Raw genomic sequence first — 224,185 nt, 5'->3', positions numbered from 1 at the left:
GCCGCGGAAATCGACGAACCGATCACCCTCACCGCGAGCGGGGGCACCGACGTGAAGTGGGCGCCGACGTTCGACTTCTTTCGAGGCGTCAAGCTCCCGTTGCTCGCTCGCGTCGGCCTCGCGGCGGCGGTGCGTCTGGAACGACGCGGCTTCTACCCCACCGGAGGTGGACGGGCGACCCTCCACGTGGCCCCCTCGTCGCTCCGACCGCTCTCGTGTGACACCCGTGGGGACCTCGTCGCGAGCGCCCACGCCGTCGCCGCGCGCAACCTCGCCGACGCCGAGGTCTGCGAGCGCGCGCTCGACCGAGTTCGAGAACGGCTGTCCGTCCCCCTGGTCGAGACGCACGCGACGTACGCCGAGACCGACTGCCCCGGCTTCGCGCTCCTGCTCTCGGTCGCCGGCGAGACGCGGGCGGGGTTCGACGCGCTCGGCGAGAAGGGAGTGCCCGCGGAGCACGTCGCCGACGAAGCCGTCGACGCGTTCGAGTCGTGGCGCCAGGGGCCAGGAGCCGTCGACGGGTACCTCGCCGACCAACTCGTCCTCCCGCTGGCGCTCGCGGGTGGGGTCGTCACCGCGCCGCACTGGACGTCACACCTCCGGACGAACCTGTCGCTGGTCGACGCCTTCGGCCACGACCTGCGGACGCGGGCGGACGGCGCGGGCGTCACGGTCGAACGAGAGTGAGCGAAAACGACGGGACCGACGGACCGCCCGAGCGACACGGACGACCCGTGAGATGAGGGGGCAGGCTGGCTGTAGAGACCGGACTCGGACGGCTCGTCGACCCGTCGACGAACGAATCGGCCTCCACCATCCTGAGTTTTCTGGCAGGGCACACGAACGGGAGGCTCCTTCGAGCCACGCGTCCGTTCACGCGGCCGTACGTGCCGGCGAGGCGCGCTTCGGGAGCACGTGACGCTCGATAGCCGTACTCGACGTCGGCCTCCGTCGCGCCGCGGTCGGGAGCGAGCGCCGTGTCGAACGCGTCTCTCGTCGGTCGTATCGCGCGAGTGGAGAACAGGTGACGCCGTCGGCGCGACGCCGAGGGTTGGAGGGTCAGGGCGCGTAGTAGTACTCGCCCGCCTTCTTCTGTTTCCGGTCGAGCTGGGAGTCGGGCTTGTTGATGCGGGGACGGCCCGTCCGCTCGTCGCGGCGGAAGGTGATGTCGAGGTCCGAGAGGAAGTCGTTCATGCCCTCGCGCATCTCCTGGGGCGTCTCGGCGTGACCCTCGACGGCGGGTTCGCCGTCGAACACCATCAGCCGGTCCGCCAGCAGGTCGATCATGTAGATGTCGTGGTCGATGACCATCACGGTCGCGTCGTGGTTCTCCGCGTAGCGTCGAATCGCGGTGGTCGCTCTCACCCGTTGTTCGACGTCGAGGTGCGCCGAGGGCTCGTCCAGCACGTAGAGGTCCGCGTCCTCAGAGAGGGTGGCGGCGATGGCGACGCGCTGGCGCTCCCCGCCGGAGAGGTCCGAGAGGTTCTGCTCCATGATCCGCTCTAGCTGGAGCGGTCCGGCGATTTCGGTCTTCCACAGCGAGGAGCCGAAGTCGCTCGTGATGGAGGACAAGAAGGCGTCGACGCGCATCGGCTGGTCGATCTCGATGTACTGGGGCTTGTAGGCGATGTCGAGTCGGAAGTCGAGTTCGCCCGTGTCGGGTTCGAGTTCGCCGGCGAACAGCTTCGCCAGGGTGGACTTCCCGATGCCGTTCGGGCCGACGATGCCCAGCACCTCGGAGTGGTAGATGGTCCCGCCCTCGACGCCGAGCGAGAACTCTCCCTCGCCGTACGACTTTTCGAGCGAGGGGTACTCCACGAGGGGCGCGCTCTTCGTCGTCTCTCGCGGGGCGTGTTCCTCGAACGTGATGGCGTCGGGCCGAATGCGCATGTTCTCGTTGGTCAGGTAGCCCTTGAGGTACTCGTTGATGCCGTTCCGGACGCTCTTGGGGTCGGTGATGACACCGAACGCGCCCGGTCGGCCGTAGCCGATGTGGAGCGAATCCGCCAGGAGATCCAGGATGGCGAGGTCGTGTTCGACGACGAGGATGGCCCGGTCCTCGGTCTCGGCCAGTTCCTGGATGAGGCGGGCGGCGGTGACGCGCTGACCGATGTCGAGGTAGGGGGTAATCTCGTCGAGGAAGTAGAAGTCGCGGTCTCTCGCCAGAGTTGCCGCGAGCGCGACCCGCTGAAGTTCCCCTCCCGAGAGGGTGTCGATGGGCTGGTCGATGACGGGCCGAATGCCGAGGCGGTCGACGAGTTCGTCGAGGACGCCCCGCTCGTCCGTGGCGGCGAGGAGTTCGTTCGTCTTGCCGTCGAACTGCTTGGGAATCTGGTCGACGTACTGCGGCTTGCGGGCGACGGTCACCTCGTCGTCCAAGAGCGCCTCGATGTAGTTCTGCAATCCCGAGCCGCGGTAGCGGTCGAGGACCGGCTCCCACCCGGGTTCGTCGCCGTAGTTACCCAGATTGGGGACGAGTTCGTCCGCGAGGATGTGGACCGCCGTCGACTTCCCGATGCCGTTCGGTCCCAGGATGCCCGTGACGGTGCCCGCGTCGGGGACCGGTAACCCGTAGAGCGCGAAGGCGTTCTCGCCGTAGCGGTGGACGGGGTCTTCGTCCAGTTCGGTCGGGAGGTTGATGATCTCGATGGCGTCGAACGGACACTTCTCCACGCAGATGCCGCAGGTCTCCCCGAGACAGATCTCCTCGGAAATCCTGATCTGGTCGGGGTCGCCCTCGTACGGTTCGTCCTCTTCGTAGTGGTCGCCGCGGGTGACGATGCAGTCCTTCCCCGTGCGGTTGGGCGGGCAGTACTTCGCGCACTCGTAGTTACACCGGTCGGGCTGGCAGCGGTCGAGGTCGACCACCGCGATGCTGTCGTCGGCCATCAGAGGGTCACGCCCGCGGTGAGCATGATCGCGAAGGTGATGAACCACAGGCTGAACGTCATGAAGCCGACGTAGAGGTAGTCCTTCGCCCCGAAGTCGGAGACGTCCACCCCGACGACGCGCAGGACGGGAAGCTGCAGGGCGATGAAGCCGGCGAGGACGCCGAGCGTCAGCCGGTTCGTGGCCGACGCTGGGTCCGTCCCGACGACGACGCCCGACACGACCGCCGCCGCGACGCCTGCCAGACAGGCGAGCGTGGTGACGGTCACTCCCCGGAGATGTTTGGAGAGGCCGGTCTGCGTTTCCGTAGCCATATGTGCCCGTGCGAGAGCGCGCGTCAAAAGCCGTTCGTTCCGCTCGCTGCCGTCAGGGCGTTCTATCAACCTTTATGCCCGTGGCGCGTCTCGAACGATTCAATGGCTGGATCCGACGAGGAGAGTCTCGACGACCTCCCACCGAGCGCGAAACTCGTGTTCAAAGTTCTCGAATACAACGGCCCACTCACCCAGAAGGGAATCGTCGAGGAATCGATGCTGTCGGCCCGGACGGTTCGATACGCCCTCGAACGCCTGGAGGGCATCGGCATCGTCGACGAGGACGTCTACTTCGCCGACGCCCGGCAGAACCTCTACCAACTCAACGAGACCGCCGACGAGTTCAAAAGCGGCGAGGAAGCCGACGCCGAAGCCTGCGCCGCCGAGTAACGCGACCTGACCGCCTGATCCCCGTCTCCCTCCCGTTCGGTCCCCCGGAGACACTCGCCCACCGTCAGTCCGACCGTGCTCGATAGCCGTAGGCGACCGACATCTCCGACACCTCGATGAGTAAAATCGCCGTCGTACCCTCAAGGAGCTACATCTACCCGGTGGACGAGTGGTCGGTATGACCGAGGACACGTGGGACGCGCGTCAGGTCGTGGTCGTCATCGCGTGCGTCGCGCTCGCGCTCAGGGTCCCCGCGCTCGGCGCGCGCGTCGCCCACTTCGACGAGGGGCGCGTCGCGTACTGGGCGCTCCGCTACCACGAGACCGGCGCGATCTCCTACCGGTACATCGTCCACGGCCCGCTCGTCCAGCACCTCGACGCCGCCCTGTTCGGCCTCCTCGGCCCGACGGACGCCGTCGCCCGCCTCCCCGTCGCCGTCGTCGGCGGTCTGCTCCCGCTCGCCGCGCTCCTGTTCCGCGAGCGACTTCGAGACGGAGAGGTCGTCGCGCTCGCGGCGCTTCTCGCTCTGAACCCCGTCTTGCTCTACTACTCGCGCTTCCTCCGGAGCACGCTCCTCGTCGCCGCGTGCGCGTTCGTCGCGTTCGGAGCGCTCGTCCGGGCGGTCGACACCCGCCGGGTCCGGTACGTGTACGCGGCGGGCGTCCTCGTCGCGCTCGGCTTCGCCGCGAAGGAGAACGCGCTCGTCTACCTGCTCGTCTGGGTCGGCGCGACGGCACTGCTCGTCGACCACGAACTGTTCCGGCCCCAGGGCGAGGGAACCGGCGTCGACGTGCTCCGACGGCGCGGACGGCGAGTGGTCGCCGCGGTCCGGAACCCGAATCGGCGCCACCTGGCGCTCGCGGGGCACGCCGTCGGCGTCGTCGCCGTCGCGCTGCTCGTCACGTTCTTCCTCTTCGCCCCGCGCGTCCCCGACGGCGTCGGACTGTGGGACGCGTTCCGACGGCCGACGCTGTTTCCGACCGTCGTCGACGCGACGGTGACGGACGTCGGGAACGGACTGTCGTACTGGTTCGGCGGCACCACGGAGCCAGGGTGTCACAAGGACAGCGTCGTGACCGCCTACGGCTGTTTTCTGGGACGGTTTCTCCGGACGCTCGCGCTCGCGGCCGGTCCCCTGTCGGTGTTCGCCGTCGGCGGCTTCCTCCTCGAACGGTACGCGACACCCGACCCTCGCCCGCTCGTGCTGTTCGCCGCCTACTGGGGGTTCGTCAGCGTCGTCGGCTACCCCCTCGGGACCGACATCTACGGCGCGTGGATCACGGTGAACGCGCTCGTTCCGCTGGCCGTCCCCGCGGCCGTCGGCCTCGCGTTCGTCGCCCGCCGCGGTCACAGGGCGTTCGAGTCGGGCGACCGGGTTCGGGCGGGAGTCGTCGCCGTCGCGCTGTTGCTCGTGGTCGGACAGGTCGGTGTCACCGCCGCGACGGCGACCTATCTGGACTCCCAATCCGCCGAGAACCCGCTCGTCCAGTACGCCCAGCCGACCGGGGAGTTCCGTCCCGTGTTCGAGCGGGCGGCGAGCGGCCCGGATTCAGGGACGGACGTCGTCTTCTACGGCGAGACGTTCGTCGCCACCGGGGCCGACAGCCCCATCCCGCCGCCGTGTACCGACCTGCAGAAGGCGCTCCCGCTGCACTGGTACGTCGTCCGCGCGGACCTGAACGCGACGTGTGCGGCCGATTCGGAGGCGCTCGACGCCCGTCTTCGAGAAGGGAAGCCGGCGCTGGTCGTCTCGACGGTCGAGGACAGCGGGGAGATCAGGCCGCTGCTCGACGGTTACGAGACGCGGCGTGTCGACCTCCGCGCCCCCGGACGGGAGACGGTGTTCTTCGTTCGGACGCCGGAGAGCGGCGAGAGCCGACCGCGTGAGTGACCGAGCGCGTCAGGCCGAGACGACCGTGATGCGCTGCTTGCGGTCGATGGCCTGCTCCAACTCGTCGGCGATGGCGCTCCCGCGCGAGACCTGGATGTCGCCGCCCCGCCCGACCGTGGCGGTGAACAGGTAGTCGCCGTCGGCGCGCACCTCGACCGTCTCGCCGACGTGTTCGTCCATCCGAATGACGACGTGCCGCGAGGTGACCTCTGGCGTGACGACCGTTCCCTCGACCGGGCCGCCGGAGGACGGAGAGGAGTTCGACGAGGACCCGGCGGGCTTCTCGTCGTGGGTGCGGACGTCGATGTCGATGCCTAGCCGGTCCTCGACGTCGGAGATGCGTCCGCCGCCCTTCCCGATGACGTAGGAGATGTCGTCGTCGTCGACGTAGACGACGGCCCTGTTCCCCCCCTCCAACTGAACGTCGACGTGGCCGCGGGCGATAGAGCGTATCTCGCGTTCGATCTCCTGGCGGGCGAGGCGGTCGACGCCGGACTCGTCCGCGTTCCCATCCGAGAGCGGGACGGTGACGACCTGCCGGTTGAACGTGTAGATTTCGTACTCGGGACGGCCCGTCTCGAAGTCGGTCACCTGGATGACCGGGCGGGCGAGGTCCTCGGCGGTGAGTCCCTCCGGCACCTTCACCTCGGTGGTGACGTCGTACACCGTGTGGACCTTCCCGGCTTCGATGTAGACGACGGTGTCGACGACCTGCGGGATCATCCCGAGTTCGACGCGGCCCACTAGCCGTTGGAGGGCGTCGATACCGCGGGTGGCGTGGACGACGCCGACCATTCCCACGCCCGCGAGGCGCATGTCGGCGAACACCGAGAAGTCGTTCGTCTTCCGCACCTCGTCGTAGATGGTGTAGTCCGGGCGGACCAAGAGCAAGGAGTCGGCCGTCTTCTCCATCTCTCCATCCAAAGCGGTGTACTGGGTGATCTCGGGACCGACCTGAAGGTCCCGAGGTTTCTCCATCGTCTTCACCGCGTAGTCCGACTCGTTGAGGAACTCCGCGACGGCCTGGGCGAACGTCGATTTACCCGCCCCCGGCGACCCCGAGATGAGAACGCCGCGCTGGCGCTCCTTGAGTCGCGACCGGAGTTCGTCGGCGAACTCGTAGTCGTCGAGGTCGGTCTTGGCGATCGGTCTGACGGCGGTGATCTCGACGCCGTCCGCGAACGGAGGGTGCGCAACGGCGATCCGATAGTCGCGGAACTGGACGATCTTCATCCCCGGTTCGTCGAGTTCGATGAAGCCGTCCGGCGAGGAGCGCGCGGAGTTGACGATGTCGTCGGCCCACGCCTTCATCGTCGCTTCGTCCGACACCTCGTCGCGGATGGTCTCGTAGTGCATATCGCCGAGCGCGCCGCGCTTCGCTTTCGGGCGGGTGTCGGTCTTGAGGTGGACCGACATCGTCTCGTCGTCGAAGAACTCCTCGATGATCAGGTCGCCGGAGCCACGCACTCGCGCCTCGACGAACTCGACGTCGACCTGTTTCGCCCGGGCGACCTCCGCCTGGACGGCGTCGCTGGTGAGAAGCGTCGCGCCGTGTTCGGCCGCGAGGTCACGGATGAGGGCGTCGATGTCGCCCTCGTACGAGGCGCGCTGTTCCTGTGCGGTCGGCCGTCGGCCGACGTACTCGAGGGCGATGTCGCCGGCGTCCGCGAGGTCGGCGAGTCGCTGCAGTTCCGACAGTCCGTCCCATCCGGTGTCGTGGCCGTCGTTGGCCTGCGACTCGAGCTCGCCGACGACCGCCTCGGGGACGTAGACGGTGGCTCCGTCGTACGACCCGTCGTCGACGCGCTCGGACACGCGGCCGTCGATGACCGCGCTCGTGTCCGGCAGTATCTTCATATCCCGTCGTTCAGTCGGAAGCCAGATAAGGGTGTTTACCCGCACTCGCAGGCCGTTCGCCGGGTGTGAGTCGTCCCCCACGTGAGCCGCGTGCGACAGGTCCCGTCGTCACCCTCTCAGCGACCGACGGCGCGGAGAGCTGACGACGGACAGCAGGTGCAGGGAACAGTGGTTTGATAGTAACAGACCGGCTACTAGTCGTGTTCTACCACGACGACGAACTCCAGTTCGAGGTCGAAGTCGAAGAGCCGGACCCGTACTTCGCGAAGATGCTCCAGCAGGCCATCGGCGGGGCCGAGGGCGAGATGCGCGTCGCCCTGCAGTACATGTTCCAGGCGTTCGCCGTGCCGACGGACAAAAAGGAGTACCGGACGCTGCTGATGGAGACGGCGGTGGAGGAGCTCGGTCACATCGAGATGCTCGCGACGGCCGTCACGAAGAACCTCGAAGGCGCGCCCGAGCACCTCCGTGAGGAGGCGCGAAGCGACTCCGTCATCGCCGCGATGATGGACGGCGGGCAGCCGCGACAGGCGCTCTCGGCGGGGCTCCACGCGATGCCGGTCGACAGCAACGGCGTCCCCTTCACCGGCAACTACGTCGTCGCCAGCGGCAACCTCGCCGCGGACCTGTACGCGAACGTCATGGCCGAGTCGACCGGTCGCCTCCTCGCCACCCGTCTGTACGAGATGACCGACGACCGGGGGATGAAGGAGATGCTCGAGTACCTCATCGCCCGCGACACGATGCACCAGAACCAGTGGCACGCCGCGCTCGAAAGCCTCGACGACCACGTCCCCGTCCCGGCGAGTTTCCCGCAGGAAAAGGAGAACCAGGACGTCAACTACGAGTTCATGTCGACGTTCCGCGACCGACACGAGGACCCCGACCAGCCCTGGACCAGCGGGACGTCTCCCGACGGCAACGGCGAGTTCTCCTACGGGTACCAGCCCGGCGGCGGCGAACCCGACGTGAAGGAGATGCTCGAACGGATGTACAACGAGGTCAACTGAACGCGGCCGCGGAGCGAGTCACCGACACCGACACCGACACCGACATCACACGGCCGTGGCTGCCGCCGCTCCGACGCCGACCGGACTGATGTGTCGACGACGCCGACGACTACAGCCCTCTTGTCGACCCGGTACGCTCGCTCCGTTCCGCCCGCAGGGCGGCGGCACCGGCGAGCAGGAGGACGAGGCTCCCGGCGACCCACACCAGGTCGTAGGCGTCGAGCGCGGGGAACGTCGTGTGGTGGAGTCCGAGCACGTAGTGGTCGACGACGCCGTCGTAGAGGTTGAACGCGCCCGTCCCGAGCACCGTCGCCGCGACGAATCGACTGGCCGACCACGGGACGTCGGAGCGGGGGGCGGTACGCCAGAGGAGAACGAACCCGGCGCCCATGACGACGAGCATCGCCAGGCAGAACAGGCCGTCGGCGACGAGGTTGAGCCGAAGCCCGGCCCTCGTGGTCGGGTCGACCAGCCCGGAGATCAGGTGGTGTTCCTGGAGGACGAAGTGGAACAGGAGCACGTCGAGCAGTCCGCCCAGTCCGAACCCCATGACCCCGCCGGCGACGACGAGCGGCCGGTCGAACCGCGTGGAGAGCGCCATGGACTCACGCTCGCCCCGGCGAGCCAAGAAGACGAGGCCGGACAGTGCAAGCCCGCGAGCGACGGTCGCTCCCGTCCAGGCTGCGAGCGCACGGACGGGGCGTCCGAGGGCGCGTCTCGGACGAACCTTTTTCGGCCGTGCCCGCGCCTGTCAGTCAATGACCGACGACGTTCGAGTCTCCGGAATCGACCACGTCGAACTGACCGTCCCCGACCGACGCGAGGCGGCCGAGTGGTACGAGCGCGTGTTCGGGCTGAGCGTCCTCGACGAGTACGAGTCGTGGGGCGACGACCCGGGTGGGCCGCTGATGATTTCGAGCGACGAGGGGGCGACGAAGCTCGCGCTGTTCGCTGGCGAACCGACGACCGGACTCGACGAGTACCGCGTCGCCTTCAGCGTCGACGCGGCGGGGTTCCGCGCGTTTCTCGACCGACTCGACGAGGAACCGCTGTTCGACGCGACGGGCGAGCGGGTCACCGCGGGCGACGTCGTCGACCACGACCGCTCCGCGTCCATCTACGTCACCGACCCGTACGGGCACGCGCTGGAACTGACCACCTACGAGTACGACGCTCTCGGCGACCTGTTCGAGCGGGACGGCTGACCGAGGGGCCGGCGACGGAGCGCGGAGCCGAGCGGAGGACGGGACCGTATTCAAGAGCGACCAGACCGACGAACGGGTATGCACACGACAGCGGACGTCGGAGAACTGGCCCGGTCGCTGGTCTCGGTACCGAGCCACGAGGACGAGACCGAGGTGGGCGACGCCATCGAGGACTGGCTCCGCGCGAACACCGATGCGGACGTGACGCGCGACGAGTCGGGGAACGTCATCGCCCGCCGGGGGTCGGGCGAAACGTCACTCGCGCTCGTCGGTCACCACGACGTGGTCCCGCCCGCGGAGCGTCAAATCGACGGCGACGAGTACGTCGTCGAAGAATGCGACGGTCGGCTGTACGGCCGCGGGACGGCAGACATGAAGGGTGCCGTCGCGGCGTCGATGTGCGCGTTTCGGGACGCGACGCCGGGAGGGAGCGAACTCCTGTTCGTCTCGTTCGTCGGCGAGGAGCAGGGCGGCATCGGCGCGCGGGCCGCGCTCGATTCGGGGTTCGACGTCGACTACGCCGTCGTCGGCGAGGGGTCGACCGGCTACTCCGCGCCCGGGGTGACCGACGTCGCCGTCGCGCACAAGGGACGGCGGGGGAGCACGCTCGTCGCTCGCGGCGAGGCCGCCCACGCGAGCGAGGTCGAGTCGGGGACGAACGCCGTCTACCGCGCCTGCGACGCCGTGGACGTCGTTCGCGGGTTCGCGTTCCCCGAGACGGAGGTGCTCGGCCACTGGATGGAAGGGAGCGTCGCCGTCACCGAAATCGAAGGCGGGACGGCGTGGAACGTCATCCCCGACCGGTGTGAGGTGACGGTCGACGAGCGGACCGTCCCGGGGGTGCGAGCGCCGCTGGAGCGGGTCGAGGAGATAGCAGGCGTCGAGTGGCGCGTCGACCAGGACCTGCCGCCGATGGCCTGTGACGACGCGGCGTTCGCTGACCTGGTTCTCGACGCCGCCGCCGAGGCGCAGAACGGGGCTCCAGAGCACGTCGTGAAGCCGCACGCGACCGACGCGGGGTGGCTCGCCGACACCGGGACGACCTGTGTCGTCTGCGGGGCGGCCGAACCGGGAGAGGCGCACACGAAAGGCGAGTCGGTGAGCCTTGCCGTGGTAGAACGGTGCTACCGAATCTACCGCGGGGTCGCAGAGCGGTTCGGGTGAGCACCGGTTCGATGCCGGAGCCACGACGGGAAGCACGGAGTTGATAGCCGCGGCCTCCCATGGGGAGGTATGGCGACCGAACCCTCCACCGCAGAGACGCCCGAGGCGTACGACCAACTCCTCTCGAAGGTAAAGCGGATCAACAACGTCGAGGCGGCGTCGATGCTCCTCTCGTGGGACCAACAGGTGATGATGCCCGAGGGGGGAACGCCGGCGCGCTCACAGCAACTGTCGACGCTGTCGGCGCTCCAGCACGAACTGCTCACCGAGGAGGAGGTCGGTGACCTCCTCGACGAACTGGAAGGAGAGACGCTCTCGCCGGAGCGGGAGGCGGTCGTCCGCGAGGTGCGTCGAGACTACGAACGCGCCGTGCGCGTCCCGACCGACCTCGTCGAACGCATCTCACAGAAGACGTCGGAGGCGCTGCCCATCTGGGAGCAGGCGAAGGCGGAGAACGACTGGTCGCAGTTCGCCCCGCACGTCGAGGAACTCGTCGACCTCAAGCGGCAGTACGCCGAACACGTCGACCCCGACGCCGACCCCTACGAGGTGCTGTTCGCCGACTACGAGCCGTGTCTCTCGCTCGAACGCGCCGAGGAGATTCTGACCGAAATCCGCGAGACGCTCGTCCCGATGATCGACGAGATTCGAGACTCGGAGACGCCCATCACGACCGACGCGTTCTCGGGGCAGTTCGACACCGAGGTGCAAGAAGAGGTCGCCCGGGAGGCGCTGACGATGCTCGGCTACCCGTGGGAGCGCGGTCGACTCGACACCTCCTCGCACCCCTTCTCGACCGGGACGCAGTTCGACGCCCGGGTGACGACCCGGTTCAAGGCCGAAGACCCCATCGACGCGCTCACCGCGACCATCCACGAGTTCGGGCACGCGACGTACAACCTCGGTCTGCCCGACGACGCGTACGCGACGCCGCTGGGCGAACACCGGGGGCTGTCGGTCCACGAGTCGCAGTCGCGGCTGTGGGAGAACCACGTCGGGCGCTCGCAGGCGTTCTGGGAGCGGTTCCTCCCGACGATGGCCGAGTACTTCCCCACTATCGAGGAGATGACGCCGCGGGAGGCGTACGAGTCGGTGAACCAGGTGTACGAGGACAACCCCATCAGGGTGGAAGCGGACGAACTCACCTACCACCTCCACATCGTCCTCCGGTTCGAAATCGAGCGCGCGCTCATCGCGGGCGAACTGAGCGTCGAGGACGTCCCCGAGGTGTGGAACGACAAGATGGAGGAGTATCTTGGGTTCCGTCCCGAGACGGACGCGGAGGGGTGTCTGCAGGACATCCACTGGTCGCACGGGTCGTTCGGCTACTTCCCGACGTACTCGCTCGGGAGCGCGATGGCCGCACAACTGTTCCAGGCGGCCGAGGCCGACCTGGGCGACGTCGACGCGCTGACCCGCGAGGGCGAGTTCGACACCCTGCGCGAGTGGCTCCGCGAGAACGTCCACCGCCACGGCCAGCGCTACGAGACGAACGCACTGGTGAGAGAAGCCACCGGCGAGGACTTCTCGGCCGACGCCTTCACCGACTACGTCACCGAGAAGTACGGCGCGCTGTACGACCTCGAACGCGTCTGAATCCCCCCGGACCCGTCCCCATCACCCGTGCGTTCCGTCCCGGACGCACAACACCGCGCGAACGTGACGCGAACCGCACCGTAGTGCGAAAGGGTACCATGGCAACAGTAGACATAAGTAACGTCACGCCGTACCATGGCTCGTATGGCAGCCGAACCCAGCGACTTCGAAGACGAAGTGTTCGATCAGTTCCTCTCGGACCGCGGACACGAGACGACACCGGTACGCTGGGACCAGTCGTATAACAAGCTTCAGTGCCCGGAGTGCGGCGGACTCCACGACACCTCCGCGAACCGGTGTTCGGTCTGCGGATGGAACCCGAGCACCTGAGCCGTCGCGACACGTCGTACGGCCCCGCGTTCTTCTTTCGGCGTCGGTATCGAACCGGCACCGGGAGGTACGCGTCGTCTGTCCCGAACGGCGACGCGACGAGGCACGTCGTTTATGAACCAGCGGGGCGTGAACGGGTACAATGAGCGAAGCACCGACCGTCACCCGGTTGTTCGGTGGCCCGGGGAGCGGGAAAACGACGGCCCTCCTCGACCGCGTCGAGACCCTGCTCGAGGAGGACGATATCGACGTCTCCGACGTTCTCGTCGTCTCCTACACGCGCGCGGCCGCGGCCGAGATTCGCGAACGACTCGCGGAACGACTCGGCACGAACCCGCGGGTGTTGAAGGGGAACGTCTCGACGATGCACGCGAAGGCGTACGAACTGTTGAACCTCTCGCGCGGCGACGTCGTCGGCGAGAAGGACAAACAGGAGTTCTGTGAGGAGTACGGCATCGAGTACGAGGACGAGTACAAGAGCGGCGGCCGCCGGACCGCCCGTTCGACCACGCTCGGGAACAAGATTATCGCCACCTCGCAGTGGCTCCAGCGGACGAGACGGGACGTCGCCGACTGGTACGACGTCCCCTTCCAGTGGAACGTCGAGGAGGTTCGGCTCCCCCCGACATCGACCCGAACGCCCAGGAGGGCAACAAGTACACGCCGACGTGGCCCTCCTCGGACGACCGCGTCGACATTCCGGAGACCATCCGCGCGTGGCGGAAGTACAAGGGTGACAACGGCCTCGTCGGCTTCGCGGACATGCTCGAACGGGTGAAGCAGCGCTCGCTCGTCCCGCACGTCGACTACCTCGTCATCGACGAGTTCCAGGACATCACGACCCTCCAGTACGACGTCTACGAGGAGTGGAAGCCCCACATGAAGAAGGTCCTCATCGCCGGCGACGACGACCAGGTCGTCTACGCCTGGCAGGGCGCGGACCCGGACCTCCTCCTCGACACCCCCCGCGACGAGGACGTCATCCTCCCGAACTCCTACCGCTTACCCTCGAAGATTCTCAACGTCGTCAACCGCGAGATTCGCCACATCGAGAAGCGCCAGGAGAAGGACCTCAAACCCCGCAAGGAAGGCGGGAGAGTCGAGGGCGTCCACAACCCCTCGATGCTCGACCTCGCCCGGAACGTCCGCTACACCGTCGAACAGGACGAGGGGACCGTGATGATCCTGTTCCGGGCGCGCTACCAGATGTTCCAGTTCATCGACGAGTTCCTCCCGCTCGGGATGCCCTTCTCCACCCTCACCGACCAGCGGATGTGGACCGACCGGCTCACCGACTACGTCCACGCCGTCGAGAAACTGGTCGACGACGAACCCATCTCAGGGTTAGAGGCCCGCCGACTGGCCGACATGCTCCAGGAGTCGGCGTTCGGCTCGAACGAGCGCGACGACTTCTACGACCTCATCGACGAGTACGAAGAGAGCGCGGACACTGACGACCTCGCGGCCTTCACCATCCCCGGCGACGAGATACGGAACCTCGCCCCGTTCGTCCCCGACGGGGCGTCGGCGTCGGACATGGTCCGCAAGGTGACCAGCTTCCAGCGAAAGTCCGTCGCGGCGTACTTCAAGGGCCCCTACCAGGGGATGGACCCCGACCACGTCCGCCTGGGAACCATCCACTCCGCGAAGGGTCGCGAGGCCGACCACGTCTTCGTCTCGACGGACCTCACGGAGAAGGTCGTCGAGCAGATGGCCGCCTCCGTGAGCGACGAGGAACTCGAATCCCACGGTATCGAGGGGTTCACCTCGACGACGAGCCCCGTCCCCATCCTGACCGACAACGAACGCCGCGTCTTCTACGTCGGGATGTCCCGCGCCCGCGAACGACTCGTCATCCTCGAGAACCTCGTCGACGGCGCGCCCACCCTCCCGGTGAGCGTCCTCCTCCACAACGAACTCCGCGAGGAGGAACTGGAGGAGTTGCTCGACGCGGCCCAGGAGCCGACGGCGCCGGAACCGTAGCGCGCTGTGCCCGCCGGCCACGAAACCGAGTTCGACCCCCGGCGCGTCCGCGCGAGCCGTGTCGAGCGAGGGCTGAGCGTCGTCCGCGACCGACTCCGGACCGACGGGGCCAGGGTGGCGTTCGTCCACGCCGGGAGCGACGCCGACAGCGCGTACCTCGGGAGCGACGCCGTCGTCGTGACGGCCGATGGCGCCGTGAGACTGGTCGAACGCGGCGACGACTGTTACGACGCCGGGGTCACGAGGGCGGAGCGCGAACACGCCGAACTCCGCCCCGTCGACGACCCCGCGGGGTCGGTCGCGTCCGTCGTCGACGAACTGGTCGGCGACGGAGGACGAGTGCTCACGCCGCGTGCGGTTCGCCACGACGCTGCGCTCTTTCTCGAACGCGCGGGTACGACCTCGCGTCGACAGCAGCGCTCGAAGAGGCACGGGCGGTGAAGACGCCCGCCGAGCGCGACGCCGTCCGAGCGCTCGGGACGGCGACGGGGAGCGGATTCGACACGGCAGCCGAGCGCCTCGCCGGGGGCGACGTCAGGGAGGGGAGGCTCCACGACGCCGAAGGGCCGCTGACGGCCGACCGACTCGCCCGCTCGGTGGCCGCCGCGCTCGCAGGGAGTGGCGTCGAGACCCCCGACGTTCGGGTGAGAGGAGTCGGCACGGACGCGCTCTCGGCCGGCCGACCGGTCGTCGTGGACTGTCAGCCGGTGGGACCGAGCGGGACACGGATTCGAGCGGCGTGGACGTTCGTCGTCGACGGCGACGGCGGGTGGGAGCGACGGGCGCAACTGGCCCTCGACGCCGCCCACCGCGCCGGCCGCGACCGACTCTCCGCCGCGCTCGACGGCGACTCAGTGACGGCGGGGGAAGTCGCCGGCGAGGTCCGCGCCGAGGTGACGGCGTACGGGTTCGAAGAGCCGTCGGTGACGGTTGACGGCGTCGGACTTGCGTCGCGCGAACGACCGCGGGGCGGCGAGGAAGTCGAGTCCGGACAGGTGGTGGTCGTCGCGGCGAGCGTCAGTCGAGCGGGAGACGAGACCGTGAGCGAGGGGCGACGGACGGACGTCGTGCGCCACGTCGAGACGCTCTGTCTCGACGGCGACGACGGTGGCAGCGTCGAACGGGTCGTCCCGCTTCCGAAGTCGCTGTCGCCGTCGCGGGCGCTCGACTAAGTCAGTCCTGGTTCTCCTCGTCGTCGGGCATCTTGACCGCCTTGCCGACGGCCTTCTCGGCAGCCGCCGCGGGGATGTCGGTCGGTGTCGTGAGCATCCGGGGGAGGAGGACCATCAACACGGCGACGACGAGAGCGACGCCGCCGAGGAAGGTGTCCCCGCGGAGGAGCGTGTCGACGCCGAAGATGCCGAGCGGGATGGCGAAGACGAGGCTCGCCGCCAGCTGGATCGATTCGGAGATACCCAGCGCCATGGGGAGCGGTTGGCGAGCGGGCGGTAAAAACGCGCCCCTTCTCGTCGCCGAGGCGAACACCTAAGCCGAAACCGCTCGGTTGGACCGATATGATCCTCGGACTGCCGACCGAAACGGCGCTGGTGTTCGGGCTCATCCTCGTCACGGTCGCGCTGTTCGTCACCGAGGTCGTCTCACCCGACATCGTCGCCATCGGACTCGTCGTCGCCCTCGTCGTCCTCGGGCCGTGGACGGGAATCTCGGCCGAGGAAGGGCTCTCGGGGTTCTCGAACCCGGCGACGGTGACCATCCTGGCGATGTACGTCCTCTCGAAGGGTATCGAAGAGACGGGCGTCGTCCGGCGCCTCGGCGCGGAGGTGGCCCACGTCACCCGAGGGAACGAGAACCGGTTGCTGGCGGCGGTCGTCGCCCTGACGGGACCCATCGCCGGCGTCATCAACAACACCCCGGTCGTCGCGGTGTTCATCCCGATGGTGACCGACCTCGCCGAGGAGGCGGGCGTCTCGCCGTCGAAGCTCCTCTTGCCCCTCTCGTACGCGTCGATGCTCGGCGGGACGCTCACCCTCATCGGGACGGCGACGAACCTCGTCGCCAGCGACCTCTCGGCGTCGCTCATCGACCACCCGTTCAGCATGTTCGAGTTCACCTCTCTCGGCCTCGTCGTCCTCGTCGTCGGAAGCGTGTACCTCCTGACGGTCGGCAAGGCGCTCACGCCGGCGCGGGTGACGCCGGGCGACAGAACCACCCAGTACGAGATCGACGCGTACCTCGCACGGGTGCTCGTTCCCGCGCGGTCGCCGCTCGTCGGCGTCCCGGCCGCGGACGTCGCGAGCGACGCCGCCCGCGACCTCGACATCGACATCCTCGACGTCGTCCGCGGCCACGAACACTTCATCGCGACCGACTCCGACCGGGAACTGAACGCGCGCGACATCCTCACCGTTCGGGGCGCACCCGACGAGATCAAGCGCTTCTGCGACGTCGCCGACCTCCGGTACCTCCCGCGGGCGACGGTGGGCGACGACGAACTCGACAACCCCGCGGAGGGGACGCTCGTCGAACTGGTCGTCCCCTCCGAGTCGTCGGTCGTCGGGGATACCATCGCCGGGGCCAGAGTGCGAGAGCGGTACGACGCGACCGTCATCGGGGTCCGTCGGCGGAACGGCGACCTGGTTCGGGAGCGCTTCGGCCCGCACGTCATCGAGGCCGGCGACTCGCTGTTGTTGCAGACGACCGAGGAGACGGTCGAGTACCTCCTCGAAACCCACGAGTTCGTCGTCACCGGCGAGATTCCGGACCTCATCGACCGCATTCGGGGGCGGGAACTCCAGCCGACGACGCTCCCGGCGCTCGCAATCGTGGGGAGCGTCATCGGGTTGGCGGCGCTCGGCGTCGTCCCCATCGTCATCGCGGCGCTGGGCGGCGTCGTCGCGATGGTCGTCACGGGCATCCTCACGCCGTCGGACGCCTACGACGCCGTCAACTGGAACGTCATCTTCCTCCTCGCGGGCGTCATCCCGCTGGGGCTGGCGATGCAGGATACCGGCGGCGTCGACGTGCTGGCCTCGGGCGTCGTCGCCCTGTCAGCGCTCGTCCCCGCCGTGGGGATGCTCGCGGCCTTTTACCTCCTGACGGGGTTGCTCGCGAACGTCGTGACGCCCGTCGCGAGCGTCGTCCTCCTCCTCCCGATCGCGGTCGACACGGCGGGACGCATCGGCGCGGACCCGTTCGCGTTCGTCCTCGCCGTGACGTTCGCGGCCTCGACGGCGTTCATGACGCCCGTCGGATACCAGACGAACCTCATGGTGTACGGTCCCGGCGGGTATCGGTTCACCGACTACGTCCGCGTGGGCGCGCCGCTGCAGGCGCTTTTGACCGTCGTGACCACGCTCGGCATCGTCGTGCTGTGGGGAGTGTGAGTCGTCGAGACGTCGGCAAGGTCCAGGGTGAGAGTCAGGGTCAATCGGCGATGACGCCCGCCGGGAGGTCGTCCTCCATGTCCTCGGCGCTCAGCCCGGTCGTGACGATGATACGGAACCCGCTTCTGACCGACATGTCGAGCTCCCACAGTTCCTCCTCGGGGACCATCATGAGTTTGCCGACCGTCGGGTTGGGGCTGTGGGGAATGAAGACGGTCAGGAGGTCCTCACCGGTCGCCTGCTCGACCCGTCGGGGGCTCTCGCTCGTAACGAAGCCGAGCATCCAGTGGCGCTCGCGGGGGTACTCGACGAGGACGACCCGGTCGTAGCTCTCTGTGGACTCGGTGAGCGACTCCGACACCTGCCGGACACCGAAGTAGATGGTCCGGACGAGCGGGATGAGTCGGACGCCGCGCTCGAACCCGCCGAAGAGCCGCTGTCCGAGGCTCTTCGAGGCGAGATAGCCCGCGAACGTGATGGCGGTGGCGATGAGCAGCGCCGAGAGCACCTGCGAGACGAACACGAGGTCGCCCGAGTAGTCGAGCGTGGTCGCGAGGAACGGCTGGACCTGCCGGACGACCGGACGGATGGTCGACGTGACCCACTCGAACGCGAACTGGAGGACGAACAGCGTCACCGCGAGCGGCGCGACCAGGAAGAGACCGGTGATGAAACTGTTCCGCAGCCGCGTGGCCAGAGACATACAAAGCGTCGCATGTGGGACGATAAAAGCGTACGGCCCACTCGCAGTCGGAGGACGGGGGGTACGATGGGTGTGTGGGGCGGTGAACGCGCGAGTGGCTCTCGTCGCAGTGAGTGGAGACATCGGGAGGGTCACAGCGGTGACTGAGGACCCCAGGAAGACCGCACGGTACACGGGCGCGGTGTGGCCGCAACCGCCAGCCACCCCAACCACACCAAGACAGGGTGGTGCGGTGGCGCGTGAGAGCGAGCAACGCGAGCGAACGCGCGAGGGGTGAGGAGCGCAGCACCGGAGGTGCGAGCACCGCAATCGGCTGGGGAGGCCTGTGGCTTCACCGCGCCCGTGCACCGCGCGACCATGTGTTCGAGTTCGTGTGCACCCTTGTACCGCCGACCGCTGTTCGTTTCCAGCCACCGAGCCGTACACCCGCCGAGCCCGAACGAGCAGAGAGAACGGAGAGAAACCCGTATACGGAACCACCCCCAACCCCGGGTATGTTCACCGGAATCGTCGAGTCCACGGGCGAGATACGGTCGGTGACGGCGACCGACGACGGCCGCAGGCTGCGTATCGGCCACGACTTCGAGGCGCTCCACCACGGCCAGTCGATCAGCGTCAGCGGCGTCTGTCTCACCGTCGAGCGGTTCGCGGAGGGGTGGTTCGAGGTGTTCCTCGCCAGCGAGACGGTCGAGAAGACGTATCTCGGGGAGGTCGGCGAGGGAGACGTCGTCAACCTCGAACGTGCGCTCGCCGCCGACGGGCGGTTCGACGGTCACCTCGTGCAGGGTCACGTCGACACGACGGCGGTCGTCGAGAGGGTCGAACGCGTCGGCGAGGACTGGCGTTACACGTTCTCGTTGCCGTCTGACGTGCGGCAGTACGTCGTCTCGAAGGGCTCGGTCGCGCTCGACGGCATCTCGCTGACCGTCGCCTCCCGGGAGGAGGAGACGTTCGACGTCGCCATCATCCCGACGACGTACGAACTGACCTCCCTCTCCGAGAAGGACCCGGGCGACCCCGTCCACGTCGAGGTGGACGTCGTCGCCAAGTACGTCGAGTCGATGCTGGAGGGCTATCTCGCGGGCGTCGACGAACGGATCTGAGTCCGAGTTCGCGACGCTACTCGAACTCGGTCGGCTCCGAGCGGAACGCGCTCTCGTGGGCCGTGTCCTCGGCGTGGGCGTGACGGTAGGCGTCGCGGTACCGCTTGATCTTCCTGATGAGGTAGAGGCCGAACACCCCGTCGAAGAGGATGACGTAGGCGAAGAACGCCGCGAGCGGCGGGAGACCGGTCAGCGTCGAGATGATACCGGAGCCGATGCCGACCGTGGAGTTGTAGGTTGCGTGGATGAGCGCCGCGATGATGAGCCCCTTGATGACGATGGGGCCGGCGTTCTCGCGGTTGAACTTCGCCAGGCCGAGGTAGTAGCCCGCGATGGCCGAGTAGATGACGTGGCCCGGACCGGCGAGCGCCCGAACCGCCGTGATGCCGCCGCCCATGCCGATGAGGCCGAGGCCGAGGTCCATCTCGGTCCCCGTGCCGAGGTTCTGGGTGATGTACAGCGAGTTCTCGATGGTGGCGAAGCCGAGGCCGGCCATCGCGCCGTAGACGGCACCGTCGACGACGGCGTCGAACTCGCTTCGACGGTAGGCGTGGAGACGAACCGCCAGCAGTTTGACCGTCTCCTCGACCGGCCCGACGACGACGAAGAAGAACGCGACCGACCCGATGAAGCCGAGCGTCTGGAACGCCGGCCGGGCCAGCGAGTTGAGGACGGCCGCGAAGTTGGCCGTGAGCACGCCGAGGAGGAACGTGGCGACCAGTAACGAGAGCGGTTCGTTCGTCGTGACGTCGCTGTAGTAGACGTACGCCGCGAGCCCCAGGGCGGGAATCGCCGAGAGGAGGGTGAGGACGCCGACCTGAAGGTCCGTGAGCGCGGCCAACCCACCGATGGCGAGCAGGATGAGAAAGGCGAGGAGGATGACGGCGACCCGTGCGGTCCCGACGATGAGGCGGTAGATGGCGACCGCGAGTCCGTCGAGGGACGTCCGTTCCTCCCACGTCGATACGTCGTAGAGGTCGACACCGTCGTCCGACGCGGACTCGACGGGGTCAACGCTGTCAGTCATGGTCGTACCTGTCACCGTGTGGCTTAATGTCTTACCACCGCTGCTTGCAAGCAGGTCCCGTTCCAGGGCGACGAAACGGACGAAGGCTGAAGCGTTGAAGACCCCTGGGACACACGTTCCGGTATGCACTTCGACCAGCGGACACAGAGAGCGCTCCGCGACGCCGGGCTCTCGCGTTCGGACATCCGCGCCGTCTCGAAGGCCGTCACGGAGGCCGTCGAACGCGACGCGGAGACGCTCGAAGCGTTCTTCGAGGGCGCCGACACCGTCTACTCCGACATGGACATGGCACACAGCGCCGACGAGATCCAAGAACACGCCCTGGAGTACATCGACCTCCACACCCACGGCGGGGACATCCGTGGCTACCTCCGATTCGACTCGTGGGGCGTCCCCGTCGAGGGGGGACGGCCGCTCACCGACGAGAAAGTCGAACTCTCGCTCGGGGGACCGTCAACGACCGCGTCCGGTTCACCAGGGACCGCGGGCGGTTATGACGACCCGCGTTCGAGTGAGGGGAATCTACGCGACTGCGCTCACGCACGTCCTCCTCGCGGGAGGGCACGAGGTCGTTCAGGCGTCGCCACCCATCCGTCGCCGGTTCGACGCGAAGTTCGACGACACCGACCACGACGTCACGGTCGAGACGACCGACGACCGGCAGGGGGTGGGCGTCGTAGGTGCTCCGGACGAACTGGAGCGCGTCACCGGGGAACTGCGGGTCGCGACCGACACGCTGGCGTGGCTCTCACCCACTCCGACGGGTGCCGTCTTCGACGCTCGCGTCGTCGAGACGCTCGGCGGCGGCGCAGTCTGTGCCCTCGGCGCGGGCGAGGGTTACCTGCCCTACGGTGCCACCGACCAGCACGTCGAGGAGGGGGACGACCTCCGGGTGCAGGTCCGCGCGGACCAGCCGCCCTGGGGACGGAACCGAGCCGAACTCGGGACGACGCTGGAGGCCGAAGCCGGACTCGCGACGCTCGTCGCGGGGAGGAACGGCGTGACTGTCGACACGCGTGACGACGCCGCGGGGCGCGAACTCGCCGGGATGACGGACCTCCTCGGCGTCGACGTACCCGACGGCTGGGGGATCCGGTGGCGACACGCCGCCACGGACGCGGACATGGAGACGCTCCGAGCGTCGCTCGAAGCCGCCGTCGACCGGGCCGCGGCGCTGGAGTCAGTCAGGAACGAGCCGGTCGGGGAGCCGGGCAGTCGCGCCGAACCGGCGGCGACGTCGTGGGTGTGGTTCGGGCGGGAGTCGCGGTTCGCGCTCGACGACCACCGGCGCGAGGTGACGACGACGATGCCGGGCCACCACCGGACGAAGGCGGCTTCGGAGGCAGCGAGCGCCGGCGTCGACTTCGCGGAGGCGCTCTGTGTCCCCGAGGGAGAGTTCCCGTTCGGTGTCGTCACTCGACAGTTCGGCCCCGTCGAGGGCGACACCGTCAGCATCGGCCACGGCAAGCCGGACGGACGGCTCATCACGCTCGGCCGCGGCGAAGTGGTCGAACACGGGCCGGACGGAACGCTGGCCGTCCGCCGTGAGATGGGAGGTAGCGGCACCTACGACGCGCTCGGCGTCGAACAGGAGCGAGGAGACGTCGCGCTCACGAAGTTCCGCGAGGGGCGGTGGTGGTACCCGACGGTCTACCGGAGCGCCGAGGGCGACCTGAAGGGGACGTACGTGAACGTCTGCACGCCGGTCGAGTGTTTCCCCGACGTCGTGCGCTACGTCGACCTCCACGTCGACGTCGTCAAACACGCCGACGGGAGCGTCGAACGCGTCGACGACGACGAACTCGACGCCGCCGTGGAGGCCGGAGAGATGAGCGAGGAACTGGCGGCGAAGGCGCGGAGCGTCGCGTCGAGTCTGGAGAACGCGCTTTGACGTCGACGTTGGCGTCTGGAACGAACAGGCGGCACCGACTCGGAGAGCACGGGACGGCGTGCCGCACGACCGCAGGGCGTCCCGTGGTGGGCGTCAGGTCACGGGCGCGTTGGCCGCGGTTTCGTATTTGAACGCTCGGACGGAGCAAGCGTCTCGTCGCGGGCTGTGCACAGTGCAACAGTCGTCGGTGGGGAGGAGGGATTCAGTAACTGTGGCTGACCGATCCTGAACAGGACCTCGCTTCGCTCGGCCACTCAGTCATCAACAGAATCGACTGCGTCGCTTCAAGCCGTCACTCGTCTCGCTCGTGAAGACCTCGCGCGATGCCGGCGCGACAGCCAGCACGTGCCACCGCACCGCTATCGGTGTCCACGAGAACGGGCGTCTGATAGCTCAGCTCAGAAGTGATCCGAGCCTTCGGTCGAGAACTGCAGTTCGCCGCCGCGGCCGCCCTCGACCGTGTCGGAGGTCATCTCGCCCGTGTCGGGGACGCGGACGACGACGTCTCGGACCTCCTCGAAGTCGCGGATGAGGTCGGCCTTGATGTTCTGTGCGGTGATGTTGCTGATTCCGCAGTGCGAACACGTCCCGCCGAGTTCGACGACCACCTCGCCCGTCTCGGGATTCGCCTCGCGAACGACGCTCTCTCCCCCGTGCATCTGGATGATCGGCATCTGGCCGACCATCCACGTCTCGATGCGCTCTTTCAGCGGTTCGTCGCTCATTGCTCTCACTTGTGGGCCCAGCTATGGGTAGGTTACGGTTTCACGAATAAATCGTGAACGAATCGTGAACGACCGCGAGAGCAGAGGAAAGTCCTCGACGCGAGCCTCAGGGCCTCAGGCCGCGGACTGCACCGACTGGTGGAGGCCCACAGCGTCGCTGGCGACCCGCTCGCTCCCGTTGACGCCCCGTGTGGTATTGCTCGACGAAGACGAAGAAGCGGAGCCGACGACGACCCGACCGTCGCGGACGAAGAGCGTCGACGAGTTGCCGGCCTCGTTGTCGAACCGACCGACGGTGACCGTCACGTCCGTCGTCCCGGTGTCGACACCGCGAACCGAGACGGTCGCGAGGTGCGCCTCGGCCGCGCCCGGTTCGATCGCACGCTCGACGTCGGCCGCAGTCAGTTCGACTGCGGTACCGTTCTCGCTCACCCGCGGGGGCTCCGTCAGCCCGAGGTCGTCGCTGTAGTTCGCGCTCGTTATTTCGGCGACGGAGCCGTTGTCGACCGAGACGGTGACGTCACCGCCCGAGAAGCCCTCCGTCGTCGAGAGCGTCAGTCTCACGTCCCCGGTCTCGCCGCTGGCGACGGTCGTCGAACTCGCAGAGAGGACGCTCGCAGAGCCGACGCCCCGGAGGTCGGAGAGGTCCGTAGCGTCGATGTCGCCGTTCATCACCGCCGACGACCAGTAGACCCACTCGCCCTCGTACTGCGAGTCGGTGTACGAGCCGTACACGTCGAGGTCACCGCCGGGGCGCACCAGCGGCCGAACACCGACGATGTCGAACGTCACGTCGACCGTGCCGTCCGCCTCGTCGAACGTCGCGTCGACGGCCGGTGCGGTCGCGCCCGTCGCGTTCTGAACGTAGAAGCTGGAGGCGTTTATCGCGGTGGCGTTCTCCGGCGCATCGAAGGAAACCGTCACCAGACCGCCGTTCAGTTCGACGGCTTCTGCCCCGACGACGCTGTCGACGCGGCGCATCCGCCCTTCGACCGTCGGCGCGATGCGCTCTTTGGATTCGAGGTAGTCGACGAGCGCCTCGGCGTAGAGCACGTCCGTCTCCTCGACCACCGGCTCGTCCTCCAGTCCGTAGCCGCTGCCGCCGCCAGCCATGAAGCTGTTGACCGTCACCTCGTACGTCTCGTTCTCCTGGAGGGGCTCCCACCGCGGCGGCTCGTCGGGGCCGGCACGGTTGACCCAGACGTCTCGAATCTTCGGGTCCGCGTCGTCGTGGGCGACCCACTCGAAGCGGACGCCGCTGACCTGCTGGCTGATCTCGGCGCCGAACTCCTGCCCGGTGTCGCTTTCGAGCGTGACGACCTGGCTCGCGAGCGTCTCCCGTAGCTCGCTCCCGGTGAGTTCGACCGTCACCAGCGTGTTCGGGAAGGGGAGCGTGTTGAACACGTCACCGCCCGTGATGTTGCCGGGGCCGTACATCCGGTTCGAGCGGATGCCGCCGGCGTTGGTGATGGCGACGTCGGCACCCGTCTTCGCGCGGAACGAGTCCGTGACGAGGTTCCCGTAGTTGCTCTCGCGGTGGTAGTTCGTCGAGAAGCGCGCGTCCAGCGCCGTCTCGGAGTAGGTGACGTTCTCGTCGAGACTCACCTCCGCGCGGTACTCGTTGATGAGCCGCGAGGCCGTCTCGTTCTTCGGCACCTCCTCGGCGACGTTCACCAGCCGACCGTTCCAGGCGGTGACGTCGTTCGTCTCCGTGTCGACCGTGAGGTTGAGTTCGCCGAGGTACTCCGCGCGGGCGACGCTCTCTGTGATGATCGAACCCGAAGTCTCAGCCGGCGGATACCGTATCTCGTCGTCGCCGACCGCGATGACGTCGATGGCGTCCGCCGTGTCGTTCTCGGCGAGCGCTTTCGCGTCGGGGACGCCCGTGTGCGCCAGTGCGACGACCACGTCGACGTTCTCCTCCTCTTTGAGGTACTCGGCCGTCGCGGGGCCGTCCTCGGTGTACGCTTCGAGCGTGATGCCCTCGGCCGCGAAGTCGATGTTCGTCTTGCCGTACGTCGCGCCGTAGTCGACGAGGCCGATGATGCCCACGCGGACACCGTCGCGCTCGACGATTTCGTACTCCTCGGTGCCGTCGAACGGCTCACCCGTCGAGGAGTTGACGAGGTTCGTCGCCAGCCACGGGAAGCGCGAGTCGGCCGTCGTGCCCGAGACGCCGTCGAGACCGTAGTCGAACTCGTGATTGCCGACGACGTCCGCGTCGGGGTCGACGAGGGTCAGCACGTCCACCGGCGCGCGCCACTGGCTCACCGGCGACAGCGCGTGCGGGCCGATCTGATCGCCGGCACCGACGACGACGGTCGGGTTGTCGTGTGCCGCCCGCCGCCGCTCGATGAGCGTCACCAACCGCGGGAGGTTCCCGTCCTCGGCGGCCGCCGTCTGGATGTCGTTGTACGACAGCACCGTCACCGTGGTCGTGTTGTCTCCCGTCGCCCCGTCGGTCTGTGGTCGTGTCGGGGCGTCTGCCCCCGCCATCGCCGAGACGTCCGGCGACGCGGGGTCGGATGCCGTCTGTGGGGTCGTTGCGCCGACAGTCCCCACGACCGGGACCACGCCGGCCGTGACGAGACTGAGCGTCAGTAAGAGGGTGATGAGTCGCCTCATTCGTGTGGCTGTTCCGGGCACGGGAGTAAAGAACTGACTATGAGTTGAAATATTTACGAGGACGGGGTCGTATCGGACACGACGGCTCAATAGCACGCACGAGGGGAAGGAATCGCTCTGGAGTGAAGACGGGCGAGGACGGGGCGCTCAGTCGAGGACCGCGACGCGCCCGGCTCAGTCGTCCGTGTGTCGCCGCAGCCACCAAGCACCACCAGCCAGCGCCGCTAGTCCCGCTCCGACGCCGAACCCGGGAGCGGAGACGGTCGACTCCGGTCCGGTGTCCCCACCGCTCGCGTCCGTCGCATTCGTCGGGTCTGTCCGGTCGGCCCGCGTCGACGCGGTGTCCGTCGCCGTCGCCTCGGTCGTGCTGTCGTCCGACCCGAGCGCGGCCCCCGACGACCCCTCACCGGGTCGGTCGGGGAACGTGTAGAGCCGGCCGGGGACGTCCTCGACCCCGCGGCTCGACGCGACGAAGAATCCGGTCGTGACTGCCCGTGCCGTCCAGAAGCTCGTCTCGTCGGGCGCGAGCCACCACGACTCTTCGGTGGGAGTGAGCGGGTTGGAGACGTCGTGTCGCTTCACGCCGCCACGGTACCACGACGTGTAGAGCGTCTCGTTCTCGATGTCGAGGTTGTGCGCCGTCGTCCACGTTCCCCCGAGGGTGGAGTCGTCGCTGACGGGCGGGGGAACGGTCGACAGTCGCTCGGGGGCTTCGAGGTCCGAGACGTCCCAGAGGTCGACGCCGCTCGGTCCGCCGACGAGGGAATCCGAGCGCCCGTCGCCGTCCTCGTCGATGCGGACGCCGAACGACTCCTTTCCGACGGCGAGGAGGTCGCCCGAACGCGTCGCGTAGTGGTGATTCCCCGGGGGCGTGAGGGCCGGTCGGGGGCCCGCATCGAGTTGGTCGGGGGCGGGCGCATCGACGCTCCCCAGCGCGGTCATCGCCGTCGGGTCGGCGACGTCGACCAGCCAGGTGCCGGCGTCCCACAGCGCACAGACGGCGACGCCGTCGCGGACCGTCACGTCGTGGAGCGACCGACGGTTCGCGTTCACGCTCTCCCACCGGGCGTCGGCGTCGAGGAGGGACCACCGACCGAGTTCGACGGGGTCGGTGGGGTCGGAGACGTCGACGACGACGAGGGGGTTTCGTGAGCCGTCGTTCCCGGTGAGGTACGCCCGGCCGTCGGCGACGTCGCAGTTGTGGATGGGGTAGTCGGTCTCGAAGAAGCCGCGTTCGGTGGGGGAGGTGGGGTCGGAGACGTCGACGACGACGAAGCCCGAGAGGGCGTTCCGCCGCGGGTGGGCCGGCCCCGCGACGATGAGCGTCTCGCCGTCGACTTTCACGTCCTGAACGTTCACGAGCGGGCCGTTCTCCGCGTCGCTCCGAAGTCCCGTCCGCCGCGCCAGCACCCGCGGAGCGGTCGGATCGCTCACGTCGACAGTCGCGTAGCCGTCGCCGGTCGCGACGTACACCGTCTCCTCGTCGCCGACGACCGCTTCGTTTGCGCCGGGAACGTCGACGTATCCGAGGGGCGCGTACCGGTCGCTCGACCCGCCCGAGACGGTCCCGTCGCTCCCCTCGCCCTCGTGGGCGCGTGCGGAGGAGGCGAGCGCCGACGCCCCGACGAGCGCCGCGGTTCCCCGGAGGACGCTACGCCTGCGCATGGGCCGGCGTTGGGGCTGGAAGCGGATAAGCCGTCCTGCGGGAGGCGACGTCCGTTACAGCCCGGTGGGGTCACCGTACCGCCTGCGGGGCTTCAGTCGAAATCAGCGCGGCCTCACAGCCGCGCTCGGTCGCCTGTACCTCCTTCGGTGCGCCCGGCGAGGTGGCTCGTCCTACAGACGAGCCCGGTCGCCGGTCCCACCTGCGAAGCCACGCGCGACGCTGCCAGACCTACAGTCTGGCACGGTCACCCGTTCCTCCGGTCATCGCGCTCGCGACGGCCCCCTTCACCACGACTTCGTCGCCCAGCGCCGTGAGTTGGATGTCGGGGACGTTGACCATCACCATGTCGTCGACGCGCTCGCGGATGGGGTCGACGACGTGGTCGGGGTTTCGGAGCGCGACGGCGCCGCCGATGTAGATGACGATGGGGGCGTACGCGTGGATGACGTTGGCGACGCCCATCGCGTTCCAGTGGCAGAGCTGGTCGATGACGTAGTCGGCGAACTCGTCCTCGCCGGCGTGTTCGAAGACGTCGGCGGCGGAGAAATCGGGGTCGTCGACGGGGAGGTCGGTCTCGACGCTGGCGTCCTCCTGGAACAGTTCGTAGGCGTAGCGCGGGATGTTCTTGCCCGAGCAGTAGCCCTCCCAGTGACCGTCGTGCCCACAGCCACACGTCATGAAGCCGTGCGGGTCGACCGTCATGTGGCCGACCTCGCCGGCGTTGCCGTCCCACCCCGAGACGACGTGGCCGTCGATGCAGACGCCGGCGCCGATGCCGGTCGAGATGGTGATGTAGACGACGTCGTCGGGGTTGCGCTCGGAGTGGAAGCGCTCGCCGATGACGCCCGCGGCCGTGTCGTTGTGCAAGAAGACGCGGTCGGTGTCGAGCAGGACGGAGAGCGGACCGGTGAGCGGGATGCGGTCGATGGTGTCGGGGAGGTTCGCCGGGTTCTCGACGGCACCCTCGGCGAGATCGAGCGGGCCGATAGAGCCGATGCCCGCCGCGACGGCCGCCTCCGGGTCGATACCGGCCTCGTCGCAGGCGGCGCGCGTGACCTCGAGCACGGCTTCGGTGATGGCGATTCCCGTCGGGCCGCGCGGCGTGCCACGTTTGCTGCTGCCGATGATGGTCCCCTCGGCGTCCGCGACGACAGCCCTGACGTTCGTCGCCCCCAGGTCGACACCGACGTAGTACGTCATTGTCCACAGTGGAACGCGCCGACCACTTAATCAGGGTGGTTCCGCGTATCGACGCCGCGAATCGAGGGTCGCCAACCCAGCCGTCGTCGTCCGAACCTCGGCACGGCGCCCGCCTCGACAGCGCGACGTCACCGGATCACGCGCTCACTTCGTATCGGCGCGGACGAACGTCACCGGACAGGGCGCTTCGAGCATCACTTCCTGGGCCGTGCTTCCGAAGACGGCCTTGCCGGCGGGCGAACGCTTCCGGCCACCGACGATGACGAGGTCGGCGTCGACCTCCTTCGCGATGGCGACGATCTCCTTCCCGTGCTCGCCGACGCCGCCGCGCACCTCGTACTCCATGCCGGCCTCCTCGAGCAGTTTTCCGAGTTCGCGCGTCGTCGTGTGCCGGCGGGCGACCCCACCGGGCGTCGCCTCCTCCGCGGTCGCATCGATCTCCAGCCTGTCGAGTGCAGACGCGTACTCCTCGTCGGTGAACACGTGTGCGAGGACGACGTGGGAATCCGCCCCCACGCCGAGGTCGATGGTCTCCTCCGCGAGTCGTTCGTACCGATCCGCGTCGTTCGGTCCCACTGCCAGCACGATGGTGTCGAGACTCATACTCGAGACGACGTTCGCGGGCGACTTAAAGTTCGGTCGTTTACTCGGAATCGAATTAATGAGTCGGGGGCGCCGTGGCCTCCCCCACGGGGCCGCCGGACGCAGGTGCGGCGTCAGTAGTCGGGGGCGTCGTCCTCGACGGCGCGCTTCATCGAGTCGCGGCGGGACTTCGCGTCGCGGCCCGTCACTTCGAGGAGGAACTCGTTCTTCGCGGAGACGGCGTCCTGTGCGTGGTCTTCGAGTCCCTTCTCGAGGATGGCTGCGGCCTCGTGTTCCTCGAAGTGGACGGCGAGTTGGTCCTTCTTGCCGCTGTACTTCGCCGCGCCGGCGACGATGCGCTTGAACACCGGGTTGTCCGGTTCGTCGACGACGTACAGTTCGTTCCCGTTCCACTCGTCGGTGCCCGTGACGGGACCGAAGTACTCCTCGATAGTCGCTTTGAGGTCCGGGGCGTTCTCCTCGAGCGTCTCGCCCCGTCGCATCTTGTACTCTTTCATGCTCCGTCGTTTGACAGGGGACGGTTTACCTGTTTCGTCACCCGCGGCGGGAAAAGGGTGGTCATCGCTCCCGCTCGGCGATGTACCCCTGCTGGCACTCGGGGCAGATGTCGCCCGTCCGAATCGACGAGTCGAGCGGTCGGGTGTGTCCGCAGTTCGGACAGTAGTACTCCGTCTCGACGCCGGGACGCGGGGACTGGCTGTCGTCCTCGCGCGCGCTGACGATGGTGCCGTCGCCCTCGCGCTGCTCGACGGTGTTGTCGAGGTAGGACGTCTCGTACGCGTCGTCCTCGGCGTGGCTCCGACTCTGCCCGTTCGTCGCCGTGGGCGTGAGTTCGTTGCCGTAAGCCAGCCCCGGCCCGCCGGCCGTCGCCGCGTCGGCCGAGAAGCCCTCGTCCTCGTTCTCGTCCTCGTGGGAGGGCCACGCGCCCCCCGACGCCGACGACGAAGCCGCCGACATCGAGTCCGACGCGTCGGCCTGCTCGCTCGCGGCGGGTGCGCTGGCGTCGCTCCCGCCCATCAGTTCGGCGTCCTCTTCGGCCGCCCGCTCGGCGAGCGAACGGGAGTCGTCGGCCGCGTCGTCGTCGGTTTCGGCGTCCTCTCCCGCGCCGTCGGCGCTGGTGGGGTCCGTGCCACCGTCGCCGACTGCCCCGCTCGGTTCGGGCGCGTCGCCGCTGTCGGGCCACGCTCCGTGCTCGCGTTCGGGCGTGGCGTCGTCGAGGATGACCGCGTCCTCCTCCTCGGGGTCGTCGGCGTCGTCGAACCCGGCCTCCGCGCGCTCGATGAGCGACGTGTTCGAGTCGGCGTCGTCCGCTTCTTCGAGTTCCGGACCGACGTCGGGTACCGTCTCTGCCGCCACGCTGCTCTCATCGGGTTCGGTGACCGACTCGGCGGTGTTTCGGAGCCCCGTCGCGTCCGGCGTCGACGCCGACTCCATCCCCTCGCTGGCCGGTGACGCAGCGGCGTCGGCGTTCAGCGGCGACTCGTCGCCGACGTCCGCACCCTGCGTACTGCTCGCGGGGGCGACGGCGTCGGCGTCCCGCCGCTCCGAGCGGACTTCTCCCTCCGTCCGGATGGCTCTGACCTCCGTACTCTCGGAGAGGACCTGTTCCTCGCCGCACCGGCGGCAGCGCCGAATCTCGCGCTCGGTCACCACCATCTCGCTCCCATCCTCTTCGTGCTCGCGAACGACGCCCGAGGGGCCGAAGTCGTGTCCGAGCAGGCACCTGAGACCCATTATGTCACACTGTTCCCGAGTCGACAGCAAAAAACTACCCCCGACGTCAGACGGCCGTCTGACTCCGTTGTGCGGACGAACGCGGGGAGAGAGGGAGGGGAGCCAACAGTATAAACCATCGGCGCTCGATGCAACGGATATGAGAGCGCGGCGGGAGTTCCGGAAGCGAAAGGACATCGACGTCGCCATCCTCGATGCCCTCGTCGACCGGGCCTCGGAGGGCATGACCGTCTACGAACTGCGGGCCGTCGTCGACGCCGACATCGACGCCATCGGCGAGGCGCTCGACCGTCTCAAGTCCGACTCGCTCATCACTGTCGAGGGCGAGGACGACCGCGTGCGCATCATGCCCGCAGAGCGCGTCGTCCCCGACCCCGGCGAGGCCCCCGACGACGAGGGGAGCCTGCTCGATAGGATCCGCGACCGACTCGGCTTCTGACTGCGACGGGTCTCCGACCGCGGACGGGAACGCACGCGACGATAGACGCGAGCGCGAAGTCCGTACCGTTTTCCCGACTGCGACCCTCCCGACAGACATGACGCTCGTAGGCGACCTCCACGAGGCACACGGTGCCGTCTTCACCGAGCGCGGCGGGGTCAGCGTCGTCGACCACTACGGCCGCCCCGAACGCACCCACCGAGCGGTGCGCAACGGCGTCGGCGTCATCGAGATGGGCTACGGCGTGCTCGTCGTCGAGGGCGACGACCGCGTCGACTTCGTCGACAACGCCGTCTCGAACCGCGTTCCCGATTCGGAAGAGGAGGGCTGTTACGCGCTTCTCCTCGATCCGCAGGGCCGCATCGAGACGGAACTGTTCGTCTACAACGCGGGCGAGCGCCTCCTGCTCTTTACGCCGCCGTCGCGAATCCAACCCCTCCTGGAGGACTGGCGCGAGAAGGTGTTCATCCAGGACGTCCAGTTGCGCGACGCCTCGGGCGACTTCGGCGTCTTCGGCGTCCACGGGCCGCGCTCCACCGAGAAAATCGCGTCCGTCCTCAACCACGCGGGCGCGCCGGAGGAGCCGTTCTCGTTCGTCCGCGGATCGATGGCCGACGTCGGCGTTACCGTCGTCGCTACCGACGCTCCCACCGGAGAAGAGGGATACGAGGTCGTCTGCCCCGCCGACCAGGCCGAGAGGCTGTTCGACACGCTCCTCACGCGCGGTAACGCCGCCATCCCCGTCGGCTACCGGACGTGGGATACGCTCACGACCGAGGCGGGGACGCCGCTGTTCGATTCCGAGCTAGAGGGGAGAGTTCCGAACGTCGTCGGCGTCCGTTCCGCCCTCGACTTCGAGAAGGGCTGTTACGTCGGCCAGGAGGTCGTCTCGAAGGTCGAGAACCGGGGACAGCCGAGCAACCGACTCGTCGGCCTCCTCCCGGAAGCGCTGCCAGACAGGGAGGCAGCCGTGTTCGCGGGCGACGAGGCGGTCGGCGAGGTGACGCGCGCCGTCGAGAGCCCGCTCTTGGAACGCCCCATCGCGCTGGCGTTCGTCGACTACGACCTGCCCGAGCGGGTGGGTGCGGGCGATGGTCTCACCGTCCGCGTCGATGGCGACGAGGTCGACGCCGACCTCACGACCCTCCCGTTCGTCGAGGGGGGCGTTCCGTCGGGGCGACTGCCGGAGTATCCAGCGGACGAAGAGGTCGACTAACCGTCCCCGGTCGAAATGTGGTGTCAGTGGGGACGAATCCGGTCGACAGTTCGGAAATCCTTCTTCCGTCGACGAGGCGACGTGTGAGACAGAGGTGACCGAAACGATGGCAACCAGAACGGACGACAGCGGAGAGGACTGGGACTGCGAGGTCGACGGCGCGGACGGGGCGCGCTACGCCGACCTCAGACTCGAGGACGGAGATGTCATCATTTACGACCGGGCGGGCGAGGACGCGTGGATTCAGTCAGCATCGGCAATCGGGCTCGAACTCATGCGCTGAAACCGACCGCGGTCAGCCGCTCCTGAATCAACGTTCGCCGTCGCACGGCCGACCGCGACGCAGTGACAGCGGTCCGTATGCGTCTGCTGGGGTGCGCTCACCGACTCACGAGTTTCTTCAGCCCCTCTCTCGAGAAAAGCGAGGTGGGCCGGTCCATGTGGACGCCGATTTCCCCCGAGAGCGCCCGCAGGCCGAATTTCTGCACCGGTTCCGGGAGCGAGTAACACCGCCGGACCCAGTGGCCGAGGCGAATCTCGCGGGCGAGGTCCGACCGCCACGCGGCCTCGTACGCGTCCAGTGTCGCGGGTGCGTCGGGGTCGATGGCTCGAGCCGCGTGGTCGGCGGCGGTCATTCCGTAGAGGATGCCGCCGCCGGTGAACGGCTTGGTCTGGGCGGCGGCGTCTCCGATGAGGAAGGCGCGGTCGGTCGTCACCGTCTCGGGGGGGCCGATGGGAATCGCGCCGGAACAGAAGTGGTCGGTCTCGACGTCGTACTCGCGGGTCAGAACGTCGAACATCTCGTTGACCGACGCGCCCGGCGGGGCGGCGAGGCCGTACTCGACGCCCGCCTCGCCCCGGGGGATGCGCCACGCGAAGAAGCGCGGGACGGTGAGGTGGACGTCGACGTAGTCGCCGTGGTCCACCTCGTCCGAGAAGGCGAGGACGCCGTGGAGCGTCTCGCCCGGTTCGGGCAGGCCGAGCGAGCGGCGGACCCGCGAGACGGGACCGTCACAGCCGGCGACCATCTTCGCCTCGACGTCTTCGGTCGAGTCCCCGTGTTTGACCGTGAGCACCACGCGGTCCTCGCGCTCGTCGACGCCCGTCACGGTGTGGTGTTCGCGGACGTCGGCGCCGGCCTCGCGGGCGAGGTCCGCGAGCGTCCGGTCCAACTGAACGCGGTCGATGACGTTCGATATCTCCTCGCGCTTGTAGAAGCGGCGCGCGCCGCTCGCGGGACCGCCGACGTGGAAGTCCGCGCCGTAGATGCGGTTCTGGAACAGTTGCTCCTTGGCTTTCGGCGGGAGGTAGTCCCAGATGTCGGTCGAGACGTGCCCGGAGCACGCCAACGGCGTCCCCACCTCCCCCTTCTCCAGCGCGAGGACGTCGTAGCCGGCCTCGGCGGCCCGGCGTGCGAACCGGGCACCGGCGGGGCCGACACCCACCACGACGAAGTCGTACATCGACTCACCCTATCGGGAGCGCGAGTAAATATCTTCTCGAAACGACCGATTCGGACACAACGGTTTTCTCGTCGTCGACCGACCCACCCGTCATGGTCCCCGCTGGTGATCGCCCGCTCGCCGAGACGGTCCGTCGTCCCCCGGTCGCGGCGACGCTCCTCCCGGTCGCGTACGCGGCCTACCTCTATCCGTTCGGGATCACGGGTCTCGGCGACGACTCGCTTACCGCCGCGCTCGTCGCGCTCGGCCTCCTGTACCTGCTCCCGCTCGCGGCGCTCGGCGCAGGAGTCGCTGTCGGCGTCGACCGTCGTCTCCGTCTCGGCGTCCTCGTCGCGGTCGGCGGCCTCGTGCTCCTCCCGTTCGCGGTACCGCCGACGCTGGACTCGCTCCCTCGAATCGGAATCGCCGCCTCGATGCTCGCCGCCGGGTGCGGCGTCGTCGGTGCGGTCGAGTCCGCTCTCCGAAACCGACGAGCGACCGTGACGCGGTTCTCCCGCGCCGCCCTCCTTTGTTCGGGAGTCGTCGGTGTCGGACACGCGACCCTCGTGCTGTGGGTCGTTCGTGACCAGTACGAGGCCGTCGTCGATGCCCTCGGCCTCTGGCTCGCGTGGGGAGCCGTGGGGATGGTCGCACTCGGCGTCGTCCCGACGCTCCTCGTGCTTCGGTTCGGTCTCGTCACCCCCGTCCTCGGGGTCGCTCTCCTCACCGGAAACGCCGTCCGGACCGACGTCTTCGCCGCCCCGGTCGACAGCGTCACCCCCTTCTACCTCGTCGTCTGGTTCGTCGTCCTGCCCGCCATAGTCGCCCTCGGCGGCGCGGAGTACGCCGTCCGACGGCACTTCGACCACCTTCTCCCGCGGCCGCTCGTCGGCGGGGACGACTGAGACACGGGGAGGGGTGTCGACGCAGTCCCGCCGTCAGATAGCGACGAGACCCGCGACGGTGGCGTCGTCGTCGACGGCGAGCGGGAGTCGGTCCCACGGTTCGTCTCCACCGTCGGGAGAGCGAAACAGCCCCGCGTTCGACAGCGCGTAGAACCCCTCGTCTCCGACGGCGAGGACGTACCGCGTCACCCCGTCCCCCGTCGGCAGACCGTCGACGCGCTCCCACGGGTCCTCCCCCTGCTTCCGGTAGACGTACGTGTCGGCCGACCCCGCCCGGTGAGCGCGCATCGCGCCGCTGGCCGCGGAGAGCAGTCGGTGGTCGGGGTCCGCCGGGTCGACGACGACGCTCCAGCAGTAGCGGTGGTCGAGTCCCGCCTGTGGGTGGGTCCACGTCTCCCCGCCGTCTTCCGTCTCGGCGTAGCCGTCGCCCGCGGCGCAGTAGGCGCGACCCGGGGCGTCGGAGTGGACTGTCATCGAGTGCGTGTCGCGCCGCGACCCCTCGACGCGGTCTTCCCACGTCTCGCCGCCGTCGTGGGTCCGGACGAGCGCGCCGGCCTCCACGGCGACGTAGAGGTGATCCGAATCGTGAGCGTCGGCCTGAATCCACCGGACGTGGTGGGTGTGCGGGCGGGGCGGGAACGCCCACGACGACGAGGAGGGGAGGTCGGTGAGGCCGTCGCAGGCGGTCCACGCGAGCGCGTCGGCGGAGCGGTACACCCGGCTCGGTTCGGTGCCGGCCCACCAGGTGACGGCCGTGGAGCCGTGTTCGGACGGCACGCAGGCGACGCTCGTCACCCGAGCGTGGTCGATGCCCTCCACCGAGTGCCACGTTGCGCCCGCGTCCTCGGAGCGAAAGAGGCCGTCGTCGGCGGTGCCACAGCAGACGATGTCGGGGTCGAGAGGCGAGGCGGCGACGCACTGGAGCGAGGCGTCCGGAGTCGGTGTGGTCTCGCGGCGGACCTCGGCTCCGTCGGCGTCGGCGTCGACGGCGACCACGCGGTCGGGGAGAGCGGCGAACAGGCGGTCCATATCGAGCGTACGCGTTCGGCGGTGAAAAGCGACCGTGCGCTCTTCGGTCCGTCTCGGTCGAGACAGTGGATAGACTACTCGGGGCTTCGGCGAAGGTTCGTCGACGAAACAGGCCCGTTTAGAAGGAAAGCCGTGCGGTCCTCGTACTGCCAACCCCGTTCCTCACGACTCCCAATGCACCCCCGAGTACTACGTCCACACGCTACCCCACCGAGTCTCCCCAACGTATTTCACTTCCTCCCCTGTCTGCCACGACATGTCACCCAGCCCGTTCGACGCGAGCGGCCTCGAGCGCGTCCGCCAGTTGTTCGACGCCCACCTCGACGCGGGCCTCCACCACGGGGCCCAGTTGGCGGTGTACGACGGGACCACCCCCGTCCTCGACGTCGCCGGCGGCGTCATCGGTCCCGAGGGGAGGGAGACGACCACCGCGCAGAAGCACCTGCTCTTCTCGTGTACGAAGCCCTACGCGGGCGCCTGTCTCCACCACCTCCGCGACCGGGGGCTGGTCGACTACGACGACAGGGTCGTCGACCACTGGCCGGCGTTCGACCGCGGCGACGACGGGAAGGCGGCGGTGACCGTCCGCCACGTCCTCTCCCACCAGGCCGGCCTCCCGACGACGGGCTTCGAAGAGCGTCCCGAGGAGTGGGGCGACTGGGACCGCGCGGTCGAAGCGATGGAGGACGCCGACCTCGTCTTCGCGCCGGGCGAGACGGCGGCGTACCACTCTCTCTCGTACGGGTTTCTGGTGGGTGAACTCGTCCGTCGCGTGTCCGGAACCCCCGTCGACGAGTACGCCCGCGAGCACGTGTTCGAGCCGCTGGGCATGGACGACACGAGCATCGGCCTCCCCGACGACGTCTCGGGTGACGAAGTGGCGACGCTCGTCGGCTTCGAGCCGTACGACTCGTGTCGGGAGTCGGGGGCGGGACTCGACACGGGCACGAAAGACGCCGCGGCGCTGTTCGATCAGGAGTCGGTCCAGCGGGCAGTGGTCCCCGCGGCGACGGGCATCGGCACCGCCCGGGACATGGCGCGCTTTTACGCCTGTCTCGCGAACGGCGGGGAACTCGACGGGGTTCGGGTCCTGGAGGAGGAGACGGTCGCCGAGGCGACGACCTGCCAGGCGGAGGTCGAACACGACGGGACGATGGGCGTGCCCCGTCGGTACGCGTTGGGGTTCGAGTGCGGGGGCACGGCGTGGGACAAGTACGGGTCGCTCTCGCCGCGGACCGTGTTCGGCCACGGCGGCCTCGGCAGCATCGTCGGGTGGGGCCAGTCGGGAGAACTGGCGATGGCGTACGTCACCAACGGCATCCGCCACGAGTACGAACACGGCGCGCGCGTGAACGCGATGGCCGACGCCGTCCGGACGGTGTTCGGGTGAGTCGACGGGGGCGACGAACGCGACCTACACCAAGAACGCGTCGAGTGCTTCGAGGGTGCGTTCGGGCGCTTCCTCCATCACGAAGTGCCCACACGAGAGTCCCCGCCCCTCGACCGACTCGGCCCACCGCTCCCACACGTCGAGCGGGTCGAACGACACCGTGCCGGAGGCGTCCCCCCAGAGCGCCAGCACCGGACACTCGATCCGGTCGCCCGCCTCGCGGGAGGCGCGGTCGTGGTCGAGGTCGACGCTCAGCCCGGCGCGGTAGTCCTCACAGCTCGCGCGGACGACCCGCTCGTCCGCGAAGGCGCGGTGGTACGCCGCGACGGCCGCGGGGTCGAGCGCGTCCGGCGAAGCGGCCCAGCGCTCGATGAGGTGGTCGACGTAAAACGCCGGGTCGTGGTTGATGAGCGTCTCCGGCACCGGGTGTGGCTGTGCCAGGAACAGCCAGTGGTACATCTGCTTCGCGTACGCGTAGTCCATCATCTCCGCCGTTTCGAGCGTCGGGACGATGTCGAGGACCGCTAACTGCGCCACTCGCCCGGGGTGGTCCAGTGCGAGGCGGTAGCCGACGCGCGCCCCGCGGTCGTGGCCGACGAGTCCGAACGCGTCGAACCCGAGCGACTCCATCATGGCGACGAGGTCCGCGGCCATCACGCGATTGGAGTAGTCGGCCGTCTCGGGGTCGCTCGGACCGCGACTGTCGCCGTACCCCCGGAGGTCGGGGGCGACGACCGTGAACCGTTCAGCCAGTTCCGGGGCGATTTCGTGCCAGGCGGCGCGGGTCTGGGGTAGCCGTGCAGCAGGAGCAGCGGTGGCCCGTCGCCGCCCCGTTCGAGGGCGAGTTCGGCCTCGCCGCAGTCGACTCGTTCCCGTTCGAAGTCTCCGAGCATCGAACGGGAGGTTGTGGCCAGGCCCGCTTCAATGTAGTTCCGACGGGACTACCCGTCGGACTCGGCACCGGTCCCACTCTCCCCCCGGAGGCGCGACGCCCAGCCCAGATAGCCGAGCGCGTACGCGCCGGCGTAGACGACGGTCACGAACACGACGGTGAGGACGCGCGCGGGGAGGCTCCCCGTCGTCAGTGCGGCGTCGAAGGCGGCGAGGGTGACCATGAGGGGGAGGCCGAGCGCGAGCGTCAGCGCGACGGTCCAGAAGAACCACGCGCCGAGCGGGCCGACGGGACGGCCCGACCACCAGAACCACGTCGCGGTCGGGACGGCGAGCGCGGCTACCAGTGCGAGGTCGGAGACACCCGCGACCGACATCGAGAGCACGTCGACGACGACGCTCACCGGAAGGACGAGGAGCAGGAACCAGCCGACGAACGCGAGGAGGAGGTCGAGGAGCGAGCGGGAGGGCATAGACGGTGTCCCGACGGCCACGAACAAAAAGCCGGGGAACCACGGGACCCGCTGTGAGTCCTCCCCGGACATGGCAGATCACCACAGGTGACGACCGGTCCCGACGACGACAGCCGCCTCAGTCGTCGGCCGGTGCGACGCCGTGAGACGGACCGCCTCGACCGACGTCGGCCGTCGCCGCCTGCCAGACCATGATGAGCATGGCGACGATGAGACAGAGCCCCCACAGGAAGATGGCCGGCAGGAGGATGGTGACGCCGAAGCCGACGCCGACCCACACGCTCACGGGGAGGAGCCACTGGCCGAGCACGAACAGCCCCGTCACCGCGGAGCGAAGCGACCCGGTCATCGAGAACGCGTCGACGGCGAAGCCCATCACGATGGCGAGGATGGAGAGCACGCCGAGGTGGGCGTGCCCGCCGACCATCCAACTCGGTGCGCCGCCGCCACCCGCGACGAGCGAGTGCTGGTACATCCCGACGAGCATCATCGCCGTCAGGCCCAGGAAACCGGACGTCTTGAGAACACGTGTCATGTGGCAACACTCACCACGACACGACATATAACTATCCATACATACCACTCGAATATCTGCAGCGGGGCGCGCCCCCGGAGGCGAAAAGCGCTGGCGGTCGCCGGTTCAGTCGTCGTCGGTCGCCGCCTTCGCCGGCTTTCGGAGTCGGTCCGAGCGCGGTCCCTCCTCGTCGATTGCGGGCAGGAGGTCGCGGAGGTACCGGCCCGTGTGGGATTCGTCCGTTCGGGCCACCGCCTCGGGCGTGCCCTGCGCGACGATGTCACCGCCGTTCTCGCCGCCTTCGGGACCCAGGTCGATGATGCGGTCGGCGTTCTTCACGAGGTCGAGCTCGTGCTCGATGACGACGACGGTGTTGCCGTTGTCGACGAGGCGGTGGAGGACGTCGATGAGCTTCCGTTCGTCCTCCTTGTGGAGCCCCGTGGTCGGTTCGTCGAGGAGGTAGAGGGTGTTCCCCGAGTCTCTCTTCCCCAGTTCCTCGGCGAGTTTCACGCGCTGGGCCTCCCCGCCCGAGAGGGTGGTCGAGGGCTGTCCCAGCCGCATGTAGCCGAGGCCGACGTCCTTCAGGAGTTTCAGCCGGCGGCGGATCTGGGAGTTGGCCTCGAAGAACTCGTGTGCCTCGTCCACCTCCATCTGGAGGACGTCGGCGATGGTCTTCCCCTTGTACGTCACGTCGAGCGTCTCGTCGTTGTACCGGTCGCCATTGCACTCCTCGCAGGGGACGTACACGTCCGAGAGGAAGTTCATCTCGATTTTGACGGTCCCCTGCCCGCCGCAGGCCTCACACCGCCCGCCCTTGACGTTGAACGAGAAGCGGCCCTTCTTGTAGCCGCGCTGTTTCGCCAGTTTGGTCTCGGCGAACAGTTCGCGGACGTAGTCGAACACGCCCGTGTAGGTCGCGGGGTTGGATCGGGGAGTACGGCCGATGGGCGACTGGTCGATGAGCCGCACCGTCTCTATCTCGTCCATCCCGTCGATGCCGTCGTGCTCGCCCGGGTCGACGGAGGTGTTGTCGTTCATCCGGCGGGCGAGTCCCTTGTACAGGATGTCGTGTATCAGCGTCGACTTGCCCGACCCCGAGACGCCCGTAACCGCCGTAAAGGTCCCGAGCGGGAGGTCGACGTCGAGGTCCTTCAGGTTGTGCTGGCGGGCACCCAGGATAGAGAGGGTGCCGGAGGACTCGCGGCGCTCCTCGGGCACCGGGATGGACTTCCGTCCCGAGAGGTAGTCGGCGGTGACGGAGTCGTCGGTCGCACAGACCTCGTCGAAGTCGCCCTGGGCGACGACCTCGCCCCCGCGCTTGCCCGGCCCCGGGCCCATGTCGATGATGTTGTCGGCGCGGCGCATCGTCTCCTCGTCGTGTTCGACGACGATGAGGGTGTTGCCGAGGTCTCTGAGCCCCTCTAAGGTGTTGAGCAGGCGGTCGTTGTCGCGCTGGTGCAGTCCGATGGAGGGCTCGTCGAGCACGTACAGCACGCCCACGAGTCCGGAGCCGACTTGCGTCGCGAGGCGGATGCGCTGGCTCTCCCCGCCGGAGAGAGTAGAGGCCTCGCGGTCGAGCGTGAGGTACTCTAACCCGACTTCGCACATGAAGCCGAGGCGTGCGCGGATCTCCTTCAGAATCTCCTCGGCGATGGTCCGCTGGCGCTCGCCCATCTCCGCTTCCATCCCCTCGAAGTGGTCGAGGGCGTCGCCGATGCTCATCCGGTTGACCTCGGTGATCGACGTCCCCTGCACCAGCACGGAACGCGACTGCGGCTTCAGCCGCGTCCCGTCGCAGGCCGGACAGGTGGTGACGGCCATGTACTTCTCGATGTGGTCGCGGGTCGACTCCGAGTCCGTCTCGACGTGTCGGCGTTCGAGGTTGGGGATGACGCCCTCGAACCGCTTCGTCTTCCGTCGCGTGCCGTTCTTCGTCTGGCGCTCGAACACCACCTCCTCGTCGGTGCCGTAGAGGAACTGCCGCCGGACCTCGGGGGCGAGTTCCTCGAACGGCGTCGACACCGAGACGCCGAAGTGCCGGGCCACCGAGTCGAGTCGCGTGCGGTAGTACGACCGGTTGTAGCTCCACGGCTCGAAGACGTGTTTGATCGGCTGGGAGGGGTCGGTGACGACGAGGTCCTCGTCGACCTCCTTCGTGTTGCCGATGCCCTCACACGCGGGACAGGCTCCGTGCGGGGAGTTAAACGAGAACGACCGCGTCTCTATCTCGGAGAAGTCGATGCCGCAGTGGGTGCAGGCGAGGCTCTCGGAGAACTCCACCACGAGCCTGGAGTCGCCCTCGCCCGCGAGGTCGCCCGTCGAGCGGCTCTCGACGCCGAGGTGCACGCCTTCGGGCGGGTCGGGGAGGATGACCTTCAGGACGCCGTCGGCCTCTTCGAGCGACGTCTCGACCGAGTCGGTGATGCGCGACCGCGCCTCGTTCGAGACCTTCACGCGGTCGACCACCACGTCGACCGTGTGGTCGTAGTTCTCGTCCAACTCGGGCTTCTCGTACGCGAGGTCGTACTCCTCGCCGTCGACTTCGACCCGTGAGTAGCCCTCGGCGACGAGGTCATCGAAGAGGTCCTTGAAGGCACCCTTCTGGTCTCTGACCACGGGCGCACAGAGCTTCGCTCTGGTTCCCTCCGGAAGCGAGAGGACCCGCGAGACCATGTTCGACGCCGACTGCTCGCCCACCTCGCGGCCGCACTCGGGACAGTGGGGGGTTCCGACGCGGGCATAGAGGAGGCGGAGGTAGTCGTGTAACTCCGTGACGGTGCCGACGGTGGAGCGGGGGTTGTTCGCCGCGTTCTTCTGGTCGATGGAGATGGCGGGCGAGAGCCCTTCGACCGATTCGACCTGTGGCTTGTCCATCTGTCCGAGGAAGTTGCGGGCGTACGCCGACAGCGACTCGATGTATCTGCGTTGCCCTTCGGCGTAGATGGTCTCGAACGCGAGCGACGACTTCCCCGACCCCGACAGCCCCGTCACGACCGTGAACTGTTCGCGGGGGATCTGGACGTCGAGGTCCTTCAGGTTGTGTTCCTCTGCACCTCGAACCTCGATGAAGTCCTTGCTCATCTGAATCGGCGTAGGGAATCAGCGGGGGAATACCCATCGGTTGGTGCAGGTCCCGTCCGCTCGAACGGGTCACACTGTCTCACGTGAGCGGCGCACCTCGTTCGGGCTGCATCACGCCGAACGCGTTGCCCTCGGAGTCGAGACAGTACGCGTGCCACCCCACGTCGGGAATGTGCATCGTCTCCATTCTGATCGACCCGCCGTGTCGGTGACCCGTTCGAGGGTGTCGTCGATGGACTCGACGGTGACGGTGCAGACGAACGCGCTCGCCCCGTCGACCCGGGGCATCCCCTCGGGCCGTCGCATGAACCCCCCGTCGATACCCGGTTCGTCGTCGGGGCCGGTCATCACCAGCCAGTAGTCCACCTCGCTCGGTTCGTACCGCTCGAACTGCCAGTCGAACACCGATTCGTAGAACGCCATCGCGCGTTCGACGTCGTCGGCGTATATCTCGAAGAACGTCACTCTCGACATTGTAACACCTCACGTGGTAGACGCTACCGAACGCCATAGCCACTCGCCACGGACCGGAAGTGAACGCGACGGCTCGGGGTGTCACACTGGCGCACGGTCGCGGCGCGTTCGGGCCGCCGGCGACCCGGTGAAAAGGGAGTGAATCGGCCTCAGTTCGGAGTCAGCAGGGAGTCAGGCGAGTTTCCGGCGGGAGATGCCACAGCCCTGCGGGACGATGATGATCTGGTCGTCGCCCTTTTGGACGATGTCGCCGTCGACTTCGCGGGCGACCTGCTGGAGGTCGTCGATGATGTGCTCCATCGTGCTGTCGTTGATCCGCAGTCGGGTCACGTCGGCGATGACGATGTCGCCGTCGTAGACGGCGTCCTTGATGGCGATGACGTCCTGTTGTCCGCCGATTTCGGCGATGTGAATCTGCGTGCGGGCCTCGCCGCCGCGGGCGGTGTCGAAGTCGTCGAGGTCGAGCGTGACGTAGTCGTCCGTGCTGTGACTCTGCCCCCCACTCAGGAGCTTATTCATGATTCCCATGCACTGTACAGCGACACGAGGGGGCTTAGTTTTACGTCAGACACTCGCATGACGGCGCTGTCCCGAGGTGTCCGAGTCGGTGTGTTACACCGCGGAGTCGGATTCGCGCCGCAACAGGACCGGGACCGGTGCCGTGCGGATCACCTTCGTGGCGACGCCGCCCAGAACCGACCGGCTGAAGTCCGTCTCGCCGTGGACGCCGAGCGCGAGGAGGTCGACTTCGCCGTCGACGAGGGAGAGGATTTCACGGTGGGGATGGCCGTGTTCGACGTGGGTGACGGGGTCGACGCCGCTCTCTTCGGCCCGCTCGGCCGCGGCCTCGAGAACGGACTCCGCGCCGGCGTCGAGTTCCTCGCTCGCGAGGGCGGAGCGCACGTCGAACCCCAGGGTCGTCGTCTCGACGACGTAGACGACGTGTAGCGTCGCCCCGGTGTCGCGGGCGAGGGCGACCGCCGAATCGAGCGCCAGGTCCGCGGCCCCGCTGCCGTCGGTCGCCGCCAGTATCTCGCGCGGCGGGTACCGGAACGTGCGGTCCTCTGTGGGGTTGACGACGACGAGCGGCACGTCGATGGAACCGACGACCCGCTCCGTGACGCTCCCGAGCAACAGGCGGGAGAGCCCGCTCCGACCGTGAGTCGGCATCACCACGAGGTCGACGTCGTACTCGCGGGCGTAGTCGACGATGGTGAGCGCGGGGTCTCCCTGCAGGACGGCCGAGACGGCGTCGACCCCCCGTTCGGTGGCGCGGTCGACCGCCTCGTCGACGACCTCTTCGCCTTCGCTCTCGAGGACGTCGACCACGCGTCCCTCGACCGTGGTGAGGCTGTCCTGGTTCGTGTTCGCCACGTTGAGAACGTGCAGCGTGGCGTCGTGTTCGGCGGCGAGGTCGAGCGCGTACCCGAGCGCTTCGCGGGCAGGGTCGCTCCCGTCGGTCGGATAGAGGACGCGAGTGTACATACGCGTGACATCACCGTCCAGCGGGATATAGCGGAGGGTCGAGCGTCGGTGACTGAGAACGACGGACGGCGAGGGTGAGTCGACCGACCGGGCCGACCCAACCGTTATCAACCGCCTCGGAGAGTCGTTCGTCATGACGCGAAGAGCCATCGAACCGGCGGGCCTGGCCGACGCGGCGCAGCACCACTTCACCCCGGCAATCGTCGCCGACGGGACGCTCTACGTGTCGGGACAGGTCGGCACGGACGACGAGGGGGAGTACGTCGGCGACGACGTGCGGTCACAGACCCGACAGGCGTTCGAGAACGTCGAGACGCTCCTCCGCAGCGTCGACCGGGGCCTCGGAGACGTCGTCAAGGTCACGAGCTACGTCGTCGACATCGCGGACAACTACGAGGCGTTTCACTCGGTGTACCGGGAAGTCTTCCCGGAGCGGCCCTTCCCCTGCCACACCGCCCTCGGGGTCGACAGCCTCGCGAGCGAGACGCCGCTGGTAGAAATCGAGGTCGAAGCGCCCGTCGACGAGGACCTGTGAACGGGGCGTCGTGGGTCACAACAGCCGACCCTCGGCGACTGGCTGGACGCGGCCGCCGACCGAGACGGTGATTCCCTCCTCGCTCTCGTTCGCGCGGAGGTGCAGGAGCGACGGCCGGCCCATTTCGAGCCCCTGTTCGACGGTGACGCTGACCTCGTCGGTGTCGAAGTACCGGTGGGCGACGAGGTACGCCGCGAGACACCCGTTCGACGAACCCGTCGCGGGGTCCTCGGGGATACCGCCGGCGTCGGCGAACACGCGGACGTGGAGGTCGGTGTCGCCCTCGGTCTCCGGCGTGAAGACGAGCAGGTTCACGTTCCCGTGTGGCTCCACGAGGTATCGCGAGTAGGGGTCGGCCTGCGTCTCGGCTCGTTGGGCGGCGTCGAGCGAGCGGAGCGGGACGACCAGCGTGGGGAGGCCGGTCGAGACGAGTTCGACCGGGTAGCGGTCGTCGATATCGTCGAGAGAGAGCCCCAGCATCTCGGCGGCGTGAGCGTGGTCGAGCGTCGTCTCGAAGGAGGGCGGAATCTGGTGGACCCAGTATCGGTCGTCCTCGCCCTCCGACTCGACCGTCACGGAGATGTCGCCGACGCCGAGCGAGAGCGTGAGTTCGTCCGGCGCGTCGTCCCGGAGGAACTCACGGACGACGTACGCGGTTCCGATGGTGGGATGGCCGGCGAACTGGAGTTCCTCGGCGGGGTCGAAGATGCGGACCTCGTACCGGTCGTCTGGAGGCGTCGTCGATTCGATGAACGTCGACTCGGAGTAGTTCATCTCGCGGGTGAGCGCCTGCATCTCCGCGGTCGAGAGGTCCGCGGTGTCGTGGAAGACGGCGAGTTGGTTGCCGGCGTACGGTTCCTCGGCGAAGACGTCGACGAGGTGGAAGCGGTGTGAGAGCGACATCGGGCTGGACCGTCAGATGCTCAGTTCGTACAGGTCGTCGCCGACGTGGTGGACGCTCTCGACGACCTTCCCCGAGTCCCCGGTCATCTCCGCCCCCGGCACGAGGGCGCGACCGATGGCGAGCACCTTCCCGTGGGTCTCTTCCTTGATCGCCACGAGGTCGCCCTCGTCGATGTCCACGTCGGCGTCGACGATGCCGGGGCGCATCACGTCCGCGCCGCCGGAGACGAACGAGACGGCGCCGGCGTCGACGGTCACGACGTGTTCCGTCGGGGAGTAGTCGTTCGCGCCCGTGACCGTGAGGTAGGGGTCGCCGTCGACGAACATCACCGCGGGGGAGCCGTCGACGAGGACGACGTCGAACCTGGTCTCGGTGAGGTCGACCTTCTCGAACGCGTCGCCGTCCAGGTCGACGCCGGTCTGTGCCTCGATGGTCTCGCGCAGGTCGCGGATTTCGTCGCTCCGCAGGTGGTGTCGAGACTTGACTTCCATACCCGAAGGTGGGCCGTCCCACCCGATAAAACGACCGATGCGGGCCGTCACGTGACGGCCCGCTGTGGCGGTCCAGCGGCGCCGCACCGCGAACCGAAGACGGGTCGGGAACGCGGTGAGACGACCCGCCGTGTGCCTCGCGTCAGACGCGGCAGACAAACGCTAAGTAACCCCCGGCCATGTGGGTGAGTATGTGGCGTTCTCGGTCGAACCGAGACCGAAAAACCGTCGTCTGCATCGCCTGTGGCGAGTCGGTGCTCCGCGCCGATGCGCGCGAATACGACAAGGAGGGGAACCGCTGGGACCGACACGACAAGGAGTTCGAGTACCTGTGTAAAGCGTGCTACCGCACGCTCTGTCACCAGCCGCGGAACGAACTCGAATCGCTCATCCTGGGCATCGAACAGGACGGCCTCAGTCAGGAGGAGTTCCTCTCCCGATACGTCGGCGCCGTCGAGGAGCGGTACGGCTCGGCCGAGGAACGCGAACGCTGACCTCCTCGACCGCTCGTGGTCTTCGCCCCGCTCGTCGTCGTCGGTCTCCTCCCGCTCGTTCTCGCGCTGTTCGTTCTCGTCCACGTCGTCCGCGGCTTCGGCGACGCCGCGGCCGTCCTCCGAACCCGTCGCGTCTCCGTGCTCTCACTGGCCGAAGGCCTCGACGGGAGCGTGGCGCTCTCCGGTCGTGCACGCCCCACCGCGTCCGGTGAGACGCTGCCGGCACCGCTCAGCGGTGACGAGGCGCTCGTCGTCGAACACGAGGTGGCGGAACAGCGCTCCGACGGGGACGGCGGCCGGACGTGGACCCGCGTCGACGAGCGCCGCGCGGCGGTTCCGTTCGTCCTCGACGACGGCACCGCGGGGGTGAGAGTCGACCCCGCGGCGGCGACGCTCAGTCTCGCACCCGACGAGGTGTGTCGCGTCGACGCCGACGAGACGGTGCCGGCGGGGCTCGAACGACTCGCGGCCGACGCGGGCGTCGACGTCGACCCCCGCCTCCTCGAACTCGGCCCGCTCGACATCGCCGTCGGTCGCGCCCGGCGGTTCACCGAGCGCTGTCTCCACCCCGGCGACGACGTGACGGTCGTCGGCACGCCGACCCCCGACCGCGGCGAGGTGGGGAGCGTCAACGCCGTCGTCGCGTCGGGCGACCCGTTCGTCGTGGCCGACGCCGCCCCGCGAACGGTTGCGGGACGACTCGCCGTCGAGTGGGGGCTCCATCTCGCGGTGGCCGTCCTCCTCGGTGTCGTGGGGGGTGCGGTCGTCTACGGCGGCCTCGTCGTCGCGTAAGCGGCGAGAGGGGGCGTGAAAACCGACGAACGGATACCGGAGCGGACACCGGAGACCGGCGGGACGAGAGGAGACGGAACGGGACGGGACAGTCGCGTCACCGGAGCTCCGCGTACGCTCGGATGGGCATCGCGGCGGCGCCGACGGCGCGGATGGGAACGGCGTGAAACCGGAACGGTCGGTCGTGGAGTGCGTCCAGTCCACGGAGGTTCTCCACCACGGGAACGCCGGCGTCGAGGAGTTTCGTGTGTGTGGGACGGGCGGGGTTACGGTCGTCGTCGGCGTTGATCGTGTCCACACCGACCAGCGCGACGCCTGCGTCGACGAGTCGGTCGACGAGCGCCTCGGAGACGTACGGGTACTCGCGGTACGCCTCGGTCCCCCAGTGGGTGTCCCACCCGAAGTTGAACAGCACCGCCGCCCCCGCGAGGTCGGCGTCGTCCGGGAGGACGGACCCGTCGACCGCCTCGTACGGGTCGCGCCCCCGGACGTCGACGACGACCCCGTCGTTGACGAGTTCGTCCAGCGTGAGGTCGGCGACGTCGCGTGCGCCGGGGAACCGATGTGCCGGAGCGTCCAGATACGTGCCGACGGCGGTCTGAAACGTCATCTCGGTGATCTCGAACGACGCGCGGCCGTCGTACATCGGGCGGGTCTCCTCGTGCGTGAGGAACGGGCTGATTTCGGCCGTGTACTCGATTTCGGTTCCGTCCTCGTCGCGCATGCGGAAGCCCGGCATTCCGTCTCGGAACTCGTGCGTCAGGTCGACGTACTCGGCAAGGGACATACACGCCGAACGGACCCCCGACCACATGAAGACTCGTCCACGTCGCGTCCGGCGAGCGCGACCGACCGGTCGGACGATGCCCGACTCGAACCGTTCGGTCGGGCCTCCCCGACACGACTAACTACCTCTCGCTTTTACCCCAGAGCATGTCGAACGACGAGCAGGCGTACGCCGGGACCGCCGAAGGACAGGGCCCGGTGGAGATCGACGCCGAGGTCGCCCGCCACCTCAAGAACAAGCGGGAGGAGCTCTTCGAGGAGTTCGAGCTCCGGGACCAGTTCCCCCACGCCGTCCTCCGCGAGGCCGAGGAGCGAACCGAGGACGTCCAAGCGGAGATACAGAGCGAGGTCGACGAGCGAAAGGACCTCCGCGACCTGACGACGTGGACCACGGACCCCGCGGACGCACAGGACTTCGACGACGCCATCTCCATCGAGAAAGGCGACGAGGAGTACACGCTGTGGGTCCACATCGCCGACGTCTCCCACTACGTCCACCCGGGCTCGGAGATGTGGGCCGAGGCCGTGAAACGCGGGAACACGGTCTACCTTCCCGCCTACACGGTCCACATGCTGCCGCCCATCCTCGCGGAGACGGTCTGTTCTCTGGTCCCGAACGAGGATCGGTTAGCACATACGGTCGAGATGCACATCGACCGCGAGACGCTCTCGTTCGAGTCGGTCGACATCTACAAGTCGGTGATCAACTCGAACGAGCGACTCACCTACACGCAGTGTGAGAACCGCCTCGACGACGAGAATTCGCCGCTGCACGACGAGAACGTTCTGGCCTTCGAACTCGCGGACGAGATGCACGAACAGCGCAAGGAGGACGGTTCGCTCGTCCTGAACCCCAGTCGGGACCGCGCCCACACCATCATCGAGGAGTGCATGCTGAAGGCGAACAAGGCCGTCACGCACGAACTCATGTGGGGCCGCGGCGTCGAGGCGATGTACCGCGTCCACCCCCAGCCCACCCCGGACCAGTGGGACAAAGCCCTCACCGAAATCATGGAACTCGACGGCGTCTCCATCCCGGGGTCGTCGTTCGACGACCCGCGCAAGGCGGTCAACGCCGCGCTCGAAGAGGCACCGGGGCGGTCGCTCAACAAGATTCAGCGCGCCGTCCTCCGCGTGATGCCCCGGGCGAAGTACATGAACGACCCGTTCGGCGGCCACCACGCGCTGAACTTCGACATCTACGGCCACTTCACCTCACCCATCCGACGGCTCTCCGATCTGATCAACCACTGGATCGTCCACGAGAACGACGTGCCCGAGGACCTCGTCGAACTGTGCGACCGCGCCTCGGACAGACAGAAGGACGCCGAAACCGCAGAACGACTCTACAAGCAGTTCATGGACGAGATCGGACTCGACCCCTACGCGGTGAACAACCGCGGGGTCGTCACCGTCGACGAGGACGGAAACGTCATCGACGAGGACGGGATGCCGCCCGCGGAAGACGAGCGATAGGAGGGCCGAAAGACGGTCCCTGTCGAATCGTTCAGCGCTCGGTCGGAGTGGCGTGCTCCGGAGAGTGGCTGTCCGAATCGGTGGGGCGTTCCCCGTACAGTACCGTGAGCGTATCCGAGAGCACGAAAGCCACACGGTGCACGGGCGGAGCGAGGCCACGCGTCTCGGCCACCGACTCCCCGCTTGCACTCGATGCGGACACCCACCGTACTGAGCGATTCGACGCCGTCGCCGCTATCGATTCGCGTCTGCGATTCGGCACGGCCTCAGACACTGTTATCAGCGGGAAGAGTCACCGGCACAGAAGCCTAGAACGTCAGCGTCGACGACGACGCCATCGACAGCGCGACCGTCCCCGCGGCGAGGAGGACGAACACGAGGCGGTCCCGGAGCGTGAGCGTGTCCATACCGGACCCGTTCCCCGAGGTCTACTTGAATCTGTGTCTCCGAGTATCAAATTCGAAGTCTACCGTGGCGCCGACCGCACCTCCTCGACGAAGTCGAGCATCGCCTCCGTCCCCTGAAAGCCCTCGGCGAGGCGACCGACCTCCTCGCCGTCTTCGAGGAGAACGAGGGTCGGGACGCTCCGAACCCCGAACCGCTCGACGAGCGAGAGGTCCGACCGGGGAGTGCTCGGCGGCGAGTGCGTCCAGTTCCTCCCCGGTCTCGACGGGGAGAGGGCGGTCGAGCGTCTGCATACCCGTCGGTTGGGTGCTGAGAGACAAAAGCGGCGCGTCCCGGTCGAATCGGAACGGGTCGACGCGGGATTACGAGACGTCGTCGTAGAAGTCGTCGGCGTCGGTGTACCGCTCGTCGGCGACGTCGCGGAGGTCTTCGAGGAGCGACTCCAGGTCGTCGGCGTCGGCGTCGCCGGCCGCGTCGGCCGCGTCGTCGAAGAAGTCGTACGCCTCGTCGAACAGTTCGCGGGCCTCGTCGGCCTTGTCCTCGGCCTCGTCGTCGTCGTCGTCGTCCTCTTCCTCGCGGGCCTCCTGGAACTCGTCGAGCCCCTGGAGCATCCGGTCCAGCCCCGAGGAGGCGTCGTCGAGGACGGCGCGGGTGGTCTCGAACAGCGTGACCGTGTCGTCGTACGTGTCGTCGTCGAACGGTTCGGCGGCGGGGACCGCGTCGGCGTCGACGTCGTTCTTGATGGTCGAGACGCGGTCGCTCCCGCGGTCGAGGGTGCTGTCGAAGCGCTCCTCGGCATCGGAGACGGCGTCGATCTCGTCGTCGGCGTCCGCGTCCTCGTCGAAGGTGGCGTGGGTCGTGTCGAGCCGGTCGACGCTCTCGAAGAAGTACGAGTGGGCGAGCGCGGCCTGGGTGAGGAACGTCTCCGCGACCCGGAGGTCAGCGATGGTGTCGCGCTGGTCGTCGGTGACCGCGGCCGTCGAGGCGGCCGCGAGTTCGGACTGGACCCTGTCGAGTTCGAGGAGGACCGTCCGAACGTCGAACTCGCCGCTCGTGAACGAGACGTCCGCCAGCGCGCCGTCGTCGGAGCCGGTGTACGCCTCGACGGCGGCCTCGAACGCGGACTGGACCTGCTCGATGGCCTCGTCGCCCGCGTCGACGTTCTCGTCGGAGGGGGTCGGTTCGGGCGTCTCCGTCGGCTCCGGCGTCTCCGTCGGTTCGGGAGTCGGTGTCGATTCGGGCGTCGGCGTGCGATTCACTTGTGTGAAGCCACCCTCGGTTCGGACGCCGGACGCGGTTTCTGGCCGTTTCGCACCCAGGCACCCGGCGGGGAGGAGGGCACCGAGCGCAGCGAGTACCTGCCGTCGTTGCATACCTCGTTCTCAACCTATCAGCTGTTAAGTGTATCGGATAATATTATGGCTTTAGAAGCCTCGAAATGCCGTCTGACGCGCGTCTTACTAATATATTATTTCCGACTATTAGAGCGCTCTGCTCGGGCGACGGCTCCGGCTGCCGGTGGGCTGGCGCGCGGGACTCGACCCGAGTTGGTGGTACGCCTCGGCGGCGACACCGAGCCAGGCGGCGAGGAGCGCGGCGCCGACGACGACGCCGAGGCCGAACTCGACGCCCGGGGAGAGCACGTACGAGAAACTGGCGCCGACGGCGACGAGCGCGGCCGGGACGACGAGCGCGAGCGCCGCCGTGGCCAGTTCGAGGCGGTCGCCGGCGGCGCGCTGCCAACTCCGGCGGAGCGCCGCGAGGACGCCGACGTCCTCCGCAGCGAGGACGCTGGGGACGAGCAGGAGGTGTCCGGCGACGACGACGCCGGGGACGACGAGCAGGACGGTTCCGACCGCGACGGCGACGGCGGCGGCGACGGACACAACGAAGACGGCGAACGTCGCGGGGACGACGCGGTGGGTGAGACACTCGACGGGGTCGGCCCAGCGCGAGGCCGACCGGCCGAGGAGGCGACGACTACCGACGACGACGGCGAACGAGCCGACGAGGAGCGTCACCAGTGCGAAGAGCCCGGCGACCGCGGGGGAAACCGGGAGGACGACCCCGTACTCGGCGACGGTTGCACCGGCTGGAAGGGGAGTGCCGGCGGCGGCGGTGAGGAGCGTGTTCACTGCCGCGTTGAACGCTGCGAGTGCGAGGACGAACGTGACGAAGAGGGCGGCTCCAGCGGGGGAGGTGACCCGTCGAACGCCGCTGACGACGAGTGTTCGTGCGTGTACGGACATCGTCTGAGAACAGTCACGCCGGCCGTATAATTCTGCGTGCGACGGGCGTCAGACGCGCGTCGTCGCCGGGGCGAATCCGAACGCACAAGACGCCGGCGGACACGAACGAAGGTATGCAGGTCGATGCGGTCGTGCTCGACATCGACGGCGTGCTCGTCGACGTCGCCGACTCCTACCGGCGGGCCATCGTCGAGTCCATCGAGCGGGTGTACGACGAGACCCTTCCCGCAGGAGCGATTCAGGCGTTCAAGAACGCCGGCGGCTTCAACAACGACTGGGAACTCACCTACGCGGCCGCGCTGTTCGTCCTCGCCGGGCGAGAGGGATACGACGCCGACGTCGAGCGGTTCACGGCCGAAATCGCCGACGGGGACGGCGGGCTGGCCGCCGCGGAGGCGGTCGTCGCGGCCGCGCTCTCCGAGGAGGAGCACGACCGCGTCCGTGCGGCGTGGGACCCGCCACGGCTCAGGCGCGTCTTCCAGGCGCTGTACCTCGGGAGCGACCGCTACCGGGAGCTAGAGGGAGGGGAGCCACCGTTCGAGTCGGTGGGGTACATCCACGACGAACCGGTGCTCGTCACCGAGGGGGCGCTCGCCCGGCTACAGGGAGAGTACGACCTCGGGGTGCTGACCGGCCGTCCCGCCAGCGAGGCCGACATCGCCCTCGACCGCGTCGGCCTCGCGGTCCCGGACGAACACCGCTTCACCATGGACGACTGGGAGGAGGGCAAGCCCCATCCACACGCGCTCGTGACGCTCGCCGAGCGGTTCGACGCCGACCGGATCGCCTTCGTCGGTGACACGCTCGACGACGTCCGGACGGCCGTCAACGCACGGGAGGTCGACACGGGCCGCGAGTACTACGGCATCGGCGTGCTCACCGGCGGCCTCCGGGGCAGCGAGGGGCGGGAGAAGTTCGTCGCCGCGGGCGCCGACGCGGTGGTCGAGACGGTCAACGACCTCTCGGCGCTGTTCGGCGACCTCTGAGATATATCCCCGCGGCCGCCGAGAGAGCCAGTATGAGCCGCTTCCCGGCGTACGTCGTCACGATGCTCGCCCTCGACCTCCTCGGGATGTCGCTCGCCGCCGGCGTGCTTCCGCCGGCGCTGCGGACGTACGGGTTCGGAGCGACCCTCCTCCTCGCACCGCTCGCGGCGTACTGGCTGATCTACCGCGAGGGATTCGAGCGACTCAGCCTCGGACGACTCCTGGGTCGGGAGTCGGACGACGAGTGAGCCGAGAGAGCGAACGGCAACCGCGACCGGTCACGCAACGCTTACTTCGTGGCCGTCCCCGCATCCATGCATGCGCATCGCACTGCTCGGCGGAACGGGTGACATCGGTCAGGGGCTCGCGCTCCGATGGGCGTACGACACGGACCACGAGATCCTCGTCGGGTCGCGCGACCCCGACCGCGCCCGCGAGAAGGTCGAAGAGTATCTGACCGAACTGGACAGCCGCGGGGTCGAGGCGAGCGTGAAAGGCTTCGCCAACGAGATGGCCGCCGACCGCGCGAGAGTGGTCGTCCTCGCCGTCCCGCCGTACCACGTCGACGACACCGTCTCCTCGGTCGCTGACTCGCTGTCGGAGGGCGACATCCTCGTCTCGCCGGCGACGGGCATCAAGCGCGACGACGAGGGCTTTCACTACCACCGCCCCGGCGCCGGGTCGGTGACGCGACTCGTCGCCGACGCCGCCCCCGAGGGCGTCCACGTCGTCGGCGCGTTCCACAACCTCCCGGCCGGTCGGCTCGCGGACCTCGACGCTGATCTGGGCATAGACACGCTGGTCGTCGGCGACGACCCCGACGCGACGGACATGGTGTCGCGGCTGGCCGAGGAAATCGAGGGGCTCCGCGCACTGAACGCGGGAGGCATCGCCAACGCCCCGGAGATCGAGGCGCTGACGCCGCTTCTCATCAACGTCGCCTCGAACAACGACGGGATGCACGACCTGGGCGTGCGGTTTCGGTAACCGTCGGAAACGGGCTCGCGCTCCCGGCGTGATGTCGGAACTCCGACACCAGTTCGTGTGTGGACCGGGGCACGACGGAGCGACCGCGATGCACGGACACGGTGAGGCCACGCCCTGCCCAGCCGGTGCGGCCGGACTCCGTCCCGGCCGCGTTCCCCTCGCACGCAATGCGTCGCCTGGCGAGACCGCTGGGCTCGCTGGCTCCCGCTTCACCCCGGGAACGGCCACGGAGGCCGCGACAGCGCGCGCCGTGAGAACCGGTCGCTGGCGCGTGACGGCGCGCGCTGTGGAGCGCGTTCCCGCGAGCCGCGCGGGTCGCACGGGATCGTCCCCGTCGTCGCCTCCGCCGACCGTTCAAAAGCGCGCTTCGAGTTCGGTTCTGAGGTCATCGACCGAGAGGTCTTTCATCGCCAGCAGGACGAGCAGGTGGTAGACGAAGTCCGCGGACTCGTGCAGCAGTTCCTCGTGGTCGTCGTCCTTCGCAGCCAGGATGAGTTCGGTGGACTCCTCGCCCAGTTTCTCTAACACGGCGTTCTCACCCTTCTCGTGGGTGAACAGCGAGGCGGTGTACGACCCCTCGGGCAGGTCGCGCTGTCGCGCCTCGATTGTCGAGAAGAGGGAGTCGAGAACGTCTTCGTCCGTCGCGTCCGCGTCGTCGCTCATGCGCCGAGGGAGAGCCCGGAGGAGCGAAAAGCCTGCGCCTTTCGCCCGTCAGTCCGCCGCCTCGGTCAGGAGGTCCGAGAAGAACGCTAGCCGGTGGAGGCGGACGTCCGCGGTGAGTTCGGGGTGGAACGACGTGCCGACCACGGGGCCGTCGCGGACCGCGACGGGGCGGCCCTCCCACTCCGCGAGGACCTCGACGCTCTCGCCGATTTCGTCGATGAGCGGCGCGCGGATGAACACCGCGGGGAAGGGGTCGTCGAGGCCGGCAACGTCGATAGGAGCCTCGAAGCTGTCGACCTGCCGGCCGAACGCGTTGCGGTCGACCGTCACGTCGACGAGGCCGAGCGTCTCGACGCGGTCGTCCTTCGCGTCGCGCGCGGCGACGATGAGTCCGGCACAGGTGGCCAGAACGGGCTTGCCGGCGACGACGTGGTCTCTGAGTTCGGGAGCGATTCCCTCCTGCCGGAGGAGTCGGGAGATGGTCGTCGACTCGCCGCCCGGCAGCAGGAGGACGTCGCAGTCGGGGACGATACCGGCACGTCTGATCTCGTGGACCGTCGCCTCCTCGTCGTGGGCGGCGGCGGCCCGTTCGATGGCCCGTGCGTGTTCCGAGACGTCGCCCTGGACGGCGATGACGCCCGCGTGAATCATACGAGGGGGTGAGGAGGCGACCGACAAAAAGGGCGCGTCACGCGCGCGTCTGTGGGCGAGCGCCGAAAACGGAGCCGAGAGTCGAGTCGAATCGGGTCGAATCGGGTCGAACTACAGCGCGACGACGTTCAGCACCATCACGAGGACGCCGAAGAGGAGGCCGAACGCCACGACGGTCTTGGGGTCGATACGGATCGCGTTGCGGTCCTCGGCGTCGAAGTAGCGGACGAGCCCCGCGCTCGACATCAGGCCGCCACTGTTCTGTCCACTGCTCATACTCTCACATGAGAAGTCGAGCGCCTAAACGTTTCGTTCCCCGCGGGGGAAAGAGTGGGAAATCCTTATCTCTCCGAGTTGGCAATCAACGGGACGCAATGAGCGTCCGACTCAAAGACTTCTACGCCGACTGGTGTGGCCCGTGCAAGCAGCAAGACGCGATCCTCGAGGACATCGTCGCGGAGTGGGGCGACGACCTCGAACTCGAGAAGGTCGACGTCGACGAGAAGCAGGACGTCGCCAACGAGTACCAGGTTCGGTCGCTCCCGACGCTCGTCGTCGAGAACGAGGAGGGCGTCGTCGACCGCTTCGTCGGCGTCACCCAGCGCGAGGACATCGAGGCCGCATTGAGCGAAGCCTCCGCGTAACGTCGTTTTCCCCCGCACCGTGCGGACGTCCGTCTCGCAAGGGTTTTCACGCCGACTCCTGTATCGGGAGGCATGGCGAGTTTCGACGCTGCCGAAAAACGGACGCTGAGCAAACAGATCTGCATGCGCTGTAACGCGCGGAACCCCCAGCGGGCCACGAGTTGCCGCAAGTGCGGATACAAGAACCTCCGTCCGAAGTCGAAAGAGCGACGGGCGGCCTGATAAGGTCTGTTGTCACTGTGTACCGGACCTCACCGGCCTCGCGGTGACGACCGGGAACGACCGACAACAGGCCTTATGAGGAACCACGTCGGGCCTCGGCGCGACTCTCTTCTCGACTCGATTCGCTCCGCCAAGCGACGCGTCTCCGCCGCGGCGGACGGACGCGGAGGAACAGTTACTCTTCGGGGTACTTCGGCTGGCGCAGTTCGGCCCGCGAGAGCGCCCGCTCGACGACGTCACGAACGGAGTCGTCGTGGTCGGCCGCGTGGAACGCGTCGCCGTGGCCGGCGTACATCGAGGTGACCGAGTCGGGGAGACGCTCCAGGAGCGCTTTGAGGCTCGTGATGAGCCGTTCGCGCGACTGCCCGGCCATGTCGGTTCGCCCGAAACTCCCGTCGTCGTACGCGCCGTCGTTGTAGACGACTACGTCGCCGCTGAACAGTCGCGTCTCGGAGACGAGCGAGACGTGGTCGGTGGCGTGACCGGGCGTGTACACCACGTCGAACCGCTCGTCGCCCATCGCGACCCGGTCACCGTCCTCGATGGCCTCGGTTCTGTGGGGGTGGTCGGCGTAGGCGAACACGTCGGGGTCGAACGCGTCGACCACCTCGTCCAACCGCCCGACGTGGTCGGAGTGCTGGTGCGTGAGGACGACCCGGTCGAGCGTGTCGGTGTGGTCGGCGACGACGCGTGCGACGCCGGGCATGGTCCCCGCGTCGACGAGCGTCGGCGTCTCGCCGAGCAGGAGGTACGCGTTACAGGTGAACTGGTCGGCGTCCGCGGTGACGAGAACGACGGCTTCGCTCATGGCCGCTCGTTTCGTGCCCGCGAATAAAAACCAGGGAGGTCGGCATCGGGCGCGGACGGGACAAAAACCAACGACGAACGTTCGTGAAAACTGTCATGCAGTTTTTTGGCGACGAATCGGCTAGTGTAACACGAGATGGGGTTCGGAAGCTACGACGAGTCAGAGCAAGAGAACCAGGAGATAGACGCCGACTACGACGAAGAGGACGCGGAACAGACCGCCAGAAACACCCACGACGGGTCCGTCGAGTACGACATCGGGGCGTCGAACGACGAACTGCTCGACCGGTTACAGGACATCAAGCGGACCGAAGAGTGAGCGAGGCGGGTGTGACCGTCTTATCCGTGTCGCCGACCACGTCGGCGAACGCCGATCATGACTCACACCCGTCCCGCTGACGTGAAGGCCGGAACCCGCGCCGTCGGCATCGCGGCGTCCGACGGTGCGACCGAGGGCGACCCGAGCGTGCTCTGTGGCGCGGTGGTCCGCGCCGACCGGGTCGTCGACGGCTTCTCCTTCGCGACGTGTACCGTCGGAGGGACCGACGCGACGAGCGCGATGGCGTCCCTCCCGGTCCTCGGCCGCGATGACGTCCAGTTCGTCTTTCTCGCGGGCGTCGCGCCCGCCTGGTTCAACGTGGTCGACCTCCCCCGTCTGGGGACCGCCGTCGACCGTCCCGTCCTCGCCGTCTCGTTCGAGGCGAGCGCCGGCCTCGAACCCGCGCTCCGCGAGGCGTTCGCGGGCGAGGCGCTGGAGGACCGGCTCGCGGTCTACGAGCGACTGCCGCCCCGTCGGCGCGTCTCGGTGAACGGCGAGACGGTGTTCGTGCGGACGGTGGGCTGTGACAGCGAGGACGACGCCGCCGACGTCGTTCGGGCGTTCACACCCGAAGGCGGCCGCCCGGAGCCGCTGCGGGTGGCGCGGCTGGCGGCGCGTGGCGCGCGCGAGCGGTTTCTCGACGGGGCGTGAGCGTTCGACGACGGGACGACCGAAGGAGCAACGGCCGAGATTAAGTGCGCCCGGACCCGCCACCCGGTATGGACACCGAACCCGGGGTCGAGTTCGACGGACGGCGGGTGACGGCGTGCGAGCGCTGCCCCGAACTCGTCGAGTCGCGGAGTCGCATCGTCAACGGCGTCGGTCCCGACGACGCCGACGTCGTCTTCGTCGGCGAGGGACCCGGCGCGACCGAGGACGAGGAGGGCGAGCCGTTCGTCGGGCGGTCGGGGAGCGTGCTGGACGAGGCGCTGCGCGACGCCGGGCTGAGCCGGGGGGACGTCCGCATCACGAACTGCGTCCGGTGTCGACCGCCGGAGAACCGCGACCCCACGACGGAGGAACTTGGGAACTGCCGGGGGTTCCTCGAAGCCGAGTTACGGTCGGTGGAGCCGGACGTGGTCGTGACGCTCGGGAAGGTGCCCTCTCAGCACCTGCTCGAACGGTCGGTCGCCGTGACCAAGGAGGCCGGGAGCGTCCACGACCTTCGGCTCGACGGGACCACGACGCGCCTCCTCGTCTCCGTTCACCCGGCGGCGACGCTGTACGACCGCAGTCAGCGCGAGGGCTTCTTCGAAACCATCGCCGAGGCCGCTCGCCTCGCGGGCGTTCGCGAGGACGGGGACGGCCAGTCGAGCCTCGGCGACTTTTAATCGCGCGACTCAGCCGACCTCGATGGATTCGGCCCGGCGGTCGCGTTCACCCGTTTTTACCCGCTCGCGCCGACGTTCGGCCGCCCGGCGGTGTTCTTTCAGGTGCGCGTGGAGGTCGGTCGCGGTCTTCAGTCCCACGAGGAGGAGCAACGCGGCGACGGGCGCGCCGACTGCGGTGACCACGAACGCCCCGAGGACGATGGTGACGTGGAGGACGATGACGCGGCGGTACGGCTCTTTCATCTGGAGTCCCGGGGAGGTGGCGCGGTACTCCTCGTTGCCGACGAAGTTGACGAGAAACGACCCGGCGTGGCTCACGACCATGCCGCCGAGGCCCAAAAGCACCGTCGAGAGCCCGAACGCGTTCGAGAAGGGGGAGGGGGCGAACAGGGTGAAGACGAAGACGCCGTGGACGACCCAGAATATCCCGTAGTGCATGACGAAGAAGCCCGCGATGGGCGTGTTCTCGGGGTAGAGGTGGAGACCGTCTCTCGGCTCTGTGGGGCCGGAGAGGTCGACCTGCCGGCCGTTGATGGTCGCGTTGAAGTTCTCCGGGACTTCCGAGCCGGCCGCGAGCAGGACCTTCGGGACGTTCAGCGCGCCGATGACGCCGCTTTCGAGCCAGTAGATGACCATGACGACCGAGAGCTGCCACCCGAGGAGGGCGACGCCGACGAGGGGCACCGCGTTGGCCGCGACGAGTCCCACGACGGCTAGCCGTGACGACTCGCGCGGAGGCAGCAGACGCATACCGGGAGAACGTCAGTCGGCCTGATAAGTACACCTCACCCGTTCGTCGATCCGAGAGGGACAGCGCGCCCGAATCCGGCGTGAACAGCCGACAGCGCTATGTGTGTTACCATCCTACATAGTGGGTCATGTCGAAACGACTCGACTGTCCGATGGAGGGGTGTCACGCGAGCATCGAGGGCGAGACCGAGGAGGAGATCATGGCGCAGGCGGAAGCACACGCCGCGAGCGCGCATCCGGACCTGACGCTGGACGAGGAGACGGCCGCGTCCATCCGGTCGAAGATCGTGGACGCCTGAGGCACTCGCGCCCCACTGGGCGGCGGAGCGGGCGGTTGTACGAACGGAAACGCACTTGAGCGCGACCCATGTACTCCTCGTATGAGCATCTCGGAACCCGCCGAGGAGACGCTGGCGTCCGTGGTCATGGTCGACTACGGCCTGGGCAACCTCCGCTCGGCGATGCGCGGACTCGAACGCGCGGGCGCCGACGTCACCATCTCGGACGACCCCGCGGCGTTCGACGACGCCGACGGCATCGTCCTGCCCGGCGTCGGGGCGTTCAGCGAGGGAATGGAGAACGCGGGGCCGTTCCGCGAGGCGCTCGCGGAGGCCGCCGCCGAGGGAACGCCGGTGTTCGGCATCTGCCTCGGGATGCAGATGCTCCTCACCTCCAGCGAGGAGGCCGACCACGCCGGCGAGGGGGAGGTCGAGGGCCTCGACTTCATCCCGGGGCGGAACCTCCGGTTCGACGAGGGGCAGAAGGTCCCCCACATGGGGTGGAACGAACTCCGAGTTCGAAGAGAGCACCCGCTCGTCGACGGGGTGGATGGCGGCTACGCCTACTTCGTCCACTCGTACTACGCCGCGCCCGACGACGAGGAGGCGGTGGTGGCTACTACGGACTACGGCGTCGACTTCCCCTCGGTGGTCGCCAACGAGGAGGGGACCGTCTTCGGGACGCAGTTCCACCCCGAGAAGTCCGGGGAAACCGGATTACGAATCCTGCGGAACTTCGTCGAACTCTGCGCGGACGAGGCGTGAACCCGGCGGACCCGGTCGCGGTCGGTGTGTGCCGAGAAGACCGTCGGCTGTGAACCGGGTTCGGCGCGGGCGGAAGTGTCGAGAGCCACGCGGACAACGCGGCAGCGATCGAAGCGAGACACGGACGCGGTGTGGCCACGTCCTCCTCAGCCGGTTCCTTCGCTCTCTCGCTGCGTTCGGTCGCTCGGACATCCACTGAAGCGACTCCGTCGCTTCAAGCCTTCACTCACTCCGTTTGTGAAGACACCGGCGCAACGCTGTTGCTCCGAGCCGTTCCGACGCGGACGGCACTTCGTCCGCCTCCGGAGCCGAGACTTATCGACGTCGTCCGCGTACACCGACGCATGACGAGCGGCGAGAGCGACGAATCCGACGAACGCCACGTCGTGACGGTCTTTCTCCGCAACTCGGGGAGGTGCTCCTCGTCCGACGGAGCGACGAGGTCGGGACCTATCGGGGGAAGTGGGGCGCCGTCTCGGGCTACGCCGAGGGCGACCCGGAGGCGGCCGCGCGGTGGGAGATAGCAGAGGAGACGGGCCTCGCCGACGCCGTGACGGTGGTTCGACGCGGGGACCCGCTCGCCTTTACCGACGACGACCGCTCGGTTCGGTGGGTCGTCCACCCGTTCCTGTTCGACTGTTCGGAGCGCGGCGTGACGCCGAACGAGGAAGTCGCGGAGACGGCGTGGGTCGCGCCGCCCGAGATTCGCCGGCGCGAGACGGTCCCGAAGCTCTGGGAGGCGTACGACCGCGTCCGGCCCACCGTTCGGACCGTCGAGACCGACACCGACCACGGCTCCGCGTGGCTCTCGCTTCGCGCGCTCGAAGTGCTGCGTGACGAGGCGGGGCTGGCGAGTGAGGACGACGCGGGTGAGACGGGATGGGAGCGACTGGTCGACGTCGCCGCGGCCCTCCTCGACGCCCGGCCGAGCATGACCGCGCTCGGGAACCGGGTGAACCGAGCGATGACCGAGGCCAGCGAGGCCGACCGGAGGCCGGAGAGCGTCGAACGGGCGGCACACGACGGAATCGGACGGGCGCTCGACGCCGACCGGAGCGCCTCCCGAGCGGTTGCCGAACGCCTCGCCGGCGAACACGTGCTCACCCTCTCGCGGTCGGGGACGGTCGAGCGCGCGCTCTCCCGAGGGGGAGAGAGCGAGGGTCCCGCGCACGTCTACGTCGCCGAGTCGCGTCCGGCCCGCGAGGGCGTGGGCGTGGCCGAGCGACTCGCCGAGGCGGGCGTCGGCGTGACGCTTCTCACGGACGCGGCGGTCGCACACGTCCTGAGCGGCGGGCTCGGAAGCGAAGTCGAGAGGGTGGTCGTCGGTGCCGACACGGTCCTCCCTGACGGAAGCGTCGTGAACAAGACTGGCACGCGCGGTGTCGCCATCGCGGCGTCGAACGAGAGCGTCCCCGTCGACGTGGTGACGGCGACCGACAAAGTGGCGACGACGGCGACCGTCGCGGGCGAGGAGGGGCCGGCCGAGGCGGTGTACGACGGCGACGAGGACGTAGCCGCGGCGAACCCGACGTTCGACCGGACGCCCGCGGCGTTCGTGGCCCGGTTCGTCACCGAACGGGGTGCGCTCGAAGCAGAGGACGTCGCAGCGGTGGCCGACGAGTTGCGGGCGCTCGCGGCGTGGCAGGACTGACCCATACCTCGAAGAACCGAATCACGGACGAACGACCCGGCGGTCAGCGACCGGTTCGAATCACGCCGAACCGCTGGAGTTGCTCGCCCCGAGACAGCGCCCGGAGCGCGTCGAACAGGGCGAGCGGCGTCAGGAGGTCGACCGCCCCGTCGTCGACGTCGGCCCGCAGTTCGAAGGCCTCACCGCCGACGACGAGGTTCACCACGTAGAGTCCGTCCGGAAGCCCGGCGCTCGACGAGACGGGCGGTTTCGTGCCCGCGAGCGTCGTTATCTCGATGCTGTCGACGTCGCCGCCGCTGGCGAGAAGGAGGGAGGCGACGAGGAACTGGTCCACGGGACCGCCGACCGAGACCGATCCACCGGAGAACGTCACCGGGACGGTCAGTTCGGCGAGCAGGCCGGCGAAGTCGACGGTGACGAGATAGCTGCCGTTCGGAAGGCCGGGAATCCGAGGCGTGTGCGAGGAGGCGGTCGCGGGTGCCGAGACGGCGACGGTCGTACTCAGCACCACGAGAGCGGTCACGACGAGGACGGCGAACTGCCACGCGGTGTGGCGGGGCCGCTTCGGCCCACCGGGACGGGTGCGGACAGGTGTCATGACAGGACCGTCGTCACAGGCGTACTTTGTTAACCGCCCGGCAGAAACGGATTAAGCTCACGAAACGCGGATAGTCGCACGACGGAGGACGCAACAGCGACACGACGGAGGGGCGAGCGGTGCATCGGTTCGAGCCGCCGGTCCACGTGGAGTGACCCGACGACCTTTTGCCGGCGAGTGCAGAAGAGAGCCAGTATGAGAGCCGTCACCCTCGGCCCCGCCGGGACGTACTCACATCGCGCGGCGAACGCCGTCGCCGACGAGGTGGAGTTCCGCGAGTCGGTCACCTCCATCGTCGAGGCCGTCGCGGACGGGACGTACGCGCGCGGCGTCGTCCCCATCGAGAACAGCATCGAGGGCTCCGTCACCGAGAGCCTCGACGCCCTCGCGGAGTACGACGTGGCCGTCACCCAGGAGATCGTCACGCCCATCCGCCACGCGCTGTTGGCACAGGGGCCGGACTTTTCGACCGTCGCGAGCCACTCGCAGGCGCTGGCGCAGTGTCGGTCCTACCTCGAAACGGAGTACCCCGACGTCGCGCTCGAAGCGGTCGCCTCGACGGCCCGCGGGGTCGAGCGGGCGCGCGACGACCCCGCCATCGCCGGCATCGGTCACCCGGACAACGCGGGCGACCAGTTGCAGATCCTCGCCGAGGACATCCAGGACCGCTCCTCGAACGCGACGCGTTTCCTCGTCATCGCACCGGAGTCCGAGCGCTCGGACGCGGGGGGAAGAGTTCCATCGTCGTCTACCCGAACGCCAACTACCCCGGCCTGCTGCTCGAACTCCTGGAGGCGTTCGCCGAGCGCGACATCAACCTCTCGCGCATCGAGTCGCGGCCCTCCGGGAACCGACTGGGCGATTACCTGTTCCACGTCGACTTCGAGGCCGGCCTCTACGAGGCGCGGGCACAGGAGGCCATCGCCGACGTCGAGGAGATCGCGAAGAAGGGCTGGGTTCGGAAGCTCGGGTCGTACGACTCGCGGCACGTGGTCTGAGTGGAGTCGAAGCGGTGGTCGGAGTGGTCGGAATCGACGGAGGAGGTATCAACGACCGCGTGAGAGCCAACTGACGAGCGTGCAGACGTTCGCGCAGTCACGGGCGCGGTGAGGCCACAGTCCTTCTCAGCCGATTCGCTCGCTCCGTTCAGTCGCTCGGTCGCTCACTACCTCGTGCGTGCGGTTCGAACCACGAGTCCGCACGGTCTCTCCTCCGTTCGTTCCGACGTCCTCTCTCCGCGTTACCCCTCTCGCTCAACCGCCCTATCCAACTGCTAGCCACCGAATCGCGGGCAAGGCTCAAATCCGTCGCCGACGTACCGACAGGTGAGATGGCTGACAGACCGAACCCCTTCACGGATATCGAGCGGTTCTTCGAGCAGATGAATCGAACCTTCGGCGACGTGAACGTCCCCACCCGCCCGCACGAGGTGGCCGTCGACGTGGCAGAGACCGAGAGCGAAATCGTCGTCTCGGCCGACCTTCCCGGCTTCGAGCGCGACGATATCACCATCTCGGTGGCGGGACGGGACCTCTCCATCGCCGCCGACCACGAGGAAGAGACCGAAACCGAGGAGGAAAGCGACGACACCCGGTACGTCCGCCGCGAGCGAACTCACCGTGCCCTCTCCCGAACCGTCCGCCTGCCCGACGAAGTCGACGAGGAAGCCGCGAGCGCCACGTACACCAACGGCGTCCTCACCGTCACGCTCCCCCGGGAGACGGTCGACGACGACGACGAGTCACACACCATCGACATCGACTAGGCCGGTCCGGAAGGCGGGCCGATCCGGGAGAGCCCGACGACGACACATCTGAATTTATACCTTACTCACGTATTCGCTTAATACACCGGATCCTTCGGAAAGACGCCTGTTAGCGTGCTATTTACCATCACGCATCCTGCAACGTTTAATATTTGAGACAGCCTACAGAGGGGCCGATCAGTAATGATGCGACGTTCCAACTTCGGTAACTCCGGTGACAGCCCGTTCGACTTCGAGCGAATGTTCGAGCGCATGAACCGCCAGTTCGAGGAGATGAACCGCCAGTTCGCCCGCTTCGCCGAGACGCGCCCCGCGCTGGAGTCCGGTGACTCCGACTCCATGCCCACGGTGTGGAGCCAGGGCGGCATCCAGGTCGACGTCGCCGAGCGCGACGACAGCGTGGCCGTCACGGCCGACCTCCCCGGCTTCGAGAAGGACGAGATCAGCCTCTCGGTCGCCAACGACGCGCTCACCATCCGCGCCGAGCACGATGTCGACGACGCGTACGAGTCCGAGAACTACGTCCGCCGCGAGCGCCGCCACCACACCGTCCACCGCACCGTCCCCCTCCCCGTCGAGGTACGCGAGGAGGAGGCGAGCGCGTCGTACACCAACGGCGTTCTCACCGTCACCCTCCCCGTCGTCGAGACGGACGACGAGGACGACGACAGCCACCACATCGACATCGAATAAACGCGACTCGTCGCGCGAACGACGTACTCGACTCAACGACTCGACGCTTCGTTTCGGTCCCCGACCGGTTCGGTCCCGTCCCGTTTTCCATTTCGTCGTGAGAGCCCGGTCCGCTCGCGTCGCTCGTTCGTCGAGCGCGTCCCACGGGCGTGCTCGCCGACCTACCCGCCCCGCCAGTCGAACGTGGCACGGGGCGCGGCGGATCGAATTCGAGTCGACCCTCGAAGCCGGTCCGAGTCCGAACTGGGTTCGACCGCGGGAGCGGTCAGGAGACGGACGGTACAGCGGTAGTTATAGCAGTAGTTTTAGGCCGCGGAGACGGACGAACCGGTATGGATTACGACCCGCAGGAACTCGAGGAGCGCTGGCGGGAGCGCTGGGCCGAGACGGGGCGATACGAGCCCGACCCCGACGGGGAAGACGAGGACGTGACCTTCCTGACCGTGCCGTACCCGTATCCCAGCGGCGGGATGCACATCGGGCACGCCCGGACGTACACCGTGCCGGACGTCTACGCCCGGTACCGGCGGCAGCAAGGCGACACCGTCCTCTTCCCCATCGCCTGGCACGTCACGGGGACGCCCATCATCGGGGCCGTCGAGCGCCTGAAGAAGGGCGAGGAGAAGCAACTCTCGGTCCTCCGCGACACGTACAACGTGCCCGAGGACACCCTGCAGGAGCTAGAGACGCCGATGGGGTATGCGAGATACTTCATCGAGAACCACTACAAGCAGGGGATGCGCCAGTTGGGACTCTCCGTGGACTGGCGCCGGGAGTTCACCACCAACGACGACCACTACTCGCAGTTCATCACGTGGCAGTACGAGACACTCAAGGAGAGAGGCCTGCTGGAGAAGGGCCTCCACCCCGTCAAGTACTGCACGAACGAGCAGCAGCCGGTCACGACCCACGACCTCCTCGAAGGCGAGGAGGCGGAGTTCCAAGAGTACACGCTGGTCCGGTTCGGGTGGGAAGCGGACGGCGAGGAGGGCGAGAAAATCGTCGTCCCGATGGCGACACTCCGGCCCGAGACGGTGAAGGGCGTGACGAACGCCTACATCGACCCCGACGCCGACTACGTGCTCGCCGACGTGGACGGCGAGACGTGGCTCGTCTCCGCGAAGGCGGCCGAGAAGCTCCGTCTGCAGGACCACGAAGTCGTCGTCGAAGCGGAGTTCACCGGCGAACGGCTCGTCGGCGAAGAGGTCGAGAACCCCATCACGGGCGACGCCGTTCTGGTGCTTCCCGCCGGGTTCGTCGACGCCGACAACGCCACCGGCGTCGTGATGTCCGTCCCGGCGCACTCGCCCGACGACTACGTCGCCCTCCAAGAGGCGAAGGCGGACCACGAGCGACTGGAGCGGTACGGTATCGACCCCGCGCGGGTCGACGCCATCGAACCGGTACCCATCCTCGAAATCGAGGGCTACGGCGAGATTCCCGCGAAGGACGCCGTCGAGGAGCACGGCATCGAGTCGTCCGACGACCCCGCCCTCGAAGACGCGACGAAGGAACTGTACAACCGCGAGTTCCACGCGGGGACGCTGCTCCCGATGTACGACGAGTTCGCGGGCGAGGTGGTCGAGGACGTGCGGGGACGGTTCCGCGAGCACTACCGCGATGCGGGCGCGTTCGGGTCGATGCAGGAGTTCTCCGAGGAGGTCATCTGTCGCTGCGGCGGGGAGGTCGCCGTCGCCAAGCAGGACACGTGGTTCCTGCGGTACAACGACGAGGCGTGGAAGCGGAAGGCGAAGGAAGTCGTCGAGAACATGGAGTGCATCCCCGAGAACACCCGTGGGGAGTACACCCACACCATCGACTGGCTGAACGAGTGGCCCTGCATCCGAAACTACGGGCTGGGGACCCGCCTCCCGTGGGACCGCGACTTCGTCATCGAGCCGCTGTCGGACTCGACCATCTACATGGCGTACTACACGCTGGCGCACCGCATTCAGGAGATTCCCCCGGAAGAGCTCGACCGCGCGTTCTTCGACGCGCTCTTTTATGGCCCCGACGCCGTCGACGACCCCGACGAACGGGCGCTCGAACTGCGCGAGGAATGGGAGTACTGGTACCCCGTCGACTACCGCTTCTCGGCGAACGACCTCATCTCGAACCACCTCACCTTCTATCTGTTCCACCACGCGGAGCTGTTCGACCGGGAGAACTGGCCGCAGGGCATCGTCATCATGGGGATGGGCCTCTTGGAGGGCGAGAAGATGTCCTCCTCGAAGGGGCACGTCGTGCTCCCCGGCGCGGCCATCGACGAGTACGGCGCCGACACCGTCCGCTTTTTCCTCCTGAACTCGGCGGAGCCGTGGCAGGACTACGACTGGCGCGCCGAGCAGGTCGAGAGCGTCCGAAACCAACTAGACAGGTTCTGGAACCGCGCCACACAACTCATCGACGAGGGGGCCGAGGGGTCGACGTTCGGTGACGACGGGGGGAGCCCCGCGACGGTCCCCGACGACCTGGAGAGAGTGGACTACTGGCTCCTCTCGAAGCTCCAGGAGACGATTCGAGCGGTCACGGAGGCGATGGACAACGCCGAGACGCGCTCGGCGTCGCAGGCCGCCTTCTACAACTTCGAGGAACACCTCAGATGGTACCGTCGGCGCGCCGACCGAAGCAGGGAGAGCGCCCAGTGGACGCTCCGGCACGTCCTCGAAACCCGCCTGCGACTGCTGGCACCGTTCGTCCCGTTCCTCGCGAACGAACTCCACGAGCAGTTGACGGGGACGCCCGCCGAGGACGCCCCGTGGCCCGTCGTGTCGGCCGACCTCGAACGCGAGGCCGTCGAACTCGAAGAGCGACAGATCGAACGGCTCGCCGACGACGTGAACGACATCGTCGACGTGACCGGCACGGACCCCTCGGTCATCAGGGTGTACGTCGCCGCCCAGTGGAAGCACGACGTGTTCGAGACGGTGAGCGAGGTGGGCGACGACGTCGGTGCGGTGATGGGGCAGGTCATGCAGGACCCGGAACTCCGCGAGCGCGGGAACGAGGTGAACGACCTCGTCGGGGAACTCACCGAGCAGGTCCGCGGCCTCGACGACGAGACGCTGGGGGCGATGACCGACCTCGACGAGTACGCCGTCTACGAGGGGGCGGTCGACTTCCTCGAACGCGAGTTCGACGCCGAGGTCGAACTCTACCGCGAGAACGACGACGACATCATCGACCCCGCCGACCGCGCGAGCGGTGCGGTCCCGTTCCGCCCGGCCGTCCACATCGAGTGACGGCCCCGTCGGAATCGGAAGAACCGTTATTTCTTCCGCACACCTAGGGGTTGACATGAGTGCTGATTCGGACACCGACATCCAGCCGACCGACGACGCAGGCGTACTGAAGCGAGCCTACCGGAGCGTCTCGCCCCGGTACCAGTCACACCCGAACGCCGAGATGGACTCCATCGGGTGGGCCGTGTTCCTCGGCATGCTCGTGTTGTTCGTCCCGCTGTTGCCGTTCCTCGTCATCGTCTGGCTGCTGGCGCGGGGCATCGACGCGCTGGCGGGCCTACGCGGGCGCGAGTGACGACGACGCGCGGGCGTCGGCGACTCCGTCCGTCGTCGGATGCGTGCGGGGCGTGAGCCAGACCGACATCGGAGAGGGCCGGGGAGTGAGACGCGGTCCGGGGGCTAATTTCACGAGCGATAGTCCGACCCGAACATAGCAGCGTCACCGTTCAACGGGTGGGAGGACGTGGTCTGAGGTATGCGACGGCGCGACGTCCTCCGAGGAATCGGCGTACTCACCGGAGGTGTCGCCGTCGGCGGTGCGGTCTCCACCGTCGACGCACAGCGGGGAACGGTCGTACAGCAGGTGGTCGACGACGGTGTGCCACAGCCACAGTCGGTACTGGCCGTCGACCTCTCGGCCGACGTCGACGTCGTCGACGCCGAACGAGTCCGCGTCTGGACGTACATCGTCGACCCACGGTCGGCTCGAACGAGACCGAGACTGCTCGACGTCCTGGAGGCGACGGCCACGCCGACGGGGGTTCGGCTGGTCGTCGACGGACCGGTCAGTCGGGGGACGGTGGTCGTGTTCGACGAGGCGGGGCTCGTCGTCGACGGTCGCCCGCGCGGTGCGTTCGCGTACACGCCGGACGGCGACCTCCTCCCACCCGAGCGGGCCACGCAGTGGTTCAAGGCGTACGAACCGACGAACCCCGACTACTTCTCCCCCGCAGTGTATCCCGACGGCAGCCCGCACGCGGACGGCGACGACGACCCGGATCGGGTCCGCGAACGACTCGCGGCGCACCTCGGACAGTTCGTCGACCGGGGGCGACTCACGGCCGAGGAGCGCGACCGGGCGCTCGCACGGTTCGACGACCCGGACGTCCGGAGCCGGTTCGAAGACGGTGAGGGGGAGTTCGACGCGGAGGCGCTGGCGGGCGTGCTCGCGAACGCGGGGACGGTCGCACGCGGCGTCGACAGGGTCATCATCGACGGCGAGAACCAGTTCGGCCGGCCGTACGCCGTCCAGCGGCGACCGACCATCTCGGGCGGGTGTATGGAGGTCCTGGTCGAGGAGGGGAACCCGACGGTTCTCGTCGACCCCGTCCTCGACGGCGAACCGTTCGTCGTCCTCGCGCCGCTGTTCGCACACGAGGGGTTCCACCAGGACCTCGCGGTCGGTCTCGACGAGGAGATCATCGCAACGTACCTCGAAACGCTCGTCTGGGCCGAACACGTCCTCGCCGACCCGGCGGTCGCTCGGACCGGAACGGCGAAGGCGCGACGGGCCAACACGATGCTTCTCGTCGCGCTGAACTCCGGCGGGCGGTCGTTCCCCGACGTGGGCCTGTACGCCGCACCGCACCGACAACCGGGGACGAACGCAACTCCGGACGCGCCGCGGTCCGTCGCGGACTTCTTCTCGCTCGTCGAATCGAAGTACGCTCGGACGCCCTCGGAACCCTCACCGGGGAACGCGTACGCCCGTCAGGTCATCGCTCGCGTCACCGAGTCGTCGGCGTCGGCGCTCGGGTTCGACAGCGAGACGCTGACGCGCCTCGACGAACGGACGCGGGTGTTCTCCGCGGCCGACGTCGGCGACCTCCTCGCGGCGCTCGAACTCCGACCGGCACCGTCTGTCACGACGGACGCGGTGGTCACCCCCGACCCGGTGGCCGTCGCCGACGCACGGGAGGCGGGCGACCGGGTCGAAGCGAACGAGTCGAGCGCCGGGGAGTCGAGCGTCGAGCGAGAGCGGATCGACGCCTGTGGAACCTGTCTGCGCGCGGGAGTCGAAGGCTGAGGGCAGTCGGGTCCGACGCAGGCGAATCAGAGGTTGAAGAAGTCGAACGCCGTGCCGTTGTCGTTCTCGGTCGCGTGTTCGTAGACGACGTGTGCCGCGGCGACGTCCTGAATGGCGAGCCCCGTCGAGTCGAAGACGGTAGCGCCGTCCGCGTCGGTGCGTCCCTCCTTCGCCCCGACGACGATTTCGCCGATTTCGCCGTAGATGTCGTCGTCGGTGAGCACACCCCGGCCGTAGGGCACGTTGATCTCGCCCGAGTGGGTACACTGTTCGTGGTCGTCGATGACGAGTTTCGCGTCGAGGAGGACCTCGTCCGCGAGTTCGTGCTTGCCGGCGGCGTCGGCACCCATCGCGTTGACGTGGGTGTGGTCGCCGACGTCGCTCACGATGGGCGACTCGACGGGCGTCACCGTCGAGAGGACGTCGCAGGCGGCCGCCTCCTCGACGCTCCCCCGCGAACGTCGAACCGCCCGTCGAACGTCTCGACGAACCGTCGGACGCGCTCGTCGTCGAGGTCCGAGATGACCACCGTGTCGATGTCGCGGACGGTGGAGATGGCCTCCAGTTGGGTGTACGCCTGGACCCCCGCGCCGACGATGCCGAGCGAGGAGGCGTCGGGGAGAGAGAGGTGGTCGGTGGCGACGGCCGCCGCCGCGCCCGTCCGCTTCATCGTGAGTTCGCGGCCGTCCATGATGGCGAGGGGGTAGGCGTTGCGCGGGTCGGAGTAGATCATCGTCCCGAGAACGGTCGGTAAGTCGTACGCCGCGTTGTTGTCGGTGTGGACGTTCACCCACTTGATGCCCGCCGCGTCCCAGTCGCCGGCAGCGCGGGACTCGCCCGGTTCGCTCTGACTCGCGGAGAGTTCACCGCCGCGAACGTCGAGATACGCCGGCATCGACCGGAAATCGCCGTTGTACTGCGGGAGGTCGATGTAGGACTTCGCGGGCATCTGCGCGTGGCCGCGCTCGTAGGCCGCGAACGCCTCTTCGATAGCGACGATGAGTTCCGGATACTGGGTGTTGTGGTCGACGTCGTCGCTGTCGAGGAGAAGGGTGTGCATACGCCGGCGTTCACACGAGAACTACTTAACTCATGCTAAATCAGAATTATCCTGCAAGAACCACCCACGTATTCGAACTGTATTCAATCTATTTCGATTTCTCCAGGCTGGTTTCGATATCGGAGGCAAGCCGCCCGACCAGTCGCCGGTCAGTCGAGCGGCGTCCAGTCGGAGACGGCGTCGACGGTGCCTTCCCCGCGGAACGTGCGTCCGTCCTCGGTCTGCCGAAACCGGAAGGCTCCGTCGGTGAGCGACTGCAGGACGTCGACGTGTGTCGCCTCGTGGCGGGAGGGGTCGACGACGAACAGTCCCAGATGTCCCGCTCGTCGGACACGGCCCGTCAGGACGTGGAAGAACGCGAACGTGCGCTCGGCACCGAGTTTCTCCAGGATGGGCGAGAGCGAAACCGTTCCGAGGCGGATGCGGTCGGTCCCGATGGAGCGCAGGTGGTTCGTGACCCCGATGCCGATACCCGTGATGTCGGCCGGTGACGAGGCCGCCTCGACCCGGGTGGGCGAGAGCGGGCCCGTGTCCCGCGCGAGTCCGGACAGCGAGGCGTCGACCACGAACAGGTGTTCGAGCGAGTCCGGGTCCGCGAGTTTCGTCCGGTACCGTCTGGTGACCGTCCCGGCGTCGCCCTCGGTCGTCACGATGATGACCCGTTCGCTCACCCGTGGTGCCTGGGCGAGAATCCGATAGAGGAGGTCGGACGCGCCGCTCGCGCCGTCGCCGACGAGGAGGAGGTTCGTCCCGGCCGGGAGCGAGTCGAGCGCCGGGTCGGGGACGGCGTCGCCGACCGCGTACGTGTCGTCCGCCGGAGAGGTTGTCACCCGACACCAGCCTCCGACGAGCGACGTGGTGATGTGACTACCGTGCGAGTGCCCGCGAGCGATGCGACCGACCGCATACCAGATGCTCGACAGGTGCGCATATAAATTCCACTGACGGGGTTCCAGCCGTCGGGACGAGAGCGAGCAGCGGCCCACGCCGGAACTGCGCAAAGAACGAGTGAGTCGGTGGTCGGGGAACGGTTCGGGGGTGAGAGCGGGAGTCGGCTGCGTCAGACCGCGTCTGACGGCCTATGAAAGCAGTCTCAGACTGCCCTCGCGGGTCGTCGTTCGCGACGAGGCGGTTTGCCACCTCGCGTGGCTCGTGTTTTTTCGCCTCGCTTACATCGCTTGCGTCAGGCGGAGCCTGACGACCTATGAAAATCGGTCAGGGACCGATTTTACATAGCGCCGCCCATGCCACCCATTCCGCCCATGCCGCCCATGCCGCCGGCACCGCCTTCCTCGTCGTCACCCTTGTCGGTGGAGAGGTCGCCGGCAGCGATGATGTCGTCGATTTTGAGGACGAGGTTCGCGGCCTCGGTGGCCGAGGAGAGCGCCTGCTCCTTCGAGTGGGCCGGTTCGACGACGCCCGCGTCGAACGTGTCGACGACGTCGCCGCTGAAGACGTTCAGGCCGGCGCGGACCTGACCCTCCTCGTGGGCGGCGCGGAGGTCGACGAGCGTGTCGATGGCGTCGAGGCCGGCGTTCTCGGCCAGCACGCGCGGGACGAGTTCGAGCGCGTCCGCGAACGCCTCGACGGCGAGCTGCTCGCGGCCCTCGACGGAGTCGGCGTAGTCGCGGAGGCGCGAGGCGAGTTCGACCTCGATGGCACCGCCGCCAGCCACCACGCGACCGTCGGTGACGGTGGAGGTGACGACGTCGAGCGCGTCGTTGATGCCGCGTTCGAGTTCGTCGACCACGTGGTCGGTGGAGCCGCGCAGCAGCAGCGTGACGCCGTGGGCGTCGGGGCCCTCGACGTAGAACAGTTCGTCCTCGTCGTCGCGGCGGACGGAGCCGTGCCCGAGGTCGGCCTCGGTGGCCGAGTCGAGGTCCGAGACGATGGAGCCGCCGAGGACGTTCTTGAGGAACTTGATGTCCGACTTCTTCACGCGGCGAACGGCCAGGATGCCCTTCTTCGCGAGGTAGTGCTGGGCCATGTCGTCGATGCCCTTCTGACAGAAGACGACGTTCGCGCCCGTGGCCTCGATCTGGTCGACCTTCTCCTTCAGCTGAGACTCCTCGCGGTCGAGGAACTTCTGAAGCTGGTCGGGGGAGTCGATGTTGACCTGCGTGTCGACGTCGGCCTCCTCGATCTCGATGGCCTCGTTGATGAGCAGCACGTTGGCGTCGTCGAACTCGAGGGGCATGTCCTCGTGGACGGGGTCCTTGTCGATGACCGCGCCCGTGAGGAGTTCGCTCTCGCCGGCGGAGCGGCCGGTCTGCGTCTCGATGTTGACGTTCTCGAGGTCGACCACGTAGGAGCCGTCGTCGGCCTCGACCGTGACCTGCTGGACGGCGCCGACGATGAGTTCGGCGAGGAGCTCCTTGTTGAGTTCGGCACCCTTGCCGGTCATCGACGTCTCGGCGACCTTCTTCAGGAGTTCTTCGTCCTCGGGGTCGACGCGCTCGGCGATGTCGTCGATCTCCGCTCGGGCGTGCTCGCTCGCGAGGTGGAAGCCCTTGATGATCGCCGTCGGGTGGATGTCCTGTTCGAGGAGGTCCTCGGCGTTCTTCAGGAGTTCGCCCGCGATGGCCACGGCCGTCGTCGTCCCGTCGCCGGCCTCGTCCTCCTGGGTCTCGGCGACCTCGACGATCATCTCGGCCGTCGGGTTGTCGATGTCCATCTCCTTGAGGATGGTGACGCCGTCGTTCGTGATGGTGACGTCGCCCATCGAGTCGACGAGCATCTTGTCCATCCCTTTCGGGCCGAGTGTCGACCGTACGGCGTCGGCCACGGCGCGAGCCGCGCGGATGTTGTACGCCTGCGCGTCGCGGTCCTTGACGCGCTGGGAGTCGTCACCGAGAATGATCATCGGCTGTCCCTGCTGCATGCGCTGACTCATAGTACACCAGCGGATTGTTTGTGATTCTATATAAAAGCTTCGAGAGCGAACCGAGGCCGCTCCCGCGGCGACGACGACGAGCGTTGGAGACAACGCACCGGCTGCGTGCGTTTTTCCGCCTCGGTCGTGGCAACGAATCGCATACGAATCGGTGAACCGCTGAGAGTATCGAACGAGCTTTTATATACTGCCGTCGGGCTCCTTCCAGTGGACGGTGACGGTCCCGACGGCGAACGCGTCGCGCGAGTCGGGGTCCCGGCGGATGCGCAGGGTGTTCGTCCCCTCGCGGAGGGTTACATCCGTCAGCGTGTCCACCCAGTACTGCCAGCCGTCGTTCGGCGGGATGTCGAACCCCGACAGCGGCTCGCCGTTCACCTCGATCTCGTGACCGTACTCACCGACGTCGAACGCCTGCAGCCCCACGTACGCGTCCTGTGCGTCGTCGGTCGGGACCTCGAACTCGTAGACGTCGGTGGTGTCGCCGACGTTAGTCGCCCAGTCGAGGTCGAGCACCCGACGCTCCGGGGCGAGTTGGACGCCCAGGTACAGCGTCGCGTAGTTCGCGCGGTGTGACACACCAACGGCTACTCGTGGGTGGTGCATAAACACGGCGACATCGGTCGAAAACGCGAGTGTGACGGCAGCGGGAGCGGGAATCAGTCGTTGTCGGGGACCTCCTCCGCGATGAACTCGCCGTCGATGCCGTCCCACCGCGGCGGTTCGTCGTCGTGGTCGAGTGTCCGGAGTTCGCGTTCGTTCAGCCGCTCGTCCAGCTGGCTCAGCTTGTTCCGGCCCTTCTTCTCGCGGCCACTCTTCGTGTCAGGCATTGTCAGCCACACCAACGCGAGCAACTGGTATTAAGATTTCGTCAGTCGGGCGAAGCGAGTAACGAGCGTCACGCGTACGGCCGCAGAGTGCGACATCCGTGCCCCGAACGGCGATATCGTCGGGCGAACGTCCCGAACCGGAGAGCACATCGAAGCGGCGTTCGGAGCCGCGAGCTCACCAGCCGCGCGGGGCTTCGGCGCTCTCGCCGACGCGGTCGAACTCCTCGGCGAGTTGTCTGCGGACGGCGTCGGTGTCGCGGTCGGGGTCGGTCACGATATCGAGCGCGGCCAGAAGCGCCGCCCGCGTCTCCTCGAGTTCTTCGACCCGCTCGACCAGTTCCTCGTGGCTCCAGTCGTCGTAGTTCGTGGACATGTACCCGGAGGCAAGCGGGGCGGGCACATAAGCTATGACATCAGGTCGAAGACGGGCGCGCACGTTTTGTGCCCAGGGCCGTCCAACTCGGTATGGACCTCGTCACCGACCGTCGACAGTTCCTCCGGGCGGCCGCCGTCGGCAGCGTCGCCGCCCTCGCCGGCTGCTCGCAGTCGTCGGCGCCGCCGGCAGAAAACGATGAAACCGCGAGTACCGGGACGAACAGGGCCGAGGCCACCGAGACGGACACGACGTCGACGACCGGGGGAGCGTCGAGCGCCGCGAGCGTGCCCGATGCGGTCGCCCTCCGGACGCTCGCGACCGGTCTGGGGGCCCCGCTCGACGTGGCGTTCGCGCCCGACGGAACGCGGTTCGTCGCCGACCAGGCCGGCCGGATACTCGTCCACGACGACGACGGCCCCCGCGACCGACCCGCACTCGACATCCGCGACCGCATCGAGGCCGGCGGCGAGAAGGGACTGCTCGGCATCGCGCTCCACCCGGCGTTCGCCGAGAACCGGCGACTGTTCGTCCGATACAGCGCGCCGTCGCGCTCGGGGACGCCGTCGAACTTCAGCCACACGTTCGTCCTCAGCGAGTTCCGGATGGACGAGAACGGCCGGGTCGACGTCGGCTCCGAGCGAACCGTGTTGGAGATACCGCAGCCACAGAGCAACCACAACGCCGGCGACCTCGCGTTCGGTCCCGACGGCTCCCTCTACGTCGCGGTCGGGGACGGGGGGCCGGCGGCGACCAGGGCCGCGGCCACGTCGACGACTGGTACGGCGCGGTCGGCGGGGGCAACGGGCAGGACGTCACCGAGAACCTCCTCGGCTCCATCCTTCGCCTCGACGTGGACGGGGACGCTCCCTACGCGGTTCCGGACGACAACCCGCTCGTCGGTCGGGCGGGGCTGGACGAACAGTACGCGTGGGGCTTTCGCAACCCCTGGCGCATGTCGTTCGACGGCGAGGAGTTGTTCGTCGGCGACGTCGGACAGAACGCCTACGAGGAGGTGAGTCTGGTCGAGAGAGGGGGCAACTACGGCTGGAACGTCAGAGAGGGGACGCACTGCTATCGGGCCAGCGAGTGTCCCACTGCGACGGACGACGGCGAGCGCCTCGTCTCACCCATCGTCGAGTATCCACACGGCGGTGCACCGGTGAGCGGTATCTCCGTCATCGGTGGGGAGGTCTACCGCGGCTCGATGTTTCCGGATGCCGACGGCGTGTACGTCTTCGGCGACTTCCAGGTACAGGGGCGACTGTTCGCCGCGACCCGGTCCGACGGTGACGGCCTCTGGCCGACGACGACGGTCGACCTCGCGGGCGATGGCGCCGATAAACTGCAACAGCTACGGTCGTTCGGGCGGGACGCCGACGGCGAACTGTACGTCGTCGGCACCGGCTCCGAGGGCGGGGCGCTTCATCGTCTCGTCCCGGCGGAGTGAGACGGCAGCGCACCCGCGTGGCCGGGACGGCTCAGCGCTCGTTGACTTCGAGCACCTTGCCGGCGGCGATGGTCTGACCCATGTCGCGGACGGCGAAGCTGCCGAGTTCGGGGATCTCACCGGACGGCTCGATGCTGAGGGGCTTCTGCGGACGGAGCGTCACGACGGCGGCGTCGCCCGCCTTGATGAAGTCGGGGTTCTCCTCGGCGACCTCCCCGGTTTTCGGGTCGAGTTTCTGGTCGATGGACTCGAACGTGCACGCGACCTGCGCCGTGTGGGCGTGCAGGACCGGCGTGTAGCCGACGGTGATGACCGAGGGGTGCTGCATGACGACGATCTGAGCCTTGAACGTCTCCGCCACTTTCGGCGGGTTCGACGCCTCGCCGCAGACGTCGCCGCGGCGGATGTCGTCCTTGCCGACGCCGCGGACGTTGAACCCGACGTTGTCGCCGGGGCCGGCCTCGTCGACCTCCTCGTGGTGCATCTCGACCGTCTTCACCTCTCCTCCCACGTCGGAGGGCATGAACACCACGTTCATTCCGGGTTTCAGGACGCCGGTCTCGATCCGTCCGACGGGAACCGTCCCGATGCCCGAGATGGTGTAGACGTCCTGAATGGGGATGCGGAGCGGCGCGTCGGTGGGCGGCGACATCTCCGGGAGGTCGTTCAGCGCCTCCAGGATAGTGGGCCCGTCGTACCACGGCGTGTTCTCGGAGTGTTCGGCGACGTTGTCGCCCTCGAACGCCGAGATGGGGATGAAGCGCGCGTCGTCCGAGTCGAACCGGACCTGTTTGAGGAGTTTCTGGACCTCCGCTTTGACCTCCTTGTACGTCTCCTCGGAGTAGTCGACGGTGTCCATCTTGTTGACGGCGACGATGAGCGTCTCGATGCCCAAGGTCTTCGAGAGGAAGACGTGCTCTCTGGTCTGGGGCGCGACGCCGTCGTCGGCGGCGACGACGAGCACGGCGTGGTCGGCCTGACTCGCCCCCGTGATCATGTTCTTCACGAAGTCGCGGTGGCCGGGCGTGTCCACGATGGTGAAGTAGTACTTGTCCGTGTCGAACCGCTGGTGGGCGATGTCGATGGTGACACCTCGCTCCCGTTCCTCGGCGAGGTTGTCCATCACGTAGGCGAACTCGAAGCCGCCCTTGCCCTTCTCCTCGGCCTCCTCGCGGTACTGCTCGATGACGTGCTCGGGAACGGAACCGGTCTCGAACAGGAGGCGACCGACGAGCGTGCTCTTTCCGTGGTCGACGTGGCCGATGATCGCTAAGTTCTGGTGTGGTTTGTCTGCCATGATGACTCCCCCCGGCGGTGTGCCGTAGGAGCGTAGGGGTAGGTGGCCGACGGGCAAAACGGTTGTGTGATAGATGCGTTGACAGGTCGACGAAAGAGTGCTGGAGGCGGTGACGGACGGCACGCGCGGAAAGAGTCACGGCATCGACCGGTCGAGCGCGTCCTCCAGCGACTGTTTCACCACCGGCCACTCCTCGTCGATGACACTGAAGTACGCGCTGTCGGTCGGTTCTCCCTGCACGAGCATGTGCTTGCGGAGGACGCCCTCCAGCGTGGCACCGATCCGTACGAGCGCCGCCCGCGACCGATCGTTTCCGGCGGCCGTCTCGAACTCGACGCGAGCACACGACCACTCCTCGAACGCGTGCCGGAGCATGAGGTACTTCGCTTCGGTGTTCGCCGGCGTCCGCTGGTGGTCCGGTGTCAGCCACGTCCAGCCGATCTCGACGCTTCGATTGTCCGGGCGAATCGTACAGAACCGGGTCGAGCCGATCGCCTCGCCGGTCTCTCGGTGAACCGTCGCGAACGGAAGCGACTCCCCCTCCTCCTGTGCGTCCAGCGCCGCCTCGACGAACCCCTCCATCGCCTCGGGTGTCGAGTAGTCGTCGGCGAACCACTCGAAGATCGACGACGCTGCCGCCTCCTGTAGCTCTCGGAGGTGTTCCTCGCGCGACAGCGGTTCCAGCCGTACGTACTCCGCTTCGAGGGTCTGCGGCTCGACGTTCATGGCCTCGATTCTCCCGGATGCCTGTTAATCACGACGGACCACTCCCGTGCTCGGCGACGAGACGCCCTCGTTCAGGGACTGAGATTCACAGAAGCGCCGGGACAGGGATTTGAACCGCCTGAACTTCGCTCGCTACGCTCGCTCGTTCCGTGCTTCAAATCCCTTTGGCGGGTGAACAACCGCTCGCAGGTGACGAGCACACGCTCCGCGGTGCTCGTCACGTGGTCGCTGTAGAATCACGCCGGGACAGGGATTTGAACCGCGGTCGTTCCCGCTCGCTCACTTCGTTCGCTCGCCTCTCACTCTCTGATTCAAATCCCTTCTGTCTCGCTTCGATCCCGTCACCGTGGTCGCGCCGCGATGAAACGCGGCGCTCGACAGGTGACGGTTACAAAAGCGCCGGGACAGGGATTTGAACCCTGGATCCCAGAGGGAACACGCTTTCCAGGCGTGCGCCTTACCACTCGGCCATCCCGGCTCGTTCCAACCTATCCCGGTGCGACGTTTAAGTCCTTCCTTTCGCCCCGAATCGGGGGCTGAGGCGGTGTGTGAGGCCCGCAGCGGCCACACCGACGACGGCGGCGACGCCGAAGCGCGCGGCGAATCCGACGTCCAAGCCGACGATGAGGTCGTACCCCTGGGCGAGTACGAGAAAGGCGAGCGCGCCGACGAGCCCCCAGAGGAGGCTCGACTTCGTGCGGGGTGTCACTCCGCGTCCGGCGCCGACTCGGGGACGGCGGCGATAGCCTCGATTTCGACGGCGACTCCCTTCGGGAGGGCGCCGACCTGGACGGCGCTTCGCGCCGGCGGTTCGTCGTCGAAGAACGTCGCGTAGGTCTCGTTCATCTCGTCGAAGTCGTCGATGTCGGCGAGGAACACGGTGACCTTGAGCACGTCCGCGGGGCCAGCGCCTTCGACGGCGAGAACGCCCATCACGTTCTCCAGCGCCCGTGCCGTCTGGTCGGCGACCGACGCGTCGGCGAGGAGTTCGCCCTCCGGGGTGAGCGGGATCTGTCCGGCGGTGAAGACCAGGTCGCCGGTCGTCGTGCCCTGGCTGTACGCGCCGACCGCGGCGGGTGCCTCGTCGGTGGAGATGGTCCGTTTCATACGGTGACCTCGCTCGGCACCGACAAAAAGGTCTGTCCGACGGGCGAGGGCGGGCCGGAGACGTGTGCGGCGGGGTACACTCAAGTTTCCGGCGCGGGTCGGACCGAGTATGTCCGACGACATCACGCCCGCGGAGCTGAGTCGTGATCGAGTGATGGAACTCGACGACGACCACTTCACCACGGAGAACGTCGCCATCGTGACGGGTGCGGCGTCGGGAATCGGACGGGCGACGGCCGTCGCGCTGGCGTGCAACGGTCTCACCGTCGCGGCGACCGACGTGGACGAGGAGGGGCTCGAAGAGACGGTCGACAGAGCCGCCGACCTCGACGTCTCGGGCGAGGTCGAGACCGTCGTCGCCGACCTGACGAACGACGACGAGGTGGCCGCCATCGTCGAGGCCGCGGCCGACCTCGGACAGTTGCGGTACGTGGCGAACATCGCGGGGGTCCAGCACATCTCGCCCATCGAGTCGTTCCCGACCGAGAAGTTCGACTTCATGCTGGACGTGATGCTCCGCGCGCCGTTTCTCATCACGAAGCACGCCCTGCCGCACATCCGCGAGGCGTCCGACGGAATCGGTGCCATCGGTAACATGTGCTCACTCCACGGCCACATCGCCACGCAGGACAAGGTCGCGTACCACACGGTGAAGTTCGGCCTCCGCGGCCTCACGCAGGCGACGGCGGCCGAAGGCGAGGGGACGCTCCGCGCGTTCACCGTGTCGACCGGCTACGTCAAGACGCCGCTGGTGACGAACCAGATTCCCGATACGGCGGCGGAACGCGGTATCTCCGAGCGCGAGGTCGTCGAAGACGTCATGCTCGGGCAGGCGCGGGTCAAAGAGATGATGGAACCCGTCGACGTGGCGAACCTCTTCGTCCTCGGCATCTCGGGCTACGCCCGCCACCTCGACGGGGGCGACCTCACGTGGGACGGCGGTCACCTCTACACGTACGAGTGAGACGCCCACAGGTCTCCGAAGGGAGTCAGACGAGGACTTCGACCTCGTAGCCGTGGTCGCGGAGGTCCGCGAGGAGGTCATCGACGTGTGGCCCACCTCGCGTTTCGAGGTCGATCTCCACCTCGGCGGCGTTCATCGCGACGTCCTTCGAGGTGCGGTCGTGGTGGATGGCGTGGATGTTCGTCCGGTGGTCGACGAGGATTTCGGTGAGGTGCAACAGCGCGCCGGGACGGTCCTTCAGTACCGTTCTGATGCGCAGGTAGCGGCCCGTCTCGACGAGACCGCGCATCAGGACCGTCGTGAGGACGTTGAGGTCGATGTTGCCGCCACAGAGCGCGGGCACGATGACCTCCCCCTCGTCGTAGTCGAACGCCTCGGCGAGGAGGGCCGCGAGCGGGACGCCGCCCGCCCCCTCGACGAGCGTCTTCGAGCGTTCGAGCAGGTGGGTGACGGCCATCGCGATCTCCTCGTCGGAGACGGTCACGACCTCGTCGACCCGCTCGCGGATGACCTCGAACGTCTGCTCGCCGACGCGGCGGGTGGCGATGCCGTCGGCGATGGTGTCGACCGCGTCGAGTTCGACGATCTCACCCTTCTGCAGGGAGTCGGCGAGGCTCGACGCGCCCTCCGCCTGGACGCCGACGACCCGCGTGTCGGGCGACTTCGCTTTTATCGCCGTCGCGATGCCCGAGATGAGGCCGCCGCCGCCGATGCCGACGACGACCGTCTCGACCTCGGGACACTGGTCGAGGATTTCGAGGCCGATGGTCCCCTGCCCCGCCATCACCGCCGGGTCGTCGAACGCGTGGACGTAGGTCCGATTCTCCTCCCGTTCGATCTCGTGAGCCTTCTCCTGGGCCTCGCTGTAGTCGACGCCGTGGAGGACGACCCGACCGCCGTAGCGCCTGGTGGCGTTGACCTTCGAGATGGGCGCGAACTCCGGCATGACGATGGTCGAGTCGACGCCCGCGCGGGTCGCCGCCAGCGCCACGCCCTGTGCGTGGTTGCCCGCGCTCGCGGTGACCACGCCCGCCTCCCGCTCCACCTCGGAGAGCGTCGCGATGCGGTTCGTCGCGCCGCGAATCTTGAACGACCCCGTCCGCTGGAAGTTCTCCAGTTTCAGGTGGACCTCCGCGCCCGTCATCTGCGAGAAGGTGTGTGAGTCCTGCATCGGCGTGCGCCGTGCGACCGCCTCGACGCGGGGCTGGGCTTCGAGCACGTCGTCCAGCGAGAGCATGGGCGGAGTTACCGGGGGGAGGCGATAACCGTTGGGTGTAGCCGCCGACGCGACGGCGACAGCGTGCGCTCAGCGGCGTCGAGTGCGGGGACAAAGAACCGGTGCGTTCGCAGCCGCGTCGGTCGCGTCGTCCGCGTCTTTGGGGGAATGCATACGCGTGTGACGCGCAAGTGGACGTAACACGGGGACAGACATAAACGTCCGCCGAGCACGGTGAAAGTGAAACTGTGCGACGGCGACGACCTCGACCGGCGCGTCAGACGGATGTCGTCCGGGAGAGGCAGGGTGAAGGAGAGAAGGGGAGAAGCGCGGTCAGCGGTCGACGACCGGTTCGACGACCACCTCGCTGCGGTCGAGGAACGCCTGGACGCGGGCGGCGAAGGGACCGTCACCGGGCCAGTCGGCGTCGGCGTCGAGTCGGGCGGGGTCACCGACGTAGACGGCCGCGTCTCCCCCGTCGGTCCGCGGAACCGAGACGCGGACGTACAGGCCGTCGTCGACGCCCTCGTAGTCGTCGATGCGGTCGATCGTATCCGTGCGGAGGAGTCGCCCCGCCGCCTCTCCGCCCGGGGCGAGCGTCGGGTACCGCCCCTCGACGAGGTGGAGGCCGCGGAGGTGCGCCGGCCCGACGAACGCGTACGAGTCGACCACGCTCGCGACGCGTTCGGGGTTCGTCAGGGTGCCGTAGACGAAGACGTCCATGACGGGAGGACGCGACGAAACCGTAAAAATGCCACAGCGGGGTCAGTGCTCACCGGCGACGCTCCGGACGTCGGACGACCCACAATCGGGACAGGCGACCCGAGCCATGTGTGCCTCGTCGGTCACGAAGTGGTCGGTGCAGGTCAGACACTGGTACTCGTACTCCCTGGACTCCCCGCGGTCCAGCATCGCCGTGAGGCGCTGTAACAGTGACATCTGTCAACACACCTCGGCTGTACCGTTCGAACGCGTACACGATAAACCGTTCAGAGACCGGTCAGAATCCGGTATCTACCAGAAGGGGAACGAGCGTTACCGCTCGCCGAGCGGGACGAACGTCTGGTCGCGCGGGCCGACGTAGCGGGCGCGCGGGCGGATGAGCCGGTTGTCCTCGTACTGTTCGAGGACGTGGGCGATCCAGCCGCCGACGCGCGACATCGCGAAGATGGGGGTGTAGATGTCGATGGGGATTCCCATCTGGTAGTACGTCGACGCGGAGTAGAAGTCGACGTTGGGCGCGAGGCCCTTCTCCTCCAGCATGTACTCCTCGACGGCGACGGAGTAGTCGTACCACTTCATGTCGCCGGCGGCCTCCGCGAGCGCCTCCGACTGCTCGCCGAGGATGTTCGCCCGCGGGTCCTTGACGTTGTAGACGCGGTGGCCGAAGCCGGCGACGCGCTTGCCCTCGTCGAGCGCCTGTTTCACCCACTCGGTGGGGTCCATCCCGCTCTCGTCGACCTCCTGAAGCATCCGCATCACGTTCTGGTTGGCGCCGCCGTGGAGCGACCCGGCGAGCGTTCCAATCGCCGAGGTGACCGCCGAGTGGAGGTCCGCGAGAGTCGACGCCGTGACCATCGCCGAGAATGTCGAGGCGTTGAGGCCGTGGTCGGCGTGGAGGACGAGCGCCTGGTCGAACACGTCGGCGAGCACGTCGTCGGGTTCCTCGTCGTTGAGCATGTAGAGGAAGTTCGCCGCGTGCGAGAGGTCCTCCCGGGGAGCGACGGGGTCGTTTCCGTTCCGCAGGCGCGCGAACGCCGCCAGCGCCGTGGGAATCTTCGCGGTGATGCGCCGCCCCTTCCGGATGTTGGCCTCGCGGTCGGTCACCGACTCGGCGTCGAACGTCGCCTCGGCGTCGTTCGCGGAGAGTTGCGAGACGACCGTCCGGAGCGCGGCCATCGGGTTCTCGTCCGCGTCGGCGAGCGCCTCGATGGTCCGGTGGACGTTCGCGTCGAGTGCTCGTTCGGAGGCCATCGCCGACGAGAACTCCTCCAGTTCGTCGCGGTTCGGGAGGTGTCCGTACCAGAGGAGGTAGACGACCTCCTCGTAGGACGCGCCGTCCGCGAGGTCGGCGATGTCGTACCCACGATAGATGAGCTGTCCGGCGTCACCGTCGATAAAACTGAGCTCCGACTCCGCGACAAGGACGCCCTCCAGCCCCCGTTTCAGGTCGTCTGACATACGACGTGATTTCTGACCCGCTCAAAAAAGCGTTATCGTTCGGTGCGCCATCCGCCGGAACCGTGACCGCCGGAGTCGGATGGTGCTCGGAGGATTTCGGCGGACAGCACGGGCTGAACCGGGCAGACAACCCTTTTGGGTCCCCGGGGGGTATGCGAGGGCATGTATCCGGAGGACGTGGCGTACGAACCGGTCAGCGTGAAGGCGGTGCTCGCGGAGATGAAAGACACCGCCGAACTGCTCATCGACCTCTCGTACTCCGCGGTCCTCCTCGGCAGCGACGAGATCGCTCGCGAGGTGCTCGCCTTGGAGGAACGGATGGACATCCTCCAGTTGCAGGCGCGGATGAGCCTGCTGATGGCCGCCCGCAGCCCCGAGGACGCCGAGGAACTCGCGCCGGTGCTGGGTGTGGTCGGCGCGGCGGAGAAGATATCGAACGCGGCGGGCGACATCGCCAAGGTCGTCATCGAGGACATGGGGCTCCCCGATGCGATCCGCTCGGCGCTCCCGGAGGCGACCGAGATTCTCGTCCGGGTGCCCGTCGCCGTCGACTCGCCGTACCACGGTCACTCGCTGGGCGACCTCAACCTGGAGACCGAGACCGGCGTGCGAGTGATCGCCATCCGGCGCGAGCAGGCCACCGGGAAGCGGCGGTGGATCACGAACCCGGACCACGAGAGCGTGCTCCGGTCGGGCGACATCCTCCTCTTGCGCGGTCCGGAGACCGGACTCGCCGAGGTGTACGAACGCGCCAGCGGGAACCCGTACGAGCCCATCGAACCGCCGGAGGCACCGATCGACGACCTCGAACGGGCCGTCGACTCCATCGTGTTGATGAAGAACATGAGCGAACTCGCCGTCGACCTGGCGTACGGTGCCGTCCTCTTCGACAGCGAGGGCGTCGCCGAGGAAGTCGCCGAACTCGAAGCGGAGGTGGACGCGCTCAAGTCGCGGTTCGAGGCGTGGACGCTCCGGGCGGCCGCTCGTGTCGAAGACCCCATCGCGCTCCGCGGCCTGATGCATCTCGCCGTCTCCACGGAGGTCATCTCCGACGCCGCCCTCGAAATCAGCGAGGGGGTCCTGCACGGACTCGCCGCCCACCCGGTCGTCGCGGCCGCGGTCAAGGAGTCCGACGAGGTCATCGTCCGCCTGACGGTCACCCCCGGGAGCGACCTCGCGGGGACGACCATCGGCGACCAGATGGTCCAGACCGAGACCGGGATGCGCATCATCGCCGTCCGCCGCGGCGGAGAGGGAAGCGACTGGGTCGTCCAGCCGGGGCCGACCACCGAACTTCGGGCCGGAGACGTCATCGTCGCGAAGGGGACCCGGGCGGGGACGACCCGACTCGGAGAACTCGCCGGCGACCAGCCCGACGCGGGGGAGTGACCGGGTAGCGACAGCGAGCTGTCACCCTTCGGATTCCGCAGCACACACGCTTATCCGCGCGCTCTTCGTGTGAGACCGTATGAGCATTGTCGCGGAGTTCACTATCGAGGCCGACCAGTTCCTTCTGGGACGGGTGCTCCGCGCAGGTGGGGGGATGGACATCGAAATCGAGCGGGTCGTCCCGGCGTCGAAACAGGTCATGCCGTACGTCTGGGTGAGCGGGGGCGACCGCGCCGCGTTCGAGGAGGCCGTCAGGGCGACCGACGAGGTGCGCGAACTGGTCCACCTCGACACCATCGGCGACCGCTCGCTCTACCGTATCGGCTGGGACGAGACCGTCGAGAGCCTCATCTACGGGATGGTCGAGACGAACGCGACTATTCTCGAGGCGCACGGCCAGGACAACTGGCTCTTTCGCATCCGGTTCAACGACCACGAGTCGCTGTCGGCGTTCAGCGAATACTGTCAGATACACGATATTCGCCTCAACGTCCGCCGCGTCCACAACCTCACCGCCGACGAACTCGACGACGACCCCTTCGGCCTCACGTCCGAGCAACGCGAGGCGATCGAACTCGCCCTGGAGAAGGGGTACTTCGAGGTGCCGCGTCGGGCGACGCTCTCGGACCTCGCCGAGGACCTCCACGTCTCCCAGCAGGCCGTCTCCGAGCGTCTGCGCCGGGGCACACAGAAGGTGATGCAGTCGCTCTCAGACGGCACGTTCAGGTCAGTTGGCCGATAGGTATCCGTACCGGTACATAGACGGCCTGAAAGAACAAGCCGAATCACCTTGCGGACGAGGGGAGAGAGGGAGGTATGGCGCGAACCAGCGGGAGAGGAGCGGCCGACGACCGACTCGTCGGCGAACTGGTCACCTCCCCACAGCGGCGCGAGGTCGTGCGGCACCTCATCGACAGTGACGGGGCGGCGACGTTCGACGACGTCGTCAGCGTACTCACGGGAGAGGAGGAACGGACGATGACGGCCGTCCGACTCCACCACGTCCACCTCCCGAAACTCGAATCGGCGGGGGCCGTGGAGTGGGACGAGGAGACGGAAGTGATCGAGTTGACGTCACGGGCGCGGGTGGCTGTCGACAGCGTGACCGGGATGGAGCCGTTCGGCGACCTCGTGGAGAACTGAGAAGCCGCCGGGGGCGTCAGCGCGAGAGTTCTCGCGAGAGTCGGTACGCGGAGACGACGGTGAGAAGCGCCGTCACGAGCAGTGCCGTCGACGACGCGAGGACGAACGCGAGGAGGAGGAACCACCCTTCGGCACCGAGGATCGGGTACTGTCGCGTACCGGCGAACGGACCGAACAGTTCGAGGACGCGAAACAGGTAAACGGCGACGGCCAGCACGACACCGGAGAGCACGCCCAGCTTCGCGTTCCGCGGGACGTTCAGCGCCTGGACGAGGCCGCCCGAGGAGGGGCGACCAGGGACCTCGTCTGTCACGCTTAGGGAGGAGGACGCAGGCGGTAAATCGGCGTCGGTTCTACCGGTAGGCCTCGAACTCCTCGCCCGCGAGCAGGAAGTAGCCCGTCCCGACGAGTCCGACGACCGTGGCGACGCCGAAGGCGACGGCCGGCGACCCCGCGTAGAGCCACCCGCCGACGGCGGCGCTCGGTATCGTTATCGCGTTGCGGACGAGGTAGTACGAGCCGACGACCCGCCCTCCCGCGTTCGCCTCCGCCGGCCCGACGATGAGCGCCTTGTGCGCCGGCAGGCCCGCGAAGCGAAGCCCCGACAGCGCGAAGAGGACGCCGACGACGAGCGGGTCGGCCGGCGCGGAGACGAGCAGCACCGGGAACACCGCGTAGACGGCGAACCCGAGGGCGACGACCGGTTTCAGCCCAACCCGCTCGGCGAGTTTCGCCACCGGGACCATCGTCAGGAGGGCGACGGCCATCTCCACGGCGAGGAGCACGCCGAAGAACGCGTCGGGCGAGAGCCGCCCGACGAGCGGGAGGGTCACGGAGACTTCGAGAAACTCGGTGACGACGATGACGAAGAAGACGTACACCATCCCGTTGGCGAACCGAACGAGCGTGTCGCCGACGAGCAGCGGCCGCAAGGGAGAGGGGAGCGACCGGATGTCGTCGACGACCGTCTCGACGCCCGCGAACGACTTCCCGAACGAGTCCGCGGAGGCGTCGTAGAGGACGTGCTGGGCGAGCGTCCCGACGGCACCGAAGGCGGCAGCGACGAGCAGGACGTACCGGAAGCCGACGTCGAAGGCGAACCGCGCGAGGATGGCCGCCGCGAGCAGCGGTCCGAGGAGGAAGGCCAGTCGACGGACGGTCTCGGTCGACGCGAACCCGGTCGCCAGTTTGTCGGGAGCGACGCTCTGTTTGACGACGGCGAACGTCGCGCCGAGTCCGAACGACTTCCACGCCTGCGAGAGCACCAGTCCGAGGAAGACGACGACGACGCCGGCCGACGTGGGGCCGAGGGGAACGCCGGCGAGCGGGCCGGCGGCGTACCAGACGACGAACCCGAGCGTCGAGGCGAGTCCGAACGCCGTGAGCGCCGTCCGGGAGCCGATACGGTCGGAGACGGCGCCACCCGGATAGGGGTAGACGGCGCTGATGAGGTTCCCGAAGCTCCCGTAGAGGCCGATTGCGAGGCTCCCGGCACCGATGACGCTCAGGTAGCGCGGCATGTACCGGCCGGTCATCTGGAAGCCGAGACTGAACGCGAACATCGCCACGGAGAGGACGAGCACGTCGCCGTCGAGCGCGAGGAACTGTCGGACGGTGCCCCGAACACCGGTCTCCGTGTCGGCCATGAACGGGGGTTCCGACCGAGAGGAAAAATAGTACGCGATAGGATGACTAGATGAGAACAGTCCACAGGGGAGCGCTCGGAAACGACGTGAGTCGTACTGACGGCTGTCGGTCGCTCTCTTGTCGACCGTGCGACCGCGGCACTGTCGACCGGAAAACAGCGACAGCGAGCGATATCAGAGGTCGAGCCAGTCCGTCGACTGCCGGGAGGGAATCGACAGTCGCTGTCCCGCGTCGGGCGTGTCGCGAAGGTCGACGAAAGCGTCGAACAGGCGCTCGGTCGGCAGCGACGAGAGCCCCGCGCGGGAGTCGGCATAGCGGTAGTGACCCATTCCGCGGACGCCCGAGACGGCGTCCGTCACACACCGGAGGAACTGTTCGATGGCGAGGACGTCGTGGTCGGCCAGGATCGATTCGAGCGACGTGACCACGAGACGGAGTTCGCCGCCGACCAGCGGCGGCGAGAGCGAGTCGAGCGCGGTGACGGCTTCGGCGACGCGACGCGCGAGCGACGCGAGCGGGTCAGCGTCTTCGGGACAGGGGCGGTACTGCACGACGCGGACGTCTCTGTCGTCGGCGGAGACGCCTGGTGGTAACAGCCCGTCCACGGGTCCCGTCTTCTCGGTCCGAACGAGCACTCGCTTCCGCTCGATGTCAGCGGAGCCGAGCAGCAACTGCGAGGCGCGGTTCGCCGTCGTCTCCGAGACCGCTCCCGAGACGAGCAGGTTACAGCCTTCACGTTTGAGCCGTGGGAGGAGCTCGACCGCCGACAGCCCGTGCTCCCCCCTCACGGCTCGGCGGTCTCCCGACATATATTACGTAATGTACCGTATAGAGATAAACGTTGTTACGACGTTCATATAACTACATTCTCTTCGAATTGAACGTGTCGAGACACGCGACAGAGCGGTCGAGCGCCGCGCGACCGACCGAACGGAGGACCGAACGGGTAAAGGGGAGGCCGGACCAGTGTCGAACAATGACAACGTTCGGAACGGCGAACGCGGCTCCTGGGGAGGTGGCGACAGGGCGGCTGGAGGTCGGCGAGATGCGCGACGGAAGTTCTATCGGGCTCCCGGTCGCCGTCGTCAACGGCGCCTCGTCCGGTGACACGCTGTACGTGCAGGCGGTCAGCGACGGCGACGAACTCAACGGCGTCGGCGTCATCAGTCGTGTCGTCCCGAAACTCGACCCCGAGGAACTCTCCGGGACCGTCCTGTTCGTCGGCATCGTCAACTACCACGCCTTCCAGGTGGCCGAACACCGCAACCCCATCGACGACCGGAAGCTGAACCGGACCTACCCCGGGGACCGAAACGGGACGTCGTCGGAGCGGATCAGCCACGCGACGTTCCAGACGGCGCGGGAGGCGGACCTCATCCTCGACCTCCACCAGGGGTCGACCAGCCGAATGATCGACGAGACGCGGGTGCGGTGTGGCTCGCGCCACCGCCTCCACCGCGAGTGCCTCCGCCTCGCGAAGACGTTCGACTGCGGCTACATCCTCGACCAGAAGGGCCCCGACGGGCAACTCGCTCGGGCCGGCCCCGACGAGGGGATTCCCACCATCGACCCCGAACTCGGCGGGAGCGTCGGCTGGGACGAGACGAGCATCCAGCGGGGCGTCGACGGCGTCTTCAACGTGCTCAAAGGCTACGGCTTTCTGGAGGGGAGCGTCGACCCCGACCGGCAGGTCCGCGCGAAGGGGTTCGACCAGTACGGCTCGCCCAACGGCGGCCTCGTCCGCTTCGAGAAGGACCTCCGCGACGAGGTCGAGGTCGGCGATACCCTGTTCGAGGTGACGGACCCCTTCGGAACCGTGAAGGCGCGCGTCACCGCCGACTCTTCGGGTGTGTTCTGGCGGACGCGCCGCCTCCCGCAGGTCGCAAGCGGCGAGTACGTCTGCTCGGTCGGGACGGACATCGATTCCTACTAACCCACCTTTTTCGAGGCGCGACCGCGGCGAAGCCGCGTGTTGCGCCGGAAAAAGCTGGACCAAAAACTTCCGACCACAACTCGGCCGGTCGTCGAACGCACGTGTTCGGCCGGTCGCCGTCTTCCGAGGGACGGACGAGTCGACTACCTTCTTGTGTTCCCTCGTTCGACTCGAACCCATGCCCGCCACTCTCTCCTGTCCCGCCTGTGGCTCGACGTTCGCCGACCGCTGGCGGTGTTCCTGTGGCTCTCCGCTCCGGTTCGCCGACAGACCGCTCCCCGAGGGGCCAGCGCCCGGCCGACACGAACTGGACCGCAACCGCGGCCTGTGGGCGTTCGACGACTTCCTCCCCGTCGGCCGAGAGGTCACGCTCGGAGAGGGGTGGACGCCGCTGGTTCCCTCTGAGGAATGGGACGCCTCGTTCAAACTGGAGTACGTCTTCCCGACGGGGAGCTTCAAGGACCGCGGCGCGGCGACCACGCTGTCGAGAGCGGTCGAACTCGGCGTCGACACGGTCGTCGAGGACTCTTCGGGCAACGCGGGGGCGGCCATCGCCACCTACGCCGCCCGCGCCGACATCGACGCCGAGATATACGTGCCCGCGGGGGTCAAAGCGTCGAAGCTCCGGGGTATCGAGCGCGCCGGTGCGACGCCGATTCGCGTCGAGGGGAGCAGAGAGGACGTCACGGCGGCCTGTATTGAGGCCGTCGAGTCCGGGGAGGGGTGGTACGCGAGCCACGCGTGGAACCCCGCGTTCTTCGCCGGCACCGCCACGGTTGCGCTCGAAATCGCCGCCCAGCGCGGGTGGTCGGTCCCCGACGCGTTCGTCACGCCGCTGGGGCACGGGACGCTCTTCCTGGGCGCCTATCGGGGCTTTCGCGCCCTGTACGAGGCCGGATGGACCGACCGGATGCCGCGTCTCCTCGGCGCGCAGGCCGCCGGCTACGCCCCCTTTGCCGACGCGCGACACGGCGAGAGTGAGACAGAACCGAACGAGGTGGCCGACGGCATCCAGATCCGCGAACCGGTCCAGCGCGAGGCGATTCTGGACGCCATCGACGACACCGACGGCGACGTCGTCGCGCTGTCGGAGGCGGCGGTCGAACGGGAACTCGACGCCCTCCACGCGCGTGGCTTTTACACCGAGCCGACCTGCGCCGTCGCGCCCGCCGCGCTCCGAGAGTTCAGAGAACGGGGTGTCGTCGAAGAAGGTGAGGACGTCGTGGTCGCGCTCACCGGGAGCGGGTTGAAGGGATAATGGTCGCTCGCACGCCCTCGTACTGTCCCGACTGCGGGACAGCGTTGGAGACCGTCGACTCCGAAGGGAGGACCCGCCGGCGCTGTCCCGCGTGCGCGCAGGTCGTGTTCCGAAATCCCGTCCCGGGGGCGGCCGTCGTCGTCGTCGACGGCGACCGCGTTCTCTTGGTCCAGCGCCGCATCGACCCCGGCGCGGGGAAGTGGTGCGACCCCGGCGGTCACCTCGAAGTCGACGAACCCCCCGCGGTCGCGGCGGCCCGCGAACTCGAAGAGGAGACGGGGCTCGCCGTCGACCCCGACGCGCTCGCCCTCGTCGACGCCGTACAGATGGAGCCGTGGGGCGAGAAGTACATCGTCTCGGTGGGGTACGCAGTCGCTCGGGAGGAGACGACCGGCGACCTCTCGGCGGGGACCGACGCCCAGGCGGCGCGGTTCGTCCACCGCAACGACCTCTCGAACCTCGAATTCGCGTTCAGGTACGTTCCCGACCGCATCGAACGCGCGTTCGCGTTGTTCGAGTGAGACGCCGGATGAACTGATGGCTCAGAGCGGGCACAGAGGAGGGACGTATCGGGCGGATGTGACAGAGACACGTTCGCGAGCGGGGGAGTGAACGAAAAGACCGCACGAGCGCCAGGGCGGTGTTGCCTCGCCCGCCCCAACCGACTCGTTCGCTTCGCTCACTCGTCCCTCGCGCGAGTCGCTCACGTCCGTTCGCTCCCGCGCGCCGACCGCCACAGTGGGTGGTGGCGCGCGGCGGTCGCGACTCCGTCCGCGACCCCATGCGCGAGCGAATCGGCTGGAGAGGTCTTCGCGAGCGAGTGGAGCGAGCGAAGGCTCGAAGCGGCTGCGCCGCTTCGGTGGCGTGGCGTCATCGCGCCCGTGCACCGCGCGGTCTCCGTGCTGTCAGCGGTCCTCTCGCCGATCTCGACTCACTCCCAAGCCAAGACGTCCACCACTACCGCTCGGGATGGGTCGGCGCGTCGAACCCTCCTCGGACCAGCGGTTTTGCGACGTGTCGCCGCGCACACGGCGGCACCTCGTACCAGCCGGGTTCGAGGATGCGGTCGACCTCCTCGACGACGCTCTCGCTTCGCGTTTTGCAGTCACGACACCGATACCCCTGGTCCGCCCCGGCGCTCTTCATCGTCCGCCCGCAGTCGGGACAGGTCGGCGTCGCCCTTTCGACTCGGACGAGCGACCGCACGGCGAACTTCTCCAGTTTCAGCGTTCCCGCCGACACCTCGCCGCAGACGGTGAGACGGTCGCCTCGCCGAAGCGACCGCACCCGGTCGCGGAAACGCTTCGTCGGCTCGAACGCGACGCAGTCGACGCCTCCCTCGTCGTCGACGTCGGTCTCCGACGACGGCCCGAATCCGAAGAAGACGTGGCCGCCGCGGCGGGTTTCGGGCGCGGACGTGACGACCCCCGAGACGCGCGAGGCGCGGCCGTCGCGGAGCGAGCCGAAGTCATCGTCGTGGAGGTGCGCGTCGGTGCCCTGGTTCGTCACGAACGTCGCCCGTCGGTCGACCGGTTCGCTCTCGATGCGCTCTGCGACCTCCCGACAGCGAACGGGGTCGTCGCCTCTGACGCCGTAGAGGATGGGCCCGGGCGCGTTCGGGACGCAGACGGGTTCGCCCTCGACCCGGTCGACGGTGTCCCAGACGGTCGGATAGCCCCAGTCGGCGGCGGCGAAGACGGTTTCGGCGTCGACCTCCCGTGGCGTGCCGCAGCGCTCGAACGCGCGGTAGGAGATGTGTTCGTAGGTCCACTCGTCCATGCCGGCCCACGCGCCGACGGCCGCGAGCGCGCCGATGCGGCCCCGACCCCCGTCCCAGCCTCGGTGGTCGTAGCCGTGTTCCTCGGCGAGCGAGAGCGCCGCATCGAGGGAGTGTCGCTCGCGGACGGCGTCGCGAGCGAACCGGGCAATCGGCTCGGGAACGGCGGACGGGTCGCCCGGCGCGACGACGACGCCGGGGCTGGTCCGGTCGTCTTCGAACTCGCTCCAGCGCTCGACCGCCCGGCAGGCGTGGTCGAACGCCGCCGAGGGAGCGCAGGAGGTGTGGAGCGCGACCGCCGCGTTGCCGCGCGTCTTGTGCTCGATAGCGGGGTTGAGTCGAACGAGGAGCCGTCGCTCGACGTCCGAACCGGCGTCGACGAGCGTCTCCGCGAGCCTGGTCGCCAGGTAGGTGCTACACATGCCACGCTCGCGGGAGTCGGTGTCGTCGAGCGCGATGACGGTCATCGCTCGTGATTGCGCACCGAACGGCTAACCGGTTTCGTCCCGCGATTCAACACCGTCGGCAACGGGGGGCGACGAAGGGTCGGCGACCGAGTCGTTGAAGTATATAAATATTTTGGCTGAGACGATCCGAAACCGCCGGACGCCGCTCACGGACGGGTGGGAAACACATATATCCGAAGAGTCGCCTAGTAATCCCCATGTCGCGGTCTGCGTTGATCAGCAACATCACCGCGATGTTACGCGATGCCGGGTTCGTGGTGAGCGACCGCATCGCCATCAGACCCAAGAGCTTCGACCTCGCGGCCCGCCGCGGGGAGGACCTCCTCCTGTTGAAAATCCTCGGCAACATCGACGCGTTCGACGGCGGGACGGGCGCGGAGATGCGTCGGCTGGGGTCGTATCTGGACGCGACGCCGCTCGTCGTCGGGATGCGCACGCGCAACGAGGACCTCAAGCCGGGCGTCGTCTACTTCCGTCACGGCGTTCCCGTTCTCAACCCCGACACGGCGATGGACCTGTTCGTCGAGGAGGTCCCGCCGCTCATCTACGCCGCGCCCGGCGGACTGTACGTCAACATCGACGGCGACCTGCTCGCCGACGAACGACAGGACCGCGGGATGAGCCTCGGCCAGTTGGCGAGCGAACTCGGCGTCTCCCGGCGCACCGTCTCGAAGTACGAGGACGGCATGAACGCCTCCATCGAGGTGGCCGTCCAACTGGAGGAACTGTTCGACCAGCCGTTCTCCGCGCCCGTCGAGGTGATGGACGGCGCCGACGAGGTCCGCACGGCCGACCCGACGCCCGCGGACCCCGAGGCCGACCCGGACGACGAGCACGTCGTCACGGTGCTCACGCGGGCGGGTTACGACGTCCACCCGACGCTGCGCGCCCCGTTCAAGGCGGTCTCCGAGGACAGCGCCGACAGACGCCACGGACGCAACGTGCTCACCGGTCACTCCGCGTTCGACCGCAACGCCGAGAAGCGGGCGCGCATCATGTCCTCGCTGGGGGAGATCACCCGGACGCGCTCGGTGTACTTCACCGAGGAGCGCACGAAGCGCGAGTCCGTCGACCGGACCGCCATCGTCTCCTGTGAGGAACTCGCGGCCATCGACGACCCCGACGCGATCCGCGACCTCATCCGCGAGCGGACGACCGAACCCGCCGAGTCGTAGGGCGGACGGCGTCTACGCTTATTTGCTCTGACGACGTCGTAACGGTTCATGAACCCGAACACGGACGAGTCGCAGCAGGCCCTCCGTCGCGCCGTCGACGACCTGGTGATGGAGTGGCCGGGCGTCTCACGAAAGGTCATGTTCGGCTGCCCCTCCTACGTCGCCGACGGCGTCCTCTTCGCCGTCGTCTCCGAGCAGGGGCTGTCGCTCACCAGGCTCACCGAGACACAGCGGGCCAGACTCGAACGGTCACACGCGGTCGAACCGTTCGAGGCCGGCGGTCGACTCGTCCGGAAGTGGGCGACGGTGCGCGTCGAACCGACCGGACTCAGTCCCGTGGAACGGGCACTCCGGCAGAGTTACGAAGCGGCCGTCGTGTAGAGCTTAACTCGCGCTGCCGTACGTCTCTTCGAGGTAGGCGACGATATCGTCGGACTCGGACATCCCGTCGACGCCGTGCTCCTCGTCGACGAGGACCGGCACGCCGGTCTGACCGCTGACCTCCTCGACCTCGGTCCGCTCGCTGTGCGAGCTAGGGACCTCCCGCGACTCGTACTCGAGGCCGAGTTCGGAGAGCTTGTTCTTCACCTTCGCACAGTAGGGGCAGCCGGGCAGTTCGTAGAGGATGAGATCTGACATCGCCTCCGAGTAGGGACCTCGTTCATAAGAGGGCGACGGTGCTGTGTCGGCCCGAGTCACAACCGTCGTGCGTGAGACGTACGCGCACGGGGCAGTCGCGGGTGACGCCGCGGCGACCTACCGCGAGCGCGCGCCGGTCCCCCGGACGAACGCGACGAGTCGGCGCCGACCCGCGACGAGTTCGACGAGCCCCCATCCGACGGCGAGAAGGGCGGCAGCGAGTACGGAGACGACGCCGCGAAGGCTGCATGGCGAGAGGTATCGCGGCCGAGTGGTAGCTGTTCCGTCGCCCGGTCGTAGTGTTCGGTGTGACCGTGTACCGCTGGTTCACCGGGACGAGGCGGCGAACCAGCGGCACCGACTCGTACCAAACACGGTCAGACCTGCGCGGCGAGGACGCCGCTGGTCCGGACGACGAAGTAGACGACGAACGCGAGCGCGAGCACCCAGTGGCCGGCGCGGACGTCGTCGAGTTCACCCGCGGCGAGTTTCACGATGGGGTAGGAGATGATGCCCGCGGCGATGCCGTACGCGATAGAGAACGTGAAGGGCATGACGAGGATAGTCATGCCGGCCGGGACGGTGTAGGTAATGTCGTCCCACGCGATGTCGACGACGTTGCGGAGCATCACGACGCCGATGACGACGAGGGCGATGTGAGACGCGTAGAGCGGAATCGCCGCCGCGAGCGGGACGATGGCGAGCGAGGCGAGAAAGAGCACGCCGACGGTGGTCGCCGTGAGGCCGGTGCGGCCGCCCTCCTCGACGCCCGATGCGCTCTCGATGTACGTCGTCACGGTCGAGGTGCCGAGCATTCCTCCCACGGTGGTGCCGACGGCGTCGGCCATCAGCGGCTTGTCGATATCGGGGAGGTTCCCGTCCTCGTCGAGGAAGCCCGCGACCTGCGACACCCCCGTCAGGGTACCCGCGGTGTCGAAGAAGTCGACGAAGAAGAACGTGAAGACGATGAGCGCGAAGGAGAACGCCTCGACGTTCCCTAGTCCGGTGACGAACGCGCCCGCGAGCGGGGTGATGTCGTACTGGGCGGAGGCCGGACCGGCGACGAGGCCCGCGTCGGGGGCGACGAGGCCGGCCTGAGTGACGAGCCAACCGAGGACCGTCGTGAGGAGGATGCCGATGATGATCGACCCCCTGAGACCGCGGGCGTACAGCGCGAAGGTGAGAAAGAGGCCGACGACCGAGAGGATAGCGATGGGGTCGGCCGCGACCGAACCGAGCGTGACGTACGTCGCGGGGTCCGAGACGACGATGTTCATCTCTTCGAGGCCGATGAGCGCGAGGAACAGGCCGATACCGGTGCCGACGGCGAACTTCACCGGTTCGGGGAACACCTTGATGACGTACTCACGCGCGCCGACGACGGTGAGGACGATGAAGAGGAGTCCCTCGACGACGACGGCGGCGAGCGCCGTCTGCCACGGGATGCCGAGCGCGCCCACGACGGTGAAGGCGAAGAAGGCGTTCAGGCCGAGACCGGGCGCCTGCCCGAACGGGCGGTTCGCGTACAACCCCATGATGAGCGTGGCGACGGCCGCCGCGATGATGGTGACGACGGCGAGCATCGAACGGACGGTGGCGGGGTCGAACCCCTGGATGATGATGCCCGGCTTCGCGTCGGGGATGCCCGCGAGGATGGCGGGGTTGACGACGACGATGTAGCTCATCGTGAGGAACGTCGTCAGCCCGGCCAGAACCTCGGTCCGGACGGTAGTGTCGTACTGGTCGAGATCGAAGTAGTCGGCGAGGGTCTGTTCCAGCCCCATAATGCACGTCTGAGCATAGCCCGAAGCGCTCACTTAACCGTTCCCATATCACCCCCCGAATGTGTGCACAAGAGTGGATAGATGTGGACGAGAGAAGGTGAAAATCTCCTGATAACACCACGTCCACGGATACCGGACGGGCGACGAGGGGGAGGAGGTGTATCAGTCGAACGTCGCGAGGGCGGCGATGGGCGCGTCGGTCAGGTCGCGGGCGGCGGCCATCCCCTCGTCGCCGGCCGCGATGAGCGTGAAGACGCCGACGAGGTCGGCGTCCGCCTGCGCCGCGATGTCGAGGAGGAGTTCCTGCGTCTCGCCCGACCGGATGAGGTCGTCGACGACGAGCACCGACTGCCCCGACGAGAGCGCCGAGGCAGGGAGGTAGTAGGTGAGTTCGATGCCCGAGGCGAGTCGCTGGCGGGACTCGATGAACTCCTCGACGGCGGTCTCCTTGGACTTCTTCGCGTAGGCGAGGCGCGCGTCGAAGTACGACGCCATCGCCGCCCCGAGCGTGATGCCGTCGGTGGCGGCCGTCAGCACCACGTCGGGCCGCTCGAAGCCGAACGCGTTGGCGGCGACGGGCGCGACGAGGTCGAGAAACGGCTGGTCGAAGACGACGCCGGAGTTGTCGACGTACCCCTCGTCGTCGAACATCACCCGCGCTTCGAGTTCGGTCGCGAGCGCCTCGCGACCGACGCCCTCGACGACCTGCCGGGCGCGCTCGACGCCCGGGAGGACGTGCCCGTTGACGTACCGGTTGAGGTCGCCGGCCGGCAACTCGGTGAGGTCGGCGAGTTCGTCGTACGTCCGCGTCTCCTTCAGCATCCGCAGCACGGCGACCGCCTGCAGTTGGAGGGCCGCTTTCTCCGCTCTGTTCATACCTCGGACAACATCCCTGCACAAGTATGAATACTTCGATGTCCAACACTCGGAGAATTGTCCACGAGCGTGGGAGCCCGTTCCGCGTAATCGGGGAACGAGTCGAGCGAGTGAGTCGAGCACGCGTCGCCGAACGACCACGCGGGTCGGCGCGCAGGTGGCGAAGCGGCTGCGTCGGGGTTACGCCGCGTCGGAGTCGGCGTCGCGGTCGGCGAGCAGCTCAGACGCCGTGACGAGCGCCTCCAACTCGACGTCGTGGTCGGCGAGCAGTTCCCTCGCGCCCTCTTCGCGGTCGACGACGACGACGACGCGGTCGACGACGGCGCCCAGGTCGCGGAGCGCCTCCACGGCGTCGAGGGCGCTCGTGCCCGTCGTGGCGATGTCTTCGAGGACGACGACCTCCTCGCCCTCGTCGAACCGACCCTCGACCCGGTTCGCGGTCCCGTACTCCTTCGCCTTCTTGCGGACGATGACGTAGGGGTTGCCGGTCTCGACGCTCGTGACCGCGACGAGGGGGACGGCGCCGAGCGCGACGCCGGCGAGTTTCGTGTCGCCGACCCGCTCGGCGAACGCCCGGGCGACGAGTGCTAGGCACACGGGGTCGGTCTCGAAGAGGTACTTGTCGACGTAGTAGTCGGAGGTGCCGCCGTGAGAGAGTTCGAACTCGCCGAACTGGACGGCGTCGGCCGCTCTGAGCGCCGCGATGAGTTCCTGGTTCGCCATGCGAGAGTGTCGGTCCCGAGGGGAGTATAAACCGGGCGGTCCGCTCCGGCGGGGGAACGTGTTTATATCAGACGATGAGCAATAATCGGGAGCACCATGGCAGCCGAACCACACCCGGACATCCAGGAACTGCTCGACCAACTCGCCGCGATGGGCGTCCCCGACTTCGCCGACCTCTCGGTCGACGGAGCGCGGTCGCTCATCGTGGACCTCTTCACAGTCGACGAGGGGCTCCGAGACGAGGTCGGCGGCGTACAGGACCTCGAGATTGCCGGGCCGAACGGCGGAGTACCGATCCGCGTCTACCGGCCCGGCGGGGGTGGGCCGCACCCGGTCGTCGTCTACTCCCACGGCGGCGGCTGGGTCGTCGGGAACCTCGACACCCACGACCAGGGCTGTCGGGCGCTCTGTAACGCCGGCGACTGCGTCGTCGTGAGCGTCGACTACCGCCTCGCGCCCGAACATCCGTTTCCCGCGCCCGTCGAGGACTGCTACGCCGCGACGGAGTGGGTCGCAGACCACGGTGACCTCCTCGGTGCCGACACCGACCGCCTCGTCGTCGCGGGCGACAGCGCCGGCGGCAACCTCTCCGCCGCAGTCGCGCTCCTCGCGCGCGAGCGGGGCGGCCCCGACGTCGCTCACCAGTACCTCGTCTACCCGGTGACGAACCACGCGTTCGACACCGACTCGTATACCGAAAACGCCGAGGGGTACTTCCTCACCCGAGCCGGGATGGAGTGGTTCTGGGACCACTACCTGGAGACGGACGTCGACGGGCTGAACCCGCTCGCCTCGCCGTTGCGGGCGCGGGACCTGTCGGACCTGCCGCCCGCGACGGTCGTTACGTGCGGCTTCGACCCGCTCCGAGACGAGGGCCGCGCGTACGCGGGACGGCTCGAAGCGGCCGGCGTGGACGTCACACACCACCACCACGAGGAGATGATCCACGGCTTCTTCGGCATGCTCGCCGAACCCGACCTCCCGCAGGCCCGGGAGGCGGTCGCCACCGCGGGGGAGACGATCCGGGAACTCTGAGCACGGCGGCCACGCACCGCACGAAGCCGTCCGGGCCGTCGCGGTTCTGGGCCGACTCACCACGGCTCCGACTTCAGCCCGAGCAGGTAGGCGACGGCGTTCGTCACGACGTGCAGGACGGGCGTGGCGACGAGGACGACGACGAGCGCCATGGGGGAAAGGTCGCGGCGAACCACCCGGGCGCGACGAGCGCGGCGAGACCGAGCGCGCCGACGACGAAGTCGAGTTGGTCCAGTCCGGGGAAGGCCGCGCCGCGTTCGCGGCCGGTTCGTCGTTTGAGGAACGAGGCCCCGATGTCGCCGAGCATCGCGCCGAACGCGAGCGCGACACCGGCGCGGAGGGGGAAGGCTGGAAGCCCGAAGCCGACGGCGCTCTCGACGACGGGCGCGGCCGCGTTCAACAGCAGGGCGACGAGCGTGCCGGCGAGAGTGCCGACGGCAGTTCCGCGCCAGGTCTTGCCGTCGCCGAGGACGCGCCGCCCGCCCCAGGTGCGGCCGCCGTCGATGGGACGGCCGCCGCCGAAGAGGACGGCGGCGTTGTTGGGGATGTACGCGGGCAGCATCGCCCACAGCGCGCCCGCGACGAGTGAACCGACCATACCGGGTGTCCGAAAGCGACCCGATAAAACGCGGCGATTTATTTTCGACCGCGAGAGGTTGTGTCAAACAGTCAAGCTATTTGCGATAGTGTGTCTCGGTCGAAACGCATGTCACGTGTCTTCAAATCACCTGCACGGTACGTACAGGGACGCGGAGTGACGGCCGAACTCGGAGCGCACGCGGAGACGCTGGGCGACTCGGCGCTCTTGCTCGCCGACGGCGTCGTGCTCGGACTCGTCGAGGACGAGGTGACGACGAGCCTCGAAGCGCAGGGCGTCGAGGTCAGTACGGTGACGTTCGGCGGGGAGTGTTCGACCGCGGAGATCGACCGGGTCGCGGGGATTGCCGAGGAACGCGGTGTCGACATCGTCGTCGCTGCCGGCGGCGGGAAGGCGCTCGACGCGGCGAAGGCCGTGCGCGCGGAGCGGGGCGGGGCGATGGTCTCGATGCCGACCATCGCGTCGACGGACGCGCCGACGAGCGCGCTGTCGGTCGTCTACTCGGAACACGGCGAGTTCGAGGAGTACCTGTTCCACGACGACCACCCGGACCTCGTTCTGGTCGACACGGCGGTCGTCGCGGCGGCACCGACGCGACTGTTCCGCGGCGGCGTCGCCGACGCGCTCGCGACGTGGTTCGAGGCGGCGGCAACCTCGAACTCCGACGGCGACAACGTCGTCGGCGGGAAGCCGACGCGGGCGGGGACACACCTCGCGAAGCTCTGTTACGAGACGCTCCGCGAGCACGCCGTCTCGGCGGTCGAGGCGGTCGAGCGCGACGCCGTGACCGAAAGCGTCGAGGCCGTCACGGAGGCGAACACGCTCCTCTCTGGGCTCGGCTTCGAGAGCGGCGGGCTGGCGGCGGCGCACTCCATCCACAACGGGCTCACCCAGCTCGAAGCGACACACGGGGCGACCCACGGCGAGAAGGTGAACGTCGGAACGATCTCTCAGCTCGTCCTGGAGGGACGTGACGACGCGTTCGTCGAGGAGATCATCGAGTTCTCGCTCGACGTCGGGCTGCCGGTGACGCTCGCGGAGGTCGGTCTCGACGACCCGACGCGCGAGCAACTCGACGTCGTCGCCGAGGCCGCCTGTGCCGACGAGGAGACCATTCACAACGAACCGTTCGCGGTCGAGCCCGCGATGGTACGGGACGCGATTCTCACGGCGGACGGACTCGGAGAGCGGGTGCGCGCGGAGCGATAACGCCGAGCAGCGCGCGCTCGCGTCGAGCGGGTCGCGTGGCCGGCGGTGAGCGAGTGAAAGAGCGACGCCAAGAGGAAGACCTGATAAGGCCAGCCACTAACTCTCCACTGATGTCCTCGTGGAGACGTGATTTCGCGTCCGGTCTCGTAGTCCTCGTTCCGATACTCGTTATTCTGTTCGTCGTCAACTGGCTCTACACACAGATCGCGTCTCTCCCGATTATTCGCGATATCAACCAGCCGCTCGGGTTCGGCGTCCTCATCGCCATCGTCGTCTTCACGATGCTCGTCCTCTCGGTCGGCTATCTGATGCGGACCACCGCTGGCCGCATATTCGAGGCCGCCCTCGACAACATGATGAACCGCGTCCCCCTGGTCCGAGTCCTCTACAACGCCTCCAAACTCGCCGTCGAGACCGCGTTAACGGGAACCGAAGACCTCCAGAAACCCGTGCGCCTCGAAGTGTGGCCGGGCGTCCGAATGACGGCGTTCAAGACGGGCAAGCGGACGAAAGACGGCCGCGAAGTTCTCTTCATGCCCACCGCGCCGAACATCACGACCGGGTTCGTGATGGAGGTCGAATCCGAAGACATCACCGAGACCAACGAGCGCGTCGAGGAGGCGCTGACGCGCATTCTGTCGGCAGGGTTCGCCGAGGAGGACCACGGCGTCGAAATCGACGTCTTCGAAGAGCAGGACAAGGACGGCGAGTCGTCGGGGTCGGTCGACATCACGACCGAGTCGGGGACGGGTTCGGGCTCCTCGCAGTCGTAGCTGACCGCTCGCGAGGACGGGGCGTCGACAGAAGACACTTACTCCAGAGGAACGGCCGGTGAGACATGCGTCAGCCCTCCAGACGCGCGTTCCTCGGAACGACCGCCGGTCTGTGCCTCGGCGTGGCCGGCTGTCTCGACCGCGGCAGGAGCGGAGCGTCACCGACCGAGACTCCGACCCCGCGGGAGAGTAGCCGCGCGACGCCAGAACCGACACCGACGGCCGACGCGTCGACGCCGCGGACGCTCGGGACGGAACAGCCAGTCGGCGGCGTCCCGGTGACCGTCTCGAACCTCGCGGTCCAGGACTCGGTTCTCTACCGCGACACGGACGACTCGATGGCCGTGGCGAGCGACGAGGGGAAACGGTACGTCCTCGTCTCGGTTTCCGGGAACGAGTCGGGTCCTCCACCGGAGGCGTTCGCGCTCGTCGTCGACGGGAAGGAGTTCGAACCGACGGCGTTCCGCGGTGGTATCGACGAGTACGGCCCGCGGTACGACCCCGGATACGGCGTCGAGGAGGGGTACCTCCCGTTCGTCGTGCCAGCAAGTCTCGACGCGGACGAGGGACGAATCGCCGTGGAGAACGAGAGCCAGACGGCGGCGTGGCGACTCGCCGAGATTGACCTCGACGCGCTCCGCCGGCCGAAGGCCGCGTTCGAACTTCGGACGGTCGAGCTACCGGAGACACTCCGCCGCTACGACCCAGTGTCGGTTCGCGTCACTGCCGAGAACGTCGGCGACGTCCCGGGGACGTTCCGCGGCGTCCTCAACGTCACCAATCTGGTCGCCGCGTACGCACCGTACCCGTTCGCCCTCGACGCCGACCCGGGCGAGACGGTCGTCTGGGAGGAGACGTTCCGCGAGGGTCCGTCGAGGGGGGTCGAGTCCGTCGGCTTCTTCCTCTACACGGTGGGTGGAAATCGGGAGCGACGGGCGACGGTGAGAGGCCGGAACGAAACCGCACGCGGAACCGCGACGGCAACGCGAACGGAAACGAGCGCGACCACGACAGAAACCGCGAACGCGACGGAGACAGCAACGCCACGGGAAACGGCGACCGCGACCGACTCGTGACCCTCACTCCACGTAGGTGAACCACTCCTCGTGGTCGTCGGTGCGCCGCTCCACGAGGTCGAAGAAGGCCTGCTGGAGTTCCGCCGTGACGGGCCCGCGCGAGCCGTCGCCGATGACGACGTTGTCGACTTTTCGGATGGGGGTGACCTCCGCCGCGGTCCCGCTGAAGAACAGTTCGTCGGCGGTGTTGAGTTCGCCGCGGGAGATGGTGGCGTCGTCGTGGACGGTGTAGCCGAGTTCCCGCGCGAGGGTGATGGCGGTCTGGCGGGTGATGCCGTCCAGAATACTCTGAGAGAGCCCCGGCGTGTATATCTCGCCGTCGCGGACGAGGAAGATGTTCTCGCCCGGACCCTCGGCGACCTGTCCCTCCTTGTTGAGGACGATAGCCTCGACGTAGCCGTTGCGCCGCGCCTCCTCCCCGGCGAGGAGAGAGTTGACGTACAGGCCGGTGGTCTTGGCGTTGGTCGGAATCTGACTGGACGAGTGCTTGCGCCACGAGGAGACCATCACGTCGACGCCCTTCTCCAGCGCCTCCTCGCCGAGATACGCGCCCCACGGCCAGGCGGCGATGGCGACGTCGACCGGACAGTCCCGGGGGCTCACCCCGAGCGAGTCGTACCCGTAAAAGGCGATGGGACGGATGTAACACGACTCCAGGTCCTGCCGGCGGATGAGTTCCAGGGTCGCCTCCGTCAGTTCTTCACGGGAGAACGGAATCTCCATGTTGTACGGCTTGCCCGACTGGTAGAACCGTTCGAGGTGTTCGTCCCAGCGGAAGATGGCCGGTCCCTTCTCGGTGTCGTAACACCGGACGCCCTCGAAGACCCCGGTGCCGTAGTGGAGACCGTGCGTCAGGACGTGGACCTGCGCGTCGTCCCAGTCGACGAACTCGCCGTCCTGCCAGATCGTATCGACGTCCATGTCGTCGAAGCTCATACTCGCTGGTAGCCGGCCACCGTTATAAAATCATCAGCAATCGGTGTGAGCACAACCCGCACGGACCGCCGGCGTTTTTGTCGCTCGCTCGCCCACGCTGTGACCATGCCCATCGACACCGTCCTCGTGACCGGCGCGACCGGTCGCATCGGGCCGACCGTCGTCGACCGGTTGCGAGAGGAGTACCGCGTCGTCGCCAACTCCCGCTCCGGCGGCGACGTCGGCGACGAGCACGTGCGAGGCGACATGACGGACCCCGGCGACGCCTACGGCGTCCTCGCGCGGAGCGACGCCGACGCCGTCGTCCACCTCGGGATGCTGTCGAACCCGAACGGGACGCCCGGTCACGTCACCTTCGAGAGCACGGTCGGGAGTACGTACAACGTCCTCGAAGCGAGCGAGGCGCTCGGCGTCGAGAGCGTGGCGCTCGCGTCGAGCATGAGCGCGCTCGGCGCGGGCTTCGACCCCGACCCCGTCCGCCTGGCGTATCTCCCGTTGGACGAAGCACACCCGCTCACGCCGCGGGACCCCTACGGCCTCGCCAAGCAGGTGATGGAGGTGACCGCGGAGGGAATCGGTCGGCGGGAACGTGCACCAACCATCACGTCGTTCCGCGTGCCGTGGATGCCGCGGGAAGCGGAGATACGGGAACTGTTCGTCGAGGGTGACCGCTCGCTGGAAGCGCTGAGACGACACGAGTCGTACCACGCCATCCGCAACACGCTCTTCGCGTATCTGCACGCCGAGGACGCCGCCGAACTGGTCGCCTGCGTGGTCGAGGCGGACCACGCCGGCCACGAGGCCGTCTGGGCGACGGCCGCGGACACGACCGTCGACCTCCCGACGGCCGAACTGGTCGAGGCGGAGTACCCGGGCGTCGACCTCGAAACCCGGTTCGAGGGGTACGAGAGCCTCGTCTCGACGGAGAAGGCGACGGAGTTGCTCGGATGGGAGCCGACGCGGGGGTGGCGCGACTAGGGGGTAGAGACGAGAGAACAATTAGAGGTCGGTGACGAGGTCACGGCCCTCGACGTAGACGAGGTCGTGACGCTGTGCGTACGACCGCGCGTCCGCGACGGAGCGGGCCGCGCCCGTCTCGTCGTCGAGCATCTCACAGACGACCACGGCGGGCGGGAGGTCCGCGGCACGGGCGAGCGCGAGTCCGAGTTCGGTGTGGCCGCGTCGTTCGTCGAGGAGGCCCGCAGCGCCGCGGAGGAGGTTGACGTGGCCGGGCGAGCGGAAGTCCCGGGCGAAGTCGTCGGGGCCGTACGCCTCGCCGTCGTCGACCCGTTCGGCGACGGCGGCGAGTTCCGTGATGGTGAGCGAGCGGTCGGCGTCCGTGATCCCCGTGAAGGTGTCGCGGTGGTTCACCGGGAGCGAGAACGACGACCGGGAGTCGTAGCTCAGGTCGTGGTTCGCGGCGGTCGGGTGGTCGATAGAGCTGTCGAGGAACGGCAGGTCGAGCGCGTCGGCCACGCCATCGGAGAGCGCGGCACAGACGAGGCCGCCCGCGTCGTTCCGGAGGTGCGCGACGGCGCTCGGCGTGACCGCGCCCGCGGGGTAGATGATGTCCGTCTCCCCCTCGCGGTCGGCGGCGTCGTGGACGAGCACCGGGTCGCCGCGGCGGAACGCCGCCACGGCGCGGGCGACGGCGTCCTCCACGGGACCGAGGTCGGCGTCGATGCTCACGTCGGTGTCGGGCGTCGTCGGCATCTCAGACGTCCTCCACGGTGACGACGACGCGCTCCCCGTCGTCGAGGCCGAGGGCGTCGCGGAGTCGGTCGGGGGCGATGACCTCCAACTGCGTCTCGTCGTGGTGGGTGCGGTCGGGGACGATGATGTGTGCGCCCTCGTACGTCTCCTCGTCGCCGGTCAGGCGGGCGGCGTAACAGGTCGCGGAGCCGAACGTCCGCTCGTCGTCCTCCCACGCGTCGATGGGGACGGCGTCGAGCGAACGGATACCCGCGCGGACTCGCACGCTATCCGCCGCGAGGTCGATGTTGAGCGTTCCCGGATAGGGTTCGTAGCCGAGGCGCTCGCGGAACTGCTCCATGTAGCCCGACAGCGAGATGTAGTGTTTCCCCTCGCCCATCCCGCCGGTGACGTTGCCTTCGAGCGTGACGGCCCCGGGCGACTCGAACAGTTCGCGGTACTTCGCGTACTCCGCTCGGAGCGCCGCCTCGCCGGCCTCGGTGACCGACACCCACTGGCCGTCGCTCACGACGTCGCGGTCGAGGTAGCCCGCCTCCTCCAACCGCTGGAGGCGGCGCGAGGCGGTCTGGCCCGACGTCTCCAACCCGGCGGCCAGCCCCGAACAGGAGATCTTGACGGGGCCGGCCAGCCCACCGTCGAGCGCGACCCGCCGGAGGGCGGCGAGTTCGTCGTGACCGACGGCCGGCGTCTGTGCCGATTCTGACATGGCCCAGGCTATGAAGTCGTCGGGGATAAGCATACCGGATATGAGACGCGTAACAGAATCGTGACGCCGTGGGTCCGGGTCGGAGGGAGGGGATTCGGTGTATGGACCCACCGGGACTAAACGTGTCGGTCGACGCGTGGGCCGACGCCGTGGCCGAGTCGGGGAGGGAGAGCCACCCGTAACAGCGGGATACGAGCACGTCCCGGACGGCACGCGACCGAAACTCGGTACCCTAATACCGGACGAGGCGGAAGGAGCGCGCATGTTCAGAGCCTTCCGAGCGGAGGTCGAAGCCGCTCTCTCACGCGCCCTCGAGTCGCTCGACCTGCCGACGGGCGACCTCGGCGTCGAGGAACCGCCCGAAGACGTCCCCGCGACGCTCGCATCGAGCGTCGCGTTCCGCCTCGCCGGCGAGGTCGGCGCCCCGCCGCCGAAGGTCGCGGCGGACATCGCCGAGGCCATCGACCCGCGAGAGAGCGAGTACGTCGACCGCGTCGACACGCAGGGACCGTACGTCAACTTCCACGTGGCCCCCGCGTACGACGAGGCGACGCTCGACGCCGCCCAGGAGGAGGAGTACGGCCGTCTCGAAGACCGGGAGACGAGCGTCGTCGTCGAGCACACCTCGGCGAACCCGACCGGTCCCGTCCACGTCGGGCGCGCTCGCAATCCGATCCTGGGCGACGCCATCGCCCGCTGTCTCGACTACGCGGGCTACGACGTCGAGCGACACTACTACGTGAACGACGCCGGGCGGCAGGTGGCGGTGTTCACCTGGGCGTACGAGACGTTCGACGAGTCCGAACTCCCCGACCCCGAACGTGACCGCCCGGACTACGACCTCGTCCGCTACTACCGGAAGGGGAACCAGTGGCTCGACGAGGCGGACGCGGACCGGGTCGAGGCGGCGGAGGCCGAAATCGAGGCCATCATGCAGGGGCTCGAAGCCGGTGACGAGGAGACGTTCGAGCGAGTCGGCCGGGTCGTCGACCAGGTGTTGTCGGGGATGCGCCAGTCGCTCGAACGCCTGCCCGCGGAGTTCGACGCCTTCGTCAAGGAGACGGAGTTCATCCGCGACGGGAGCGCCGACGACGTCGTCGCGCGCCTGAAAGAGAGCGGGGAGGCCGTCTACGAGGAGGACGCCTGGCAACTGGATCTTTCGGCGTACGGCATCGAGAAGCACCTCGTCTTCCTTCGGTCCGACGGAACGACGCTCTACACGACGCGTGACCTCGCCCACCACGAGTGGAAGTTCGACAACTTCGACCGCGCCGTGACCGTGCTGGGGAGGACCACAAACTCCAGGCTCAGCAACTGAAAGCCGCGCTGGACGTCCTCGGCAACGACACTTCGAAGCTCGAATCGACATTCTACTCGTGGGTGAACCTCCCCGAGGGCGGGATGTCCACGCGGGAGGGGACCGGCGTCGACCTCGACGACCTGCTCGACGAGGCCATCGCCCGGGCGCGCAACGAGGTCGAATCGAGACTCGACACCCGGAGCCGCGACGACGACCTCTCCGAGGAGGACATCGACCGCATCGCCCACCAGGTCGGTATCGGCGCCGTCCGGTACGACATCGTCTCGAAACAGCCGACGAAGAGCATCACGTTCGAGTGGGAGCGCGCGCTCGACTTCGAGGCCCAGTCCGCCCCGTACATCCAGTACGTCCACGCGCGCTGCTGTGGCATCCTCGACGACGCCGAACTGAGCGAAACGGTCGACGGGTCGGCCCTGACAGCAGACGAAGAGCGTGACCTCCTGCGGGTCATCGCGCGCTTCCCGGCGCAGGTCGAAGAGGCCGCAGAGGCCCTCGAACCGCACGTCGTCGCGACCTACGCGCGGGAGTTCGCCGAGACGTTCAACGCCTTCTACCGCGAGTGTCCCGTGCTCGCCGCGGAGGACGAGGAGGTGCGGGCGGCCCGCCTCGCGCTCGTCCGCGCGTCGCGACACACCGTCGCGAACGCCCTCGACGTCCTCGGCGTCGAGGCACCGACGTCGATGTGAGACACGAGACGCCGAACGACAGCACGTCGGACTTCGGGGGCGGCGAAACGGACGGCTCGGGAAGGGCGAGTGAACCGGAGGAAAGCGTGGTCGGCCGTCAGGCCGCGACGGGAACCGGTGCGAGGACGCCGGCGATGAGCGACCCGCCGACGCCGAGGACCGTCGCCGCCCCCAGCCCGAGCGCGAGGAGCAGGAACAGCACGAGCCACCAGAACGGAACGGAGTCTGATTCAGCCATACGAACCATCTTCGGAGCGAGCTAAAAGAAGCTCTCGTTATCCGTCTCTCCGCCGCCGACCGTCAGCCGAAGAAGCGCCGGAACAACCCCTTCTTCTCGTCGGACGACTCCTCGTCACCAGTATCGGCGTCGTCGACAGCGTCGGCGTCGTCAGCGGCATCGGTAGTATCCGCCGCGTCGGCAGCGGCACTCTCTCGGTCCGAGTCGTCCCCGTCCGTATCGGCAGCGTCGTCCGCAGTCTCGTGTTCGTCCGCGGCGTCCTCCCGTGCCTCGGCGTCCGGGATGTCGGGCGACTCGTCCGAGTCGATGGTGACGCCGTCGTCGTCCGCCGGTGTCGTGTCGAACGTCACGTCGGTGTCCGCGTCGGGTTCGGCTTCGACGACCACGTCGGCCACCGAACGGTCCTCGTCGGCCGTGGGGTCGCTCTCGTCGTCGGCCTCGACCGCGTCGGTCGCGTCGGTCGCGTCGGTCGCGTCAGGCGTGTCGGATCTGTCCCTCGTTTCCGGTGCCCCAGCGCCCGCCTCCGCGTCCGCGAGCGCCGACGCGATACCGCCACCACCCCGGCTCTCAGCCCCGACGTCCTCGTCCGACTCTCCATCCCCCTCCGATCCCGCGTCCTCGTCCGACTCCACGGGACCGGACGGTGACGCAGTGCCGTCGGAATCGGCCGTGTCGTCACCGTCGTTCCCGAGGTCGGCCTCGGTGTCGGTGGCCGCCTCGCTGACGGCTTCTTCGAGGAGCGCGGAGAGATCCTCAGCCTCCCCGGGACCAGCGTCGTCGGGGGCGTCGCGGTTCTCGTCGTCCTCGAACAGCGAGGAGACGTCGATGTCGTCCACGTCGGTGGAACTGTCCTCGATGAGCGAGGAGACGTCGATGTCGTCCACGTCGAGGGAGTCGCGACCGCCCTCGTCGTCCGTACCCTCGGCGGCGGCGGTCGCGTCCACCTCCTCGGCGGCGACCGTGTCCTCGGTCCCGTCGCTCTCAGCCTCGTCCGCGCTGTCGGCGTCGACGCCGTCCGCGTCGTCTCCCGCGGCCCGACTCTCGGCGTCGTCGGCTTCGGTCTCCCCGTCCGCGTCCTCGACCCCCTCCTGGGTCTCGACGGCGACGGCCGCCTCGTCGAACGCGTCGTCCATCGCGTCGGCGGTGACGGCGTCGGCCAGCGTCCGGTAGGCGGCGGCCGCCGGGCCGTCCGGGTCGGGGGTTACCGGGGAGTCCTCGTCCGCCCCGGTCCCGATTGAGGGGTCCTCGGGGACGACCTCCAGAAGGTCGGCGTCGACCGCTGCCGCGACTGCCTCGACGTCGACGCGCGTCGTGTCGACGCGCGTCAGGACCAGCCCCGCGACGGGGACGCCGACGCGGGCGGCGAGTTGGTTCGTCTTCTCCGTGTCGCCGAGGGCGTCGGTCGAGGGCGTCGACACCAAGAGGACGGCGTCGGCGAGGCCGAGCGGGAAGAGGGTGTCGTGGCTCAGTCCCGCGCCGGTGTCGACGAGGACGACGTCGTAGTCGGCGAGCGCTTCGAAGACCCGTTCGAGGCCGCGGGGGTCGGCCTTCGCGTACGCGTCGAGGGCCGGGGCGCCGGGGACGACGGTCAGGCCGTCGGGGCCCTCGTAGACGGCGTCGAGCGGGTCGGCCTCGCCCGCGAGCACGTCGTGGAGGGTCGGTCCGTCGGGGGAGACGCCGAGCATCCGGCCGAGGTTCGGCATGCCGATGTCGGCGTCGACGACAGCGACCCGGTGCCCGGCGGCGGCGAGCGTCGCCCCCAGCGCCGCCGTCGTGGTCGTCTTGCCGACCCCGCCTTTCGCGCTCGCGATGGCGTAGACCCGTCCCATACTGTCCGAAACGAACCGTGGTGGCTATATAAAGGTTGACGCGGCGCGGGCCGAACGGACCGGTGGTACGTAGCTGGGCGCCGTCGAGCCACACAGTCAAAGGTTACTTAGCCACTGGCCGGGCTAGGAAGCACAATGAGTACTGACGCCGAAGAGGTAAGCGACGACCGCCGGAAGTACGAGTTCCGGAAGGTCATCGAGGACCTCAAGGAGTACGAGGGGTCAGGGACACAGCTCGTCTCCATCTACGTGCCGCCGGACAAGCAGATCTCGGACATCGTCGCCCACGTCACCCAGGAGCACTCCGAAGCGAGCAACATCAAGTCCAAACAGACCCGGACGGCGGTGCAGGACGCGCTGACGAGCATCAAGGACCGCCTCCGCTACTACAAGAACCCGCCGGACAACGGGATGGTGCTCTTCTCGGGCGCTATCGACTCCGGCGGCGGCCAGACCGACATGGTCACCAAGGTGCTGGAGAACCCGCCGGACCCCGTCCAGTCGTTCCGCTACCACTGCGACTCGTCGTTCCTCACCGAGCCCCTAGAGGAGATGCTGATGGACAAGGGGCTCTTCGGACTGGTCGTCCTCGACCGACGGGAGGCGAACGTCGGCTGGCTCAAGGGCAAGCGAGTCGAACCCGTCAAGTCCGCCTCGTCGCTCGTCCCCGGCAAGCAGCGGAAGGGTGGCCAGTCCGCACAGCGGTTCGCCCGCCTGCGCTTAGAGGCCATCGACAACTTCTATCAGGAGGTCGCGGAGATGGCGAACGACCTGTTCGTCCCGAAGCGTCACGACCTCGACGGCGTGCTGGTGGGAGGGCCCTCGCCCACGAAGGACGAGTTCCTCGACGGCGACTACCTCCACCACGAGATTCAAGAGAAGGTCCTCGGAAAGTTCGACGTCGCCTACACCGACGAGTCCGGGCTGTACGACCTCGTCGACGCCGGCCAGGACGTCCTCGCGGACCAGGAGGTCGTCAAGGACAAAAAGCAGATGGAGGAGTTCTTCGAGAAGCTTCACCGAGGGGACGAGGCGACGTACGGCTTCGAACCCACGCGACAGAACCTCGTGATGGGCTCGGTCGACCGCCTCCTGCTCTCGGAGGACCTCCGCTCGGACGTCGTCGTCTACGACTGCGGCGACACCGAGGAGTACGAACTCGTCGACCGTCGTCACTCGACGCCGACCCACACCTGTGAGGACGGCACCGAGGCCGAGGCGAAAGAGCGCACCGACGCCATCGAGTACCTGATGGAACTGGCCGAACAGCGCGGCACCGAGACGAAGTTCATCTCGACCGACTTCGAGAAGGGCGAGCAACTCCACGACGCCTTCGGCGGAATCGCGGGAATCCTTCGGTACTCTACCGGCGTGTAAAACCGGTCCAGACGGCGTGAGAGCCGCCGGAACGTCACGTTGTGTGAGATGGTCATCCCAACCTATATAACCGCGTCTCTCATGGTGGGTGGTGATGCGGGGGGACGGGAGCCCGGCGGACGTGCGGCAGTTGCTCAGCCAGCGAGCCGACGCCCTCTCGATGCTCTTGGACGGGGACCGGAGCAAGAACGAACTCACCGAGGAACTCGGCGTCTCGCGGTCGACCGTCGACCGGGCCGTCCGGGAACTGGAGTCGAACGGACTGGTCCGACGCGAGGGAAGCACGGTGGCGGCGACGCTCGCTGGCCGTCTGGCGTACGACTCGTACCGCCGTTACTGCGAGGAGACGGCACACGTCGGCGAGTTCGGGGACCTCCTCGCGGAACTCCCACCGGCGGCGACGGTGGGACACGCGATGCTCGAAGGAGCCACCGCCTACCGGAGCAAACCACCGGCGACGGGACGGCCGGCGAACGAGATAACGGCCCTCATCGCCGAGGGAGACCGGTTTCGGGCGTGCGCGACGGCCGTCAACGACGCGGCTGCCGTCGGCCACCTCCACGGACTGGTGACCGAGCGGGGCGGCAGCGGGGCGGTCGTCTACACGTCGAACCTCGCGGAACTCATCCGCGACGAGTACTTTCGGATGCACCACGAGATGGTCGCGACGGGTCGGTACCGAGCGTACGAGACCGACGGCCTCCCGTACGAACTGTTCATCGTCGACACCGACGAGAGCACCACGGTCGCCGTGCTGATCTACAACGAGTCGGGGACGATCCACGGGAGCATCCTCAACGACACCGAGGCGGCGGTCGAGTGGGCCGAGGAGACGTTCGAGTCGTTCGTCGAGGCCTCGACCGAGTTCACCGACGACTTCCGGGTCGGCGGAGCCGGGGCGAGCCGGGCTGGTGAGGCGGACGCACGCGATGGAACGAACCCCGACTGACGGAGAAGCACGTGAGGGCGGACACCGACCTCACAAGCGCGTCCGCTAATCCACCAGCGACTGGAGCTGTGCGGTCCGACGCTCCAGGTCGACGTGCGGGTCGAGGTCACCCGTCTCTGCCATCGCAGCGAGTCGGTCGAGCGTGAGAAACGGATCGCCGCCCGCCTCCTCCGCGTGTTCACAGAGTGCGGTCACGTCGGCTCGACGGAGCGCGAGCGAGTCGAGGAGGCCGAGCAGGAGCGCCGTGGCGACGCCCGCCTCGCCGCTCGGTAGGGGGCCCCACTCGATTGTCTCCGAAGGCTCGACCTCACTGTCCTCTGCGTCGACTCCAGCCACGCGGAGACAGGTGGTACAGAGGGTCGCCGAGAGCGCCTCGTCGGGTGCGTACGGCCGGAGCGACGACGGGACGGCGAACGCGATGCGGTCCCCGTCGCAGTCGGGACAGGTCATGGAAGGTAAGACGCGCTCGTGGGTGAAAAACGTCGGTCGCTGAGCGGGTGAGGCGTTCGGTGTGTGGATGCGCTCGTCGTCCGTGGAGCGTGTCGGGGCGGAACGGCTGAGAGCACGAAGAGCTTGCGCGCCACGGAGACGATGGGGTTACGACGAAAGGGACACGGCTTCGAAAGGAGAAGTGTCAGTCGTCGGCCGAGACGCGCTCGACGTCCTCGGACGCGATTTCGGTGGCCTCGTTCTCGCGTTCTTCCTTCTCCTCTTCTTCCTTCTTCGCCTTGATCTTCTTCAGGCGGAAGATCTCCTCGCGCTCCTGTTCTTCGAGCTTCTGCTCGATGTACTCTTTGTTCTCGTAGAGGTCCGGCAGGAGCTTGAACTCCAAGGCGTTGACGCGGCGCTTCGTCGTCTCGATCTCCTCGAGCATCTTCTTCATCGCCGTCTCGACCTCGGCGGCGAGAATGATCGTCTCGAGGAGTTCCTCGTAGGCGTCGGCGGCCTCGTCGATTCGCGCGCTCGATCCGAGCAGGCCGTAGCCGCGCTGGTCGAGACTCTTCTTCACGCGGGAGGACTCGATCTGGGGGACCACGACGCCCATGATGTTCTTCGACTGCGTCGTGATCTCGGGGTGTTCCTTGAGCGCGGCGGCGGCACCGCGGACCGCGACGTCACCCTCCATGGCGCGGGCCATGTTGATCTTGTGCTGTGCGTTCTGGTAGTCCTCGGAGAGTTCCGAGCGGACGTCCTGTGCCTGGTCGAGGATGTCCATGAACTCCATGATGAGGCCGTCACGCTTCTGTTCGAGCGTGTCGTGACCGCGTTCGGAGAGTTCGATGCGGTCCTCGATGGCCATCAGGTTCTTGCGCGTCGGTTTGACGTCTTCGGCCATTCTTGTCGGACCTTGTGCTCCTGGGGTGTTAACCTTTTACTGTCGTTCCGGCGGTTCGTGACCCACCGTCGCGGACGACGCCGAGTGCTCGGACTCACCTGTCGGTTCGCCGTCGACACCATCGGCGCACGGACAGTGCGATACGACACGTGGAGTGTTGAGTCTTCCATTCGCACAGTGTATCATATTTAAATATAAGACAGAAGAAATACAATTCGCCTAAATAATATAATCGGCATCCTTCGGCGTCACGCGGGTGACGATGTCACGAGCGGCGAGATAACGAGACAACCGAAGAAAGCGAAAGAGCGCAGCGTTGTAGAGGCTAGCACTCGTGTTCGCAGCAGAGCCCAAGTGAACAGAGGAAGTGTTTCACCCCTGAACACGATACGACAGCTGCTTTGGCGTCTTCAAGGATTTGTTCGCCATATATTCGATTTTCAACGATACTCTACCATAGATTCGAAAGTCGAACTTACTCCAATTTCAATAATGTAAGATATTTTTTATGAACAGTTAAAGGACAGACTTTGTATATTTTATCGGCGTCGATAGCCAGCGTCGGCGGGTGTCGAGAATCGGGAGAGAGTAACGCGGCTAGGGGACGCCGGACCCTACGACGACACGCCAGCGAGCGAGCGGTTCTCGGGGATGATGCGGTTCTTCAGCGCGTCCCCGCTGCGGCCGTCGAAGAGGTGGATAGCCTCCTCGGGGAACGCGACGGTCGTCCGGTTCCCCTCCGAGACGGTGGGGTCCCCCGTCGTCGTCGCGGTGAACTGGGTCTCGTCCCCCCGTCGAGCAGTCGCAGGTGGACCGTGTTCTCGTTGCCCTGCGGTTCGACCACCAGCACCTCGGCGCCGAAGCGGTGAGCCGTCGAGACCGAATCGCTGGCGTCTACGACGACGTCCTCGGGACGAACGCCGAGCGTCAGGTCGGTCACGTCGCCCACCTGTGCCCGCGCCTCCTGAGAGAGCGGGTACGTGAAGCCGTCGCCGACGAACGCGTCGCCGTCGAACGTTCCGTCGAAGAAGTTCATCGACGGTTCGCCGATGAAACCGGCGACGAACGTGTTGTTCGGTTCGTGGTAGCATTCGAGGGGCGTTCCGACCTGCTGGAGTTCCCCGCCGTCGAGGACCGCGATGCGGTCGCCCATCGTCATCGCCTCCGTCTGGTCGTGCGTGACGTAGATGGTCGTCACGCCGAGTTGCTCCTGGAGGCGCTGGAGTTCGATGCGCATCTCCGCACGGAGTTTGGCGTCGAGGTTCGACAGCGGTTCGTCCATCAGGAACACCTCCGGGTCCCGCACGATAGCCCGTCCGAGTGCCACCCGCTGCTGTTGCCCGCCCGAGAGCGCCCCCGGCTTCCGGTCCAGCAGGTCACTGATGTCCAGCATGTCGGTCGTCTGCTCGACGCGGTCGTTGATCTCTCCCTTCGGGAGGTCGGTCGACTCTTCGAGACCGAACGAGATGTTCCCGCGGACGCTCTTGTGTGGGTACAGCGCGTACGACTGGAACACCATCGCGATGTCGCGCTCCTGTGCGGAGACGTCGTTGATGCGCCGTCCCTCCAGCCTGAGGTCACCCCTGGTTATCGTTTCGAGTCCGGCGATCATCCGCAGCGTCGTCGACTTCCCGCAGCCCGAGGGGCCGACGAGGACGAGAAATTCCCCGTCGGCGATGTCGAGCGAGAGGTCCTCGACCGCGACGATCTCTCCGCCCTCGTCGTCGTGAAACACCTTCGTTACGTCGTCGAGTGTCAGTCGTGCCATGGTTACTGTTCGATCTGAGTGAGTTCCGACTCCGGTTCGTGTCGGCGGTTGTGCAGCGCGGTTCCGGTCGCGGCGTCGAACAGGTGGACCTTCCCCGGGTCGATGCTGACGACGACCTGTTCGCCCTGCGAGAGGAGATGCATCCCGCCGGTGACGGCCTGGAGCGCGTCGTCGATGTCGCCGCCGGGCCGGGTCAGGTGCAGGACGTTCTGGTCGCCGTGGGGCTCGACGACGCGGACCTCGAAGCGGAAGTCGGTCGCGCCCGGTTCCGCTTCGTCTCCCTCCCCGCGGACGACGATGTCTTCGGGGCGAATCCCGAGGATCAACTCCTCGTGGTCACCGACTGCCGCGCGAAGCCCGTCGTCGAGCGGATACTCGAAGTGGTCGCTCACGAACGTCGACTCCGACCGTGTCCCCGAGACGAGGTTCATCATCGGCTCGCCGATGAAGCCGGCGACGAACGTGTTGTTCGGTTCGTGATAGCATTCGAGCGGCGTCCCGACCTGCTGGAGTCGCCCGTCGTTCATCACGGCGATGCGGTCGCTCATCGTCATCGCCTCCGTCTGGTTGTGCGTCACGTACACCGTGGTCACCTTCAGGTCGGACTGGAGGCTCTGGAGTTCGGTGCGCATCTCCGCGCGGAGTTTGGCGTCGAGGTTCGACAGCGGTTCGTCCATCAGGAACACCTCCGGGTCCCGCACGATAGCCCGTCCGAGTGCCACCCGCTGCTGTTGCCCGCCCGAGAGTTCGTCGGGGTTCCGGTCGAGCAGGTCGGCGATACCGAGCGTCTCGGCCACCTCCTCGACGCGGGCGTCCCGCTCTTCGGACGTGTATCCGGGTTCTTCCTCCAGTCCGTACCGGATGTTCTGTCTGACCGTCATGTGCGGGTAGAGCGCGTAATCCTGAAACACCATCGCGATGTCGCGGTTCTGCGGCACCCGGTAGTTCATGTGATCGTTGCCGATGTAGATATCTCCCGACGAGGGGGTCTCCAGCCCCGCGAGACAGCGGAGCGTGGTGGACTTCCCACAGCCGGAGGGCCCGACGAGGACGAGGAACTCCTCGTCCGCGATGTCGAGCGAGAGCTCTTCGACCGCGACCGTATCACCGAACCGTTTCGTCAGGTTCTCGAGTTGAATGCTTCCCATCTGTGTCCTCCAGTTATCCGCTCTCCGTGCGGAGTCCCTTCGCGAACTGTTCGGCGAACGCGACGTAGAGAATGAGCGTCGGGATGGCCGCGAGGAACGCCGCGGACATCCGGATGCCGAAGTCGATGCCGGAGGTCGACGCCCCGATGGCCGGTAAGATGAGCGTCACGGGCGCGGCCGGCGCGTCCGCACCCACCACGAGCGTGAACGCGAAGAGGAACTCGTTGTAAATCTGCGTGAACTGGTAGATGAACACGACGCCGAACATCGGCTTCGAGAGGGGCAAGACGATGCGGCGGTAGATCTTCGTGATGCTGGAGCCGTCGATCTTGGCCGCCTCGACGAGCGAACTCGGGAGGCTCTGGTAGTACGACCGGAAGAGGATCGTACAGATCGGGATGCCGTACGCGATGTGGGTGATCACCAGCGGCGCGAGGTTCGCGTGGTACGCCTCCAGGAACGGTATCGAGGCGACGAACGGCTGTAACATCCGCGCGAGCGGGAAGATGTTGTTCCAGAAGCGGGCCAGCGGCACCAGCACGGCCTGGTAAGGCACGAAGATGCCGGCCAGAAAGAGCATGAGCACCCCTAACTGGGCGCGCCAGTCGACCAGCGTGAGGCCGTACGCGGCCATGCTCCCGAGCAGGACGCTGCCGACCGTCGCCGGGATGGCCATGATGAGCGAGTTGACGAACGAGTCCGCGAGGCGCTCGAACGCGAACTGGAGGTTGCCGAGCGTGAAGCCCTCACTCGCCGGCGGGGCGAACGGGAGCGACCGCGCGACGGACTCGTTCGTCTTGATGGCAGTCATGATACCCGTCTCCAGCGGGACGAGGAAGAAGCCGAGGAACAGGAGGACGAGGGTGTACTGGAGGACGCGACGGAGGTTCACGTCCTCGACGAGCGACGCCACGTCGAACGACCGGGTGGACGAGGAACTCGCCATGGTTAGAGACTCCCCTGTTTGTGCTGGTAGTAGAGGTACGGTCCGATGACGCCGAGCGCCATGACCAAGAGCATGGTGGCGATGGCGGCCGAGTACGCCCACTCGCCGAACTTGAAGGCGCGTCTGACCATGAGCGTCGCCAGGATGTCGGTCCCGTTCGGGGGACGGTACCGGCCCACGAGCGCGTACAGGAACGTGAACGCCTTCAAAGCGAACACCATCAGTACGACCGCCGCGCTGACCGACGCCTCTTTCAGTTGGGGAACGATGATGCGGAGGTACGTCCGGATGGTGCTCGCGCCGTCGACCCGTGCGGCCTCGAACTGGTCGTCCGGAATCGACTGCAGGCCGGCGAGGTAGACGACCATCGTGTAGCCGCTGAACTGCCAGACGAGCGCGAAGATGACCGCTGCCAGGGCAACGGAGGGGTTCCCGATCCAGTCGACCGGGGCGAATCCGAACGTCGTCACGATGAGGTTGAGGATGCCACTCTCGACGTTGAACATCCAGAGCCACAACTGCGCAGTGACGACGAACGAGAGGCTCATCGGCAGGAGGTACACCGTCTGGAACTTCTCGGAGAACCGGATGCCGTGGTCGAGAAGGACGGCCAGAAACAGCCCCAGTATCAGACACACCGTCGTGAAGACGACGAGCAGGACGAGGTTGTTCTGTGCGGCGGCCAAGAACGCGTCGCTCGACAGCGCCTGGGTGTACATCTCGAAGTCGAGCGACGAGTAGTCGGGCGTTCCGAGCCCCGAGTAGTCGGTGAAGGAGATGGCGAGGTTGTAGCCGATACCGCCGTAGACGGCGATGCCCATGAGGACGAACGGAATCCCCCAGTACGGCGACGAGCGGACGAAGTCGCTGTTGAGGAAGTACCGGAGCCGCGTCTCCCAGCCGACCACCTCCTCGGCCGACTCGGTCACGTGGTCAGTTTGATCGTGCGTGGCCATCGACGTACCTGTGATGTTCGTTATTCATGACTCTGCAGATTCCGGTCTCAGTTCGAGACCGCCCCGATCAGCGCGTCGGCACACGCCTCGACCTCGAACGGCCCCATGAAGTTCTCCGCGAACGCCGTCTTGCAGTCGCCCATCGTCTCGGGGGTGACCGCGAGACCGTGCGCGATTGTCGGCGGGTACGCGTCGGAGCTCGTGAGGTCCTCGTAGGTCATCGCCAGGAAGTCGGTCAGTTCGCTCGGGTCGATGTCGGTCCGGAGCGGGACCGAGCCCTTCGGGTTGTTGAAGGCAATCTGTGCCTCCTTCGTCCCGACGAACTTCTGCCAGGCGATGGTCTCCTCTCGGCTGGGGTTGTTCGCGGGCGCGACGATAGCGTCGACGTGGTAGAAGTAGATGCCCTCCGTCCCGGGGAACGGAATCCAGTCCCACTGTTCTTGGTAGTTGAAACTGTCGTCCGCGCGGAACATCCCGTACACCCAGTTGCCCTGGTGAATCGTCGCGGCCTCCCCGCTGATGACCTTCTGCCCGGCCGTGGTGAAACTGATCGAGGAGGCGTCGGCGGTAATGTAGTTCTCGTTTATCGTCTTCAGCGCTTCGAGCGCCTCGACCACCGCCGCTCGGTCGGGGCTCCCCTCGATGAAGTTCGTGTACGCCTCGACACCGCTCTGGCTCGTGATGATCTGCGCCCACAGCTGGAGGTTCGTCCACGGCGCGACCATCGCCTGCGCCATCGGCGTGACGTCAGTCTCCTGGTTGATCGTCTCGAGAGCGTCCAACAGCGCGTCGACGCTGTCGAGGCTCGACGCGTCGATACCGGCCTCCTCGAAGACAGCGGTGTTGTAGAAGAGGTTGTTCATCCGGTGGGAGCCGAGCGGGACGGCCGGCATCTTGTCGTTGAACTGGCAGAGCTCCATCGCCCGGCTCTGCATGACGTCCTTGTACCCGGCGGCGTCCCAGACGTCCGCCTCCAGATCCATCAGCGCGCCCTCGTACCGCGCGAGGTTATTCCCCGGCCAGTTGGCGAACGAACTCATCGGGTTGTTGTTCGAGAGTCGGCGGAGAATCGTCGCGTTGAGGTTGACGTTCGCGCTCGCCCCGACCGCCTGGAAGTTCGTCTCCATCTCGGGGTACTGCTCCTGGAACGTCTCGATCAGCGCGGTGATCGCCGCCTCGCCGTCGCCGCCGGCCCAGCCGTGCAGTACTTCGAGCGAGGAGTCCCACTGTCCGCCGGAACCACCGCTGCTGGTGCTTTCGCCGCCGCTCGACTCGCCGCTCCCGCCCGACCCACCACTGCCACCCGAGTCCGAACCGCCGCCGCCGCCCGACTCACCGTCACCACCCGAGCCACCAGCACACCCCGCTAGCCCGACGGCCGCGCCAGCCACCAGCGCTTGCAGGTAGTTCCGTCGGTCGACACTGTCGGTAGGACTGTCATGCTCACGCATGCTTTACTCATCTCGATTGTTCATGTTTATATTTTGTGGTTGTCAGCCGGCCAAGAAAAGAGAGCGCACGTCGTGGGGGCCCCAGATGACGACGTGTCGGTTCGGTCGATGACCGTGTCGACTCAGTCGACGACCGTACCGGAGTTGTCCCGTGGGCGGTAGCCGAGCGCCCGCATCGCCTCGGTGAGCGGGAGGTAGCGGTCGTCGTTGGCCGAGAGGAGGTTGACCGCGAGCGGCGACTGCGGGAGGGCCGCCTCGACGGCCCGTCGCATCCCCTGCCGGCAGTCGCGTGGACTGAGCCACATCGCGCGGACGTACCGCGCAACCGCTGGCTCTTCGTCGTCCTTCTCGCGGACCTCCTCGGGAGAGAGGAGCCAGCCGATACGGACGTTGACCACTTCGATGCCGTACCGGTCGGCGTAGTAACTGCCGAGCGCCTCGCCGAACACCTTGCTGACGCCGTAGTACGAGTCCGGGCGCGGGGGCTCCGACGGACGGACCGTCCGGGCGTCGGCCGCCAGAGTCTCCGGGCGGGCCGGGTCGGCGATGTTGTACATCTGGTGGACGTGGTTCGTGCTCGCGAAGACGACGCGGTCGACTCCTGCCGAGAGTGCCGCCTCGTAGACGTTGTACGTCCCGCCGATGTTGACCTCGTAGACGCTCTGCCACCCCGCGCCGGGGTCGGGGTTCGCCGCGAGGTGGACGACGACGTCGTGACCTTCGAACGCCGCGGTCAGTTCCTCTCCGTCGCGAACGTCCAGAATGACGCTGTCGAGGCCTTCTCGCTCTCGATGTGTGATGGGCGTGACGTCGTGGTCGTTCGAGAGCGCGTCGACCGTCTCCCGGCCGACGTTACCGGCCGCTCCAGTGACTGCTACGCGAGCCATACGGGGAGGTGAGATGCCACCGTAATAAGCGTACAGTTCCCCTGGGCCCGGATCGACGACCGAGCCAGGTCCGAACCAACCGACGGTCGAACCGAACGGCGACACGACGGCACCGTGGACGAAACACGAGCATTCGCGGCTGAACGAGGCCGCAGGTCTCGCTGCGTCCCGCTCGCGTCCGTCGCCGGTGCGCAGCACCGGCTTCCGGCGGAACCGCCGGTTCGCGCGGTTCGCGGGAACGACACGGCGGCCGCGCCGGCCGCGCGCCACCGCCCCGTCTCGCGGCAGTCGGCGCGTGAGAACGCGGGTAACACGACCCTATTTGAGGGTCGACCGGAAACGAAGGGGCATGTCCGTCGAACGCGTCGTCGACTGCACGTGTGACCTCGGGGAGGGACCGGTCTGGCACACCGGGGAGGACCGACTGTACTGGGTAGACATCGACGCCGGACGACTCCACCGGTTCGACCCGGCGACCGGCACGCACGACGTCGCCTTCGAGACGCGAGTCGTCTCCGGGGTCACCGTCCAGCGGGACGGGTCGCTGTTGCTGTTCATGGACCGTGGCCGCGTCGGCCACCTCGTCGACGGCGAACTGGTTACCGTCGAACAGGTCGTCGAACAGGACGAGGAGTCGCGGTTCAACGACGTCATCGCGGACCCGGCGGGAAGAGTGTTCTGCGGGACGATGCCGACCGACGCGCGCGGCGGCCGTCTCCACCACCTCGACACCGACGGGGCGACGACGCTCGTCGCCGACGGGGTGGGCATCCCCAACGGGATGGGGTTCACCCGAAACTACGAGTCGTGTTACTTCACCGAGACCGAGGCCGACACCATCTATCGCTACGCGTACGACGAACGAACGGGGGAACTGTCGGCCCGCGAGCGGTTCGTCACGACGTCCGATACGCCGGGCCTACCCGACGGGATGACCGTCGACGCGGCGGGAGGGGTGTGGTCCGCGCGGTGGAAGGGCGGGTGTGTCGTCCGGTACGACGCGAGCGGAACCGAGGTCGACCGTGTCGACCTCCCCGCCGAGAAGGTGACGAGCGTCGCCTTCGGCGGTCCCGGCCTCGGACGGCTCTACGTCACGACCGGCGGGGGGTCGGCACGACCCGAAGAAGGGACCGGTGCGGGCGCGCTGTTCCGTCTCGACCCGGACGTCGCCGGACGGCCCGAGTGCCGGTCAGCGGTCGACTTCTGAGCCCCTCGGCCGCTGAAACTCAGTTGAGCGCGACGGGTTCTCCCCGGTCGGCACTCTCGTAAATCGCGTCGAGGACCCGCATGACGTCGAGCGCGGCGTCCGGACCGATCGCACCAAAACGTTCATTATAGAGCGCCGTTTTGTGGCGAACGGCCGCGGATCGGCCACTCGAATCGAATCGTAACCCAACTGTCGTGTGAGGACGATCAACCATCACCCTGCGACCGCCGTCCTCACGGTCACGGCTACTGCCACAGCCAGCCCGTCCATGGGACGTATCGCGGGGAGCGTTCGACCCGCTCCGTCGCTGGAGTCCCCGAACGCTTCCCGTCGGATACACGGGTTCTCTCGACCGAGACGCGGAGTCGTATCGAAGAGACCCAGCCACAGGGCGGGTGCCGCGCGGCCGTCGGCGTCAGTTCAGTCGAGCGCGTCGTAGCCGTCGAACTCCTCGGCGAGGACGACGTCGCGACCGCGGTCGGCGGCGGTGTAGATGGCGTCCATGACCTGCATGTCGACGAGCGCGTGGTCGCCGTCCGGGTGAGGGTGAGAGTCGGTCAGCAGGCAGTGGGCGAAGTAGTCGAACTCCTCGGTCATCTGGTTCACCTGGTCGAAGTCGAGGGCGACGGTCTGACCCCCCCACGACAGCCGAAAGCCGCGGTCCTGCCGGTTGTAAAACGCGGGGTCGATTTCGATTTCGCCCTCGGTTCCCGTCACCCGGAGATGGCTCGACTGGTACGCCGACTGGCTGGCGGTACAGGTCGCGAGCGTGCCGTCGGCGAAGTCGAGACCGAAGCTCACGTGCTCGTCGCCGACGGCGGCGAAGGCGTCGTCTTCGACCGTCGTACGCGCCCGGACCCGGACCGGGTCGGCGTCGAGGACGAACCGGGCGGTGTTCAGCGGGTAGAGGCCGATGTCCATGACGGTCGCGCCGCCGGAGATGTCGGGGTCGAGTCGCCACTGGTCGGGGTCGGGGACGACCTCCGCGAGCAGTCGCTGTGACATGCTCCCGTGGACGAGCACCGGGTCGCCGATGGCGCCCCCTTCGACGAGTTCCCTGGCGCGACGGACCGCCGGTTCGGTCTGCATGCGGTAGGCGACCATCAGCGGGACGTCGTGTCCCTCACAGACCTCCTGGACCTCTCTGGCCCGGTCGACCGTCGACTCCATCGGCTTCTCACAGAGCACCGCCTTGCCGAGTTCGGCCGCCGTCTCGACGAACGGGAGGTGCAGCGCGTTGGGCGTGGCGACGTACACCGCGTCGTAAGCGTCGGCGGCGACGCCATCGTGAAACTGGTCGTACGTGATGCCGTGAGAGATGGTGTCGGCGAGGTCGGTCGCCCGTTCGGCCTTCTCGAGCGACCCGCTGACGACGACGGTCGTCTCACAGAAGTCCGCGTCGACGACGGCCGGAATCGCCTCCGCCCGCGTCCACCAGCCGAGGCCGACCATCGCGAACCTGACGACCCCGCCGGCGGTCTCCGCCTGCCAGTCGCGCCGCGTGAAATCGTCGAGAGCCTCAGGGATGGACGGACTCATACCTGCGTGACGGGGTTGGCGAGCGTGCCGATGTCCTCGATGGAGATCTCGACGCGGTCGTCGACCTGTAGGTCGAAGGGGCTGTCGGGAACCAGCGACGTGCCGGTGAGGACGACGGCGAGTTCGGGGACCGCGTTGTGGCGCGTGAAGTACGAGACGAGTTCCTCACAGCTACGGACCATCTCGCCGGTGTTCGTCTCGCCGGTGTACACCACCTCTCCCTCCCGGTGGATGGTCATCTCCATGTCGAGGTCGTGGGGGTCGTCGATGCTCTGGCTGGAGACGACGCAGGGACCGAGCGCACAGCAGCGGTCGTACACCTTCGCCTGCGGGAGGTACAGCGGGTTCCGTCCCTCGATGGAGCGACTACTGACGTCGTTGCCGATGGTGTAGCCGACAGGTTCCCCGCGGTAGAGGACGACGCCGAGTTCCGGTTCGGGCGTGTCCCACTCCGAGTCCGCTCGGATGCCGACGGCTTCGCCGGGTCCGACCGTTCGGGAGGGGGTGGCTTTGAAGAATATCTCCGGCCGGTCGGCGTCGTACACGTCGAGGTAGATGTCCGGCTTCGAACTCTCCTCCTCGCGGGCCTCCTCGCTGATTCGATACGTGACGCCGGCCGCCCAGACCTCCGCCGCGTCGACCGGAACGGTCACGTCCCGGTCGACCTCCTCCAGCGAGAGCGTGTCGGCGTCCTCGATGAGCGCGTCGGCGAGGTCGTCGACGGTCGAGCGAGTGAGGCCCGCCGCCCGCGCCAGGTCGCCGAAACTCCGGAGACTGTCGTCGGCGCTCGTCAGGTCGTACGTCGTGGTTCCGTCGCTGACACACAGGCGGCGCTCACCCGCCGCCTCTAGCTGATTGTATTGCATTCGACCCCCATGTTTTCGGGTATTTGTTATAAATCCTCGTGCACACCGGGGCGAGGGGCGGTCGCGGACACTGTCACGACCGTGGAGAACCACGCTGTGCTCGTGGGGTGTCCCACAACGTGGAATCAACGTTTATCATAGATGACCTCAAACGTGCGCGCATGAGCCACCAGGCGAAGAACCCGGTCCAGTCGATCGTGAACACGTTCGCAATCGTCGAAGCCCTCCGTGAACTCGACGGCGCGGGGGTGTCGGAACTGGCGGCGCACCTGGACACGCCGAAGAGCACGGTGCACAACTACCTCAGCACGCTCGAACAGGAGGAGTACATCGTCAAGGAGGACGGCGTCTATCAGGTCGGCATTCGGTTCCTCGAACTCGGAGCGTACGCACGAAATCGCCGCCAGATCTTCGAGATCGCCAAACCGGAGATCGACCGCCTCGCGGCGGAGACGGGCGAACTCGCCAACCTCCTGATCGAAGAACACGGCCGCGGGACGTATCTCCAGCGGGTCCGTGGCGAGAACGCGGTGCAGGTGGAGGCGCACGTCGGAACGCGCGTCTCGCTGCACAGCACGGCGCTCGGCAAGGCCATCCTGGCGTTCATGCCACGCGAGCGGGTCGACGAGATCATCGACCGCCACGGGCTCGAACAGACGACGCCCAAGACGGTGAGTTCGCGCGAGGAACTGTACGAGGCGCTCGAGGACGTCCGCGACTCCCGGTACGCGCTCGACGACGAGGAACGAATCAAGGGGCTCCGGTGTGTCGCAGCGCCGATTCTGAGCAACGACGACCGGGTGCTGGGCGCGGTGAGCGTCTCGGGACCCTCGAACCGCATCAGGGGGACACGATTCCGCGAGGAACTCCCGAACAAGGTGCTCGAAGCCGTCAACGTCATCGAACTCAACGTCACGTACTCCTGAGTCGGGAGAGCCGTCCGAACAGCGTTCCACCTTGTTGAACCGTGTTCACACGAATCGTTCCAAATAGCTGAACCCACTGGTCGGCACAGTTAGCCGATGAGCACGGATTAATATCGACGAGCAGGTGAAAACAGAGCATAAAAAGACGAGATCATTCGTAACACTGGCCAACTAGTGGAAATATACTACGTACATCCGGCGCGGCCGTCATTCGAATCGCGTTCCACATCGTGAGATACGGGTCCGTCCGTCGCGCCGGCACACGCGCGAAGAACACGTTACCGCGGGGGCGGACGAACCGCTCCGAACGACCCGGAGAGGCGGAACGACGGGCCGGACGTGTCGTTCACCTCTGTTCACCCATATGGAATATGCTTTCCAGATAACCTATCTCGCTTCGTGTATGTCTGAACCCGTGTCCATCTCGAACGGCGGTAGTGTTACACCCATATCGATGTAACAGAATCAGTCGGTCGCGCCCGACTCGGACGGCGTCCGGGGGGACGGTGGCGACGTGATCACCCGTCTCCGTCGTCCGTCACCCGGGGCAGCAACCGCCCGAGCAACGGAGAAGAGGACGACTCGAAGGGAGTTCGGCGGACGACGGGCGGGCGGTTCGACCCCGCTGTTCGTCCGTAGTCCGAAAGCACGTTCACGGACCTCGGACGGGATGCAGGTTAGTCGGATGGTTGTTCGACGATAGTGAATTCAGTCGTCCCGCGGCGGCGGAGGACGCACGCGTGAACCCAGAAGTAACGGCACCGAAACACTTGTTAGTCACAGCACCGTCGAGCGACACGATGGCACACGAAAACTACATCGCGGGCGAGTGGCGCCCATCGGAGACCGGAAACACGACAGAGAGTCGGAACCCGGCCGACACCTCGGAGGTCGTCGGCGAGATAGCTGAATCGAACGAGTCAGACGCGACGGCGGCAATCGACGCGGCCGTCGAGGCACAGGAGGCGTGGGCGTCGACGCCCGGCCCGGAACGCGGTGCGATCCTTCGGAAGACGGGGTCGCTCCTCGCAGAGCGCAAGGAGGAGGTAACCGAGACGCTGGTCCGCGAGGAGGGCAAGACCTGGTCCGAGGCTTCGGGAGAGGTACAGCGTGCGATCGACATCTTCCACTACTACGCGGGGAAGGCCGCCGACATGGGTGGGGAGGTCAAACAGAGCAGTTCCCCCGACACGAGCCTCTACGTCCGGAAGGAACCGGTGGGGGCCGTCTCGGTAATCACTCCCTGGAACTACCCCATCGCCATCCCGGCGTGGAAGATCGCACCCGCGCTGGCGACCGGGAACACCGTGGCGTTCAAGCCCGCGACGACCACGGGCATCACGGCGGTCCGACTGGTCGAGTGTTTCGAGGACGCGGGGCTGCCCGGGGGTGTGCTCAACATGGTCACGGGCCCGGGGTCGGCCGTCGGGAACACGCTCGCGAGCGACGACCGCGTCGACGGGGTCTCCTTCACCGGCAGCGCCACCGTCGGCGACATCGTCTATCAGAACGCCGCGGAGAACCAGACGCGTACCCTCCTCGAAATGGGCGGCAAGAACCCGACGGTCGTCTGTTCGGACGCCGACCTCGACGAGTCCGTCGATATCGTCGCGTCGGGCGCGTTCGGCGTCACCGGACAGGCGTGTACGGCCTGTTCCCGCGCAATCGTCCACGAGGACGTGTACGACGAGTTCGTCGAACGGCTCACCGACCGCGCCGCCAGCATCGAGGTCGGACCGGGTATCGACGACCCCGGGATGGGGCCCCAGAACAGCGAGGGCGAACTGAGCGGTACCCTCGAGTACATCGAGACCGGCGTCGACGAGGGAGCCACGCTGGAGACGGGCGGCGGTCGTCCCGACGGCGACGGACTCGACGACGGGTACTTCGTCGAGCCGACGGTCTTCTCGGACGTGGAGTCCGACATGACCATCGCACAGGAGGAGATATTCGGCCCGGTTGTCGCGGTCATTCCCGTTTCGGGGTTCGACGAGGCGGTCGAGGTGGCCAACGGCGTCGAACAGGGTCTGTCGGCGAGCGTCGTCACGAACGACCTGAACAAGGCCCACCGCTTCGTCGACGAGGTCGACGCCGGCGTGGTCAAGACGAACGAGAAGACGACCGGCCTCGAACTGCACGTCCCCTTCGGCGGGATGAAAGCCTCCTCCTCGGAGACCTACCGCGAGCAGGGCGACGAGGGACTCGCCTTCTACACCATCAGCAAGACGGTGTACATGAACTACTGACCGGGGAAGGCACTCGACCACCGGTCAGGCGGGCGTGTCGCGGGCGCGGCACGCTCGTGTCGCACGGCCTGGGAACGGACCCCCAGCGGTCCGGAACTGTTTTTACGGAGTTGTGAGAAGTCCGAACGACGCATGAACTACGGACAGTTACGAGACCCGAACGCGGAGTACACGATGCGGGACCTCTCGGCGGAGACGATGGGACTCACCGGGGACCGGGGCGACCGCGACGTGGAGATCACCGACGTCCAGACGGTCATCGTCGACGGGAACTACCCGTGGACGCTGGTCAGGGTGTACACGGACGCCGGCGTGGTCGGCAACGGCGAGGCGTACTGGGGCGGGGCCATCCCGGAGATCATCGACCGGCTCAGACCCTTCATCGTCGGCGAGAACCCCCTCGACATCGACCGGCTGTACGAACACATGGTGCAGAAGACGTCCGGCGAGGGCTCGATCGCCGGGAAGGACATCGCGGCCATCTCGGGCATCGAACTGGCGCTGCACGACGCCGCGGGGAAGGTCCTCGACGTCCCTGCCTACCAACTCCTCGGCGGGAAGTACCGCGACGAGGTGCGCGTCTACTGTGACTGCCACACGGAGGACGAGGCCGACCCCGACGCCTGCGCCGACGAGGCCGAACGCGTCGTGGACGAGTTGGGATACGACGCGCTGAAGTTCGACCTCGACGTCCCCTCGGGCCACGAGAAGGACCGCGCGAACCGCCACCTGCGGGCCCCCGAGATCGAACACAAGGCCGAGATCGTTCGAAAGGTGACAGAGCGCGTCGGCGACCGCGCCGACGCCGCGTTCGACTGCCACTGGTCGTTCACCGCCGGGAGCGCGAAACGCCTCGCACGCGAACTCGAAGCGTACGACGTCTGGTGGCTCGAAGACCCCGTCCCGCCGGAGAACCACGACGTCCAGCGGGAGGTCACTCAGTCGACCGGGACGCCCATCGCGGTCGGCGAGAACGTCTACCGGACCCACGGCCAGCGGCAACTCCTCACCGAACAGGCGGTCGACATCATCGCACCCGACGTGCCCAAGGTGGGCGGGATGCGCGAGACGATGAAGATCGCCACGCTCGCCGAGATGTTCTACGTCCCGGTGGCGATGCACAACGTCTCCTCGCCCATCGCCACCATGGCTTCGGCGCAGGTCGGTGCGGCCATCCCGAACTCGCTGGCCGTCGAGTACCACTCGTACGAACTCGGCTGGTGGGAGGACCTCGTCGAGGAGGACGGCCTCATCCAGGACGGCTACATGCAGATCCCCGAGAAGCCCGGCCTCGGCCTGACACTGGACTTCGACGCCGTCGAGGAGCACCTCGCCGAGGGCCAGACGATGTTCGACGAGGAGTGAAACGACTCGTCGAGCCAGCGAGGTTACGTCTCGCGCTGTTCGACGAGGCGTAGTCGCGTCGAGCCAGCAGTACGGAGTGCTGCACTGTTCGACGAGGCGGAAGGGACCCCTCCCGTCGCTGGGCCCTCGACCCACGCGAGGCCATATATAATCGAGCGGGCCCCCTCGCTCGACCCGTAGCGGGCCGCCCGGATTCGTCCCCGTCGGGCGAAACCGGCGGGGGGTCGTTGTCACTCGCGCGGTCACAAGTTTTATGTCGATTAGGAAATACCTGGATAATGGTATGCTCGATGATGACAATCCACGCGTGACGCTGGATAGACGGAAGTATCTCAAGGGGCTCGGCGTCGGAGCCATCGCGGGGCTCGCGGGCTGTTCCGGAACCGGTGGTGGCGGCGGCGGGACCGAAGGCGGCACGAGTGGGAGTGGTGGGGGCGGCGGTGGGAGTACCAGCACCGAGGGTAGTGGTGGCGAATCCGCCTCCGAGTGGCAGTACGACGGAACCATCGACAAGGCGTTCGTCTCGCCGGACAACATCGAGAACGACATCTGGCAGGCGTTCCTCGCCGGCGCTCGGGAGGCGGCGAGCGCCCTCGACCTCAGCGTGGACTACCAGACACACGGCGGGCAGGAGTCACAGCAGATGTCGCAGCTTCAGGCGGCGATCACCGGCGGGGCGGACATGATCACCGGCACCGCCTACCAGAACTCGGGCGTCCGCTCCATCGCCGACGTGGCCGCGGAGGGCGGCGTCCCGTTCATCAGCTACTGGACGATGGCCACGTGGTGGACACCGCTGGACACCGGCCCGGAGTTCCTCCAGTACCAGATCCCCGAGGTCGTGAGAACCGGTGCCGCGACGGCTCGCGTCCTCTTCGAGGCGATGGGTGGGTCGGGGAACTTCGTCCACATCACCGGCGTTCCGGGCCACGTCGGCTCACACCGCAACGCTGGCGTCGAACTCGCGATGGAGGAGTACCCCGACATCGAGCGACTCGGCGAACCGATTCCGAGCGAGTGGACGCGCGCGACCGGCCGCCAGGCGATGTCGGACTTCCTCTCGAAGTTCGGCGACGACATCGACGGCGTCTACGGCCAGAACGACGGCGTCGCGCTGGGCGCGCTCTCCGTCCTCGAAGAGAACGACATGGCCGTGCCGGTGGTCGGCTACGACGGCTTCCAGGAGTCGGTCGGCCTGGTCCGCGACCGCTCGGCAGACTCCGGACAGCCCTGGCTCGCGGGCACGTTCGCCGCGCAACCCTTCTGGCAGGGCGGGTGGGCCGTGGTCAAGGGGTACGACTGGCTCCACGGGTGGCGGCCCGAGGTGCCCGAGCGCATGATGTTCGGCGGCGGCGCGATGATCATCAACGACTCGCTGTCGCGGGACACGTTCGGCGACATGGACGTCTCGTTCACGAGTCCGCAGCGGTACCTCGACGTCGCCTTCTCGGAGGGCGAGTCCCCCTACGACTGGCAGGCGATGTCGGTCGAAGAGAGCGGCGACGAGTGGGACCCACAGAACCTGCTGAGCCCGATCCGGCGGGAGGACTTCAGCCAACTCCTGTGGACGGAGGAGAACAAGCCGTCGAACTACTCGGTGCCGAGCGAGTACGACAACGCGGACCTGTTCGACCAGGTGGAGCAAGACTACCGAGAACGGTTCGAGAACGGCGCGAACCCCTACGCCTGAATGTCGGGGGACGATGACGAGCGACACGGCGACGACTGGACGCGGCGCGAAGGGAAACAGCGACGACGTCCGTCTCCGGGTCGACGGCGTCTCGAAGTCGTTTCGACACGTCGACGCGCTGGCCGACGTCTCGATCGAAATCGGCACCGGCGAGGTGATCGGCCTCGTCGGCGAGAACGGCGCGGGGAAGAGCACGCTCCTCAAGGTGCTGACCGGCATCCACCAGCCGGACGGGGGTCGGATCGTCCTGAACGGCGAACCGGTCGAGATCACCGACCCGCGGAACGCGGCCCACCGCGGCATCTCGATCGTGAAGCAGGAACAGGACGTCGTTCCGAACCTCACCGGGTACGAGAACATCTTCCTGGACCAGATCCCGGACTTCTCCCGGTTCGGCGTCGTCGACCAGGGGGCGATGCGGGAGAAGGCCCAACGGATCGTCGACGAACTGGGCATCGACCTGGACGTCTCCGAGCGGGTCTCGTCGTACTCGTTCACCGAGAAGCAGATGCTGGAGATCGCCAAGGCGTTCAGCCAGTCCATCGACACGGACCACCCGATCATCCTCCTCGACGAACCGACGGCCGGACTCGAAGAGGCCGGGCGTGACCTGCTGTTCGACCGGATAAACGACCTCCGAGACAGCGCCTCGTTCGTGTTCGTCTCGCACGAACTCGACGAGGTGCTCCAGGTCAGCGACCGCATCTTCGTCCTGAAGGACGGCAGACTGGTCGAGACGTTCGAGGCAAGCGAGGCGTCCGAGTCGGCGCTCCAGCGGGCGATGGTCGGACGCGAGACGGCCAGCGAGTACTACCGGACCGACCGGCAGGTGTCCATCGACGCCGACGCGGACGTCGCGATGGAGGTCGATGGACTGACCACCGAGGACCGTCTCGACGACGTCTCGTTCACGCTCCACGAGGGCGAGATATTCGGTGTCGTGGGCGTCGAAGGCTCGGGCAAGAGCCGCCTCGGGCGCGTCATCTGCGGGGCCGACGCCGCCGACGCCGGAACCGTCACCGTTCGCGGCGACGAGGTGCGGCCGGGGTCGCTGTCCCGGATGGTCGAGGCGGGCGTCGGCTACATCCCGAAGGACCGGAAGGCCGAGGGGTTGCTGCTCTACCAGTCGCTCACGATGAACGTCTCGCTCCCGAGCATCGGAACCGACCGCGTCTCCGACGACTTCGGTGGCCTCGGGAAGCTCCTCTCGCTCATCGACCACGACAAGGAGGAGTCCATGGCGGCCCGGTCCGTCGAGGAACTCGACATCAGGACCCCCGGAGTGGAGACGCTCGTGTACAAACTGAGCGGCGGCAACCAGCAGAAGGTCGTCCTCGCGAAGTGGCTCCAGCGCGAGACGGACACCTTCGTGATGGACAACGTCACCCGCGGCATCGACGTCGCCGCCAAGGAGGAGGTGTACCGGGTCTGTCGTGACCTCGCCGAGGACGGCTTCTCGATGGTGTTCATCGGCGACGAACTCCCCGAGGTGATCGGCATGTCCAACCGTATCGGCGTGATGAAGAAGGGCCGACTCGTCGACGTCATCGACGCGCCGGCCGGCGACAAACCCACCGAAGAGGAAATCATACAGGAGATGATCTGAGATGGCAGAACGAACGGCAGTCGACAGCGTGCGCCAGAAGATAGACCAGATGCGCTCGGACCGAGAACTCCAAGATTGGATCATCGACCTGGGTCCGTTCGCGCTCCTCGCGCTGCTCGTCGTCGGGTTCAGCCTGGCGTCGCCGGTGTTCCTGACGGTGTCGAACCTCGTGGACAACGTGATGCGAAACAGCACAATCTTGCTTCTCGTCTCGCTGGCGGGGACGTTCCCCATCCTCCAGCAGAGCATCGACCTCTCCATCGAGTCGATGGTGGGGATCACGGGCGTCATCGCGGCGATACTGATCTCCGACTACCAACTTGGACTCGCCGCGCTGCTCGTCGCCGTCGTCGCCGGAACGGTCTTCGGCGCGCTCAACGGCGTCGTCTTCGCGAAGTTCAAGATTCCCTCCTTCCTCGTGACGCTCGGCTCGCTGTCGATCCTCGCGGGGACCGCGCTGCTCATCACCGGTGGGACTTCGATCCCGTTCCGCGACGAGACGGTCCGGTGGGTCTCGAACGGCACGCTCGTCGGGAACGTGCCGAACATCGTCGTCTGGGGGCTGTTGTTCTACGTCCTGATGGTGTTCGTCGCGTTCAAGACGCCGTTCGGCCGCTACTGCTACGCGCTGGGCGAGAACGAGGAGGTCGCCGACCTCTCCGGCGTGAAGGTCGACCGGTACAAGATCGGTGCGTTCGTCGTCTCGGGCTTCCTCTGTGGCGTCGCGGGCGCGTTGCTCACCGCGCGGACGGCCTCCGCGGCGCCCGGGATGGGGACCGGCCTGCTGCTGCAGTCCATCGCGGCCATCGTGATGGGCGGGACCGCACTGACCGGCGGCGTCGGCGGCCCCCATCGCACCATCCTCGGCGTCCTCGTCATCGGCGTCCTCGCCAACGGGATGAACCTGGTCGGCATCCAGTCGTTCGTCCAGGACATCGTCCTCGGGTTCGTCGTCATCGTCGCCGTCGCCATGTCGATGGACCGCCGCAAGATAGACATCGTGAAGTGAGCGAACGGGCGGCGTTCCGTCGCTCGCCCGTCGTGCTGGAGGTCACGGACACGTCGCGTCGGAGTCCGTCTCGGACCGTTCGCTGATTCGACCGAGAGCGCTACTGCGGGCGGACCAGCAGTCGGACCTGCGACCCGTCGAGCCCCGCGTAGGGAAGCGGCGTGCAGACGACGTCGTACCGACCCGGTTCCACCGACCCGAGGTCGGCGACGCCCTCGACGATACGGACGCCGTTGCCGAGGAGCGCCCGGTGGACGTCGTGGTCGGCGACGCTGGCACCGGGAGCGTCGACACCGAGCGCGTCGGTCGCAACGACGCCAGCGCCCGCGTCGACGAGGAACTCGGCGGCCGCCACCGAGGGGTACGCGTACTCGTGGAGATACGTGTCGGGGTCGGTCGTCGTCGGGTCCATGCCCGTATCCACGATGACGAAGTCACCCGGTTCGACCGAGACGGACGCGGCCGCGACTGCCGCGCGAACGCGCTCGGGGGAGATGGCCTCCGCGCGACCCACGTCGGTGCAGTCGAGGACGACGCCCTCGGTGATCATCTCGGCCGGCGAGACGGCGTCGATGGTGTCGTACTCGTCGGCGGGGAAGAAGTGCGTCGGCGCGTCCATGTGGGTTCCACAGTGCGTTTCGAGGTGGAGACGCGTCGCGTTGTGCCCGTCCTCGTCGTAGGTCGCGAGGGGTTCGAACTCCGGCAGCGTGTGGCCGGGCGGGTGCGTCGCGACGTCCTCGGTAATCGGCTGCGTCAGGTCTATCCACCGGCTCATAGCCGTCGGTACGGGCGGGTGTGGGATAAAACCGCACGTGGACGTCGGGGGAGGCCGCCGTCAGAACGCGCTGTCGGAGAAGCCGCCGTCGACGGTGATGACCTCTCCCGTGACGTACGACGACGCGTCGCTCCCCAGGAAGACAGCCGCCCCGACCATCTCCTCGCGCTCCGCGACGCGACCGATGGGCGCCCGTTCGTCGATGCGCGCGCGCTTCTCGGTTCCCTCGGCGTACGTGTCGGCGTTCTGTGGCGTGATGACGAAGCCCGGAGCGATGGCGTTGACGCGGACGTCCGGAGCGAGTTCCTTCGCCGACACGCGGGTGAAGGCGTCGACGCCGCCCTTGGCCGCCGAGTACGCGGGGAGGTTCGCCATCGAGAGCTGTGCGGCCAGCGACGAAATGTTGATGATCGAACCGCCCTCGTCCATCGCGGGGGCGAAGGCCTGTGTCACCTTGCGGACGCCGTCGAGGGCGACGTCGGTGACGAAGTCCCACTCGTCGTCGCTGATGCCCAGCACCGTCGCCCGGGAGATGGCACCCTGCGAGGCGACGACCACGTCGACGCCGCCGAACTCCTCGACGGCGGTCTCACGGACTGCATCGAGCGACGCGGCGTCGGTCACGTCACAGGTGATGCGGGCGGTGTTCGCGCCGCGCTCCTCGATGGCCGCCGCGGTCTCGTCGACCTTCTCCTCGCTGCGACTGGTGGCGATGACGTCCGCACCCTCCTCGGCGAACCCGAGCGCGATGGCCTGCCCGATGCCGCTCGTCCCGCCGACGACGACCGCTCGTTTGCCGCTGACGGACACTGGCGTGTGTGTGTACTCGACCATGTCTCCCCTCTCTCGGGTGGTCGTATTATACTTGTGGAACCCGAAACCGTGTCACGGCGTGGACGACCGAGGAGAGCCGACGACGCCGAGCGGGACCCGTCACACACCGTCGAACCCCCTACCATTATGTCGGTCCGAAGTCGACCACAGAGCATGCGTGGACTTGCCAAAGTCGAACGGAGCCACGGGGCTATGGAACTCGTCGACCGACCGCGACCCGAACCCGGCGAGGGAGAGGCGCTCGTCGAGGTCGACTACGCTGGCCTCTGCGGTAGCGACGCCGGCATCTACGAGTTCGAGTCGGCGTTCGAGCGGATGAACCTCCCGACGGTCATCGGCCACGAGTACGCCGGTCGGGTCGTCGAAGTCGGCGACGGCGTGACGGGCTTCTCGGTCGGGGACCGGGTCGTCGAGCGGCCGATTCGGGGCTGTGGCGAGTGTTATCAGTGTCGGATCGGCGAGGAGAACGTCTGCCAGGACGCCGTCATCACCGGCGTCGACCACGACGGGGCGTACGAGCGGTTCCTCGTCGTCCCCGAATCGGCGCTCCATCCGATTCCCGACGACGTCGAACAGAAACACGCCGCCGTCGCCGAACCGACGAGCATTGCGGCCCGCGCGGTCATCGAGAACTCCCGCGTCGGCGCGGGCGACACCGTGCTCGTCGAGGGGCCGGGTCCCATCGGCCTGCTCACCGCACAGATCGCCGCCGCCCAAGGCGGGACCGTGGTCGTCTCCGGCGTCGGTCAGGACGCCGAGTATCGGCTTCCGCTCGGCGAAGAATTGGGGTTCGAGACGGTCAACGTCGCGGCGGACGACCCCGAGGAACGCCGGGAGCGACACACCGACGGCGTCGGCTACGACGTCGTGTTCGACACGACGGGCCACCCATCGGGGCTGACGAGCGCCGTCGAGGAGGTTCGGAAGGGCGGACAGATCGTGCTGGTCGGTCAGACCGGCGAGACGACGATGCCGTACTCGCCGCTGGTCCGCGCGGAGATCGACCTCCAGTGTTCGTACGCGTCGATGTACCAGGACTTCGAGCGGTCCTTCCGACTCATCCGCAGCGGCGCCGTCGACTGCGAGACGTTCGTCGACGATCGGTTCTCGCTGCTCGACGCCGACGCGGCGTTCGAGGCGTTCGTCGCCGGCGAGACGTGCAAGCCGGTGTTCGACGTGTCCGAACTCAGAGACTGAGCGGTCCGACACGTCCAGCGAGGGTAAGACGACTCCGGCGACTCGATCACCACGACCCGTTTTAGATAGATATAATTGGATTACGTTCGGACGCGGACGAGAGAATAAGCCAGTAAGGCACACAAAATTCGACTGTCGAGAAGATTGATTTACTACCGTTATATTCGATTCGAACTCGAATCCGGTCAGATATCTATTTGCGTCGATTCGAACACCAGACGTCCGAATAACACCGATTCGGTCGATGGGGGAATTCGAGGAGTACGACGCACTGATTGTCCAAGTAGATATCTCTCTGTCACGAGAACAGCGAGGCTGTCGCTGGTGAGTGGACCACTCCGAAAGAGGCGGACCGAGTCGTCAGTCCGCGGTCGGGGCTGCGCCGGTCGACTGCGTCGCCGCTTCGAGGATCGAGTGGCTGCGCAGGAGGACGAACCCGAAGCCGACCTTCGCGGTCAGGTCCAGCACCATGAACGCCGCCGTCTCCCAGTACAGGGGGATGATGCCGATGGTTCCCTCGGTGCCGAGGATCCACACCACCGGGTACGCGAGCCAGAGCACGACGAGCATGTTCCGGAGGGTCGTGGTCAACTTCCGTACCTCCGGGGTCTGTCTCTCGGCGGCCTCGCTGAGCGCGCGGAGGAGGAAGTACAGGAGGAACAGCAGGAACACCGTGCTGATCGCCCACCAGACGATACGGACGAACGCCGACGAGGCGGCGAGCGCGCCGATGACACCGGTCCCGATCATCAGCACGTCGAGGCCGACGAGCGTGTAGATGGTGTTCTTACTCGCACGCGCCAGGAGCGCGAGGTCCAAGAGGAGTAAGGGCGTGGTGAACAGCCAGTCGGCGTACCGGCCCCAGTAGATGTCGAGCACCTGGCCGTTGACCGTCACCTGTGTGAGGCCGAAGCCCGTCGCCATCGCGAAGTACGCCGCGGAGGCGATAGCGGTGATGAAGATGGTGATGATGTAGAAGCGCTGCTGCTCCGCGTCCTCGACGCCCCAGCCGCGGGCGACGAAGTAGAGCGTCCCGAGCGTCATTCCGGCGGTGCCGAGCCACAGCCAGATGGATTCACTGCCTGGAGTTGCCATTGCAGGCGAACGGAGGACCGCCGAGAGCATAACGCGGATACCGAACTAGTTGGGACGTCCTAAATCGGCTAGAAGGCACTGAAACGTGCTAGGAGTCGTCGCGGTGAAAGCGCGAGACGAGTTTCTTCTCCGCCGCGCGGAGGTGCTGGTGGAACGTCGACCGTGAGACGCCCATCGCGTCGGCGAGTTCGTCGCCCGAGATGCCGTGGGGCCACTCGAAGAAGCCGCCGACGTGCGCGAGCTGGAGCGCCGTTCGCTGCTTCTCCGTGAGCGCGTCCTCGACGTCCGCGACGAACCCCCGCCGGGTGGCCGGCGGGGTGTCGCGCTCGCGGATGCGACCCACCCGGACGCTCGAAGAGACCTCCCGCAGTCCGTCGAGGAGCGCCCGACCGGTCGAGCGGTCGGCGACGGTGACCGTCAGTGTGAGCGAGCCGTCCTGCGGGTCGACGCCGAGGTCGGTCAGTCGGCCGCCGGTCTCGGCGACGAGCGAGAGGTTCGATTTGGCGGGGAGGACGACCTCGAACAGGCCGGTCTCGGTCGCCTCGCCGATGCGGCGAACCTCCTCGATGTCGGGGACGGAAACGGCGTCGAGTTCGGTCTCCGGCGGCGTCACGGAGACGAACACGAGGATGGTCCCGTCGTCGCGGACGACGAACCCCTCCGAGGCGAGCGAGCAGCCCGCCTCGGTCGCGAGTGCGACCAGCGGGTCCGTCGGGTCGTCGACGACGACCTGGAGTTCGACCACGCTCTCCGTCAGCAACGTCCGCCGGCTCTCGAACGCGTCGATGGCCGCGCCGACGGCCCGCCCGACCGTCCCGAGAACGACCAGTTCGTGCTCCTCCACCTCCGTGGTGTGGGTGTACACCACGAGAACGCCGTAGAGCGTCTCGCGGTGGAGGAGCGGGACCGCGACCACGCCCTCGAACGGGACGCCGGCGGCCGCGTGAACGGTTCCCTCGACGAGGCCCGCCCGTGGCGTGCGCGTCGAGACTGCCCGCCCGACCGGTTCGCTCGTGTCGTCGCGGTCGATGACGAGATCCTCGACGGCGTCGCCGCTCGTCATCTCGTCGGCGTCCTCGGTCCACACCTTCGGCACGACCGTGTCGGGGGCGAGGTCGCAGTCGCCGACCCAGGCGTACGCGTACGAGGGGGCGTCCGCCACCTGCTCGCAGACGCCGCGTTCGAGTTCCGTGCGGCTCTCGGCCCGGACGAGGACGCCCGTGACGTCTTCGAGGAGCCCCTCGATGTGTTCGAGCAGTCCCTGGAGCCGTTCGCGCTCGCGGTTGGCGGCGGCGGCGTACCGCTCTGCCGCCTCCTCCGCACGTACGCGGGCCGTGATGTCCGTCTGGAACCCGACGTAGTGGGTGACCTCCCCATCGCTGTTCTCGATTGGCGCGATGTCGACGCGGTTCCAGAACTCCGACCCGTCGCGCCGGTAGTTGAGGAGTTCGACCGACGTCGGCTCGCCCGCGTCGACCGCACGCCGGAGCTTCGCGACCGACTCGGGGTCGGTGTCGGGTCCCTGCAGGTAGCGGCAGTTGCGCCCGAGCGCCTCCGCGGGGCTGTAGCCGGTCGTCCGGCAGAACGCCCGGTTGACGTACACCAGCGGTCGGTCGGGCAGCGAGAAGTCCGCGATAGTGATACCCACGGGCGCCTCGTCCATCGCCTGTTCTTTCAGCTCCTCTGTGATGCGTGCGGTCGCCTCGGGTCGGAACTCGCCCCACGCGACGACCGCCGCGACGCGCTCGCCCAGCCGGCCGAACCGGTTCGACTCGTCGACGGGGACGACGTCCGCCGCGCCGGCGTCCAGCGCCGCTCCAGTCGTTCGGTCGGAAGGGGCCGTCGCGAGGACGATGACGGCCGCCTCCGGGTAGCCGGCGACGACGCCGGCGAGGTCGTCGACCGCGTCGTCCGCGACGACGAGACAACTGGCGGGCGTCTCGGCAGGAACGTCGTCGAGGTGGCCGACGCTCGTGACGTCGTCGCGTCCGAAGACGTCGGTCAGGAGCGTCGTCGCTCGCGAACGCAGTCGATCGCCGGCCGCCACGAGGACGACGGTCACGTCGGAGAAGTCCTCTCTCGCCTCGCCCGGACGGGAGGTGCCCGACTCTACATCGAGCGCGTCGGTCATACCCGCGTATCGAGCGGCGGGACCGTAATAGTTCGCGCGGCCGCGTCGGTCGGGCGTGCCGGGCGACCCTGTTCTCTCCCCTGTACCACGGGACGCGAGAGCGGCGGCTGTCGGGGATGTGAGGGAAGGTGGCTTTACTTTGGGAAAGCGTGACGGGAAGGCCCGTTACGCCTCGGCTTCGACCGTCTCGGCCGTCTCGTCCTCGCGGTAGTACTTCTCGATGAGTTCCTCGTCGATCCGGTTGAGCCCCTCCTTGGGCAGCATCGACAGGAGGTCCCAGCCGATGTCGAGCGTCTCGTCGATGGAGCGCTCGGTGGTGAAGCCCTGGTCGACGAACTCGTCCTCGAACCGTTCGGCGAAGTCGAGGTACTTGTTGTCCCTCTCCGAGAGGGCCTCGCGGCCGACGATGTTCACCAGGTCGCGGAGGTCCTCGCCCTCCGCGTACGCGGCGTACATTTGGTCGGAGACGTCGGCGTGGTCCTCGCGGGTGAGGCCCTCGCCGATCCCGTCGTCCATCAGGCGAGAGAGCGAGGGAAGCACGTTGACCGGGGGCTGGACGCCCTGGGAGTTGAGGTTCCGGTCGACGTAGATCTGTCCCTCGGTGATGTACCCGGTGAGGTCCGGGATGGGGTGGGTGTCGTCGTCACCGGGCATCGTGAGGATGGGAATCTGCGTGACCGAGCCCTCACGACCCTGGATGCGGCCGGCGCGCTCGTAGAGGGTGGCGAGGTCGGTGTACATGTACCCGGGGTAGCCCCGGCGACCCGGAACCTCCTCGCGGGCGGCACCGATCTCGCGCAGGGCCTCACAGTAGTTCGTCATGTCCGTCAGGATGACGAGGACGTGGTAGCCCTTGTCGAACGCGAGGTATTCGGCCGTGGTGAGCGCCAGTCGCGGCGTGACCGTCCGCTCGACGGCGGGGTCGTCCGCGAGGTTCATGAAGACGACCGAGCGTTCCAGCGCGCCGGTGCGCTCGAAGTCCTCCATGAACTCGTTCGCCTCCTCCGCCGTGATGCCCATCGCGCCGAAGATGACGGCGAACTCCGAGCCGTCCTCGTCGCCGCCCTCTTCCTCTTCGGGGACGGTCGCCTGTCGGGCGACCTGCAGCGCGAGGTCGTTGTGCGGGAGGCCCGATCCGGAGAAGATCGGGAGCTTCTGCCCTCTCACCAGCGTGTTCATGCCGTCGATGGCCGACACACCCGTCTGGATGAACTCCTCGGGGTACTCCCGCGAGTAGGGGTTGATGGCGGCGCCGACGATGTCGCGGCGTTCGTCGGGGACGATTTCGGGACCGCCGTCGATCGGCTGTCCCGACCCGTCGAGCACTCGGCCGAGGAGGTCCTCGGTGACGGGCATCTTCAACGTCTCGCCGAGGAACGTTACGGAAGCGTTTCGGTCGATACCGGTGGTGCCCTCGAACACCTGGATGGCCACGAGGCCTTTCGAGGATTCGAGCACCTGACCGCGCTTTGTCTCGCCGGCGGGCGTCTCGATCTCGACGATCTCGTCGTAGCCGATCGGTTCGTCGACCTCGGCGAACACCAGCGGACCGCTGATCTCGGTGATAGTCTGGTACTTCTTCATTAGTACTTCTCCCGGAGTTGTTCCGTGATGTCTTCTTTGAGCTCCTCGATGTACGCCTCCCAGTCCTCCTGGACGCCGATGCGGTTCAGCCGCGGGGCGGCGTCGATGTCGGTGATCTCGGGGACGGGAACGCCGGCTTCGAGCGCCTTGAACGCCTCGTCGTTGAACGTCTTGATCGCCGTCAGAATGCCGTACGTCTTCGCCGGCTCACAGTAGGTGTCGGTCGGGTGGAACGCGTTCTGCTGCAGGTACGCCTCGCGGAGGTAGCGCGCCACCTCGAGGGTGAGCTGCTGGTCCTCCGGCAGGGCGTCCTTGCCGACGAGCTGAACGATCTCTTGGAGTTCGGCCTCCTCGTCGAGGGTGTCGACCGCCCACTGGCGGATGTCCGCCCAGTCGGAGGTGACGTTCTCCTCGAACCAGGGGTCGAGCTGCTCCCGGTACAGCGAGTACGACTCGTTCCAGTTGATCGAGGGGAAGTGACGACGCTCGGCGAGGTCGGCGTCGAGCGCCCAGAAGCACTTGACGATACGCAGGGTGTTCTGCGTGACCGGCTCGGAGAAGTCCCCACCCGGCGGTGAGACGGCGCCGATGGCCGAAATCGAGCCCTCGGTGCCGTTGACGTTCTCGAAGTAGCCGGCGCGCTCGTAGAACTGCGAGAGGCGCGCGGAGAGGTACGCGGGGTACCCCTCCTCGCCGGGCATCTCCTCCAGTCGGGAGGAAATCTCGCGCATGGCCTCGGCCCACCGCGAGGTGGAGTCGGCCATCAGCGCCACGTCGTACCCCATGTCGCGGTAGAACTCCGCGATGGTGATGCCCGTGTACACACAGGACTCGCGGGCGGCGACGGGCATGTTCGACGTGTTGGCGATGAGCGAGGTGCGGGCCATCAGCGGATTCCCGGTCTTGGGGTCGTCCAGTTCGGGGAAGTCCTCGATGACCTCCGTCATCTCGTTGCCACGTTCGCCACAGCCGACGTAGACGACGATGTCCGCGTCGGCCCACTTCGCTAACTGGTGCTGGGTGACGGTCTTCCCGGAGCCGAACGGCCCCGGAATCGCGGCCGTCCCGCCCTTGGCGATGGGGAACAAACCGTCGAGGATGCGCTGACCCGACACGAGCGGTTCGGTCGGGGTCTGCTTCGTGACGGTGGGACGGGCCTGTCGGACCGGCCACTCCTGGTGCATCGATATCTCCTCGCCGCTCTCGAGGGTGACGACGGCTTCCTCGACGTTGTAGTCGCCGGATTCGGCCGTCTCGACGACGCCGCCGTCGGAGCCGGGGGCACCATGACCTTGTGGTCGATGCTCACCGTCTCCTCGACGATACCGACGACGTCACCGGGACCGACTTCGTCGCCCGCCTCGACGGTGGCCTCGAAGGACCACTCCTTCTCGAGGTCGATACCGGGCGCGTCGACCCCGCGGTCGAGGAACGCACTGTTCATCTTGGATTCGAGGACGTCGAGGGGCCGCTGGACGCCGTCGTAGATGGAGTCCAGAAGGCCCGGCCCCAGGTCGACCGTCAGCGGCTCGCCCGTGTTCTCGACGGGTTCGCCCGGGCCGACGCCGGAGGTCTCCTCGTACACCTGGATGGTCGTGATGTCGCCCTCGATCTCGATGACTTCGCCCATCAGCCCTTCGTCGCCGACGTAGACGACGTCGTTCATGCGGGCGTCGAGGTCGACGGCCTGCACGACCGGACCGCTCACGCTCTCGATGATGCCGTCCTCTCGGACGTCTTGTGTTGCCTGACTCATGTCTTATTCGCTCTCGTCCTCGTCCATTAGGTCGATACCGATGGCTCGCTTGATCTGTTCGCGGAGGCCGCCTGCGCCGGCACCGCCGCCGAGGGTGACGAGCACCGGTTCGATGCTCCCCTCGACGGCCTGCCGAGCCTGCCGGGACAGGTGGTCCATGTCGTCGTCGTGCATCACGATGATGCCGACCTCGTCGTCGTCGAGCGTCTCCATGACGGCCTCGTCGAGCTGTGCATCTTTCTCCTCGTCGGGGACGTTCTCGAACTTCCGAACGCCCGCGAGGCGGAAGCCCGTGGTGAAGTCGGGGCTCCCGACGACGGCGATCTCCTGACTCATAGTATCACCAGTTCCTCCTCGATCTGTTCGGGGGAGAGCCCGGCTTCGCGGGCCCGTGCGATGGCCCGGATGTTGTCGACCTCGCGTTCCTTCGCCAGGATGTACGAGATCACCGGACTCACCGAGAGGGGGAAGACGTTGCCCAGACTGGACGAGTACTCCAAGAGCGCCGTCTCGAGCGCGCGCTCGAACGCGATGAGGCTCTCGGCCGCTTCGATGTCGTCGAGCGCCTCCGAGAGGTCGTCGCCGTACGTCGAGTCGCGGATTCGCTGGACGAGCTCGTCGGGGTTCGACGCCAAGCTACTCAGTTCCGCCGGACCGAACAGCCGCCCGCCCTCGATGTAGTACTCCCCGGGGTCGATGTCCGCACCGCTTCGAGCCAGTCGGAGGGCGTTCCGCGCGTTCCGGAAGTCGACCTCGGCCTTGAGCAGGTCGCGGTACTGCTGGGTCGTCTCGTCCCACGTGACCCCCGAGAGGAGGTTCTCGTAGAAGACGCGGTCGACCGCGTTCTCCAGCGGGACCAGCACGCCCGAGGACTCGTACTCGTCGTACGCCGCCGCGAGCGCGGGGCCGAACATCGTCCGGTCGAGGACGTCGACGACCTCCTCGATGCTGCCCGCGTCGAGGAGTCGGGTGACGAGTCGGTCGGAGAACTCGCCGGCGCGGATGAGGTCGGACTCGATCTCCTCGCGCGACGCGTCGGAGTAGATACCGCGGACGACGGTCTTGACGTTCCACGCGTCGAACTTCCGCAGGTAGCGCGCGATGAGGTCGTACAGCCGCCCGTCCGCCCAGTCGAGGATGTCGTCGAACTGCTTCGCGAGGTTTCGGTTGAGGGCGTACTCGATGAGGTCGACGCCCGAGTGCCGCGCACCCAGGGCGTTGATCTCCTCCTCGTACGCCGACTCCTCCATGAACCGGGCGATCTCCGCCGTGCTCATCCGCACGAGCTTGCGGTAGTCCTCGTCCGCGAAGAGCTCGCTCCGACGGGCTCGAACACGGGCGTTGACGTACTCCGGATTCGAGCTGCCGGCACTGGAACTCATTGGTCGAAGAGGATGCCGCTGACTTCCTTCAGGTTGTTCTCCCAGACGGTGTCGAGGAGCGAGTCGAAGGTGTTGTCCACCTGAACGCGCGACGTCTCCGACTCGACGACGACGCCGCCGAGGCAGTCGACGGTGTCCGCGCCGAGCGTGAAGCCCTCGTAGTCGGTGAGGATCGACACGAGCATCGCCTCGTCGGCGTCGCGGCCGTGGACGACGACGTCCGCGCTGTCGTCGAACTCCGCGGCAGAGGCGTCCAGGAGCGTCCGAGTGAGCTCTTCACGCTTGCCGCCGGAGAGTTCGGCCAGCTCCGTTTCGACCTGCTCTCGCACGGTCTGGAGGGCGTCACGGCGCGCTTCGAGGCGTTCCTGCTTGGCCTCGAGTTTGGCGGCCGACAGCGCCTGTTCGCGCTCCTGAGCGATCTGTCGCTCGACCTCCCGTTCGCGCTCTTCGACGATCTGCTCCGCGTCGGCTTCGGCCTCGGCGACGATCTCGTCGGCGCGCTCTTGGCCCTCCGTACGAATCTCCTCGGCACGCGCGCGGGCTTCGTCTCGAATGTCCTCGACAACTGTGTCCAGACTCATTGGTAAAGGGAAAGGGGAGTGGTTACCCGACCAGGAAGACGACGACGAGCGCGAGAATAACGAGCGTCTCCGGCAGGACTGTAAAGATGAGCCCCTGCACGAAGAGGTCCTCGTCCTCCGCGACGGCGCCGACCGCGGCGGCACCGATACCACGCTCGGCGTATCCCGCACCGAAGGCGGCCAGCCCGACGGCCAGCGCAGCAGCGGCCTGCGGGGGAATCGCGGGTGCGGATGCGCCTTCCTGCAATACGACGTTCGCCAGCTGGGTTGCAGCGTCAATCATGGTTGTGTGGTATGTCTCAGTGTCCGTGTTGGTCGTCTCCGAACGTTCGTTTGTGGAGGCAGGGTCATCATAAAGCTTCCCAAAACGCATGGACAGCGCCCGAATCGGGAGAAAACGGAGTTACGGCTGGCCACGGGACGAGGCCCGAACCGGGGCGAGCGAACAGCGAACCGCGACGACGAGGGGAGCGTCAGTCGTCGGCCGTGTACTGCCGCTCGTAGCCGAACGGCTCGTACTCGGTCCCGCCGCCCTCGAAGAACTTTCCGAAGAACTCGACGTACTCGAGACGCACCGCCTGCAGGCCAGCGCTGGTGATCCCGAGCGCGAGGACCAGCGCGTGACCGATCACGAGCACGAGGAGGCCGACGAGCACGAACGCCACGCTGCCGTGGACGAGGCCGCCGAAGAGGACCTCGGTGACCTCGTAGCCGTGGTACATTACGGAGTCGGTGCCAGCCGGGATGGTCGGCATGCCGTCGACACCGAAGTGCCATCCACCTTTGCTATCGACGTACACTCCGAAGAACAGGAGGTTGACCGTGAAGGCCATCCCCGCCTTCGCCAGCAGCACGGCGGCGATTCGGGTGTACGAGAGGCCGTTGACCAGCACGTTCAGGAACTCGACCGCTTCGACGGGTTCGCCCACGATGAGCAGGACGAGGCCCAGAACGAAGACGCCGAACCCCAGCAGGCCGACCACGGCTGGGAAGCCGGCGAAGCCGAGCGAGAACGGCTCCCCGCGAAGACGTGGAAGATGAAGTCGGGCTTCTGCGCCTCGGCGCTCCTCGAGAAGATCCAGACCCAGATGCCGTTGAGCATCAGAAGCCACGAACCGGACTCGTAGAGCGCGTGCTTGAAGCCGTGGAACTCGAGGTTCTCGATGAAGTCGAGGATCCAGCCTGCGTTGAGGTGAACGATGCCGATCAGCACGCTCACGAAGAGCCACGCCAGCGCCCACTCGCTGGTGGCGGGCGAGAGGCCCTTCTCGATCGGGGCGTGCGAGAGCCCAACGACCCCCTCCCAGAAGACCGACGCGATGGTGTGCAACCCGAATATTTCGCCGTAGAGGATGCCGAACAGCATCGTGAACAGCCCGGCCGCGATGGTGATGCCGCCCATCGATTTGAACGCCGGCGAGTCGAACTTCGAGTAGAGGTAGTAGCCGATTGCGGTGTAGATGATCCCGTAGCCGAGATCACCGATCATGAACCCGAAGAACGCCGGGAACGTGAGGAACACCAGGACCGTCGGGTCGAACTCGGTGTACTTCGGTCGCCCCACTGCCTGCACCAGCACCTCGAACGGCTTGACGACGCTCGGGTTGTCCTGGACGACCGGCGGGTCGTCGTTCTTCATCACGACGCTTCCGCCGTCGGCCTTGGCTTCTTTGCCGCCGTCGGCTTTTGCCTCTTTGCCGCCGTCGGTCTGCGCCTGCCGGCCGCCGTCGGCCGCCGCGGGCGTCCCGCCGCCGGTGTACTCCTCGCGCAGTTCCTCGCCGCCGTGGCGGTTGAACTGTGCGTCTTCGAGCCGCTGAATTTCGACGTGGTCACCGACCGCGTCGGTGAGTTCGGCGACGAAGTCACCGTACCGCGTGGTGGGGATCCACCCCTCGGCGACGAAGGCGTTCTCCGTCGTCGCGAAGGTGAGGGGAGCCTCCGTCTTCTGGACCTCGATGGCGAGTCGCTCCTCGGCGGCGAGGAGGAAGCCCGCCGCGTCGAGCTTGACCTCCTCCAGTTCCCGTTCGACCGTCTCCAGTCGGGACCGGAGCTTCTTCCGTCGCCCCTGCAGTTCCTGGACGTACGTTTCGGGGGGACCGCGCCGTCCGCGCCGCGGACCTCCTCGGGGACGTCGGAGACGTCCGGAATCTGGACGGCCGCGAACTCGGTGCCCACGAGGGCGTCCGAGAGCGACTCGCCCTCGGTGGGCTGGGCGAAGACGCCCAGCGTCGACCCGTCGTCCGCGGCGAACACCCGGTAGTTCTTGACCGCCGAGGACGCGGCGAGCGCGTCCTCGACGAGGTCGCGTTTGCCCTCGCCGACCGAGACCTCGATGGACTCGTACCCGGAGAGGAGGTCGAGGTCGATGCCGAGCGCAACGAACGGCTCCATCGACTCGATACGCTCTTCGACCTCGCGGAGTTCGGACTCGATCTCGTTGTGGCGGTCGTCGAGTTCGTTGACGCGGCTTCGGACCTCCGCGAGGTCCTCCGCGAGCGCCTCGTCGGAGACGACGCGCGTCGGCCCGGCGTCCTCCTCGTCGACGTCGAGGATGCTCTCGATGGAGCGGATGGTGACGAGCTTCTCCGAGGCGCTCTCGGCACCCTCCGTGGGGTTGCCCTGCGTGAATCCGTCCCAGGACCCGTCGTACTCGGTGACGTGGAGCAAGTTGAGGCCGTGGACCGTCTCGACGACGTCGTCCATGACCTTCTTCGAGCCCGTCACCGAAACCTTGCTCATCTGCTCAGGTCTGAGCATGCACCGCCTCCTCGAACTGTTCGATGGCGTATTCGACCGCCTCGTCTACGTTCGATTCGGCTTCCTCGCGCAGTCGCTGGCGGTCGTCGGCCCCCTCCGCGAGGAGGCGCTCGCGCTCGGCCTCGATCTCCTTGCGGGCCTCGGCGAGCCGTGACTCCTCCAGCTCGTCGGCCGTCTCCTCGGCCTCCGCCCGGATGCGCTCGGCCTTCGTTCGGGCCTCCGAGATCGTCTCCTCGCGGTCCTCTTTCGCCTCCGCGATGATCTCGTCGGCCTCCTGTTCGGCCTGCTTGATTCGGTCGAGAACCTCTGGTCTCGGCATACTCCTATCACCCGTGAGGTGTGCAAGCGGCGTATAAGGTGTTTGCGGAACACTCGCGCGGAACACCACAGGACACACCGGTCACGTCGGGCCGTATGGCGGCCGCGGTGAAAGCGTTGTCCGTCTCGCGTCCACGACAAATCCGCACCGTTATGCCAGACGACTCCTAAGCCGGGACGAGATGGGAGTCCTCGAGAACAAGGCGCGAGCACGCCTCTTCTACAAGTACCTCTCGAAGGTGTACGACCAGGTGAACCCGTTCATCTGGGACGAGGAGATGCGCGCGGAGGCGCTCTCGATGGTCGACATCGAGCGCGACGACCGGGTGCTCGACGTCGGCTGCGGGACGGGATTCGCCACCGAGGGGCTGCTCGAACACACCGACGACGTCCACGGGCTCGACCAGTCGGTCCACCAGATGGAGAAGGCGTTCGAGAAGTTCGGCAAACACGACAAGGTGAAGTTCTACCGCGGTGACGCCGAACGGCTTCCCTTCAAGGACGACACGTTCGACGTGGTGTGGTCCTCGGGCTCTATCGAGTACTGGCCGAACCCCGTCGACGCGCTCGTGGAGTTCCGCCGCGTCGTGAAGCCCGGCAACCAGGTGCTCGTCGTCGGACCCGACGACCCCAAGTCGACGGTGTTCCAGAAGCTCGCCGACGCCATCATGCTCTTCTACGACGAGGAGGAGGCCCAGCAGATGTTCGAGGAGGCCGGCTTCGTCGACATCGAACACCGCGTCCTCCAGCGTCAGCCGGGGTCGCCCCGCGCCATCGTCACCGTGGCGCGCGCCCCCGATGAGTGAGGTGAGCGACCCCCACCGTCGAGTCACGACGCCGTCCGCGTCGACGCCTCGGCGACCAGCGCGTCGTCGACGTACACGCGAACGGTGACCGTCCCTCCGGCTTCGAGCGTCGGCTGGTTCGTCCCGGCGACGCGGACGCTCGCCGTCTCACCCGCCGCCCATCGCGGGTCCGCGGCGCTGTTGAACGGCCCGGTCGGTCCGGGGTGAAACCCGCGTGCCGAGAAGAACGGGACCGGTGGCTGATGTGCGAGCGGTTCGCCGTCGACCGTCACGACGAGCCGAAGCGCCGTGACGTCGAGCGCGTCGCCGCCGCGGTGGGTGAGCGCGAGCGAGTCGCCGTCGACAGCGAGCGACAGCGAGACGCGGGGCGAGAGGTCACCGGAGACGTCGTGACCGCTCGCGAGGACGGCACCCGACACGGTGGCGGCGAGGCAGAACGTGACGAGGACGAGGACGACACCGGCGAGGGGAGCGAGTCCGCGGGCGTGAGGCGTGGAGCGGTCGAGCATACGTCTGGGTCAGGTGCCGTTGGGCGCGTCCCCGTACTTGAATACTCACACGGGGACGTCGGACGATGCTCGGGGCCTGGTCCGACGCACGGACGGCGTCGTTCGACGGTCGAGAGGCGGTTGGCGACACGTCGACGGGTGACAACCGACAGAGAGGCGGCTGTTGCCAGGTGCGCGGACAGTCAGAGCGACTGGGAGGTGCACACGACGAGAGACCTGAAAGCGGTTCGAGAGGGCGCGATTCGCACGCCGTTTCGGGGGCTGTGTCGGGTATGGAAAGCGTTTTGACGTCACGATGAGGAGAACGAACGCACATGCGGAGCGCCGCGCTCACCCTCGCCCTCCTCATCATCCTCTCCGGCGCGGCACCGGCAACAGCCCTGGTCCCTCCCGGTGTCGACGACGGACAGGAGCACGCACCAGCGGCCGCGTTCGCGACGGCACCGGCGGTCGCGCAGGTCGAATCCGACGCCCTGCCGTCGACCGCGATACAGGTACAACTCCGGAGCGACACCGACGCCCGGTGGACCGTCACCTACCGCTACCCGCTCACCGGCGCGGACGAGATCGAGGCGTTCCGCACGCTCGGCGCCGAGTTCGAGAACGGCCAGACCGATCTCGGGCTCGACGCCAGTGTCTTCCGTAACCTCGCGACGGAGGCCGCCGAGTCGACCGGCCGGAGTATGGTGATCCGGGACGTCGCGCGCGAGGCGACGGTCGAACGGAACGCGACAGTGGCCAACGGGACGGTGACGGCGGCACCGACGGCGACGCCGACACCGGAGAACGAGACCGCGGCGGGCGTCCTCCGGCTGTCGTTCACCTGGACGAACTTCCTCGAACGGACCGACGACGGCACGCTCCAGCTCGGAGACGTGTTCAGAACCGGCGACGGCGGCACGTGGCTCTCGTCGCTCGGCGACGACCAGCGGCTCACCATCGTCACCCCGCCGGGGTACGTCATCAGCCGCACGAGCTTCCCCATCCAGCAGCAGAACGGCTCGCTCATCATCGACGGGCCGCGCGAGTTCTCCGAGGCCGAACGGCTCTCCGTCACCTACCGCGCGAGCGACCAGGCGGAGTTGCCGTGGACGCTCATCGTCGGTGGCGGCGTCGCAGCCGTCGTCGTCGTCGCCGTCGCGTTCGTCCTCGTCCGCTCGCGCGACACGAGGGGAGGGGGCTCGCCCGAGCCGTCGACCGGCCAGGCGATGACGAACGGCGGCGAGTCAGCCGAGGAGCAGGGTGAGACCGGGAGCGGAGGCGGGGCCGAGACCGGGACGGGAGCGACGCCCGAACCGACGTCACCCGATGGGGCTACGGCCGGACCGGTCGCCGGAGCCGGCGACGACGGCGAAACGGCCGGCGACGAAGGGGACGAACCCGACCCCGAACCGGACTTCGACCTGCTCTCCGACGAGGAGCGCGTCGAGTACCTCCTCGAACAGCGCGGCGGCCGGATGAAGCAGGCGAACATCGTCAAGGAGACCGGTTGGTCGGACGCGAAGGTGTCACAGTTGCTCTCGTCGATGGCCGAGACGGGGCGGGTCGAGAAGCTCAGACTCGGCCGCGAGAACCTCATCTCCCTCCCCGACGAAGGCGACGACGACGGCGACGAGTAGGACGAGGAGGGCTGAGACGCGGGTCGGCTACTCGACCGAGAACTCGACCTGCACGGCCTCGCCGTCGGTCGCCGACCGCCCGACGGTGAGGGTGAACGCGCCCGGTTCGACCGTTCGTTCCCCGCCCGAATCGACGACGCCCATCGCCGCCGGGTCGACGGTCAGTTCCACCCGCGTCGACTCCCCACCGTCGAGTTCGACACGCTCGAACGCACAGAGTTCGCGCACCGGCTTCGCGCGCGAAGCGTACTCGTCGTGCAGGTACGCTTGGACGACCTGCGTTCCCTCCCGAGCGGCGGTGTTCTCGACGGTCACGGAGACGGTCACCGGGTCGCCCGCGGCGACAGTCGTCTCCGAGAGCGAGGGGTCGTCGAGGGCGAAGTCGGCGTAGCTCAGCCCGTGACCGAACGGATAGAGCGGGTCGTACGACGGCGGGTGCTCGTCCTCCCCGATGGGGCGGGGGTGCCGAACGTAGTCGTGGTGGACGGGGAGGTGCGCCGCCGACCGGGCGAACGAGACGGGGAGCGCGCCGCCCGGTTCCGCCCCGAAGAGGACGTCCGCGAGCGCCCGGCCGCCCTCGGTGCCGCTCGGCGGGGTGAACAGCGTGGCTGAAAGGTCGGACGCCCACGGGATCGGTAGGGGCCGCCCCGCCGAGAGCACCAGCACGGTCGGCGTGCCGGTCTCGTGAATCGCCTCTGCGAGTGTGCGCTGTGGCTCCGGGAGTTCGAAGTGGTGCCGGGAGGGGAACTCTCCGGTCGTGGTGCCGCTCATCTCGCTCGGGCCGAACTCGTGGAGGTACCAGCCCTCCCCGAGCGCGACGACGGCGACGTCGGCATCGCGCGCGGCGTCGACAGCGGCGTCGATGTCACGCTCGCCGTCGTGGGTCACGCCGGGTTCGTACGCGACGTCTCCGTCGCACGCGTCTTCGACCGCTTCCCGAAGCGTCGCGCCCTCGCTCGGGTCGAGGACGCTCCAGCCGCCGACCTGCGCCGTCAGGTCGTCGGCGTTGGGCCCGGTCACGAGAACGTCCTCATCGCCCAGGAGCGGGAGCACACCGTCGTTTTCGAGGAGAGAGACGCCCTTGCGGGCGACTTCGGCGGCGAGGTCGGTGTGGTCCGCGCGGCGGAGGACGCTGTCGAGGCGGTCGGGGTCGACGAAGGGGTCTTCGAACAGGCCCAGGTCGCGCTTGAGCGCGAGGACGCGACGCACCGCCTCGTCGAGCACCGCCTCGTCCAGTGTACCCTCCTCGACGAGTTCGACGATGGCCTCCGCGTGGCGCGTCCCGTTCACCGAACCGATGTCGACGCCGGCGGAGAGCGCGTCGCCGACCGCCTCCTGTGAGGTTTCGGCCGTCCGGTGGTCGGCGTGGAGCATCTCGACGCCGTTCCAGTCGGAGGCGACGACGCCGTCGAAGCCCAACTCCTCCCGGAGGAGGTCGCGGAGGTAGCGGGTCGAACCGTGGGCGGGTTCGCCGTCGATGGAGTTGTAACAGGGCATGACGCTCCGGACGCCGGCGTCGAGGACGTCGACGAAGGGGGAGACGAACACGCGGTGGAACGTCGACGGCGACACCTCGACGGGCGAGGCGTCCTCGCCTCGCAGGGGGCCGCCGTAGGCGGGGAAGTGCTTGGCGGTCGCGGCCACGCTGTCGGTCGAGTCCAGCGAGTCGCCCTGAAGCCCGCGACCCTTCGCGGCGGCCATCGCGCCGACGAGGCACGGGGACTCGCCGAACGTCTCGAACGTCCGGCCCCAGCGCGGGTCGCGGACGACGTCGCAGGTCGGGCCGTAGTTGGTCGTCACGCCCGTCGCGCGGGCTTCGCGCGCGGTCACCCGTCCGACGTGCTCGGCGAGGTCGGGCGAAAAGGACGCCGCCAGCGCGAGGTTCTGCGGGAATATCGTCGTGTGGTCGACGTAGGCGTGGCCGTGGACCGCGTCGACCGGAATCAGGAGCGGAATCCCGCTCCGCGTCTCCTCGACGGCGTGTCGCTGGAGTCGGTTGGCGACCGCGACGACGTCGTGCGGGGCGACGTGTGGCGACCCGGCCCACCCGAACGGCGTCGCGGAGCCGAGGTGGTGGCTGTCGACGAGTCCCTCGACGTCGTCGACGCTCAGCGGTTCGTCGAGTTCGCCGACGTAGATGCCGGCGCACTGTCCCGCCTTCTCTGCGAGCGTCAGCGAGTCGAGGAGCGCGTCGACGTCGACGCGGCCGTCGTCGTCACGCGGGTAGTCAGCGGCCATGGTCGAAAAACTCACTCAGATACGGGGTAAATCCACCGTTTTATCCGATTCCCCTTTCGAAACCATTTAGCGCTGAGAAGGGGGAACCCTCGACCATGAAGGTTCTCGTCACCGTAAAAGAGGTCGCCGAGGCGGCGGACGACTTCGAGATCGACGGCCTCGACATCGCCCCCGAGTACCTGGAGTACGATCTGAACGAGTGGGACGAGTACGCGGTCGAGGCCGCCGTCCAACTGGGGGAGGACGGCCACGCCGACGAGGTGGTGAGCGTCACCATCGGCCCCGAGCGCACCGAGGAGACCATCCGGATGGCGCTGGCGAAGGGCGTCGACCGCGCGATACGGGTCTGGGACGACGACATCGGGGGTGCGGGGCTGCTCGACGTCGAGACCAAGGCCGAACTCCTCGAAGCCGTCGTCGCCGAGGAGGACCCCGACCTCGTGCTCACGGGGGTACAGGCGAACGACGACGGCTTCGGCGCGACCGGCGTCACGCTCGCCGAGCGGATCGGGTTCGAGTGGGCCGCCGTCGTGAACGACCTCGAACTGGAGGATGCGGTCGCGAAGGTCCACCGCGAACTCGAAGGCGGCGTCGAAGAGCACACCGAGGTCGACCTCCCGGCCGTCCTCACGATCCAGACCGGTATCAACGAGCCACGGTACGCGTCCCTCCGTGGCATCCGCCAGGCGCAGTCGAAGGAGATCGCCCACCAGACGCTCGCGGACCTGGGGCTCGACGCCTCGACCGTCGAGAGTCCCATCGGGATGACCGCGATGTACGAACCCGAGACGGAGTCGGACGCGACCATCTTCGAGGGCGACGCCGAGGAGACGGCCGTCAAACTCGCGAGCGTCCTCCGCGAGAAGGGGGTGGGCGCGGAATGAGCGTCCTCGCAGTCGCCGACCACCGCCGGGGCGACCTCCGCGACGTGAGCTACGAACTCGTCACGGCCGGTCGGGAACTCGCCGAGGCGCTCGGCGAGGAACTCCACGTCGCGGTCGTCTCCGGCGACGTCGAGTCGTTCGCCAAAGACCTCTCGCTCGACGGCGTCGACACCGTCCACACGGTCGACCACGGCGAGGAGTTCAACCACGACGTGTACGTGCAGGCGGTCGAAGCGCTCGATTCGGCGCTCGAACCGACGGTCGTCCTGATGCCGAACTCGGTGAACGGGCTGGACTACGCCCCCGCCGTCGCCTCGTCGCTCGGCCTCCCGCTCGTGAGCGACGCGGTCGCGCTCGAATGGGACGACGGCCTCACCGCGACGCGGGAGATGTACGCCTCGAAGGTCGAAACGACGGTCGAGGTGGACGCCGACCGCGTCGCCGTAACGGTCCGCGGCGGCGAGTGGGAACCGACCGAGGACACCGGGTCGCCCGCGGTCGAAGCGTTCGACCTGACGGTCGACGAGTCGCGCGTCCGCTCGCGCGTCACGGGGTTCGAGGAGGTCGCCGGCGGCGACGTCGACATCAGCGACGCGGACGTCCTCGTGTCGGTCGGCCGCGGTATCGAGGAGGAGGAGAACCTCGAACTCGTCGAAGAACTGGCCGACGCGCTCGGCGCGACGCTCTCGGCCTCCAGGCCCATCGTCGACAACGGCTGGCTCCCGAAGAACAGGCAGGTGGGTCAGTCCGGAAAAGTCGTCACGCCCGACGTCTACCTCGCGGTCGGTATCTCGGGCGCCGTCCAGCACGTCGCCGGCATGAAGGGCTCCGACACCATCATCGCCATCAACACCGATCCGAACGCGCCCATCTTCGACATCGCCGACTACGGTATCGTGGGCGACCTCTTCGACGTGGTGCCCGCGCTCACCGAGCAGTTCCGATAACGGTCGGGCGGTCTTTTGGTCCGGGGGTAGCGCCGTTCCAGTGAAACCGGCGACGCCGACGGGTCGCCTCGCGCGTCGAGTGGGATACGACGCTACTTCACGTCCTCGCCGAAGACGAGCACGTAGCCGTCGCGGTCGCGGACGGCGAACTCCTTCATGTCGTACTCCGCTTTGACCACCGGGTCGTACACGATGTGAGCGTCACGCGTCTCGAACTCGGCGAAGAGTTCCTCGACGTCGGCCACCCAGACGTACGCGTCCCAGCCGTGTTCGTCTGCCCCGTTCGGCCGGACGTCCTCGGGGTCCGCCGCCTGGTCGAGCATGACGCGAACCTCGTCGCGGAACGGCATGCAGAACGACGGCGGTTCCCCAGAGTCCGTCGTGGCTGAAGCCGAGTCGGTCACGGTAGTACGCCGCCGCGGCCTCGACGTCACTGACCCGAAACACGGGGGCTGTTTCCGAAAGCTGTTCACCGGTGATGGCGACATCGGATGCCATGACAGAAGCTCGCACAGAGAGGGGATAACCCTGAGCCAAGCGCGCGGAGTGAAAGTGATAGTGGAAAGCGCACGCGCCGGGCGCGGGGACCTCGCACAGCTATGCGGTCTGAGAGCGTATCACACGTGAACGGGTGAGAAACGAATGTCACGTGCGAGGCGAGGGGAGACCGGTGACGCGTTCGACGACCTCCGGCAGCGGATTCGCGGGACGGTGCTCGGACCGACCGACGGCGGGTACGACGAGGCGCGGTCGGTGTGGAACGCGATGGTCGACCGGCGACCGGGCGTGGTCGTCCAGCCGACGGGGGCCGCGGACGTGATTCGGGCGGTCGACTACGCCCGCGAGAACGACCTGCGTCTCGCGGTCAAGGGCGGGGGCCACCACATCGCGGGGCACGCGGTGTGTGACGACGGCCTCGTGGTCGACCTCTCGGGGATGACCGCCGTCCGCGTCGACCCCGAGGAGAGAACGGCCCGCGTGAGCGGCGGGGCGACGATGGGCGACGTGGACCACGAGACGCAGGCGTTCGGCCTCGCCACGCCGGGGGGCGTCGTCTCGACGACCGGCGTCGGCGGCCTCACGCTCGGCGGCGGGTTCGGCTGGCTCTCGCCGAAGTACGGCCTCGCGGTCGACAACCTTCGCTCCGCAGACGTCGTCACGGCGGCCGGCGAACTCGTCCGCGCGAGCGAGACCGAGAACCAAGAGCTCTTCTGGGCGCTCAGGGGAGGAAGCGGCAACTTCGGCGTCGTCACCTCCTTCGAGTTCGACCTCCACCCGGTCGGGCCGACGGTGCTGTTCGGCCCGGTCGTCTACCGGTACGCCGACGCCGCGGACGCCCTCGGGAACTACCGCGAGTTCGTTCGCGGCGCGCCGAGAGAGTGCTGTGTCTGGGTGGACAGCCTGACCGCCCCGCCGCTCCCCTTCATCGCCGAGGAGTACCACGGCACGCCGGTTCTCTCCGTCGTAGTGTGCTACGCGGGCGACCCCGACGAGGGGCGGGACGTCGTCGCCCCGCTCCGCGAATACGGCGACCCTATCGCCGACGCGGTCGGTCCGACGCCGTACACGGCGGTACAGCGCACCTTCGACGAGTTGTACGCGACGGGACTGCGGAACTACTGGACGTCGGCGAACTTCACGGAGCTGACCGACGGCGTTGTCGACGCGATCGTCACGCTCGCCGAGCGCCGCCCGACGCCGGAGTCGGACGTGCTCGTCCACCAGGTGGGCGGGGCGATAACCGACGTCGCGCCCGACGCGACGGCGTACCCCCACCGCGACGCGCGGTTCGTCGTCTCGCCGGGGGCGCGCTGGTCGGACCCGGCCGACGACGACCGGTGTCTCGCGTGGATACGCGACTGCCGGGAGGCGCTGGCGAAGGAGTCGACCGGCGGGACGTACGTGAACTTCCTCGCCGGAGACGAAAAGCGCGGACGGGTGGCGTACGGCGACAACTACGACAGGCTCAGGGAGATAAAAGCCGAGTGGGACCCCGAGAACCTGTTCCGGACGAACCAGAACGTCGAACCGGTCTGAGTGTCGCGTCCGCCGTCCGTGCCGCCGCTCGGCCGGCGCACCAGTCAGTCAGTCGGTTAGTCGACTTCGATGGTGACGGCGTCCGCGTCGGCCGAGTCGTCGGCGGCCTCGGCCAGGTCTTCGAGCGCCAGTTCGAAGTTCCGGACGTTGGCCTTCCAGAACGCGTCGAACAGCGTCCCGAGGACCGGGACGGAGCCGACGCCCACGTCGACCGCGATGTTGCCGAGCATCCGGAGCAGCGTGCTGTAGGAGACGCCGAGGCGGGCCGACTCGACGACGATGTAGAACGAGAAGGCCGCCGAGACGACGTCGCCCGCGACGGGGAGTGCCCCGAGGATGGGGTCGAGACCGATGCTGAACTCCGTCCCGGGAATCTCGACGCTCTCGTCGAGCAGTTGACTCACGAACTCCATCCGCCGAATCGCCTGCTCGTCGACCGTCGGTGGGAGGTCGAAGTCGAGGTCGTCGTCGAACGCGGCGTCGACGTCGGGAATCGGGTCACTCATGCATTCGGTTGTCGGCCCGGTCCCTGATGAAACTGGCCCGTGCACACGCAAGCCCTTCCGTACCGACGCTGGGTCTGTGGACTCCGCCGCGGATATCTAGCTCCTCACACCGGTCCGGCGAGCCTCTCGGTTCCGTTACCTACTTGCCTCCGCCGTCCTGAGAGCCGCCAATGGAGTATCTGGAGCGCCGGGTCGGGCTCGTGAACGACCGGCTCGAAGAGGTGGTCGAGGCGGTCGACCCGCCCGAGCTGTCCGACGAGCTCGCACACGTGGCGCTCTCCGGCGGGAAGCGCGTCCGCCCGGCGGTCACCATCCTCGCGTGTGAGGCAGTGGGCGGCCAGCCCTCGCAGGCCGTGGACTTCGCCGTCGCCGTCGAACTCGTCCACAACGCCTCGCTCGTCATCGACGACATCATCGACCGCTCGGGGGTCAGGAGGGGAAAGCCGAGCGCATGGGCCGAGTACGGCTACGGCCCGGCCATCATCTGCTCGGACGGCCTCCTGGGCGAGGCGTTCGCGCTCCTCTCGGTCGACGACCAGGCGACGCAGATCGTCTCCGAGGCGATGGTCGAACTGAGCGAGGGCGAGGCCACGGAACTCGTGGCCCGTCCGACTACCGACGACGAGTACATGACGCTCGCCCGCCGGAAGACGGGCGTGCTGTTCCGCGCGGCGGCCGAACTCGGCGTCGTCGCGGCCGGCGGCGACCCGGTGACCGTCGAGGCCTTCGGCGAGTACGCCGAGCGCGTGGGGGTGGCCTTTCAGATCCGCGACGACGTCCTCGACGCCACCGCCGACGCCGACGACCTCGGGAAGCCGACCGGCCAGGACGAGGCGATGGACCGCCCCTCGCTGGTGCAGGTGACGGGCATCGAGCCCGAGGAGGCGAACGACCGCGCCAGGGCGGAGGCCGACCGGGCGCTGAACGCGCTCGACAACGCCGACCCCGAGGAGACGGCGGCGCTGGGGTATCTGCGCGACCTCGCGGAGTTCGTGGTCGTCCGCGAGCGCTGAACGAGGGCCGAACGCGCCGGGACCGGGCCGGCCGGCGAGTACTACGCGACGCCGACGACGACCTTCCCGGTCGCGCGGCCGGCCTCCAGGTACCGAATCGCGTCGGGGACCTCCGAGAGCGAGTACCGCCTGTCGACGACGGGGTCGACGTCGCCGGACGCGACGAGGTCGAGCACGCGCGCCAGGTCGTCGCGGTCGGGGTGGAGCACGAACGTCTCGAACCGCCGGCGGCCGACGAGCGAGCGGAGAGGACCGACGAGCAGGGTCGTCAGGAACCGCCGCGTGGGGCCGCCGACCATGACGTAGCTCCCTCCCGGAGCGAGCACGCGCCCGTACTCGCGGAGCGAGTGCGACCCCGCGGCGTCGAGGATACGGTCGTACCGGGCGTCCAGAGTCGCGACGTCCTCCCGCGTGTAGTCGACGACGTGGTCCGCGCCGAGCGAGCGAACCGTCTCCACCTTCGCGGTGCTGCACGTCGCCGTGACCTCGGCCCCCATCGACTTCGCGACCTGGACCGCGAACGTCCCCACGCCGCCGGACGCGCCGTTGACCAGGACGTGCTCGCCCGCCCGGACGCCGAGCGCGCGAAGCGCCTGAAGGGCGGCGACACCCGCCGTCGGGACCGCCGCGGCCGTCTCGAACGGGACGGCGGGAGGCTTCGGTACGAGCGCCGTTTCGGGCACGCAGACGTACTCGGCGAAGCCGCCGAAGCCGTGTCCGGAGAGGTCACAGACGACCGCGTCGCCGGGCTGGAAGTCGGTGACGTTCCGGCCGACGGCGTCGACCCGTCCCGCGACGTCGGAACCGAGGACGGGATGGTTCGGGGCGCGATAGCCACCGTACACGAGGCGGACGAGGAACGGCGTCCCGCGCAGGAGGTGCCAGTCGCCGGCGTTGACCGAGGCGGCGACGACTCGAATCAGGACCTCGTCGTCACCCGGCGTGGGCCTCGCGACCGAAGCGAACGAGAGCACCTCGGGGCCGCCGTATCGGGAGTAGACCACGGCCTGCATCGTGTCGGCATCCCGGGCACGAGGGGAGGCGGTCGGGGTCGGGGACCGCCGCTTCGACTCGACCATCAGGCCGCCTCCGACGTCGCGGTGGGCGACCGAACCCCCTTGAGTACGAGGTACAGCGCCAACACCAGTTCCCCGACGACGGCGGTCACGACGACGAGCGTCGACGCGAACGACCCGTAGGCGGGGAGGAGGAAGAACGTGAAGCTCTCGGTCAGGTAGCCGACGGCGGCGAGGGCGATGAGCAATCCGAGAACCCCGGGGAAGCGGTCCGACCGGAAGAGCAGATAGCCGAGCGCGAGGAGGTGGAATCCGAAGAACACCCCGCCGATGAGGTAGCCGTAGCGGTGGGCGGTGAGAAAGAGCAGGGCGAGCGCGTGCAGTTGTTCGGGGTCGAAGGCGGTCAGGTACGCCGCCCCGCTCAGTAACTGGAGCGCGACGAACTGGTTGAGGAGGTTGATGCTGGCGATGGCGGGATGGGCGACCAGCCGCAACGACGCGGCCACCAGCGCGAGCGTTCTCCCGGCGGGCCTGAGCAGGACGTACAGGAGGACGGCGATGACGGCGTCGGCCGAGAAGGCGACGAGGTCGCTGACGAAGCCGAGTCGGAACAGCCACTCCGAGGCGGCGATGTTCGCGGCCGTCGCCGCCGCGTCACCCGGGACGACGAGCGTGCCGCGCACGTAGCCCTCGCTGAAGCCGGCGGTGACGAAGACGAGGAGGTAGAGCAGCCCCGTGACGCGGGCGACGGTTCTGGGCGATACGGTCTGAACGTGACCGTCGCGAGTGACACCGAGGGGGTCGGACGTTGTGGTGGCCATTGGGTGCGCCTCTTGTTGTCCCGACGGGACGGCACCGACGACGGGAGACGGAGACGAGCGGCTCTCCGGTCGGCGGGGGGTCCGAGAGGATACCGCGTAGAGAGGCCGTCGACCGTCCTAAACGTACCGGGGGCCACGAGGTCGACGTCGCCTCCGTCCGTCACCACCTCGCGGTCAGGACTCGTAGCCGACGGTCGCGCGCCGGTATCCCCCGAACCGGGCGACCAAGTCGTCCGGCTCCTCGACGAACAGCCGTTCGTCGATGGGACGGGCCGCCCGGACCTCCTTGCAGCGTTTTCGGACCTCCGCGGAGACCGGCTTGCGCGGATCGAGCGTGTAGTCCATGGACGTACAACCCGCTCGCGGATGAAGTCGGTTTCTCCGCCGACCGCACGCGTTCGTTCACGCGGACGCGTCGGTTTCGACGCCGGTCGGGAAGCGCGACTCGGCGACGGCGAACGCGAGCGTGCTCAACACGCCGAGGAGCGTCCCGGCCGTGAGCGCGAGCGCGAGGTCGGTCAGCGAGAGGGAGGTGACGCCCGCCACGTCGGGGAGGAAGAAGCCCGAGACGGCGTGGAGGACGACCGCGATGGAGAGGACGTAGAAGGGGGCGTTGAGGTAGCGCCACTTGAATCGGTCGGCGAGGTACTCGTCCGTCACCTGCCCCAGCGAGGAGGTGACGCCGGCGGCGGCGAACCACTGGACAGCCCCGTGGACGACCGCCGCGATGACGATGCCCACCCCGAGGTCCCCGGGGACCGCCGCGTCGACCGCTCGGAGGAGTTCGACGCCGCGCACGCCGCCGACGACCATGAGCGCGGCGGCGACGACGTAGGTGATGAGCGTCGCGCGGCCGGCGTACAGGAGGTTGCGCCCGCGCTCTGCGAGGTCGTCGACGACGGTTTCGAGGCCGAGCCCCCGAAAGAGCGAGTACAGGCCCAGGAGGGCGGAGATGAGGCCTAACACGACGGCACCGGGGACGTCGAAGTACGACGCGATGGTGACGAACGGGTAGATCAACAGCAGGATGCCGAGCGGCACGAGAATCGTCCCTCTCGTCTCGGGGTCGTCGAGCACCTGCTTCATCGTGTAGTACATCGACTCCAGGTCCTGGGCCTGGCGGACGACGACGCGACGGACGCCGTCGATGGGGACGCGCGACCGAATCACGGGGAGGACCGACTCGTCCTGTGCACCGTCGGTGATGACGATGGCGCGGACGTTCTCGCCGGTCTGGAGCGCGGCGAGCACCTCGTCTATCTCCTCGCCGATGGCACGATTGGCCTTCACGTCCGAGCCGTCGATTCCAGTCACGGCAGCGACTTCGACCTCCTCACCACCCTCGGCGAGGAGGTCGTCGTGGGTGTGAATCCCCTGAAAGAGCACGTTGATGTCGGAGTCCTCGGGGTCGGCGGTCGCGAGGGCGACCGCGGCCGCCTCGACGGCGTCCCGGCCGACGACCGGCGTCTCGAAGCCGGTCTTGCGACCCAGGTCGTCGTCGAGGTCGACACAGAGGACAAGCAGCATCGCGGGGAGGTACGTCGTCGTCGTATATCTGTTTTCGGGACGAGGGCGGAATGGGGTCGACACCGAGAAAACACGACGACGAGAGCGCGTCCGGAGCGCCCGGCGGCAGAATTACCTGATGTCCGGCCGAAGCATCCGTGTGTCCCCCGCTCCACCCTCGTCGTCGGCCACCCCTCCGCCGCCGTCGGCTTCCACGGCCGCGGTCGTCCGGTGGCGGTTCGGCCCCGCGACCACGCGGTCGCTCCGACTCCTCGTCTACGCCGCCGTCGGCCTCACCGCCGGGCCGGTTCTCGGGCTGCTCGCCCTCGTGGGTGCGACGCTCGTCCGGAGCGGTGTCGACGTCGCCCTCTTCGCGCTCGTCCTCGCGCTGGTCGTCGGCCTCGGCGTCGGGAGCGGCCGTGCGGTGTTCGCGCTGGGGAGCGCCCCGCCCGAGGTCCACGAGATGGTCCGTGCCCTCTCGCGGTGGGGCGTGGCCGGCGGCGTCCTCTTCGGGGCGAGTCTCGCACTCGTCGGTCTCCGCTGGACCGAGTTCGGCCTCGAACTCCTCGTCGGGAGCGTCGTCGCGGGGTTCGCCGCGCTCGTGGTCGGCGCTGGACTCCAGTCCGAGGGCGTCGTCGACCGGGAGGGGGGAACGCTGGAGTACGGCGGTCACACGGTTCCGCTCGATGCGGTCCGGCGGGTGCACGCGCGAGGGGTCGGTCCGTTCGTGCTGGCGTTCCTCGCGTACCACGCGGGACACGTCGGCGCGTCGACCCCGCGGTTCGCCGTCCTCTCGTCCGAGGCTGTCACCGCGGTCAGGGCGAACGCCGACGGGAACGCGACCGAGTTGGACGCGGGGAGCGGGCACCGACGGCGGTGCGGGTCGTCGCCGCGGCGTTCGGAGTCGCCTGTCTCGCCGCCGGTCCCGTGCTGTGGCTCGTGCTCCCGCCGGAGGGCCGCTTGTTCGTCGGCTATCTCGGCGTCTTCGGCCTCCTCTTCGGCGTCGTGTTCGTCCGGTACGCGCTCGTCGCCTGACGGGGAACGGGCGGTTCTCGTCGTCGCCGACGGTCGCCCCCGTGGCCTCAGTCGTCGGTACTCGCCGCCTGCGGTCGGGCGCTGGCCGTCCCGTGTTCGTCGACGACGTCACGGTACTGCCGGAGTTTGCGGATGAGGACCACCGTGAGTGCACCGTCCCAGAGGACGATGAACGCGAACGTGGTGAGTCCGCTCATCGGGAGCACCTGTGGGAGGACCGTCGAGAGCGAGTTGTACGTCGCGTGAAGCAGCGCGGCGACGGCGATGCCCTTCACGACGAGCGGGCCGTAGTGCTCCTCGTTGAACTTCGCGAGGCCGAGGTAGTAGCCCGCGAACGCGGAGTACAGCACGTGGCCCGGACCGGCGAGCGAGCGGGCCACGGTGGTCGGAACGGTGGCGGCGAGGACCGGGCCCTCGTTCTGGATGGCGGTGAGGGCGTTCTGTGTGATGTAGATGACGTTCTCGATGGAGGCGAAGCCCAGGCCGGCGGCCGCGCCGTACATCGCCCCGTCGACGACGGCGTCGAACTCGGAGCGGTCGTACGCGTACAGGCGGATGGCGAGCCACTTGACCAGTTCCTCACCGGGGCCGACGATGAGGAAGAACAGGAGGATCGAGCCGATAAAGGGGATCTGTCGGAAGACGGTCCCGGCGGCGGTGTTGACGAGCGCCGCGAAACTCGCCAGGAGGCCGCCGAGGACGAACGTGACCGCGAGCGTCCCGACCGGTTCGGGGTCGACGTCCTGCCGGCGGATGTACCAGACCAACAGCAGGGCCGGAATCACCGACACGGCCGAGAACACGGCCAGGAACGGGTCCGTGGCGAACAGGCCGAACGCCACGAAGAACTGTCCGAGCAGTACGAGTGCGGCCAGTGCGACGACGACGACGCGCCAGTTGGACGCGAGCGTCTCGTGTAAGGAGACGGAGAGCCGGTCACCGAGCGTTCGCGGCTCCCACGTCGTCACACCATGCGTGTCGACGGACGAGTCGTCCGAGGACGCGGGCATGTACTTGCCAGTTCGAAACCCAGCCTGAAGAGTTGTGTGCAATCGATTTTGACTGAATCTAAGCCGTAGTGTGCGCATAGACTCGCCGAAATAAAAGCCGGCGGCGCGTCGCGGCAAGTCGCACCGTTTTTGACGCCTCGGACTCGTAGGGAGAGCACTGAATGATCTCGAAGGGCTGTGAGCAGTGCGCCAAGGGTGGCAAGATGGTCATGTTCGTCTACGGCTACTGCGACCAGCGCGACTGTTTCTACTGCCCGCTGGGCGAGAACCGAAAGAACGTCACGCAGGTGTACGCCAACGAGCGCGCGGTCGAGTCGGACGAGGACGTCATCGAGGAGGCCCGACGGATGGACGCGCTCGGTTCCTCTATCACCGGTGGCGAACCACAGGAGGCGCTCGACAGGACGTGTCACTACATCTCCCTCCTCAAGGAGGAGTTCGGCGAGGACCACCACATCCACCTCTACACCGGCATCACCGGAGGGAGAGAGAACATGCGCCGCCTCGCGGAGGCGGGCCTCGACGAGATTCGGTTCCACCCGCCCCTCGAACAGTGGGGCCAGTTACACGGCACGGAGTGGGAGGACATCCTCTACGTCGCCCGCGAGGAGGGCCTGACCCCGGCGTTCGAGATTCCCGGAATCCGCGCCGAGCCCGAGTTCCTGGAGTTCTTAGACGAGGGTGCCGCCGACTTTTGCAACATCAACGAGTTCGAGATGAGCGACGGCAACTTCCGCCGGATGAAAGAGGAGGGATTCGAGCTTCGGGAGGGTCACATGAGCGCGGTCGAGAGCCCGAAAGAGGAGATTCTGGACGTGATGGGCGACCACGAGCGGGTCTACTTCTGCACCTCGGTGTTCAAAGACGCCGCCCAGCACCGCCGGCGGCTGAAACGGATGGCCCGGACCCTCCGCCGCCCGTTCGACGAGGTGACCGACGACGGGACGCTGGTGTACGGGAAGGCGTGGGTCACGGAGGAGGACCTCCGGGCGCTGGGCGTCCCCGAGGAGTACTACACCGTGAAGTCCGAGCACGTCGAGGTGGCGTGGTGGCTCTTAGAGGAGATGATCGAGGAGGGCGACCTCGCCGAGGGCGAAATCGTCGAGCAGTACCCGACCGTGGACGGGACGGTCGTGGAGCGGACGCCCCTGGCCTGAGTCGAACAGGCGACCAGCACAGTGGCGTGGATAGGGTGGACGTGCGTCTCGATACTCGTGGGTGGAGTTGTCGGGAGGCTCGGGTGAGGTGTAGTCACCGGGAGAGTCAGGCGAGACGCGGGGACGACCGAGTCCGGCGAGATGCAGTAGTCGACCGCACGATACACGGGCGCGGTGGACCACAGCCTCCCCCTCCCCAACCGGTCGCTCGCGCACGGAGGCGCGAGCTGACCCTCGCGCGTTCGTTCACTCCCTCCAGTCGTTCACTCTCGCGCGCCGACGGCCAACACAGTACGGTGGCGCGTGACGTCACGCGGTCCCGCCGCGTGACCCACGCGCGAGGGATGAGTGAAGGAACGAGCGACGCGAGTGACTGAACGAATCGGCTGGGGAGGTCTTCGTGAGGGAACGGAACGAACGGCTCGAAGCGGCTCTGCCGCTTCGGTGGTGTGGAAACACCGCGCCCGTGCCCCGCGCGGTGCCCGTCCTGTCGACGCGATGCCTCACGACATCGTCGAGGCGGTTCCTCACGACATCGCCACCGCAGTGCCTCAAACACTGCCGACGCGTTCCGAACACCACCGCAGTCCGGCTCGATTGCCACGAAGAGACCACTGCACGCACTAGCGAAACGTCCCCTGGATGCATCACGACGCCGTCTCGGTCGTATTCCTCGGCACCTCGGTCGTCCGGTTCCCCGACATCTCGGTCGACTCCGCGCCCGCCGAGTCGTTCCGCGGAAGCGCCAGGTGGAGCCACGCCGGTTCCGTGACACTCGTTGCGCCGAGCGCGCCGTACGTCCACTCGAAGCGGAGCCGGTAGCTCCCCTCGACGGTGACGACGGTGAACTCGACCGCCGCCCCGTGGACGAGTCCGCGGTCGCCGACGACGGCGACGAAGCTGTAGTTGTACACCCGGTCCGGGAAGCCCGGCGGCCGACCCTCACCCTCCAGTCGGTAGCGCGTCTCGTCGCCGACGTAGAGGCGTTCGGTCACGTCGGTCGTCGGCGTGGCCAGGTACCGCGTGACGAGCGCCCGGCGGAGGCGGTGGGGGTCGGGCGCGACGTTCCCCGTTCGTCCGTCGACCCAGCGGACGCTGGCCGTCTCGGCGGTTCGCTCGTCGACGTACCAGTCGGTCCCGTCGAAGTAGACCACGCGGGCGAGTCGTCGCTCCTCCCCGGTCTCGAACGTCTCCTCGACGAGATAGCGGTCGCCCTCGACGGTGATGTCGGTGTCCCGCTGCGTTCGGGGCGCGCCCGGGACGCCGTTCTGTGGGCGGTAGCGGTCGGTCCAGAGCGTGTAGTTCTCGCCGAGTTCCCGGTCGTGTGCGAGCGCGAGGGCGGTGAGGTTCGTCACGCCGTCGGGTCCGACGCCGGGAACCGTATCGAGCGACCCCACCGCCGCGGCGTCGCTCTCGTCGGTCGGTGTCGGCGACGCGGTCGGTGTCTGCTCGGGCGTCGTCGCGTCAGCGCCGCCAGGGGGTGCGACGCTCTCGGAGCCGAGCAGCGGCTCCGTCCCGTCGTCGACGAACAGCGCGCCGCTCGCGGCGAAGACGAGAACGACGACGGCGAGGAGGGTGACGACGGTCGTGACGCCGACCGACTCCCCGACGCCGTGCAGCGCCTCGACCCCGTCGCGGACGCGGAGCGAGAGCGGCGGGGCGAGCGCTGCCGGAGGGGAACCAAGGTGCCGCCGGGATATCGACGCGGCGTCCGCCGGGTCGAGCGCGTACCGGAGCATCCCGCGGAGGTCGGCGGGCGTGAGGACGCGCACGTCGCTCGCCTCGACCCACCGCGGGACTGCCTCGAACGCGACGACGACGTCGACCGGGGGCTCCGGGCGAGGCGGACGGCGGAGTCGGCGGGGCGGGAGGGGGTACACCACCAGCGACTCGGCGTGGCGGCGGGCGACCACGACGGCGTCGTCGACGCTGGTCTCGAAGCCGCGGGCGGCCCACAGGTCGGCGACGAACGCGCGGCGCGCCTCGGCGTCGAGCCGTGCGAGATGGGCGTCGACGACGGCGTCGGTCGGGACGGTCACGGCCGTCCCGGGTGGCGCGGCCGCGACCCGACCTGAAAGAGAGAACCGACCGGTCGGACCGTCGGAGTGGTGTGTGTCATCAGTACACACGGAACCAAGGACGGACGAAACATAGAGGCTTCCCCTCCCGCTCTCGGCCCGCCTCGGTGCTCCCGGTGCGCCTCACGCGCGCTCGGGGGCCGTGAGCGCGTAGAAGAACGTCGGCGCGGCGGCGAGACAGAGGCCGACGAGGAGCCACGACTCCATCGCGGTGCCCCGGAGGAGTCCGAGGAGAACGACGAGAACGCCGCAGGCGGCACCGCCGGCGACGAACCGACGACGGGTCCGTCGGGCGAGTCGCTCGCCGCGGGCGCGGGCGTAGAGGCTGCCCGCGAGGAACGACGAGAGCGCCGTCGCCGCCGCGAAGCGCACGCCACCGACCAGGAGGCCGTACGCGAGGAGGCCCACCGAGACGGCAGTCGCGACGAGGACCGTCTGCGGCGGGGTGAGCGGGTTGAGTCGGTCGTCGGCGCCGCCGGCAGTGACGTGGTACGCCGCCGCCGGCAGAACGACGAGCGCGCCGAGGAACAGCGCGTAGGGCAGTTCGGTCGCCACCCGGGAGGGCTCCGTGTCGGCGAGCACCGCGCCGACGAGGACGACCCCGACGAGGACAGCGAGGGCGGAGGTGACCCGTGGCGGGAGGACCGTGGTCGGGTCGGGGCTGTGGGTGATCGCGTAGGCGGCGAAGGGGTAGAGGATGACCACCGAGGTCAACAGCGTGCGGACGACGTCGCCCGTGAGGACGAGACCGGCGACGAGAAACGAGAGGGAGAGGAACGCACCGGTGACGAGTCCGAACTCCGGGACGTGGCGGTTCGTCTCGGGGCGTGCGTCCATACCGGTCGGTAGGCGGAGCGGCACAAAGGCGTTCCGTCCCGCTACTCGGGCCTGACGACCTCCTCGCAGGAGGGGCACTCGGCGAAGACGCCGCGCTCGCCGTTCTCGCGTTCGTACTCGATGAGCACCCAGTTCTGGGGCACCGACCGACCACACTCCGGGCAGTGGCCGAGCGGTGCGGCGTTCGCCGTCACGACCCGCGGACGGCAGCCTGCCGTCCGTGTCGAGTACCGTGTCGTGGCGGACAGTAGTTCGTTCGCGCACAAGGCAGTCGTGTCGTCCAGTTCTCCCCCATCGACCGAACGGATGCGGTCCGGCTACATAACCATTATTCCATGGTACATAATGGTAGTGTAAAAACAGAACCGCGGAGGGGACGGTCGTCGCTCCGGAGAAATCCCCGGGTGGTCTCGACACGCAACGAGGGTCGGAGAATCACGAACGGGGGCGTCGGAGCGCCGTCCGGACAGCGGGTGGATCCGATTCGAACCGGACGAGTGTAGCCGGAAACAAACCGGGACGGACGGGGCGCAAGCGTTTAGAGCGCCCCCCGAGTAGTCCACCGTATGGCCGACTGCCCACTGGCGGACGAGTGCCCGCGGTTCTCCGAGCGCATCGCGGGGATGGGCTGTCAGTACTTCGGCGACAAGGGTGGCGCCGAGTGGTGTGACAGCTACAACATGCCGATCTACGAACTGAAACAGCAGCCGGTGAAAGCCGGCGAGGAGGTGGAGGTGGAGGTGACGGACATCCACGAGAGCGGCGCCGGCGTCGGCCGGACCGACGACGGGTTCATCGTCCTCATCGACGGCCTCCTCCCGGACTGTCGGGCGATAGTCCGCATCGACCGGGTGAAGTCGAACCACGCACTCGCGAAGGAGGTCGTCGAGAAGATGCCGCTCGACCCCGACGAGGAGGAGGAAACCGAAGGCAAAGGCGGCACCGGACGGGACAGAGGTGGTCGCAGTGGCCGCGGGGGGCGAAGCCGTCCGGAGGCGCTCGGGAGCCGCGACAACTTCTGGGGCAAGTAACGGACCACGACCGCCACAGCACGCCACTCGGCCGCCACGCGAACGCGGAACCGACCACCGACCGACTCGTCCTTCCCGCGCAGTCGACGCGCTGTCTTTTTCTCGGACGCCCCGTTGTACTCAGTATGGACGACACGGGAGCCGGGGACGGCGACAGGCCCGGTCTCGACATCGACATCGACACCCTCCTCGACCGGACCGGGTTCGACCCCGAGACGAGCGTCCTGACCCGCCGGCAGGCGGAGGTCCTCCTGCTCCGCGAACGGGGGGTGCGACAGACGACCATCGCCGACCACATCGGCACCTCGCGGGCGAACGTCTCGAGCATCGAGGCGAGCGCCCGTGCGAACGTCGAGAAGGCCCGCGAGACGGTCGCCTTCGCCGAGGCGCTGTCGGCCCCCGTCAGGGTGGAAGTCGACGTCGGAACCGACCTCTACGACGTGCCGAAACTCGTCTACGACGCCTGCGACGAGGCGGGCGTGAAGGTGAATCACACCGCGCCGGACCTCATGAAGGCCGTGAGCGACGCCGCGGGCGAGGCGGTCCAGGGCCGGGAGGTGCGAGACGCTATCCTCGTCGGCGTGACGAGCAGCGGGAACGTCCGCGTCCGACGGTCCGCGGAGCAGGACGGCTGATGAACGGGGTCGGAGCCCTGTACGCGCGGGCGAAGGTCGTCACCGGCGTCGCCCTTCCGCTTCTCGTTCTCTCGGTCGCACTCGTCCGCGTCGACCCAGTACTGCTCGCCGGGGCCGCCCTCGCGCTCGGGACGGTGTTCGGTGTCACCTACGCGTACGCGAACTACGTGGAGTTCGAGGGGCCGACCGAGACCGAGCGGGAGCGGTAGTCAGAACGTCCCCTGTTCTTTCAGGAGCGAGACGACGTCTCTGACCCGCTGCGCCTCCGCCTTCGGCACGACGAGAACCCGGTCGTCCCACGCGACGACGGCGAGGCCGTCGACCCCGGCGAGCGAGACGTGCGGGCCGTCGGAGACGACCACGTTGTCGGCGCTGTCGACGAACAGGGCGCGCTCGTCGAAGTCGTCGCCGTCATCGGTGGCGGCGTCCTCGCTCTGACTTGGGCGCTCGGCGTCGCCCCCCGCCGAGCCGACTCCGTCGCCCGCGTGGACGACGTTCCCCTCGTCGTCCCCCGAGAGCAGGCGGGCCAGCGCGTCCCACGACCCGAGGTCGTCCCACCGCACGTCGAGCGGAACGACCGCCGCGTCGGTAACGCGCTCCATCACCGCGTAGTCGACGCTGGTCTCTTCGACCGCCTCGAACCCCCGTTCGACGTGCCCGTCGTCGAGCGCGCGCACCAGCGGCGCGAGCGGGGAGTCCAGCGCCGCCGCGCGGAACGGTTCGACCCCCCACGCGAACATACCGGCGTTCCACAGGTAGCCGGAGTCGATGTAGCGCTCGGCCGTCTCGGCGTCGGGTTTCTCGTGGAACGCGTCGAGGTCGAAGAACGCCCCGTGGTCGGAGCCGGGTTCGATGTAGCCGTACCCCGTCTCCGGACGGGTCGGGTCGACGCCGAACGCGACCAGTCGACCGGTCTGGTGGGCGACCCGCGCGCCGCGTTCGAGCGTCTCCCCGAACGCCGCGTCGTCGCCGACGGTGTGGTCGCTGGGCAGGACGACCACGACGGCGTCTGTGCCATGGAGTTCGCCGATGCGGTGTGTCGCGTACGCGAGCGCGGGCCCGGTGTCCTTGCCCGCGGGTTCGACGACCACCTCCGCGTCGGGGGCCAGCGCGCGGACGTCGGCTTCGAGTTCCGGGCGAGTGCTCACGACGACGTGGTCGGCGAACGAGGCCCGGTCGACGGTGCGTTCGAGGAGCGTGGTCTCTCCCAGGAGCGGGAGGAACTGCTTCGGCCGGGTCGACCGCGACGCGGGGTAGAGGCGCGACCCCGTCCCGCCCGCGAGGACGAGCGCGACGGTCGTCACCACGTCTCGACGACCCCCTCGCGGACGTCCTCGGCACAGCCCTCACAGTCGGGATGCTCGGGCTCGAAACAGGCGGGACGGCCCTCGCGGTCGACGCGGACGGCCCGGCGTTCGGCGTGGCGACGGCAGACGAGGCGGGCGCGACCCTCGTCGTCGGTCGGGAGGCCGAACGTCGTCGACCAGTCGTGGCCCTCCTGGTAGGCGCGCTTCGCCTCGGCGTAGCGTCGGCCGGCCCGGCGGAACGTCGTACGGACGAACCGCTCGAACCGGTCGTCACGGCCAGAGTCGTTCATCTCTGAACGGAGTGTTGTCGGGGAACGGTTTTGACGTTAGCGACCGGCCAGTCCGAATCTAGTATTAGAATCGATATTTTAACCCCCAGTATCTAGAGGGATACCTCATGCTCGGGTGTTGCGTGGCACCCTCTTGAGGCACAGAGAGTCATGCGACGTAATTCCGCGTTATTCGGCGTCTGTCGCCGTATCAGTATCGTGATAGTGGCGTTTGTAATAGCTATCAGCGTTCCAGCTGGAACCGCTGTAGCAGACTATCAAGAAATAGATAATAATTATTTCGAGAATAATAGAGTATCCGACGAGAGTGTCAGTTACGGACAGGGCCAGGGACAGACTGGTCTTCTCGTGAAACCAGAGAAGCCAGAGAAGCCAGAGAGCCCCGAAGAACCCGAAAAACCTGAACCGCCAAGAGGACCGGAGAAACCCGAAACGCCCGAAGAACCCAAGCAGCCAGAGAAACCCGAGAAACCCGAGAAACCGGAAAAGCCCGAAAAGCCGGAGGAGCCAGAGAAACCCGAAGAACCCGAGAAGCCCGAGCAGCCAGAGAACCCCGAAGAACCCGAAAAGCCTGAACCACCAGAAGGACCGGAGAAACCCGAAAAGCCGGAGGAGCCAGAGAAACCCGAAAAACCCGAAGAACCAACCGACGAGGAAGGTGACAACTTCGCCCACGCCACGGCGCTCAGCCCCGGAGTCACGACAGAGGCCACGCTCGGACAGGGCGACGTCGACGTCTTCAGCGCCGAACTCACCGCCGGAAGCGTGATGACGGCCACGTACGAGTATGACTTCGACGGCGTCGTCTTCGTGACGCTCTTCGGTCCGAACCGACAGCAGATCGAATCGAAGCGCATCGACGGTACGTCGTCCGGCGAACTCTCGGCGACGGTGCCGAGAGACGGGACCTACTACCTCAGGGTGAACGGAATCGAGCAGACGACTGGGTCGTACGCCCTGACACTGACCGAAGCGGACTCGACGGCGTAGACGACTTCGACAGACCGAGAGTGACGGGCACTCACTCGACTCGGTTCTACTTTTTCGAGTCGGACACGACGGACACACGACCGACGGTCGTCCACCGTACGGCGGGCGAAGAGTGCGTTTCAAGTGGTCCGCTCTCGATGCCGAGGTATGGCAAGCGTCCGGTGTCGGGTGATGACGTTCAACGTCCGCTACGACACCGCCGCGGACGGCGAGAACGCGTGGGAGCACCGCCGGGCGCGGGTCGCGAGCGTCGTCCGCTTTCACGCGCCGGCCGTCGTCGGCCTCCAAGAGCCGCTCGAACACCAGTACGCGTACCTCCGCGAGCGACTCCCCGAGTACGCGTGGGAGGGCGCGGGGCGGGTCGACGGCGGCTCGGAGGGCGAACACTGTCCGCTCGGGTGGCAGAGCGCGCGGGTCGAACGCGAGCGACACGGCACCGTCTGGCTCTCGGAGACGCCGGACCGCGCGGGGAGTTCCTACCCGACCGCGAGCAAACCACGGCTCGTGACGTGGGCACGACTCGCGGTCGACGGGCGCCCGCTCGTCGTCTGCAACACCCACTTCGACCACGAGAGCGAGCGGGCACGGGTGCGGAGCGCCCGACAGCTCCGCCGACTGGTCGGGGAACTCGGCGGCGGGAGCGACGCGTCCGACCTCCAGGTACCGGTCGTGGTGCTCGGCGACTTCAACTGCACGCCCGGGTCGAAACCACACCGGATACTCACGGGGACGGGCGGGGACGGGGACGCGGCGGGAGGCGACGACACGGCGGGACCAGTGCTCGCCGACGCGATGGACGTCTCTGAACACCCTCACCACGGGCCGACGGCGACGTTCGAGCGGTTCTCGGGAGAGCCCAGTAAGAAAATCGACCACGTGTTCGTCGCCGGCAACGTCGCCGTGCGACAGCACGCCGTCCTCGCCGACCACTGGGACGGGCGGCCGCCGTCGGACCACTGTCCGGTGGTCGCAGAGCTCGTTCTCGGCGACTGAGTTCGCTCCCGTCACCCGTTTTTTCACTTTCACTCCCCTCACGACAGTTTTTATACTATCGGGCACCAACCGACGTACGCCTCCCATTGAAAACGAAGCGGAGGCGAGTCAACCATGAGCGATTTGCGTACCCACGCGGAAGAGATCGTATCGCAGTTTTCCGACCACCTCGACCTGACGGTCGACGAGGTCGAAGAGCGCCTCGACAACCTCGTCAATGAGTACCGTGTCCCGGTGGACGAGGCGCGTCGGAGTGTCACCAACAGCTACCTCGACGAGGCCGGCATGGAGCGTGACGACCTGGGGCGCGGCGGCTCCCAGGAAGTGACGCTCGGCGACATCGACGCGGACGAGCAGTGGGTCGACGTCACGGTCAAACTCGTCGACCTCTGGGAACCCCGTAGCGACGCCATCTCGCAGGTGGGGCTGGTGGGCGACGAGTCCGGGACGATGAAGTTCGTCGCCTTCACCACGTCGGACCTGCCCGAGTTGGAGGAGGGGAAGTCGTACAAGCTCTCGAACGTCGTCACCGACGAGTACCAGGGGAACTTCTCGGTCAAACTCAACCGGACGACGACCATCACCGAACTCGACGAGGAGGTCGAGGTCGGTGACGATTCGAGCGAGGCCGAGGGCGCGCTGGTCGACATCCAGTCCGGGTCCGGGCTCATCAAGCGCTGCCCGGAAGAGGACTGTACTCGGGTGCTGCAGAACGGCCGCTGTTCCGAACACGGCAACGTCGAGGGCGAGTTCGACCTCCGCATCAAGGGCGTCCTCGACGACGGCGCCGAGGTCCACGAGGTCATCTTCGGCCGCGAGACCACCGAGGAGTTGACCGGCGTCACCCTCGACGAGGCGAAGCAGCGGGCGATGGACGCCCTCGACACGACGGTCGTCGCAGAGGACATGCGCGCCGACGTGCTCGGCCGGTACTACCGAGTGAGAGGCCCGACGTTCGGCCGCTACCTGCTCGTCGACGAGTTCGAACAGCTCTCCGCGCCCGCGGCCGCGGATGCGAGTGCCCTGCTGTCCGACGCGAGGTCGATCTGAAATGAGCCAGTCCATCCCCACCCGCGAAGTCGCCCGCCGCGTCTTCGCCAGCGAGTTCAACGACGCCAGTTACACGTTCAGCGAAAGCGACGACGAGCGCGCGCCCGTCTACCTGCTCCTCCCCTCGGGGGAGAAGGCCAACCGGGTGTTCCTCGTCGGGACGCTAACCGAGAAGGAGGACATCGGCGAGGACTCCGAGTACTGGCGCGGCCGCATCGTCGACCCGACGGGGACGTTCTTCGTCTACGCCGGACAGTACCAGCCCGAGGCCGCCTCGGCGCTCCGTGACCTCGACGCGCCCTCGTACGTGGCCATCGTCGGCAAGCCGCGGACGTACGAACCCGAAGACGGCGACGGCGTCATCGTGAGCGTCCGCCCCGAGTCGATCACCGAGGTGGACGCCGGGACCCGGGACCGCTGGGTCGTCGAGACCGCCCAACGAACGCTCGAACGCGTCCGCACCTTCGACGACGAGGGTAACCAGTACGCCCGGATGGCCAAAGAACACTACGGCGCGTCCGTCGACCGGTACCGCGAGGAGGCCATCACGGCGCTGAGCAGCCTCGACGAGACGGGCGAACTCGACACCGACGCACCGACCGCGTAGGCGTCACGACGGTCACGCGACCGCCGGTATTTTCGATACTGCGACTGGTACGACGCTCTCAGAGACCGAGAATCGGCGGTCGGACTCCGAACGTGTTCGTTCGTCTTCTCCCCGCGAGAGAACCGAATTCACGAGCTATAGCCACCCTCCGCGGAGGAACACCTGTTGACCATGTCACTCGAACTGACGCGACGACAGGTGTTACAGGCGACCGGACTCGGCGGCGCGGCGGCACTGGCCGGCTGTGTGGCCGGCGCGCCACGCGCTGACGCGAACGTGAACGTGGATGCGGGGGCGGTGGCGACGACCCCGACGGCGCAACTGGACGCGGCGAAAGCCGTCGACGTCGAACGGATCGCAGCGGACCCGCGCGACCTCCCGCCCCCCATCACGCGGACGGAACCCGCCGTGGTGCCGGTCGAACTCGAGACGCTGGAACTCGTCGCCGAGGTGGAGCCGGGCGTCACGTTCGACTACATGACGTTCGACGGGCAGGTGCCGGGTCCACTCATCCGGACGCGCGTGGGCGACACCGTCGACCTCACCATCCGAAACCACCCGGACAACTCGATGGTCCACAACGTCGACTTCCACGCGTGCCGCGGGCCCGGCGGCGGTGCGGAGGCGACGATGGTCGCCCCCGGCGAGGAGAAACGCCTGACGTTCCAGGTGACGTACCCCGGCGCGTTCATCTACCACTGTGCGGTGGCGAACGTCGACTACCACATCTCGGCGGGGATGTTCGGGATCATCCTCGTCGAACCCGAGGGCGGGCTCCCCGAGGTGGACCACGAATTCTACCTCGGTCAACACGAACTCTACACCGAGGGAGAGACCGGCGAGGAGGGCCACCACGGCTTCTCGTTCGCCCGGATGGCGGCCGAGGACCCGACGTACGTCCTGATGAACGGCGAGAAGTACGCCATCGGTCCGCAGAAGTACGACGAGATGAACATCCGGACGGACGAGACCGTCCGGATCTTCTACGGCGTCGGCGGGCCGAACCAGTTCTCGAGCTTCCACGCCATCGGCTCCGTGTGGGACGAGGTGTACAGGCAGGGCGCGCTCGCCTCGACACCCGACAGGTACGTCCAGACGACGCCCGTCCTCCCGGGGAGCGCGGCCGTCGTGACGATGCACACGCCCGTCCCGGGCGACTACAAGCTCGTCGACCACGCGCTCTCGCGGGTCGCCCGGAAGGGCGCACTGGCGGTCGTCCACGCCGACGGGCCGGCGAATCCGGACGTGTTCGACGCCGGCGAGACGGAGTCGGAGTCGGCCTGAGCGAGAGCGCGGAGGCCAGCGACGGGGTCGGGAAACACCCGTCGGCTCGACTCGGGTTCGGCGGCACGGGAGGCCGCAACCAACGGGGCTTTACGACCCCCTGAAGCACCTCTGGGTATGACTGCCGAGTCGGCATCGGCGAGGCGTCCGTGGGTGGTGCTCGCGGGGTGTTTCCTCGTCTCGACCGGGTTCAACGCGTACACCTTCGCCCCGGCGAGCATCATCTCGTTTTTCGTCGACGCGTTCGGCATCGGCAAGCCCGCCGCCGGGCTGTCGATCAGCGTCGTCTTCCTCGGCTGGGTGGTGTTTCAGCTCCCCAGCGGACTCCTGATGGACCGGTACGACAACCGACGGCTCGTGTACGTCGGCGCCGTCGTCTTCGTCGCGGCCGCGGTCGCAGGACCGTTCGCGCCGACGTACCCGACGTTCCTGGCGACGCGGTTCGTCGGCGGGGCCACGGCGGTGTTCCTCTGGACGGCGAACGCCAACATCGTCGGGCAGTCGTTTCCACCCGCCCGAAGGGCAATCGGGACGAGCCTGTTCGTCACGAGCGCGCCCGCCGGGGTGACGCTCGCACAGGTCGCCGGCCCGCCGCTTCAGGCCGTCGTCGGCTGGCGGGGCGTCGTCGCCGTCTACACGGTCGTCACCGTCGTCGGCCTGGTCCCCTTCGCCTGGGCGCTCGACGCGCCAGTTCGAAACGAGTCGGCGCTCTCGCTGTCGGGGTTCGCGGCGGCGCTCAGAGACCGACAGGTGCTGGCCATCGCGGCGAGCAGTTTCTGTGCGTACTCGCTGTTCGTCTTCTTCAACTCGTGGATGCCCACGTACGCCACCGAGGCCGTCGGCGTCGACATCGGGACGGCGGGAGCGCTCGCGGCCATCGTTCCCGCGATGGGCTTGCTCGCGCGACCGGGCGGCGGGTGGCTCTCCGACCGCATCGGGGGTCGCCGTCGGCCGGTCATCGTCGCGGCCTTCCTGATCGTCGTCCCGGCGCTGGTCGCCGCGGCCGTGGCGACGTCCGCGGTCTGGCTCGCGGCGGCGCTGTTGCTCGCGGGCGTCGGCTCACAACTCGGGACGGGCGTCTTCTACGTCTACGTCGAGGAGGTGTCGCCGCCGGCGTCCGGCGGAACGAGCCTCGCGGTGCTGATGACGCTCTCTATCGGTGGCTCGCTCGCCGCGCCGGTCGTGGCCGGATGGCTCGTCGACGTCGCCTCGTGGACCGCGGCGTTCGGGTTCGGCGGGGTGCTGGCCGTCGTCGGTGTCGCCGCCCTCGCCGGACTCACCGAGACGTGATCGTCGGTGGGGTCTCCCGCGGCTCAGGAGGTCCGCTCGGCCGAGAGCGGAGTACCACGTCTCACTCCACGTCGTCGACGACGTCGAACAGCACGCTGTCCAGCCGTCCCTCTCCGACGAGCGCCGCGAGCGCGTCGATGTCGCCGTGGCTGGGTCGGTCCTCGTCGAGCGGTGGTACCACGGCGCGGACGGCGTCGTAGACGGCGCCGGTCCCGACGCCGTGGTTCAACCCATCGACGAACTCGGCCGCCTGTGCCGCACAGAGCAGTTCGACACTGACCACGCGACGCGCCCGGTCGAGCGTTCGTCTCGTCGCCAGGGCCGACGTCGCGCTCATGCTGACGTGGTCCTCCTGCCCGCCGCTGACGGGCGTCGAATCCGTCGCCGGGCGGCCCTCCGACCGACACTCGGCCAGGAGCGCGGCGGCGGTGTACTGCGGGATCATGTAGCCCGAGCGGACCCCGCTGTCGGGCGAGAGAAACGGCGGGAGGTGTGACTCCTGTACCGAGGGGTTGAGCGTCCTGTCGACCCGCCGCTCGGAGATGGCGGCGAGGTCCGTGAGCGCCGCCGTGAGGGAGTCGAGACGGTGAGCGAGGGGCGCGCCGTGGAAGTTGCCGCCGGAGACGACCGCCGCCGTGTCGGTTCCCGAAGCACGCGCGTCGAGCGCCTCTCGGGGGAAGACGATGGGGTTGTCCGTGACGGCGTTCAGTTCGACCGCGACCGCCTCGCGGAGGTGTGAGACCGCATCGCGCGCGGCCCCGTGGACCTGCGGAAGACACCGGATGGAGTACGCGTCCTGCACGCGGTCGCAGTTGCGGTGGGACTCGACGATTTCCGAGTCCCGAGTGAGGCGCTTGACGTTCCGCGCGCTCGCGGACTGGCCAGGGTGGGGACGGAGGTCGTGGATGGCCGGGTCGCAGGCGGCCGTCGACCCCATCGTCACCTCGGTGGTGAGCGCGCCCGCCGCGTCCGCCGCTCGAAGGAGACGCTCGGCGTCGAAGACGGCGAGCGCCGCGAGGCCCGTCGTGAGTTGCGTTCCGTTGATGAGCGCGAGTCCCTCCTTCGCCCGGAGGGTGAGCGGGTCGAGGCCGACGCGGCGGAGCGCCTCCGCGCCCGAGACGCGTTCGGTGCCGGAGCCGCCCTCGACGTCGGCTTCACCTTCGCCGAGCAGGACGAGCGAGAGGTGTGCGAGCGGGGCGAGGTCGCCGCTCGCGCCGAGACTCCCGCGGGAGCGAACGACCGGGTGGACCGCGTGGTTCACGAGCGTGAGCAGGTGGTCGACGACCACCTCGCGGACGCCGGAGTACCCGCGCAAGAGGGTGTTGAGCCTCACGACGAGGAGCGCGCGTACCTCTTCGCGGGAGAGGTCGCGGCCGGTGCCGGCGGCGTGGCTTCGAATCAAGTTCGTCTGGAGGTCGTCGACTTCGTCGGGCGGGATGCGGGTGTCGACGAGGTCGCCGAAGCCCGTGTTGAGGCCGTAGACGGCGTCGCCGGCGTCGAGGACGCTCTCGACCCGCTCTCTGCCGGCACGGACCGCTTCGCGGGCCGACTCGGTGACCGCGACCCGTCGCCCGTCGCGCGCGACGGCGGCCACCTCGTCGACGGTGAGCGAGGTGCCATCGAGGGAGATAGGAGGGGAGTCAGTCACGGTGGACCACCTCCCCGCCCTTCACCACGCGCTCGACCCGGTTCACGTCGAAGTCGTACGCGAGGTGAGTGTGAGAGGGGGCGTCGACGACCGCGAGGTCGGCCGGCGCGTCCTCGCGGAGCGTGCCTCGCTCCCCACCGCCCGGTCCCGCACCGAAGTCGAGCGCACGCGCGGCGTGTGCCGTCGCGGCGACCAGCGCCTCCGCGGGCGTGAGTCGCATGCCGACGCAGGCGAGCGTCATCGCGAAGGGCATCGACCGGGCGAAGCAGTTGGGGTTGAAGTCGGTCGCGAGCGCCGCCGGCGCGCCGGCGTCGAGCATCGCCCGCGCGTCGGCGTAGTCGCCGCCGAGCGAGAACGCCGTTCCGGGCAGGAGGACGGGAACGACGTCGGCGTCGACGAGCGCTTCGACGTCCGCGGCGGTCGCACGGAGCAGGTGGTCGGCGCTCGCCGCCTCTACCTGGGAGGCGAGACGCGCCCCGCCGGTGTGTGCGAGTTCCTCGGCGTGGACCTTCGGCGTGAGGCCGTGGTCGCGCCCGGCGTCGAGGACGCGCCGGGACTGTTCGGGCGTGAACGCGCCCTCGTCGCAGAAGACGTCGCAGAAGCGGGCGATACCCTGGTCAGCAACGGCCGGAAGTTGCTCGCAGACGACGTCCTCGACGTAGTCGTCCCCGGTCCGGCCCTGCGGAACGGCGTGTGCGCCCATGAACGTCGGAACGACGTCGACGGGGTGTGCGTCGTCGGCGTCGGCCATCGCCCGGAGCATGCGGAGTTCGGTCTCGGTGTCGAGGCCGTACCCCGACTTCACCTCGACGGTCGTCGTCCCGTGGGCGAGCATGACGTCGAGGTGAGCGAGTAGGTCGGCGGTGAGTTCTCGGGTCGACGTCTCCCGGACGGCGCGGACGGTCCGGAGGATGCCGCCGCCCTGTGCGAGGAGTTCCCCGTAACTCGCGCCCCGGAGTTTCGCCTCGAACTCGTCGGAGCGGTCGCCGGCGAAGCAGGCGTGGGTGTGGGCGTCGACGAAGCCGGGGACGACGGTCTTCCCCGTCGCGTCGAGCGACTCGCGGGCGTTCTCGGGTGGGTAGGCTCGACGGAGTTCGTTCGTGGGACCGACGGCGGCGACGCGCCCGTCGACGACGGCGATTCCGGCGTTCTCGTGCCGTCTGAGGCCGTCGTCGTCCCCGTTCTCGTTCTCGTCCGGTCCGACGACCACCTCCCGCGCGTCGTGAACGACGAGGTCGAGTGTCGGGGTCATCGGGTCGCCTCCGTCTCGGTCGCCGCTCGCTCGGCGATGCCCGCCCGCCTGCCGGCCAGTACGTGTGCGACAGCCCGTGCCGCCGCGGCGACAGTCCGGTCCTCCCGGTCGAGCGGGGGAGCACACTCGACCACCTCGAAGCCGGCGAGGCGCTCCTCGCGGGCGAGCAGGGAGCACAGTCGGAAGCACTCGCGGGTGGTGATACCGCCCGGCGTCGGCGCGCTCACGCCCGGTGCCGCGGTGGCGTCGAGGACGTCCACGTCGAGGCTCAAGTACACGCGGTCGACGTCGCCCATCGCCGCGAGTGCCCGCTCCGCGGCGCCGTCCACGTCCCGGCCAACCGCCTCGCTCGTCACGACGGCCCCACCTCGGTCACGGACGTAGTCCGCGTACTCGCTCGACGTCTCGAAGTGCCGGGCGCCGACGCAGGCGTAGGCGTCCAGTCCCGCCCCGAACAGTTGGCGGTAGGGGGTGCCGCTCGTGGCGTCCTCGCGCACCTCACGCACGTCGAGGTGGGCGTCGAGGTTGACCACGCCGAGCGTCCCCGCCGCGAGGAGCGGCAGACAGTTCGCGTAGGTGAGGGAGTTGTCGCCGCCGAGGAAGACGGGGAAGGCGTGGCCGTCGTGGACCGCCCCGGCGACCACACGGAGGTGTCGCTGGAGGTCACGGGTCGTCTCGGGGAGGTCGTCGCCGGAGTCGACGGCGAGGGAGGCGTCGCCCGCGTCGCCCACGGTGCCCACGCCGGGGCCGTCGAAGTGGTGGGTTTTCACCCCCGCGAGCATCTCACGGATAGCGTGGGGTCCCTGCGCCGCTCCCTTGCGACCGATGACGCCACGGTCGAACGGTTCGCCGACGAGGACGGCGTCGCAGTCGCATCCCTCCGCACGCGGGTGGTCGACGGGGGCGACGACGTCGCCGAACGTCTCGTCGTTCGGGTCGTCCGAGGGGCTCGTCCAGGTGGGAGCGCTGGTGAGGCCGGTCATGCGTCTTCTTCTCCTCCCTCGCCCATCGGGACGTGAACGTTCGAGCGTCGGGCCTCGTCGAGCGCCTCCGGGTAGCCGGCGTCGGCGTGGCGAATCACGCCCATCCCGGGGTCGGTCGTGAACACGGCGCGGGCCTTCTCGGCCGCTAACTCGCTCCCGTCGAGGACGACGTGGTTGTTCGCGTGCAGGGAGTTGCCGATGCCGACGCCGCCGCCGTCGTGGACGCTCACGATGTCTGCACCGGCGGCGCAGTTCACGAGGGCGTTGAGAACGGGCCAGTCCGCGACGGCGTCGGAGCCGTCCCGCATCGCCTCCGTCTCTCGATTCGGCGAGGCGACGGAGCCGGCGTCGAGGTGGTCGCGCGTGACGACGATGGGTGCCGAAATCTCCCCCGTGCGGACGAGGTCGTTCATCGCGAGGGCGAACCGGGCGCGTTCGGTGAGTCCGTCCTCGCTCCCGTAGCCGAGCCAGCAGACGCGGGCGGGAAGCCCCTGGAACGCGACTCTGTCGCGGGCGAGGTCGATCCACCGGTGGAGGTGTGGCTCGTCGGGGAACAGTTCCGTCACCAGGTCGTCCGTGCGGTGGATGTCCGCGGGGTCGCCGGAGAGGGCGATCCAGCGGAAGGGCCCCTTCCCCCGGCAGAACAGGGGTCGGATGTACGCGGGGACGAAGCCCGGGAAGTCGAAGGCGTGATTCAAATTTCGATGGGCTTCGACCTGGCCGCGGATGTTGTTGCCGTACTCGAACGCGACCGCTCCCCTCTCCTGGAGTTCGAGGATGGCCTCGACGTGCCGGACCATCGTGTCGAGCGACGCCTCGACGTACCCCTGGGGGTCGCGCTCGCGGAGGCGGTCGGCCTCCGCAACGGAGTAGCCGGAGGGGTAGTAGCCGTCGAGTTCGTCGTGTGCGCTCGTCTGGTCGGTCACGACGTCGGGAACGACGTCGCGGGCGAGCAGTCCCTCCAGGAGGTCGGCGGCGTTCATCCGGACGCCCACGGAGTAGGGGTCGCCCGCTTCGACGGCGGCCTCCGCGCGCGAGAGGGCCTCGTCGAGATCGTCGACGCGCTCGTCGAGGTAGCGCGTCTCGATGCGGCGGTCGATTCTGGAACCGCTCACCTCCGCGGCGAGACAGACGCCGCCGTTCATCGTCACCGCGAGGGGTTGGGCACCACCCATCCCGCCGAGGCCGCCGGTGACGACGAGACGGCCGCGGAGGCCCGCGCCGTCGTCCTCGTCTCCCTCACCCGCACCGAACTCCTGTCGGGCGAGTTCCGCGAGCGTCTCGTACGTCCCCTGGATGATGCCCTGGGTGCCGATGTACGCCCACGACCCGGCGGTCATCTGCCCGTACATCATCAGCCCCTTCGCTTCGAGTTCGTGAAAGTGCGCCCAGTCGTCCCACCGTCCGACGAGGTTGGAGTTGGCGATGAGCACCCGCGGTGCGCGCTCGTGAGTGCGGAACCGTCCCACCGGCTTGCCCGACTGGACGAGGAGCGTCTCGTCCGACGCCAGGGAACGGAGTTCGTCGAGGATGGCGTCGTAGGCATCCCACGACCGCGCGGCCCTGCCGGTGCCGCCGTAGACGACCAGGTCTTCGGGCCGTTCGGCCACCTCGGGGTCGAGGTTGTTGTTGAGCATGCGGAGCGCCGCCTCCTGCCGCCACCCCTCGCACTCGATGTCGGTGCCGGTCGGCGCGCCCTGGTACCGCCGCCACTGTTCGGAGGGCGTTCCGACCTCGAATCGGTGTGCCTCGCTGGTGTCGGAGTCCATGCGGCAAAAATTGCGTGGGGTTGATAAAGACGTGTGGGTCGTGCGCGTGTATTGGGCAGTGACAGAGGCAGTGACGGGAGGTCGGTGTGCAGTACGGTGAGCGGATGGAGCGATGGGGTGGATGCGCGCTCGTTGTCAGAGCGACTGAAAAGAACAGGAAAGCCGCGCGACACACGGGCACGGTGTGACCGCAGCCTCGCTCCACCCCAGCCGGGTCGCTCGCGCACGGAGGCGCGAGCAGAGCCCCTCGCACGAGTTCCTCGCTCCCCACCGTTCGTGACGAACACCGCCACCATCCGTCCCGAATTCGTGTCATTGTCTGACGAACCATTAAGTACGAAGCGCGACCATACCAAAGGCAGACACAGCTATGGGCAACAAGAACAAAACGATCTCCTTCCGCGTCAACGAGGACTCCTTCGAGACGCTCCGAGAGATCGCAGAGGAGCGGGACATCTCGCTGTCCGCCGTCTTCCGCGACTACGTCGACACGCTCGTTGCCCACGATGGCCAGGTGAGAGTCGTCCCCGAACACGAACTCAAACAGCTCCAGCAGAGCGAGGAGGACTCCGAGAGCTTCCCGCCGAAGGTGAAGGTGCCGAAGAGCTTCATCCGCGAGCACGAACGCCTCGAACTGGAGGCCGAACACCTCCGCGAGCAACTGGAGGAGCACAAGGGGTACGTCAACTACCTCCGCGAACAGCTGGAGGCGCACGACGACGACGAGGAGGTCATCCAGCTCGAAGACCTCGACGCCGGCGAGCGCGACGAACCGTCGTTCCGGCTGGGCTGAGACGGGTCGCCTCGTACTCGCTCCCCTCCGCGTTCGAACCGCTCCTGCCGTCCGAGCGCTCAGGCCCGACTCAGGACCTCTTCGAGCGGTTCGACGAGGTCGACCCGTGAGAGCGGCGTCGCGTCCGCCTGAAAGCGCTCGAACAGCGCCAACACCCACTCGACCACCGTGGGGTCGTCGGTCTCGATCATCCCGATGGAGATGTTCTCCTCGTCGCGGACGACGAGACAGGCCGTCCCGTCGTGGAACATCACGGGCTGGGGAATCGGCCCGTCGTAGACTCCGATTTCTGTACGGTCCGACGCGACGATGGCGGCGAACTTGTCGGCCGAGTCCGAGGCCATGGCCGCCCTGATGACGACCGGCGCGAACACCGCCTCGAACGTCTGCGTGCCGTCGACGATGGCCTCGTACCGCCCGTCGATGCAGGGCTCGGGGAAGAAGTCGGTCAGGCTCAGCGCCGTGTCGGAGTCGAGTTCGAGTTCGCGGACGCGCGAGACGACGGCGAACGGGTTCGTCTGCGTTGCCCGCGTGACGAACGCGTCGTCCAGTCGGTCGACGCCGATACCGATCTCGTCGAGCGGCAGGTGTGGGAGGAGTTCCGTGAGTTCGTCCGCGAGCGCGAGTTCGCGGCGGAACCGCGCAAACGACCCCGCGACGAACGTTCCGACGGCCGTGAGTCGGTACGTCGAGCCCTCGCGCGTGAGCCACCCCCGCTCCTCGAACGACTGGAGGATACGCCCGACCGTAGCCGAGGACGCACCGGTCGCCTCCCGCAGGGTCGCACGGGAGCACGGACGCTCGCTGAGGCGGTCGAGCACCACCGCCCGGTGCTTGGAGTCCCCGAGGAAACGAATGTCGTCGAGCGTATCGTTCATGGTATGGTGTACCACACCACGGATAATAGCTGTGTGCCCGCTCGGAGCGTGTTGCGACGGGGAGAGTGGACGTACCGAGTCCGTGTTTCACGAGGTGAAAGCCCGACACCCCTCGCCAAAATTGCACGAAAAATCATCATATTTCCGCGCGCCCTCTCTGAAGCCGGTTATGGGAAACAGAAACCACCTGCACGTCTGCCAGCACTGTGGCGTCGTCCACGCGACCGCGTCCTCGACCGGACCGAGGACTTGCGTCGTCTGTGACGCCTTCACGTTCAGCGAGTACGAACTCAACGGCCTCCTCGAAGCACGGCGAGCGGCCGAGAGCGAGGAGTCGTCGACCGAGCGGACGAGACAGTTCGTTCGGGTCCGCAGTCGGTCGTAGGTCGTCCGACCGAGCCGCACCGTCCACCCAGAGGATACGTATATCTCACTGTGCGACCCACGGAGTTCGAGACGGGAGAGATGGAGAACGGAGACGAGGAGGGGAAGGTCAGACAGATCGACGAGGAGGCTCTCGTCGAGTTACGCGACCGTGTCGACGGAGCGGTGCTGCGTCCCGGCGAGGAGGGGTACGACGAGGCGCGGGCGGTCTGGAACGCAATGATCGACCGGCGGCCCGCGCTCGTCGTCCGCCCGGCAACCGCACGGGACGTCGCTCGTGCGGTCACCTTCGCCCGGGAGCACGACCTCGCTCTCGCCGTGCGGAGCGGCGGGCACAGCGTCGCGGGAACGGCCGTCTGCGACGGTGGATTGATGATCGACTGCACGTCGATGACCGCGATAGCGGTGGACCCGGCGGCGCGGACCGTTCGGGCCGACGCGGGCGTGACTGTCGGCGCGTTCGACGAGGCGACGCAGGCACACGGGCTCGCCACGCCGGGCGGTATCGTCTCCACAACCGGCCTCGCCGGGTTGACGCTCGGGGGCGGCTGGGGATGGCTCAGCCGGTCGTACGGCCTCTCCATCGACAGCCTTCGATCCGTCGACGTCGTCACGGCCGACGGCGAACTCGTCCGCGCGAGCGAGGCCGAGCATCCTGACCTCTTCTGGGCGCTCAGAGGCGGCGGCGGGAACTTCGGCGTCGTCACCTGCTTCGAGTTCGACCTCCATCCGGTCGGGCCGGAGGTGCTCGCGGGCGTCCTCGTCTACCCGTTCGAGGTCGCCGGCGACCTCCTCCGATTCCACAGGGAGTTCACCGCGCAGGCCCCGGACGAACTCTGCTGTTACGCCTCGGTCCGGACCGCGCCCGCCGTACCCTTCCTCCCCGAACCGCTCCACGGGGAACCCATCGCGACCGCGTATCTCTGTTACGCGGGCGACGTCGCGGCGGGCGAGCGGGCGGTCGAACCGCTCCGCGAGTTCCGCCCGCCGCTCGTCGACCTCGTCGAAGCGCGGCCGTACGTCGAGTTCCAGGGGCTGTTCGACGCGGTCTATCCGCCGGGTTTCCGCAACTACTGGAAGTCGGGGTTCGTCGATGACGGCCTCTCCGACGCGGCCATCGACACGCTCGTCGGATACGCCGAGACCCTCACGTCGCCGTACACGTCCATCGTCGTCGAGCATCTGGGCGGAGAAATCGCGCGACGAGAGCCGGACGCGACTGCTTACGCACACCGGGACGCGAGCCACGCGTTCAACGTCTTCACGCGGTGGGAGGACGCCGCCGAGGACGAGCGCCACGTCGCGTGGACGCGGGAGTTCTTCGAGGCGATGACGCCCTTCCTGTCCGACGGCGTCTACGTGAACTTCCTCAGCCGGGAAGAAAAACGGGTCCGAGCAGCCTACGGCGACAACTACGAGCGACTGGTCGAGGCGAAGCGGAAATACGACCCCGAGAACGCCTTCCGGCTGAACCAGAACGTCGATCCGGAGTCGTAGCCGCGGTCAGCGGTTCGACAGCGTCGGCGTTACGTCACCGAGTCGCGTTCGACATCCGGGACCCCATCACCACGAGCGTCGTTGCCGCCGCTTCGGACGTTCGAACGGACAGCCGACCGGACGACGCTGCCCCGGAGAGCGGCCTCGCCGTCTCACAGTGATCGCATCGGGAGAAGAGCTACGTCGTCGGGCCTCGAATCGAGGCAGAAGAACGATGACACCGAACGGGTCGGAACCGGCGGTCTCAGGCGAGCGAGCGGTCACTGTCCCCGACGACCGCGTGCTCCCGCTCACGCGGTGGGTCGCGCGCGTCATCATCCCCTTTCTCGCCGCGGCGTTCCTCGTGCTCTACGGCCTCCCGGACCGGACGACGGACCTCTTCGCGTGGACGATCCGACCGGAGATGACGCCCATCGTCATGGGTGCGGGCTACGGTGCCGGCGTCTACTTCTTCTACCGCGTCTCGACCGCCGACGAGTGGCACACGGTCGCCCCGGTGTTCCTCGGTATCACGACGTTCACCTGGTTCATGGCCGTCGCGACCGTCCTCCACTGGGAGAACTTCAACCACGGCCACCACACGTTCTTCCTGTGGGTCTTTTTGTATGCGGTGACCCCGTTCCTCGTCCCCGGAGTGTGGGCGCTCAATCGCCGATGGACGACGCCCGCGGAACGGGACGCGAACGCGGTCCGACTCCCACGCGCCGTCCGCGTTCTCGTCGGTGTCCTCGGAGCGGTCCTCGCGCTCAGTGCCGTCGCGCTGTTCGTCGCGCCCGGGCCGATGATCGCGTCGTGGCCGTGGACGGTCTCTCCGCTGACGGCGCGCGTCCTGGCTGGCTGGTTCGCGCTCTTCGGCGTCGTCAACGGCGTCGTCGTCCTCGATCCACGCTGGAGCGCGGCCCGTATCCTGGTTCAGAGCCAACTGCTCGGGTTCGCACTCGTCCTCGTCGGCGTCGTCCGCGTCTGGGGGAACTTCGACCCGACGAACCCGCTCACCTGGACCGTCGTCGGGGGGATGGCGCTGTATCTCCTCGCCATCGCCGTTCTGTACACCTGGATGGAGGGTCGCTAAGTCGCTACCGCTGACCCGACAGCGACCGCTTTACCGCGCCGAGTTCGCGCTCGCGTTCGGGATGCCCGTCGACCTTTGCGAGCGTCTCCGCCGCCTCCAGGGTGCGGACCGCCTGGTCCAGAAAGGAGAGGACGTCACCCGGGTACGCGTACAGCATGTACTCGTCCCCCATCACGTGGACGATGTCGTCGGGACCCAGCCCCTGCTCACGGAGTTCGAGCAGGTAGCGGACGAACTGTCGCTCGGGGTAGCCCGTGTACAGTTGGTCTTCGTCCTCGCAGTCGAGGAAGTCCCCCGCGAAATCGAGAAGGCGGTCACGCGTCGCGTCGTCGACTTTCGAGAGGCCCTCACCGGAGTAGAGGAGTTCGATTGTCGCCCCCTTGAACGCTCCCTTCGGGATAGAGGTGTCCAACTGGGAGACGATCTGACGGTGGTTCTTCAGGTAGACCTTGTCGGTGATGGCCACGGTTCGTACTCGTGGTTCGAGCGAGACGGGCAAAAGCGTCTCGCTCCGCCGTGCTCGATTACCGGCCGGGACCCCTCGACGACCCCAGCCGGTAGCTCTCCGAACTGAGAATCTGAACCAGAGAGTTATCCCCTGCGATGGCTCTCGAATGTTAATGAACCGTCCAGATACATATCATACACGAGAAACGACACCGACCATCCGAGCGGACCCTGAGGCGGTGAGTTCGTGACCGGTCGGAGTCGGAGAGCGCGACAGTTCGGGCCCGTCGCCGTCGTCGTCCTCGTGCTCCTCAGCGTGACGACGGTCGTCACACCGGTCCAGGCGAGCGGCGGCGGCATCCAGTCGGGCACGGTCGACACGTTCAGCAGCAACACGTGGGCGAACAACGACATGGCGCAGAACAGTTCGGGGACGCCGCACATCGTCAGCATCGACGAGACCGACCGTATCACCGTGCGCGCGTGGAACGGTACCACGTGGTCGACCGTCACGTCGTTCACGGCCGCGGACGTGACCGACGTCACGGTCGAGCGACTCTCCGGTAACCTCGGTCTCGCCATCGACTCGCAGGACCACCTCCACGTCGTGTTCGAGGGGGCCTACGGGGACAACATCGCAGGAACACGCGGCGTGCTCTACGGCACGTACGACGGCAACACGTGGACCCACTCGTGGGTCGAGAGCGCCAGCCACTCCAACGGGTGGCAGAACTTCTACGACGCGATACTCGTCGTCGACGGAAACGACCAGCCCCACATCCAGTACGAATACAGCGACGCCGACGACGCGACCCAGACGAACGACATCCGCTATGCGACGCCCGACGGGAACGGCGGCTGGACCATCGAGACCATCGTCTCGACCGGCGGGAGCGGCACGAACGAGGTCAAGGTCGGAGCGCTCGACGTCGACAGCGCGAACGCCGTCCACGCGTGGTTCGTCCGCGAGGACAACCAGAACGACTACTACGGTAACCTCTACTACGCGACACGACCGTCGGGGGGAAGCTGGAGCAGTCTGACGAAGGTCCTCGACTCGACGGGCGACGGGAAGGACTACTATCTCGGTGACGCGTTCGTCGACGAGAACGGCGACACCCGCATGACGTACGCGCACACCGAGTACGACGCGGAATACAACATCGTCGAGAGCGAACTCTACTACCGGAGCGACGAGTCGGGGGCGATGCAGGACACCCTCGTCCACCGAAACACGTCGCGGGACCTCACCGCGACCGGACTGGCCTACACGACGCAGGGGACGTACGACGTGTACATCCTGGCCGACGCGAAGAGCGCGGACTGGTCGCAGCAGAGCCAGCGGCTCTACGCACGGACAGCCACCGGTGGCCAGTGGCGCGAGGGAGTGACTCTCGGCTTCCCGTCGAGCAGTACCGGTGAGTTGGGGTTCGAGGTGACGCCTTCGGACGAACTCGTGGTCGTGACCGAGGGGTCGGGGCTTCGAAACCTCTACTACGAGGCAGGTCCCGCAAGCGCGTTCGTCCCCGTCCCGAACACGCCGCCGACGTTCGACACCGCGTCGCCGAGCCTCTCGGTCGACGAGGACGACGGCGCGACGAGCATCGACAGCCTGCTGGCGGTCACCGACACCGAGGGCGGGAGTACCCTGACGTGGTCCGTCGCGAGCGCGCCGTCGAACGGGACGCTCGGGGGCTTCGACGCGACGGCCAGCGTCGGCACCGGCGTCACCCCGAGCGGGCTGACGTACACGCCGGACGCCGACTTCTTCGGGAGCGACAGCTTCGACGTCCAGGTCGACGACGGCGTCGGCGGCACCGACACGGTGACCGTCGACGTGACGGTTTCGGGAACGCCGGACGTGCCAGTCGCGAGCGACGAGAGCCTGACGACCGACGAGGACACGAGCGGGAGTCTCACCCTGCCGTCGACGGACGTCGACGGCGACTCGCTCACCTACTCCGTGGTGACCCAGCCGACCGACGGCACGGTGACGGTCGACGGCACCACGCTCACCTACGACCCCGACGACGACTTCGTCGGGTCGAACGTCTTCAGCTACCAGGTCGACGACGGCACCGACGGCACCGACACCGGAACCGTCTCCGTGACCGTCTCGGCGACGAACGACGCGCCGGTCGCGACGACGGATAGCCTCACCACCGACGAGGAAGTCTCCGCGGACGTCGACGTCAGCGCGACCGACGTCGACGGCGACGACCTGACGTACAGCGTCGCCTCGCAGGCCGACGACGGCTGGGTGTACAACGTCAACGAGACGTTCACGTACGTGCCGGACACCGACTTCTTCGGGAGCGACGCGTTCACCTACGAGGTCGCGGACGGCAACGGCGGCACCGACACCGCGACCGTCTCCGTCACGGTCACCAACGTCAACGACGCACCGGTGGCTCCGGACGACAGCCTCACGACCGACGAGGACACGGCTGGAACCGTCGTGGGGGCGGCGACCGACGTCGACGGCGACGACCTGACGTACACGGTACTCGCGGAGCCGTCGAACGGGAGCGTCTCCGTCGCCAGCGGGACGTTCACCTACACCCCCGACGCCGACTTCGCCGGGTCCGACTCGTTCACCTACCAGGTCGACGACGGCAACGGCGGCACCGACGGCGGGACCGTCTCCGTCTCCGTGACGGCAGTCAACGACGCGCCGGTCGCGGACGGCGACAGCTACACGACGGACGAAGACACCGAACTGGTCGTCGACGCCTCGGCGGGCGTTCTCGGCAACGACGCGGACGTCGACGGTGACACCCTGACCGCGACGGTCACCGGCGGCCCGGCGAACGGGTCGCTCTCGCTCGCCGCCGACGGCTCCTTCGACTACACCCCCGACCCCGACTTCTTCGGGAGCGACACGTTCACCTACGAGGTCGACGACGGCAACGGCGGCACCGACGCCGGGGCCGTCTCGGTCACCGTCACGGGAGTGAACGACGGACCGACGGCGACCGGGGACAGCTACACGACCGACGAAGACACCACGCTGTCGGTCTCCGCACCTGGCGTTCTCGGCGACGACACCGATGCCGACGACGACACTCTGACCGCGACAGTCGCGTCAGGACCGGCGAACGGGTCGCTCTCGCTCGCCGCCGACGGCTCCTTCGACTACACCCCCGACCCCGACTTCTTCGGGAGCGACTCGTTCACCTACGAAGTCGACGACGACAACGGCGGGACCGATACCGCGACCGTCTCGGTTTCCGTGACGGCGGTCAACGACGCGCCGACCGTCGACGACGACGAGTACACCACCGACGAGGATGCGACGTTGAGCATCGACGTCTCGGCGGGCGTCCTCGCGAACGACACCGACGTCGAAGCTGACGGTCTCACCGCGACAGTCGCGTCAGGACCGGCGAACGGGTCGCTCTCGCTCGCCGCCGACGGCTCCTTCGACTACACCCCCGACCCCGACTTCACGGGCACGGACAGCTTCACTTACGAGGTCGACGACGGCAACGGCGGGACCACCCAGGGGACGGTCACGGTCACCGTCGCCGCCGTCGCCGACCCGCCGGTCCTGTCGAACCTCGACGGGACGACGGTCGCGTACACCGAAGACGGTGCGCCGGTGTCGCTCGACGCGGCACCGCACGTCACCGTCACCGACCCCGACGCGACGCGGACGACGGGAACGCTCGTCGCCAGCGTCACGGCGAACGGGACGGCAAGCGAGGACGCGCTCGCGCTGAACACCAGCGGTCCCGTCTCGCTGTCGGCGGGACTGACCGCCGGGTCGACGGTCAGCGTCTCGGGGACGACGGTCGGGACCGTCCGCTCGGGCGAACGAGGAGCGGACGGGGAGGCGCTCGGCGTCGACTTCGAACCCGGCGTTACCGACGCACAGATCGAGTCGCTCGTCGGGACCCTGACGTACGAGAACACGAACGCGGATGCGCCGGACACGCGGCCGCGGACGGTGACGGTGACGCTCACCGACGCTGGCGGGTCGGACGCCGCCACGGTGACGGTGTCGGTCCTCGCTGTCAACGACGTCCCGGCCGTCGCCGACGACCAGTACACGATGAAAGAGGACACTTCGCTCGCTGTTCGGGCCCCCGGCGTCCTCGCGAACGACGTCGACGCGGACGGCGATAGCCTCCTCGTGAACGCGACCCTCGGAGCCTCGCCGACGAACGGGACGCTGACGCGGTTCGCGAACGGGTCGTTCAGCTACGCGCCCGACGAGGACTTCGCCGGATCCGACTCGTTCACCTACGAGGTCGACGACGGAAACGGTGGCACGGCGACGGGGACCGTCACGGTGGTCGTGACCGACGTCACGGAGCCGAGGAGCAGCAGCGGGGAGCAAGCGCCGACCGGACGGGTCCTGCTCTCGACGTCGAATCCGATCGACAGCGTGACCGGTCGCGCGACGTTCGGCGCGGCCAGTGACTCGGTCGAGTCGGTGCAGGTCAAGTTCTCGGACCGTGCACGCGGGCGCTGGCGCGCCAGTCAGCTGGAGAGCCCGCCCGCCGAGTCGAACTACGCCGGTGACGAGGAGGACGTCGTCGCGTCGCTCGACATCTCCGTCCCGCCGAGCGTCAAGAACCGGCCCGCCGTCGTCACGATGACCGTCCGCCAGTCGCGGGTCGACGCGATGGGCGTCACGTCCGAGCAACTGGTCGTCGACCACTACGACGAACCGACGGACACGTGGACGCGACTCGAATCGCGCGTCGTCAGTACGGCGAACGGCTACGTCACGCTCGAAGTGCAGACGCCGCACTTCTCGCTGTTCGTCATCTCCGCCGATCGGACCGTCGTCTCGCCCCCCTCGCTCGATCCGGCTCGGCCGACGACACCGGAGGCGACTGACGACACTGGTGACTCGGCGGACGAGGACGCCGTGCTCGACGACCTCGCCGAGGAGCTACCGGACGACGTCCCCGTCCCCGACGTGGACGCCGACGGCGTCGCGCCCGAAGAACTCCCGGGCTCCGACGGTCGTGTGAGCGCCGTGGCGCTCGCGCTCCTGCTCGTTCTCGCTGCAGCCGCGGTCGGCGTTGGGCTCCGTCGACGCCGGTAAGCGGTGACGGGCGACCCGTGCAGTCTCGTGGCTGAACGGAAGCGAGACGAGCCCGACACCCGGTCTCGACGGGCGTCGCAACGACCCGAGACGGCCGCTGTCGAACCGTCTACATGAACCTACCGCCGCTGGGAGCGCGCCACCCACAGCCGGCCAACAGCGTTGTACCTGCGCCGACTCCTCCCGAGCGTGTCCACGACAACGACCACGGCCTCGTCGGAATCCGTCGGCGCATCGACCGGTAACTGGAAGGCAGGCGCAGTCGGCGGCGTCGTCGGCGCTGCGGTGATGGGCGCGCTCGTGCTCGCGATGAGTCCGCCCACGCTCGCCGTCGCCATCCCTTCGCTGTACGCGCTCGCACCACCTCCGAACCCGGGACTGGGGCTCGTCGTCCACCTCTCACACGGGGCCGTCCTCGGTGTCGTCTTCGCCGCCCTCGCCGGGGGGTTCGGACTCGATTCGGCCGGGAGACACCTCGGACTCGGACTCGCGTGGGGCGTCGTCACCTGGATCGTGCTCGCGGCGCTGCTCATGCCGCTGTGGCTGAGCGCGGTCGGCTCCCCGCGAACCCGCCGTTCCCCAACTTCGCGGTTCCCTCGCTCCTGTGGCACGTCGTGTACGGACTGGTGCTGGCCGGCGTCTACGTCGCGGCGGCGGACAGGCTGTAAGCGACGAGAGACCCACAATTTTCGCCGAAGGCGAGCGGTTTCTCACCGGAGGCGAGCGAGCAAGTCGTCGACGTTCACCACGCCGTCGAAGCCGAGGGCGGCGCCGACCCGGGTCGGAACGGGCGCCTGAACGCCCGACTCGGCGGTCACGGCTTCGTCGGTGAACACCGTACGGGGCGACCCGTCCGCGAGCAGTTCGCCGCCGGAGAGGACGAGGACGCGGTCGGCGTGATCGGTGGCGAACGCCACGTCGTGTGTGACGACGACCACCAGGTGACCGTCGGCGGCAAGGGTCTCGACGACCCGTCCGACGCGCTCGACGCCCGCGGCGTCCTGTCCGGCCGTCGGTTCGTCGAGGACGACCACCCGCGGCTCCATGGCGAGCACGGACGCGAGCGCGACGCGTTTCCGCGCGGCGCGACCGAGTTCGTACGTGTCCGCCCCGCCCATGCCGTCGAGTCCCACCCGCGACAGCGCGCGGTCGACGCGCGCGTCGACGTCGCCGGCTCCGATGTTCTCGGGGCCGAACCGGACCTCGTCGGCGACGCGCGAGTGAAACAACTGGTCGTCGGGGTTCTGAAAGACCAGTCCCACGTCGGCGGCGAGGGTCGACACCCGCGTCTCTCGCGTGTCCCTCCCGTCGACGACGACGCGACCCGTCGTCGGAGTGAGCAGGCCGTTGAGGTGCTTCACGAGCGTCGTCTTGCCCGCCCCGTTCGGGCCGAGGAGCGCGATGCAGCCGCCGTCCATGGCGAGGTCGACGCCGCGGAGCGCCTCGACACGACCTCCCCGCTCGGACGCGTCGTACACGTGGTGAACGTCGGTGAGACGCACCAGCGGCTCCGTGGTCGTCGTGCCGACCGCGTCTCCCCCGTCGGCCGGAGGCTGTGTCGTCGCTTCCCCAGCCAGGTCCACGTGCGTCCGGAGTTCGTCGACGGCCTCCTCGACCGTGAGCGGGAGCGGGCGGGTGGGCGGGACGACCCCGTCGTCGCGGAGTGCGCGGCCGAGACGAACCGTCGGGGGGACGCGGAGTCGGTCGTCGAGCGAGCGGTCGGAGAGGACGTCCCGTGGGGAACCGTCTCGGACCACGCGCCCGGCGTCAGCGACGAGGAGTCGGTCGGCTCGGGGGGCGAGCCGCTGGAGGTCCTGGCTCGCGACGACGACCGTGTACCCCTCGCGGTGGAGGCGGCCCGCCACGTCGAAGACGGCGTCGGTCCCGTCGGGGTCGAGTTCCGCCGTCGGCTCGTCCAGGAGCAGGAGTCGAGGGGCGAGCGCGAGGACGCTCGCCACCGCGACCCGCTGGAGCTGTCCCCCGAGAGGGCGTTCGGGTCGCGGTCGGCGAGGTCGGCGACGCCGACACGCCCGAGCGCCTCCATCGACCGCGCGTGGAGTTCGTCGGTGGGGACCCCCCGCTGTTCGAGCCCGAAGGCGACCTCCTCCAACACCGTCGTGGCCGCGCCGGTCAACTGGTCGAAGGGGTTCTCGAAGACGTAGCCGACCCGTCCCCCGAGCGCGGCGATGCTCGCCGACGGGACGTCGACGCCGTCGACCGTCACCGAACCGGCGAGGTCGCCCGAGAAGAAGTGGGGGACGAACCCCGCGAGGAGTCGACAGAGCGTCGTCTTTCCCGCGTCGGCCGGGCCGGTGACCCCGAGGAACGAACCCTCGTCGACTCGGAGAGAGACGTCACGGAGCGCGGCGTCGCCGCCGTCGCGATACCGGAACGTGACGTCGTCGAGTGTGAACTCGGTCACAGCAGTCGCCACCCCGCGAGGCCGACGACGCCGAGGACGCCCCCGACGCGGAGCGCCCAGTCGAGTCGGGTCGAAGAGAGCGCGTACAGCGACGTGCGGGGTCCGTCGAGAGAGAAGCCGCGCGCCTCCAGCGCGAGCGACCGAGTCTGCGTCGAGACGAGCGCGCCGATGAGCAACGGACCGAGGAGCGAGACGAGCGCCCGCACTCGACTCGGGACCGACCCCCGGGTATCGAGGCCGCGCGAGCGCTGGGCGTCGACGATGCGTTCGGCCCGCCGCCTGAGGTCCGGGACCAGTTGGAGCGAGGCGACGAACACGTAGCCCAGTTTCCGCGGGACGCCCGCGTCGGTGAGCCCGGTCATCAGCTTCTTCGGGTGGGTGGTCGAGACGAAGACGAGGCCGGCGAGGACGAACGCGGTGAGCACGCCGAGAAACGAAATCGCGTACGCGACGCCGTCGCGCCAGAGCGTGAGGGGGCCGACCGAAGCGAGGACGGCCCCGGAACCCGCTCGGAAGAAGCCGTGGATGGCGAGCAGGCCGAGGGCGAGCGGGACGAGAATAGGGAGGGCTGCGCGACCGACGCTCGTGGCGACTCCCGCGACGGCGCTCGAACAGACGAGCAGGCCGAGCAGCGCCACCAGCGCGACCGGCGGTGCGAGGTACGCCCCGAGGACACAACAGACGAGAAGCGTGACCTTCGTCACCGGGTGGAGTCGGTGGACGACGCTCTCGCCGCGCTGGTAGCCGGCGAGCGCGCTCATCGACGGCGTCCCCCGGGCGGCATGGGTCCGTTCACTCCTCCCGGTCGAGGACGCGCGCCGCCGTGTCCGGCATGTACCGTCGCGGAATCCGCTTGGCGACGAGCGCGGCGAGGAGGACGGTGACCACCTTGTCGATGGGTTCGACGACGAGCGTCTGGCCCACCACGGCCGACCAGATGTTCGCGCCGGTGGCGCGGAAGAACGTCGTCACGGCGTCCGACCCCGTTCCGGTGACGCCGCCGAAGGCGAGCACCGTGATGGGCGCGCCCATCACGATGGAGATGACGGCGATGACGAGGCCGACGACGACCACCTTCCAGTAGCGGCGGAACCACCCGCGGCGGGCCATGTAGCCCGCCGCGAGGCCGAACGCCACCTGCAGCGGCGTGTACGCCCAGAACGTCGGGTTGACGAGGAACCCCTCGACGACGTTGACGAACACGCCGGTCAACGCGGCCGCCCACGGGCCGGCCAGGAGCGCGACGAGCACCACGCCGAGCGCGTCGAGGTAGAGGAACGGCACCCTCACCACGTTCACGACGTAGGCGGCGACGACGCTCAGCGCGACGCCCACGGGGATGAGCGCCCACGTCTGCGTGGTGAACTCCCGGCGAATGCCCCCGAGAAAGCCCGACTCAGTCCGTTCGGCCATGGCTGACACTCCGCAGTAGGTCGTGCTTCGGTCGGACTGTTCGGAGGAATTTTCTCTTCATACACTCGGTTCGAACGGTTTCTTTCATCGGTGTGGAGTCGTGTCTCCGTTCGTATATGAGTTACGGGCGTGGTCAACTCTCCAACTAGAGACAGTTCTGGGAGGCTGTGCTGTACACGGGGCGCGTCTCGCTCGCGGAACCGAGTCGGCTCGCAGTGTTCCCCTCCGTCTCTGCGGTCCGCGGCGAGGAAAGGGCAAACAGTAGTCCGAGTCGAAGACCGGAAGAACGGGGACGGGGCGATGCCGACGTGCTGCCGGTCGAGTCTCACCAGAACCTCGATCGCCTCCCGCTCGTCCATCGCCTCGTCTCCCTCAGGGACGCCGTCGAGGTCGACGGTCTTCGTGGAGATCGGCGACGGATCCAGCGTTCCCAGCAGCACGTCGTCCATGAATTCCTCGGCGTACGCCCGGACGGGCGCGTGATGTCGCCTGGGCCTCGGGATACGGCTGCCTTCACGAGTCGTGTACGAGTCCCTGTGAGGCGCCGTACTGGATGCGTCTGACGCTATCCTGAAAGGGTGTTTATAAACGTCGGGAGAGTTCTCACCCGAGACGGTCGGCGACGGCGGCCGTCTCCGTGGCGAGCCAGTCGATGGTGGGGCACGGCCGGCCGGCGAGTGCCGTGGGGACGCCCTCCTCGAACCGGTCGGTCCACGTCGACGCGACGACGTCCCGGCCGAGCGCACACCCCAGCACAGAACCGACCGTCGCCGCGTTGCAGTCGGTGTCGAACCCCGCGCGGACGGCACGGGCGAGCGCTCGCGAGAGATCAGGTCCGGAGGCTGACTCCCAGGCCAGCACCGCCGCGACGACCTGTGCGTTCGGCAGGACGTGGTACCCCTCGTAGAAGTCGGCGTCGTCCCAGGCGTCGTGAACCCGGGCGAGCGCCGTCTCGTACGCGATGCCGGCGTCACACCACGACAGGACCGTCTCGACTGCCGCCGCGAACCGGGAGTCGGCGGGCACCTCGGTCAACCCGACGTTCAGGGCGTCGCAGACCGACTCCGTCGCCGGGACGGCCGCGAGCGTCGCCGCGACCCACATCGCCCCGTACAACCCGTTGCGGACGTGACTGAGACGAGCATCCCGGTGGGCGAGCGCGGCCGCTTTTTCAGGGGCGCCCGGGGCGACGTAGCCGTAGCAGTCGCCGCGGATCTGTGCACCGATGAGTTCGCGGTACGGATTTCGGGACGTTGCCGTCTCCGGCGGGTCGACGCCGTCGAGGAGGTTCCGGTACGCGACCCGCTCTGCGGTGTGGAGCGCACCCGCCGGTAACTGCGTCAGCCACGTCCGCGCGAGGTCCTCGGTGGTAACGGAAGAGCCGACGCGGCGGAGCGTTTCCAGGGCCGCGACCGTGAAGTCGATATCGTCGTCGCGGACCCGCTCGTCGCGGTCGACCCACCCGCCCGTCGCGTCGAGGTCGAACCCGTCGCTGCCGGCGAGGTCGGCGCGGAGGTACCCATCGAGCGACTGGCCGGTCGCATCGAGAAACGCCTCGATGCGCTCTCGCGTCCACGTCTCGACCGGCTTGCCGAGGAAACAACCGGCGACGCGCCCGGCCCACGCCCCCGCGAGGTGGTCGCGGTGGTCGCGGGCGTCGTCCCTCACGGGGAGCGTCCGCGGACCCGGCGGTCGGGCCGCGTGGATGGCGTCGAGGCCGTCCGGTTCGTCGTCGCGCGGGTCCGGCAAGGACGCACAGCGGTCGAGAAGCGACCGGGCGCGCTGTCGGTGGGCCGGCGTCGTCGGGTCGACGTCGTCGCGCGACAGGTCCTCACGCAGTGCGTCGAGGTCGGTCGCTACCTCCTCGGTCAATCGGCCCGTCGCGGCGAGTTGGCGACGTTCGATGGCGAGCGCCTCCGGACCGACAGTGAGGTAGTCGACGTACACAGAAGACGATACGGCGAGACACACTTAGTTCCGGGCGTCCGCCCCGGCGGTGTCGGGGAGTCGGAAGTCGGGCGCAGTCTGTCCGATGCGAAGCATACCTGAAGGGACGACGGCCCTGTCACAGAACCCGACCGGGCGTGCGTGAGCCTCACACGCTACCGAAATTCGAGTCGTAACGCTTTTTGACTGCTCACGGGTTAAGGGGTAATGCAGTTAGGTGCCACCAGCGTGTCCGGGTTGGGGTAGTGGTTATCCTTCAGCCTTGTGGAGGCTGAGACGCGGGTTCGATTCTCGCACCCGGACTGTGTCAGAAATTGAATATGTTCGCGGGCCTGATTCCGCGAACGGTTCTTTACCCGAGTTCTGAGTCGCTACGCTGTTCAGTCGACCTGGGAAAAATGCGATGTATCGAGTTGGGGGTCTACCGTCTATCGCGGAGTGTCCGCAGTCGTTCGGGACTGATTTTCCCGAATTCGGCCGTTCGGTGGCAGCTACTGCACAGAGAAACGACGTTGTCGAGGAAGTGTGCGTCTTCTCGCGTGAACTGATCTGATTCGATGTACCACCGAACCGGGATGAGGTGGTGGACGTCAGGGTTGCGTCCGAGTTCCTCACGCGCGATGCCGCAGTGGACGCACTGGTACCCATCGCGTCGAGCGCCCTCGAACGGACGTCGGCCCAGCCGCTCCCATACGCTTCGTTGCCCCCTCCCAGCCAGTTCGGGTGCCCCTCCCCAGAGAACGTCTCTGAGAGCCACTGTGACCGGCATTCGTCGCTGCAGAGGATGGTGTCCCCGATGTTACTCGGATACCGTTCAATGACGTCGCCACAGATCTGGCACGGATGGTGTTGCTTTCCACCCTTCCACATTCCATGGTCGGAGCCACGGACATTCGGTACGATCCGCCACTGTTCTGTTTCGACACAGTCGGGACAGTATAGCCCCCGTTTTTCCGAAGGGTAGTACTCGAAGGCCGTACCACAGATGCGGCAGGTCGTCTTCCTCTTTCCGCCGCGGTAGTTCGGATTCCGTTCGCCAGCGTACGGGGAAGCCTCGTCGAGACAGGCCTGAGAACAGTACTTCTTCTCGTACTCGGAGTAGAATTCGTCGCCGCAATGAGCACACTCACGGTTCGGGAGGCGTTCGCCGTGCACGGTGGCGTGGTGGACACCAAGCCCGCGCCGTGAGCTGAACGGCTGGCCGCACGTCGGACAGGTGTACTCGTCGTGTGCGTTAGTCGTCATCGCTCAGACACGCTCCGTGTGCAGGATCAGCAGTGAAAGAGCGGTCCAACAGTCGGTGAATCGTGGATTTGGTCGAATGGTGCTTGCGGAGACCCTGCTGAGTTCCCACACCCTTCTCCGGGAAGCAGAAAATCGCGGGCGACTCGCTCTCGGCTCTCTTGTACCGCGACGGCCCAGCCAAGTGGCGACGCTCGCGTCGGGGGACGCTGAACCTGAACGGCGGTCTCGGCGCCGACTCCGTTACGGAGGTAGAAGGGGAGTCCACTGATGAGCCCACGTTCTCAGAACTCGTAGAGTGCTGATTGGCTCACAAGGGCCATCGCGTGTTGTAAACGACTTTAGACGTGGGTGACTGACACAGCAAAACGTGGCTGGATGCTTGGTCAGCATTAGAATCACAAACTAATACGGCAGATTAGCGAGGAATTCGAACATAAGTATATTTAATCACTGACCGATACGGTTCACATATGCGAGAGGCCCAAAATCGTCGTCGTTCGGAAACGTGTGAGGGAAACTACGGATGAGCTTAGACGCCCTAGACGTTCGTATTCTACGCTCAATCGCGATGAAAGAGACCACGAGCCCTGAACAGATATATCAAGAGACGGATATTCCGAAATCGACCGTCCACTACCGCATCGAGAATATGAAGAAGCAGGGAGTTATCAAAAACGGCCTGTTCGAGATCGACCTGCAAAAAGCCGGACTCGGTCTCACGGTCATCTCGGAAGTTCTCGCGGAGTTCAGCGAGGGGTATCAGAAGAAGGTTGGGAAGGCCCTATCCGAAATCGAGGGCGTAACGGATGTTCATTTCACCATGGGAGACACAGATTTCATCGTCATCTCACGACTCCCATCCCGTGCCATGGTCGAGAAACTCATCGAGGAGTTCGAGGCCATCGACGGGATTCAACGGACGAGTTCGAAGTTCGTTATCACGTCGTACAAAGGAGATGAGAGCGTGGGGGTGTTTCGTGACTACAGCGAGCAGACCATCCTGCGTTCGCACGGACTTGACGAGACGGGAGACGCTCCCGAGTAAAGACGGAGTGAAAGAGGTTTTTGTCTCGATAGACAGTAACTAGCCGTTCGCGTTCACCTATCGTGGTCCGCGAGGACACCACGGATCGAGTCAGTAATGATATCCATACCGACTTCCGCTTGCTGCTGCGTCAACACGAGCGGAGGCAGCAGCCGAAGGACGCTCTTGTGACGTCCGGCGTACCACACGAGAACACCCCTGTGGTAACACTCGCGTTGGATCGCTTCCACGAGCGACTTCGAGGGCTCACCATCCACTTCGAACTCGACACCAGTGAACTGCCCTTTTCCACGGACGTCCGTGATTTCTGGAGCCTCCTCGGCGAGTTCACGGAACCGCGACCGGATGTATGATCCTACCTCTCTTGCATGGGCGAGGAGGTCGTGTGATTCGATATACTCGATCGCACGGATTCCACCGACGAATGCGGGGGCGTTCCCGCGAAACGTGCCGACGTGACCGCCCGGTCCCCACGTATCATACCGTTCATGATACATCATCGCACCGATGGGGAGCCCGGAGCCGCCGATGCCTTTCGCCATCGTCATCGCATCCGGGGTTACGTCCCAATGCTCAGCGGCGAACCATTCGCCGGTACGCCCGAATCCGGTCTGGATTTCGTCAAAAATCAGGAGCGCATCGTTATCGTCGGCGATGTCGCGGAGGCCCTCGAGGAACCCCGCCGGCGGGACAACGACACCACCCTCTCCTTGGATCGGTTCCACCCAGATCCCTGCGGGCGATTCGTGTCCTCCATATGACCCCTCAAATTTCCGTTGGACCGCGTCCAGCGCACGAGCACAGGTGCCGTCTTGACAACAGTTCTCAGAGGGACAGAACGTCTCGACATCGCCGCTTGGTCCAGGTTCGCTTGAGTAGGGGAACGGAACGTGGACTGCGTCGGCCAACAGTGGGCCGTACCCCTCTTTGTACGCCTTCCCAGCAGTGAGACTGAGTGCGCCGGCTGTCGTACCGTGGTACGACCCCTCGAACGCGAGGAGACCATGGCGACCGGTGTTGTGTTTGGCGAGTTTAATCGACCCCTCGATTGCGTCGCTTCCGCTTGGCCCTCCGAACACGACCTTGCTTTTTCCGGCGAGGCCATCGGGGGCAATATCGTTGAGCCGTTCGATGAACTCGATTCGTGCCTCGGTCGGGAAATCCACGGTATGGGTGATTTCGTCGAGTTGCTCGTGAACCCCGTCGAGCACGTACGGATTGGAGTGGCCGACGTTCAACACGCCGATTCCGGCGAAGAAGTCGAGGAAAGTGTTTCCGTCGACGTCCCTGATGGTCGCCCCTTTGGCGTCTTTGAGCGCGACCGGTATGCGACGCGGATATGCGACTGCATTGCTATCGATCTCCTGTTGTCGTTCTAGTAGTTGTTCAGTTCGGGGCCCAGGGACGTTCTCCACGTCTGGTTCCATCGAGAAATGGATCTCGTCTATCGGTGGGTTTGCTACCATGCATCTCGATTTTTGCCCGACTATATGTAATTACTGCATATCCAAAGACACCATTTCGAAATGGACCAGAGCTTAGTTCAATTGTTCAAGTTGAACCGTGTCCAAGATAGTGACGTCACGGGAGTTGTCAGGTGCGTGTCGAGGAAGACGAGAGTCACTGGGGCCAACACAGCGTTGTTCGACCAGCGTTCGGCGTAGGCTGCAACTCGGTCCCGGATCAGGCCGGTGATAGAAGCGTGCTACCCGTTCCGACACGGGCGGGTCGACTATCTACTGGCCTCAGCGGCTGAAAACGAGAATGCGAACTGTATTTTTCAATCGAAAGAGTGTGGGCTATCCGAGCGGCTCGATGACGTCTCCGGGACGAATCATCCCGTCTTCGAGAATATCCGCTCTGAGTCCTCCTCGGTGAGTGAGCGCCTGTAGTACGCCATCTCGAGTGATGCGCTGAAGATAGTTACACGGTTCACACAGCCGATCGCCGCGACAGACGGCCTCACCGACTCGGAATCGTTGTCCGACGAGATGGTTGAGGGCGACATCACGAGTTTCGATGTTCCGCCGATGCTCTCCCGGTGCGAGTTCGATTTCGGCTTCGCGTTCGATTGCTGTAACGGCCTCCTGCTCGATCAATGTGAGGTCGTACCCATCGTGGCGTTTCTCGTCCGGCTTCCACGTAACGAACGTTCCGGTTTCGATTTCGCTGAAGTACCTGTCACCCCGAAGGCCACTTCCAGCGACGGCTTCGACATCACTGCGTTCGACCATTTCAACTTCGGGTTCAGGGGCTGTGAAGAGACGTTCGACGGTTCCAGCGCCAGTCATGTTGTCAGGGTGTTCGGCCTCCAGCTAATAGCTTGCCGATGTGAAGTCGAATCATAATCATCTGGATTTTTGCGTGGCTCTGATACGCGTAGTAACTATCGTACACGGTTTAACACATGCCCGGATTCTAAAACCGGGTCCCATCTCAGGCCACTTAATACAGTAATAGACAAATAATTTCCCAAATTTTATATATAGGACTTAGGATGGTGCTAGTGGAACACACATCTATGGAATCAAAGAAGAACCCCGATTCGGGTAGAAAAATGTCGAACGAGTCGACCAAAAATAAAACGAATATCGGAAGTCGACGAAATTTCCTTCGGGCAACCGGTGCTGGGCTCGCGATGGCTTCTGTAGCAGGTTGTATGGGCGGCGGCGGTGGCGGTGGCGACAGCGGCCTGACTATCGGCTTCTACGGACCGTTCTCTGGTCCCGCCTCGAACATCGGCGAGCAGAAACAGATGGCAGCCGAGATGTCTCGGGATATGATCAACGAGGCTGACGGCGTCCACGGTCAAGACGTCGAACTCGTCTTCGGCGACTCGGAGTCGCAGCCTTCGGCGGGTCGCAACGAAGTCAATCGGCTGATCCAGCAGGAGAACGTGGACGTAATCGGCGGCGGATTCCACAGCGACGTTGCGCTTGCGACGGTCGAGGTCACCGGCCGACAAGACACGCCGCAGATCATCGACGAGGCTGTCTCAAACGCAATCGTCACCAAAATCAACGAGCAGGAGCTGTGGAACGTCTTCAAGACCACGCCGCCATCAGAGGCGTACGCGGTCGGGTGGCGGCAGCTGCTCGAACAGTTCCAACAGAACGAAACCGGATACTTCCCCTACGAGGACAGGACGATTGCACTCATCGGGGAGGACACGTCCTACGGGTTGTCGATTATGGACCTGATGGAGACTGAACTCGATGAGATCGGGTGGGAGATCATCTCCCAGGACGAAGTCAGTCTCGACGCGACCGACTTTACGTCGCTGCTCTCACGAATCCAGTCCAACGACCCCGACGTCGTCTGGGCCGTGCAGACCTCATCTTCGGGTGCTGGCAACCTCACCCGACAGTTCTCCGAAGCCGGGTTCGAGGAGACTCACTTCTTCCACAACTACGGCCTGACGATTTCAGACGCACGCGAGACCGCAGGTGAGGCCGCGAATGGTGCGGTCACAATGTTGAACGCGGGCCGCGTCGATTCGCTCCTCGAAGAACAGGGTGCGCTGGAGGCGTGGAACGAGAGAACGGATATGGATATGACCGGGAGTGCGGCGCTATCGTATCAGAACATCAAGGTAATCGCGGAGTACGCCTCCGCCTTCGAGAGTCTCGAGGCCTTCCGTTCTGCAAGCGTCGAGGAGTGGGAGTCGACGGTTCTCGAACACGATCCAATCCCGGGAGGAAGCGGGTACATCAGCTATCAGGACAACCACCAGGCTGCCTGGGGGAGTACGGATAGCCAGTCCGCGCTCGGCTACCAGGTTCTCGATCAAGAGCTCAATCTCGTGTGGCCCTCGGAAATTGCGACGACGGAACTCGATACTTCGGTCTACTGATCACGTATGCAAGTACACGATCGGATCGGTGGCCGCGGTTCGAGCCAATTCAGCGAACACTGGTCGGAGATGACCAGAGTGGACGGGGATCGATGCGCATAGCGCCGGTCACGTCGGCTGAGGAGCGCGCAGCCGTATTTCCCGTCCTCCAGCAACTCCGCGATCATCTCGACCACGACTCCTTCGAGGAACTGTACGATTCGATGGCCGGAGAGGGCTACAGACTGTTCGCGGGCTACGCCGACGACGAACCGGTGGCAGTCGCTGGGGTAACAATCTCGACGAACTTCTACCTGGGCCGACACGCGTACGTGTACGACCTCGTCGTCGATGCGGACAATCGCTCGGAAGGGTACGGCACGGAACTCCTCGAGTACGTCCACGAATGGGCCGCAGACAACGGTTGCGCGGCCGTCGAGCTCGAATCTGGGCTCTGGCGTGAAGACGCCCACCGATTCTATCTCGACCTCGGCTACGAGAAATACTGCTACTCGTTCAAATATGATCTCGAGTGATGACATGAAGGACCTGACCGACCTCTGTTACACCTCTGCGACGACACTAGCCGCAGAGATCCGCAACGGGGAGCGCTCGCCGGTCGCAGTCGTCGACGCGTTCCTCGAGCGTATCGAGCGGGTGAACCCCGAGATCAACGCGTACGTCACAGTCTGTGCAGAGTCTGCCAGGGACGCTGCTCAGGAAGCCGAACGCGCCGTCGAGCGCGGAGACGACCTCGGCCCCCTTCACGGCGTCCCGGTCGCGATCAAGGACCTGAACCGCGTCGCCGGCGTGCGAACCACGTTCGGCTCTCCGCCCTTTGCCAACTACGTTCCGGATCAGGACGACGTCGTCGTCTCGCGGCTCCGAGAGGCCGGAGCGATCATCCTCGGGAAGACGAACACCCCGGAGTTTGGACGCAAGACGAAAACGGACAACCCGGTTTTCGGCGCCTCCGGGAACCCCTGGGACCCGAGTCGGACGACCGGCGGTTCTTCGGGTGGAAGTGCGGCGGCGGTTGCCGCCGGGTTGGCACCGATCGCACTCGGCTCCGATGCGGCCGGTTCGATCCGGATCCCCTCGAGCGCCTGCGGCGTGTTCGGCATCCTGCCGGACTTCGGCCGCGTGTCGGCAGGCCCGGTCCGTTCGGACGCGTTCCAAGAGACGCTTCCGTACACGTTCCACGGGCCAATCGCTCGTACCGTGGCGGACGCGGCGCTAATGCTCGAGGTGATCGCAGGCCCCGACACCGCCGATCCGACGGCGCTCCCCGAACCGACTGGGTCGTATCGGGAGGCCGCTGACGCTCGCGTCGAACTCGATGAGCTTCGGATTGGCTACTCGCCGGACTTCGGTGACTTCGTGATTTCGGACGCGGTTTCGGCGACGGTCGAATCGGCCCTTGACGACCTCTCCGCGGCCGGTGCGACGGTCGAAGAGGTCGACATCCCCTTCGAGGGAAGTTGGGAGGAGCGCCACGACGCGATCGAGTGGGTCCTCCAGTCCAGATACGTCGGATTGTATGAAAATCTCAAGCGCGATGCTGACGTCGACCTGCTGACGACGGATGAACCGATCACGCCAGAAGTCCGCTCACGAATTCGGGCTGGGCTCGATCTCGATACGTCAACCCTTGCGGCGGCCCGCCGCCGTAGAACCGCGGTCTACGATGCGATTGTCACCGGGCTCGAAGACGTCGACGTCCTCGTGACGCCAACTCTCGGCCGAACCGCGTTTAGTCTCGATGTCGATAGCCCGACCGTCGACGGCGAGCCCGTTCATCGGATGCACGGCTGGACGCTCACGTGGCCGCTGAATCTCAGCGGCCATCCCGCGGCTTCGATTCCTGTTGGGTTCGACGACACTGGGCTCCCGATCGGGATGCAGGTCATCGGCGACCGGCTCGGAGATCGAGACGTGGTTTCCACGAGCGCGGCAATCGAAGAGGCGATACCGTGGGAAGAGACGTATCCCCCGGAAGCGATCGGAGGTGACAGATGACGTCAGTACTCTCAATCGACGATGTAAAGAAACAGTTTGGTGGTATCGTCGCTGTCGACGGCCTCGACCTCGAAATCGAACCTGGTGAACTCGTCGGCCTGATCGGTCCAAATGGGGCCGGAAAGACGACCACGCTCAACCTCATCACCGGGTTCTTAACGCCGAATTCAGGCAAAATATCGCTCAACGGCACTGACATCACTGGCAACTCGCCGGACTCGATCTCCCGGCGAGGGATCGGTCGAACCTTTCAGATCACGAAACCGTTCGGACGGCTCACTGTCTACGAGAACCTACTCGTTCCGAACGTCTCCTGTGGCCCAACTGAACAGGAGGCTCGGATCGACCGCCTCCTCCGGGAACTGCATCTCGAGGAGGTGCGTGAGAACCGCGCCGACGAACTCAGTGGCGGTCAGAAGAAACTGCTAGAACTCGCACGGGTGTTGATGCTCGAACCCGACCTCGTCCTGCTCGACGAACCCGCGGCAGGGGTCAATCCAGCACTGATGGACGACATCATCGACGACATCCAGCGAATCAACAAGCAGGGGACCGCGTTCCTCGTCATCGAACACGATATGTCTGTAATCAGTGAACTGTGTGAACGCGTCGTCGTGCTGAACGCTGGTCGGAACATCGCTTCGGGGACCTTTGAGGAGATCCGTGGCGACCAGCAGGTTCGTGAGGCTTACCTCGGGGGTACCTGAGATGAGCCTCATCGAACTCGACGCCGTCGACGCAGGATATGGAGAGAATCAAGTTCTCTACGATCTCTCGGTCACGATCGACGAGGACCAAGTAAACTGTATCATCGGTCCGAACGGGTCGGGAAAATCAACCATGCTGAAATCCATCTTCGGCATGGTTGATATTTGGAATGGGACGGTCACGATTCGCGGTGAGGACGTGACGAACGACCACCCACGTGAGGTGCTTGAACGTGGGGTCGTCATGCTCCCGCAAGGAGGGAGTGTCTTCCCGGAGATGAGTGTGAAGGAGAACCTCCGGATGGGTGGCTACCTCATCGATGATGAGGAGTTCCTCGAGAAGCAGTACGAGGAGGTCTTCGACATGTTTCCCGTCCTCGAAGAGAAGCGGGCGCAACAAGCCCAGGACCTCAGCGGGGGTCAACAGATGATGGTTGCCTTCGGGCGGGCGTTGATGTCCGACCCAGACATCCTGCTGTTGGACGAACCGAGTGCGGGGCTCGCACCCGACCTCGTCGACGACGTCTTCGAGCAGGTTGAGATTCTGAAGGAACGCGGCCGTGACATGCTCATCATCGAACAGAACGTGCAACGAGTACTCGAGATTGCCGAGTACGTCTACGTTCTCGACCAGGGACGACTGGAGTACGAGGGTGAGACGGAAGCGCTCCGAAACGAGCAAGACATCATGGATATGTACATCGGAGAGCGACACCAATGAGTGGGAGACGGACACTAGAATCCGCGTGCTGTCGTCCGCCTCAATCGAGAGGTGAATGCGATGGTTAGCGTCGATCTCGTCGCCCAGCAGGTAATCAACGGGTTGCTCTTCGGCGGGCAACTCGCGATGATGGCGATCGGTCTCACGTTGATCTGGGGCGTTGCACGAGTGTTGAACTTCAGCCATGGGGCGATGTTCATGGTCGGAGGGTTCGTCGGCTTCTTCACTCTCGGCGCGACCGGAAGCGCGATTGTCGCAGTCGTGGCTGCGGTCCTCGTCGTATTCGTACTGGGCTATCTGACTGAAGTCGGACTTGTCAGACCGCTCCGCGACCGTGAGGAGTTCGGGATCCCGTCGATGGTGGTCACGCTCGGACTCGCGTTCTTGCTCGAGAACGGCTTCATCGTCTGGATCGGCTCACAGCGTGAGTCGTTCCCGCAGTTTACCGACGTGGTCTGGAACGTCGGCGGAATCGTTCTGAGCGCACAGCGAGTGTTTATTTTCGGTGTCTCACTCGTTGCCTTGGGGATCCTTTTTTACGTCATTTCCAGAACCAAGCTTGGGCTCGCTATCCGTGCGGTTTCCCAGGACAATGACACTGCCTTGCTGATGGGCGTTCGTCCGAACCGGATCTATGCGATGACCTTTGGGATCAGTGCTGCGCTCGCGGGGCTTGCTGGCGTTCTATTGGCCCCGATTTTCGCCGTCTATCCCTCGGTCGGATGGTACCCGTTCCTCCTGTCGTTCGTCGTCGTGATGGTCGGCGGGCTCGGGAGCGTTCGAGGCACGCTGCTGTCGGCGATTGGGCTCGCGATTGTACGGAGTATCAGTATGATTTGGGTCTCCAGCGAGATGGCGATGGTCATCCTCTTCGGAATCATGATAATCGTACTCGTCGTTTATCCGGACGGAATCGGGGGGTACCTCGAATGACTGTACTCGACACGCTCCAGAACGGGATCAACCGGACGACCGGTCGTCTGAAACAGGACGTCCGTTCACGGAACGGTGTGATCTTCATGATCGCGGGCGTGCTAGCGCTGCTGGCACCGGTACTCGTCGGAGGCTACACGCTCGACCTGGTGATGCAGTTGATCATCCTCGTTCTCGTGGTTACGAGTTGGATCTTCATCGCTGGTTACTTCGGAATGTTCAGCTTCGCGCATGCCGCCCTCTATGGGATCGGTGCGTACGCGGCGGTCCTGTTGGCCGGTGAGGCGGGATTACACCCCCTGGTTGGGGTACTGCTTGGCGGCGTCGTCGCCGGGATACTCAGCATCCCGATCGCGCTCCCGGTGTTGCGCCTGTCAGGGGCGTATGTCGGGATGGTCACGCTGGCGTTCGCGGAGATCGTCTTCCGACTGGTGATCGTCTTCCGCGACGTCACGGGTGGCCCGACCGGCTACACTAGCTTCCCAGCGCTGTTCGGCGGGAACCGAATCGCCCTGTACTACTTCGTGTTCGTGCTGGTTGGTGCGCTCCTCCTCGTCCAGTACGGGCTGTTAGTCAACCGATTCGGCCTCGTGGCGAGGGCGATTCGCGAGGCTCCCGATGCCGCACGGATGCTCGGCAACAACGTCCCGAGGTACAAGCTCGCTGGCTTCATTATCGGCTCCTCGATCGCCGGTGTCGCCGGTGGGCTACAGGCACACACCGTTCTGATCATCTCTCCACCGATGATCGAAGTCAACAGAATGATCGAGTTCATGGCGATGGGCATCATCGGAGGCTTCCGAACGATCAGCGGGGGGGTGTTCGGTGCCGTGATCGTCTTTGGGCTCTCTGAAGGGCTTCGAGACCTCGGGGAAGTTCGACTGGTCATCTGGAGTATCATGCTGATCGTCGTGACTATCTACTTCCCGAACGGGATCGCAGGAAGCTCACTCGACCCGCGCGAGCGACTCCGCGAACTGCTCGATCGAGATAACTGGAGTGGGTGGCCAATCGATTGACCACCGACTCCGATCAGGAGTGCAACCGCGGTAGTTGGTATCAAATAGGAGATAATAAAAAATTTCAGACATCATGGTAGCTCAAGACACACTCGCAGAAACGATTGAATCGAAGGAATCAGATCTCGTCGACCTACTCGGCGACCTCGTGGCCGCGAAAACGGTGACCGGTACTGAGGCGCCGGGCCAAGAGGTAATCATCGGTCGGCTCGAGAAGATGAATCTCGATCCGGACGTTTGGGAACCGTCGGCAGACGAACTCGCGGGCCACGAGGGGTACTTCGAGACCTCATCGTACGAGGCGTACGGCTACGAGGACCGACCGAACGTGGTTGCTCGGGTCGAAGGCGGGGACGGTCCGACGCTCGCGATCGGCGGCCACATCGACGTAGTCGACGTCACCGAAGACGAGTGGACCCGCGATCCGTGGGCACTGACACGCGAAGGAGACACCCTCTACGGCCGGGGGAGCGCGGACATGAAAGGGGGGCTCACAGCGTGCCTGATCGCGATGGAGGCACTCGATTCGCTTGGAATCGAGCTCGGCGGCGACCTCCTGTTTCAGTCGACGGTCGAGGAGGAAGACGGGGGCGTCGGTGGGGCGTTGTCAGTTCTCGAGCGAGGATATGTTCCCGACGCGGCGGTTATTGCCGAACCCTACGACCTCCCGAACGTCGGGGTTGCGAGCGCGGGCGTGATGTACTTCCGCGTTGAGGTCCCTGGCAAGAGCGTCCACGCGGCGTGGGGACACGAGGGAGTCAACGCAATCGGTAACGCCGCCACCGTCTACCGCGCGTTAGAGGAACTCGACGCCGAACGGAAAGCACGGATCGACTATGAGCCGGCGTATCGGGCGAATCCCGGTCTGAAAGGGAACGTCACAAATCTCAACATCGGGACGATCGAGGCTGGGGACTGGCCGTCCACGCTCCCGTCACGAGCGGTACTCACGGGGCGGATCGGCTGGCCACCTGGGGAGAGCCGTGCCGAGGTCCGGTCGCAGATCGAGGAAGCGGTCGCCGAAGCAGCCGCAAACGACGAGTGGCTCTCCGATCATCCCCCGACGGTCGAGTGGTACGGTTGGCAGGCTGAACCGCACGAGGTTAACACCGACCACGAGTTCCCGAACCTCGCAAAACGCGTCAGTGAAGACGTCACTGGCCGGTCCGGATCGTTTGTCGGCGGAAACGCCGGACTCGACGAGCGCTTCTATGAGCTCTATTACGATGTTGATGCGGTCTCCATTGGCCCAGCGGGGGCGAACCTTCACGGTGCGGACGAACACACGACGGTGCCCGCGCTGCTGGAAACTGCAACTGCTATCGCCTCGATTGCTGTCGAGTACTGTGGGGTCGAGGAGTGATGAACGCTCAGTCCCCGGTAGTACTCACTGGAAGGACAGACTGAACCGACCGCGTGAGAACATCACAACCACTGACACACTATGACAACCGATATCACCGTCTACTGGGACGACCGAATGCTCGACCACGAACCACCGAAAGGAGCCTTCAAATTCCCCGATACCCCCATCGTCGCTGTTCCCGAGGTCCACCCTGATCGCCGCGAGCGCGTCGAGAACATCCGAGCGATGTTAGACCATGCTTTCGGTGACCGTTCGGAGACGGTGTCACCGGAGTCGGCGAGTCGAGCGGCGCTCGAACGTGTTCACGACCCCGAGTATCTCGACTGGCTCATCGAGTTCTGTGCCGACGGCGGCGGTCGTATCGACGATACGACGACCGGATTGAACGAGCACACGTACGACGCCGCCCGCGTCTCGGCTGGGGCTGCAATCGCCGCTGCTGGGCACGCGCTCGACGAGGTGGGACGCAACGACGGTAGTGCGCTCCCGTACGCCCTGTGTCGGCCCAGCGGCCACCACGCCCAACCAGGGTACGCTGATGGGTTCTGTTACCTCAACAACGTTGCACTCGCTGCGGAGGCGGCGCTCGCTTCCGATGGACCGGCCGACGTCTCGGCCGACCGGGTTGCAATCGTCGACTGGGACGTCCATCATGGCAATGGGACACAGGAGGCGTTCTACGACCGCGACGATGTGCTCTTCGTGAGCGCCCACAACGACCACGGCTCCTGGCACCCCGAGTACCACTCACAAGAGGGTTCCATTGACGAGTTTGGTGAGGGGGATGGTCGGGGGTACACACTCAACGTCCCGCTTCCACCAGGCACCGGAAACCGGGGGTACGAAGCGTTCTTCGAACGGATCGTCGAACCAGCGATTGCTGGATACGACCCCGATCTCATCCTCGTCAGCGCCGGCCAAGACGCCGGACCGTCAGACATGAACGGTCGAAACATCGTGACCCGCGAGGGATTCCGAGAGATGGGCGCTCGAATTCAGCGACTCGCCAACGAGACGGCTGACGGTGCGCTGGCACTCATCCAAGAGGGTGGATACCAGCCGTCGCATCTCTCGTTCGCCACACTCGGCGTCTTCGAAGGTGTGCTCGGTCAGACGGTCGAGCTCGATGGGTACGGCACTGGCGACCCGTTCGAGTTCCTCGACGAGCCAACCGAACTGGTCGATGAATGGCTCGACGACGCCGTCGATCACCACCGTAAATCGCCCGTGTTTAACTAGCGAAGTGCTGTGGTACCACAGCATCGGAACGGCCGATGCGACGGGTATCGTAGTTTCCAAACGAGTGACCGGAGCGACGAGCCGACGGAGGACGTGCGTCGGGAGACACCGTTGTGAGCAAGCGAACGGGCGAGCGCGAGACGGATCTGATTCGAATGGCAGGCACGGACGACAGGGAGCGAACCGACAGCAGAGGGCGAGAGGTGAAGCGACCGGAGACGACGGTCGAGGTAATAAACCTCCCCAGGTTGGGGACAGGAACGGAGCCAGGAACCGGAACGAGGCCCGGCCCGACGCGCCGCTGGAGGAGCGACTGGTCCTCTTCCTCGCGGGCGACGACGAGGCCGCCAAGGAGACGGTTGCCGAACTGACCGAGCAGGTCGAGTTCGCGCCGCTCGACGTTGGGTCGCTTCGAGACGGGGCGGACATGGAACCCGATTCGCCGATATACCACGAGCCGATGGTGCTCACGGAAGCACGAGCCGAACTCAAGGCGCTTCGGACGTAGCCGACCGAGTCAGGGCGTGCGCCACAGAGAAGGTGCTTACCCTACCGGTCGTCGCTGTCGCGGACGAACGCCGACTTTCGTTCCAGCGCCCGTTCGAGGAACTCACGGGGGAGTGATTGGATATCGCCCACCTGGACGCGCCAGAGGTTGGCGTACAGCCCGTTCGCTCGGAGCAACTCGTCGTGCGTCCCGTCCTCGACGACTCGTCCGTCGTCGACCACCAGAATCCGCGCGGCGTTGCGAATCGTCGAGAGTCGGTGGGCGATGACGAACGTCGTCCGGTCGGCGGCGAACTCCCGCAGGCTGGCCTGGATGAGCGCCTCCGTCTCCGTGTCGACGGCGCTCGTCGCCTCGTCGAGGATGAGAATCTCGGGGTCTTTCAGCATCGTCCGCGCGACCGAGAGTCGCTGGCGCTGGCCACCGGACAGTTTCACGCCGCGCTCGCCGACGAGCGTGTCGAACCCGTTCGGGAGGTTCCGGATGAACTCCATCGCCTGTGCGCGCTCGGCCGCCTCTTCGACTTCGGCGTCCGTGGCCTCGAACGTGCCGTAGCGGATGTTCTCTCGCACGGTCCCGTAGAAGAGGAACGGTTCCTGGCTCACGTAACCGATAGACCGTCGCAGACTCGCGAGCGTCACGTCCCGAACGTCCTGACCGTCGATGCGGACCGCCCCCTCGTCGACGTCGTACAGCCGGGGAAGCAGTTTCAAGAGCGTCGACTTCCCCGCGCCCGTGGGGCCGACCACGCCGACCGTCGTGCCACCGTCGATGTCGACATCGATGGCCGCGAGGACGGCCTCGTCGCCGTACGCGAACGTCACGTCGTCGAAGGTTACGGCCCCGTCGCTGACGGTCAGCGGCTCGGCACCCGGCCGGTCGTCGACCGCGGGCTGTCGGCCGAGCAGTTCGTCGACGCGCAGCCCGGCGGTCTTCGCCCGTTCGTAGTCGTCGACGACGTCGCCCAGTCTGATGATCGGCCAGACGAACTGCTGGGCGTAGATGACGAACGTCACGAACGCCCCGGGCGTGAGCGTCCCTTCGAGGCCGAACGGGGCCCCGCCGAGCACCCACAGTCCGCCGACGAGGAACGTGATCGCGAATCCGACACCCGAGATGACGTTCAGTCCGGGGAAGTAGGTGATCCGCACGCGAATCGCCGCCAGACTCGCCCGGAGATACTCGTCGGATGCGGCGCGGACGCGGTCGGTCTCGAACGCTTCCGCGCCCTGTGTCTTGACTACCTCGATTCCGCTGACGCTGTTCTCCAGTCGGGCGTTGAGGTCGCCGATCTCCTCGCGGACGCCGAGATACCGTGGCTCGACGATTCGGGTGAACGCGATGGTGAAAAGCGCCAAAAACGGGATGGGCAACAGCGTGATCGCCGTCAGCGTGGGGTCGAGCCCGACGAGGATGAGACCGATGCCGCCGACGGTCGCGAGGATCCAGATGGTCGCGCTCAACCCGTCTTCGAGGAACGTCTCCAGGGCGTTGACGTCGTTGTTCAGCACCGACATCAGGTCGCCCGTCCGGCGGCGGGTGAAGTACGCGAGTTCCTGACGCTGTAGCGCGTCGTAGGCGTCGACCCGGAGCGACCGCTGGACGCGCTGGGCGAAGACGCTCCAGCTCCAGTCTTCGATCCAGGAGGCGACCGCGCCGCCGCCGGTCGCGACGAGGAGGACCGCGATGGAGAAGGAGAGCTGGCCCGTGTCGCTGGCCGGTATCACATCGGCAGGGAGAAGCGGGAGCGCGTAGGGCCGTTCGGCGAGGAAGATGGCGTCGACGGCCAGCCCGATGACGAACGCGGGGACGAGCCCCAGGGCTCGCCCGACCAGCGTCGCTCCCGTTCCGAGGACGGCGTACCGGCGTCCGCCCGCCGCGTAGTCGGTGTACAGCCGCCAGACGACGTTGCCGGACCGGGATTCGCCGGCCGGCTCCCGCTCGCTCATACGTCCGCTGGGCGTGCCACGGGTATCAGCGTGTGGGGCATAATCCCGGGGGACACCGTTCACGACTGCCGTCCGATATCGAGGCGCGAGAGCATCGTCGGGGCAGTTCGGGGCTGGTGTGGGGCGTCCCCAACCGGGTGGGTCAGGTCTCCCCGACGCGAAGCGGGTTACGGTCCGTGGGAAGCCCCGATTCGTCGCTCACGCGGGTCGAAGCCGAGCGACGGGCGCGTCACCGGCGTCGACAGCGAGATACAGGTGTCCGGTGTCGGGCGCTTCCGCGACTGTCCGAATCCGCCAGCCGCGGTCGGTCAGCAGCCGCTCGGCGGGGCTCGCCTCGCGGCCATCGACAGTGAAGCGCCCGAGCGCCCGCGAGGCGAGGCCGCCGACGAACAGCTGCCCCTCCCAGGCGGGGAACGCGGTTCCCGAGCAGAACGTCATCCCGCCGGGCGGGAAGCCGCCGCTCCCGCACGGCCAGGTGTACGCCGGGGCGACGACGTCGTCGCGGTCGCTGTGGGAGACGCCGATGGGCCGTCCGCTCCCGTAAGTGCAGCCCTCGTCGGCGACGGGCCACCCGTAGTTACCCCCACGACGGAGCACGTTGAGTTCGTCGCCGTCCTGCTCGCCGTACTCGCTCTCCCAGAGCGCACCGGTCTCGGGGTGGACGGTCAGCCCCTGCGGGTTTCGGTGGCCGTAGCTGTAGATGGCGTCCCGCGCCGCCGAATCGTCGACGAACGGGTTGTCATCGGGAATCGAACCGTCGGCCTCGAATCGAAGAACGGAGCCGTGTTCTGTCGTCAGGTCCTGTGCGGTGTGGTCGGGGCCGAAGTCCTTGAACTGGCGGTCGCCGACCGTCACGTACAGTCGCTCGTCGGCGTCGAACGCCATCCGCGATCCGTAGTGGCCGGCCGACTCGACGAACGGCTCCGCGGCGTGGAGGAGTTCGAACCCGCGGAGACGGGCGTTTTCGGCGTCCAAGCGCCCGCGACCGACGTGTGTCGTGGAGGCTCCGTCCGACCGGGCGGCGGAGTAGGTCAGGTACACCCAGGGCTCGTCGGGGTACCGGGGGTGCAGTGTCACGTCGAGCATCCCGCCCTGCCCGCGCGCGAACACCTCGGGCGTCCCCGAAACCACCTCGACAGCACCCGAGTCGCGGTCGACGAGAGCCAGCCGTCCAGCCCGCTCGGTGACCAAGAGTCTGGTGTCGTCGGGGAGGAATGCAAGCGCCCAGGGGTGTTCGAACCCGGAAGCGACCGTCTCGACCGCGTACGACGAGGCGTCGGTCGCTCCGGTGGGGGGTGCGTCAGTCCCTGTGACCGAGTCCGTCGTCGGTTCAGTAGTGGTCTGGGTTCGGTCCGCGGTGGGGGTCCCCATACAGCCGGTGGCGGCACCGCTGGCCGCCAGGCCGACCAACGAGAGGTACTGTCGGCGGTTCATCTCGGTAGCCGGGTCTCGGGGTCGGACGGATATCAACTGCGTGGCGCGGAGGACGACCGACGAGGCGGGCGACGGTCAGTCGTGCGGGAGGGTCGCGACGAAATCGACGAACGTCGTGCCGTCACGGAGCGGGGGGACCGTGGCCGAACAGCATCGGGTCGGGGTCGGCGGCGATTCCCGTCGTCGGAGAACGACCCCCAGACTCACGGCTGGAGCGGACGAAGAACGTTCATGAGAGTTCGCAGCGTCCTCGTCAGCCTTCTCGCCGGCGTCGTCGTCTTCATCCTCGGAACCGTCCTCGTGACCGAGGCACTCGGGCCGTACGTCTGGCCGTCGCTCATGGTCGGTCTTGTCGCCGGGGCAGTCGTGGGGGCGCTCGCAGCGGCGCTCGTCTGGCATCGCGGACGAGACGGAACGGCGCGGAGCGGCGAAGCGAACGGCTGAGCGGCGGCCCGTCGTGGGGAGAGCGGTGGCGGACGAGTCCGCCGACCGACTCGTTTCGAGAGACGGGGTCGGAGTTGAGACGCCGTCTTCGAGTGGTCTAATTAAATAAATATACGGTACGGAGTCAAGCGTGTCAGTGCTCTCTGCGAAACGTGCCGCCAGCGCGGACAGACTCAGCGGTAGAGTACGGGTGTCGGCATAGAGAACCGGTGCCGCCGACTCGAGACGTGGTACGTCGAGGTGTAGAGGCCGTGTCTAAAAGAGAATGAAAGAAGGATGGAGCGAATTTATCGCATCAGTTCGATTTTCGAACTCCGAATCGGTACTCGCATCAAACGGGCTACGTCCCCGCTCGGGAGACCGGAGGGTTCCGTCCACCAGCGACGTACGCTCCGACCGTCGACCGGCCGTCGTTTCAGATCGAACCGATAGATACGGATCGTAATTTACAATTGTAATTGTATCTAATGCGGTCGATAGCGGGCGCGGGTCGCGGGTGGACGACACGCACTCGCCTCGACTCCTCCGGGACGGTCGAACGCGGAGCGTCCTGGCTGAGGCGCCGTCACCACTGCAGCACACCGACGGACACCTTTTTACATCCGCTCGTCGACCTCTCTCGTGTTAGATGGCCACGGCAGAGCGACTGATCCGCGAGACGGGAATCGTCTCGGTTCTCCGCGGGTTCTCGGCGTCCGAAACGCGCGCCGTCACGGAGACGCTCGACAGGGCGGGCGTCCGAGCGGTCGAGGTGACCGCGAACACGCCCGAGTTCGTCCCCATCCTCGACGGTCTCTCGTCGACGTACGCCGACGCCGAACTGTCTATCGGTGCCGGGACGGTGCTGGATAGGGAGACGGCGATAGCGGCGATTCGGGCAGGAGCGGAGTTCCTCGTGACCCCGACGTTCGACGCCGGCGTCGTCGAAGCCGGGAACGCGCGCGGCGTCCCCACCGTGGTCGGTATCGCGACGCCGACGGAAGCCGCCGAGGCGTTCGAAGCGGGAGCCACGATGTGTAAGGTCTTCCCGGCGACGTCGCTCGGCCCCGAGTTCGTCTCCGCCGTCGGCGGTCCGCTCCCGCAGATACCGCTCGTCCCGACTGGTGGAGTAAACGAGGACAACGCCCGCGAGTTCTTCGAAGCCGGGGCCGTCGCGCTCGGAATCGGGAGCGGACTGACGCCGACGCAGGCAGTGGAAGCCGGCGACTTCGAGGAGATATTCGAGCGTGCGACGGCGCTTCTCGAACTCGCCGAGGAGTACACTACCACTCGGTGACGCTGCCGTCGTCGTGTCGCCAGACGGGGTTGTGCCAGTCGACCTCGCCCGCCCGCGCCTCGACGACGGATTCGTCGATATCGACGCCGAGACCGGCCCCGTCCGGAAGGTCGACGTACCCGTCCTCGTACTCGAACACCGCGGGGTCCGCGAGGTAGTCGAGTACGTCGCTCCCCTCGTTGTAGTGGATGCCGAGGCTCTGCTCTTGGATGAGCGCGTTCTGACAGACGCCGTCGACCTGCAGGCAGGAAGCCAGCGCGATGGGTCCGAGCGGGCAGTGCGGCGCGAGCGCCACGTCGTACGCCTCGGCCATGTCGGCGATCTTCTTCACCTCCGTGATACCCCCCGCGTGCGAGAGGTCCGGCTGAATCACGTCGACGACGCCCTGCTCGAAGAGGCGCTTGAACTCCCACCGCGAGAACATTCGCTCGCCGGTCGCAATCGGCGTCGAGGTGTGCGCGGCGATTTCGGTCAGGGCCTCGTCGTGTTCGGGCAGCACCGGTTCCTCGACGAACATCGGGTCGTACGGGTCGAGTTTCTCTGCGAGTCGTTTCGCCATCGACTTCGCGACCCGCCCGTGGAAGTCGACGCCGATGTCGACTTCCGGACCGACCCGCTCGCGGACCTCGCGGATGCGGTCGACGGCGTTCTGCACCGTGGCGGGGTTCTCGACGCGCCGGAACTCCGGCGTCGCGTTCATCTTCAGCGCCGAGAAGCCCTGGTCGACTTTCTCGGCCGCGGCGTCGCCGACGTCGGCCGGTCGGTCCCCGCCGACCCACTGGTAGACCCGTATCTTCTCCCGAACGGGTCCGCCGAGGAGTTCGTACACGGGCGCGTCGAACGCCTTGCCCCGCAGGTCCCACAGCGCCTGGTCGATGCCCGCGATGGCGCTCATCAGGACGGGTCCGCCGCGGTAGAAGCCGCCGCGATACATCGCCTGCCAGTGGTCCGAGACGGGGTGGGGGTCCTCGCCGAGGAGGTACGTCTCCATGAGTTCCTCGACCGCCCCGCGAACCGTGTGCGCGCGGCCCTCGACGACCGGTTCGCCCCAGCCGACGCGCCCGTCGCTCGTCTCGACGCGGAGGAACAGCCACCGCGGCGGCACCTCGTACAGTTCGTAGTCGGTGATGCGTGGCACGGTGGTTACTCCCGGGCGGTGCTGTTCGTGTCGAACAGCGGTCGTTCAGTTCGCATATCTCGGTCGCCCTGTTCGCACAGCCGTGGTTTGTACGTTTCCCCCACAACGCCGAGCGCAGGGTGACCGCAAGCCAGACCGGTCACGCCCGACCGGAGTCGGTGAGGAGGAAGACGTCGGTGTCCCGGACGCCGATCAGACGATGCGGTGGCTCGGTTCGGACCCGTCGACGAGGGCGGCCAGGTCCTCGGCGACGATACGCGGCCCGTTGGTCACCGCGTCGCGGGTCGATCCGGCGGTGTGCGGCGAGAGGATCACCTGGTCCATCCCGACGAGGGGGTGATCGCTCCCGATGGGTTCGGTCTCGAACACGTCGAGCGCGGCACCGGCGATTTCCCCCCGCTGGAGCGCGTCGACGAGCGCGTCCTCGTCGACGAGGCCGCCGCGCGCGGAGTTGACGAGGATGGCGGACTCTCGCATCGTCGCGAACGACTCCGCGTCGAGCAGGTGGGCCGTCTCGTCGGTGAGTCGGGCGTGGAGCGTCACGGCATCAGCCCGGGAGAGCAGGTCGTCGAGGTCGGTCGGTTCGACGCCTCGTTCCTCGAACGTCTCCGGGTCCTGGTAGGGGTCGTACGCGAGGAGGTCCGCGCGGAACCCGCTGAGACGGCGAGCCACCTCCTGCCCGATGTTGCCGAAGCCGACGATGCCGACCGTCATCTCCTCGATGTCCCGCGGGAGGCGGGCGGGGTCGAACACCTGCGCCCACTCGCCGTCGTGGAGGTTCGCGTTGTGGTGGGGGATGGCTCTGACTTTCGAGAGCAGGAGGCTCACCGCGTAGTCCGAGACGGCGTTCTTGTTCCGCCCGGGGGCGTGGAGCACCGTCACTCCACGTTCCTCGGCGGTCGCGACATCGACGTTCTCCGTGCCGCCGCGGGCACAGCCGACGACCGACAGCGGCGCGGACTCGATGACCGACGCGGACACCGGAGCCTTGTGGACGATCAGGACGTCCGCACCGGTCCGTTCTAGCTCCGCTTCGATGGACGAGGTGTCGTACGAGGCGGGGCCGCGCGACTCCATCTCCATCGTCACCTCCCGAAAGCGTTCCGCGGAGAGGTCGCCCCGCCAGTCCATCCGCGCGAGTTCGACGCCGCGGTCTTCGAGGAACGCCGCGCTCTCGTGCATGTACTCGCTCGGCTGCTGGGGGTCGCCACAGAGCAACACCTTATCCACTTGCATCGGCCCCCGGTTTCTCTCCGACCCGTTTCAACTTTTCCCACACCGCGACGTGCTGGTCGACCGCCGTCTCGAACAGGTCACGAATCGTCCGGTACGACGCCGTCCGAGCCTCGTCCGGCCGGTAGCGTCGGTCGGGGTCGACGGTACGCTCGACGGCCGTCGCGTGGTCGTCGTAGAGGCCGACCGCGAGCCCGGCGCAGATGGCGACGCCCCGCGCCCCCATCTCCTCGCCCGCGGGGACGACGACGCGCTCGCCGAGCACGTCCGCGAACAGTTGGCTCCAGACGGCGCTCTTCGCGCCGCCGCCGCCGAGTCGAACGTCCGTGAGGCCGTCGTCGCCCGCCAGTTCCAAGAGGCGGTTGCTCAACGAGAGCGCGACCCCTTCGTAGATAGCCCGGAGCATCTCCGCCCGGGTGTGGTCTTCGGTGAGTCCGACGAAGCTCCCCCGGGCGTTCGGGTGGTCGGTCGACCCGCGGAGATACGGGAGGAACACCAGCCCGTTCGAACCCACGGGTACCTCGTCGACCCGTTCGTTCGCTCGCGCGTACCGGTCGACGTCGCTTTCGGCTGTCCAGTCGCCGCAGCACTCGTCGAGGAACCAGTCGGCCGCCGCCGCCGCCGAGCGCGTCCCGCGGTACCGGAGCCACCCGTCCCGGAGGAACCGCCGGGTGAGCCCGTCCGTCTCGAAACTCCGTTCGAGATCGTCGGTGAGGTAGATGCTCTGCCCCCACGTGCCGACGATGAGAGTCCCCTGCCCGGGGCGGTGCGCTCCCGCGCCGAGCGCCACCGCGCCGACGTCGTGGAGTCCCGACGCGACGGGCGTTCCGGCGTCGAGTCCGGTCCGCTCGGCCGCCGCCGGCGTCACCTCCCCGCACGCCTCCCAACTGGGCACTACCGGGGGAAGGGCGTCGACGCAGTCGTCGAGGCCCAGGAGTTCGAACACCTCAGTCGAGTACTCGTCGCGTGCGAGGTCGAAGAAGACGCTCGCCTCCGTCTCGTCGGTCGACACCTCGTCGGTGAGGCGGTACTTGAGGTAGTCCTTGCAGAAGAGGATGCGGTCGATGGCGTCGTACGCCGCGGGCTCTTCGCGCTTCAGCCACCCGAGGAGGCTCAGGGGGTCCGCGACGAACGGCTCGTAGCCGGTGATGGACTGGACGTCGGAACAGCGCCCGGCGTCGTCCCACGCGTCGACGACGTCGGCGGCACGGCTG

The 224,185-nt window shown here is 67.4% G+C and carries 209 protein-coding genes, 2 tRNA genes and 13 pseudogenes (2 of these 224 only partly in view); 105 read left to right on the top strand and 119 right to left on the bottom strand.

What is annotated here, in order from left to right; translation table 11 throughout:
- Positions 1 to 687, top strand: partial view of an RNA 3'-terminal phosphate cyclase gene (rtcA, locus tag C2R22_RS01905; protein WP_103424076.1) — the 3' portion only. Its footprint begins 315 nt before the window's first position; only the last 687 of its 1,002 coding nucleotides appear in the window; the start codon falls outside the window, past its left edge; it ends in the stop codon at positions 685 to 687.
- A 372-nt stretch (positions 688 to 1,059) separates the two neighbouring features.
- Here rtcA and C2R22_RS01900 read toward each other — a convergent pair whose 3' ends face one another.
- Positions 1,060 to 2,889 carry a ribosome biogenesis/translation initiation ATPase RLI gene (locus C2R22_RS01900; RefSeq protein ID WP_103424075.1) on the bottom strand — a complete coding sequence of 610 codons (1,830 nt, stop codon included), beginning with the start codon at positions 2,887 to 2,889 and terminating at the stop codon, positions 1,060 to 1,062.
- Complete coding sequence (locus tag C2R22_RS01895) at positions 2,889 to 3,203, bottom strand: EMC6-like membrane protein (RefSeq protein ID WP_103424074.1); 315 nt, start codon at positions 3,201 to 3,203, stop codon at positions 2,889 to 2,891. Before C2R22_RS01895 ends, C2R22_RS01900 begins: the two co-directional genes overlap by 1 nt.
- Positions 3,204 to 3,305: 102 nt before the next feature.
- On the opposite strand from C2R22_RS01895, the gene C2R22_RS01890 reads away from it, so the two are divergent.
- Both C2R22_RS01890 and C2R22_RS01885 read left to right on the top strand, forming a co-directional pair.
- Positions 3,306 to 3,593 (top strand): MarR family transcriptional regulator, encoded by a 288-nt coding sequence (locus C2R22_RS01890; protein WP_103424073.1) that lies wholly within the window; start codon positions 3,306 to 3,308, stop codon positions 3,591 to 3,593.
- 178 nt (positions 3,594 to 3,771) lie between these two features.
- Positions 3,772 to 5,484, top strand: a complete 1,713-nt coding sequence (locus tag C2R22_RS01885) for a flippase activity-associated protein Agl23 (protein WP_103424072.1) — start codon at positions 3,772 to 3,774, stop codon at positions 5,482 to 5,484.
- Between the two features lie 9 nt (positions 5,485 to 5,493).
- Here C2R22_RS01885 and C2R22_RS01880 read toward each other — a convergent pair whose 3' ends face one another.
- Entirely contained in the window at positions 5,494 to 7,341 is a 1,848-nt protein-coding gene (locus tag C2R22_RS01880) for a PINc/VapC family ATPase (protein ID WP_103424071.1), read from the bottom strand.
- 200 nt (positions 7,342 to 7,541) lie between these two features.
- Between C2R22_RS01880 and C2R22_RS01875 the strand changes: the two genes are divergently transcribed.
- Positions 7,542 to 8,351: a manganese catalase family protein gene (locus tag C2R22_RS01875; protein WP_103424070.1), complete on the top strand. Its 810-nt coding sequence runs from the start codon at positions 7,542 to 7,544 to the stop codon at positions 8,349 to 8,351.
- A gap of 109 nt (positions 8,352 to 8,460) precedes the next feature.
- Here C2R22_RS01875 and C2R22_RS01870 read toward each other — a convergent pair whose 3' ends face one another.
- Positions 8,461 to 8,952, bottom strand: a complete 492-nt coding sequence (locus tag C2R22_RS01870) for a DUF2243 domain-containing protein (protein ID WP_162562333.1) — start codon at positions 8,950 to 8,952, stop codon at positions 8,461 to 8,463.
- A 157-nt stretch (positions 8,953 to 9,109) separates the two neighbouring features.
- Here C2R22_RS01870 and C2R22_RS01865 point away from each other — a divergent pair, with 157 nt between their 5' ends.
- The 7 genes and pseudogenes from C2R22_RS01865 (at position 9,110) to C2R22_RS01835 (ending at position 15,801) form a co-directional block, all read left to right on the top strand.
- Positions 9,110 to 9,556 carry a VOC family protein gene (locus C2R22_RS01865; RefSeq protein WP_162562332.1) on the top strand — a complete coding sequence of 149 codons (447 nt, stop codon included), beginning with the start codon at positions 9,110 to 9,112 and terminating at the stop codon, positions 9,554 to 9,556.
- A 78-nt stretch (positions 9,557 to 9,634) separates the two neighbouring features.
- A complete protein-coding gene (locus tag C2R22_RS01860) occupies positions 9,635 to 10,720 on the top strand; it encodes a M20 family metallopeptidase (protein ID WP_103424067.1) in 1,086 nt (361 codons plus the stop codon).
- Positions 10,721 to 10,789: 69 nt separating this feature from the next.
- Positions 10,790 to 12,316, top strand: a complete 1,527-nt coding sequence (locus tag C2R22_RS01855; RefSeq protein WP_103424066.1) for a carboxypeptidase M32 — start codon at positions 10,790 to 10,792, stop codon at positions 12,314 to 12,316.
- Positions 12,317 to 12,460: 144 nt separating this feature from the next.
- Complete coding sequence (locus C2R22_RS01850) at positions 12,461 to 12,646, top strand: HVO_0416 family zinc finger protein (protein ID WP_103424065.1); 186 nt, start codon at positions 12,461 to 12,463, stop codon at positions 12,644 to 12,646.
- A 142-nt stretch (positions 12,647 to 12,788) separates the two neighbouring features.
- Positions 12,789 to 14,629, top strand: a pseudogene (locus C2R22_RS01845) (UvrD-helicase domain-containing protein).
- A gap of 6 nt (positions 14,630 to 14,635) precedes the next feature.
- Positions 14,636 to 15,070 carry a hypothetical protein gene (locus tag C2R22_RS01840; RefSeq protein WP_103424064.1) on the top strand — a complete coding sequence of 145 codons (435 nt, stop codon included), beginning with the start codon at positions 14,636 to 14,638 and terminating at the stop codon, positions 15,068 to 15,070.
- A complete protein-coding gene (locus C2R22_RS01835; RefSeq protein WP_103424063.1) occupies positions 15,067 to 15,801 on the top strand; it encodes a M24 family metallopeptidase in 735 nt (244 codons plus the stop codon). Before C2R22_RS01840 ends, C2R22_RS01835 begins: the two co-directional genes overlap by 4 nt.
- Before the next feature lies 1 nt (position 15,802).
- Here C2R22_RS01835 and C2R22_RS01830 read toward each other — a convergent pair whose 3' ends face one another.
- Positions 15,803 to 16,054 (bottom strand): DUF7533 family protein, encoded by a 252-nt coding sequence (locus C2R22_RS01830; RefSeq protein ID WP_103424062.1) that lies wholly within the window; start codon positions 16,052 to 16,054, stop codon positions 15,803 to 15,805.
- Between the two features lie 89 nt (positions 16,055 to 16,143).
- Between C2R22_RS01830 and C2R22_RS01825 the strand changes: the two genes are divergently transcribed.
- Entirely contained in the window at positions 16,144 to 17,973 is a 1,830-nt protein-coding gene (locus C2R22_RS01825; RefSeq protein ID WP_103424061.1) for an SLC13 family permease, read from the top strand.
- A 40-nt stretch (positions 17,974 to 18,013) separates the two neighbouring features.
- Here C2R22_RS01825 and C2R22_RS01820 read toward each other — a convergent pair whose 3' ends face one another.
- Positions 18,014 to 18,676: a DUF502 domain-containing protein gene (locus C2R22_RS01820; protein ID WP_103424060.1), complete on the bottom strand. Its 663-nt coding sequence runs from the start codon at positions 18,674 to 18,676 to the stop codon at positions 18,014 to 18,016.
- Positions 18,677 to 19,170: 494 nt separating this feature from the next.
- Here C2R22_RS01820 and C2R22_RS01815 point away from each other — a divergent pair, with 494 nt between their 5' ends.
- The gene (locus C2R22_RS01815) at positions 19,171 to 19,779 is read left to right on the top strand and encodes a riboflavin synthase (protein WP_103424059.1); all 609 of its coding nucleotides are present in this window, start codon (positions 19,171 to 19,173) and stop codon (positions 19,777 to 19,779) included.
- A gap of 16 nt (positions 19,780 to 19,795) precedes the next feature.
- Here C2R22_RS01815 and C2R22_RS01810 read toward each other — a convergent pair whose 3' ends face one another.
- Positions 19,796 to 20,806 carry a PrsW family intramembrane metalloprotease gene (locus tag C2R22_RS01810; protein WP_103424058.1) on the bottom strand — a complete coding sequence of 337 codons (1,011 nt, stop codon included), beginning with the start codon at positions 20,804 to 20,806 and terminating at the stop codon, positions 19,796 to 19,798.
- A gap of 123 nt (positions 20,807 to 20,929) precedes the next feature.
- Between C2R22_RS01810 and C2R22_RS26065 the strand changes: the two are divergent.
- Positions 20,930 to 21,303: pseudogene (locus C2R22_RS26065) on the top strand (DUF7532 family protein).
- Positions 21,300 to 22,697 (top strand): DUF402 domain-containing protein, encoded by a 1,398-nt coding sequence (locus C2R22_RS01800; RefSeq protein ID WP_103424057.1) that lies wholly within the window; start codon positions 21,300 to 21,302, stop codon positions 22,695 to 22,697. Before C2R22_RS26065 ends, C2R22_RS01800 begins: the two are co-directional and overlap by 4 nt.
- A gap of 398 nt (positions 22,698 to 23,095) precedes the next feature.
- Here C2R22_RS01800 and C2R22_RS01795 read toward each other — a convergent pair whose 3' ends face one another.
- From C2R22_RS01795 to C2R22_RS01765, 7 genes are all read right to left on the bottom strand, one after another.
- On the bottom strand, positions 23,096 to 23,422 hold the full coding sequence (locus C2R22_RS01795) for a NifU family protein (protein ID WP_103424056.1): 327 nt from the start codon (positions 23,420 to 23,422) through the stop codon (positions 23,096 to 23,098).
- A 114-nt stretch (positions 23,423 to 23,536) separates the two neighbouring features.
- Positions 23,537 to 26,047, bottom strand: a complete 2,511-nt coding sequence (locus C2R22_RS01790) for a bifunctional metallophosphatase/5'-nucleotidase (protein WP_103424055.1) — start codon at positions 26,045 to 26,047, stop codon at positions 23,537 to 23,539.
- Between the two features lie 174 nt (positions 26,048 to 26,221).
- Positions 26,222 to 27,712: an LVIVD repeat-containing protein gene (locus C2R22_RS01785; protein WP_103424054.1), complete on the bottom strand. Its 1,491-nt coding sequence runs from the start codon at positions 27,710 to 27,712 to the stop codon at positions 26,222 to 26,224.
- Positions 27,713 to 27,941: 229 nt separating this feature from the next.
- Positions 27,942 to 28,913, bottom strand: coding sequence for an ROK family protein (locus C2R22_RS01780; protein WP_103424053.1), 972 nt, complete (start codon positions 28,911 to 28,913; stop codon positions 27,942 to 27,944).
- Positions 28,914 to 29,057: 144 nt separating this feature from the next.
- Positions 29,058 to 29,516, bottom strand: a complete 459-nt coding sequence (locus tag C2R22_RS01775) for a universal stress protein (protein ID WP_103424052.1) — start codon at positions 29,514 to 29,516, stop codon at positions 29,058 to 29,060.
- Positions 29,517 to 29,629: 113 nt separating this feature from the next.
- Positions 29,630 to 30,013 carry a DUF5611 family protein gene (locus tag C2R22_RS01770; protein WP_103424051.1) on the bottom strand — a complete coding sequence of 128 codons (384 nt, stop codon included), beginning with the start codon at positions 30,011 to 30,013 and terminating at the stop codon, positions 29,630 to 29,632.
- Positions 30,014 to 30,074: 61 nt separating this feature from the next.
- Positions 30,075 to 31,250, bottom strand: coding sequence for a DUF7093 family protein (locus tag C2R22_RS01765; RefSeq protein ID WP_103424050.1), 1,176 nt, complete (start codon positions 31,248 to 31,250; stop codon positions 30,075 to 30,077).
- Positions 31,251 to 31,389: 139 nt separating this feature from the next.
- Between C2R22_RS01765 and C2R22_RS01760 the strand changes: the two genes are divergently transcribed.
- The 3 genes from C2R22_RS01760 (at position 31,390) to C2R22_RS01750 (ending at position 33,188) form a co-directional block, all read left to right on the top strand.
- On the top strand, positions 31,390 to 31,689 hold the full coding sequence (locus tag C2R22_RS01760) for a DUF6432 family protein (RefSeq protein WP_103424049.1): 300 nt from the start codon (positions 31,390 to 31,392) through the stop codon (positions 31,687 to 31,689).
- A 97-nt stretch (positions 31,690 to 31,786) separates the two neighbouring features.
- Positions 31,787 to 32,905, top strand: a complete 1,119-nt coding sequence (ygfZ, locus tag C2R22_RS01755; RefSeq protein WP_103424048.1) for a CAF17-like 4Fe-4S cluster assembly/insertion protein YgfZ — start codon at positions 31,787 to 31,789, stop codon at positions 32,903 to 32,905.
- 106 nt (positions 32,906 to 33,011) lie between these two features.
- Positions 33,012 to 33,188 (top strand): hypothetical protein, encoded by a 177-nt coding sequence (locus C2R22_RS01750; protein WP_162562331.1) that lies wholly within the window; start codon positions 33,012 to 33,014, stop codon positions 33,186 to 33,188.
- Between the two features lie 97 nt (positions 33,189 to 33,285).
- Here the strand turns inward: C2R22_RS01750 and C2R22_RS01745 are convergent, their stop codons facing one another.
- Positions 33,286 to 34,368, bottom strand: a complete 1,083-nt coding sequence (locus tag C2R22_RS01745) for a geranylgeranyl reductase family protein (RefSeq protein ID WP_103424046.1) — start codon at positions 34,366 to 34,368, stop codon at positions 33,286 to 33,288.
- Between the two features lie 92 nt (positions 34,369 to 34,460).
- Here C2R22_RS01745 and C2R22_RS01740 point away from each other — a divergent pair, with 92 nt between their 5' ends.
- Positions 34,461 to 35,252, top strand: coding sequence for a hypothetical protein (locus tag C2R22_RS01740; RefSeq protein WP_103424045.1), 792 nt, complete (start codon positions 34,461 to 34,463; stop codon positions 35,250 to 35,252).
- Positions 35,253 to 35,285: 33 nt separating this feature from the next.
- Here the strand turns inward: C2R22_RS01740 and C2R22_RS01735 are convergent, their stop codons facing one another.
- Positions 35,286 to 36,281, bottom strand: a complete 996-nt coding sequence (locus tag C2R22_RS01735) for a WD40/YVTN/BNR-like repeat-containing protein (protein WP_103424044.1) — start codon at positions 36,279 to 36,281, stop codon at positions 35,286 to 35,288.
- 256 nt (positions 36,282 to 36,537) lie between these two features.
- On the opposite strand from C2R22_RS01735, the gene C2R22_RS01730 reads away from it, so the two are divergent.
- Positions 36,538 to 37,671, top strand: coding sequence for a serine hydrolase domain-containing protein (locus C2R22_RS01730; RefSeq protein WP_103424043.1), 1,134 nt, complete (start codon positions 36,538 to 36,540; stop codon positions 37,669 to 37,671).
- Between the two features lie 24 nt (positions 37,672 to 37,695).
- On the opposite strand, the gene C2R22_RS01725 is transcribed toward C2R22_RS01730, so the two are convergent.
- The 7 genes from C2R22_RS01725 to C2R22_RS01695 form a co-directional block, all read right to left on the bottom strand.
- A complete protein-coding gene (locus tag C2R22_RS01725) occupies positions 37,696 to 38,532 on the bottom strand; it encodes an alpha/beta fold hydrolase (RefSeq protein WP_216824827.1) in 837 nt (278 codons plus the stop codon).
- Positions 38,533 to 38,612: 80 nt separating this feature from the next.
- A complete protein-coding gene (locus C2R22_RS01720) occupies positions 38,613 to 39,107 on the bottom strand; it encodes a hypothetical protein (RefSeq protein WP_162562330.1) in 495 nt (164 codons plus the stop codon).
- Positions 39,108 to 39,153: 46 nt separating this feature from the next.
- The gene (locus tag C2R22_RS01715) at positions 39,154 to 39,570 is read right to left on the bottom strand and encodes a hypothetical protein (protein ID WP_103424041.1); all 417 of its coding nucleotides are present in this window, start codon (positions 39,568 to 39,570) and stop codon (positions 39,154 to 39,156) included.
- A 105-nt stretch (positions 39,571 to 39,675) separates the two neighbouring features.
- Positions 39,676 to 42,630 (bottom strand): excinuclease ABC subunit UvrA, encoded by a 2,955-nt coding sequence (uvrA, locus tag C2R22_RS01710; protein ID WP_103424040.1) that lies wholly within the window; start codon positions 42,628 to 42,630, stop codon positions 39,676 to 39,678.
- 111 nt (positions 42,631 to 42,741) lie between these two features.
- Positions 42,742 to 43,104, bottom strand: coding sequence for a VOC family protein (locus tag C2R22_RS01705; protein ID WP_216824780.1), 363 nt, complete (start codon positions 43,102 to 43,104; stop codon positions 42,742 to 42,744).
- A gap of 171 nt (positions 43,105 to 43,275) precedes the next feature.
- A complete protein-coding gene (locus C2R22_RS01700; RefSeq protein ID WP_103424039.1) occupies positions 43,276 to 43,632 on the bottom strand; it encodes a cell division protein SepF in 357 nt (118 codons plus the stop codon).
- An 84-nt stretch (positions 43,633 to 43,716) separates the two neighbouring features.
- Entirely contained in the window at positions 43,717 to 44,589 is an 873-nt protein-coding gene (locus C2R22_RS01695) for a universal stress protein (protein ID WP_103424038.1), read from the bottom strand.
- A gap of 133 nt (positions 44,590 to 44,722) precedes the next feature.
- On the opposite strand from C2R22_RS01695, the gene C2R22_RS01690 reads away from it, so the two are divergent.
- Positions 44,723 to 45,124, top strand: coding sequence for a RidA family protein (locus C2R22_RS01690; RefSeq protein ID WP_103424037.1), 402 nt, complete (start codon positions 44,723 to 44,725; stop codon positions 45,122 to 45,124).
- A 15-nt stretch (positions 45,125 to 45,139) separates the two neighbouring features.
- Here C2R22_RS01690 and C2R22_RS01685 read toward each other — a convergent pair whose 3' ends face one another.
- Positions 45,140 to 46,027 (bottom strand): PhzF family phenazine biosynthesis protein, encoded by an 888-nt coding sequence (locus C2R22_RS01685; RefSeq protein ID WP_103424036.1) that lies wholly within the window; start codon positions 46,025 to 46,027, stop codon positions 45,140 to 45,142.
- Between the two features lie 12 nt (positions 46,028 to 46,039).
- A complete protein-coding gene (locus tag C2R22_RS01680; RefSeq protein ID WP_103424035.1) occupies positions 46,040 to 46,519 on the bottom strand; it encodes an RNA-binding protein in 480 nt (159 codons plus the stop codon).
- Between the two features lie 191 nt (positions 46,520 to 46,710).
- On the opposite strand from C2R22_RS01680, the gene C2R22_RS01675 reads away from it, so the two are divergent.
- On the top strand, positions 46,711 to 47,013 hold the full coding sequence (locus C2R22_RS01675; RefSeq protein ID WP_103424034.1) for a DUF7562 family protein: 303 nt from the start codon (positions 46,711 to 46,713) through the stop codon (positions 47,011 to 47,013).
- A 15-nt stretch (positions 47,014 to 47,028) separates the two neighbouring features.
- Positions 47,029 to 47,805, top strand: a complete 777-nt coding sequence (locus C2R22_RS01670; protein ID WP_103424033.1) for a GIDE domain-containing protein — start codon at positions 47,029 to 47,031, stop codon at positions 47,803 to 47,805.
- 97 nt (positions 47,806 to 47,902) lie between these two features.
- On the opposite strand, the gene C2R22_RS01665 is transcribed toward C2R22_RS01670, so the two are convergent.
- The gene (locus tag C2R22_RS01665; RefSeq protein WP_103424032.1) at positions 47,903 to 48,592 is read right to left on the bottom strand and encodes a cyclase family protein; all 690 of its coding nucleotides are present in this window, start codon (positions 48,590 to 48,592) and stop codon (positions 47,903 to 47,905) included.
- Between the two features lie 146 nt (positions 48,593 to 48,738).
- Here C2R22_RS01665 and C2R22_RS01660 point away from each other — a divergent pair, with 146 nt between their 5' ends.
- Positions 48,739 to 50,067 carry an RNB domain-containing ribonuclease gene (locus tag C2R22_RS01660; protein ID WP_103424031.1) on the top strand — a complete coding sequence of 443 codons (1,329 nt, stop codon included), beginning with the start codon at positions 48,739 to 48,741 and terminating at the stop codon, positions 50,065 to 50,067.
- A 767-nt stretch (positions 50,068 to 50,834) separates the two neighbouring features.
- Here C2R22_RS01660 and C2R22_RS01655 read toward each other — a convergent pair.
- Together C2R22_RS01655 and C2R22_RS01650 are read right to left on the bottom strand one after the other, a co-directional pair.
- The gene (locus C2R22_RS01655; RefSeq protein ID WP_103424030.1) at positions 50,835 to 51,845 is read right to left on the bottom strand and encodes a hypothetical protein; all 1,011 of its coding nucleotides are present in this window, start codon (positions 51,843 to 51,845) and stop codon (positions 50,835 to 50,837) included.
- 108 nt (positions 51,846 to 51,953) lie between these two features.
- Entirely contained in the window at positions 51,954 to 52,721 is a 768-nt protein-coding gene (locus C2R22_RS01650) for a hypothetical protein (protein WP_103424029.1), read from the bottom strand.
- 113 nt (positions 52,722 to 52,834) lie between these two features.
- Here C2R22_RS01650 and C2R22_RS01645 point away from each other — a divergent pair, with 113 nt between their 5' ends.
- The 3 genes from C2R22_RS01645 (at position 52,835) to npdG (ending at position 54,694) form a co-directional block, all read left to right on the top strand.
- Positions 52,835 to 53,707, top strand: a complete 873-nt coding sequence (locus C2R22_RS01645; protein WP_103424028.1) for a TIGR01548 family HAD-type hydrolase — start codon at positions 52,835 to 52,837, stop codon at positions 53,705 to 53,707.
- A 32-nt stretch (positions 53,708 to 53,739) separates the two neighbouring features.
- A complete protein-coding gene (locus tag C2R22_RS01640; RefSeq protein ID WP_103424027.1) occupies positions 53,740 to 53,955 on the top strand; it encodes a DUF7534 family protein in 216 nt (71 codons plus the stop codon).
- Between the two features lie 70 nt (positions 53,956 to 54,025).
- Positions 54,026 to 54,694, top strand: a complete 669-nt coding sequence (gene npdG / locus C2R22_RS01635; protein ID WP_103424026.1) for an NADPH-dependent F420 reductase — start codon at positions 54,026 to 54,028, stop codon at positions 54,692 to 54,694.
- A gap of 354 nt (positions 54,695 to 55,048) precedes the next feature.
- Here the strand turns inward: npdG and hisE are convergent, their stop codons facing one another.
- The 3 genes from hisE to C2R22_RS01620 all read right to left on the bottom strand — a co-directional run bounded on the left by hisE (position 55,049) and on the right by C2R22_RS01620 (position 56,284).
- The gene (hisE, locus tag C2R22_RS01630; RefSeq protein WP_103424025.1) at positions 55,049 to 55,357 is read right to left on the bottom strand and encodes a phosphoribosyl-ATP diphosphatase; all 309 of its coding nucleotides are present in this window, start codon (positions 55,355 to 55,357) and stop codon (positions 55,049 to 55,051) included.
- A gap of 48 nt (positions 55,358 to 55,405) precedes the next feature.
- Positions 55,406 to 56,008, bottom strand: a complete 603-nt coding sequence (gene pdxT, locus C2R22_RS01625; RefSeq protein ID WP_103424024.1) for a pyridoxal 5'-phosphate synthase glutaminase subunit PdxT — start codon at positions 56,006 to 56,008, stop codon at positions 55,406 to 55,408.
- A 111-nt stretch (positions 56,009 to 56,119) separates the two neighbouring features.
- Positions 56,120 to 56,284 (bottom strand): preprotein translocase subunit Sec61beta, encoded by a 165-nt coding sequence (locus tag C2R22_RS01620; RefSeq protein WP_103424023.1) that lies wholly within the window; start codon positions 56,282 to 56,284, stop codon positions 56,120 to 56,122.
- 98 nt (positions 56,285 to 56,382) lie between these two features.
- Here C2R22_RS01620 and C2R22_RS01615 point away from each other — a divergent pair, with 98 nt between their 5' ends.
- On the top strand, positions 56,383 to 56,652 hold the full coding sequence (locus C2R22_RS01615) for a thioredoxin family protein (protein ID WP_103424022.1): 270 nt from the start codon (positions 56,383 to 56,385) through the stop codon (positions 56,650 to 56,652).
- 72 nt (positions 56,653 to 56,724) lie between these two features.
- Positions 56,725 to 56,874, top strand: coding sequence for a 50S ribosomal protein L40e (locus tag C2R22_RS01610; protein WP_103424021.1), 150 nt, complete (start codon positions 56,725 to 56,727; stop codon positions 56,872 to 56,874).
- Positions 56,875 to 57,049: 175 nt separating this feature from the next.
- Here C2R22_RS01610 and C2R22_RS01605 read toward each other — a convergent pair whose 3' ends face one another.
- Complete coding sequence (locus C2R22_RS01605) at positions 57,050 to 57,682, bottom strand: MBL fold metallo-hydrolase (protein ID WP_103424020.1); 633 nt, start codon at positions 57,680 to 57,682, stop codon at positions 57,050 to 57,052.
- A 135-nt stretch (positions 57,683 to 57,817) separates the two neighbouring features.
- Between C2R22_RS01605 and C2R22_RS01600 the strand changes: the two genes are divergently transcribed.
- The 3 genes from C2R22_RS01600 (at position 57,818) to C2R22_RS01590 (ending at position 59,331) form a co-directional block, all read left to right on the top strand.
- Positions 57,818 to 58,000 carry a DUF5786 family protein gene (locus tag C2R22_RS01600; protein ID WP_103424019.1) on the top strand — a complete coding sequence of 61 codons (183 nt, stop codon included), beginning with the start codon at positions 57,818 to 57,820 and terminating at the stop codon, positions 57,998 to 58,000.
- A gap of 81 nt (positions 58,001 to 58,081) precedes the next feature.
- Positions 58,082 to 58,651, top strand: a complete 570-nt coding sequence (locus C2R22_RS01595) for an endonuclease dU (RefSeq protein WP_394342385.1) — start codon at positions 58,082 to 58,084, stop codon at positions 58,649 to 58,651.
- A 68-nt stretch (positions 58,652 to 58,719) separates the two neighbouring features.
- Complete coding sequence (locus C2R22_RS01590) at positions 58,720 to 59,331, top strand: uracil-DNA glycosylase (RefSeq protein ID WP_103424017.1); 612 nt, start codon at positions 58,720 to 58,722, stop codon at positions 59,329 to 59,331.
- A 9-nt stretch (positions 59,332 to 59,340) separates the two neighbouring features.
- Here the strand turns inward: C2R22_RS01590 and C2R22_RS01585 are convergent, their stop codons facing one another.
- Positions 59,341 to 60,081, bottom strand: coding sequence for a DUF6498-containing protein (locus C2R22_RS01585; RefSeq protein ID WP_103424016.1), 741 nt, complete (start codon positions 60,079 to 60,081; stop codon positions 59,341 to 59,343).
- Positions 60,082 to 60,209: 128 nt separating this feature from the next.
- On the opposite strand from C2R22_RS01585, the gene C2R22_RS01580 reads away from it, so the two are divergent.
- From C2R22_RS01580 to C2R22_RS01570, 3 genes are all read left to right on the top strand, one after another.
- Positions 60,210 to 60,380: a DUF1059 domain-containing protein gene (locus C2R22_RS01580; RefSeq protein ID WP_103424015.1), complete on the top strand. Its 171-nt coding sequence runs from the start codon at positions 60,210 to 60,212 to the stop codon at positions 60,378 to 60,380.
- A gap of 81 nt (positions 60,381 to 60,461) precedes the next feature.
- The gene (hisH, locus tag C2R22_RS01575) at positions 60,462 to 61,124 is read left to right on the top strand and encodes an imidazole glycerol phosphate synthase subunit HisH (RefSeq protein ID WP_103424014.1); all 663 of its coding nucleotides are present in this window, start codon (positions 60,462 to 60,464) and stop codon (positions 61,122 to 61,124) included.
- 415 nt (positions 61,125 to 61,539) lie between these two features.
- Positions 61,540 to 62,775: an NUDIX domain-containing protein gene (locus C2R22_RS01570; protein WP_321169889.1), complete on the top strand. Its 1,236-nt coding sequence runs from the start codon at positions 61,540 to 61,542 to the stop codon at positions 62,773 to 62,775.
- 43 nt (positions 62,776 to 62,818) lie between these two features.
- Here the strand turns inward: C2R22_RS01570 and C2R22_RS01565 are convergent, their stop codons facing one another.
- On the bottom strand, positions 62,819 to 63,373 hold the full coding sequence (locus tag C2R22_RS01565) for a hypothetical protein (protein ID WP_103424013.1): 555 nt from the start codon (positions 63,371 to 63,373) through the stop codon (positions 62,819 to 62,821).
- Positions 63,374 to 63,568: 195 nt separating this feature from the next.
- Here C2R22_RS01565 and pheA point away from each other — a divergent pair.
- The 6 genes and pseudogenes from pheA (at position 63,569) to C2R22_RS01535 (ending at position 71,099) form a co-directional block, all read left to right on the top strand.
- Positions 63,569 to 64,371 (top strand): annotated as a pseudogene (gene pheA, locus C2R22_RS01560) (prephenate dehydratase).
- A gap of 332 nt (positions 64,372 to 64,703) precedes the next feature.
- Positions 64,704 to 65,138 carry an archaeal heat shock protein Hsp14 gene (hsp14, locus tag C2R22_RS01555; protein ID WP_103424012.1) on the top strand — a complete coding sequence of 145 codons (435 nt, stop codon included), beginning with the start codon at positions 64,704 to 64,706 and terminating at the stop codon, positions 65,136 to 65,138.
- A 183-nt stretch (positions 65,139 to 65,321) separates the two neighbouring features.
- Entirely contained in the window at positions 65,322 to 65,831 is a 510-nt protein-coding gene (gene hsp14 / locus C2R22_RS01550) for an archaeal heat shock protein Hsp14 (protein ID WP_103424011.1), read from the top strand.
- A gap of 332 nt (positions 65,832 to 66,163) precedes the next feature.
- Positions 66,164 to 69,073, top strand: coding sequence for a leucine--tRNA ligase (gene leuS / locus C2R22_RS01545; RefSeq protein ID WP_103424010.1), 2,910 nt, complete (start codon positions 66,164 to 66,166; stop codon positions 69,071 to 69,073).
- Positions 69,074 to 69,128: 55 nt separating this feature from the next.
- Positions 69,129 to 69,368, top strand: a complete 240-nt coding sequence (locus C2R22_RS01540; RefSeq protein ID WP_103424009.1) for a DUF7535 family protein — start codon at positions 69,129 to 69,131, stop codon at positions 69,366 to 69,368.
- 180 nt (positions 69,369 to 69,548) lie between these two features.
- On the top strand, positions 69,549 to 71,099 hold the full coding sequence (locus tag C2R22_RS01535) for a hypothetical protein (protein WP_103424008.1): 1,551 nt from the start codon (positions 69,549 to 69,551) through the stop codon (positions 71,097 to 71,099).
- A 26-nt stretch (positions 71,100 to 71,125) separates the two neighbouring features.
- Here the strand turns inward: C2R22_RS01535 and C2R22_RS01530 are convergent.
- The 6 genes and pseudogenes from C2R22_RS01530 to C2R22_RS01510 all read right to left on the bottom strand — a co-directional run bounded on the left by C2R22_RS01530 (position 71,126) and on the right by C2R22_RS01510 (position 76,252).
- Positions 71,126 to 72,159, bottom strand: a pseudogene (locus C2R22_RS01530) (ornithine cyclodeaminase family protein).
- A gap of 149 nt (positions 72,160 to 72,308) precedes the next feature.
- Positions 72,309 to 72,989 carry an RAD55 family ATPase gene (locus tag C2R22_RS01525; protein WP_103424007.1) on the bottom strand — a complete coding sequence of 227 codons (681 nt, stop codon included), beginning with the start codon at positions 72,987 to 72,989 and terminating at the stop codon, positions 72,309 to 72,311.
- A gap of 398 nt (positions 72,990 to 73,387) precedes the next feature.
- The gene (gene thsB / locus C2R22_RS01520; RefSeq protein ID WP_103424006.1) at positions 73,388 to 75,022 is read right to left on the bottom strand and encodes a thermosome subunit beta; all 1,635 of its coding nucleotides are present in this window, start codon (positions 75,020 to 75,022) and stop codon (positions 73,388 to 73,390) included.
- 210 nt (positions 75,023 to 75,232) lie between these two features.
- Positions 75,233 to 75,628: a DUF7383 domain-containing protein gene (locus tag C2R22_RS01515; protein ID WP_103424005.1), complete on the bottom strand. Its 396-nt coding sequence runs from the start codon at positions 75,626 to 75,628 to the stop codon at positions 75,233 to 75,235.
- An 80-nt stretch (positions 75,629 to 75,708) separates the two neighbouring features.
- On the bottom strand, positions 75,709 to 75,879 hold the full coding sequence (locus C2R22_RS25530; RefSeq protein ID WP_173862763.1) for a hypothetical protein: 171 nt from the start codon (positions 75,877 to 75,879) through the stop codon (positions 75,709 to 75,711).
- A gap of 175 nt (positions 75,880 to 76,054) precedes the next feature.
- Complete coding sequence (locus tag C2R22_RS01510) at positions 76,055 to 76,252, bottom strand: hypothetical protein (RefSeq protein WP_103424004.1); 198 nt, start codon at positions 76,250 to 76,252, stop codon at positions 76,055 to 76,057.
- A gap of 92 nt (positions 76,253 to 76,344) precedes the next feature.
- Here C2R22_RS01510 and C2R22_RS01505 point away from each other — a divergent pair.
- Positions 76,345 to 77,702: pseudogene (locus tag C2R22_RS01505) on the top strand (PQQ-dependent sugar dehydrogenase).
- A gap of 31 nt (positions 77,703 to 77,733) precedes the next feature.
- Here the strand turns inward: C2R22_RS01505 and tuf are convergent.
- From tuf to C2R22_RS01480, 5 genes are all read right to left on the bottom strand, one after another.
- On the bottom strand, positions 77,734 to 78,999 hold the full coding sequence (gene tuf, locus C2R22_RS01500; protein WP_103424003.1) for a translation elongation factor EF-1 subunit alpha: 1,266 nt from the start codon (positions 78,997 to 78,999) through the stop codon (positions 77,734 to 77,736).
- Between the two features lie 135 nt (positions 79,000 to 79,134).
- Positions 79,135 to 79,725 (bottom strand): GNAT family N-acetyltransferase, encoded by a 591-nt coding sequence (locus C2R22_RS01495; RefSeq protein WP_103424002.1) that lies wholly within the window; start codon positions 79,723 to 79,725, stop codon positions 79,135 to 79,137.
- A gap of 397 nt (positions 79,726 to 80,122) precedes the next feature.
- Positions 80,123 to 80,203, bottom strand: a tRNA-Ser gene (locus C2R22_RS01490).
- Between the two features lie 27 nt (positions 80,204 to 80,230).
- Positions 80,231 to 80,434, bottom strand: coding sequence for a hypothetical protein (locus C2R22_RS01485; RefSeq protein ID WP_103424001.1), 204 nt, complete (start codon positions 80,432 to 80,434; stop codon positions 80,231 to 80,233).
- On the bottom strand, positions 80,431 to 80,832 hold the full coding sequence (locus tag C2R22_RS01480) for a Rid family detoxifying hydrolase (RefSeq protein WP_103424000.1): 402 nt from the start codon (positions 80,830 to 80,832) through the stop codon (positions 80,431 to 80,433). Before C2R22_RS01480 ends, C2R22_RS01485 begins: the two co-directional genes overlap by 4 nt.
- Before the next feature lie 109 nt (positions 80,833 to 80,941).
- Between C2R22_RS01480 and C2R22_RS01475 the strand changes: the two genes are divergently transcribed.
- Positions 80,942 to 81,796 (top strand): SDR family NAD(P)-dependent oxidoreductase, encoded by an 855-nt coding sequence (locus tag C2R22_RS01475; RefSeq protein ID WP_103423999.1) that lies wholly within the window; start codon positions 80,942 to 80,944, stop codon positions 81,794 to 81,796.
- A 25-nt stretch (positions 81,797 to 81,821) separates the two neighbouring features.
- Here C2R22_RS01475 and ilvA read toward each other — a convergent pair whose 3' ends face one another.
- The 4 genes from ilvA to citZ all read right to left on the bottom strand — a co-directional run bounded on the left by ilvA (position 81,822) and on the right by citZ (position 85,193).
- Positions 81,822 to 83,033 carry a threonine ammonia-lyase gene (gene ilvA, locus C2R22_RS01470; RefSeq protein ID WP_103423998.1) on the bottom strand — a complete coding sequence of 404 codons (1,212 nt, stop codon included), beginning with the start codon at positions 83,031 to 83,033 and terminating at the stop codon, positions 81,822 to 81,824.
- A gap of 312 nt (positions 83,034 to 83,345) precedes the next feature.
- Positions 83,346 to 83,735 carry a gamma-glutamylcyclotransferase family protein gene (locus C2R22_RS01465; RefSeq protein WP_103423997.1) on the bottom strand — a complete coding sequence of 130 codons (390 nt, stop codon included), beginning with the start codon at positions 83,733 to 83,735 and terminating at the stop codon, positions 83,346 to 83,348.
- A 42-nt stretch (positions 83,736 to 83,777) separates the two neighbouring features.
- Positions 83,778 to 83,951 (bottom strand): FmdB family zinc ribbon protein, encoded by a 174-nt coding sequence (locus tag C2R22_RS24750; protein WP_162562329.1) that lies wholly within the window; start codon positions 83,949 to 83,951, stop codon positions 83,778 to 83,780.
- A gap of 96 nt (positions 83,952 to 84,047) precedes the next feature.
- The gene (gene citZ, locus C2R22_RS01460) at positions 84,048 to 85,193 is read right to left on the bottom strand and encodes a citrate synthase (protein WP_103423996.1); all 1,146 of its coding nucleotides are present in this window, start codon (positions 85,191 to 85,193) and stop codon (positions 84,048 to 84,050) included.
- A 162-nt stretch (positions 85,194 to 85,355) separates the two neighbouring features.
- Between citZ and C2R22_RS01455 the strand changes: the two genes are divergently transcribed.
- The 3 genes from C2R22_RS01455 to C2R22_RS01445 all read left to right on the top strand — a co-directional run bounded on the left by C2R22_RS01455 (position 85,356) and on the right by C2R22_RS01445 (position 87,725).
- The gene (locus C2R22_RS01455) at positions 85,356 to 86,582 is read left to right on the top strand and encodes a potassium channel family protein (protein WP_103423995.1); all 1,227 of its coding nucleotides are present in this window, start codon (positions 85,356 to 85,358) and stop codon (positions 86,580 to 86,582) included.
- A 79-nt stretch (positions 86,583 to 86,661) separates the two neighbouring features.
- Positions 86,662 to 87,324, top strand: a complete 663-nt coding sequence (locus C2R22_RS01450; protein WP_103423994.1) for a helix-turn-helix domain-containing protein — start codon at positions 86,662 to 86,664, stop codon at positions 87,322 to 87,324.
- 74 nt (positions 87,325 to 87,398) lie between these two features.
- Positions 87,399 to 87,725: a DUF7344 domain-containing protein gene (locus tag C2R22_RS01445; protein ID WP_103423993.1), complete on the top strand. Its 327-nt coding sequence runs from the start codon at positions 87,399 to 87,401 to the stop codon at positions 87,723 to 87,725.
- Positions 87,726 to 87,741: 16 nt separating this feature from the next.
- Here C2R22_RS01445 and C2R22_RS01440 read toward each other — a convergent pair whose 3' ends face one another.
- The 3 genes from C2R22_RS01440 to C2R22_RS01430 form a co-directional block, all read right to left on the bottom strand.
- Positions 87,742 to 88,038, bottom strand: coding sequence for a DUF7536 family protein (locus tag C2R22_RS01440; protein WP_103423992.1), 297 nt, complete (start codon positions 88,036 to 88,038; stop codon positions 87,742 to 87,744).
- A gap of 40 nt (positions 88,039 to 88,078) precedes the next feature.
- Positions 88,079 to 89,371 (bottom strand): MFS transporter, encoded by a 1,293-nt coding sequence (locus C2R22_RS01435; protein ID WP_103423991.1) that lies wholly within the window; start codon positions 89,369 to 89,371, stop codon positions 88,079 to 88,081.
- A gap of 174 nt (positions 89,372 to 89,545) precedes the next feature.
- Positions 89,546 to 90,181: a DUF7504 family protein gene (locus C2R22_RS01430; RefSeq protein WP_103423990.1), complete on the bottom strand. Its 636-nt coding sequence runs from the start codon at positions 90,179 to 90,181 to the stop codon at positions 89,546 to 89,548.
- Between the two features lie 167 nt (positions 90,182 to 90,348).
- Here C2R22_RS01430 and C2R22_RS01425 point away from each other — a divergent pair, with 167 nt between their 5' ends.
- The 3 genes from C2R22_RS01425 (at position 90,349) to C2R22_RS01415 (ending at position 93,084) form a co-directional block, all read left to right on the top strand.
- On the top strand, positions 90,349 to 91,305 hold the full coding sequence (locus C2R22_RS01425; RefSeq protein WP_103423989.1) for a succinylglutamate desuccinylase/aspartoacylase family protein: 957 nt from the start codon (positions 90,349 to 90,351) through the stop codon (positions 91,303 to 91,305).
- A 178-nt stretch (positions 91,306 to 91,483) separates the two neighbouring features.
- Positions 91,484 to 92,563, top strand: coding sequence for a pyridoxal-phosphate dependent enzyme (locus tag C2R22_RS01420; RefSeq protein WP_103423988.1), 1,080 nt, complete (start codon positions 91,484 to 91,486; stop codon positions 92,561 to 92,563).
- Entirely contained in the window at positions 92,563 to 93,084 is a 522-nt protein-coding gene (locus C2R22_RS01415) for an NUDIX hydrolase (RefSeq protein WP_103423987.1), read from the top strand. The genes C2R22_RS01420 and C2R22_RS01415 overlap by 1 nt, the downstream gene beginning before the upstream one ends.
- 436 nt (positions 93,085 to 93,520) lie before the next feature.
- Here the strand turns inward: C2R22_RS01415 and C2R22_RS01410 are convergent, their stop codons facing one another.
- Positions 93,521 to 94,807, bottom strand: a complete 1,287-nt coding sequence (locus C2R22_RS01410; protein ID WP_103423986.1) for a tRNA(Ile)(2)-agmatinylcytidine synthase — start codon at positions 94,805 to 94,807, stop codon at positions 93,521 to 93,523.
- Positions 94,808 to 95,004: 197 nt separating this feature from the next.
- Between C2R22_RS01410 and C2R22_RS01405 the strand changes: the two genes are divergently transcribed.
- Together C2R22_RS01405 and C2R22_RS01400 are read left to right on the top strand one after the other, a co-directional pair.
- Positions 95,005 to 95,982, top strand: coding sequence for a transcriptional regulator (locus C2R22_RS01405; RefSeq protein WP_103423985.1), 978 nt, complete (start codon positions 95,005 to 95,007; stop codon positions 95,980 to 95,982).
- Positions 95,983 to 96,030: 48 nt separating this feature from the next.
- A complete protein-coding gene (locus C2R22_RS01400) occupies positions 96,031 to 96,363 on the top strand; it encodes a hypothetical protein (protein ID WP_103423984.1) in 333 nt (110 codons plus the stop codon).
- A gap of 3 nt (positions 96,364 to 96,366) precedes the next feature.
- Here the strand turns inward: C2R22_RS01400 and C2R22_RS01395 are convergent, their stop codons facing one another.
- From C2R22_RS01395 to pyrE, 4 genes are all read right to left on the bottom strand, one after another.
- Positions 96,367 to 96,621, bottom strand: a complete 255-nt coding sequence (locus C2R22_RS01395; RefSeq protein WP_103423983.1) for a glutaredoxin family protein — start codon at positions 96,619 to 96,621, stop codon at positions 96,367 to 96,369.
- A gap of 377 nt (positions 96,622 to 96,998) precedes the next feature.
- Entirely contained in the window at positions 96,999 to 98,405 is a 1,407-nt protein-coding gene (locus C2R22_RS01390; RefSeq protein WP_103423982.1) for an NCS2 family permease, read from the bottom strand.
- Positions 98,406 to 98,567: 162 nt separating this feature from the next.
- A complete protein-coding gene (locus tag C2R22_RS01385) occupies positions 98,568 to 99,281 on the bottom strand; it encodes a phosphoribosyltransferase family protein (RefSeq protein WP_103423981.1) in 714 nt (237 codons plus the stop codon).
- 180 nt (positions 99,282 to 99,461) lie between these two features.
- Positions 99,462 to 100,004, bottom strand: a complete 543-nt coding sequence (pyrE, locus tag C2R22_RS01380) for an orotate phosphoribosyltransferase (RefSeq protein WP_103423980.1) — start codon at positions 100,002 to 100,004, stop codon at positions 99,462 to 99,464.
- Positions 100,005 to 100,100: 96 nt separating this feature from the next.
- Between pyrE and C2R22_RS01375 the strand changes: the two genes are divergently transcribed.
- Complete coding sequence (locus C2R22_RS01375) at positions 100,101 to 101,039, top strand: alpha/beta hydrolase (RefSeq protein WP_103423979.1); 939 nt, start codon at positions 100,101 to 100,103, stop codon at positions 101,037 to 101,039.
- Positions 101,040 to 101,095: 56 nt separating this feature from the next.
- On the opposite strand, the pseudogene C2R22_RS01370 reads toward C2R22_RS01375, so the two are convergent.
- Positions 101,096 to 101,637, bottom strand: a pseudogene (locus C2R22_RS01370) (CDP-2,3-bis-(O-geranylgeranyl)-sn-glycerol synthase).
- A 108-nt stretch (positions 101,638 to 101,745) separates the two neighbouring features.
- Here C2R22_RS01370 and C2R22_RS01365 point away from each other — a divergent pair.
- The 3 genes from C2R22_RS01365 (at position 101,746) to C2R22_RS01355 (ending at position 104,695) form a co-directional block, all read left to right on the top strand.
- A complete protein-coding gene (locus tag C2R22_RS01365) occupies positions 101,746 to 102,846 on the top strand; it encodes a glycerol dehydrogenase (protein ID WP_103423978.1) in 1,101 nt (366 codons plus the stop codon).
- Positions 102,847 to 102,956: 110 nt separating this feature from the next.
- A complete protein-coding gene (locus C2R22_RS01360; protein ID WP_103423977.1) occupies positions 102,957 to 103,619 on the top strand; it encodes a DUF502 domain-containing protein in 663 nt (220 codons plus the stop codon).
- A 65-nt stretch (positions 103,620 to 103,684) separates the two neighbouring features.
- A complete protein-coding gene (locus C2R22_RS01355; protein ID WP_103423976.1) occupies positions 103,685 to 104,695 on the top strand; it encodes a hypothetical protein in 1,011 nt (336 codons plus the stop codon).
- A gap of 3 nt (positions 104,696 to 104,698) precedes the next feature.
- Here C2R22_RS01355 and C2R22_RS01350 read toward each other — a convergent pair whose 3' ends face one another.
- Positions 104,699 to 105,631: a branched-chain amino acid transaminase gene (locus tag C2R22_RS01350; RefSeq protein ID WP_103423975.1), complete on the bottom strand. Its 933-nt coding sequence runs from the start codon at positions 105,629 to 105,631 to the stop codon at positions 104,699 to 104,701.
- Between the two features lie 105 nt (positions 105,632 to 105,736).
- Here C2R22_RS01350 and C2R22_RS01345 point away from each other — a divergent pair, with 105 nt between their 5' ends.
- Positions 105,737 to 106,609 carry an NAD-dependent epimerase/dehydratase family protein gene (locus C2R22_RS01345; RefSeq protein ID WP_103423974.1) on the top strand — a complete coding sequence of 291 codons (873 nt, stop codon included), beginning with the start codon at positions 105,737 to 105,739 and terminating at the stop codon, positions 106,607 to 106,609.
- 21 nt (positions 106,610 to 106,630) lie between these two features.
- Here C2R22_RS01345 and ribB read toward each other — a convergent pair whose 3' ends face one another.
- Positions 106,631 to 107,344, bottom strand: coding sequence for a 3,4-dihydroxy-2-butanone-4-phosphate synthase (ribB, locus tag C2R22_RS01340; RefSeq protein ID WP_103423973.1), 714 nt, complete (start codon positions 107,342 to 107,344; stop codon positions 106,631 to 106,633).
- 1 nt (position 107,345) lies between these two features.
- Complete coding sequence (locus C2R22_RS01335; RefSeq protein ID WP_103423972.1) at positions 107,346 to 108,050, bottom strand: DUF120 domain-containing protein; 705 nt, start codon at positions 108,048 to 108,050, stop codon at positions 107,346 to 107,348.
- Between the two features lie 262 nt (positions 108,051 to 108,312).
- Here C2R22_RS01335 and argS point away from each other — a divergent pair.
- A pseudogene (argS, locus tag C2R22_RS01330) lies at positions 108,313 to 110,057 on the top strand (arginine--tRNA ligase).
- 97 nt (positions 110,058 to 110,154) lie between these two features.
- Here argS and C2R22_RS25525 read toward each other — a convergent pair.
- Together C2R22_RS25525 and C2R22_RS01325 are read right to left on the bottom strand one after the other, a co-directional pair.
- Positions 110,155 to 110,295 carry a hypothetical protein gene (locus C2R22_RS25525; RefSeq protein ID WP_173862762.1) on the bottom strand — a complete coding sequence of 47 codons (141 nt, stop codon included), beginning with the start codon at positions 110,293 to 110,295 and terminating at the stop codon, positions 110,155 to 110,157.
- 62 nt (positions 110,296 to 110,357) lie between these two features.
- On the bottom strand, positions 110,358 to 112,124 hold the full coding sequence (locus tag C2R22_RS01325) for a P-loop NTPase (RefSeq protein WP_103423971.1): 1,767 nt from the start codon (positions 112,122 to 112,124) through the stop codon (positions 110,358 to 110,360).
- Positions 112,125 to 112,259: 135 nt separating this feature from the next.
- Here C2R22_RS01325 and prf1 point away from each other — a divergent pair, with 135 nt between their 5' ends.
- Together prf1 and C2R22_RS01315 are read left to right on the top strand one after the other, a co-directional pair.
- The gene (prf1, locus tag C2R22_RS01320) at positions 112,260 to 113,501 is read left to right on the top strand and encodes a peptide chain release factor aRF-1 (RefSeq protein WP_103423970.1); all 1,242 of its coding nucleotides are present in this window, start codon (positions 112,260 to 112,262) and stop codon (positions 113,499 to 113,501) included.
- 94 nt (positions 113,502 to 113,595) lie between these two features.
- The gene (locus C2R22_RS01315; RefSeq protein ID WP_103423969.1) at positions 113,596 to 114,450 is read left to right on the top strand and encodes a helix-turn-helix transcriptional regulator; all 855 of its coding nucleotides are present in this window, start codon (positions 113,596 to 113,598) and stop codon (positions 114,448 to 114,450) included.
- A 45-nt stretch (positions 114,451 to 114,495) separates the two neighbouring features.
- On the opposite strand, the gene C2R22_RS01310 is transcribed toward C2R22_RS01315, so the two are convergent.
- The 8 genes and pseudogenes from C2R22_RS01310 to C2R22_RS01275 form a co-directional block, all read right to left on the bottom strand.
- A complete protein-coding gene (locus C2R22_RS01310) occupies positions 114,496 to 114,900 on the bottom strand; it encodes a DUF6276 family protein (RefSeq protein WP_103423968.1) in 405 nt (134 codons plus the stop codon).
- Positions 114,901 to 115,084: 184 nt separating this feature from the next.
- On the bottom strand, positions 115,085 to 115,786 hold the full coding sequence (locus C2R22_RS01305) for a V-type ATP synthase subunit D (RefSeq protein WP_103423967.1): 702 nt from the start codon (positions 115,784 to 115,786) through the stop codon (positions 115,085 to 115,087).
- Between the two features lie 614 nt (positions 115,787 to 116,400).
- Positions 116,401 to 117,554 (bottom strand): annotated as a pseudogene (locus C2R22_RS01300) (ABC transporter ATP-binding protein).
- 2 nt (positions 117,555 to 117,556) lie between these two features.
- The gene (locus tag C2R22_RS01295; RefSeq protein WP_103423966.1) at positions 117,557 to 118,702 is read right to left on the bottom strand and encodes an ABC transporter ATP-binding protein; all 1,146 of its coding nucleotides are present in this window, start codon (positions 118,700 to 118,702) and stop codon (positions 117,557 to 117,559) included.
- Between the two features lie 13 nt (positions 118,703 to 118,715).
- The gene (locus tag C2R22_RS01290) at positions 118,716 to 119,648 is read right to left on the bottom strand and encodes a carbohydrate ABC transporter permease (protein WP_103423965.1); all 933 of its coding nucleotides are present in this window, start codon (positions 119,646 to 119,648) and stop codon (positions 118,716 to 118,718) included.
- 2 nt (positions 119,649 to 119,650) lie between these two features.
- On the bottom strand, positions 119,651 to 120,604 hold the full coding sequence (locus tag C2R22_RS01285; protein WP_103423964.1) for a carbohydrate ABC transporter permease: 954 nt from the start codon (positions 120,602 to 120,604) through the stop codon (positions 119,651 to 119,653).
- 47 nt (positions 120,605 to 120,651) lie between these two features.
- Positions 120,652 to 122,055, bottom strand: a complete 1,404-nt coding sequence (locus tag C2R22_RS01280; RefSeq protein ID WP_103423963.1) for an ABC transporter substrate-binding protein — start codon at positions 122,053 to 122,055, stop codon at positions 120,652 to 120,654.
- Positions 122,056 to 122,177: 122 nt separating this feature from the next.
- Positions 122,178 to 122,942, bottom strand: coding sequence for an NAD-dependent epimerase/dehydratase family protein (locus C2R22_RS01275; RefSeq protein WP_103427529.1), 765 nt, complete (start codon positions 122,940 to 122,942; stop codon positions 122,178 to 122,180).
- A 349-nt stretch (positions 122,943 to 123,291) separates the two neighbouring features.
- Between C2R22_RS01275 and C2R22_RS01270 the strand changes: the two genes are divergently transcribed.
- A complete protein-coding gene (locus C2R22_RS01270; protein ID WP_103423962.1) occupies positions 123,292 to 124,149 on the top strand; it encodes an SMP-30/gluconolactonase/LRE family protein in 858 nt (285 codons plus the stop codon).
- Between the two features lie 420 nt (positions 124,150 to 124,569).
- Here C2R22_RS01270 and gfo6 read toward each other — a convergent pair whose 3' ends face one another.
- The gene (gene gfo6, locus C2R22_RS01265) at positions 124,570 to 125,688 is read right to left on the bottom strand and encodes a D-xylose 1-dehydrogenase Gfo6 (protein ID WP_103423961.1); all 1,119 of its coding nucleotides are present in this window, start codon (positions 125,686 to 125,688) and stop codon (positions 124,570 to 124,572) included.
- Complete coding sequence (locus C2R22_RS01260) at positions 125,685 to 126,554, bottom strand: fumarylacetoacetate hydrolase family protein (protein WP_103423960.1); 870 nt, start codon at positions 126,552 to 126,554, stop codon at positions 125,685 to 125,687. Before C2R22_RS01260 ends, gfo6 begins: the two co-directional genes overlap by 4 nt.
- Positions 126,555 to 126,715: 161 nt before the next feature.
- Between C2R22_RS01260 and C2R22_RS01255 the strand changes: the two genes are divergently transcribed.
- From C2R22_RS01255 to C2R22_RS01230, 6 genes are all read left to right on the top strand, one after another.
- Positions 126,716 to 127,480: an IclR family transcriptional regulator gene (locus tag C2R22_RS01255; RefSeq protein ID WP_103423959.1), complete on the top strand. Its 765-nt coding sequence runs from the start codon at positions 126,716 to 126,718 to the stop codon at positions 127,478 to 127,480.
- A gap of 800 nt (positions 127,481 to 128,280) precedes the next feature.
- Positions 128,281 to 129,726 carry a 2,5-dioxovalerate dehydrogenase gene (xacF, locus tag C2R22_RS01250; protein WP_103423958.1) on the top strand — a complete coding sequence of 482 codons (1,446 nt, stop codon included), beginning with the start codon at positions 128,281 to 128,283 and terminating at the stop codon, positions 129,724 to 129,726.
- Between the two features lie 132 nt (positions 129,727 to 129,858).
- Positions 129,859 to 131,091: a mandelate racemase/muconate lactonizing enzyme family protein gene (locus C2R22_RS01245; protein WP_103423957.1), complete on the top strand. Its 1,233-nt coding sequence runs from the start codon at positions 129,859 to 129,861 to the stop codon at positions 131,089 to 131,091.
- 283 nt (positions 131,092 to 131,374) lie between these two features.
- Positions 131,375 to 132,781: a sugar ABC transporter substrate-binding protein gene (locus C2R22_RS01240; RefSeq protein ID WP_216824779.1), complete on the top strand. Its 1,407-nt coding sequence runs from the start codon at positions 131,375 to 131,377 to the stop codon at positions 132,779 to 132,781.
- Between the two features lie 13 nt (positions 132,782 to 132,794).
- Positions 132,795 to 134,387 carry a sugar ABC transporter ATP-binding protein gene (locus C2R22_RS01235; RefSeq protein ID WP_103423956.1) on the top strand — a complete coding sequence of 531 codons (1,593 nt, stop codon included), beginning with the start codon at positions 132,795 to 132,797 and terminating at the stop codon, positions 134,385 to 134,387.
- A gap of 1 nt (position 134,388) precedes the next feature.
- Positions 134,389 to 135,396: an ABC transporter permease gene (locus tag C2R22_RS01230; RefSeq protein ID WP_245902851.1), complete on the top strand. Its 1,008-nt coding sequence runs from the start codon at positions 134,389 to 134,391 to the stop codon at positions 135,394 to 135,396.
- Positions 135,397 to 135,496: 100 nt separating this feature from the next.
- Here the strand turns inward: C2R22_RS01230 and C2R22_RS01225 are convergent, their stop codons facing one another.
- Both C2R22_RS01225 and C2R22_RS01220 read right to left on the bottom strand, forming a co-directional pair.
- Positions 135,497 to 136,171, bottom strand: a complete 675-nt coding sequence (locus tag C2R22_RS01225) for a cyclase family protein (RefSeq protein WP_103423955.1) — start codon at positions 136,169 to 136,171, stop codon at positions 135,497 to 135,499.
- Positions 136,172 to 136,231: 60 nt separating this feature from the next.
- Entirely contained in the window at positions 136,232 to 137,005 is a 774-nt protein-coding gene (locus tag C2R22_RS01220) for an SDR family NAD(P)-dependent oxidoreductase (RefSeq protein WP_103423954.1), read from the bottom strand.
- A 153-nt stretch (positions 137,006 to 137,158) separates the two neighbouring features.
- Here C2R22_RS01220 and C2R22_RS01215 point away from each other — a divergent pair, with 153 nt between their 5' ends.
- Positions 137,159 to 138,202, top strand: coding sequence for a zinc-dependent alcohol dehydrogenase (locus C2R22_RS01215; RefSeq protein WP_103423953.1), 1,044 nt, complete (start codon positions 137,159 to 137,161; stop codon positions 138,200 to 138,202).
- A gap of 360 nt (positions 138,203 to 138,562) precedes the next feature.
- On the opposite strand, the gene C2R22_RS01210 is transcribed toward C2R22_RS01215, so the two are convergent.
- The 10 genes and pseudogenes from C2R22_RS01210 to ahaH all read right to left on the bottom strand — a co-directional run bounded on the left by C2R22_RS01210 (position 138,563) and on the right by ahaH (position 149,807).
- The gene (locus C2R22_RS01210; RefSeq protein WP_103423952.1) at positions 138,563 to 139,297 is read right to left on the bottom strand and encodes a bacteriorhodopsin; all 735 of its coding nucleotides are present in this window, start codon (positions 139,295 to 139,297) and stop codon (positions 138,563 to 138,565) included.
- Positions 139,298 to 139,385: 88 nt separating this feature from the next.
- A complete protein-coding gene (locus C2R22_RS01205) occupies positions 139,386 to 141,428 on the bottom strand; it encodes a bacterio-opsin activator domain-containing protein (RefSeq protein WP_103423951.1) in 2,043 nt (680 codons plus the stop codon).
- Positions 141,429 to 141,593: 165 nt separating this feature from the next.
- A complete protein-coding gene (locus C2R22_RS01200) occupies positions 141,594 to 143,012 on the bottom strand; it encodes an ATP synthase subunit B (RefSeq protein ID WP_103423950.1) in 1,419 nt (472 codons plus the stop codon).
- Positions 143,012 to 144,768, bottom strand: a pseudogene (locus C2R22_RS01195) (ATP synthase subunit A). The gene C2R22_RS01200 and the pseudogene C2R22_RS01195 overlap by 1 nt, the downstream one beginning before the upstream one ends.
- Positions 144,769 to 144,771: 3 nt before the next feature.
- Complete coding sequence (locus tag C2R22_RS01190; RefSeq protein ID WP_103423949.1) at positions 144,772 to 145,104, bottom strand: V-type ATP synthase subunit F; 333 nt, start codon at positions 145,102 to 145,104, stop codon at positions 144,772 to 144,774.
- Entirely contained in the window at positions 145,101 to 146,150 is a 1,050-nt protein-coding gene (locus tag C2R22_RS01185; protein WP_103423948.1) for a V-type ATP synthase subunit C, read from the bottom strand. Before C2R22_RS01185 ends, C2R22_RS01190 begins: the two co-directional genes overlap by 4 nt.
- The gene (locus tag C2R22_RS01180) at positions 146,147 to 146,731 is read right to left on the bottom strand and encodes a V-type ATP synthase subunit E (protein ID WP_103423947.1); all 585 of its coding nucleotides are present in this window, start codon (positions 146,729 to 146,731) and stop codon (positions 146,147 to 146,149) included. Before C2R22_RS01180 ends, C2R22_RS01185 begins: the two co-directional genes overlap by 4 nt.
- Positions 146,732 to 146,753: 22 nt before the next feature.
- Positions 146,754 to 147,014 carry a F0F1 ATP synthase subunit C gene (locus C2R22_RS01175; protein ID WP_103427526.1) on the bottom strand — a complete coding sequence of 87 codons (261 nt, stop codon included), beginning with the start codon at positions 147,012 to 147,014 and terminating at the stop codon, positions 146,754 to 146,756.
- Between the two features lie 190 nt (positions 147,015 to 147,204).
- A pseudogene (locus C2R22_RS01170) lies at positions 147,205 to 149,488 on the bottom strand (V-type ATP synthase subunit I).
- A complete protein-coding gene (gene ahaH, locus C2R22_RS01165) occupies positions 149,475 to 149,807 on the bottom strand; it encodes an ATP synthase archaeal subunit H (protein WP_103423946.1) in 333 nt (110 codons plus the stop codon). The pseudogene C2R22_RS01170 and the gene ahaH overlap by 14 nt, the downstream one beginning before the upstream one ends.
- A gap of 181 nt (positions 149,808 to 149,988) precedes the next feature.
- Here ahaH and C2R22_RS01160 point away from each other — a divergent pair, with 181 nt between their 5' ends.
- Entirely contained in the window at positions 149,989 to 150,612 is a 624-nt protein-coding gene (locus C2R22_RS01160; protein ID WP_103423945.1) for a methyltransferase domain-containing protein, read from the top strand.
- A gap of 23 nt (positions 150,613 to 150,635) precedes the next feature.
- On the opposite strand, the gene C2R22_RS01155 is transcribed toward C2R22_RS01160, so the two are convergent.
- Entirely contained in the window at positions 150,636 to 151,121 is a 486-nt protein-coding gene (locus C2R22_RS01155) for a type IV pilin N-terminal domain-containing protein (RefSeq protein WP_103423944.1), read from the bottom strand.
- Positions 151,122 to 151,435: 314 nt separating this feature from the next.
- On the opposite strand from C2R22_RS01155, the gene C2R22_RS01150 reads away from it, so the two are divergent.
- Positions 151,436 to 152,740: a helix-turn-helix transcriptional regulator gene (locus C2R22_RS01150; RefSeq protein ID WP_103423943.1), complete on the top strand. Its 1,305-nt coding sequence runs from the start codon at positions 151,436 to 151,438 to the stop codon at positions 152,738 to 152,740.
- Between the two features lie 27 nt (positions 152,741 to 152,767).
- Here the strand turns inward: C2R22_RS01150 and C2R22_RS01145 are convergent, their stop codons facing one another.
- Complete coding sequence (locus C2R22_RS01145) at positions 152,768 to 154,978, bottom strand: glycoside hydrolase family 3 N-terminal domain-containing protein (protein WP_103423942.1); 2,211 nt, start codon at positions 154,976 to 154,978, stop codon at positions 152,768 to 152,770.
- Positions 154,979 to 155,073: 95 nt separating this feature from the next.
- Between C2R22_RS01145 and C2R22_RS01140 the strand changes: the two genes are divergently transcribed.
- Positions 155,074 to 155,862 carry an electron transfer flavoprotein subunit beta/FixA family protein gene (locus C2R22_RS01140; protein ID WP_103423941.1) on the top strand — a complete coding sequence of 263 codons (789 nt, stop codon included), beginning with the start codon at positions 155,074 to 155,076 and terminating at the stop codon, positions 155,860 to 155,862.
- Positions 155,859 to 156,809, top strand: a complete 951-nt coding sequence (locus C2R22_RS01135; protein WP_103423940.1) for an electron transfer flavoprotein subunit alpha/FixB family protein — start codon at positions 155,859 to 155,861, stop codon at positions 156,807 to 156,809. Before C2R22_RS01140 ends, C2R22_RS01135 begins: the two co-directional genes overlap by 4 nt.
- Positions 156,810 to 156,901: 92 nt before the next feature.
- Here the strand turns inward: C2R22_RS01135 and C2R22_RS01130 are convergent, their stop codons facing one another.
- Complete coding sequence (locus C2R22_RS01130; protein ID WP_103423939.1) at positions 156,902 to 157,159, bottom strand: VOC family protein; 258 nt, start codon at positions 157,157 to 157,159, stop codon at positions 156,902 to 156,904.
- On the opposite strand from C2R22_RS01130, the gene C2R22_RS24745 reads away from it, so the two are divergent.
- Both C2R22_RS24745 and C2R22_RS01125 read left to right on the top strand, forming a co-directional pair.
- Positions 157,158 to 157,436, top strand: a complete 279-nt coding sequence (locus C2R22_RS24745; protein ID WP_162562327.1) for a hypothetical protein — start codon at positions 157,158 to 157,160, stop codon at positions 157,434 to 157,436. The genes C2R22_RS01130 and C2R22_RS24745 overlap by 2 nt on opposite strands.
- Before the next feature lie 15 nt (positions 157,437 to 157,451).
- Positions 157,452 to 158,846 (top strand): FAD-binding oxidoreductase, encoded by a 1,395-nt coding sequence (locus C2R22_RS01125; RefSeq protein ID WP_103423938.1) that lies wholly within the window; start codon positions 157,452 to 157,454, stop codon positions 158,844 to 158,846.
- Positions 158,847 to 158,902: 56 nt separating this feature from the next.
- Here C2R22_RS01125 and C2R22_RS01120 read toward each other — a convergent pair whose 3' ends face one another.
- Complete coding sequence (locus C2R22_RS01120; protein ID WP_103423937.1) at positions 158,903 to 159,352, bottom strand: DUF4112 domain-containing protein; 450 nt, start codon at positions 159,350 to 159,352, stop codon at positions 158,903 to 158,905.
- Positions 159,353 to 159,522: 170 nt separating this feature from the next.
- Between C2R22_RS01120 and C2R22_RS01115 the strand changes: the two genes are divergently transcribed.
- Entirely contained in the window at positions 159,523 to 160,365 is an 843-nt protein-coding gene (locus tag C2R22_RS01115; protein ID WP_103423936.1) for a polyprenyl synthetase family protein, read from the top strand.
- 41 nt (positions 160,366 to 160,406) lie between these two features.
- Here the strand turns inward: C2R22_RS01115 and C2R22_RS01110 are convergent, their stop codons facing one another.
- The 4 genes from C2R22_RS01110 to C2R22_RS01100 all read right to left on the bottom strand — a co-directional run bounded on the left by C2R22_RS01110 (position 160,407) and on the right by C2R22_RS01100 (position 163,729).
- Positions 160,407 to 161,444, bottom strand: coding sequence for an NAD(P)-dependent alcohol dehydrogenase (locus tag C2R22_RS01110; protein WP_216824778.1), 1,038 nt, complete (start codon positions 161,442 to 161,444; stop codon positions 160,407 to 160,409).
- Entirely contained in the window at positions 161,444 to 162,202 is a 759-nt protein-coding gene (locus tag C2R22_RS01105) for a DUF4386 domain-containing protein (RefSeq protein WP_103423935.1), read from the bottom strand. The genes C2R22_RS01110 and C2R22_RS01105 overlap by 1 nt, the downstream gene beginning before the upstream one ends.
- A gap of 174 nt (positions 162,203 to 162,376) precedes the next feature.
- Positions 162,377 to 162,547: a hypothetical protein gene (locus tag C2R22_RS24740; protein ID WP_162562326.1), complete on the bottom strand. Its 171-nt coding sequence runs from the start codon at positions 162,545 to 162,547 to the stop codon at positions 162,377 to 162,379.
- A 57-nt stretch (positions 162,548 to 162,604) separates the two neighbouring features.
- On the bottom strand, positions 162,605 to 163,729 hold the full coding sequence (locus C2R22_RS01100; protein WP_103423934.1) for a DUF373 family protein: 1,125 nt from the start codon (positions 163,727 to 163,729) through the stop codon (positions 162,605 to 162,607).
- 139 nt (positions 163,730 to 163,868) lie between these two features.
- Between C2R22_RS01100 and C2R22_RS01095 the strand changes: the two genes are divergently transcribed.
- Positions 163,869 to 164,879, top strand: a complete 1,011-nt coding sequence (locus tag C2R22_RS01095) for a hypothetical protein (RefSeq protein ID WP_103423933.1) — start codon at positions 163,869 to 163,871, stop codon at positions 164,877 to 164,879.
- Here the strand turns inward: C2R22_RS01095 and C2R22_RS01090 are convergent.
- Positions 164,791 to 165,753, bottom strand: a complete 963-nt coding sequence (locus C2R22_RS01090; protein ID WP_162562325.1) for a PrsW family intramembrane metalloprotease — start codon at positions 165,751 to 165,753, stop codon at positions 164,791 to 164,793. The two genes, C2R22_RS01095 and C2R22_RS01090, sit on opposite strands and share 89 nt — an antisense overlap.
- Before the next feature lie 161 nt (positions 165,754 to 165,914).
- On the opposite strand from C2R22_RS01090, the gene C2R22_RS01085 reads away from it, so the two are divergent.
- Complete coding sequence (locus C2R22_RS01085) at positions 165,915 to 166,910, top strand: radical SAM protein (protein ID WP_103423931.1); 996 nt, start codon at positions 165,915 to 165,917, stop codon at positions 166,908 to 166,910.
- 647 nt (positions 166,911 to 167,557) lie between these two features.
- On the opposite strand, the gene C2R22_RS01080 is transcribed toward C2R22_RS01085, so the two are convergent.
- The 3 genes from C2R22_RS01080 to C2R22_RS25795 form a co-directional block, all read right to left on the bottom strand.
- Entirely contained in the window at positions 167,558 to 168,949 is a 1,392-nt protein-coding gene (locus tag C2R22_RS01080) for a hypothetical protein (protein ID WP_103423930.1), read from the bottom strand.
- A gap of 162 nt (positions 168,950 to 169,111) precedes the next feature.
- Positions 169,112 to 169,825, bottom strand: a complete 714-nt coding sequence (locus tag C2R22_RS01075; RefSeq protein ID WP_103423929.1) for a hypothetical protein — start codon at positions 169,823 to 169,825, stop codon at positions 169,112 to 169,114.
- Positions 169,826 to 169,866: 41 nt separating this feature from the next.
- Positions 169,867 to 170,019, bottom strand: a complete 153-nt coding sequence (locus tag C2R22_RS25795; RefSeq protein ID WP_216824777.1) for a DUF7837 family putative zinc-binding protein — start codon at positions 170,017 to 170,019, stop codon at positions 169,867 to 169,869.
- 372 nt (positions 170,020 to 170,391) lie between these two features.
- Here C2R22_RS25795 and C2R22_RS01070 point away from each other — a divergent pair, with 372 nt between their 5' ends.
- The 3 genes from C2R22_RS01070 (at position 170,392) to C2R22_RS01060 (ending at position 171,700) form a co-directional block, all read left to right on the top strand.
- Positions 170,392 to 170,856: a TRAM domain-containing protein gene (locus C2R22_RS01070; RefSeq protein WP_103423928.1), complete on the top strand. Its 465-nt coding sequence runs from the start codon at positions 170,392 to 170,394 to the stop codon at positions 170,854 to 170,856.
- A gap of 125 nt (positions 170,857 to 170,981) precedes the next feature.
- The gene (locus C2R22_RS01065) at positions 170,982 to 171,491 is read left to right on the top strand and encodes a Tfx family DNA-binding protein (RefSeq protein ID WP_103423927.1); all 510 of its coding nucleotides are present in this window, start codon (positions 170,982 to 170,984) and stop codon (positions 171,489 to 171,491) included.
- Positions 171,491 to 171,700, top strand: a complete 210-nt coding sequence (locus tag C2R22_RS01060; protein WP_103423926.1) for a hypothetical protein — start codon at positions 171,491 to 171,493, stop codon at positions 171,698 to 171,700. The genes C2R22_RS01065 and C2R22_RS01060 overlap by 1 nt, the downstream gene beginning before the upstream one ends.
- Here C2R22_RS01060 and C2R22_RS01055 read toward each other — a convergent pair whose 3' ends face one another.
- Both C2R22_RS01055 and C2R22_RS01050 read right to left on the bottom strand, forming a co-directional pair.
- Positions 171,701 to 172,795, bottom strand: a complete 1,095-nt coding sequence (locus C2R22_RS01055; RefSeq protein WP_103423925.1) for a mannose-1-phosphate guanylyltransferase — start codon at positions 172,793 to 172,795, stop codon at positions 171,701 to 171,703.
- A complete protein-coding gene (locus tag C2R22_RS01050; protein ID WP_103423924.1) occupies positions 172,792 to 173,088 on the bottom strand; it encodes a DUF7091 family protein in 297 nt (98 codons plus the stop codon). The genes C2R22_RS01055 and C2R22_RS01050 overlap by 4 nt, the downstream gene beginning before the upstream one ends.
- Positions 173,089 to 173,286: 198 nt before the next feature.
- Here C2R22_RS01050 and C2R22_RS25790 point away from each other — a divergent pair, with 198 nt between their 5' ends.
- From C2R22_RS25790 to C2R22_RS01015, 6 genes are all read left to right on the top strand, one after another.
- Positions 173,287 to 174,078: a hypothetical protein gene (locus C2R22_RS25790; protein WP_216824776.1), complete on the top strand. Its 792-nt coding sequence runs from the start codon at positions 173,287 to 173,289 to the stop codon at positions 174,076 to 174,078.
- 147 nt (positions 174,079 to 174,225) lie between these two features.
- On the top strand, positions 174,226 to 175,071 hold the full coding sequence (locus tag C2R22_RS01035) for an endonuclease/exonuclease/phosphatase family protein (protein ID WP_103423921.1): 846 nt from the start codon (positions 174,226 to 174,228) through the stop codon (positions 175,069 to 175,071).
- Between the two features lie 114 nt (positions 175,072 to 175,185).
- Entirely contained in the window at positions 175,186 to 176,121 is a 936-nt protein-coding gene (locus C2R22_RS01030; protein ID WP_103423920.1) for a replication factor A, read from the top strand.
- 1 nt (position 176,122) lies between these two features.
- Entirely contained in the window at positions 176,123 to 176,728 is a 606-nt protein-coding gene (locus C2R22_RS01025; protein WP_103423919.1) for an RPA family protein, read from the top strand.
- A 171-nt stretch (positions 176,729 to 176,899) separates the two neighbouring features.
- The gene (gene nirK / locus C2R22_RS01020) at positions 176,900 to 178,012 is read left to right on the top strand and encodes a copper-containing nitrite reductase (RefSeq protein ID WP_103423918.1); all 1,113 of its coding nucleotides are present in this window, start codon (positions 176,900 to 176,902) and stop codon (positions 178,010 to 178,012) included.
- 117 nt (positions 178,013 to 178,129) lie between these two features.
- Complete coding sequence (locus C2R22_RS01015) at positions 178,130 to 179,302, top strand: MFS transporter (protein ID WP_103423917.1); 1,173 nt, start codon at positions 178,130 to 178,132, stop codon at positions 179,300 to 179,302.
- 61 nt (positions 179,303 to 179,363) lie between these two features.
- Here C2R22_RS01015 and hutH read toward each other — a convergent pair whose 3' ends face one another.
- From hutH to hutU, 4 genes are read right to left on the bottom strand one after another with little or no spacing between them, the layout of a single operon-like run.
- Entirely contained in the window at positions 179,364 to 180,950 is a 1,587-nt protein-coding gene (gene hutH / locus C2R22_RS01010) for a histidine ammonia-lyase (protein WP_103423916.1), read from the bottom strand.
- Positions 180,943 to 182,202: an imidazolonepropionase gene (gene hutI / locus C2R22_RS01005; RefSeq protein ID WP_103423915.1), complete on the bottom strand. Its 1,260-nt coding sequence runs from the start codon at positions 182,200 to 182,202 to the stop codon at positions 180,943 to 180,945. Before hutI ends, hutH begins: the two co-directional genes overlap by 8 nt.
- Positions 182,199 to 183,185, bottom strand: a complete 987-nt coding sequence (gene hutG, locus C2R22_RS01000; RefSeq protein ID WP_103423914.1) for a formimidoylglutamase — start codon at positions 183,183 to 183,185, stop codon at positions 182,199 to 182,201. The genes hutI and hutG overlap by 4 nt, the downstream gene beginning before the upstream one ends.
- Positions 183,182 to 184,954 (bottom strand): urocanate hydratase, encoded by a 1,773-nt coding sequence (gene hutU / locus C2R22_RS00995; protein ID WP_103423913.1) that lies wholly within the window; start codon positions 184,952 to 184,954, stop codon positions 183,182 to 183,184. The genes hutG and hutU overlap by 4 nt, the downstream gene beginning before the upstream one ends.
- 370 nt (positions 184,955 to 185,324) lie before the next feature.
- Between hutU and C2R22_RS00990 the strand changes: the two genes are divergently transcribed.
- Positions 185,325 to 185,747 (top strand): ribbon-helix-helix protein, CopG family, encoded by a 423-nt coding sequence (locus tag C2R22_RS00990; RefSeq protein WP_103423912.1) that lies wholly within the window; start codon positions 185,325 to 185,327, stop codon positions 185,745 to 185,747.
- 59 nt (positions 185,748 to 185,806) lie between these two features.
- On the opposite strand, the gene C2R22_RS00985 is transcribed toward C2R22_RS00990, so the two are convergent.
- Complete coding sequence (locus C2R22_RS00985) at positions 185,807 to 186,625, bottom strand: helix-turn-helix transcriptional regulator (protein ID WP_103423911.1); 819 nt, start codon at positions 186,623 to 186,625, stop codon at positions 185,807 to 185,809.
- Between the two features lie 169 nt (positions 186,626 to 186,794).
- Here C2R22_RS00985 and C2R22_RS00980 point away from each other — a divergent pair, with 169 nt between their 5' ends.
- From C2R22_RS00980 to C2R22_RS00970, 3 genes are all read left to right on the top strand, one after another.
- Positions 186,795 to 187,010, top strand: coding sequence for a hypothetical protein (locus C2R22_RS00980; RefSeq protein WP_103423910.1), 216 nt, complete (start codon positions 186,795 to 186,797; stop codon positions 187,008 to 187,010).
- 80 nt (positions 187,011 to 187,090) lie between these two features.
- Complete coding sequence (locus tag C2R22_RS00975; RefSeq protein ID WP_103427524.1) at positions 187,091 to 188,506, top strand: FAD-binding oxidoreductase; 1,416 nt, start codon at positions 187,091 to 187,093, stop codon at positions 188,504 to 188,506.
- A 214-nt stretch (positions 188,507 to 188,720) separates the two neighbouring features.
- Positions 188,721 to 189,578, top strand: a complete 858-nt coding sequence (locus tag C2R22_RS00970; protein ID WP_103423909.1) for a hypothetical protein — start codon at positions 188,721 to 188,723, stop codon at positions 189,576 to 189,578.
- Positions 189,579 to 189,582: 4 nt separating this feature from the next.
- Here C2R22_RS00970 and C2R22_RS00965 read toward each other — a convergent pair whose 3' ends face one another.
- On the bottom strand, positions 189,583 to 190,044 hold the full coding sequence (locus C2R22_RS00965; RefSeq protein ID WP_103423908.1) for a DUF5814 domain-containing protein: 462 nt from the start codon (positions 190,042 to 190,044) through the stop codon (positions 189,583 to 189,585).
- Positions 190,045 to 190,272: 228 nt separating this feature from the next.
- Between C2R22_RS00965 and C2R22_RS00960 the strand changes: the two genes are divergently transcribed.
- A complete protein-coding gene (locus tag C2R22_RS00960) occupies positions 190,273 to 195,084 on the top strand; it encodes an Ig-like domain-containing protein (RefSeq protein WP_103423907.1) in 4,812 nt (1,603 codons plus the stop codon).
- A 189-nt stretch (positions 195,085 to 195,273) separates the two neighbouring features.
- Positions 195,274 to 195,752 (top strand): annotated as a pseudogene (locus C2R22_RS00955) (histidine kinase).
- A gap of 42 nt (positions 195,753 to 195,794) precedes the next feature.
- On the opposite strand, the gene C2R22_RS26060 reads toward C2R22_RS00955, so the two are convergent.
- The 6 genes and pseudogenes from C2R22_RS26060 to C2R22_RS00925 form a co-directional block, all read right to left on the bottom strand.
- The gene (locus C2R22_RS26060; RefSeq protein WP_245902849.1) at positions 195,795 to 197,042 is read right to left on the bottom strand and encodes an ATP-binding cassette domain-containing protein; all 1,248 of its coding nucleotides are present in this window, start codon (positions 197,040 to 197,042) and stop codon (positions 195,795 to 195,797) included.
- Between the two features lie 14 nt (positions 197,043 to 197,056).
- Positions 197,057 to 197,506: pseudogene (locus tag C2R22_RS27310) on the bottom strand (energy-coupling factor ABC transporter ATP-binding protein); the annotation flags it as partial.
- Entirely contained in the window at positions 197,503 to 198,267 is a 765-nt protein-coding gene (locus C2R22_RS00940; protein ID WP_103423906.1) for an energy-coupling factor transporter transmembrane component T family protein, read from the bottom strand. The pseudogene C2R22_RS27310 and the gene C2R22_RS00940, both read right to left, overlap by 4 nt.
- Before the next feature lie 31 nt (positions 198,268 to 198,298).
- A complete protein-coding gene (locus C2R22_RS00935) occupies positions 198,299 to 198,919 on the bottom strand; it encodes an ECF transporter S component (RefSeq protein WP_162562323.1) in 621 nt (206 codons plus the stop codon).
- Between the two features lie 320 nt (positions 198,920 to 199,239).
- Positions 199,240 to 199,398: pseudogene (locus tag C2R22_RS26055) on the bottom strand (IMP dehydrogenase); the annotation flags it as partial.
- A 124-nt stretch (positions 199,399 to 199,522) separates the two neighbouring features.
- The gene (locus C2R22_RS00925; protein WP_162562322.1) at positions 199,523 to 200,866 is read right to left on the bottom strand and encodes an ADP-ribosylglycohydrolase family protein; all 1,344 of its coding nucleotides are present in this window, start codon (positions 200,864 to 200,866) and stop codon (positions 199,523 to 199,525) included.
- Positions 200,867 to 201,097: 231 nt separating this feature from the next.
- Between C2R22_RS00925 and C2R22_RS00920 the strand changes: the two genes are divergently transcribed.
- Positions 201,098 to 201,169: transfer RNA gene (locus C2R22_RS00920), tRNA-His, on the top strand.
- A 118-nt stretch (positions 201,170 to 201,287) separates the two neighbouring features.
- On the opposite strand, the gene C2R22_RS27305 is transcribed toward C2R22_RS00920, so the two are convergent.
- A complete protein-coding gene (locus C2R22_RS27305) occupies positions 201,288 to 201,635 on the bottom strand; it encodes an HNH endonuclease (protein ID WP_394342375.1) in 348 nt (115 codons plus the stop codon).
- A 999-nt stretch (positions 201,636 to 202,634) separates the two neighbouring features.
- On the opposite strand from C2R22_RS27305, the gene C2R22_RS00910 reads away from it, so the two are divergent.
- Positions 202,635 to 203,156: an Lrp/AsnC family transcriptional regulator gene (locus C2R22_RS00910; RefSeq protein WP_103423903.1), complete on the top strand. Its 522-nt coding sequence runs from the start codon at positions 202,635 to 202,637 to the stop codon at positions 203,154 to 203,156.
- Positions 203,157 to 203,209: 53 nt separating this feature from the next.
- Here the strand turns inward: C2R22_RS00910 and C2R22_RS00905 are convergent, their stop codons facing one another.
- Positions 203,210 to 204,622, bottom strand: coding sequence for an aspartate aminotransferase family protein (locus tag C2R22_RS00905; RefSeq protein ID WP_103423902.1), 1,413 nt, complete (start codon positions 204,620 to 204,622; stop codon positions 203,210 to 203,212).
- Positions 204,623 to 204,955: 333 nt separating this feature from the next.
- Positions 204,956 to 205,447: an MOSC domain-containing protein gene (locus tag C2R22_RS27300; protein WP_103423901.1), complete on the bottom strand. Its 492-nt coding sequence runs from the start codon at positions 205,445 to 205,447 to the stop codon at positions 204,956 to 204,958.
- 347 nt (positions 205,448 to 205,794) lie between these two features.
- Here C2R22_RS27300 and C2R22_RS00895 point away from each other — a divergent pair, with 347 nt between their 5' ends.
- The 10 genes from C2R22_RS00895 (at position 205,795) to C2R22_RS00850 (ending at position 215,500) form a co-directional block, all read left to right on the top strand.
- A complete protein-coding gene (locus C2R22_RS00895; RefSeq protein ID WP_162562321.1) occupies positions 205,795 to 207,009 on the top strand; it encodes an ABC transporter substrate-binding protein in 1,215 nt (404 codons plus the stop codon).
- A 92-nt stretch (positions 207,010 to 207,101) separates the two neighbouring features.
- Positions 207,102 to 207,524, top strand: a complete 423-nt coding sequence (locus C2R22_RS00890; protein WP_103423899.1) for a GNAT family N-acetyltransferase — start codon at positions 207,102 to 207,104, stop codon at positions 207,522 to 207,524.
- 4 nt (positions 207,525 to 207,528) lie between these two features.
- Positions 207,529 to 209,007 carry an amidase gene (locus tag C2R22_RS00885; RefSeq protein WP_162562320.1) on the top strand — a complete coding sequence of 493 codons (1,479 nt, stop codon included), beginning with the start codon at positions 207,529 to 207,531 and terminating at the stop codon, positions 209,005 to 209,007.
- Complete coding sequence (locus tag C2R22_RS00880; RefSeq protein ID WP_103423897.1) at positions 209,004 to 209,714, top strand: ABC transporter ATP-binding protein; 711 nt, start codon at positions 209,004 to 209,006, stop codon at positions 209,712 to 209,714. Before C2R22_RS00885 ends, C2R22_RS00880 begins: the two co-directional genes overlap by 4 nt.
- Position 209,715: 1 nt before the next feature.
- Positions 209,716 to 210,435, top strand: coding sequence for an ABC transporter ATP-binding protein (locus C2R22_RS00875; protein WP_103423896.1), 720 nt, complete (start codon positions 209,716 to 209,718; stop codon positions 210,433 to 210,435).
- A 60-nt stretch (positions 210,436 to 210,495) separates the two neighbouring features.
- On the top strand, positions 210,496 to 211,368 hold the full coding sequence (locus C2R22_RS00870) for a branched-chain amino acid ABC transporter permease (protein ID WP_103423895.1): 873 nt from the start codon (positions 210,496 to 210,498) through the stop codon (positions 211,366 to 211,368).
- Positions 211,365 to 212,387, top strand: a complete 1,023-nt coding sequence (locus tag C2R22_RS00865) for a branched-chain amino acid ABC transporter permease (RefSeq protein ID WP_103423894.1) — start codon at positions 211,365 to 211,367, stop codon at positions 212,385 to 212,387. Before C2R22_RS00870 ends, C2R22_RS00865 begins: the two co-directional genes overlap by 4 nt.
- A 73-nt stretch (positions 212,388 to 212,460) precedes the next feature.
- Complete coding sequence (locus C2R22_RS00860) at positions 212,461 to 213,750, top strand: ArgE/DapE family deacylase (protein WP_103423893.1); 1,290 nt, start codon at positions 212,461 to 212,463, stop codon at positions 213,748 to 213,750.
- Between the two features lie 81 nt (positions 213,751 to 213,831).
- Positions 213,832 to 214,992: an arginase family protein gene (locus tag C2R22_RS00855; protein ID WP_103423892.1), complete on the top strand. Its 1,161-nt coding sequence runs from the start codon at positions 213,832 to 213,834 to the stop codon at positions 214,990 to 214,992.
- Positions 214,937 to 215,500 carry an NAD(P)-binding domain-containing protein gene (locus tag C2R22_RS00850; protein ID WP_162562300.1) on the top strand — a complete coding sequence of 188 codons (564 nt, stop codon included), beginning with the start codon at positions 214,937 to 214,939 and terminating at the stop codon, positions 215,498 to 215,500. Before C2R22_RS00855 ends, C2R22_RS00850 begins: the two co-directional genes overlap by 56 nt.
- 41 nt (positions 215,501 to 215,541) lie before the next feature.
- On the opposite strand, the gene C2R22_RS00845 is transcribed toward C2R22_RS00850, so the two are convergent.
- Positions 215,542 to 217,446: an ABC transporter ATP-binding protein gene (locus C2R22_RS00845; RefSeq protein ID WP_103423890.1), complete on the bottom strand. Its 1,905-nt coding sequence runs from the start codon at positions 217,444 to 217,446 to the stop codon at positions 215,542 to 215,544.
- A 198-nt stretch (positions 217,447 to 217,644) separates the two neighbouring features.
- Entirely contained in the window at positions 217,645 to 218,880 is a 1,236-nt protein-coding gene (locus C2R22_RS00840) for a PQQ-dependent sugar dehydrogenase (RefSeq protein ID WP_103423889.1), read from the bottom strand.
- A gap of 231 nt (positions 218,881 to 219,111) precedes the next feature.
- On the opposite strand from C2R22_RS00840, the gene C2R22_RS24735 reads away from it, so the two are divergent.
- Together C2R22_RS24735 and C2R22_RS00830 are read left to right on the top strand one after the other, a co-directional pair.
- Positions 219,112 to 219,324 carry a hypothetical protein gene (locus tag C2R22_RS24735; protein ID WP_162562319.1) on the top strand — a complete coding sequence of 71 codons (213 nt, stop codon included), beginning with the start codon at positions 219,112 to 219,114 and terminating at the stop codon, positions 219,322 to 219,324.
- Positions 219,325 to 219,952: 628 nt separating this feature from the next.
- Complete coding sequence (locus C2R22_RS00830) at positions 219,953 to 220,600, top strand: bifunctional 4-hydroxy-2-oxoglutarate aldolase/2-dehydro-3-deoxy-phosphogluconate aldolase (RefSeq protein ID WP_103423887.1); 648 nt, start codon at positions 219,953 to 219,955, stop codon at positions 220,598 to 220,600.
- Here C2R22_RS00830 and dgoD read toward each other — a convergent pair.
- The 3 genes from dgoD to C2R22_RS00815 all read right to left on the bottom strand — a co-directional run.
- Entirely contained in the window at positions 220,587 to 221,738 is a 1,152-nt protein-coding gene (dgoD, locus tag C2R22_RS00825; RefSeq protein ID WP_103423886.1) for a galactonate dehydratase, read from the bottom strand. The two genes, C2R22_RS00830 and dgoD, sit on opposite strands and share 14 nt — an antisense overlap.
- A 192-nt stretch (positions 221,739 to 221,930) precedes the next feature.
- Positions 221,931 to 222,974, bottom strand: a complete 1,044-nt coding sequence (locus C2R22_RS00820) for a 2-hydroxyacid dehydrogenase (protein ID WP_103423885.1) — start codon at positions 222,972 to 222,974, stop codon at positions 221,931 to 221,933.
- Positions 222,961 to 224,185, bottom strand: partial view of an FGGY-family carbohydrate kinase gene (locus C2R22_RS00815; protein WP_103423884.1) — the 3' portion only. The gene runs 317 nt beyond the window's last position; the window shows 1,225 of its 1,542 coding nt (coding positions 318-1,542); its start codon lies off the right edge, out of view; the stop codon is at positions 222,961 to 222,963. The genes C2R22_RS00820 and C2R22_RS00815 overlap by 14 nt, the downstream gene beginning before the upstream one ends.

The sequence above is a fragment of the Salinigranum rubrum genome, assembly GCF_002906575.1.
Lineage (GTDB): Archaea > Halobacteriota > Halobacteria > Halobacteriales > Haloferacaceae > Salinigranum > Salinigranum rubrum.
The sequence above is the reverse complement of the archived record's forward strand: the minus strand, read 5'-3'. Positions and strand labels throughout refer to the sequence as shown.

Excerpts from the sequence above, each read along its gene's own strand:
- C2R22_RS01900 (WP_103424075.1), bottom strand. The coding sequence starts at position 2,889 with ATGGCCGACGACAGCATCGCGGTGGTCGACCTCGACCGCTGCCAGCCC.
- C2R22_RS01895 (WP_103424074.1), bottom strand. The coding sequence starts at position 3,203 with ATGGCTACGGAAACGCAGACCGGCCTCTCCAAACATCTCCGGGGAGTG.
- C2R22_RS01890 (WP_103424073.1), top strand. The coding sequence starts at position 3,306 with ATGGCTGGATCCGACGAGGAGAGTCTCGACGACCTCCCACCGAGCGCG.
- C2R22_RS01885 (WP_103424072.1), top strand. The coding sequence starts at position 3,772 with ATGACCGAGGACACGTGGGACGCGCGTCAGGTCGTGGTCGTCATCGCG.
- C2R22_RS01880 (WP_103424071.1), bottom strand. The coding sequence starts at position 7,341 with ATGAAGATACTGCCGGACACGAGCGCGGTCATCGACGGCCGCGTGTCC.
- C2R22_RS01870 (WP_162562333.1), bottom strand. The coding sequence starts at position 8,952 with ATGGCGCTCTCCACGCGGTTCGACCGGCCGCTCGTCGTCGCCGGCGGG.
- C2R22_RS01865 (WP_162562332.1), top strand. The coding sequence starts at position 9,110 with ATGACCGACGACGTTCGAGTCTCCGGAATCGACCACGTCGAACTGACC.
- C2R22_RS01860 (WP_103424067.1), top strand. The coding sequence starts at position 9,635 with ATGCACACGACAGCGGACGTCGGAGAACTGGCCCGGTCGCTGGTCTCG.
- C2R22_RS01855 (WP_103424066.1), top strand. The coding sequence starts at position 10,790 with ATGGCGACCGAACCCTCCACCGCAGAGACGCCCGAGGCGTACGACCAA.
- C2R22_RS01850 (WP_103424065.1), top strand. The coding sequence starts at position 12,461 with ATGGCAGCCGAACCCAGCGACTTCGAAGACGAAGTGTTCGATCAGTTC.
- C2R22_RS01830 (WP_103424062.1), bottom strand. The coding sequence starts at position 16,054 with ATGGCGCTGGGTATCTCCGAATCGATCCAGCTGGCGGCGAGCCTCGTC.
- C2R22_RS01825 (WP_103424061.1), top strand. The coding sequence starts at position 16,144 with ATGATCCTCGGACTGCCGACCGAAACGGCGCTGGTGTTCGGGCTCATC.
- C2R22_RS01820 (WP_103424060.1), bottom strand. The coding sequence starts at position 18,676 with ATGTCTCTGGCCACGCGGCTGCGGAACAGTTTCATCACCGGTCTCTTC.
- C2R22_RS01815 (WP_103424059.1), top strand. The coding sequence starts at position 19,171 with ATGTTCACCGGAATCGTCGAGTCCACGGGCGAGATACGGTCGGTGACG.
- C2R22_RS01810 (WP_103424058.1), bottom strand. The coding sequence starts at position 20,806 with ATGACTGACAGCGTTGACCCCGTCGAGTCCGCGTCGGACGACGGTGTC.
- C2R22_RS01800 (WP_103424057.1), top strand. The coding sequence starts at position 21,300 with ATGACGACCCGCGTTCGAGTGAGGGGAATCTACGCGACTGCGCTCACG.
- C2R22_RS01795 (WP_103424056.1), bottom strand. The coding sequence starts at position 23,422 with ATGAGCGACGAACCGCTGAAAGAGCGCATCGAGACGTGGATGGTCGGC.
- C2R22_RS01790 (WP_103424055.1), bottom strand. The coding sequence starts at position 26,047 with ATGAGGCGACTCATCACCCTCTTACTGACGCTCAGTCTCGTCACGGCC.
- C2R22_RS01785 (WP_103424054.1), bottom strand. The coding sequence starts at position 27,712 with ATGCGCAGGCGTAGCGTCCTCCGGGGAACCGCGGCGCTCGTCGGGGCG.
- C2R22_RS01780 (WP_103424053.1), bottom strand. The coding sequence starts at position 28,913 with ATGACGTACTACGTCGGTGTCGACCTGGGGGCGACGAACGTCAGGGCT.
- C2R22_RS01775 (WP_103424052.1), bottom strand. The coding sequence starts at position 29,516 with ATGAGTCTCGACACCATCGTGCTGGCAGTGGGACCGAACGACGCGGAT.
- C2R22_RS01770 (WP_103424051.1), bottom strand. The coding sequence starts at position 30,013 with ATGAAAGAGTACAAGATGCGACGGGGCGAGACGCTCGAGGAGAACGCC.
- C2R22_RS01765 (WP_103424050.1), bottom strand. The coding sequence starts at position 31,250 with ATGGGTCTCAGGTGCCTGCTCGGACACGACTTCGGCCCCTCGGGCGTC.
- C2R22_RS01760 (WP_103424049.1), top strand. The coding sequence starts at position 31,390 with ATGAGAGCGCGGCGGGAGTTCCGGAAGCGAAAGGACATCGACGTCGCC.
- ygfZ (WP_103424048.1), top strand. The coding sequence starts at position 31,787 with ATGACGCTCGTAGGCGACCTCCACGAGGCACACGGTGCCGTCTTCACC.
- C2R22_RS01750 (WP_162562331.1), top strand. The coding sequence starts at position 33,012 with ATGGCAACCAGAACGGACGACAGCGGAGAGGACTGGGACTGCGAGGTC.
- C2R22_RS01745 (WP_103424046.1), bottom strand. The coding sequence starts at position 34,368 with ATGTACGACTTCGTCGTGGTGGGTGTCGGCCCCGCCGGTGCCCGGTTC.
- C2R22_RS01740 (WP_103424045.1), top strand. The coding sequence starts at position 34,461 with ATGGTCCCCGCTGGTGATCGCCCGCTCGCCGAGACGGTCCGTCGTCCC.
- C2R22_RS01735 (WP_103424044.1), bottom strand. The coding sequence starts at position 36,281 with ATGGACCGCCTGTTCGCCGCTCTCCCCGACCGCGTGGTCGCCGTCGAC.
- C2R22_RS01730 (WP_103424043.1), top strand. The coding sequence starts at position 36,538 with ATGTCACCCAGCCCGTTCGACGCGAGCGGCCTCGAGCGCGTCCGCCAG.
- C2R22_RS01720 (WP_162562330.1), bottom strand. The coding sequence starts at position 39,107 with ATGTCCGGGGAGGACTCACAGCGGGTCCCGTGGTTCCCCGGCTTTTTG.
- C2R22_RS01715 (WP_103424041.1), bottom strand. The coding sequence starts at position 39,570 with ATGACACGTGTTCTCAAGACGTCCGGTTTCCTGGGCCTGACGGCGATG.
- uvrA (WP_103424040.1), bottom strand. The coding sequence starts at position 42,630 with ATGAGCAAGGACTTCATCGAGGTTCGAGGTGCAGAGGAACACAACCTG.
- C2R22_RS01705 (WP_216824780.1), bottom strand. The coding sequence starts at position 43,104 with ATGTCGAGAGTGACGTTCTTCGAGATATACGCCGACGACGTCGAACGC.
- C2R22_RS01700 (WP_103424039.1), bottom strand. The coding sequence starts at position 43,632 with ATGGGAATCATGAATAAGCTCCTGAGTGGGGGGCAGAGTCACAGCACG.
- C2R22_RS01695 (WP_103424038.1), bottom strand. The coding sequence starts at position 44,589 with ATGTACACTCGCGTCCTCTATCCGACCGACGGGAGCGACCCTGCCCGC.
- C2R22_RS01690 (WP_103424037.1), top strand. The coding sequence starts at position 44,723 with ATGACGCGAAGAGCCATCGAACCGGCGGGCCTGGCCGACGCGGCGCAG.
- C2R22_RS01685 (WP_103424036.1), bottom strand. The coding sequence starts at position 46,027 with ATGTCGCTCTCACACCGCTTCCACCTCGTCGACGTCTTCGCCGAGGAA.
- C2R22_RS01680 (WP_103424035.1), bottom strand. The coding sequence starts at position 46,519 with ATGGAAGTCAAGTCTCGACACCACCTGCGGAGCGACGAAATCCGCGAC.
- C2R22_RS01675 (WP_103424034.1), top strand. The coding sequence starts at position 46,711 with ATGTGGCGTTCTCGGTCGAACCGAGACCGAAAAACCGTCGTCTGCATC.
- C2R22_RS01665 (WP_103424032.1), bottom strand. The coding sequence starts at position 48,592 with ATGTCCCTTGCCGAGTACGTCGACCTGACGCACGAGTTCCGAGACGGA.
- C2R22_RS01660 (WP_103424031.1), top strand. The coding sequence starts at position 48,739 with ATGTCGAACGACGAGCAGGCGTACGCCGGGACCGCCGAAGGACAGGGC.
- C2R22_RS01655 (WP_103424030.1), bottom strand. The coding sequence starts at position 51,845 with ATGCAACGACGGCAGGTACTCGCTGCGCTCGGTGCCCTCCTCCCCGCC.
- C2R22_RS01650 (WP_103424029.1), bottom strand. The coding sequence starts at position 52,721 with ATGTCCGTACACGCACGAACACTCGTCGTCAGCGGCGTTCGACGGGTC.
- C2R22_RS01645 (WP_103424028.1), top strand. The coding sequence starts at position 52,835 with ATGCAGGTCGATGCGGTCGTGCTCGACATCGACGGCGTGCTCGTCGAC.
- C2R22_RS01640 (WP_103424027.1), top strand. The coding sequence starts at position 53,740 with ATGAGCCGCTTCCCGGCGTACGTCGTCACGATGCTCGCCCTCGACCTC.
- npdG (WP_103424026.1), top strand. The coding sequence starts at position 54,026 with ATGCGCATCGCACTGCTCGGCGGAACGGGTGACATCGGTCAGGGGCTC.
- hisE (WP_103424025.1), bottom strand. The coding sequence starts at position 55,357 with ATGAGCGACGACGCGGACGCGACGGACGAAGACGTTCTCGACTCCCTC.
- pdxT (WP_103424024.1), bottom strand. The coding sequence starts at position 56,008 with ATGATTCACGCGGGCGTCATCGCCGTCCAGGGCGACGTCTCGGAACAC.
- C2R22_RS01620 (WP_103424023.1), bottom strand. The coding sequence starts at position 56,284 with ATGAGCAGTGGACAGAACAGTGGCGGCCTGATGTCGAGCGCGGGGCTC.
- C2R22_RS01615 (WP_103424022.1), top strand. The coding sequence starts at position 56,383 with ATGAGCGTCCGACTCAAAGACTTCTACGCCGACTGGTGTGGCCCGTGC.
- C2R22_RS01610 (WP_103424021.1), top strand. The coding sequence starts at position 56,725 with ATGGCGAGTTTCGACGCTGCCGAAAAACGGACGCTGAGCAAACAGATC.
- C2R22_RS01605 (WP_103424020.1), bottom strand. The coding sequence starts at position 57,682 with ATGAGCGAAGCCGTCGTTCTCGTCACCGCGGACGCCGACCAGTTCACC.
- C2R22_RS01600 (WP_103424019.1), top strand. The coding sequence starts at position 57,818 with ATGGGGTTCGGAAGCTACGACGAGTCAGAGCAAGAGAACCAGGAGATA.
- C2R22_RS01590 (WP_103424017.1), top strand. The coding sequence starts at position 58,720 with ATGGACACCGAACCCGGGGTCGAGTTCGACGGACGGCGGGTGACGGCG.
- C2R22_RS01585 (WP_103424016.1), bottom strand. The coding sequence starts at position 60,081 with ATGCGTCTGCTGCCTCCGCGCGAGTCGTCACGGCTAGCCGTCGTGGGA.
- C2R22_RS01580 (WP_103424015.1), top strand. The coding sequence starts at position 60,210 with ATGTCGAAACGACTCGACTGTCCGATGGAGGGGTGTCACGCGAGCATC.
- hisH (WP_103424014.1), top strand. The coding sequence starts at position 60,462 with ATGAGCATCTCGGAACCCGCCGAGGAGACGCTGGCGTCCGTGGTCATG.
- C2R22_RS01565 (WP_103424013.1), bottom strand. The coding sequence starts at position 63,373 with ATGACACCTGTCCGCACCCGTCCCGGTGGGCCGAAGCGGCCCCGCCAC.
- hsp14 (WP_103424012.1), top strand. The coding sequence starts at position 64,704 with ATGGCTGACAGACCGAACCCCTTCACGGATATCGAGCGGTTCTTCGAG.
- hsp14 (WP_103424011.1), top strand. The coding sequence starts at position 65,322 with ATGATGCGACGTTCCAACTTCGGTAACTCCGGTGACAGCCCGTTCGAC.
- leuS (WP_103424010.1), top strand. The coding sequence starts at position 66,164 with ATGGATTACGACCCGCAGGAACTCGAGGAGCGCTGGCGGGAGCGCTGG.
- C2R22_RS01540 (WP_103424009.1), top strand. The coding sequence starts at position 69,129 with ATGAGTGCTGATTCGGACACCGACATCCAGCCGACCGACGACGCAGGC.
- C2R22_RS01535 (WP_103424008.1), top strand. The coding sequence starts at position 69,549 with ATGCGACGGCGCGACGTCCTCCGAGGAATCGGCGTACTCACCGGAGGT.
- thsB (WP_103424006.1), bottom strand. The coding sequence starts at position 75,022 with ATGATCATTCTCGGTGACGACTCCCAGCGCGTCAAGGACCGCGACGCG.
- C2R22_RS25530 (WP_173862763.1), bottom strand. The coding sequence starts at position 75,879 with ATGCCTGACACGAAGAGTGGCCGCGAGAAGAAGGGCCGGAACAAGCTG.
- C2R22_RS01510 (WP_103424004.1), bottom strand. The coding sequence starts at position 76,252 with ATGTCCACGAACTACGACGACTGGAGCCACGAGGAACTGGTCGAGCGG.
- tuf (WP_103424003.1), bottom strand. The coding sequence starts at position 78,999 with ATGGCAGACAAACCACACCAGAACTTAGCGATCATCGGCCACGTCGAC.
- C2R22_RS01495 (WP_103424002.1), bottom strand. The coding sequence starts at position 79,725 with ATGAACGTCGAGCCGCAGACCCTCGAAGCGGAGTACGTACGGCTGGAA.
- C2R22_RS01480 (WP_103424000.1), bottom strand. The coding sequence starts at position 80,832 with ATGAAACGGACCATCTCCACCGACGAGGCACCCGCCGCGGTCGGCGCG.
- C2R22_RS01475 (WP_103423999.1), top strand. The coding sequence starts at position 80,942 with ATGTCCGACGACATCACGCCCGCGGAGCTGAGTCGTGATCGAGTGATG.
- ilvA (WP_103423998.1), bottom strand. The coding sequence starts at position 83,033 with ATGCTCTCGCTGGACGACGTGCTCGAAGCCCAGCCCCGCGTCGAGGCG.
- C2R22_RS01465 (WP_103423997.1), bottom strand. The coding sequence starts at position 83,735 with ATGGACGTCTTCGTCTACGGCACCCTGACGAACCCCGAACGCGTCGCG.
- C2R22_RS24750 (WP_162562329.1), bottom strand. The coding sequence starts at position 83,951 with ATGTCACTGTTACAGCGCCTCACGGCGATGCTGGACCGCGGGGAGTCC.
- citZ (WP_103423996.1), bottom strand. The coding sequence starts at position 85,193 with ATGTCAGACGACCTGAAACGGGGGCTGGAGGGCGTCCTTGTCGCGGAG.
- C2R22_RS01455 (WP_103423995.1), top strand. The coding sequence starts at position 85,356 with ATGTATCCGGAGGACGTGGCGTACGAACCGGTCAGCGTGAAGGCGGTG.
- C2R22_RS01450 (WP_103423994.1), top strand. The coding sequence starts at position 86,662 with ATGAGCATTGTCGCGGAGTTCACTATCGAGGCCGACCAGTTCCTTCTG.
- C2R22_RS01445 (WP_103423993.1), top strand. The coding sequence starts at position 87,399 with ATGGCGCGAACCAGCGGGAGAGGAGCGGCCGACGACCGACTCGTCGGC.
- C2R22_RS01435 (WP_103423991.1), bottom strand. The coding sequence starts at position 89,371 with ATGGCCGACACGGAGACCGGTGTTCGGGGCACCGTCCGACAGTTCCTC.
- C2R22_RS01430 (WP_103423990.1), bottom strand. The coding sequence starts at position 90,181 with ATGTCGGGAGACCGCCGAGCCGTGAGGGGGGAGCACGGGCTGTCGGCG.
- C2R22_RS01425 (WP_103423989.1), top strand. The coding sequence starts at position 90,349 with ATGACAACGTTCGGAACGGCGAACGCGGCTCCTGGGGAGGTGGCGACA.
- C2R22_RS01420 (WP_103423988.1), top strand. The coding sequence starts at position 91,484 with ATGCCCGCCACTCTCTCCTGTCCCGCCTGTGGCTCGACGTTCGCCGAC.
- C2R22_RS01415 (WP_103423987.1), top strand. The coding sequence starts at position 92,563 with ATGGTCGCTCGCACGCCCTCGTACTGTCCCGACTGCGGGACAGCGTTG.
- C2R22_RS01410 (WP_103423986.1), bottom strand. The coding sequence starts at position 94,807 with ATGACCGTCATCGCGCTCGACGACACCGACTCCCGCGAGCGTGGCATG.
- C2R22_RS01405 (WP_103423985.1), top strand. The coding sequence starts at position 95,005 with ATGTCGCGGTCTGCGTTGATCAGCAACATCACCGCGATGTTACGCGAT.
- C2R22_RS01400 (WP_103423984.1), top strand. The coding sequence starts at position 96,031 with ATGAACCCGAACACGGACGAGTCGCAGCAGGCCCTCCGTCGCGCCGTC.
- C2R22_RS01395 (WP_103423983.1), bottom strand. The coding sequence starts at position 96,621 with ATGTCAGATCTCATCCTCTACGAACTGCCCGGCTGCCCCTACTGTGCG.
- C2R22_RS01390 (WP_103423982.1), bottom strand. The coding sequence starts at position 98,405 with ATGGGGCTGGAACAGACCCTCGCCGACTACTTCGATCTCGACCAGTAC.
- C2R22_RS01385 (WP_103423981.1), bottom strand. The coding sequence starts at position 99,281 with ATGAACAGAGCGGAGAAAGCGGCCCTCCAACTGCAGGCGGTCGCCGTG.
- pyrE (WP_103423980.1), bottom strand. The coding sequence starts at position 100,004 with ATGGCGAACCAGGAACTCATCGCGGCGCTCAGAGCGGCCGACGCCGTC.
- C2R22_RS01375 (WP_103423979.1), top strand. The coding sequence starts at position 100,101 with ATGGCAGCCGAACCACACCCGGACATCCAGGAACTGCTCGACCAACTC.
- C2R22_RS01365 (WP_103423978.1), top strand. The coding sequence starts at position 101,746 with ATGTCACGTGTCTTCAAATCACCTGCACGGTACGTACAGGGACGCGGA.
- C2R22_RS01360 (WP_103423977.1), top strand. The coding sequence starts at position 102,957 with ATGTCCTCGTGGAGACGTGATTTCGCGTCCGGTCTCGTAGTCCTCGTT.
- C2R22_RS01355 (WP_103423976.1), top strand. The coding sequence starts at position 103,685 with ATGCGTCAGCCCTCCAGACGCGCGTTCCTCGGAACGACCGCCGGTCTG.
- C2R22_RS01350 (WP_103423975.1), bottom strand. The coding sequence starts at position 105,631 with ATGAGCTTCGACGACATGGACGTCGATACGATCTGGCAGGACGGCGAG.
- C2R22_RS01345 (WP_103423974.1), top strand. The coding sequence starts at position 105,737 with ATGCCCATCGACACCGTCCTCGTGACCGGCGCGACCGGTCGCATCGGG.
- ribB (WP_103423973.1), bottom strand. The coding sequence starts at position 107,344 with ATGCCGACGACGCCCGACACCGACGTGAGCATCGACGCCGACCTCGGT.
- C2R22_RS01335 (WP_103423972.1), bottom strand. The coding sequence starts at position 108,050 with ATGTCAGAATCGGCACAGACGCCGGCCGTCGGTCACGACGAACTCGCC.
- C2R22_RS25525 (WP_173862762.1), bottom strand. The coding sequence starts at position 110,295 with ATGGCTGAATCAGACTCCGTTCCGTTCTGGTGGCTCGTGCTGTTCCTG.
- C2R22_RS01325 (WP_103423971.1), bottom strand. The coding sequence starts at position 112,124 with ATGGGACGGGTCTACGCCATCGCGAGCGCGAAAGGCGGGGTCGGCAAG.
- prf1 (WP_103423970.1), top strand. The coding sequence starts at position 112,260 with ATGAGTACTGACGCCGAAGAGGTAAGCGACGACCGCCGGAAGTACGAG.
- C2R22_RS01315 (WP_103423969.1), top strand. The coding sequence starts at position 113,596 with ATGCGGGGGGACGGGAGCCCGGCGGACGTGCGGCAGTTGCTCAGCCAG.
- C2R22_RS01310 (WP_103423968.1), bottom strand. The coding sequence starts at position 114,900 with ATGACCTGTCCCGACTGCGACGGGGACCGCATCGCGTTCGCCGTCCCG.
- C2R22_RS01305 (WP_103423967.1), bottom strand. The coding sequence starts at position 115,786 with ATGGCCGAAGACGTCAAACCGACGCGCAAGAACCTGATGGCCATCGAG.
- C2R22_RS01295 (WP_103423966.1), bottom strand. The coding sequence starts at position 118,702 with ATGGGAAGCATTCAACTCGAGAACCTGACGAAACGGTTCGGTGATACG.
- C2R22_RS01290 (WP_103423965.1), bottom strand. The coding sequence starts at position 119,648 with ATGGCGAGTTCCTCGTCCACCCGGTCGTTCGACGTGGCGTCGCTCGTC.
- C2R22_RS01285 (WP_103423964.1), bottom strand. The coding sequence starts at position 120,604 with ATGGCCACGCACGATCAAACTGACCACGTGACCGAGTCGGCCGAGGAG.
- C2R22_RS01280 (WP_103423963.1), bottom strand. The coding sequence starts at position 122,055 with ATGCGTGAGCATGACAGTCCTACCGACAGTGTCGACCGACGGAACTAC.
- C2R22_RS01275 (WP_103427529.1), bottom strand. The coding sequence starts at position 122,942 with ATGGCTCGCGTAGCAGTCACTGGAGCGGCCGGTAACGTCGGCCGGGAG.
- C2R22_RS01270 (WP_103423962.1), top strand. The coding sequence starts at position 123,292 with ATGTCCGTCGAACGCGTCGTCGACTGCACGTGTGACCTCGGGGAGGGA.
- gfo6 (WP_103423961.1), bottom strand. The coding sequence starts at position 125,688 with ATGAGTCCGTCCATCCCTGAGGCTCTCGACGATTTCACGCGGCGCGAC.
- C2R22_RS01260 (WP_103423960.1), bottom strand. The coding sequence starts at position 126,554 with ATGCAATACAATCAGCTAGAGGCGGCGGGTGAGCGCCGCCTGTGTGTC.
- C2R22_RS01255 (WP_103423959.1), top strand. The coding sequence starts at position 126,716 with ATGAGCCACCAGGCGAAGAACCCGGTCCAGTCGATCGTGAACACGTTC.
- xacF (WP_103423958.1), top strand. The coding sequence starts at position 128,281 with ATGGCACACGAAAACTACATCGCGGGCGAGTGGCGCCCATCGGAGACC.
- C2R22_RS01245 (WP_103423957.1), top strand. The coding sequence starts at position 129,859 with ATGAACTACGGACAGTTACGAGACCCGAACGCGGAGTACACGATGCGG.
- C2R22_RS01240 (WP_216824779.1), top strand. The coding sequence starts at position 131,375 with ATGCTCGATGATGACAATCCACGCGTGACGCTGGATAGACGGAAGTAT.
- C2R22_RS01235 (WP_103423956.1), top strand. The coding sequence starts at position 132,795 with ATGACGAGCGACACGGCGACGACTGGACGCGGCGCGAAGGGAAACAGC.
- C2R22_RS01230 (WP_245902851.1), top strand. The coding sequence starts at position 134,389 with ATGGCAGAACGAACGGCAGTCGACAGCGTGCGCCAGAAGATAGACCAG.
- C2R22_RS01225 (WP_103423955.1), bottom strand. The coding sequence starts at position 136,171 with ATGAGCCGGTGGATAGACCTGACGCAGCCGATTACCGAGGACGTCGCG.
- C2R22_RS01220 (WP_103423954.1), bottom strand. The coding sequence starts at position 137,005 with ATGGTCGAGTACACACACACGCCAGTGTCCGTCAGCGGCAAACGAGCG.
- C2R22_RS01215 (WP_103423953.1), top strand. The coding sequence starts at position 137,159 with ATGCGTGGACTTGCCAAAGTCGAACGGAGCCACGGGGCTATGGAACTC.
- C2R22_RS01210 (WP_103423952.1), bottom strand. The coding sequence starts at position 139,297 with ATGGCAACTCCAGGCAGTGAATCCATCTGGCTGTGGCTCGGCACCGCC.
- C2R22_RS01205 (WP_103423951.1), bottom strand. The coding sequence starts at position 141,428 with ATGACCGACGCGCTCGATGTAGAGTCGGGCACCTCCCGTCCGGGCGAG.
- C2R22_RS01200 (WP_103423950.1), bottom strand. The coding sequence starts at position 143,012 with ATGAAGAAGTACCAGACTATCACCGAGATCAGCGGTCCGCTGGTGTTC.
- C2R22_RS01190 (WP_103423949.1), bottom strand. The coding sequence starts at position 145,104 with ATGAGTCAGGAGATCGCCGTCGTCGGGAGCCCCGACTTCACCACGGGC.
- C2R22_RS01185 (WP_103423948.1), bottom strand. The coding sequence starts at position 146,150 with ATGAGTTCCAGTGCCGGCAGCTCGAATCCGGAGTACGTCAACGCCCGT.
- C2R22_RS01180 (WP_103423947.1), bottom strand. The coding sequence starts at position 146,731 with ATGAGTCTGGACACAGTTGTCGAGGACATTCGAGACGAAGCCCGCGCG.
- C2R22_RS01175 (WP_103427526.1), bottom strand. The coding sequence starts at position 147,014 with ATGATTGACGCTGCAACCCAGCTGGCGAACGTCGTATTGCAGGAAGGC.
- ahaH (WP_103423946.1), bottom strand. The coding sequence starts at position 149,807 with ATGCCGAGACCAGAGGTTCTCGACCGAATCAAGCAGGCCGAACAGGAG.
- C2R22_RS01160 (WP_103423945.1), top strand. The coding sequence starts at position 149,989 with ATGGGAGTCCTCGAGAACAAGGCGCGAGCACGCCTCTTCTACAAGTAC.
- C2R22_RS01155 (WP_103423944.1), bottom strand. The coding sequence starts at position 151,121 with ATGCTCGACCGCTCCACGCCTCACGCCCGCGGACTCGCTCCCCTCGCC.
- C2R22_RS01150 (WP_103423943.1), top strand. The coding sequence starts at position 151,436 with ATGCGGAGCGCCGCGCTCACCCTCGCCCTCCTCATCATCCTCTCCGGC.
- C2R22_RS01145 (WP_103423942.1), bottom strand. The coding sequence starts at position 154,978 with ATGGCCGCTGACTACCCGCGTGACGACGACGGCCGCGTCGACGTCGAC.
- C2R22_RS01140 (WP_103423941.1), top strand. The coding sequence starts at position 155,074 with ATGAAGGTTCTCGTCACCGTAAAAGAGGTCGCCGAGGCGGCGGACGAC.
- C2R22_RS01135 (WP_103423940.1), top strand. The coding sequence starts at position 155,859 with ATGAGCGTCCTCGCAGTCGCCGACCACCGCCGGGGCGACCTCCGCGAC.
- C2R22_RS24745 (WP_162562327.1), top strand. The coding sequence starts at position 157,158 with ATGCAGAACGACGGCGGTTCCCCAGAGTCCGTCGTGGCTGAAGCCGAG.
- C2R22_RS01130 (WP_103423939.1), bottom strand. The coding sequence starts at position 157,159 with ATGCCGTTCCGCGACGAGGTTCGCGTCATGCTCGACCAGGCGGCGGAC.
- C2R22_RS01125 (WP_103423938.1), top strand. The coding sequence starts at position 157,452 with ATGTCACGTGCGAGGCGAGGGGAGACCGGTGACGCGTTCGACGACCTC.
- C2R22_RS01120 (WP_103423937.1), bottom strand. The coding sequence starts at position 159,352 with ATGAGTGACCCGATTCCCGACGTCGACGCCGCGTTCGACGACGACCTC.
- C2R22_RS01115 (WP_103423936.1), top strand. The coding sequence starts at position 159,523 with ATGGAGTATCTGGAGCGCCGGGTCGGGCTCGTGAACGACCGGCTCGAA.
- C2R22_RS01110 (WP_216824778.1), bottom strand. The coding sequence starts at position 161,444 with ATGGTCGAGTCGAAGCGGCGGTCCCCGACCCCGACCGCCTCCCCTCGT.
- C2R22_RS01105 (WP_103423935.1), bottom strand. The coding sequence starts at position 162,202 with ATGGCCACCACAACGTCCGACCCCCTCGGTGTCACTCGCGACGGTCAC.
- C2R22_RS24740 (WP_162562326.1), bottom strand. The coding sequence starts at position 162,547 with ATGGACTACACGCTCGATCCGCGCAAGCCGGTCTCCGCGGAGGTCCGA.
- C2R22_RS01100 (WP_103423934.1), bottom strand. The coding sequence starts at position 163,729 with ATGCTGCTTGTCCTCTGTGTCGACCTCGACGACGACCTGGGTCGCAAG.
- C2R22_RS01090 (WP_162562325.1), bottom strand. The coding sequence starts at position 165,753 with ATGCCCGCGTCCTCGGACGACTCGTCCGTCGACACGCATGGTGTGACG.
- C2R22_RS01085 (WP_103423931.1), top strand. The coding sequence starts at position 165,915 with ATGATCTCGAAGGGCTGTGAGCAGTGCGCCAAGGGTGGCAAGATGGTC.
- C2R22_RS01075 (WP_103423929.1), bottom strand. The coding sequence starts at position 169,825 with ATGGACGCACGCCCCGAGACGAACCGCCACGTCCCGGAGTTCGGACTC.
- C2R22_RS01070 (WP_103423928.1), top strand. The coding sequence starts at position 170,392 with ATGGCCGACTGCCCACTGGCGGACGAGTGCCCGCGGTTCTCCGAGCGC.
- C2R22_RS01065 (WP_103423927.1), top strand. The coding sequence starts at position 170,982 with ATGGACGACACGGGAGCCGGGGACGGCGACAGGCCCGGTCTCGACATC.
- C2R22_RS01060 (WP_103423926.1), top strand. The coding sequence starts at position 171,491 with ATGAACGGGGTCGGAGCCCTGTACGCGCGGGCGAAGGTCGTCACCGGC.
- C2R22_RS01050 (WP_103423924.1), bottom strand. The coding sequence starts at position 173,088 with ATGAACGACTCTGGCCGTGACGACCGGTTCGAGCGGTTCGTCCGTACG.
- C2R22_RS01035 (WP_103423921.1), top strand. The coding sequence starts at position 174,226 with ATGGCAAGCGTCCGGTGTCGGGTGATGACGTTCAACGTCCGCTACGAC.
- C2R22_RS01030 (WP_103423920.1), top strand. The coding sequence starts at position 175,186 with ATGAGCGATTTGCGTACCCACGCGGAAGAGATCGTATCGCAGTTTTCC.
- C2R22_RS01025 (WP_103423919.1), top strand. The coding sequence starts at position 176,123 with ATGAGCCAGTCCATCCCCACCCGCGAAGTCGCCCGCCGCGTCTTCGCC.
- nirK (WP_103423918.1), top strand. The coding sequence starts at position 176,900 with ATGTCACTCGAACTGACGCGACGACAGGTGTTACAGGCGACCGGACTC.
- C2R22_RS01015 (WP_103423917.1), top strand. The coding sequence starts at position 178,130 with ATGACTGCCGAGTCGGCATCGGCGAGGCGTCCGTGGGTGGTGCTCGCG.
- hutI (WP_103423915.1), bottom strand. The coding sequence starts at position 182,202 with ATGACCCCGACACTCGACCTCGTCGTTCACGACGCGCGGGAGGTGGTC.
- hutG (WP_103423914.1), bottom strand. The coding sequence starts at position 183,185 with ATGACCGGCCTCACCAGCGCTCCCACCTGGACGAGCCCCTCGGACGAC.
- hutU (WP_103423913.1), bottom strand. The coding sequence starts at position 184,954 with ATGGACTCCGACACCAGCGAGGCACACCGATTCGAGGTCGGAACGCCC.
- C2R22_RS00990 (WP_103423912.1), top strand. The coding sequence starts at position 185,325 with ATGGGCAACAAGAACAAAACGATCTCCTTCCGCGTCAACGAGGACTCC.
- C2R22_RS00985 (WP_103423911.1), bottom strand. The coding sequence starts at position 186,625 with ATGAACGATACGCTCGACGACATTCGTTTCCTCGGGGACTCCAAGCAC.
- C2R22_RS00980 (WP_103423910.1), top strand. The coding sequence starts at position 186,795 with ATGGGAAACAGAAACCACCTGCACGTCTGCCAGCACTGTGGCGTCGTC.
- C2R22_RS00975 (WP_103427524.1), top strand. The coding sequence starts at position 187,091 with ATGGAGAACGGAGACGAGGAGGGGAAGGTCAGACAGATCGACGAGGAG.
- C2R22_RS00970 (WP_103423909.1), top strand. The coding sequence starts at position 188,721 with ATGACACCGAACGGGTCGGAACCGGCGGTCTCAGGCGAGCGAGCGGTC.
- C2R22_RS00940 (WP_103423906.1), bottom strand. The coding sequence starts at position 198,267 with ATGAGCGCGCTCGCCGGCTACCAGCGCGGCGAGAGCGTCGTCCACCGA.
- C2R22_RS00935 (WP_162562323.1), bottom strand. The coding sequence starts at position 198,919 with ATGGCCGAACGGACTGAGTCGGGCTTTCTCGGGGGCATTCGCCGGGAG.
- C2R22_RS27305 (WP_394342375.1), bottom strand. The coding sequence starts at position 201,635 with ATGCCGGTCACAGTGGCTCTCAGAGACGTTCTCTGGGGAGGGGCACCC.
- C2R22_RS00910 (WP_103423903.1), top strand. The coding sequence starts at position 202,635 with ATGAGCTTAGACGCCCTAGACGTTCGTATTCTACGCTCAATCGCGATG.
- C2R22_RS00905 (WP_103423902.1), bottom strand. The coding sequence starts at position 204,622 with ATGGTAGCAAACCCACCGATAGACGAGATCCATTTCTCGATGGAACCA.
- C2R22_RS27300 (WP_103423901.1), bottom strand. The coding sequence starts at position 205,447 with ATGACTGGCGCTGGAACCGTCGAACGTCTCTTCACAGCCCCTGAACCC.
- C2R22_RS00895 (WP_162562321.1), top strand. The coding sequence starts at position 205,795 with ATGGCTTCTGTAGCAGGTTGTATGGGCGGCGGCGGTGGCGGTGGCGAC.
- C2R22_RS00890 (WP_103423899.1), top strand. The coding sequence starts at position 207,102 with ATGCGCATAGCGCCGGTCACGTCGGCTGAGGAGCGCGCAGCCGTATTT.
- C2R22_RS00885 (WP_162562320.1), top strand. The coding sequence starts at position 207,529 with ATGAAGGACCTGACCGACCTCTGTTACACCTCTGCGACGACACTAGCC.
- C2R22_RS00880 (WP_103423897.1), top strand. The coding sequence starts at position 209,004 with ATGACGTCAGTACTCTCAATCGACGATGTAAAGAAACAGTTTGGTGGT.
- C2R22_RS00875 (WP_103423896.1), top strand. The coding sequence starts at position 209,716 with ATGAGCCTCATCGAACTCGACGCCGTCGACGCAGGATATGGAGAGAAT.
- C2R22_RS00870 (WP_103423895.1), top strand. The coding sequence starts at position 210,496 with ATGGTTAGCGTCGATCTCGTCGCCCAGCAGGTAATCAACGGGTTGCTC.
- C2R22_RS00865 (WP_103423894.1), top strand. The coding sequence starts at position 211,365 with ATGACTGTACTCGACACGCTCCAGAACGGGATCAACCGGACGACCGGT.
- C2R22_RS00860 (WP_103423893.1), top strand. The coding sequence starts at position 212,461 with ATGGTAGCTCAAGACACACTCGCAGAAACGATTGAATCGAAGGAATCA.
- C2R22_RS00855 (WP_103423892.1), top strand. The coding sequence starts at position 213,832 with ATGACAACCGATATCACCGTCTACTGGGACGACCGAATGCTCGACCAC.
- C2R22_RS00850 (WP_162562300.1), top strand. The coding sequence starts at position 214,937 with ATGAATGGCTCGACGACGCCGTCGATCACCACCGTAAATCGCCCGTGT.
- C2R22_RS00845 (WP_103423890.1), bottom strand. The coding sequence starts at position 217,446 with ATGAGCGAGCGGGAGCCGGCCGGCGAATCCCGGTCCGGCAACGTCGTC.
- C2R22_RS00840 (WP_103423889.1), bottom strand. The coding sequence starts at position 218,880 with ATGAACCGCCGACAGTACCTCTCGTTGGTCGGCCTGGCGGCCAGCGGT.
- C2R22_RS24735 (WP_162562319.1), top strand. The coding sequence starts at position 219,112 with ATGAGAGTTCGCAGCGTCCTCGTCAGCCTTCTCGCCGGCGTCGTCGTC.
- C2R22_RS00830 (WP_103423887.1), top strand. The coding sequence starts at position 219,953 with ATGGCCACGGCAGAGCGACTGATCCGCGAGACGGGAATCGTCTCGGTT.
- C2R22_RS00820 (WP_103423885.1), bottom strand. The coding sequence starts at position 222,974 with ATGCAAGTGGATAAGGTGTTGCTCTGTGGCGACCCCCAGCAGCCGAGC.